The sequence below is a fragment of the Coriobacteriaceae bacterium genome (assembly GCA_025757745.1).
In the GTDB taxonomy this organism is placed as follows: domain Bacteria; phylum Actinomycetota; class Coriobacteriia; order Coriobacteriales; family Coriobacteriaceae; genus Collinsella.
Map to the genome: position 1 here is coordinate 1959071 of CP107217.1, position 230686 is coordinate 2189756.

The following is a 230686-nucleotide window of genomic DNA, read 5'->3' on the forward strand; positions in this document are numbered from 1 at the left end:
GCCGACGGCGGCAAGATCACCATGAAGAGCCTGCGCCTGGGTGTCGAGGGCGGTCTGGTAGACCAAAGCAAGCTCGTCGAGGGCGCCAACGAAATGGCGGACAAAATGGGCTCCATGTCGGGCTCCATCGTCACCCAGCGCGCCGTGAGCTATGTACAGGACGAGTACAAGGCGCAGGGCATCGACCCCGCCGACGTGCAGAACGCCTACCTGGGCCGCATGGCGACCACGATGTTTGGTCTGTGTCTGGTGTCGCTGGTCGCCACCATCCTGACCGGTGCCGTGGCTTCGCGCACCGCCTGCTCCATCGCACGCGACCTGCGCCGCGAGACCTTCAACAAGGTTATGCACTTCTCGCCGGCCGAGGTGGGCAAGTTTAGCCAGGCCTCGCTCATCACCCGCTGCACCAACGACATTCAGCAAATTCAGATGGCCGCAACCCTGTTTATCCGCATGTGTCTGATGGCGCCCGTCATGGGCATCGTCGCCGTCATGCGCGTCCTGGCCAACCACACCGGCCTGGAGTGGACCATCGCCGTGGCCATCATCGCGGTCTCGGCCGTCGTCGGCGTGCTTATGGGCCTCACTATGCCCAAATTCAAAAAGATGCAGAGCTTTGTGGACCGCGTGAACCTTACCGCCCGCGAGCTGCTCGACGGCCTTATGCCTATCCGCTCGTTCAACCGCGAGGAGCATGAGCTCGAGCGTTTTGACAAGGCTTCGCTCGACCTGATGACCACGCAGCTCTACACCAACCGCGCCATGAGCTTTATGATGCCGCTCATGATGCTGGTCATGAATTGCATCACCGTGCTTATCGTCTGGTTTGGCGCGCAGGGCGTGTCCGACGGCGTGATGCAGGTCGGCAACATGATGGCGTTTATCTCCTACACCATGCAGATCGTCATGGCGTTTATGATCCTCACCATGGTTTCGGTCATCCTGCCCCGCGCCGAGGTCGCAGCCGAGCGCGTGGAAGAGGTCATCACCTGCCCCACGAGCATCAACGACCCCTCCTCGCCCAAACTGCCCGCGACCAGCGCGTCACGCGGTGAGCTCACCTTCCGCGACGTGAGCTTCCAGTATCCCGATGCCCGCGCCGATGTCATCAGCGGCGTGAACTTCACCACGCATGCCGGTCAGATGCTCGGCATCATTGGCTCCACGGGCTCGGGCAAGTCCACGCTCGTGCAGCTGATTCCGCGCCTGTACGACGTCACAGGCGGCAGCATTTCACTCGACGGCATCGACGTGCGTGACATGACCCTTTCCGAGCTACGCCGCCGTATTGGTTATATCCCGCAGCAGGGTCGCCTGTTCTCGGGCACCGTCGAGAGCAACCTCAAGTTTGCCGGCGATATGGTGAGTGACGAGGATATGCGCCAGGCGGCACGCGTCGCCCAGGCGGAGGACTTTATCGCCGAGCGCGAGGGCGGCTACGACTCCCCCATCAGCCAGGGCGGATCCAATGTCTCGGGCGGCCAGCGCCAGCGCCTGGCCATCGCCCGCGCGCTGGCCAAAAAGCCCGAGGTCGTGGTGTTCGATGACTCGTTTAGTGCCCTCGACTACAAGACCGACGCGCGCCTGCGCGAGGAGCTGGCCAAAAACGTTACCGACGCCGCACTCGTGGTCGTGGCCCAGCGCATCGCGACCATCATGCACGCCGACCAGATTATCGTGCTCGACGACGGCCACGTGGTGGGCACTGGCACACACGAGGAGCTGCTGCACAGCTGCCCGGCGTACCTGGAGATCGCACAGTCGCAGCTTTCAGCCGAGGAGCTGGGGCTTACCCAAGAAGAAATTGCAGCCGTCATGGAAGGAGGCGAGCGCTAATGGCAGACGAGACCAAGACTCAGATTCCCAAGCCCACCCGCCGGCGCGGTCCTATGGGCCGTATGGGTGGCATGGGCCGCGGCGAAAAGGCCAAGGACTTTAAAGGCACCATGAGGCAGCTGCTCGGCTATATCGGCCAGCACAAGATTGCCGTGTTTGCTGCCGTCGCCTTTGCCGTGTGCTCGGTCATCTTTAACATTGTGGGGCCCAAGGTGCTCGGCCAGGTTACCACCAAACTGTTCGAAGGCCTGGTTGCCAAGGTCAACGGCACCGGCGACGTCGACTTTGACTGGATCGCCAAGACGCTCGGCTTTTTGCTCTGCCTGTATCTGGCAAGCTCTGTCTGCAGCCTGGTCCAGGGCTGGCTCATGACCGGCGTCACGCAAAAGATCTGCTATCGCATGCGCAAGGAGATCGCCGCCAAGATCGCTGTCGTTCCAATGAGCTACTTCAACGGCCACAGCAAGGGCGACGTGCTCAGCCGCATCACCAACGACGTCGATACGCTGGGCCAGTCGCTCAACCAGAGCGTGACCCAGCTCATCACGTCGGTGACGCAGATTATCGGCGTGCTCGTCATGATGCTGTCGATCAGCCTGCCGCTCACCGGCGTCACCGTGCTCACGCTGCCGGCCGCCGCGATTATCCTGACCGTAATGATTCACTTCTCGCAGCCATACTTCCGAGAGCAGCAGCAGGTTCTGGGTGCCGTCAACGGCATTATCGAGGAGGATTTTGCCGGCCAAAACGTCATTCAGGTGTTCGACCGCGCCGAGGCCTCAATCGAGGAGTTCGACCGTCAAAACGACCGCCTCTTTATTAGTGGCTGGCGCTCGCAGTTCCTGTCGGGCCTGATGATGCCGCTTATGAGCTTGGTGGGCAACATGGGCTACGTGGGCGTCGTCGTGGTGGGCGCGCAGCTCGCACTGACCGGCAATGCCACGCCCGGCGACATCCAGAGCTTTATCCAGTACGTTCGCAACTTTACGCAACCCGTACAGCAGCTGGGCAACGTGAGCAACACGATGCAGTCGATGGCCGCCGCCACCGAGCGTGTGTTTGAGTTCCTTGCCGCGCCCGAAGAGGAGCAGAAGTCCGACGCCCAGATTCCCGAGAAGCGCCCCGGCCACGTGGAGTTTGACCATGTCAAGTTTGGCTACACGCCCGACAAGACCATCATCCACGACTTTAGCTGCGAGGCACAGCCCGGCCAAACCATCGCCATCGTCGGCCCCACCGGCGCCGGCAAGACCACGCTCATCAAGCTGCTGCAGCGCTTCTACGACGTGGACGGCGGTTCACTGCGCGTCGAGGGCGTCGACGTGCGCGACTGGGACCGCGCGGCACTGCGCGGCGAGTTTGCCATGGTGCTGCAGGATACCTGGCTGTTTAACGGCACCATCCGCGAGAACATCCGCTACGGACGCCCCGATGCGAGCGATGCCGAGGTCGAGGCCGCTGCACGCGCCGCACGCTGCGATCACTTTATCCATACGCTCGCCGGCGGCTACGACTTTATGATCAACGAGGAGGGCACTAACCTGTCGCAGGGTCAGCGCCAGCTCGTGACCATTGCCCGTGCCATTTTGGCCGATCGCCCGGCGCTCATTCTGGACGAGGCGACATCCAACGTCGATACCCGCACCGAGGAGCTCATCCAGCGCGCCATGGATGCGCTGATGCAGGGCCGTACCAGCTTTGTCATCGCGCACCGCCTGTCCACGATCCGCAACGCCGACGTGATCTTGGTAATTCGCGACGGCGACATCGTCGAAAAGGGCACGCACGACGAGCTGCTCGCCCAGGGCGGCTTCTACGCCGACCTGTACAACTCGCAGTTCGACGAGGCGGCGTAAAACCGGCAGCAAACAACCGCAATGCCAAGAAAACGGGGGCGCAGGACAACCTGCGCCCCCGTTTTGTGTCCTCCGAGCCTCGAAACGCCTTCCCTGGGGCCTGATTGACGCTCTCCCTCAAGGCCCCGTGGGCAAAAAATGGCAAAAATGAGTACTGTCACTTTTTTTAGTAACAGCCAAAACTGCCCCAAACGACGTCTTTGCGGCCTAGATATTCCTTCAAATTGATCAAAACGCCCGGTAGCATGCTTCTGTGTGCCAACGTCAATGAACATATTTACTGTTGTGTCTATTATCTTGTAAGGTCGATATGATACTAAGCTAGCAACAGTACTCATATTTGCCATTTTTTGTCCACGGGGTATGCCGCAGGAGATCCAACTTGCTCCAGCGTGCCGTACGCCGGTCCTCCCCTTCCAGCGAGTGCCGGCATTTCCCCAGATAAAACCGACCAAAATAAACCTGTCCCTTTTTGGCAGGTTTTGCTTGCACTTTAGCGTGCGACAGCGGATAATGCCGAGCATTCGACAATACGCTTATTGTTCTTTCTATAGATTGAGGAGGCCCCGCATGGCCATGGATTTCAAACGCAGGCTGCCGATCCCCATGGAGATCCGCGAGGAGATGCCGCTTTCCGCCGAGCTTACTGCCAAAAAGCAGGCATTTGACGCCGAGGTCGCCAAAGTCTTTACCGGCGAGGACGCGCGCAAGGTACTCATCATCGGCCCGTGCTCTGCCGACCGCGAAGATTCGGTGCTTGAGTACATGAACCGGCTGGCCAAGGTCGCCGAAGAGGTCAAGGACAAGCTCATCATCATTCCGCGCGTCTACACCAACAAGCCGCGCACCAAAGGCACCGGCTACAAGGGTCTGCTGCACAACCCCGACCCCGAGGCGCCCGATGACCTGCTCGAAGGCGTTAAGGCCATTCGCCACATGCACCTGCGCGTCATCGAGGAGACCGGTTTCTTTACCGCCGACGAGATGCTCTACCCGTCCAACTACCAGTACCTCGTCGACCTGCTGAGCTACGTCGCCGTAGGCGCCCGCTCGGTCGAAAACCAGGAGCATCGCTTGGTATCGAGCGGCATTTCGGTGCCTGTGGGCATGAAGAACCCCACCGCCGGTTCCACCACCGTCATGCTCAACTCCATCTACGCCGCCCAGGCACATCAGAGCTTTATCTTCCGCAACTGGGAGGTTGAATGCGACGGCAATCCGCTCGCACACGCCGTCATGCGTGGCTACATCGGTCTCGACGGTCGTACCTACCCCAATTACCACTACGAGCACCTGGAGCGCCTGGCCGAGCGCTATACCGAGCATGCCGGCTATGCCAACCCGGCAGCGGTCATCGACTGCAACCACGACAACTCGGGCAAACGTCCGCTGGAGCAGTATCGTATTTGCAAGGAGGTGCTCGACAGCTGCCGCCGCAATGAGTCCGTCTCTAAGCTAGTCAAGGGCTTTATGATCGAGTCCTACCTGGAGGACGGCAATCAGCCGGTCGACGGCGGCGTCTTTGGCAAGTCGATCACCGACCCGTGCCTGGGCTGGGAAAAGACCGACTACCTCATCCACGAAATCGCGGAGCGGGTGTAGGTTACGGCGTTTTACCAAACGCCGTAACCGGCCGACGCTGCGCGGGTCGCATTTGGACAATCTGACGTTCAACTTCAAGGGCGCGACCAGAAGGTCAGCGCCCTTTCGTTTCACGTCACCTTGTCTCAAATGCGACCCGCTCGCTGTCCGTCCTCTAACCGCGGCGTTGTCTTGCTCCGGATGTAGCAGTTAGGGACGCTCCTTTTCTGTCGGCAGTTTGGGACACTCCTTGGGTAGTCGTTGGGGACATTCTTGTTTGACTAGTCGTTTAAGAACGTCCCCAACGACTATCACTCTGTCAAACATGCCCTCGAGTCGCACGGTTCCCTTCGAATCGATCATACAAGCCCCCAATCTGTTCGGTTTCCCCAGATTGTGAGCCCGCATACCCAAGCCGCACGGCCCGCCGTTCAGCTGAAACCACCTACCAAAAAGGGACAGGTTAATTTGGGCAGCTTTTATCTGGGCAAACGTCCAAACCGCCGCGAGAGAGCTGCCTTCCCTCGCGGCGGTCTTCTAGCAGAAAAACCAAGTGAGTAGACTTTTTGCAGGAAGCCAAGCACGCCCCAAAACGCCACGGCTCTGACCTGCGGTTTTATTGAGCATTTGTCGCGATGTGCTTGGCAGGTTCAAAATAGTCTACTCACTTGTATCTAAGACGCACCAGATTGGCAAAAACCGCCGCGAAAGGGCCCCTGGTCCCTTCGCGGCGGTCATACGCCTCTGATTTTGCGACGATTTTGCCCGCTTGTTACTCGCTGTAACGGGTGGCGATGGCAGCTTGTACCATGCCGGTGCTCATGAGATAGGTCACCAGGAAGTAGCCACCGTATGCTGCCAGGAAGATTGCACAGGTGAGGCCCACGGTGCCGCCGATGCTCATATTTCCGAAAATGCTCACCAGCTCGATGATCACCTTAAGTGCCACAAAGGAGTGCGCCAGGCCCACTGCCAGCGGGAACAGGAAGAATACCGCTTGCTGCGCCATCACCGAATGGCGAATCTGGCGGTCGTCGCAGCCGATCTGTGCCAGCACACGATAGCTGCGGCTGCCGTCGGCCACGTTGGAGAGTTGCTGGATCGACAGAATCGCCGCGCATGCAACGACCAATACAAAGCCGATGTAGATGGCTAGGTAGCTAATAAGACCGTTCATTTGCGCTGCTTGCGTGTACATCTCGGAGCGTGTGATGAAGGTTCCCCACGACCCCGGCTCCTTGCCGTCAACGAGCAGATTGTCGAGCACAGTGTATTTAATACTCTCGTCTGCCTCGGTCGTATCCATCCCCTGTTTGTAGTTAACGAGCAGGCTACTGGAATACGGCTGCAGATTAAGTTGGGACAACAGCTCGTCGGCAACGACGACGGTACCCGGATTACTGCCCATCGCCGAGTTGGCGATGGCCGCCGTATCTTCGTCCGACTTATCGGCTGCGGGCTTGAGTGTATGCCCGCCCAAGGTGAGGGTATGGCCGCCGGCCATGTATTTGGTGTACAGGTCGACCAGCTCGCCGCCCATATCACACGTGAGCAGATACTGGTCGTGACCGATGTGCACCGGCTCCTCGCCCATCATCTGGCGCAGTTTGTTGTACTGGCTCGCCGGCGTCACAAACAGACCCATCGCATCGGCATTGCTACCCCCGAACGCCTTGGGAAGCTTTTCGCCCATGATCTTGCACATCTCACTTGGGGTCACCGAAGGATTCGAGCCGCCAACCGGGTAACTCAGATACGAATCGATCTGCACATGCTCACCGGCAACATCGGCGATATTGACCTTCTTGCCGGTCTCGTCGTTGTTGTCCGCCGACTTGCCCTTAATGCCGTCCGCAACGTTATCGGAATCGATACGATCGCCGTGCCATGGATCGCCGTGCCATGCGGGGTACAAATCGACCGTTGTATCGGCCAGCACCATGCGATCGGCTTCAGACGGATTGATGTACTCTTTGTAGTAGTCAAGCGTATCGGGCGTGTAATAGACATACGTCTGAGACACGTCAACAGGGTTATAGCGCTCCAGGTTCTCGTTCATCACGTTGGCAATCGACATACCGCACGTCACCGAGGTGATGGCCAAAAACAGGAGCATCGCGATGACGCCCATCGAAAAGCACACCGTGTTGACCTTGGCCGCAAGCTGGCGCACGGTAAACATGTTGAGGCCGCGCCAATACACGCCGCGCAGGCTCTGCAGCAGCTTGATGAGCATGCCTGAGAGTCCCCAGAACAGGGCAAAGGTGCCCACGGTAACCATAGCGGTCGTAATACCAAACTGGTTCATGGCCTCTTGCAGCTTGCTGTCCGTCGCGGTTAGCGGGAACCCATCACGTAGCAGACGGTAATAGGCCACGCCCACAAGCGCCACGCCCACGGCAAAGATGGCAATCGCAATCCAGGGGTTGCGTGTCTTGATGCTCTCGTTGCGACGCTCGGCACCCATAAGCTCGATAAGTTTGGTACGACGCACGGCGCGAAGGTTCAGCAGTAGCGTGAGCACAAACATCACGAGCATGCAGACAAGGGTCAGGTTGAACGCATGCACCGAGAAAAAGAAGTGGAAATTGGCGATCTGTGTCTTAAAAAGCGAGGCCGTAAAGAACGTCATGAGCTGGGAGAGTCCCACACCCAGCACAATGCCGGCGACAAAGGCCACGACCGAGACAATCACCGTCTCGAGCGCCATGATCGTGGCGACGCGTCCGCGCCCCATGCCGAGCACCTGATACAGGCCAAACTCCTTCTTGCGGCGTTTCATGATGAAGTTATTGGCATACACCATCAAAAAGGCCATGACACCGGCCAAAAAGTACGTCAGGTCGCCGAGCATGCTGCCCATAACCTGCGCCAAGCCCTTTTCATCGATGCCGGCGATGTCGACTTGCATCGAGATGGTGTTAAAGGCATAGAAGACCGTGACGCCCAGGGTGAGCGTCAAAAGGTAGACGAGGTAGTCGCGGCCGGCGCGGCGGACGTTGCCCCAAGCGAGTTTACAGAGCATCGGAGCCCTCACCGCCCATCATGGCAACGACCTCCATAATGCGGTCGAAGAACTCTCGGCGGTCGGTGTCGCCGCGGCGCAGCTCGGTGAAGATCTTGCCGTCGCGAATGAACAGCACGCGGCTCGTGTAGCTGGCGGCAAAGCTGTCGTGCGTGACCATGAGCACGGTGGCGCGTAGGCGGCGGTTAAGGGCCTCCAGGCTCTCGAGCAGCAGGCGAGCGCTCTTGGAATCGAGGGCGCCGGTGGGCTCGTCGGCCATGATCATGGTTGGGTCGGTGACGAGCGCGCGAGCCGCGGCAACGCGCTGCTGCTGACCGCCGGACATCTGGTAGGGATACTTGTCGAGCACCTGGCTGATGGACAGGCGCGCGGCCACATCCTGCACGCGAGTCGAAATCTCTGCCGAGTTTGTGCGGGCGATGGTGAGCGGCAGGGCGATGTTCTCGCGCGCCGTGAGCGTATCGAGCAGGTTGGAATCCTGGAAGATAAAGCCGAGCTCCTCGCGGCGGAACTGCGAAAGCTTAGCCTGCTTCATGCGTGTTACGTCCTGCCCGTTGATGCGGATGGTGCCGCTCGTGGCGCTATCGATGGTCGAGACGCAGTTGAGCAACGTCGACTTGCCCGAGCCCGAGGCGCCCATGATGCCAACGAATTCGGCGCGGTTGACGGTAAAGCTGACATCGTTGAGCGCGCGGGTCACGTTGCCCAGCGCTCCATATACCTTTTCGAGATGCGCGACCTCCAGTACCGGGGTCGCCATGTGCGTGGTTTGCATACCGAGTCCTTTCTTGCAATTAGTCTACGGCATCTATAGTCGCAAGAAGACGAGTCGGCTACCATCGATATGGCTTACGCTTGCCTTACCGTTGTGTAAGGTACGGGTAGCTAGCCTGTCACGTGTTGATGTTGAGAGAGGACTCCTGTTGAAGACTGTTCATGTTGCCGCTGGGATCATTCGCAAGGAAGGATCCGACGAGCTACTGGCCGTGCAGCGCGGCTATGGCGACATGCAGGGACTTTGGGAGTTCCCAGGTGGCAAGCTCATGCGCGGCGAGACGCCCGAGGACGCCGTGCGCCGCGAGCTCATGGAAGAGCTGCAGGTGAAGGTCAACAACCTGCGCGATTTCTACACCGTTGAGTATGACTACCCCGATTTTCATCTCTCCATGGAATGCTACTACTGCTCGCTCGCCGATGAATCCGCTGAGCCTCAGAAGCACGACCGTCAGCTCGATATCCGTTGGATTCCGCGCACCTCGCTTGCCACCGTTGAGTGGATGCCCGCCGACAAGGGGCTTATCGATGCCCTGATTGAGTTGAAGGAAGATCGGCTTAAGGTCAACAGCACTGCCAAAGATGCCGAGGCCGCCACGACCGAGGAGCCCGCCACCAAGCCCAAGCGAGCACCTAAGCGCCGCAGCAAAAAGCGTCCCAAGCCCGGTCTGCTCGACGGCATCGATACCTCGGACCTTTCCGCCGACGAGCGCGAACTGGTGCGCCGTCGCGCCGCCATCAAAAAGTCCATGAAGGGCAACAAGCGCGCCAACACCAAGCCCGAGCTGCTCGTTCGCCAGCGCCTGCGCGCCGCGGGCCTCACCGGCTATCGCCTGGAATGGAAGGTTCCCGGCAAGCCCGACATCGCCTTTCCTGGGCGCAAGATCGCCATCTTCGTCAACGGCTGCTTTTGGCATCGCTGCCCTAAGTGCAGCCCGAGCCAGCCCAAGCGCAACGTTGAGTTTTGGGAGGCAAAGTTCCGTCGCAACGTCGAGCGCGACCGTGCTGCTGTGACAGCACTCACTCAAATGGGCTGGACGCCCATAACCATCTGGGAATGCGAGCTCAAAAAAGACCGCATCGACGCCACGATGGAAAAGGTCATCGAGCAGGTGCGAGCCGCAGAGCCGCAGCGCTAACAGCGAGCATTCACACGCTCCGCACGTCTGCGCCACATCCACGTCACAAACCTTAGAAAGCCCTTAAGCCCAAAACCTTTCAAGAGTGTTACTCGATACCTCTGACCTGCGGTTTCATCGTAACACCAAACCAGGTTAAGCCTTTCTTTAGCGCTTCTTTGCAGCAGCCGCGGCATAATACTGCCAACGCACGGGACCTAGCAGCAAACCCCGTGCGCAACCTTTTGGTGGATATCGAGGAGGCCGCATAAGCATGCATTCTTCCAATGACGCAGCACAGCAGCCATCCCTAAATCATGCAGACCTTTTCTCCTTCCCCCCGACACAGAGAAACGGCCTCCTCGACTCCCCCACCACAAAAGCCAAACGCTCAACCGACCAAAGCCACAACTTGCGAGCATCGTTCGAAAAGCTCCAAGCATCCCTAGACAAGGCGTTCCCCGAACAGGCAAGAGCAATCTAAGCCCATCGCGCTTTATACTGATGCCATGCGAAACATGGATCACATAGAATTGCACCGCGGAGGACGCGAGGAAGCTTTTCCCGAGACCGCCGAAGACTGGCCCTATATTGCCGAACGCGCAGAATTCGCTCGCTATCCGGGCAATTCCATCCCCTGGCACTGGCATTCCGAAGTTGAGCTTTTCTACATGGAGCAGGGAGCGATTGACTATCGAACGCGCGCGGCTCATGAGCACGTACGCTTTGAGGAAGGGTCCGCCGGCTTTATCAACGGCGGCGTTTTGCACAGCACGCTGCAATCACCCAATTCGGCGCCAGCCATTCAAATGCTGCATATCTTTCAGCCGTCGATGCTCGGCGATCCCGCGGGACGTCTCCAAAAGCGCTACATCAACCCATTGCTTCAATGTCGAGGCGTCGATGTGCTCAAATGGTCGCCCACCAATCCCGACGATATGCCCTTTATTGATTTGCTGAAGAGCTCCTTTAGCCACGACCTTCAACGGCCGCAGAACGAGATGGCGCTTCGAAATAGTTTGTCAGAGCTCTGGATTCAGATTAACGCCAAGGCCGAACCGCTCTTTTCCTCCGACAACGCCTCTTGGATGACCAACCGCGACGTACAGTTCAAGGCAATCCTGGACTATATCCGCGCAAACTATGCAGCCGCTATAGATGTGCCCCAGATGGCATCTGCAGCCGGCGTAAGCGAAAGAGAGTGTTACCGCATTATCGAAGCTTGCGCAGGAACGACCCCGGCGGCATATCTGCGTGCATACCGCGTAAACCGTGCTTGCGAACTTTTGGCACACACCACGCGAACGGTCCAGACAGTCGCGCGCCAATGCGGCTTTGCGACAGCAAGCCATCTTGGCCAGGTATTTAAAGAACAAATGGGATGCACTCCTTCGAGCTATCGAGCAGCGAGGCAGAATCTCGATAGCACCAGGCAGAAATCCCGCTAGCCCTTCTTCTGCCACTGCATCAAACTTGCAGGCAAACAACAGAGAGGAGCAATCATATGAAGCACTTTGACCATATCGTATTTGACGTTGATGGGACATTGGCAGATACAGAAGAAAGCGTTCTGTCATCGCTTGTCCAGATTGTCCAAGAAGAGACCAGCAAAACGCTCCCCCGACACGGGCTTGATTTTGCCCTCGGCATACCCGGCAAGGATGCCCTTGAGAAACTTGGGATCTACTCGCAGGCAACGTTGGATCGCTGGTGCCAAGTTGCCGCCAGCTTTAAAAGCACCATCAGCGTGTTTCCAGGTTTGCTTGAAGTCATCGCAACACTCGCCGACAACGGCTGCAAACTTGGCATCGTCTCCTCACGTGCGCGCGACGAATACGCAGAAGAAATTGCACCCCTTGGCTTCGATAAGTATTTTGAGCACATCATCCTTGTCGAAGACACAACCGAACATAAACCCGCACCCGCTCCCATGCTCGAATATCTCCGGCGTACGGGCGCGAATCCTGGCAACGTCGTCTACGTTGGCGACACCGTCTACGACGAACAATGCGCAACTTCGGCAGGGGTCAGTTTTGCCAGAGCGGCATGGGGATCACACCAAGACATCCCAAATGCCACCTACAACCTCGAAACCCCCAACGACCTGTTAACCCTAACAACCAAATAACCCACGCGTCCCACCCTTTCAGTCCCAACGCCACAAGGGCGACGACCTCGAGTAGGTCAACCTGGGAGGGACGAGGGCTTAGTTCCCCAATCTTTCCGCAGGGGGCAAAAAGCCTCGCCGCACGAAGTGCGCAGCGAGGCTTTTTGCATGCCCGAGGACGATTGGGGAACTAAGCCCTCGTCCCTCCCCGGGATATGTAGCGAGTCAGAGTACCCTTGCTGTTACTCTGCTTTGCCCACAGAGTTGAGGTTGGTCATGCGGATCTTAACCAGCTCGGTAATCTCACGCATGCCCTCCTTGGCCGGCTTCTTGGGGTCGAAGCAGGCGGGGTTCTCGGCCATGTAGGCCATGAAGCCCTTGGTGTAGGCCTGACGCAGCTCAGTGGCGTAGTTGACCTTGCAGATGCCGTTCTTCACGGCCTCGGCGACCTGCTCATCGGGCACACCGGAAGTGCCGTGCAGAACCAGCGGCACGTCGACGGCGTCGCGGATGGCCTTGACCACGGACTGCTCGATGTGAGGATCGCTCGTGTACACGCCGTGGCTGGTGCCAACGCCAATGGCCAGCGAGGTGCAGCCGGTGCGCTCGACGAACTCCTTGGCCTCGGCCGGATCGGTGTAGGGGCTCTCGCCCTCAACCGCGGGACCGTCGTCCTCCTTGCCGCCAACCTTGCCAAGCTCGGCCTCGACGGGCACACCCATGGCGCGGCCAGCGTCGGCGACGGACTTGGTCAGGGCGATGTTGTCCTCGAAGGACTCGTGCGAACCGTCGATCATGACAGAGGTGTAGCCAGTGCGGAAAGCCTGCATGCAGCGGTCATAGCCATCGCCATGATCGAGGTGCAGGGCGACGGGCACGGAAGCGCGCTCGGCGGCAGCCTTGACCATGCCGTAGAAGTAGTCCAGACCAGCGGTCTTGATGGTGCCCGGGGTGGTCTGCATGATGACGGGGGACTTGGTCTCCTCGGCAGCGGCCAGAACGGCCATAACAAACTCGAGGTTCTCGACGTTGAACGCGCCAACGGCGTAATGGCCGGCCTGAGCGTCCTTGAGCATCTTTTCGGTGGTAACAAGTGCCATGAGCGTTTGCTCCTCTCCCTCGCCCGCATCTGGACATCGGGCGTACGTGTCCGCAAGGCGTTTTACCTTGCGTTTTGCTGCGTCCATTGTATGAAATTCAGCGGCTTTGCATGTGCGAGATATTGAGCCCATGCAGGTCAATACAGTCGTTTTTGAAAAGTAAACGGAAGGAATTGGAGCCGAGTGGGCGTATTCGATATTGAATTTTGGGCGTTCAGCGTCTTTCTTTTATAGAAAAGATAAGTAATCGAAAGGCGTTTTCTTACTCAAAAAGAAAATGAACGAAAATAGAGTCAACACAATTCCTGCAAATTTAGCCGAGAATGGAGCAAGCATGGCCCAAGCCACCAACCGTGCCTTTGCCGACGAACGCCGTACCGCCATTATGGAAATGCTCGATCATAATGCCTCGGTGCAGGTAGCAGAAATCGCCCAGACCTTTGGCGTGTCCTCCGTCACCGCCCGCGCCGACCTGGACGCGCTCGCCGAAGCAGGCAAGCTGCGCCGCACGCACGGCGGTGCCGTATCACTCCACAAACGTCTGACCGTCTCCACGCAGGATCGCCGCATCAATGTCAACGTCGCCGCCAAGCAGGCCATCGCGCAAAGCGCCATCGAGCTCGTCAATGACGGCGACACGCTGCTCGTCGACTCGGGCACCACGGCGCTCGAGTTCGTCCAGCTCCTCGATCAGCGCGACGGTATCACCGTCATCACGGCCGACATTACCATTGCCGATTACATCGACGAGAGCATGCCCTCAGTCGATGTCGTCATGCTGGGCGGGGCGCTGCGCAAAGGCCATCGTTATTTGTACGGACCGCTCACTATGCAGGCGCTCCAAATGGTCCATGCCGATCTGGCCGTCATGTGCCCCGGCGCCTTTGTCCCCAGCTGCGGCTTTACGACCGACTTTCCCCAGATGGCCGAGACCAAAACGGCTATGATCACCGCGGCCCATCAAAGCGTCGCCCTCATGGACGCCAGCAAGGTTAACGGACGCGGCATGTACCGCTTTGCCGAGCTTGCCGATGTCGACTCCATCGTGATGGACCGTGACCCCGACCATGCCGTCGCCACCTCGATCGCCGAGGCCACTGACAGCTCACGTCCAGCCCTCGTCATCGCCGGCGCTTAAACAAAAACCACCACAAAGGTGCCTGTCCCCTTCGTGGTGGTTTGAGCGTTAAAAGCGATATATCGCTACTTGGACAGCTCGTCGGCGAGGGCCTCGATTTGGGCGCGCGAGGCGTCGTTGAGCGAGCCCAGCACAGTCACCTTGTTCTGCGTCAGGGTGATGTCCTTCATGCCCTCGAGCTCCTTGGTCATAACCTTGGCAGCTGCGGGCGCCCAGGAACCGGACTCGACAAGCGCCACGGTGCGGTTCTGGTAGGCATGCTCGGCGAGCGTGTGGATAAAGGTGCTCATGCACGGGAAGATCTCGCCCTGATAGGTAATGGAGGCGAGCACCAGACGGTCGTAGCGGAACGCATCCTCAACGGCCTCGGCCATGTCGTCGCGAGCCAGGTCAAAGACGGAGACCTTCTGGCCGCGAGCCTCGAGCGCAGATGCGAGCTCCTCGACGGCAGCCTTCAGATGGCCATACACGCTCGCATAGGCAATCGTGATACCCTCGTCCTCGGGCTGATAGCTCGACCAGGTGTTATAGGTGTCGAGGTAGTAGCCCAGGTTCTCGGTCAGCACGGGGCCGTGGAGCGGGCAGATGATCTGGATGTCCAGATCGGCGGCCTTCTTGAGCACAGCCTGCACGAACTTGCCGAACTTGCCGACGATGCCAAAGTAGTAGCGGCGAGCCTCGCAAGCCCACCCTTCCGGATCTTCGATGTCGTTGGCGCCGAACTTGCCAAAGCCGTCGGCACTAAAGAGCACCTTGTCGGTGGCCTCGTAGGAGAAGAGTACCTCGGGCCAGTGAACGTTGGGGGCGCCGACAAAGGTCAGGCTGTGGCCGCCCAGGTCGAGCACGTCGCCCTCTTTGACGACCATCTTGCGCTCGGGGTAGTCGGTGCCAAAGTAGTTGACCATCATGCGGAAGGCGCCCATGCTAGCCACAATCTGTGCCTGGGGATAGCGCTCCATAAAGGCGGCGATGCCAGCAGAGTGATCGGGCTCCATGTGATGGACGACCAGGTAGTCGGGCGTACGGCCATCGAGCACGGCCTCGAGGTTGCCGAGCCACTCGTCGACAAAGCCGCCATCGACCGAATCGGCGACGGCAATCTTCTCGCCCAAGATAACGTAGCTGTTGTATGCCATACCATTCTCGGACACGTCGTACTGGCCCTCGAACAGGTCAATGTCGTGATCGTCGACGCCAATGTAGCGGATATCCTTGGTGATCTCCATCAGGCAAAGCCTCCTAGATAGACAAAAGAACCCGTCTATCATAACACTCGCCTTTAGAGCCACAGCTATCTACCGGCATCCTTATCGATTGTTATTGATGCGGAATATACCGCTTTTGACCTGCAAAAACTATGCGCGAGGCTCTGCCGTGCTATGTCGAACGATGAGCTGACCGGGGATGCGAATGGCGACGGTTTTGTCCGTTGCCCCCGCCTTGGGAACCGCGTGCTCGAATACCTCGCGCCCACGCTGATGCAAATCGAATCGAACGGTCGTGAGCTCGTTATGCGCGACAAAGTCGTCGAGCGAGTCATCGACGCCCACCACGCTCACGTCCTCGGGCACGCGCAAGCCGCTATCGCGCAGCGCTGCAATGGCGCCATTTGCCATCTGATCGTTTGCCGCATAGATCGCCGTCATGGTGCGATCGTGCTCGGCCAGGTACCTACCGGCCTCGTAACCGCTGTTGGCAGACCAGTCGCCCTCAAGCGGCTCTACCGGCTCGATGTGCTTACGCTCGAGCGCATCCTGCCAACCGGCGCGACGGAACTGCTCGTCGACCGAAAAGGACGGGCCGCCGATATAACGAATCTGCTCGTGTCCCAGCTCAAACAGATGATCCATGAGCAACAGCGAGCAGCCGTAATGATCGGAGTCAACCGTAGTCACCCGCGGGTGCGCATACATGGTAACGATGACCGTGCCAATACCCGGCAACGGATCGAACGTCTCAAAATCGGGAGCCATACGGCTCATGCCGATAATGATGCCGTCCACGGGCAGCGCGGCCATACGACGTGTTGCCTCGGCAAGAGAGAATTCCTCGGTCTTGGACATCTCGACCAGTGTGATGGCGCAATTATGCTCGCGAGCAGCGCTGGCGATGCCGTCGATCATTGAGAGGTTGCCAAACTTGGTGACATCGTTGACGCACAGGCCGACCGAATGGTAACGGCCGTCACGCAACGAACGGCCGGCATAGCTCGGACGGAAGCCGAGCTCTTGCATAGCGGCTTGCACGCGCTGGCGCGTCTGTTCGTTAACGTTGGGCAATCCGTTGGCAACGCGCGAAACCGTCTGTTGCGAAACACCGGCAGCGCGGGCAACGTCGGCCATGGATACCGGACGCGTACCCGTATCGTTGGAAGGGCGCCTTGCCACAAAATCACCTTCGCTCTCGCAGGATCTGAATAGTGCGAATGTCGGCCCGGGCAGAAACACACCCCGCGCCGAAGTCCGCTATCGTCGGACGCATGTTAACGTACTCTACTTTTTCTATCAGCGGTTCTTTTGCTCCATATGTCCATACGGCCACACCGTTCACGGCCGAAAATCTACCGATTACCAGATTCTCAAAAATAGATATGCGTTGTGTTATGAGTACGTTAACATACCCTTTAACGTGCGGCGCCGCGAACGTCTGGTTTGTGGTGCTCAATATTGTTAACGTACTCATAATGACACGGACCAGTCCCTCCGGCGTCAAGGAAAGGACCCGTATGACCGCCCCCGACGAAAAGATACTCGCCACCCTCACCAAGCTGTTTGAGGAGGAGTTTGGCCCCATCGACGAGCGCCAGGTGCTCTACGTGCACGCGCCCGGCCGTTCCGAGATCAGCGGCAACCACACCGACCACGAGGGTGGCCACGTTATCGCCGGCTCGCTCGATGTCGCCGTTGACGGCATCGCCGTAGCAACCGACTCCAACAAGGTCCGCGTCGCCGACGAGGGCTACCCCACGTTTGAGATTACGCTCGACACGCTGGATGTTCAGGAGTCCGAGAAGGGCACGTCCGCAAGCCTCGTGCGCGGTATGGCCCACGAGGTCGTAGCACTTGGTGTTGAGCCCAAGGGCTTCGACTTCGCCTTTACCTGCTCCGTTCCCTCGGGTGGCGGACTTTCGAGCTCCGCCGCCGTCGAGGCCGCGTACGGTCGTGCCATGGAAACCCTCTGGGGCGCACCCGCCATCGAGCCCGTCGCGCTCGCCCAGATGAGCCAGCGCACCGAGAACAACTATTACGGCAAGCCCTGCGGTCTGATGGACCAGGCCGCTGTGTGCCTGGGCGGCCTTGCCTACATGGACTTTGAGGATCAAGCCCAGCCTAAGACCCAGAAGCTCGAACTCAACTTTGAGGATCACGGCTACGCGCTCGTGCTCGTTAAGGTCGGCGCCGATCACGTGGCCGCCACCGACGACTACGCCGCCGTTCCGCGCGAGATGCAGGACGTCGCCGCCGAGTTTGGCAAGGCACGCCTATGCGAGGTCGACGTTGCCGACTTTGACGCCAAGCTCCCCGAGCTGCGCGCCAAGCTGGGCGACCGTGCCTGCCTGCGCGCCGTTCACTACTGGTACGAGAACGGCCTGGTCGATAAGCGCTGGGCCGCCCTGAACGCCGGCGACATCGACCAGTTCCTGGTCCTGACGCGCAAGTCCGGCGCCAGCTCTGCCATGTACCTGCAGAATGTCGTTGCCAAACTGGGCTCCGAGCAGCCCTCGATGTATGCCCTAGCACTGGCCGAGCATGTGCTTGACGGCCGCGGCGCCGTCCGCATCCACGGCGGCGGCTTTGGCGGCACCATCCAGGCCTTCGTGCCGCTCGACCTAGTCGACACCTTTATCACCAAGATGAACAGCTGGCTGGGCGAGGGCTCTGCCCGTCACTACGCCATCTCTGACAAGGGGGCTTACGCGGCATGGCTGTAATGACCGACGTGTGCGAGGCCACGCAAGGCCTGATTGAGTATGCCATTCATCGATCCATGATCGGTCAGGACGATCGCATCTGGGCATACAACACCATTCTGGAGTGCATCGGTGCTACGGGCCCGGCGCTCGACATGGCCTGGGCGCTCCAGGTCGAGAAACTCTCGCTCTTGCACCCCGATACCCTGCCCGACTTTGACCTGGAGGGCACGCTCGCCGCGCTTTCCGAGGCCGCCGTTGCCAACGGTGCTGCCGAGGACACGGTGTCGGGCCGCGACCGCATCGCCATGCGCATCATGGGCGCGCTCATGCCGAGGCCTTCGGTTGTAAACGAGGAGTTCAACGGCCGCATGGGCGTCAACGAGCCCCGCGCCGCGACCGACTGGTTCTACGGTCTGTGCTGCGACGCCGGTTACGTGCGCCGCGCCGCCATCGCGCGCAACATCAAATGGCGCACCCCCACCAACTGGGGCGACCTGGAGATCACCATCAACCTGTCGAAGCCCGAGAAGGACCCGCGCGACATTGCCGCAGCCGGCGCCGCAAAGAACACGGGTGAGAAGTATCCCGCCTGCCAGCTGTGCATCGAGAACGAGGGCTATCCCGGACGCTCCGCCGCAGCCGACGGCGGCGCTCACCCCGCTCGCCAGAACCTGCGCGTTATCCCCATCCAGCTCGACGGCGAGCGCTGGGGCCTCCAGTACAGCCCGTACGCGTACTTTAACGAGCACTGCATTGCTATGAGCTCCGAGCATCGCCCGATGCACGTCGACCGCAAGGGGCTGACCTGCCTGCTCGATTTTGTGGACCTGTTCCCGCACTACTTTATTGGCTCCAACGCCGACCTGCCCATCGTGGGCGGCTCGATTCTGTCGCACGACCACTTCCAGGGCGGCGCGCACGAGTTCCCCATGATGCATGCCGCCGAGGTCTCGCAGTTTAGCGTGCCCGGCTTTGACCAGGTCAGCGGCACCGTATTGCAGTGGCCGCTTTCGGTGCTGCGACTGCGCTCGCACGACCGCGCCCAGCTGCTCGACGCCGCCGAGAAGATTATCCTCGCTTGGCGCGAGTGGACCGATGAGTCGGTTGGCGTCGTCGCGCGCACAGCCGACGGCGTTGCGCATAACACCGTGACGCCCGTCATCCGCCGCGTCGACTCCCGCGGCAATGCTGGCGGCGAGATCTACGAGGCCTACCTGGCGCTTCGCTGCAACATCACGACCGACGAGCATCCGCTGGGTGTTTTCCACCCGCATGCCGAGTATCACCATATTAAAAAGGAAAACATCGGCCTGATCGAGGTCATGGGCCTGGCTATTCTTCCGCCGCGCCTGGTTCCCGAGCTCGGCGCTGTCCGCGAGCATCTGCTGGCAGCCAAGGCCGATGCCAGCTACGACCTTGCCGGTGCGCTCGAGGGCGATGATCTATGCCGCAGCCACGCCGCATGGGCCGAGGATGTCTATGCCCGCCGCGCCGACGAACTTACGGCCGACAACGCCATCGATATCCTGCACGAGGAGGTCGGCGTGGTATTTGGCCACGTGCTCGACAACGCCGGCGTCTTTAAGTGGGACGAAGCTGGCCGCGCCGCCCAACAGCGCTTTATCGACTCACTGTAATGATCCCTTGGGGACGGAGGAAAACGGATCATTTCGTCTTCAAGACAACTGCGCCCGCCGGCAACATCGCCGGCGGGCGCAGTTTTTGAGTGTAGTCATTGGGGTCATTCTTAAGGGGCGTTCTTAAACGACTAGTCATTAAAGAGCGTCCCCAATGACTACTTGCGACCAAGGCAACGCCGGTGTCTTGGCAACGACAGACACTATGACCCAATCCGAGGGCACTAAATAGATAGGAGCCCCCGCTCGTGACCGCGGGTCGGGGCTGCGACAATGATGTTGAAGTGCCATAGGCGCAGCCGCGCCGCAACGAGGTTGGGAGGCTCCCATGCCAAAGTATTCTACCGCGTTCGGGATGGACGTCCACCTGAGGTCGACCACCGTCTGCGCCCTCGACGCGGACACCGGCGAGGCCGTGACGAGGAGATTCCCCGGCAACCCCTGGGGCGAGATCGCCGCCTGGATGGACGGGTTTCCCGGCCCGTCGCTCGCCGCCTACGAGAGCGGCTACCTCGGCTTCGCCCCGCAAAGGGAGCTCGCCGGGCTCGGCGTCGAGTGTGTCGTCGCCGCGGTCTCGAAGATCCCCAGGTCGGCCGCCGACTCGGCCTCCAAGAACGACAGGAACGACGCCGCCAGGATGGCCAAGGCGATACTCGCCCACGACATCTCCCCGGTGTGGGTCCCCTCCCCCGAGGTCGAGGGCATCAGGGACCTCGCCGGCGCCTACGACGGGGCGACCGCGCGCCTGGCGACCGCCAAGCAGCGGCTGCTCGCCTTCCTCGCAAAGCGAGGGTTCGCCTACGGCGGCACCACGCCCGCCGGCAACCCGAGGAAGTACTGGACCTACGACTTCCTGAGGTGGCTCGACAAGGTCAGGCCGGAGGACGATGGCGGGATCCGGACGCTCGCCGCCCTGAGGAACGAGGTCGAGGCCGCGGCGGAGGCCCGGGCGGACCTGCTCTCCGAGTACAGGGCGGCCGTGGATGCCAGCCCGATCGCCGCGGAGGTGGCCGCCCTCCAGTCGATCAAGGGCTGCGCCTTCGCGCTGGCCGCAGCCTTCTCGGCCGAGGTCGGTGACTTCACGAGGTTCCGTTCCGGAAGGCAGGTCACGGCCTACTTCGGCCTCGCGCCGAGCCAGAGGTCGAGCGGCGAGTCCGTGCGGCTCGGAGGCATCAGCGGTGCGGGCAACGCGCTCGTGAGGAAGCTGGCCGTCGAGGGCTCATGGTGCTACGCCGCGGCGCGGCACCAGCCGAAGCTCATGCCGAGGGACACGGGCGTGCCCCTCGAGATAAGGATGCACGGGAGGAAGGGGTCCGAGCGGCTCCTGCGGCGGCGCGAGGAGATGCTCGCCCGCGGCATGCCCCAGGCGAAGGCCAACGCGGCCACCGCGGCCGAGCTCGTGAGGTGGCTCTGGGCCCTCGGCATGATGTGCCGGGAGGGCGCGGAATAGACATAGCCCCCGTCCCGGCGAGCCGGGCGGCCTTCGGGGACACCCCCTATTTCGCTGTGCGCGCGGAGCCCTCCGCATACGCCCCGACAGACTTGGGGAACCCCGCCGAAGGAATGGAGTGCGGGCCGACAGAACGGTATCCGCGGATATGAGACTGAGCCGAAGGCGTCGATGACATGCCGGGGGCGGACCGGGACGGGTTAACGGCAGGCCCCGCCGACCGATTGCAAGCGGTCGGCGGGGCCATTGTGGCTCTTGACAGTGGATTGGGTCATATGAGCGAAAACCCGCCAGAGCGAGCAAGGTGCCTTGAAACGAGGCGGCATTGACCTTCTGGTCATGCCGCCGAAGTTGAAAGGCAGATTGCCGCTCTGGCGGGTTTGCAGCGTCGCGCCGTTACGCGGTTTGGTAAAACCGCGTAACCCTACAGTTCAGTCACGACAACGCTGTTGTAGATCTCGTCCCAGCGGTCCATGACCAGGTGGCCAGTCTTGGGATCCATGGCGTTGAGCTTGCCGCAGGTATTGGCGGTCTTGAGCACCGTGATGTCGTCGGCACCAGCAGCAATGGCATGCGCAAAGCCGGCGATGGTCGAGTCGCCGGAACCCGTCGCGTTCACTGCCGCAATCGCGGGCGTCTTGGCGCGGAACGCGCGACCCTCATGGAAGCCCACCGAGCCGGCAGTGCCCATCGAAACGACAACCCAAGGGATACCGGCAAAGCGGCCATCGGCGGCAAGCGCCTCACGCAAGGCATCGATATCATCGGTCGTAAAGGACGTACCTAGCAGGCCATTAATCTCGGTCAGGTTGGGCTTTACGAGCTCAGGCTTAGCGTCGGACTCCAGCGCGGCCTCCAGCGATGCACCCGAGGTGTCGAGCAGCACCTTAGCGCCCGCCTCCTCGGCGATCTTGACGAGCTCGGCATAGTAGCCGGCATCGACGCCACGCGGCAGCGAGCCCGAAAGCGTCACAACGTCCGCCTTCGCTGCAAGCTCGGCGAACTTGGCCGTAAAGGCCTCGAGCTCGGCCGGGGCGATCTGCGGGCCGCTCTCCAGCAGCTCGGTCTGATTACCCTCGTGCAGAATATTCAGGCAAATGCGCGTCTCACCGGCGATGGGCACAAAGTCATTCTTGACGCCATCGGCATCCATGAGCTCGGCCATATAGGCACCCATGTGGCCGCCAAGCAGGCCGGTCGCGAGCACGTCGTCACCCAGCTGCAGCAGCACACGGCTCACGTTGAGGCCCTTGCCACCAGCGGTCTTTTCGGGCATCACGCGGTTAACATCGTCGATGATCAGCTTGTCGAGCTGATAGCGCGTATCAATCGACGGGTTCATGGTAACGGTCAGAATCATGTTGGACTCCTGTTTAGAAAACCGGCCCGCGCCCCTCACAGAAACGCGAGCCGTCAATTAAAAAGCTGCAGAATGCCGGGTACCGCCAAAACGACGCACACGAGCTCAGCAAGCAAAAGTTTTATCAGAGTAGCTCGCACGCCAGATGGCTTCGCAGCGTCGACTGGTCTGGCGTTCGGTAGAACGCCGGAACCTCCTTAGTCGTGGTATTCGCCGCGGTCCCACTTCTCCAGGAACTCGTCAAAGAAGTGCGGGTCGGCCTGAGCCTCGGCGTCGGCCTTATTGCAGGCATCGATCTTGGCGATCAAGGCATCGTGCTCGGGAGTCTTGTCGTAGGGCTCCTCCAGGAAGGCAAGCATGATGTCGGCCATCAGGAACTCGCCGGTGATCTTGCCGCCAAAGCCCACGATGTTGGCGTTGAGCTCGCGACGGGCATACAGGGCAGAGGTCATGTCGCGAACCAGGGCGCAGCGGGCGCCGGGAACCTTGTTGACGGCGTTGGTGATGCCGATGCCGGTGCCGCACAGGGCCACGCCAAAGTCAGCCTTGCCGCTGGCAACAGCCTCGCCCACGGCCTTGCCGTAGATGGGGTAGTGCGTACGGGTGTGGCTGTAGGTGCCGCAGTCGAGCACCTTGTAGCCAGCCTGCTCCAGGCGGTCGGCCAGATAGATCTTCTCGTCCGTAACGATATGGTCGCAACCGATTGCGATGGTCTTCTTCATCAGAACGTCCTTTCGTCTGAATTCACAAGTTGAGGTAGAAGTTCGAGTTCTCGGTGGCTCTCGTTAGGCCATCTTGTTGAGCATGTCGACACGGATCTGGTGACGGCCGCCAGCATACTGGGCGCGCAGGAACTCGCGGGCGATCTTCTTTGCGACCTCGGTGCCCACAACGCCCGGGCCCATGGTGACCATGCGCGAGCCGTTGTGCTCGCGGGTCATGTAAGCGGAACGCTCGTCGGAAATGTTGGCGACGACCATGCCCTTGATCTTGACGGCGGCCATATAGGAGCCGACACCGTACTTATCGAATGCGAAGCCCTGGGAATCCTTGTGCTCCAGCAGGTCCTTGGCAACGGCGGTCGCGGAATCGACAAAGTCCGCGGCAGGGGTCTCGGAATAGTCGACGACCTCGTGACCGTCGGCGATGAGCATCTCCTTGATGGACTCCTTCATCGACATACCGTCGGCATCGGAAGCGATTACAACTCTCATGACATCCTCCTTGAGAGATACGCAGGTGCGTAGTTTCTGTTTGGAAGTGTTGAATCGCGTTCAGGTCCGGGCATCTGAATGTGCGGTTCTTCACTGTTCATGTTTATTTGAACACATTCGAACAGTAACTGCAACAACTATTTGTTTATCTTTGTTCTTTTTTGAACAAATATCGTTCACGGATGATTGCTGACCGTTTGAGCCGGGCGCGGACGTAGCGACCATGTGTTCAACAAATCAGAACCACCCTTAAAAAGGGTGGTTTGCTCTTAGGGTATAACCCACGGGCCCCGGGCTCGCGTCTAAAGGCGCGGGCCCGGACTTCGTCCAGGCCTAGTGCATCTTGACCCGTGGCGCGCCGGTCGAACCGGCGGGATCACCCCCTCTTGAAGGGGTCCTCGTACTCCTTCACGCTCAGCTTGTCCAGCGCGATGTCGTGGGACTCCTGCTCCCTGATGTACTTGGCGATCGTCGCCTCGTTCAGGCCGACGGTGGACACGTAGTAGCCCTCCGCCCAGAACTTCCTGTTGCCGAACTTGTACTTGAGGTTGGCGTGCCTGTCGAATATCATCAGCGAGCTCTTCCCCCTTCAGGTAGCCCATGACGCTCGCGACGCTGTACTTCGGCGGGATCGCCAGCAGCACGTGCACGTGGTCGGGCATCAGGTGCCCCTCGATTATCTCGATCCCCTTGTACTCGCACAGCTTCCTGAGGATCTCCCCTATGTCGCTCCTGATTTGGTTGTAGATCACTTTGCGCCTATACTTCGGCGTGAACACGATGTGGTACTTGCACATCCACTTCGTGTGGGAAAGGCTGTAGGCCTTCTGGGCCATGGCGACCACCCCTTCGACTCGAATTCTTGACGGCCTGAACAATCGTCAATATCGGTCGGAGGGGTGGCTTTGTAAAGCCGTTTGTCTCCACCCGCGTAGCGGGTGGTTCAAAGCTGGCCGCTGCGCGGCCAGCAGACTAAAGTCTTGAACAAAAGGGCGGCCGAGAACGTGTCTCGGCCGCCCTTCGGCGGTATTCCCCGGTATATACAGCTGTTTTAGCTACTCGGACTGCCCGCCCTTTTTGGCGTGCTTGGACGGAGCGCTCAGAAAGCGACCCGTCAGATAGTTCGCCGGGCCGGAAATATCAATCCCCAGTAGCACGTGCCCCAGCCACAAAAACGCCGCGAGCACCAGCAATGGAATCACGCACGAGGTCACGATCATCACGATGACGCCTTCGATGAGATCGGTCACTTGCCGCACAATTTCATCGGTCATCTGCTTGGCGCCGCTGGTCACCGACGTGACGAGACCCGAGGCACCGTCGGCAAGCTGCTCAAGCACGTTCTTGGACTCTGTGGACTCGGTCTTTTTCTTGCTTGTTTTGGAGCTATCGCTATCTGCCGCGCTCGCAGCGTCGGTCGCCTTTTGCTCGGCCGCCTCGATGCTAACGCGATACGTTTCGTCGACCTTTTGCGACACCCATACGCTTGCAGGCACCAACGCCATGCCAATTATGGCGACCACCAGCACACGCGTTGCCACGCGGCGAATGACGCCGCTGGTGCTCCAGCGTCCGTGAATACCAAGCGACACTGCAAAGAGCACCAGCGCAAACGGAATCAGGATGCCCAGGCCAACCGACCACAAAATAGTCAGCAGATATTTCTCAAGATAGAGCACGGCAAGCACGATACCCAAGTTTCCCGAAAGCTGCGCGAGCTGCTCGGCAACTGGCGTTCCCGTATCGCCCGGCAGCGCAGTGATACCCGCAGATAGGGCGACGCACGAGGTCGTGAGCGCCAAAACATTGCCCTTCTTTTGATCGATGACCTCGATGGTGGAGTCCCAGGTCTTGGTATCGGCAAAATGCGGACGAGCTACAAAGCCCGACAACAGCGCCAGTACCACGAGCGCAACGATAAAGCCAATCTGCAGTTTTTTGTTTGCGCACACGACATCGGACAGGCTGGGCTGCAGCTCGGTTACCGTCGTGTGCTCGGTTATCTGGACAGGACGCCCATGAGTCATCTCGTGCGCGTCTCCCTTTTGAATCAATCCGTTGCCCGGCATTTGGATACCTCCTTATTCCGGCCTGTATTGCGGATGGAAGTATACCCACCCAGCGAAAAACCGAACGGGAGGGCATGCAGAAGCTCCATAACGCTGCTAGTCGAACAGTGCCCTTTCAAAACTATGCCGGTTTACTACGGTAAAACCGATAGGACCGACCACATTTGCTATTAGCAGAAAATGACAAGCTTTCTACCTGTGGCTTTGATAACGCCGTTCTATCCATAGTTGAAAGAATGCGATTCATCGTAGTAAACCGGCATAGTTTTGTAACCGACAGGCCGAGTCGGCACCGCAGCAAACCTAATAACCCGTTTTCTTCCATCCTCAAAGGATCAAATGCATGGCAGGAGTGTCCCTAACTGCCGGCAGATAAGGAACGTCCCCAAGTGCCGGGTAAATCAGAACCACCCTTAAAAAGGGTGGTTTGCTCTTAGGGTATAACCCACGGGCCCCGGGCTCGCGTCTAAAGGTGCGGGCCCGGACTTCGTCCAGGCCTAGTGCATCTTGACCCGTGGCGCGCCGGTCGAACCGGCGGGATCACCCCCTCTTGAAGGGGTCCTCGTACTCCTTCACGCTCAGCTTGTCCAGCGCGATGTCGTGGGACTCCTGCTCCCTGATGTACTTGGCGATCGTCGCCTCGTTCAGGCCGACGGTGGACACGTAGTAGCCCTCCGCCCAGAACTTCCTGTTGCCGAACTTGTACTTGAGGTTGGCGTGCCTGTCGAATATCATCAGCGAGCTCTTCCCCTTCAGGTAGCCCATGACGCTCGCGACGCTGTACTTCGGCGGGATCGCCAGCAGCACGTGCACGTGGTCGGGCATCAGGTGCCCCTCGATTATCTCGATCCCCTTGTACTCGCACAGCTTCCTGAGGATCTCCCCTATGTCGCTCCTGATTTGGTTGTAGATCACTTTGCGCCTATACTTCGGCGTGAACACGATGTGGTACTTGCACATCCACTTCGTGTGGGAAAGGCTGTAGGCCTTCTGGGCCATGGCGACCACCCCTTCGACTCGAATTCTTGACGGCCTGAACAATCGTCAATATCGGTCGGAGGGGTGGCTTTGTAAAGCCGTTTGTCTCCACCCGCGTAGCGGGTGGTTCAAAGCTGGCCGCTGCGCGGCCAGCAGACTAAAGTCTTGAAAAGAAAAAGCCCTGTCGCGAGTTTGCGGCAGAGCTTTTGGAAGGGGACTTGGTTGTGCGGGCTCGTTAGGCGAGCTTGGCCTCGAGCTCGGCGATGCGCTTGTAGGCATCGATGGTAAAGCGGGTCTGCTTCTCCAGAATCATAGTGGTCATGAGAGTGTCCTGAGCGTGAGCCATGATGAAGGTCATCTCCATCTCGCCGCCGCCGGCCTCCTGCGAAAGCAGCTTGGTCTGCGTGTCGTGGGCACCGATGAGCGCATCGCTGGCATCCTTGTGCAGCTGCTCGGCCTTCTCAAAATCACCCTCGCGAGCAGCATCGAGCGCTGCAAGCAGATCGGTCTGGGCGTCACCTGCGTATGCGACAATCTCGAATCCAACCATCGAGATTTCTTCTTTGGTTGCCATATTGCGTTCCTTTCACATATGAACCAACGGAGAGCATCGCGTCCGGGCATACGCGCTGCGCTGTGTATGACAGAAACAATAACATTCAAACAAAAAGGAACAATGCAAACCGTTATTTCGAGCCGTGAACGGTCTTTTTTCGCCCGTGAACGGTTTCCAAACCATTTCGAACAATATCAAACATGATTAGCGTAAACCCAAACAGGACCGCACCCTAACGCAAATCGCGCACCGTATCGCCCTCTACGAGCACGCCGGGGATCAGCATGTGCTCCACGCCAGACGCAACCTCCTCGGCACCGGCGATCTTATCGACTGCCCACATGCCGACACGTTTGTTGTCAAAGCGCACGGTGGCCAGGCGACGATCGGGCACGATGTCACCCAGACTGTCATCTACACCCACCACGCTCACATCCTCGGGCACGTGCTTTCCGCGCGACTCGAGTCCGCGAATGCAGCCGTAGGCCATGGCGTCGTTGGAAGCATAAATGGCCGTACAGGTCGGATCGTCCGCCAGAGCCTGACCGGCAGCATACCCGCTCTGTGCCGTCCAATCGCCACGAACGAGTCGCGGTGGCTCAATGCCATGCGCGCGCAATGTCTCGCGCCACCCCTCCTCGCGCTGCATGCCCGAAAGCGAGCGCTCGGGACACGAGATAAAGTGCACGGTCTTGTGTCCCTGCCCCAGCAAGTACTCGACAACCTGGCGTGAGCAATCGAGCTGATCGTTATCGACCGTCGAGCACAGTGGGTGCTCCAGCATGGTAACGAGCACCGTCTGCATACCGGGCAGCGGCTCAAAGGTGCCAAAGTCCGCCGGCATGCGGTTCATGATCACAACCATGCCGTCTACCGGCAGCGCGCTCATGCGCGACGATGCGCTCTCGAGGGTATACGGATGCCCGTCTACTTTAGTGAGGGTGATGGCATAGCCATGTTTGTCGGCCGCGGCGGCAAAGCCCTCCATACGGTCGAGGTTGCCAGTACCGGTAATGTTGAACATGGCGACGCCGACGGTCTTAAACTTGCCACGGCGCAGCGATCGACCGGCAAAATTGGGGCGATACCCCAGCTCGCGCATGGCGGCACGCACCCGCTCCTTGGTCTCGGGGCGCACGCTGGGCGAATCGTGCACGGTGCGCGAGACCGTCTGCTCCGAGACGCCCGCGAGGCGCGCTACGTCTTTGACGGATACCGATTTTTTAACAGCGGCCATAGGTCGATCTTTCCGTGTCAACGATGCCATTGACGGCATCCTGCGCAGTCATATTAAACGCCTTCAAGTATATCCAACGCCGCCCCTGCAATACGCTCACCACCCAAAACCTACCGTTCACCGACATTTCTGCTTCCCCGAACGGCTTTTGTCGCCCAAATGTTAACGTTGCCATTGTGCAAACACAGAGCCACCGGGCGGCTCAAACGTTTACGCGCAAGGAATCGACGGTTCGCAGACACAGGAACCACCGGTTCGCGTCTTTTTTGTGTCCCAAAATGGCAACGTCAACATTTTGGCAAGCAAACGTCAAAAGCTACCATCGTTGCTAACCCACCGACTCTTAGGAGCTTTGCATGGAGCAACTCATCGCCACTATCGAAAAGGGCCAGCCCTTTTTCAACGCGATCGCCCGCAACAAGTACCTCAAGGCGATCCGCGACGGTTTTATCTCCGTCATCCCCATCATCATCTTCTCGTCCATCTTCTGCCTCGTAGCCTCGGTCCCCAACATCTGGGGTTTCTACTGGCCCAATGACATCAACAACGCCTTGTGGAAGTGCTACAACTACTCCATGGGCATCCTGGCCATCGCCTGCGCCGCCACCACGGCCAAGCACTTCGCCGACGCCCAGAACCGCGATCTGCCCAAGAATAACCAGATCAACTTTATCTCGTGCATGTGCGCGGCCATCATCGGCTTCCTGCTCCTTTCGAGCGACACGATCGCCACGGACGCCGCCAGCGGCTTCAACACCACCTACCTTGGTTCCAAGGGCCTGCTGACCGCCTTCATCGCTGCGTTTGTGACCGGCATCATCTACAAGTTCTTCATTAAGCGCAACATCACCGTCAAGATGCCCGAGCAGGTTCCGCCCAACATCTCGCAGACCTTTAAGGACATCATCCCCTTCTCCGTCTGCATCACCGTCTTTTGGGTCTTTGACATCGTCTTCCGCGCTGCCTTTGGCTTCTGCTTTGCCCAGGGCGTCATCCAGGTGTTCCAGCCCCTGTTCACCGCTGCCGACGGCTACATCGGCCTTGCTGTGATCTACGGCGCCATGAGCCTCTTCTGGTTCGTGGGCGTCCACGGCCAAGCACTTCGCCGACGCCCAGAACCGCGATCTGCCCAAGAATAACCAGATCAACTTTATCTCGTGCATGTGCGCGGCCATCATCGGCTTCCTGCTCCTTTCGAGCGACACGATCGCCACGGACGCCGCCAGCGGCTTCAACACCACCTACCTTGGTTCCAAGGGCCTGCTGACCGCCTTCATCGCTGCGTTTGTGACCGGCATCATCTACAAGTTCTTCATTAAGCGCAACATCACCGTCAAGATGCCCGAGCAGGTTCCGCCCAACATCTCGCAGACCTTTAAGGACATCATCCCCTTCTCCGTCTGCATCACCGTCTTTTGGGTCTTTGACATCGTCTTCCGCGCTGCCTTTGGCTTCTGCTTTGCCCAGGGCGTCATCCAGGTGTTCCAGCCCCTGTTCACCGCTGCCGACGGCTACATCGGCCTTGCTGTGATCTACGGCGCCATGAGCCTCTTCTGGTTCGTGGGCGTCCACGGCCCCTCGATCGTCGAGCCCGCCATCGCCGCCGCCCTCGTTGCCAACATGACCGACAACCTGGCTGCGTTCCAGGCCGGCCAGCACGCTTCCGCTGTCCTGACCCAGGGTGCCCAGTACTTCGTCGTCTGCATGGGCGGCACCGGCGCCACGCTTGTCCTGGTCTTTATGTTCTGCTTCCTGGCCAAGTCCCAGGAGATGCGCGCCGTCGGTAAGGCCGCCATCGTTCCCGTGTGCTTTGCCGTTAACGAGCCGCTGCTGTTCGCCGCGCCCATCGTGCTCAACCCCGTCTTCTTTGTCCCGTTTGTCTTTGCCCCGATCGCCAACATCTGGATCCTCAAGATCTTTATCGACTTCTTGGGCATGAACGGCTTTATGTACACCCTGCCCTGGACCGTCCCCGGCCCCATCGGCACCATCATGGGCCTGGGCTTCCAGCCGCTCGCCTTTGTGATGCTCGCCCTTATCCTGGTCGTCGACTTTGCCCTGTACTACCCGTTCTTCCGTGCCTATGACGCCCAGAAGTGCACCGAGGAGGCCGAGATCTCCCAGGAGGAGCTCGCCGCCAAGAACGCTGAGAAGGCCGCCAAGCTCAACGACGCCTTCCAGGGCAAGGCTGACGCCAAGAGCGTTGCCGCCGGCGCTGCTGCCGAGGCCGTGAAGGCCGATGCCCCCGCCGCTTCCGCGGCGCCCGCCACCGAGGCAACGACCGCCAGCGACCTCAACGGCAAGCGCGTACTCGTGCTCTGCCAGGGTGGCGGAACCTCGGGCCTGCTCGCCAACGCGCTGGCCAAGGCCGCCAAGGAGCGCGGCATTGATCTTGAGACCGCTGCCGAGGCCTATGGCAACCACGTGGACATGCTCCCCGACTTCGATCTGGTCGTCCTGGCCCCGCAGGCCGCAAGCTACCTGGCCGACCTGCAGAAGGACTGCGAGCGCGTGGGCAACAAGTGCGTCGCCTGCCGTGGCAAGCAGTACATCGAGCTCTCCCAGAACGGCGATAAGTCTCTCGCCTTCGTCTCCGAGCAGCTTTCGAAGTAAGTAACGCCCAGGGCCAGCCGACCATCCAAGACCGGCTGGCCCTTCGATTTAGACGATTGGATCATCATGTCCGTTAACCCTGCTAGCGTCACTAACCCGCCTGCGCAGTTTCCCGAGGACTTTGTCTTTGGCGGCGCCACTGCTGCCTACCAGGTAGAGGGCGAGACCCGCACTCACGGTAAGGGCAAGGTTGCCTGGGACGACTTCTTGGAGGCCCAGGGCCGTTTCTCCCCCGATCCCGCTTCGGACTTCTACAACCAGTACCCCGTCGATCTGGAGCTGTGCGAGGAGTTTGGCATCAACGGCATTCGCCTCTCCATCGCCTGGAGCCGCATCTTCCCCAACGGTATCGGTGAGATTAACCCCGAGGGTGTCCAGTTCTATCACGATCTCTTCGCCGAATGCCACAAGCACCACGTTGAGCCGTTTGTCACGCTGCATCACTTCGATACGCCGCTTCCCCTCTTTGAGAAGGGCGACTTCCTCAACCGCGAGACCATCGACGCCTTTGTGGACTTTGCCACCTTCTGCTTTAAGGAGTACGCCGACCAGGTGACCTACTGGTTCACCTTTAACGAGATCTGGGCGAACGCCTCCAACACCTACATCGAGGGCACCTTCCCCGGTGGCGTCAAGGCGCATCTTGCCGAGGCCTTCCAGTGCGAGCACAACATGATGCTCGCCCACGCCAAGGCCGTACTGGCCTTCCACAACGGCGGCTTTAAGGGCAAGATCGGCGTCATCCAGTCGTTGGAGTTTAAGTATCCGCTCAACGAGAACGACCCCGCCGACATCAAAGCCGCCAATAACGAGCACGTGCTGCAGAACCAGTTCTTGCTCGACGCCACCTTCCGCGGCGACTATGCTCCCGACACCCTCGAGTGCGCCAACCGCCTGGCTGCCGTCTCGGGCGGCACCATCGAGATCCCGGACGAGGATCTGAAAATCATGCGCGAGGCCGCGCTCTACAACGACTACTTGGGCGTTAACAACTACCAGTGTCGCTTCCTCAAGGCTTACGATGGCGAGAACGACCTGCACCACAACGGTACGGGCGAGAAGGGCACCGGCCGCTGGCGCGTTAAGGGTATTGGCGAGCACGTGAACAAGCCCGGCATCCCCACCACCGACTGGGACTGGATCATCTATCCCGAGGGCCTGTTCGACCTGCTCGTCTACATTAAGCAGCGCTACCCCAACTACAAGCAGATTTTCATCACCGAGAACGGCATGGGCTACAAGGACCCCTGCAAGGACGGTTTTGTGGACGACCAGCCGCGCATCGACTACATCGAGCAGCACCTGCGCTGGCTGCTCAAGGCCATGGAGGTGGGTGTCAACGTGGGCGGTTACTTCCTGTGGAGCCTGCAGGATCAGTTCTCCTGGACCAATGGCTACAACAAGCGTTATGGCTTCTTCTACGTTGACTTTGAAACCCAGAAGCGCACGCCCAAGGCAAGCGCCTACTGGTATAAGCACGTAGCGCAGACCCGTCGTCTGGACTAGCGGCTTGCGACCAGCGGAATTGCCCCGCTCACATAACCTGTCCCCATTTCTCAGCCGGGGGCGGCACGTCACACGACGCGCCGCCCCCGGCCTTTTTTGGGCAGACCGTACCGCACGTTTGTCTCAATCTGTAACATCTAGCTGAGTTTTTCGCTCCAAGCTGTTACAGATCGAGACAAACAGAACGCCCGAGCAGAGATATCTCAATCTGTAACATCTAGCTGAGATTTTCGGCCCTACCTGTTACAGGTTGAGATGAACGAGCCGAGCACGCCTACGCCCGCAAATCCCGCACGCTCGCACGCTCGACCAACACGCCCGAGACAAGCGTACGACTTCTGGAGCTCGGGGCTTCCAAACCCGCAACGACCTCGTTAAGCGCACGGATGCCCAGCTCGCGGTGGCGAAACTTCACCGACGTCAGAATCGAGTTGGGAATCGTCTTGTAGAGCTCATCGTCGAAGCCGATCACGGACACGTCGTCGGGCACACTGAGCCCTTTGTCACGTAGAGCCATCATCACACCGTTTGCCATGCAGTCGTTAGCAGCGAGGATCGCCGTGCAATCGGGTTTATCGGCAAGCACAAGGCCCGCGGCATAGCCACTATCCGCATTCCAATCGCCTTGCAGAGGCTCGGACGGCTCAATGCCACGTGCCTCGAGTGCCGCACGCCAACCTTTCATACGGCACTGGCTCGACAGCGACTCTTTCTTACCCGAAACGAAGTACACGTTCTTGTGACCGTGGTCCAAAAAGTACTCGCACGCCATACGCGCGCCGCCCTCTTGGTCGTCACTGACGGTAGAGCAGGTAGGATGTTCCATCGGTGTGATAATCACCGTCTTGAGGTCTTTCGGCGCCTCAAAGGTATCAAAGTCATCGACCATCTGGCGCAGATTGAAGATCATGCCATCAACAGGCAGCTGCGACATCCTGCGCGCTGCGTCGGCAAGGGTCATCTTCTCCCCTGCCCGCTTTTTGATCATCGTGAGCGCAAAGCCGCGTTCTTCGGCGGCATCGGCGATACCGTCAATCATGTCCACGGCGCCGCCCGACAAGTGAAACATCACCACGCCGATGCACCCGTAACGGCCCAACTTGAGCGAACGCGCGGCAAAGTTGGTTCGAAACCCGAGCGCCTCCATTGCGGAATGGACTTTATCGCGTGTCGACTCTCGCACGCTATCGGGCTCGTTGATCACACGCGACACCGTCTTGAGAGAAACACCCGCGGCAATCGCCACGTCGTTCATCGAGACGTTTTTCTTGTCCATCGTTGTCACTGCTTCTCCACTCGATTCTCTATCGCTTGTTTTTTGTGTTCTAGCATACACTACCTGCCCGACTGACAAATCAGCCGTTTATCGGACAATATCGACCGTTCACCCGTAAATCCTTGTTGCTCTTCCAAAAATGTCTTACGTTGTCATTAACGAAATGACAACGTTGTCATTTGGCAATGCCTTCCTTAAGCAGGAAGGTTTCCGGGCAGTCCTGACCATCCATCGACGACCAGTTCCATCCACATGCGTCGCGCATTAAGTAGCAAAGGAGCTCTATGGACGCCATCGTAAAGATGCTCGAAAAGCATCAACCGTTCTTTGAGAAGATCTCGAGGAACGTCTACCTCCAGGCCATTAAGGACGGATTCCTTGGGTGCATGCCCATCGTCCTCACCTCTTCGATCTTCCTGCTGATCGCCACCCTTCCCGGCGTAGTCGGCATCACGCTGCCCCAGCCGCTTATCGACTGGTGCAACAAGCTGTACAACTTCACCATGGGCGTTATGGGCATCATGGTTGCTGGCACCACTGCCAAGAACTTCACGGCTTCCATGAACCGTCGCATGCCCGCCGGCAAAGTGCTCAACGACGGTTCCACCATGGTGGCCGCCCAGTGCAGCATGCTGCTGCTCGCCGTTACGCAGTTCACCACCAAGTTCAACGGCTCCGAACTTTCGGTCTTCGATTGCACCAGCATGGGCACGCGCGGTCTGTTCTCGGCCTATATCGCCGCGTTCATCACCGTGTGGGTCTACAAATTCTGCGTCTCGCGCGATCTGACCATTAAGCTGCCCAAGGAGGTCCCGGGCGCCATCGCTCAGAACTTCCGCGACATTATCCCCTTTGGCGGCGCCGTCATCATCTGCGGCATCATCGATGTCGTCGTGCGCAACCTCATGGGCGTTCCGTTCTCCGAGCTGCTTATCAAACTGCTCTCCCCGCTCTTTACCGCTGCAGAAACCTATCCTGGCCTTATCCTTATCCAGGCAGCCACCGCGTTCTTCTGGTTCATCGGCGTCCACGGCCCCTCGATCGTCCAGCCGGGCATCGACCCCATCCGTCTTGCCAACCAGGCCGAGAACCTGCAGGTTCTGCTGGCAGGCGGCCACCCCGCCCACTCCCTCACCTTTAACATGTCGCTCGTGGGTGAGTTCGGCGGCACCGGCGCCACGTTCATCGTGCCGCTTCTGCTGATTCTCTTCATGAAGTCCAAGCAGCTCAAAGCCGTCGGTAAGGCCTCGATTGTCCCTGTTGCCTTCGCCGTCAACGAACCGCTGCTCTTTGGCGCGCCGATGATCCTTAACCCCTACATGCTCATCCCCTTTGTTGCCGCCGGCTGCGTCAACGTGAGTGTTGCCAAGTTCTTTATCGACAATGTGGGTATGAACGGCTTCTCCTTCGTGGTGCCTTGGGCTACCCCTGCCCCCATCGGCATCTTCATCACCACGAACTTCCAGCTTATCGCCCTGGTATTTGTCGCGATCATCATCTTGCTGGACGCCATCATCTACCTGCCGTTCTTGAAGGCATACGATAAGCTGCTCTGCGACCAGGAGGCCGAGCGCGCCGCCGAGCTGGGACTCGAGTCCGATGGTGCCGCTTCCGTCGCCGCCAACGCCTCTACGCCCGCTGTCGAGCAGGCCACCGCTTCCGTCGAGACGACCGTTGCCGCCGCCGACAGCAAGCCTGTCGCCGATCAGCCCGAGCCCGCTGCCGATGCATCCGCCAAGAAGGATGTCGATGGCCTGAAGGTCCTCGTCCTGTGCGCCGGCGCCGGCACCTCTGCCATGCTTGCCAACGCCATCAAGGAAGGTGCCGCACAGACCGGAGAGAACATCGCTTCCTCCGCAGGCGCCTATGGCCAGCACACTGCCATCATGGATCAGTACGACGTCATCGTGCTCGCTCCGCAGGTTCGTAGCTACTACAACGACATGAAGGCCGACACCGATCGTCTGGGCATTAAGCTGCTCGCCCCGCGCGGTAAGGAATATATCGACCTTACTCGCGACCCCGCTGGCGCCATCAAGTGGCTCCGCGAGAACCTCGACTAGTTCCTTCCTCTGTTGGTGCCCGGACCCCCAGTTTGGGCACCTCTCCCTATTCATATCCCACAGAAAGGATGACTCATGACCAACCCCATGCAGTTCCCCGACGGCTTTGTGTTTGGCGGCGCCACCGCCGCTTACCAGGTTGAGGGCGAGACCCGCACGCACGGCAAGGGCAAAGTGCCCTGGGACGATTTCCTGGCCGCACAGGGTCGCTTCTCCCCCGATCCTGCAAGCGACTTCTACAACAAGTATCCGGTCGATATCGACCTGTGCCAGCGCTTCGGCATCAACGGTATTCGCGTCTCCATCGCTTGGAGCCGTATCTTCCCCAGTGGCACCGGCGAGATTAACCCCGAGGGCGTCGCCTTCTATCACGAGCTTTTCGCCACCTGCAACAAAGCTGGTGTTATCCCCTATGTCACGCTCGATCACTTCGATACGCCGGAGGCCTTCTATCAGGACGGCGGCGAGGGATTCCTGACGCGCACGACCATCGACGCCTTTGTCGAGTACGCCAAGTTCTGCTTTGCCGAGTTCACCGAGGTCAAGCACTGGTTCACCTTTAACGAGATTCCCGCGACCGCCGAGGGCAGCTTTATCGTTGGCAACTGGCCGCACGGCGAGAAGTATCGCCTGGACAAGGCCTTCCAGCTTATGCACAACATGATGGTGGCCCATGCCAAGGCCGTCGTCGCCTTCCACGAGGGCGACTTTGAGGGCGAGATCGGCATTGTCCAGAACCTGGAGCCCAAGTATCCCCTCGACCCCAACAACGCCGCCGACTGCGAGGCAGCTCGCATGGCCGACGTCATCAACAACCGCTGGGTACTCGACGCCACCTTCCGCGGCCACTATGCAGCCGACACCATGGAGGCTGCGACCAAGCTGGCCCATATCGCCGGCGGCGAGCTCGACGTCCGCGACGAGGACATCGCCGCGCTGACTGCCGCGCTCCCCTACAACGATTGCCTGGGCGTCAACACCTACAAGTGCCAGTTCCTGCGTGCCGCCGAGGGCGAAAACGACATCAACCACAATGGCACCGGCGACAAGGGCTCCTCGCGCTGGTTCCTCAAGGGCGTGGGCGAGTCATGCGTGCGCGAAGGCGTACCCACCACCGATTGGGACTGGATCATCTATCCCGAGGGCCTCTACGACCTGCTGCTCCGCATTAAGAACGATTACCCCAACTACAAGAAGATCTACGTCACCGAGAACGGCATGGGCTATAAGGATGACTTCGAGGACGGCTTTATCGACGACGCCCCTCGCATCGACTACATGCGCCAGCATCTCGCATGGATCCTCAAGGCAATCGACGGCGGCGTAAACGTCGACGGTTACTTTGTGTGGTCGCTGCAGGACCAGTTCTCCTGGACCAACGGCTACAACAAGCGCTACGGCCTGTTCTACATCGACTTCGAGACCCAGAAGCGCTATCCCAAGGCGAGCGCGTACTGGTACAAGAACGTCGCGGAGACCGGCCTGCTCATGGCCTAATTCAAGCCGCATACCCCCTGTCGGCCGCATGCGAATCCCTCCACGGGTTCGCATGCGGCTTTTTTGTTTTGGCTCGACCCGAGCAGGCCGTTTGTCTCGATTTGTAACATCTAGCAGGGATTTTCGGCCCCAATTGTTACAGATTGAGATGAACGGGGGCACCCGGTTCGAAATATCTAGATCTGTAATACCTAAGCTAGCAGATGACCTGCGTGTGTTCCTCGATGGCGGCACGATTCTCGGCGGCGATACCCGGTTCGCACACCACGGCATCCAGGCTGTCCAAGCGACAGAAGGTGTAGAAGTCGCGCTTGCCGATCTTGCTGGAATCGGCGATCAGATAGCGTGAGTCGGCCTTGCTAAAGGCGAGCTGCTGGATACGGCCCTCGTCCATGTTGGACGTAGATACGTCGCCATCCAGAATGCCGTTGGCGCCGATAAACGCCGCGTCGATGCCCAACGCACGCAGGGTATCCTCGGCCGTTGGTCCCACAAAAGCGGCGGTGCGGCGACGGTACATACCGCCCACGAGGCACAGGTCGCAGTCTTCGCGCGCCTCGAGCAGGTTAAACACCGAAAGCGAGTTGGTCACAATGCGCAGGCGACACGCCGGCAGCATCGAGGCCATCTGTTCCACCGTAGTGCCCGTACCCAAAAAGATGGTCGAGCCCTCCTCGATAAGCTCCACAGCACGGCGCGCAATCTGCAGCTTTTCCTCGGCATGCTTAGTGCGCTTTTCGCTGTGCGAATACTCATGGCGCAACATGGCATGGGGACGTCCCTGTGCGCTACGGGCGCCACCGTGCACGCGCTCGATCTCGCCCAGGCTCGCAAGTTCTTCGAGGTCGCGGCGAATCGTCATATCCGAAACGCCCAGCGCATCCGAAATCTCCTTGACCGAAACCGTGCCCTGCTCTTCGAGCAGCTGACGAACCTTATCCTGTCGCTCTGCCTTAATCACGATGAATCCTCGCCGTTCTTTGCGCGCATATCATTCAAACAGTAACGAACAAATTGTATCAGACTCGTGCGCGTCAAAAATGAACACCCGCACAGCTCCAATCATCACTTTTTTGAGAAAAATACCCCCTGCTTTAGTGGGGTGTAGTGATAATCTCACCTGTTCGCGCTACAGTTTGTCCGAAATACCTCGATGTTAGGAACCAAATGATCACTTCCGAGCTTTTCGGCACCGCGCCGTGCGGCACCTCCGTTCATCGTTATACCCTCAACGGGCCCGAGATCTGCGTTCGCATTATGGACTATGGCGCCACCGTGCTGGGTATCGATGTGCCCGATATTCCCGGCAACGTGCGCGATGTGGTGCTGGGCTTCGATAAGCTCGAGGATTACTTTGACAACCCCGCCTGCTTTGGCGCGACCATCGGCCCCGTGGCAAACCGCACCGCGGGCGCCACGATCACCATCGACGGCACGGACTGGCACATGCCGGCCAACGAAGGCGTCAACAACCTGCACAGCGATCTTGAGCATGGTCTGCACAAGCGCGTATGGGACGTTGAGCTCGACGAGACTCACAACGCCGTGCGCATGACCACCTCGCTTAAGGATGGCGAGCTGAGCCTGCCCGGCAACCGAATCTTTACGGCTGTGTTTACCGTTACGCGCACCGGCGTCTTCCGCATCGAGTATGGTTGCGAGAGCGACCGCGCCACCTACGTGTCCATGACCAACCACACGTACTTTAACCTTGCCGGCCATAACGCCGGCATGGACTGTGAGCACTTCTTTATCGCCAACGCTGCCCACTACTTGCCCATTAACGAGCAGAACATCCCCACCGGCGAAATCGCTCCGGTCGAGGGAACACCGTTTGACTTTCGCGAGCTGCGCCCCGTCGCACCCGGCATGGAGGCCGACGACCCGCAGATTAAGCAGGCCCGTGGCTACGATCACTGCCTGTGCATCGATGGCTATCAGTACGGCCGCAACCTGCGTCGCGCCCTACATGTCGAGGAGATGTGGACCGGTCGTGAGCTGGACTACTACACCACCGCCCCGGGCGTGCAACTCTACACCGGCAACTGGCTGGGCGACGAGCACGCCAAGGACGATGCCAACTATGGCTGGGGCGCCGGCTTTGCCCTCGAGGCCGAGATGTACCCCGACACGCCGCACCAGCCGCTGTTCCCGCAGGGCATTGTGGGTCCGGGTCACCCCTACAGCAATATGATCGAATACCACTTTATGAGGCACTAGGCCCACAACGCGACATCTCGCACAGCAACGCCCGCCGGCACCACCGCCAACGGGCGCTGCTTCATGCCTAAATCCTTCTTTTCGATGCCACCGAATTGGTGACATAACAAAACTATGCCGAATTACTACGATGAACCCACTATGTCCGACCACGCGCTGGTTTATAAAAAATTAGCAACTCGTCTACCTGCGGTTTTATTCTCTGCAAATTTGGCATGCTCGGCGATAAGCAATTCATCGTAGTAAACCGGCATAGTTTTGGCGGACAGCGCCACACAGATCCCCTACGAAGGCAAAATGATCCGTTTTCCTCCGTCCCCAAGGGATCAGTTGAACAGATTGCCGATGGGGTCGGGGGCGGAACTGGGGAGATAGCGGATTTCTAGTTCTATGCCGAGCTTTTGCAGCTCTCTGAGAACAGCGACGTCTGTGTCGTCTACGGCAACTGCGGGCGTTGCGGGACGCTTGCCCTCCCCTGCCTGCATATGACCAATGCTGATCTTGGTGATCGGCACACCGCCCTTAACCAGCGCGAGCGCATCGGAGGGTGAGGCCACCATGATCAGAATCAATTGGCGAGGCGTTGCGGTATGAATGACGTCGATGGTCCTTTGCACCGAGAAAAACCGCGTCCAAACGCCTTCTGGCGCCGCCACCCTCATGGGTGCCCATTGGCGCGAATCTGCCGCGATCTCATCGTTGACGATTAGGACAAGGTTGGAACCCACGGCTTCGTTCCACAGCTCAACGTCTTGTCCGTAAATGAAACGGTCGTCGATGCGTGCGAGAAGAATCTTGGGTTGAGTCATCGCTGCCCCATTCTGTTTGAGACCCGTAAGAGCAAGACATCGCGTCTCCAATATTAGTGCATTTAAAGTGAGAAAAGCCGTCAGAACACTTGCGCGGATTTGCGATGTCCCGTATCATAGACAGCCGTTGACGCCTCAGTTGCGCCATCACTTGGCCGCCAGCGTAGCTCAGTTGGTAGAGCACCGCTCTCGTAAAGCGGGGGTCACCGGTTCGAGCCCGGTCGCTGGCTCCATTGCATTAGTGCAGCTCAGAAGCGTAATTGCTTCTGAGCTTTTTTGTTTTCGCGTCTCTTTCCTCCTTCTCCGAGGAGTGAAAAAGGGGTGAAAAACTTTTTTAACTGTTTTCCATAAATAGTTAGCATCATCCAACGTTCACATTAGATCGAACAACAATCCTGTTACGCATAGCCTAATTCCGCTGAGTATCAGAGAAGAACGTCCGGATTATATGCATCCAGCTTCGCTTCTCCAGTCGCCAGTGACTCCTCCAGCCGGTCAGCATATTCAACAATAGAGCCGTAGAATATGGGAGTAAAATCCGAACTTTTCGATAAAGAGGGGTTCCGCTACGTCAATCCTCTTCTTGGCAACCGCGGCCTCATCCTTTTCATAGTACCCAGTGCCAGGAATCCGCTCGTTTGCCTGCGGCAAGCACTTAAGCTGCCTACACAAGCGCGCCGACCCCTTTGAAAGACCCATAAAGGTGATAGCACCAGAGATTACGCCACCGTCGCCCACAACAACCTTGCCAGCGGCATCCCCCACCGTCTGCTTTGTTATCTTGATACCCAAGAAGCTCAAGAGCTTCTTCAGGATCGGATACCAACTGGTCTTGGTTAGCGACTGGCGAGCGACCTTTTTCGCGACCGCCTCTTGGGCGTTTTTGGCGATTACGGTTAGCATCGAATTCGCGCTGCCTACACCCATCATCACACCGAGCAACACTGCCATTTCGTAGAGAGTCTCGTCATCAACGTCGTCACATTCTTCAAAAAAGGTCTGCCAGCCATACAGGTATGCCAGTTTCTGCATAATCCTGAATGCGTGCACGTAGTATTACGTAATATCGGCAGGAATGGTGCCCACCATCGCGACACCTCCGGGAAGACCCGCTGCAAAGGAAAAGGCGGTTGACTTCTTTGCCTCATAATCAATTACTTCTCTAGCAATTCTATCGATCAGGCCCACATCGATTCCGGCGGTAACGGGGGTCGTTTCCACGGCAAACTCGCCGACATCTTTATGGACACCCTTCCTCCTCAGCTCCGAGCGGAGGAAATGGGGCCGATCAATTCTCACTCCCTTTAGCCGAGCAACTTTTTTCATAAAGTCAATCAAAAATCTCTGGGCCTCCGCCAACTGCTCATCGCTCTTGTCTTTTAACTCTGCAAAAGCCGAATCAACGAGAACAGCGACCCCAAGGCCCTCGCCCTCGTTTTTCTTTCCAAGCAGCCTGACGTCCATACAGCCTTCCAATCAATGCGCCGCGCGGGCTATCGCGTTCTGCGACAGGCCGGACGCACGGAGCCTGAGGGCCTCCCTGGCCCTTATCCTTCTCGCCATGCTGTACCTCCTTGGTCTCGGCTGCATGGACAGCCGGAACGTACCAGGGGGACGGTGCCGACGGGAATATCGGCGATGCCGAACGGCAATATTCGGGATGTGAGCGGACGGTGTGTAAGCGCAATATCGCCGGTGTCAAAGAGGACAATTACTCAAACAGGTGAAGGAGGGCATCGAGGAGGATAAGGAGATTTACGGTGGCAATTAAGAAGCCAACTCGCCGCGTCATGCCCGTTGGAGAGGCGAGCATGACCCTCATGGGTAATCAAGACACACGAAACAAAGGGGATTCGACAAGTCGCAAGAAAGGGGAGTGCATCACCTTTTGGGTTACGGAAGAGCAGAAGCAAGAGATGAGCACCTACGCGGCGGAACACAACACCACGGTATCAAGGATCATCATCGAAGGCCTTGAGATACGCATGGGTAAAGGGCAATCATTATAGCTTAGCCTTCTGCAATTGCTGCGACTCGATGCGGTCCTATCGATTTGCGCAACGGTGTGACGCGTTATCTAGACTGACGATCGTTTCCGCTGCATTTGCCAGCTCATTATCATGTGAAACAATGATAATGAGCTGTTTCAATTTGTTGTTTCTGACATACGAAGCGAGTTCGGCTCGGCTTGTTTCATCCAATCCAGTTGTAGGCTCATCGAGCACCAAGACTGATGGATTACGGGAAATTGCCGACCACAAGTATACACGGCGCAGCTCACCACCCGAAAGTTCAGGACAACGTTTCTCAAGCAAGCCCTCTATGCTGGTTGTCAACGACGGTAGCTCATTCATATGCTGGTGCTTTGTAAAAAATGGGGTGTTGAAATAATCCAACAGGTCCCGAACCGTCTCATCTGGAGCGAAGCACGGTTGGGGGCAGCACGATATCGTGTCTGAACGTATGTAATCCAAATTGCATTTTTCAATCGGCATGTCGTTGTATGTTACTTTGCCTGCCGATGGATACAGCCCAAGGAGCAGGTAAAGGAGCGACGTTTTTCCTCTTCCATTTTCTCCGGTTATGCAGTATGTTCCAGGGCCGGAGAAATCGAAGGAAAATCCGTCAAGAACCTTTCGGGGAGATCCGTCTGGAAGGGGTACCGTAAAATCCAACTTGGAAACAGAAATGCGATTTATTGTGTCAATCTTGACTAAACCTGTCTGATCTTGCTCTGGTTCCGGTCCTACCTTTCCCATGGCGCTCATCCTGTCCCACGAAGCCTTGGCATCCTGATAGGACTTGAACAGGTTCATCGTGTTTTTCAAGGTTTTAAATAGGACGGCAAAATATGCACCGACGATGGTGTATTCGCCTATCGTCATGGTTCCATTGATGATTCGCACTCCGGATACGATGAGTATTATCGCTTGAAACACGGCAGCAAAAAGGCTGTCAATCGATGTTAGTGAGAATGAGAGCTTTCCCGAGTGCAAGACCTTTGGAAAATACTTTTCAAATCCGGTGTCAAGTGCTAGCTCGCTTTTATTGTATGAAGACGTTAACTGAATGTTGAGAATCTGATTCAACTGCGATGCTATTACGGCATAGAAAGCGCTATCTGCCTCCTTCTTCTCGTACATGACTTTATATAGAAGCTTTCGCAATCCGGTAATAACGAAGAGATATGCCACAAGAAGGAGGATGGAGAATAGTGCGAGGAGTGGATCAACCGACCATATGACGAGCAACACGAAAGGAATGGCGACAACAGACAGGGGAGCGCTGATAAAGTTTGTTAGAACGAAAGAAGAAACAACACCTGAGTCAGTGAAAATCCTTTGCGTCGTATAGGCTGAGTCGGTTGTTCGGTTCGTCAGAAAATTAACTCGCTCAAAGCGCAAGACGGTTTCCCTGAGTAGGTCAAAAGAAAGCTTTGTGGATATACGGATAGATAACGTTCCTGCAAAATATGAAAATAAGGCAGAAAAGACCCCTATTGAAGCTACGAAGAGCGCAAAAAGCACAGCATCCTTCTCGCTGCGATTGGCAAGAAGGAAATCTAAGAACTTTCCGTTCACATATGGTGCGGCATAGGAAAGGGCGATTCCAATCGTCGTGATGGCAATGAACGTGAAAGCACCCTTTGTTTTACTAAACTTCGATAAGACGTACCGAATCAAGAATGGCCCCAATCTATCAGGTATGAAATACCAACTGATGACACCTTACACCGCGGTTCGGTGGAAACGAAGCGGCGACTAATCGGCACGAGCGCTTCCATAGAGAGTCTTTGCGAGCTGGATCCTCATAGAAACGGGAATTTTATGTTCGATCAATAGGCCGCGCACGGCAGTCGGACGGCTGAAAAATAAAACAGCCGTCCGACTAAAGCTGTAAATTTTTTCATTGTTTGTTGGGCATGCGCCTGAAGTTTCATGCAATAGGAAATCCATTATGACCATGGTCGAAATGTGAACACTACGATCGTTAGCAAGGAGACGCCAAGACCGGCAAAGATTATGATGAGCGGCAGAATGAAAGCCGCCGATGCCGATAATGGGATTTGGGACGCAAAGGCAATGATGCCCGCGAGAACGAGACCGGCTCCCGTCAACGCTATTCCGAGTCCGACCAATCTGGCAACAAGAGGAATCTTCTCGCTTGGAATATGAGCGATATGGTAACTGTGAATCAGGCCGGGATTGCCGGTCTTTACCATTAACACCCCGACAACGAGAAAGCAGATTCCTCCTACCATGCCGCCAATGGATGATCTTAGCGCTTCAGGACTCATTGCTCGTCTTGGCCACCTTGCTCGCTGAGGGGAAGTGCTGCGGCAAAAGTGATGAGGACCAGTTCATAGGCTCCAACTGCGGTGACTCCGACCGCCACATTTGCTCCCCACACGATGTAATACATGTCGAACCAAGTTTCCGTTCCAAGAGTCGATGCTCTGGTCGGATTCATGTTGTCTACTACGGGCTTCTCGTACATTTAACCCAACATCTCCTTCAACGATGAGTTCAACAGTTCATCCGCGGTATCATCAATCAGGTCAACGTGTAGATCACCTCCCATATCTATATCGCAAATTGTGTCGGACATACGCTCCATGTCGTCAATGGTCCACATGTGGTTACAGAGGTCTTGAACCAGTTTTGTGGACCAAATTGAGCTAAGTCCGTTGTTCCAGTAATCCTCAAGAGGGTGGTTTCTGATGTTGCCAACCACTAACGGGATATACGGAGAAACGACGATGTCGCCGTTTGCGTGCACTGAAACCTGATCTAATAGATATCGGTTATCAGAGAAGCGAATTAGATGGTCGACGGGGTCGCCCCATTGCGGTCGGACATTCGGGTGCTTCCGAAGGAAGTCGTCCTCTTGAATGGCGTGAATCAACGTACGGTATTGGGAATAGTCCGGTCTAATAAATGTGTTCTTTCGCGCACGGCCCAAAACCATGAGGGGTTGGACACGTAGTTCGATAAAGTCACCCGGCGTCCTCTTCGGCCTGTTAGATTTGGTGAAAATCTCATCTAATAGTGAGATGACATCGGGAAACTGTTCGGTGTTGAACGACGTGGGCGTAAATGCGATAGCAAGGTGCAAATCGGAATGGTTGAGTACGGTGGCAACTGCTTCTTCGACGATTTCGAAGGCTCCCTCATGTCCCCTCAGCCTATCGTGAGCTGACCCAATGCCGTCTAGGCTAAATTGGATGCTTTTGAGTCCGGAATCTTCTAAATCTCGGAGAAGGGATTCCGTGAGGAGAAGCCCGTTGGTTACCAGGCTCGCTGCAACATTCCCATCTCGCAATATGGGAAGGCAGCGCAAGATATCTTTACTGCGCAACAAGGTTTCTCCTCCACAGAAACACATGCTGTAAAGCGACATGTCTGCCATTTCCTTTGCGAAAACAAAAAGTTCATCTGAGGTCAACTCGTCGTGCATGACCTCATTCTCGCCGCTGCTGTTATAGCAGTGCAGACATCTCAAGTTGCACTTGTTTGTTATGTCAAGGGCGACGTGATGTGGCGCTCTGAGAACGTTGGTGTACTTGTTTTCCGAAACTCGTCCCATGGTTCCTCTTAACAGACTTCTGAAAAACAGTATACATTCATGCAGTCGCCGTCGCTGCACTCACCTGGAAAAGTGCCAGCGCAAGTGAATTCTGGCTCATTGATAAGATTTCGAATTCCTTCGTTTGATGCAATTTCCTTGCTGGTTAGGTTCAGGTGGAAAAAATTGGGAACATCGCAAAATTCTTGACGATAGAAGCTGGCCGCAGCGGCAATACATTGAACGGCGATGCTTGCGGGGCACAAAAGAAGACAGATGTCTGCGTATCTGAGTAAGGGATTGCTGGAGGGGGCGAGGCCGAGTAGACCGGTTGGTCTCCCTGACTCATATACAATGAAAAATTCCTTGCTCAGATTGAACAATCCGTTTCGCACCTCTAGCGGTCGTTCATACTGCTCGACGGAAAGAGGCCAACCGTAGACAATTGTGGGACTTTCTGGTTCTGATGAGCTCGCCTGGCTTGCCAGGGAGCAAATCAGGCGAATATCGTTTTCTTGGGCAAGCCGTATATGGGTCCCATTGTCCACGCAAATCTCATCGGCAATGGGTGTGCCATTTTCGGTCGGAGTTTTGACCCATCCTATTAGTCTCGATACGCTGAAACCTCTCATTGCCGAGGCTAAGTCAGATTTGAGCATGTCCGGATTGGCGTCTGGAAACTTGTCGCACATCCGATTAAGGATTGTTTCGACGGTGTTTTTACCATCGCACAGAGAGACGATGTAGCTCCCGCTTCCGTTCAACATGATATAGTTCAGCTCATCGCGTCCGGTTAGAACAGAGCGGTACCCGTTCTTTTCCTCTCTTGAGTATGGGAGAGAAATCGATTTCGGGATAAATCCCCTTATTTCGTCAAAGCTCCATTCCATAATTAATCCCTCCTTGTGTCTGTTTGAATATGAGCCGATTTTAGGCTCTTCGGTAGTTTCTGTGGGCGAGACATCAATTTTTCCGCAGGTGGATGCAAAAAAGTTCCGCATATAAGGGAAACGGCCCCGAGAGGGGGCCGTTTCCGCGCCGGGCAGGGTAGGATTTCGCTTGCTACATCAACCTACCGGAAAGGCCCTGACGCATGAACAGGATACTAAGCCGCGCGCTCGCGCTGGTCCACACCGTGATCGAGTACGCCAGCATCGACGGCGGCAGGATAATCGTCGGCGTCAGGCCGTGGACGAGTTTCGGGCTGCGGTGCCCCGTCTGCGGGAGGGCAGCGAATGCTACGACAGGTCGCCAAGGCCGCGGCTGTGGCGCGCGATGGACCTGGCGAGGTCGACCTCTCCGCGCTCGGGCTGCACGAGATGGCGGCGTCCCTGCCCGACTACGTGAGGATGGTCGCCGCGGGCGAGCGGGGCTTCGCCTCCGCCTTCGAGGAGATGACGCGCGTCGAGGTCGCCGCCCGGGAGGTCAGGATCACCAACCAGCGCATTCGGTCGTCGGGGTTCCCCTACGTCAAGGGGCTGGCGGACTTCGACTGGGACTTCCAGCCGTCGGTCCCTCGCGCCGAGATCGAGGAGCTCGCGACCCTCAGGTTCGTGGAGCGGGCCGAGAACGTCCTGTTCGTGGGAAGCCCCGGCGTGGGCAAGACGCATCTCGCCGTCGCGCTGGGCATCGAGGCAGTCAGGGCGGGGCGCGAGGTCAGGTTCGTGGACTGCGCCCGGCTCGTCGAGGACCTTGAGGACGCCTCGTCGCGCGGCATCCTCAAGAAGAGGCTCAAGTACTACGCCCACTCGAGGCTGCTGATCATCGACGAGCTCGGCTACCTCGACGTCGGCAGCGTGGGCGCGGACCTGTTGTTCCAGCTGATATTGACGCGCTACGAGCAGCGCTCGACGATCATCACCGCCGACGTGGGGATCGGCGGCTGGGGCAGGGTGTTCGGGGACGACGTGGCGGCGAGCGCGATCGCGGACAGGGTGTGCCACCACTGCCACCACTGCCACCTGGTCAAGATAGCCGGCAGGTCCTACAGGCTGAAGGACCTGCCGAGGGACGGACCCGTCAAGGCGTGACCGGAATCGGTGAAAATACGTTAGCGCAAGCGGTGAAGCCGCCTTTGCGCGAACGGCGCGTTTGATTAGTGAAACTGGTGAAAATTAGATTGACGCTAACAGGGGCGTGCCCGTCGCGGCGTTTCACGGGGATGTCTCGCGCCATCCCCGGACCCCTTCGCGCCAAAGGGACGAGTCCCCTTGGAACCCCGGGCCGCCGCCGGCGGGCCGTGAACGGCGGGACAATCACTCGGCTTCAACTCGCGATCGCCCCGCCGGCTCTCGCTCCGGCTCCGTTCGATGGCTCCCCTGGGTCGCCATCACTGCGCCTCCGCTCACCTGTCCCGTTGCACTCCGGTCGATTCGGCCTACGCTTCTCGGGGCATGCAAGATATGTATTCCGTGCAACGGAATATCTTGCCCGGCCGAAGCCGGGATGTGCGAACCGCTCCAAAGTCGCTCCCGCAGAACCGTGCAACAGGCTTACCGGCTGTTGCACGGACCTCAGATATGAAAGTCAGTCCCGGCCTCTTTCGTCATCCACACCCTCGCGAGCCAGCTCCCACGCGGCCCGTATGGCAAGGTCGATTCCCCTTGCCGTGAACCTCATAATCCGCCCGGTCGAGCGGTTGACGGCGTAGCCGAGCCTCGCGCCGTTGATCTTCCTCGTCTTGCCGAGGGACTCCGAGTGATAGCGGTATTGCAGCGCCCCCCGCTTGGATCGGGCGATCTCGATCCCATCCGATTCCAACCGCCTTGCAAACTCTCCGAAGCGGTCGGGGCAGCTCTTGAGCCTCCCGACCTCCTCTGCCCTCTGGGCGACAATCGCTCGGACCCTTGCGTTCTCGGATTTGTCGGATCTCCCCTTCTTTGCCATCTCGCGCTCCTCGCGACCGGGCTGGCGCGCGTGCACCTTCGAGTTCGAGAGGCCCCTTTCGAGCTGGCTCAGGCCGTACTTCGTATCGAGCTCCTTCACCGTTCTCACGCGGGATTTCGCCGCCGCCCTCGCCGGCCCGTCGTTCAGACGCCGCCCAGTCTCGAGGTCCGTCCTATTGATGGCGAGGTGAGCGGCGAATCGGGCCGATCCATCCGACCTGCACCTCTCCTCATGCAGCACAATCACGATCTCCTGGTTGGGATAGCGCTTGGCGATGTAGTCCCTCGCGTACTCCATGCAACGCGAGGGCGTCATCGGCCCGCCGTTGCAGGAGCACTCGTCCGGGTTGAAGCCGATCACCTGATGCTGCATGTACGTGCACCTTGCGCCCTGCTTCCCGGGCCGGTTGTGCCCGGCCGCCTCCCGGGTGGCGTCCATTTCCTCGAACCATCGATCCTCATCGATGATGTGCTGGGTATCGTGGTCCAGGACTTTCTCCCTGTCCCAATCGAAATACCGCTTGAGGTTTTGGAGGTGCTCCCCGCTCATGACGCTCGCCTGCTTGATTGCGGTCATTTTCCAACTCCCTTCAAAAACCGCCGTCAGTCGACGAAGAGGCCGGACCATCCGTCGGCAACAGGCGGCTCCGCGGCCTCTTCCTCGAATTCGGGAGTCCAGAGATCGACGCCGTCCTCACGACCCATTTGCCTTGATATCAGCCTGGCCTGGTATTCCATCCTCTTGGCCGCCTCGTGCTCGCGCGTCCCCAGATCGAAGTGCTCCTTCGTCGGCATCCGCGTGCAATCGCAGACAGGGGCCCGGAAGCACCCCGCATGTTCCCTGCCCACGCCGTTCTCCGCGGTCTTCACCACGATGACGCCGTCCTTGTCGGGGGACATCTCCGTCCACTCCCAAGGATGAATCAGGTCGTCGGCGTGCTCGCTGTAGGATGTCGACCCCGTACCGCCCGAAGGCCCCCTGCTCGAGCTGGTTCCCATGGTGTGCCGCGTCGTCTTCCCGACTAGCTCGGTGAAATACTGGCGGTCCTCGGCCTCGCCCAGTTTCATGGCGACCTTGACGCCGCAGTTTGCCAGGATCTTCTTCCGTCCGTCGCGCTCGCCGTACTTGTTCAGCTGAGAGATGTTCTGGACTGCGCCCATCCAGAACAGGTCGTACGAGCGCCCAAGGCTGAGAAGGCTAGGCAGGCACTCGACCTTCGGCAGGTTCCCCCATTCGTCGCCGAGGATGGACACCGGCCGCGGCAGCTTTCCACCAGCTGCGTCCGCGATGGAATACACGGCAGCGTAGAGCTGCTCGAACAGGACCGCCGCGATCGCGTTGTAGGGGGAGCCCTCGTCCATCACGTGGAGGAACAGCGCGGTCTTCTCGCTCAGGATTCTACTCGGATCGATATCATCGCCCGAGACCATTCGTGCAATCGGCGCCGAAGCGTAGATCCTCAGGTTGACCTTTAGCGTGGAAACGATGCTCCTCAGCTCGTTGCCGCCGCTCGGGATGAACTGTGAGGCACGCGAGCGGGCCGGATGCCCCTGCGGCAGGGAACGGAACAGGCCCTTCAGCGGCTCACACGGATCCTCGCCGGCCCCCTCCGTCCCCAGGCACATGATGTGGTAGACCGTCGCGAGGTGCTTGCAGCCCCGCGGGCAGCCCTCGTCCAGCACGACCAGAAGGATCGTCGCGGCGAGCAGCGACCGCGCGGATTCCATCCAGTGGCTCGCCTTCGCATCGCCCTCCCCGGCGATGAGCGTACGGGCGACGGCATCCGCGGCCTGCTCAGCCCCCGGCAGATTCCCCCCGTTCGCGAGCCTATCGACCATTTCCAGTGGATTGAACGTGTCGCTCTTCTCGGGATGCTGGGCGTCCAGCAGAAGCACCCGGTACCCGCGACGCTCCAGCTCGTCGCCCGTCAACTCGATGAGCTCACTCTTCACATCGGACACGATAATGGTCTGCGGCCTCGATTCCCCGTCATCCGCCCCATACGTCAGCAGATCAATTGTCGGGATCAGCAGCGATCTTGATTTTCCGGCACCCGTTGAGCCGTCGAGGAACATGTGCCGCCTCGGTTCGAACAGATACTTGGAGCCGAACAGCGTCTTCTCAAACCCGTACACGAATCCTCTGCTTTTCGGCTGTCCGTGCCCGTCCCAAATCTCCGAGCCCCGGATGGTCTCCGGCCCCGTTTTCACCCGCGCCTCCCCAAGTACACCTCCGTCGGCGGCTCGCTCCTTCGAGGAAGCCGATAGCTGCATGAGCACGAATACCGACAGGAACAGCGCGAACGAGGCGAGACAGCCAGGGACGCAATGAGGCCCCACGTTAATCCACCACCAAATGGTGTTATCCACGCTCAGGGTGAATCCGATCGAGCTCAGCTCGATTGGAAATCCGAGGATCATGCAATCGAGGGGAATGGCGATAAGTGGCGCAAACCCCGCGGTAAGCAGCGCTGCGAAAACCAGCGCCATGACCACCTTCTCCTTCACGAGAACCACCTACTCTCTCGCACGGGCGAGTAGGTCGTTGACCCAGCCCACCGCCGTCGAGACGATTGATGTCGCCCGGTTGAGATTATTGAGGACGACCGGATCGGACCCGTAGGTGTTGAGGGCGCGGACCGCCTGGTTGAGGTTCGTGCCGATCTTCTTCAACTCAGTCCTGATACCGGCAAGTTCCCCCGCGTCGGCGACCCTGACCGGCTTCTCGCCGCAGAGCAGGGCGGCATCGCGCATGAAGGAGGACGCCGGCATGTTCATGGCCGCCGCCCTCTCCTCGATAGCCTTACGCTGCGACTCACTCATCCGTACGTTGATATGCGTATTCATGGAAGTCATAACCATCCAATCCGAGCGGGGCCGACGCATCGGCCCCGCCCCTTTTATTAAGTTGAAATTGTTTGGAGCATCTGACCGATGCGCCCAATCCTCACCCTCGCCCAGACATCGAAGGGGACTCCCGGCAAGCTGCCGAGATATATACGGTATGGTCGCCATTGTTCTCTATAGATATCGAGAGCATCGAGCAGGCGCTTCCATTCCCAAATGAGCTCATCGGCCGAGAGCAGAGGAAGATCCCTGTTCTCGGCGCGCGCGAGCTCATCGGACGACAAGCATGGATTGGGAGCCCGGTATCCACCAATGTAGGGTCCGGGCTCCATAATTAGCCGATTTCGGTAAACATCGCTGCTGGTGCGTTGAACTCAAACTCGACAATACCGCAGGAACCGTAACGGTTCTTTGTGATTGAAGCAATGACGGGCCGTTTTTTAAGCAACATATTGGCATTACGCTCTTCGGGCTTATCGCCCTTAATAGAAAGCGACATAACGAGATCTGCCGAATACTCGAACATGTTGCACCCGCCTATCGCCTGAAGCCCGGTGGTCTGCTTGTCGTAATTAACGCGGTTAATTGATGAGATAGCGAAGAGCGGACAATGGGCCTCATCCACGATTCGGCGGAGCTCGGAAGCGACGAGCTTGAGACCGATACGCTCGTCGGCAATGCGCAGTTCCTGCGGCAAAGAGACGATTTGCGCGTAATCAACAATAACCAGTGGCGGTTCGCCATGTTTATCGGCAACCTCTTCGATTGCCTTTCTCATCCCGGCATATTTAATTTCACCAGGAATGATATACATTCGCTCGGCGATGCTGCGGGCGTAAATGTCGAGAACCTTCTCGAAGAGCCCGCGTTTGTCCTCAGACATGCCATCGCCGTTCATATCATCGTGCGTGAGCTCGCCGCCCGAGATGCGGGTGAGGCTCTTCGCGAGCATGCTGTCTCGCCCGAGCTCGCCCTCAAAGATGACCACCGGATGGCCAGCAATGGCCCATCCGTCGGCGATTTGCTGCATAAACGTTGTTTTACCCGTACCGGGTCCGCCGGGGACGATGCACAGGTATTGACGAAGACCTCCGAGGATAGTATCCAGCGCACCGTGTTCGATATGCCCAAGCGGCCTATTCTTTAAGATACGCAAGGCGGTCTCGTCGAGGCCGACGCTCATGGGATTTAAAGCCGGCACGGTTTGCTCGCCTCCAATTCATGGAGGTATGCAAAGAAGCTCGATTCAAGGATGTAAATGCGGCGGTGCAACGCAATCGCGCGCCCGCTCTCCTTCATCATCTTCGAGGCCGTAACCGGACTCAAGCCGGTTATCTTGCACACTTCAGCGATGCCAAGAAGGCGCTCGTGGCCCAAGTTGGAATCAGAAGAAACCGCAGTTGATGCTTGTACGGCAGCGTACGGTTCAGGCTCTACAATCATGGTAGAATCCTTTCAGGCTAGCTCGCCCCTCCCCCTTCGTCGCCAAACTTAGATAGGGAAGGGCGGGCGGCTTTTTAATCAATGACCGAAAATAAAATAACTCCTTTCAAACAAGCTGGTCAGGCGCTTACTGTTTATATTGTAACACTGTCTGTTGCACAATCATATCTAGTTACAGTTCTAATTTCTAATTCACTTTCTGACTGTATAGACTTTATTGTCTGACTGATTTAATATATATACAACGATGATTGGAGTGGTTATGGGACGTTTACCATTATCCGGAAGTAAGATGCGGAAAACTAAGTTCGGAACAACTGTTCAGGCGACGACCCCGGAGAAAATCGAAGAGCTACGCCTCAAGAACCCCGAATCAGTCAGAAGCACCGGCGAGGCTATCGACTATCTATGCAACCTGCTCACGGGGTTGCAGCCGAGGGTCGCCAGGGCCCTCGATGAGGCGTGCCTCAGGGAAGCTCGGCAAATCACCAATGAAATGAAGGCCCTTCCCGTTGACGGATCAGAAGAAATGAGTTTTAGTCAATTGGAACTTTATCGAGAGCAATTCCAGAGGCTCCACGACCATTTCTCTTTATATTGCGAGAAAGAGGAGAGGCCCCAGGGAATGAGACGGGTCGATCTCCTCGGCGGCGATTACGCTGTCCTCCCCTCCTCTTGGACTTTATTGGAAACAGAGGAATGCGCGAAGTCTTGCAGCCAGGTCGGAATTATCGAAATTCGCGGCGGCGCAAAATACGATGCGCCTCATTTTGCCTTCTTCCATAACGGAGAGTACAGTCAAAAGGACAAATTGCAGCGCGCAACCAAACTCTGGCCCCGCATGACCGACGTGATGCGCGACGAGGTCAAACTGGTCACAGATGATGAGGGACATTACCTAAATATGGACGAGCACCTAGCCGCCCCCATCATTTGTTATTTCAACCTTCTAGATGCCAGCTACTATCAGTCTATGGAGCTGGAGCCGCCATATGGCGCAATGATCTACCGAAACAATGTCGCTTAAAAAAGAGGCCCCTTTGGGGCCTCTTTTTTAGCCCTTTTTAGCCCTTCAGCAGATCATCCAGCACTGATGCTGCCTTCTGGTCATTTGCCTCGATAAAGTGGCTATAGATAGACAGCGTCGTCGATGGGCTAGCATGGCCCAAACGCGCCTGGATCGTCTTAATGTCCGCATTGGCACCAACGAGCAAAGTCGCTTGCGTATGTCTAAGCTCATGAGGCTTCAGCCCGCTATAACCCGTATAGCGGGTACGTTTGACGCCGTCACTCCCAATGACTTCCCTGCTCTCCTTAAAAGTACCGAAGCCGTTTTTCGCCGCAAACAGCCTAAACGCCCTTGAATAGTTATGTCCATCCATCCGGGTCACAAGAGCCCGTTTGCCGTTGGCGGCGTCAACGATCCCAATGGAATGGACAATGGGCGTTTCTCCAGTCTGCCCCACTGCAAAGGAATCGAACTCACTCCGCTGAATGGCTTTCCACCTGTCCAGATAGTCGGCAAGTTCATTTCCAACCGAAATCTTACGCCTGCTCATCTTTGATTTAGGCGGCCTCAATGTCCTGTCGTTCGTATATTGCTTTACTATCCTCAGAGTCTTGGCGTCGGGGTCATAATCCTCCCATGAGAGACCAAGGGCCTCCCCCTTCCTCAAACCGCAGAGAAGTAGAAGCATTGTGCATGTGATAAAGGAAGATGGCTTCTCCTCCAAAAGGACCGCAAGAAGCCTTGCCGCCTCATCGGCGCTCAGCGCCTTACGAGCCTCGACATTCTGCTTGGGCAGTTTCACTCCCCTACAAGGGTTTTTGCCCACGAGGTCGTTATCGACGGCATCCTCCATTACCTGTTTGAGCTTGATGTGGATGCGGCGAATTTCACTTTCGCTGAATCGGCCTTCTTTTCTAGCCTTGGCATAAGCAGTGCGAACGTCATCCGATTTAAGCCGAGTGAGATCGGGATTGCCGAACAGCTCGCGTATGTGACGAATGTCCAAACCTTCACGCTCATAAGCAAGAGGTGATCCCATGGTCGACTCCCTGTTCGCGTGAAACCTGTCCGCATAATCTGATAGGCCCAGAGGACCATTGCCACGGTTGGAAGCGCCCTCAAGTTCAGCTCTATAGGCCTCCAGCGCCTTGGCGACTTCACTCGGCCAGTTTTTCGGGTTCTTGCTTCTGCAGTGAACCCTGCGTGACGGACTACGGCGGTACCGTCCTGTCTCCGGATCTTTTCCCAGGGAAAAATAAATCCGATAGACGCCTTTGCTCTTATCGATGCATTCCGATGTGCCGCGAGCGGTCTTTTTTATCAATCCCTGCAATCATATCCCTCGTTAGATTTTCGATTAGGCTTGCTGGCAAAGCCTTTAAAGCTTTGCCAGCAAGCCTAATCGAAACTTTTCACACTTTCAAGTCTCTCTAAGTGTGAAAATAGTGGGAAATATGATTCTAATAGCTAGCTCAATAATTGTTAATTACCTATTTCTACCTGCGCTTCCTTATAATTCAGTGAAATTGGCCTCATCTCGTCAAATGCCGAATTCACGTACTCGTAAAGCGGGGGTCACCGGTTCGAGCCCGGTCGCTGGCTCCATTGCACAAGATAGCCGCCTTCGGGCGGCTTTTTTGTTGCTGATTTCGGGCGCGCCTCCGCCAATCCAAGCACAACGCCGCCGGAAACTCTCCTACTCAACAAAAGCCCCGCCAACCGCAATCCCCAAAGGAACCGCGTTCAGCGGGGCCCAAGCGAGCTCCCCCAAGGGATAACGCTCGCAACACGAACAGCTCAGCCGAGCAGCGCGCTACTCCTCCCAGTAAGCATCTGCAAGCAGCTTAAAGCAAATCTTCTTGACCGGCTGCGCGCCATCGCCCTGGAACTCGAGCGTGGGCATGTGAGGCTCGCCGGCAACAAACAGCGCAAACTTGTCGTCAGCAAGATCGCCGGCGATCGAGGCGTCGGAATCGACCAGATCGTAGTCGTCCTTCTCGTCAAACTCCTGAACCAGCGTCAGGCTGCCCGTGGCAACCTTAAAGGCCTCGCGACCCTCGACGTCGATCTGCAGGTCGTGATAGCGCTGATGCGTCTCATAGTGAGCCTCGGCTTCGGGACGCGTCGTGGGAGCCATGACGTTCGCAAAGACCTTGTCGCCCAGAATCGGATGGCTGCCGACCTCGAGCTTCGCCGGATCGTTCTCCTCGAGCCAGTCGATCAGCACGTCGAGGCCCTTGAGCATTCCACGGTACTCCTCGATATCGCCCAATGCACCGTAAATCATCTAAATCCCCTCTCGGATCGTTTCTTTGGCGGCTACTCGGCAAACGCATTACCGACGCTGTTGCCACCCACATGCGTCTCGACCAGGGTAAGGTCGGGATTGAACACGACAGTGTCGGCGTCGCGCCCCGGCATAATGCTACTGCACTTGTCGTCGACATGAGCTGGCAACCGATGCCGGGGCCGCAGCACAAGCTCCTACAGCTCGGTCACGACAACGCCGTTGTAAACCTCGTCCCAACGATCCATAACCAAGTGGCCAGTCATGGGATCCATGGCATTGAGTTTGCCGCAGGTGTTGGCGGTACGCAGCACCGTCTCGTCGTCGGCTCCGGCAGCAATCGCATGTGCGAAGCCGGCAATGGTCGAATCGCCAGAGCCCGTAGCGTTAACGGCGGGGATATCGGGGGTCTTGGCGCGGAACGCACGGCCGTTATGGAAACCAACGGAGCCGGCAGCGCCCATAGATACGACGACCCAGGGGATATCGGAGAAGCGGGCGTCAGAGGCGAGCGCGGAACGGAGCTCGTCCACATCGTCGGTGGTAAAGCTCGTGCCCAGAAGGCCGTTAATTTCGGTCAGGTTAGGCTTAACCAGCTCAGGCTTGACCTCGGACTTGAGCGCAGCCTCGAGCGAGGCGCCCGAGGTATCGAGCAGCACCTTGGCGCCGGCGTTCTCTGCAATGCCCGTGATCTTAGCGTAGTAGTCCGCCTCGACGCCGCGGGGCAGCGAACCCGAGATGGTAACGACATCGGCCTTGCTCGCAAGCTCGGCGAACTTGGCGGTAAAGGCATCGAGCTCCTCGGGGGCAATCGTCGGGCCGCTCTCGAGCAGCTCGGTCTGGTTGCCGGCGTGGAGGATGTTGAGACAAATGCGAGTCTCGCCCTTGATGGGCACAAAATCATTCTTAATGCCGTTGGCATCCATGAGCTCGGCCATATAGGCGCCCATGTGGCCGCCGAGCAGACCAGTTGCCACAACGTCGTCGCCCAGCTGACCCAGTACACGGGCCACGTTGAGGCCCTTACCGCCGGCGGTCTTTTCGGGCGTCACACGGTTGACGTCGTCGATAATGAGCTCATCGAGCTGATAGCGTGTATCGACGGACGGGTTCATCGTAACGGTGAGGATCATTTTTAGCTCCTTATCTCGCAGGCTCCTTGTGCCTCGCGATACGAGTCGACAAAACGGAATTACAGAATCTCAATCGTGAACGAGCGAACGACGGTCTCCTTGGGCTTGGCGACAAGGCAGCCACGCTTATGCTCAAGCACGTCGTCCTCATCGGAGCAGGTCGAAAGGCCGCCCCAAGGCTCAACTGCCACAAAATCACCCTCGGGCTTGCTCCACACAATGAGATATGGGAAGCCCTCAAAGCTCAGGCGGACGCCCTTGTCCTCGCCCTTTTTGGAAAGCGTGACCTGACGGCTCTCGAGCACGTCAAAGATGGTCTCCGCAAAATCGAAGAGCTCGTGCGACAGGGGCAGCGTCTTTCCCACCATGGGGTTCTTGGAGCGCTTGTCCACGTCAATCAAGCCAGTCGAAGGGACAGCGGTGCAAAGCTCTGCAGCCTCTTCTTTCTCAAAGCGCAACTCGTAGTCCGTATAGGCCTCGCCCTCATCGAGCGGGCACCTAAAGCCGGGGTGTCCACCGATAAAGAACGGCATGTCCTCGGTGCCCTCGTTGGTAACCTCATAGGAGACACGCACGGCGGCGTCCTCGAGCGTATAGCGGGCGACGAGCCTAAACGGATACGGATAATCGCTCAGCAGCGCGGCGTTATCCTCCGAAGCCAGGCACATAGCCAACTCGTTCTCGCCTTGGCTCAGCAGCTTCCACTCCTGCTTGCGCGCAAAGCCGTGGCGAGCGAGCTTTACATGATGCCCGGCAAACGTCATGGCACTACCATCGCGCAGGCCTCCGCAAATCGGAAAGCAGACCGGCGCCTGGCCGGACCACACGGCGGGGTCACCCTGCCACAAGTACTCGCGACCTCCGGCCTCAATCGAGGTAAACGAACCACCAGCCGTGGACACCTTAATAGAAATCGAATCGTTGGAGAGAGCGTATTCCATTGCCCATCCTTTCGAACAACTGCTTTTTGCTCGCAAGTACCCGTCTCGGCTCTGACCAATGGACAAACCCGCACGCTCATCGATGCGTCCGGTATCCCGGCCATGTAACGGGGTACCATACAGACATTGATGCAATTACAGCTGAAAGGCCTTCTTATGCGAACCATCATTCTTTATGCCTCACGCCACCACGGCAATACGAAAAAGCTCGTGGACGCCATCGTCGAGGCGCACCCCGAAATCGATACCCTCGACGTGAAAACACTCGGCAAAAACGAGTATCCCAACCTGCACGAATACCATCTGATTGGTGTCGCCACGGGCATCTATTACTCCGAGATCGACAAGGACATGGCACGCGTGCTCACGAACGTGCTGCAGCCGCAGGATAAGGTGTTTGGCCTTATGACCTACGGTGGCAAAAACAAGTGGTACGGCAAGGATATCGATGGCATCTGCCGCATGAGGCAGGCCATCTTTATGGGCGTCTACGGCTGCCCTGGCTTTGATACGTGGGGGCCGTTCAAACTCACCGGCGGCGTCCAGAAGGGACACCCGACCGCTGAGGAAATTAAGGGCGCCGTCGACTTCTTCGACAAGATCGAAGACGAGTATGGCGACATCATCGTCGAAGAGTACGCCAAGCGCGAGAAGCGTCTAGCATACGAAAAGGAGCATCCCGCGGGGGGTCTTGTGGCCGGCGTCAAGCGCACGGCAAAGAAGATCGCTAACAAGCTGTAACTGTTAAGGTGCTTTTGAGCGTTTAACCCATACGGCGGGTCCGAGCAGATTCGGGCCCGCCGTCTTTTTCTATCGTTACTCGGTAAAGGCGTTGCCGACGCTCTGGCCGCCAACATACGTCTCGATGAGGGTGAGCTCATGGTCGAACACGACAAAGTCGGCGTCGCGACCCGGCATGATGCTGCCGCACTTATCCTCGATGTGCGCGGAGCGTGCCGGCACCTCAGTTGCCATGCGAATGGCGATATCGGCGCTGGCGATACCCCAGTCTACGATGTTCTTGACGCCCTGGGCAAGCGTGAGCACCGAGCCGGCAATGCTCTTGCCGTCGGCGAGCCAGCACAGGTTGTCCTTCATGATGACGTCCATGCCGCCACTGGTGTAGCTGCCCTCGGGCATGCCGCCGCAACCCAGGCAGTCGGTGATGAGCACCGTGTGCTGCCAGCCCTTTGCCTGCAGCAGCGCCTTGATGGCGGCAGGGTTTACGTGTTTGCCGTCACAGATGATCTCGGCGTAGGTCTCGGGCGTGGACATGGCAGCGCCCACGACACCGGGCTCACGGTGATGCAGCCCGCGCTGGCCGTTATAGGTATGCGTAAAGCAGCTGGCACCGGCGTTGATGGCGGCGATGCACTCATCGTAGGTGGCGTCGGAGTGACCGATACTGGTCACCACACCCTTGGCGTTCAGAGCAGCCGCATAAGCAGCGGCACCGTCGCGCTCGGCGGCCATGGCGCTCTTAACGATGCGACCGCCCGCAGCCTCCTGCCACTGGTCGAAAACCTCCTCGGAGGGGTCAATCAGGTAAGCGGGGTTCTGCGCGCCCACGTGCTTCATGGTAAAGAAGGGGCCCTCCAGGTAGATGCCCTGAATGCGAGCACCGCAGAAGTCGGGGCCGCGGCCCTCGTCAGCCTGGGCGATGGCGGCGCAGGCATCCTTGATCTGCTCGACGCCATCGGTGAACGTCGTGGGCAGCCAGCTGGTGGTACCGCGGCGAGCGAGCTCAGTTGAGCTGATATCGATGCCCTCGGGATCGTTATCGGTAGTTGAGTGGTTGTAGAAGCCATGGATGTGAGTATCGACCATACCCGGTGCGATCCACGATCCCGTGTAGTCCTTAATCTCGCAAGAGGGCTCGTCGGCCTGCCAGGCGCCAAAAACGCCATCCTCGACCATAAGATAGCCGCCCAGTTGCGGGCCTGCCGGCAAGAAGAACTTGTCAGCCTTAATTGCGTACGTGCTCATATGCACTCCTCGCTTCTAAAGCAGTTGACTGTGGTAATGCTTATACCCAGCTCACGTAAAACAAAAAGCGCCCGCCCGCCGTTATGAGCGGACGGGCGCCCTTACAGGGGGACGCGATTAAGCGGTGAAGGGGTGAATCGTCACGCCCTTAACCACGCGGTTGACCGTGCCGGTGGGGCTCGGCGTATCGGGCGTGTTGCCCACGCGGACGGAGTTGAGCAGGCTGATAGCCTGGGCAAACATCACGAACGGCAGAGCAAGGTAACCCTCGGGAAGTGCCTCGTAGCCCTTAAAGGTGAAGGACTCACCCTCATAGACGGTGGCACCTTCCTGCTGAACGGCGATGGTGTGCTGAGCGATCTCGTCGCCACCGATCTCGTTGAGGATGTCGATGTCGTACTGACGGGTGTAGGCGTCGTTGTTGACGAACACGAAGACGAGCGTCTTATCGTCGACGAAGGACTTAGGTCCGTGACGATAGCCCATGGAGGTGTCGTAGGAAGTAGCGACCAGACCGTGAGCGAGCTCGAGGATCTTGAGCTGGCTCTCCTGAGCAAGGCCACCGAAGGAGCCAGAACCCAAGTAGGTCACGCGGTTGAAATCGCCAGCCAGGTAATCGGCGATCTCGGGCTCACGGGAGATGACCTCCTCGCCCATCTTGGCAATCGTCTCGACCCACTCGGCCTTCTGCTCGTCAGAGGCAGTGTCGAAAATAAGGGTGGAGAGCAGGGTCATGCAGGAATAAGAACCGGTCATGGCGAAGCCCTTGTCGTTGGCGCGCGGAATGAGCAGCGTCAGCGCATTGGGATCATCGGCAGACTCGACGGCAAGCTTGCCCTCGGGAGCGCAGGTGATGTTGAGGAACTTGACGTTGTGGACGAGCTCCTTGGCAACGGCAACGGCGGCAAGGCTCTCGGGGCTGTTGCCAGAGCGGGCAAAGGAAACCACGAGCGTGGGATCCTCGGCGCGCAGGAAGTCGCGCGGGGCGCTCACGATGTCGGTCGTGGCGATGGGCTTAAAGTCGTAGAGATCAGTGTTGCCAGCGTGACGCAGGTACGGGGCGCAGGTATCGCCAACGTAGTCGGACGTACCGGCACCGGTGAAGACAACGGACAGACGACCCTCGCCCATAGCGCGAGCCTCGGCCAGGAAGGCCTCGATGGCCTCCTTGTTCTCGCGATAGATGTTGAGCGTATCACGCCAAAGCTCGGGCTGCTGAGCAATCTCGGCCGTGGTGATCTGGGCGCCGAGCTCGGTGAGCTCCTCGACACTCTTCTCGAACATTTCTAATACCTCTCTCTAGAAGTAATCCTCTGACGTGCAATTATACACTTCGGTTGGTTATCTGGTAGTAACCAGTTAAATGCAAAGAATCACCATATGGAAACGATGCGAGCACTAGTTACTGCGCTGGTGGTAAACCTTGTATTTAAACTGATCGGCACGAGCAACCGAGAGTGTGTACTCCACTACCTCGTTTGACTCGTTATACGTAGTCCTGACCAAATCGAGCACAGGCGAGCCCTCGACAATTCCCAAAAGGTGGGCATCGGTGGGACGGGCTATGCTCGCATAGAACTCCTCTTCGGCCACGCGAATCTTTTGCTGAAAGTCCTGCTCAATCACATCGTAAAGCGGCTTACGCTCCAGCAGCGGTCGCTTTAGGGACAGAAATTGACGAACCGGTAGATAGCTGCGTTCGACCATCATGGGCATGTTGTCGGCAGAGCGAAGACGCTTGAGCTTAAAAATGCGATCACCGATGCGCAATCCCATATGCTCGGCCAGATTCTTATCGGCCTCCATCTCGCAAAACTCGAGAATCGTGGTCTCGGGTTCTCGACCCATCGCGCGCATCTGCTCGGTAAAGCTGTAGGACTGCATAAGATTGGTTGCTTTTGCCGAACGGTCGGTCACAAAGGTACCGCGACCGTGCTGCCGAACCACCAGTCCTAAACGCTCCAGTTCCTGCAGAGCCAGGCGTACCGTAGTGCGCGAGAGACCATAGCGCTCCGAAAGTTCGCGCTCGGAAGGAATCATGTCACCGGCGCGATATTCATGGTCAATCTTTTCGGTCAGAATATCGACCAGCTGATCGTACAGCGGTTGCTTACGCGCTCCGATCGCCATCCTATCCTCCCTTTTGCTCGAATTCGGCTAACTACCTAGGGTGTTATGCATTATCTGTCTGCCACACCCGAATCATTAAGAAAACAAAAGCCGCGCGCTCTTTCGAGCACGCGGCTTTTAACATACACATGGCTTAAGGGGTCGGGGTGTGAGCCGCGTAGGGACACACCCCTCAAGCTAGAGCCTTACCAGATGCTCGGCCAGAGACCAAGCGGGCCAGCGCCCAGGATGCCAAGGACGAAGAGCAGGAGAATGCCCTTGGTCGGGGTCCAGCTGTGCTTAGCGAACATGTAGTAAAGCAGCAGCGTAAGCATAAGCGGGACGAGCTTCGGGACGATGGTGTTGAGGGTGTCGGCAACAGAGAAGTTGACCGGATCCTCGGTAACGGTGCCGTAGGTCACGGACTCCATGCCGTTACCCAGATCGGTGACGCCGCACTCGACAGCGTTGCCGTCGGCATCGGAAGCGGTAAGGGCGTTGCCGTCCTTATCGGTCATGGCGATGGTACCGGCCTCAGCGGTCTCGGTATCGATGCCCTCCATACCGGTGAAGTTCTCGGCCTCCTTCTCGGAGACGATCACGGTAGTAGCGGAGAGACCACGGGTGGTGCCGTTGGGGATCTGGAGGTTGATCTGGGTGCCACCCATGGTGACGACCAGGCAACCGACGACGAAGACGCCCATGATGGAAGCGGCACGCGTGAAGGCCTGCATGTTGGCGGTCAGAGCGTCAATAGCGCTGGTGCCAAGCTTGTAGGACCAGTTCATGAGCCAGAAGCGCAGAGCGAACTGGACGACGTTGAAGATCACCAGGAAGATGATCGGTGCAGCGGCGTTGCCGTTGATGGCCATGTTGGAGGTGATGCCGGCCGTGATAGGCACGAGCGTCAGCCAGAACAGGGCGTCACCGATACCACCGAGCGGGCCCATTGCGGCGACGCGGACGGCGCGGATCGTGGGGATGTCAACCTTGTTCTGCTCGAGCGAAAGCACGATGCCCATAACAAAGGTGACAAGGAACGGGTGGGTGTTGAAGAACTCCAGGTTGTGGCTCATGGAAGCCGCGAGGTCGTTCTTGTTGGTGTGGATCTTCTCCAGACCGGGGATGATGGAGTAAAGCCAGCCAGCGGCCTGCATGCGCTCGTAGTTGAACGATGCCTGCAGGAAGCAGGAGCGCCAAGCCATCTTGTTGAGGGTCTTCTGGTCGAGCTGCGGAGCAGGAGTGAGATCCTCGTAGTGCTCCGGGATCACATACTCATTAGATGCCATCTTCGAAGTCACCTCCGTCAGAAACAGCTGCACCCTTCAGCTCGGTCTGCTGCTGGAAGTCCCAGAAAGCGATGCCGAAGCCGATGAGAGCGAGGATGAGCAGAGCAGGGGTTGCCAGCGAATCGTTGGCAACGGTGATGAGCGCGAGGCCAAAGCCCATGAGGAAGAAGCCCCACATATCGCGGTTCATCATAACCTTGAGCAGGACGGCGAAGCCGACGAAGCGCATCATGCCGCCTGCAGCGGACAGACCGGTCTGCAGCCAAGTCGGGATGGCAGAAGCGATGGTCTGACCGATGGTAGCGCCAGCGATGAAGAACAGGGTGACGACGACAGCGAAGATCAGGCCGAGCAGAGCCATGGCGAAGTAGTTCAGGCGCTCGATGCCCTTGGTGTCCGCGTTGTGAGCCATGTTATCGGCCGTGGACATAAGCGGGGACATAAGCGTGAAGACCAGGGTAACGCCAAGCTGGCCAAGCAGAGCGAACGGAATGGCGAGGCCGACTGCCGCGTTGGGCTCGAGGCCCGTGGCGATAGCGAGAATGGCTGCCATGATGCCGCCGATGACGGCGTTAGGCGGCTGAGCGCCTCCGATCGGCATGTTGCCGATCGTCATGAGCTGATAGGTACCACCCACGAGAAGACCGGTGTTAAGGTCGCCAAGGATAAGACCGATGACGGCGCCGGTGACGATGGGCTGATAGAGAGACTCGAGGAAGTCAAACTGGTCGATTGCCGCGATGAACGTGACGACGAAGACCAGAGCGATCTGGATGATCGAGTATTCCATCTTGCTCCTCCTTTCAAAATGTATGTACGCACTTTGGATTTCACGTACAGAACGTCAGGGTTTCACTCCTGACAACGTGGATCACGAGGATTACGAGAAGAGCTTGCTCGTGTCCTCAACAGGCGTGCTCGGAACGCGCCTGATCTCCAACTCCACCCCCAATTCCTGCAGCTCTTTAAACGCAGCGACATCCTCGTCGTTAACTGCGACGGAGGTGGCGACTTGGCGCTTTCCTTCCGACATGTGCATGTTGCCGATGTTTACCTTCTTTATAGGCACACCGCCCTTGACGAGCGTAAGCACGTCTTCCGGTGTTTCGGCCACGATGAAGATCTTCTGGCGCGGGCTCGCCTTGCCAATGACGTCGATGGTCTTCTGCAGAGAGAAGAAACGCGTAGCGACGCCGGCGGGAGCGGCCATCTTCATGAGGTTCTGGCGCATGGTGTTGGACGCCACGTCGTCGTTGGCGACGAGGATGAGGTTGGAGCCCAGGGTGGAGTTCCACTGGGTGGCAACCTGACCATGAACCAGTCGGTTATCGATGCGGGTAAGAAGAATGTTGGGTTCTGCCATGTTGATCAGCTTCCTTTCGTTATTTGCTGACGACAGTTACTTGATCTCCTGAATCGCGTAACGCGAAACATCTACGACGGCTCCGGATCGGACTTTGATCTGGACCTTCTCGCCTTCGATGCCTTTGACGGTTCCGTAGATACCGCCGGCGAAAAGAACCTCTTGACCCGGCTTGAGCTCGGTGTGCAGCTCCTTGAAGTACTTCTGCTTCTTCTTCATGTTGATTTGCGACCAGATGGTGTAAATCAAGCCCATGATGACAAGCAGGCCTAAAAGGGCGACCGAGGAGCTCAGGACGTTGGCTCCGAAATCGGCCATTAGATGCCGTCCTCGTCGCCGAAGATATCCTCTTCCTCGGAGCCGGCAACGGATGCGACCGTCTGGGCGGTGACGCCCGTCTGTCCAACGGTCACGGCCTGCTCGCCAAGCTCGGCGAGCGTGGCATTGCCTCGGAGGAACAGAAGCTCAATAACCATGGGAAGGTTGGTGCCAGTCAGAACCTCGACGTTGTCGACATCCTGGGCAATCATCATCGACTGGTTGAACGGGGTGCCGCCAAGCAGGTCGGTAAAGACGAGCACGCCATCGCACTCCTCGCGCATGGCGGTAATAGCGGCGCGGAGATCCTCACCGTAGGATGCGGCCTGGTCGCCCTCAAAAGGAACGACGGTAAAAGCAGGCTGGTCGCCGGCAACCATCGCGATAGCGCTTGCAAGGCCGGGTGCGAACTGTCCATGACCGGTAAGAATAAAGCCAACCATTCAAATTTCCCTTCCGAAGGTGTGTACAATCTGAGTCCGATGATTTTCGGAAGCCAGCGGGCGCTCGCCCTTAAAGCTTCTTGGAAAGCGTTCTTTGAAGACCAGTGGTTTCTAAACTGGTAGTAACCACGTGACGTGTTGTTGTCACTATATCACCCCAGAAGAGGTCGCTTTCCTTGATTCATACGGTAAAACGTTTTTGCACCGCTCACGGTGATAAATCGACCGTTTACCGGTCGTTAACACTTCTACCTGCGGTTTTGAAACCGTTTCGAAACGCTTTGGCAAAAGATCGGAACTTTTCCTGTCCCTAAACAACGCAGGGCGGCTAAAAATAGCGTGTAGAAAAATTGCAGGTCATTGTGAAGATATGTGAATTGGTCTTTTTGACTTAATACCAGTTAGAACCAGTTTTGAGATTATCGGTGAACGGTAGTTTTCGACCGCTCACCGGTTACTTGCAATCGTTTGCAGTTGTTTTCCCAGATGAATTAGGGAAGCGCGATGGAGCGCTTGCGCGGGCGCGAGGCCTACCCCAGTGGTTTCGGCAGCAAAAAGCCCGCTAGAACGTTGTCCGTTCTAGCGGGCTAAATCAGGCAGATCGGCTAGCGCGCAGTAGTGCAGGCAAACCTTACGCAAACAGGCCGTAGATGCTGATGTTGGCCTTGGCGTAGAGGCCGTTAGCATACTCGGTCCACTTGGAGCTGGCGCTCGAAGCCTGCGAGGAATACTGCTGGTAGGCGGTGTAATAGGCGGTCATGGCCTGCTTATAGGTAGCGCTATCGGCCGTAAAGGCATCGTCGGCAAAGGCCTTAGCGTAGGTGCTGCTCTCGTCCTTCCAAGTGCCCTTTGAGCTATCCCACTCATCGCCGGCAAGGTTGATGATGTAGTCGGCGTAATCCTTGCTCGCGGTCTCCTCGTTGCCGTCAGAAGGCTCGGTCGGGGCGGTCGGCATGCTTGCGGAGCTATCGCCCACCTTCTTCTTGTAGAGCTTCTGCAGCGTCGCGGACTGGCGGACGATCTGCTTGGCCTGGTCCTTGGACACGCCATACTGCGTGGCCATGGTCTTGTAGTCAGAAGTGCCGATGGAATCCTCGGCGTACTGCTTCATCTCCTTGGAAGAGACGGTAATGCCCTCGTCCTCGGCAGCATCGAGCAGGATCTTGTTGCGCACGTAGGACAGGATGACGTCGGCAGAAGGAGCGGTGTAGTTGCCATCACTATCCTTGACGGTATCGAGGCTGTACTGGCTCTCGATGGCCTCGCGCGCAGTGATGTCGCTCTTCTTGCCGTTGTAGCTATAGCTTGCCACGGTCGAATCGAGCTGATCCTCGGTGAGGGTCGCCGAGCCGACACCCTTGCCGCCAAAGCCGCCATTGCCAATAAAGAAGCCGACCACCGCAGCAATCACGACTGCAACCACAAAGGCGGCGATCATCGTCTTCTTGTGCTTGGATGCATGGTCGTCTTCGTCGGAACCCAGGATATCGTCGTCCTCATCCTGGGCCTCGGGCATCAGATTCTCATCAGCGGCGTCCGCAGCAATCTGTGCCTCCAGACGGGCGTCTTCCTCCTCGGCCGTCGTACCGGCAGCAATGTGCTCGGCAGACGTACCGGTGACCAGATCGATCTTCTCATCCTCGTCACCGTCGGGGCCTTCGCCGCGCTCGATGATCTGGATGCCGTCGATCTCGTCCTTCTCGTCCTTCTTTTGAATCAGACCCATATCGGTTACTCCTTGTTAGGAAACATAGTCCTCAATAGAATACGCCCGACAGAGCGCCGGGCGTATTGATTCTCAGGTTATACGCAAACACTTAAGTACTATTTAGGCGTTTGCAGCACGCATGCCTTAGGCCAGGTGCGCGATAACGGCATCGGCAAAGGCCTGCGTGCCCACGGCCCCCTCGACGGAGCCGGTCTGGGCACGACGCACGTCACCGGTAACCTGCTCGCCCTCGTCGAGCGTGGCAGATACGGCGGCGCGAATGCGATTGGCAGCGTCGTTCTCGCCCAGGTGATCGAGCATCATCGCAGCAGAGAGAATCTCGGCCGTGGGGTTGGCGATATCCTGGCCAGCGATATCGGGCGCGGAGCCGTGCGTTGCCTCGAAGATGGCGCAGTCGGCACCGATGTTGGAGCCGGGGGCCATGCCTAAGCCGCCCACCAGGCCAGCGCACAGGTCGCTCACGATGTCACCGTACAGGTTGGGCAGCACCAGGACATCGAAGTCGTTGGGGTTTTGGACCAGGCCCATGCAGGTGGCGTCGACGATCTTGTCGTTGAACTCGATATCGGGATAGTTGGCGGCCACCTCGCGCGCAACGCGCAGGAACAGGCCGTCAGTCGCTTTCATGATGTTTGCCTTGTGTACAGCCGTCACCTTTTTGCGGCCGCAACGGCGGGCGTACTCAAAGGCATACTCCACAATGCGGCGGCTCTTGGCGATGGAGATCGGCTTGATCGAGATGGCGGAATCGGCGGCGAAGGTCTTCTGGCCCGAGCGCTCAACGAGCTGCGAGAGCTCCTCGACCTCGGCAGCGCCCTCATCGAACTCGATGCCGGCGTAGAGGTCCTCGGTATTCTCGCGCACGATGACCAGGTCGACGTCGCGAAAGCGCGATCCGTCGCCCGGCTGCGACAGGCAGGGGCGCACGCAGGCGTACAGGTCAAAGTACTTGCGCAGGGCCACGTTGACGCTGCGGAAACCCGTGCCGACCGGCGTGGTGATGGGCCCCTTGATGGCAACCTTGGTCTCGGCGACCGCATCGAGCACGTGCTGGGGCAGTGGCGTGCCAAACTCGTCCATGACGCCGGCACCGGCCTCCTGGACATTCCAATTGATCTGGACACCGGTGGCCTCGACCACGCGGCGCATGGCCTGCGTAATCTCGGGACCGATACCGTCACCGGGAATCAGGACTACATCGTGCGCCATAATCTGTTACTCCTCGTTTTCGGCGTCGTCAGATTTTTTAACGCTAGCACGCTTCTTCTTTTTGGAGAGATCAAGGTCAAAGCGTTTAACAAGCATTTCGCAAATCTCGCTCGAACGGGCTTTGAGATAGCTGCCCTTGCCGTTCTCGGCATCGAACTTAAGGCGCAGCGCGAGCTTCTCGGCGACCTCGGCGTCGATCTCGCCCTGGCCAAACTCGTACAGGCAACCGAGCATGTCGCGATACTCGAGATCACCGTGGTAGCACTGGATGGCCTCGTCCAGGATGGGCCAAGCCTCGCGCGAACGCTCGACACTCGTGGCGCCCCACACGCACAGCAGGCGGAAGGCGGCATAGCGCAGCGTGGAGGAAATCTCGTCGAACAGCGCGGTCTCGGCGCCCTCAAAGGCATCGCCCAGCTGCTCGGGGCAGGTGGTGGCGAGCGCCGTCAGGGCATCGAGGGCCTCCCAGCGGGTCTGAGCCTCGGGGCGGTCGAGCGCCTCGATCAGTGCGGGCACGCAGGGCACGACGCGCTGCGGATCGCGCTCGGCAAGCAGGTGCAGCACGCGAGCGGCAAACTGGCGGATACGGCGCGTGGGGCAGCCGAGCTCCTGGACCAGGCGGTCGACGGCGTTCTCATTCTCCTCTGCCAGCTGGAGCTGTGCAAGCTCCTCGTTGGTGAGCTGTTCGTCTTTATTTTCTGCCATAGTTACCTCTTCTTACTATTTCTTAGCGTGCTTGCCAGCACCCTTGCTGTCATCGGTGACCGAGATGAGCTGTCGGTCGGCAGCGCCATTACGACGCGCACGGCGGCGTTCCTCGGCATCGCCCGCGTCGGCGGCGGCGCGGTGTGCCTTGTTGACGTTAAAGACCTCGTCGTGCTTGCGCCACGGACCGACGGACTCGCCAAAGCTCATCTTAAGGCCGGCGATAAAGCCGCCGAGCCAGCCGATCGGCGCAAACTGCACCAGCGGGAACAGCGAAAACACCCAGGTTAGCAGGACGACTGCCGCCGCACCTGCAAAATTGGCGATCCAGTAGTCGCGCTTGGTGATGACGCGCTTTTCGCACGCCCACTGGCCGCACAAAAAGCCGATGTAAATCGCAAAGAGAAAGAGCGCCAGCGCGAGCACCACGAACGTCCAGCTCATGGGCGCTACTCCTCGTGATGATGGCCGCAGCAGCACTCGTGGCCGTCGTCATGGCCGTGGCCGCCGCAGCACTCGTGGTCCTCGCCATGGTGGTGGCCGCAACCGCACTCGTGGTCGTCGCCGTGCTCGCCGCAACCGCAGCCTTCCTCGTGGGCACCATGCTCCTCGGGACGATACTGCGACCAGTCCAGACCGGCGGCGATGGCGTCGGCCTCCTCCTTATAGAGGACCGTGATGGCCTGGGTGCCCAGCTTGGCGCCACCGATGGCGTCGAGCATGTCGTAGAGCGTAAAGGCCACGTCGGCCCCGGGCAGCGCGAGCTCGCGATCGTCGGCGTAAGCGAGCGCCAGGCGCAGGTCCTTGATGAAGTGTTCAACCATAAAGCCGGGCTTGTAGTCGCCGTCGAGCGCCTTGGGCGCCAGGCTCTCCATGGCGCCGGACTTGCCGGTACCGCCCAGGATCATCTGGCGGGTCTTCTCCAGGTCAAGGCCGCTCAGCTCGGCAAATGCCATGGCGTCTGCCATGCCGACCATGCAGGCGCCCAGCGACACCTGGTTGGCGAGCTTGGCAGCCTGGCCCTTGCCGGCGCCGTCGAAGCAGCAGATGTTGGCCGCAAAGGTGGCAAGGATGTCGCGGACCGGCGCGATGTCGTTCTCGGTAGCGCCCACGATAGCCGTGAGCGTACCGGCGATAGCGCCCGACTCGCCGCCGGTGACGGGGCAGTCAAACGCCATGCGACCAGAAACCTGGGCGGCCTCGGCAATGTCACGGGCAAGCTCGGGCGAGCTCGTGGTGAGGTCGATCAAGACCGCACCCGGCTTGGTGCACGCGAGCAGGCCGTCGCCCGCCAGGTAGAGTTCCTCGACCTCGGAGGGATAGCCCACCATGGTAAAGACGACATCGGCGTTCGCCGCGGCATCGGCCGGCGTATCTGCCCAGACGGCGCCGCGCTCGATAAGCGCCGCCGCCTTGGACTTGGTGCGGTTGTTGACCGTGACGGGATAGCCGGCGTCCAGAATGTGGCCGGCGATGGGGGCACCCATGATTCCGGTGCCGATAAATGCGACGGAGAGCTTGTTTGCCATGAAACCTTTCCTTTTGGGTTGGGTGTTGTTACCAGGTTGAATACTCGGTGCCAGCGTTTGGGCTGTGAGTCGAGGGCGATTACGGACGCAGCGCTTGCCTACTGACCGCGCACGCGGCGGGCGATACGGTCGGAAAGCGACGCCTTGTCGGCGCGGTTCTTACCCCAAAACGCGCAGCCCACCATGCCGGGGCCCACGTGCGAGCCGATGGTGGGACCCACGGAGCCGCGAATGATCGTGACGTCGGCGCAACCCTCCTCCTTGCGGATGGCGGCTTCGAGCCAGTCGCCATCCTTTTCGGCATCGGCCGTCATGATGGCGATGGGCATGGTGCGATCGGGCACGTAGTTCTCGCGGAACGACTTGAGGATGGACTTGAGCGCCTTCTTGCGGCCGCGGTTGACGCCGATCAGCGACAGCGAGCCGGCCAGGTCGTAGGAGAGCTCGGGCTTGACGTCGAGCTTTGCCGTGAGCTGCGCCGCCGCGGGAGGAATGCGGCCACCGGCAGCCAGTGCGTCGAAGCTCTCGAGCGTAAAGTAGCCGTGCACGTAGGTCTTTGCCTCGTTTGCCCAATCGACCAGCTGCTTGGCGGTCAGTCCCGCCGAACGCTGGCGCACGGCCTCGAGCGCCAAGAGCGCACCGGCCGCGCAGGGCAGAGCGTTGTCGACCACGTAGAGCTCAAAGTTGGGATACTCGGCGCGCACGACATCTGCCGCCTGGCACGCGGAGTTGTAGCTCGACGACAGCGCCGAGGTAAAGCACAGGTAGACCGTGGGCGTGCCCTCTTTGGCGCACTCGGTAAAAAACTCGATATAGCGACCGAGCGACACAGCCGAGGTGGACACGCGGGCACCGGCGCGCATGCGGTCGTAGAACTCCTTAGGGCTCATGCTCGACCAGATGTCGTCTGTGCGCTCCTCGCCATCGATAATGAAAGGGAAACCCAGGATATCGACATCAAGGTTCGCGGCGACCTCGGGGCTAAAGTCGCAGCAGGTATCGACGACGATGCGGCAACGGTTCGAATGACCGGCGGATGCGGCCTTGTCCATCAAAGCGACTCCTTACGTAAAAAGGCGGCCACCCGCATGGGATGGCCGCCAACCGTTAACTCATGCAAGTTAACGTATTTTACTCGTCAAGTGTTTCGATGCGGGGCTTGATGATGCCATATCCACCATTCTTACGGTGATACACCACATTGATGAGACCGGTCGTCGCGTTCTCGAACACGTAGAAGTCGTGGCCCAGCAGATCGGTCTGCACCAGCGCCTGCTCCTCGGTCATCGGGGTGACGTCGATAACCTTCTCGCGGACGAGCAGATCGTCCTCTTCCTCGGGCAGCAGCAGGTCGGCCAGATCCTCGACGCGCTCGACCGGCGCGACATCCGCGGCACTGGCACCACCCTGGCGGTTGTCCACGACCTTGGTCTTGAACTTGCGCAGCTGGCGGGTGACCTTATCGGCGGAGAGATCGATGGCGGCATACATATCTGCGCCGTGCTCGGCAACGCGAATCACAGAACCGCGGACACGAACCGTGACCTCGACGATTGCCGGGTTGGGGTTCGAGGGGTTCTTCTCATAACGAAGCACGACGTCGACTGTCATGGGCTCGATGTCGAAAACCTTGAGCGCCTCGCCGATTTTCTCATCCACATGCGCACGCAGAGCATCGGTTACCGTCGTCTTGCGTCCAGAAACCTTGATATCCATACGTGGCTCCAATCTGCCTCGGGGACTTACCGTACTGGCTATGTACCCATTGCCGTGCATTTAATCACGCGAATTCCCAAAGACCCGAATAACGACTGCTTGATACCGCATACCGAAGTCTCGCACTTTTCCGTGGCAAAGTGCGCTATAGGAAGGCGTCGACGGAGTTAATTTTTCTCCTGGAAATTAGCTTTGACCTGCTAGTTTTACCAAAATAGAAAAGCCGGGCTCCCCTATTTGGGAGACCCGGCCATGCGTGTTGAAACCGTGAAGAAGCGCCTTGTTCGGTGTATGGCAGACGCCACCCCTACCAATAACTAGCTATTGAGCTTGTTGATGTCATCGTCGGTGATGGCGCCCTCCTGGCTAGACGACGGACTGTCGCCGTTGTTATCAGAGGCGTCGCCATCGGAGGACTCGGTCTCGTTGGACGTGGAGTCGGATGCCTGCACATTGGCCCCCGAAACAGTCTTGGCGGTAAGGTCATAGGGCATCTGTCCGTACCAGACGCAGTGGACTGCCTCGAGCGTGCCATCGACCGTGATGCCATCGAGGGCATCGCTCGCGGCACGGCACAGCTCATCGTTAGAGCTTAGGCCTGCGACGCCAAGCGTGGAGGGCGCCTCGAGCGTACCGACATAGGAGATCTGGCTCATCAGACGCGCGAGGTAGCCACCAGCCGTGGAATCACAGATCACGTAATCGACCTCGCCCGACTCGAGCGCCTCAAAGCACTCATTGATGTTGGAGAAGGTCTTTTGGTTGGCGGTGATGCTTTGCTTGGCGAGCGCCTCCTGCGAGGCCGAGGAGGTCTGAACGCCCAGGGTAGCGGTGTTAAGCGTTTCGGTGGAAACGCTCAGCGACTCGCCGTCACTGCTCTTGCCGAATACGGCGGGGGCGTCGTACAGACAGGTGCCAAGTGAGCTGATATCGCCGTCCGTAGACCTGGCGTCGCCAATAAAGATGTCGGCCTTTTTATCGCTGAGCGCGGAATCGGCCGAGGACGCATCGACAAAGGCGACTTTGAGACCCATGCGGCATGCAAGGGCACGAGCGGCATCGACCGCATAGCCCGTGAGGTTTCCGTCGGCATCCTGCATGGCTTGCGGGGCATCGGAAGTATCGAGGGCGACCGTCAGGGTTCCCGGCGTGACTAGGGCATCGTCCGATACCGTGGGGGTAACGGTCTCGCGCTCGATCTGGTCGATCGTGGGCGTCGTGAACGTGGACAGTGGATTGAACGCACATCCACTCAGGCCCAAAACGGCAATGACCACCGCGGTCCCAGCACCTAACCGAGCCGCATGCATCAAGCTGCCCCTCACCATGTCCACTACCCTGCCTTCTGTGTCGTATACAATCCGTGCCCTGCACGGAATATCGGGTTGTTCCCACCAGCTGACCTGGTATTTGACCCCACACTTGCGCACCGGGGCGTTTGCTCGGGAGGCCGCAGCCACCTTCACGACTGGCCCGCTCGCCCGCGAGGCGGTATTGCCCCAAAGAAAGTAGAACGGACGGTGCGGCTTACATCTAGGACGCGCCATGATCGCGCCGCGCGCACGCGGTCGCTTACGTGGATCCCTTTGACCGCGTCTGTCTTGGACTAGGATGGGCATTTCGTCCGTCCGCAACCACAGCCTGGCAGGAACGTAGCGCATTATAGCTAAGTTCAAGCTATAGTTTAAGGTTAGGGACGTTATTCGCATCGCGAGCACAGATTTCGCAGGTCGGGGCGGACCATTCGTGCCCCCATGAAGCCCGGAGCTCCCCCACGGGGAGCCCCGGGGCACCCGTCTCAGGGTGCCGTGTGCAAAAAACGGCAAATATGAGTACTGCTACCAATTTAGTAGCAGCGTATTTCCGCCCCACGAGCCCTTTTTGAGTTCCGCACAGCCCGCTTGGCGCCAAGATATTCCACATTCGTTTATTATCTCTTCGCTGAATCCAGTTTTTCGGCCCAAGTTTCTTTATTTTTGCTGTCACTAATCTAGTAACAGTACTCATATTTGCCGTTTTTTGCACAGGGCATATAAACAGACCCCCTATAAAGCCATAGTTTTACGCCGGCTTGAGCCCAAAGCACGCTCGGAGCGTATTCAGCAGAGCATCTTGCCTCTTTCGACGAGCCTCTACACGATTCTGATATCGTTTACCCATACGCTGGTGGATGCGCCATGCGAGCGCTTCCATCGCTTCCATGTCGCAGAGCATCTCGTTGTTGACCGTCGCGACCTCGATTCCCATGGACGCCAAACCCGTATTGCGTTTTTCATCGTGAATGCGCCCGCCGCGAGACGAATGGCCCTGCTCACCGTTGTATTCCAGGTCAAACCGAGCTGCTTCCTGATAGGCATCGCAAACCGCATACGGCATCCCCGAGATCGCCTGCGCACGGTCGTTGAACTCGATCTTGTGGTCGGTCTTAAAGGGACCGCAGGCAAATCCGCCATAAGAAAACGGAAGCGAAAACATGGCAAGCATGATGCATTCCATGGGTGAGCGCAGGTTTTCCGACAGAAAGGGGCACAACCGCCGCAGCTGCTTGGCCGCGCTCCCCTTGCATGCCGCAAGGTAATCTGCCAGGCGATCGGGCGTCAGCACTGGCTCGACCTCAAAGTAGCCCACATCTGACGGCTGGTCCTTATCCTTTGCAAGCCTGTTCACGGTAGGCGAGCTGTAAGGGGGCAGATACTGCCCGCGATCGCTCAGCGAAATCTTGGAGCACAGCTCCTGAGCCAGGGCAAATGCCTGGATACAGCCGACTTCGCACGCAACGGCGGCACAGAGGGCCTCGGGAGACAAGCTGTACACCCCCGGCTCCACCTCCAAAATCGAGGCGTCCGGCAGGTCTGTAGAACAAACGGACCAGCTTGCACCAGGCATGCGGCGACGCTGCTTCGCCGACCCCACCAGCAGGCACAAGTCTTCTTGGACCTCGCCACTCACGGCCCCGATCCGCACCAAATCGGGAAGATAAATGTCCTCGGCCGAGGGAGACGATGTATGCAGCACACGGCGCTCTTCATCGGGATCGAGGTCTCTCCAGCTGATGTAACCCATTTGTCGGCGCTCGGCGCGCATCATGCGCAGCGCCGAGGCACCGGTCAGGACTACGGAGGCCGCCAGTTGCTCGCTTGTCGGCTCGATGCGCCGCGCTATCTTCACTGCCACAAAACCATCCCCTACCAAACGCGTGCGATAGCGAGGCCATCGACTGCTGCGGCGCCGGCACGCCTGAGCTCCGCCGAGGCTGCTGCCATGGTCGCGCCCGTGGTAATGACATCATCGATGAGCAGCAGACGGCGGCCGCGCACATCCTCGACCGTCTCGTACATGCCCCGGGCATGCTCCCGGCGCTCATCGCGGCCGAGCTCTCGCTGGTCACCATGACCGTATTTGACCAGGGCGTCCAGCAACGGGACACCCGAAAGATCGCAAAACGAGCGCGCGATTGCTTCCATATGGTCGAATCCACGCCGCCGAAACGCCGCCGCAGTCGCGGGCACAAACACCACCGCGTCCGCACCGGACAACACACCGCCGTAGCGATCGGATGCTGCCACCTGGGCATGCAAGGCAGTGTCGTAGAGCAACTCCGCCAGATACGGTGCCAGACGGCGCTCGCCCGCATCCTTGTACGCCTTGATGATGCGCGGCAGCGGATGTGCATAGACGGCACACGCCAGGCAGCGATCGAGCGCCTCGGCCATTGCCGAAGACGTGCCCTCGACCGAGCACTCGGTACACAGCAAATCCCCAAACGGGGCGCCGCATCGGATGCAACTATGACACGGATCGATGAGCGCGAGCGATGCCAGACAATCCTGGCAGATCAGCGCACCGGAACGCTCGCAGCCAGCGCATCGCGTGGGCGACAACGCCTCGAGCGCCTCATACGTCGCGCGCTCGGCAAGCGGTAGCAATTCGTCCGCAAACGGTAGGACGCCTGCGCCCTGCAAGCGAGTCAATACGTTCAGATGTCTCTTCATGACACAACCCTCCCTACGCGAAGGCGAAGGGAGGGTTGTCGGTGTAGAGCCATGATACCCAGAGGTGCTGGGGTCAGGCGGGTTACATCCGCTTACGGACGTTATTCGCCGGCAGGCGGTTGCGGTACGGACGAGGTGCGGGTCGAGCCTTCGCCACCGTCCTGGCGCGGCTTGCGGGAGCGACGGCGACGGCGACGCTTTTGACCCTGGTCGGTCGAGCCCTCGCCGCCGCGATCCTCACGCGGTTCGCACTCGTCGCGAGCGCCGCCGTGCGAAGCCTTGGCGGCAGCTCCTCCGCCATCGCCGGGGCGACGGCGCGTGACCTTGACTTCGCCATCCGAAACCTGATCGGCCACAGAAGGAATCGAGGGTTTCTGCTGCGCGCCCGAGGAATGGCGACGACGCGGACGTGACGCGCGCTCCTCCTCGCCACGCGGCTTGCCAGCCTTGTCGGCAGGCGCGTCGGAGGCCGAGGCGCCCTTGGGAGCGGCACCGGCCTCGCGAGCAGCTGCGGCGCGGAAGGCGTCCTCGCGCTCCTCGCTCGACAGGTGACGGCGACGACGGCGCGTGGGGTTCATGCCACCGCCGCGATTTTGCTGCTGGGGCTGCTGAGCCTCGCGCTCGCGGGAAGCGTTCTTACCCGCGGCCTCGCCATTGTCGACGGACGCCGTGCGCTTGCGGCGGCGACGGCCATCGGCTGCTCCCTCGGTCTCGGGCGCCTCGGCCTTGCCGCGGCCCTTTCCACGGCCACGGCCCTCGCCCTGGCCCTGAGCGGTGCGAGCATCGGATTCGGCATCGCGACGACGGCGCTTGGGCATCGATGTGCCGGCCAGACGATCGGCGCTCGACAGGCCATCGCCCACGTCGACGCCGTTTTCGCGATCGAGTTCCATGAGCGCCAGACGCATCTCGGGCGACTCGATGCGCTCGAGCACGTCGCGCGTCACGCAGTCGGGGCGGCAGTTGCAGCCCTGCTCGGCGGCCTTCTTTTTGCAACCCTCCGAGCACGTCATATCGGCCAGGTTGACCTTAAAGACTTTGCCGTTCTCCAGGCGCAGCACCAGCTGCTCACGCGGCGTGTCATATTCCTGGATGCGCGCCTTGCCAAGCGGCGTATCGATAAGCGTCTTCTTTTTGGGCGCGCGGCTCTTAAAGTCCTTGTACGCCTCGAACTCGTAGCGCAGGCAGCACATCAGGCGGCCGCAGACGCCACTAATCTTGGACGAGTTGAGCGGCAGGTCCTGCTCCTTTGCCATGCGGATCGAAACCGGCTCAAACTGTCCGCCAAAGCGCGTGCAGCAGAGCTCCTGGCCGCACTGGGCATAGCCGCCCACCAGGCGGGTCTCGTCGCGCACGCCGATCTGGCGCATGTCGACGCGAATGTGCAGCGTCGAGGACAGGTCCTTGACGAGCTGACGGAAATCGACGCGCTCCTCGGCCGCAAAGTAGAACACAGCCTTCTCGCCGCCAAACAGGTACTCGACGCCGACCGGCTTCATCTCGAGGTCGAGCTCTTTGACCAGACGACGGAAATCGACCATGGCCTCGTCGCCCTGGATGGCCAGGTCGTCGGCAAGCTGCAGGTCGATGTCGCTCGCCACGCGCAGCACGGGCTTGAGCGGCTGGCCGATCTCATCTTGCGGCACCTCGAAGGGATCGGCCGTGACCAGGCCGATCTCGGTTCCGCGCTCGGTGGAGCAAATGGCATAATCGGCCTCGAGGATATCCAGATCCTGCGGATCAAACCACAGGTCGCGCGAGGCGTAGGTAAACTTAACGGGTACGACTAACGGCATTTCAGTGCCTTCCTGATATCGAACAGCATGACCTCGATGGCCAGCTGGGGAGTAACGTTTCTGGCGATGTTGCGCTCGGCGGTCGCGACCGCCTCGAGCGCCCGGGTGGCACCCGCAACATTCGTCGCGGCGGCAAGCCGCCCGATCGTGTCGCGCACGTCTTCGTTCACGACGTCGGCCGCCTCGTCCTGAAGTGTCAGCAGCACGTCGCGCATGAGCGTCCGCGCGCTCGCCAGCGCTTCCATGATACCCGAACGCTCGCGCGCGTTGAGTTCGCGCTTGTTGCGGTCCTCAAGCTGCTTCAATGCTCCACGCGACAGGTAGTCGGCGTTTTGCTCGAGCACCTTTTCCTGTGTGGACTTGACCTCGGCGAGCGGCGCCTTAACGGCGACGATGAGCGACTTGGCGCGGCTGAGCACATCAGCCTCGTCGGCAGCGATGAGCGAATCGATGGCGCGGACCATTTGGCGGCGAGCATCCTGGCGCTCGGCACTCTTAAGGAACTCGATGCCGCGTGTGGGGCTTCCCGCCACGGCGACCGCCATGCGGCAACGCGCGAGATCCTGACCCGTCGCGCGGCTCACGGCCTGCGCGGCCACGGTGGGCGACACCAGCCGAAACGGCACGCACTGACAGCGGCTCACGATGGTGGGCAACATCACGTCTGCCGAGGTGCCCAACAAGATGAACATAACGCCCTCGGGCGGCTCCTCGAGTGTCTTGAGCAGCGCGTTGGCGGTGTTAGCGCGCAGTTGCTCGGCACGATCGATGATGTAGACCTTGGCCTTGGCACGGATGGGCGCCAGCGGCACGTCATCGAGCAGCTCGCGGGTCTGGGCAATGAGGTAGCCTGTGGCGCTCTCGGGCGTGTAATAGTGCACGTCAGGATGCGTATGCCGAGCAACGCGTACGCAGCTGTCGCATGCTCCGCAGCCGTCCTGCTCGCACAGGAAGGCCTGGGCGAGCGCCCATGCGGCATCGAGCTTGCCGGCACCGGGAGCGCCCAAAAACAGGTAGGCGTGCGATGCGCGGCCGCTGGCGACGGCGTTGGTCAAAAAATCGCGAACGCGCTCTTGGGTGTCGAGCTTGGCCAGCAGGCTTGCCTGAGCGGGGGCCACGTTACTCGGCCTCCTTGGCAAGCGCGGCGGCGACAGCATCTTGCGGAATGTCGAGACCGTACGCGCGAATCTGCTCGACCGTCTTCTCGAAGACTTCCTCGACGGTCGCAGTGGCGTCGATGAGCTTTACGCGGTTTGGCTCCTCGGCAGCAATGGCGCAAAATCCCTGGTAAACGCGCTCTTGGAAGGCTATGCCTTTTGCCTCCATGCGATCTGCCGCACCACGAGCTGCCATGCGCAGCGCCGCCTGCTCGGGCGTGATGTGGTAGACGAGCGTGAGCGCCGGATGCGTACCGGCGACAGCCAGGTTGTTGGCATCGCGTACCATCTGACGGTCGAGGCCATCGGCAAACGCCTGGTAGCAGGTCGTGGAGTCGTAGAAGCGATCGCACAGGACTACCTTGCCGGCCGCGAGGGCGGGAGCTATGACCTCGTGCACCAACTGGGCACGCGCCGCCTCGTAGAGCAGCAACTCGCAGGTGTCTCCCATCGCCGTATTGGCGGGGTCGAGCAGCAGAGCACGGATCTTTTCGCTGATGGCGGTACCGCCCGGCTCGCGCAGGCTCACAACCCGGTAGCCAGCGAGTTCGAGCGCGCGGGCAAGCAGACGCGCCTGCGTGGACTTGCCGGCGCCGTCGACGCCCTCGAGCGTGATAAAGCTATGTTGAGCGGGCTCAAAAGCCATGGGCGCAGCCCCTTCCTACAAGGCGCGTAAATGCAGATATATCAACCAAGCCATGATACCCCAGGGGCAGGCGCGCCCCAAATCGGACCTAGTCATTGGGGACGTTCTAAAGTTGCGGTGAAATAGGGACTGTTTGGCGGTCTCAGAGCTTCAATCGGGGGTGCGGACGATTTCTTGGACCGCGCCTAGGCGTATCCAAGCTTCCTGCGGTACTCCATCGGGCTCAGCCACTCGAGGGACTTCTTGATGCGCCCGTCCCGATAGTACACGAGGTAGGCCTCGAGCCTCCCCATGAACTCCTCGGCCGTCACGCCCTCCCAGTCCCTGTAGCGGAAGAACTCGTTCTTGAGGCGGCCGAAGAAGCCCTCGCAGGCCGAGTTGTCCGGGCTGCAGCCCTTCGCTGACATGCTCCTGACCAGGCCGTTCTCCTCGCAGATCCCGATCCACTCCGGCCAGCGGTAGTGGCCGCCCCGGTCCGAGTGGATCGTCGTGCGCGCGCCCGCCGGCCTCGCCGCGCAGGCCTTGAGCAGGCTCGAGTTCGCGAGGCGCTTGTCGGGGTGCAGCCCGATCGACCAGGCGACGGGCATCCCGTCGAAGCAGTCGATGACCGGGCTCAGGTAGACCTTCTCGCCGCCCGGGAGCCTGAACTCGGTGATGTCGGTGAGCCACAGCCGGTTGGGCTCGTCGGCGTGGAAATTCCTGTTCACGAGGTTCTCCGGCGCCTTGGAGACCTCGCCGGCGTAGGAGCTGTAGCCCCGGGCGCGCCTCTTGTTGTAGACGACCTCGAGGCCCTCCTCGCGCATCACGCGGGCCACGCGCTTCTCGCTGGCGCGGACGCCCTCGCGGCGCAGGCGCGCCCAGACGGTGCGGTACCCCCAGCACCCCGAGCCCTCGCGGAAGATGCGCACCACGCGATCGCGTATGTCGGCGTCGCGGTCGCGCGGCGCGGCGACGCGGGGCCTCCAGTACTCATAGGAGCTCTTCGATATCCTCAAGAAACCTGTGATCGAGCGGAGGGGCAGGGCGGTCGCCCGCCTCAATCTCTCGCCGAGCTCGCACTTGCTCCTGTTCGAGATCGAAGCCGGGTCCCACCCTTCCGCTTTTAGGTCGGCCAACACCGCCCTGAGCAGCAGGTTCTCTATCTGGTCCTCGTTGAGCCCGGCGAGCGGGCCGGTCGCGGGCGGGGCGTAGATCGACTTGTCGGGGCCCAAGCTGGCCTCCTTCCGTGGCGGTTCCCTCGCCACGATTCTACAGCCCCCGCCGGTGTAGCTGCGCGGGAGGTGGCCCGTCGCCCACTTCTTGGCCGCGCTCACCGTGACCCCCGCGAACTCCGCGGCGGCGGTGGGCCCCATGCCGTCCTCCGTCGCCAGGAGGAAGAGCTCGACCTTCTCCCTGCTGTACATGCGAACCTCCAGTCCGGACCGCCCCGCGGTCCAACTTTCTGTCCGCACCCCCATCAGTCCCTATTTCACCGCAACTTATGATGGGGAATTTTGAGCGCTGGGTATAATCGTCGTATTGATTTGAAATGTGGCGAAAGGAGTGGCAATGTCTCGGTATTGCGCCTCGTGCGGCAAACTTCTTGCAGATGATGCCAAGTTCTGCACCTCATGCGGTGCACCCGTTGAGCAGACAACCGCAAGCAATGGCCAACCCGCGTTTGAGCAGACCGACTTCCTCGATACGCCGCAAGCTAAGCCGGACGACCCCCTCGCCTATCGCCCCGACCCCGCCGCCAGCCCCGCAGCGGTCGAAACGACGCAGCGCATACCCGTCGCGGACACCCCGCCCCAACAGCAACCGGCATCTACGTACGCGCCTGATTCACCGCAGGCCCCCGCCGCCAAAAAGAGCAGCACCAAGGCGCTTATCGCCGTTATCGTTGTGCTGGTGGCAATCATCATCGCCCTGGTCGTTTTCTTTGTGATCAAGCCTTTCGACAATGCCGCCACGCAAACGACTGCCGAGATTACTAAGCTGCACCATGATGTTGACGATGATGACCTCAAGCCCCTCGACGACCCCAATAGCCTTTTTGACGATGACGACGATGATGGCGGCGAAGCGACCCTCTCCGAGCAAAACCTCTACCGTCGCCTGAGCGAATACTACGACCTGCTCGAAGATCTCGATAGCCAGGTCCGCGCCTGCGCGCAGGCCTTCAATGGCAGCTATCTGGAAGAGGACCGTACCACCCGTCAAAATCTCGCCGACGTCGCCGAGCGCACGGAAGACACCATCGAGCAGTACTACGATATCGTCGAGGACCTGGACGTCCCCATGAGCTCTAAGAACTACAGTTCCTGGAAAGACATCGTTGCCCTGTATGACGACCTGGACAACCGCATCGACGCGATCTGCGATGCCTGGGAGATCAGCCTAAAGTACGCAAAGCCCGCGGACCATAAGGACGAAATCGTGACGCCGCTGGCACGCGACAACGAGCCGGGGACCAACAGCAACAAGTACCGTCAGGACTTTGAGGACCGCTATCCCGGCGCCAAGCCCGTCGAGGTGAACTAGTCGCATGCGACGTTCTTAAACGACTAGTCATTCAAGAACGTCCCCAATGACTACGCAAAAAACGAGCGGGGGTCATGGGACCCTCGCTCGTTTTTGTTTTGGGCAATGTTTCGGCTGCACCGCTACTTGTCGGCGGCTGCCTTCTTGGTGGTCGATTTCTTGGACGTCGTCTTTTTCGCCGTCGTCTTCTTGGCAGCAGTCTTCTTTGCTGCCGTGGTTTTCTTCGCCGTGGTCGCCTTGGTCGCAGTCTTGCGACCGCGGGTGGGCTTCTTCTCCTTGGTCGGGCAGTCCATGTTCACGCAGATGCGCCACGGGCCGCGCGCGGTGTTGACCACCACGATGGGGGCGCCGCACTCGGGGCAGGTCTCGCCCGTCGCCTCGAGCTTGCCACGCGCCGGCAGCGGATAGCTCACGCCGCAGTCGTCATAGTTGGTGCAGCGGATAAAGCGCTTGCCGCTCTTCTCGCTCTTGTGTGCGATCAGGTCGCCATGGCGTCCTGCCTCGGCGCACACCTTGCACTCGCCCACCTTAAGGTCAGGCTCGTAGTTGGTGGGGCATGTGGGGTTCACGCAGATCTCGAAAGCCTTTTGGCGGAACGGCTGGCACTTAATGCGCGGCGCACCGCATTCGGGGCACACAGCAGCCTCGCCCTCGAGCGGGCTCACCTTGACGCCGCTCGGCACCGGATAGGTCACGTCGCAGTCGGGCCAGCCCATGCAGCCGATAAAGCTGCCGCGGGTCTTGGCACTCGTCTTCATAACCAAGTCCTTGCCGCACTTGGGGCAGGCACCCACGCGCGCATCGGCCGTGACGGCGTCGCTGATGGCATCGCCCAGCTCCTGCGTATGCTTGAGCAGCTCGTCGAGCACGCCGGCCAGCAGCGCGCGCGAGTGCGTCACGACATGCTCTTCGGTGTCCTCGCCGCGTTCCACGCGGGTCATGTCGCCGTCGAGCTCGCTGGTCATATCGGGGCTCGTGATGCGCGGGGCAAACTGGGACAGTGCGTCGATGATGGCGATACCCAGCTGGCTCGGCTCCACGGGATCGTTTTTAAGGTAGCGCACGGCGTACAGACGCTCGATGATGCTCGCGCGCGTGGACTTGGTGCCCAGGCCGCGCTTTTCCATCTCCTGCACGAGCTTGCCCTGGCTGTAGCGTGCGGGCGGCTCGGTCTGCTTGGCCTCGAGCTTAATGTCGAACACGTCGACCGTATCGCCCTGCTCCAGCGGCGGCATCTGCTCGTCGCGCTTGAGTCCATACGGATACGCCTCGCGGAAACCCGGGGTCACGAGCACATCGCCCGAAGCCACGAACGGCTCACCATTGACGTCGAGCTCGAGCTTGGTGTTCTCGATGGTCGCGGGACCCATGAGCGTTGCCAGGAAGCGACGGGCGATGAGGTCGTAGAGCTTGCGCTGGCCACCGTCGAGCGCGGACGGATCGCCCTCGCCCGTGGGATAGATAGGCGGGTGGTCGGTGGTCTCGACCTTGCCGCGCGTGGGCTTCATGGGACCGGCGAGCACCTTTTTGCACACGGGCGCCAGCGCCGGGTTGATCTTTGCCAGGTCGCTCACCACGGCGCCCAGGTCGAGCGTCGCAGGGTACACGGTATTGTCGACACGCGGGTAGCTGATGAGGCCCGCCATGTAGAGGGACTCGGCGATGCGCATGGTACGCGCAGGCGAGATGCCCTCGGCCGCGGCGGCAGCCTGCAGCGAGGTGGTCGCAAACGGCGTGGGCGGCTGCTGCTTACGCGAGCGCTTGGTCACCGCGGCAACGGTCGCCGTCGTAGCGCCGTCAACGTGGCCGTACGCTGTCTCGGCAGCATCCTTGTCGGTAAAGCGTGCCGTCTTGTGCGCAATCTTAAAGCGGTCGTCCTCGGCAGCACCCTGCGCGGCGCCCATGCCACGGATCTGCCAATAGTCCTCGGGCACAAACGCCATGCGCTCGCGCTCGCGCTCGACCACCAGGGCAAGCGTCGGCGTCTGCACGCGGCCGGCGGAACGCACGTTGCCAAAACCGCCAAACTTGGCGAGTGTTAGGTAGCGCGTGAGCACCGCGCCCCAGATGAGGTCGATGTGCTGACGGCTCTCGCCGGCGTCGGCCAGGTTCTGGTCGAGCGAGACGAGATTATCGAAGGCCTGCGTGATCTCGGCCTTGGTAAACGAAGAATACTGGGCGCGGGCGACCGGCAGGTCGGGCGCAACCTCGCGCACCTTGTTGAGGGCGTCCGAACCGATCAGCTCGCCCTCGCGATCGAAGTCCGTAGCGATGATGACGCTGTCGGACTTCTTGGCAAGGTTCTTGAGCGAACGAATGAGCTCCTTCTCGGCCGGTAGCTTAATGACGGGCGCCCAGGTGAGATAGGGCAGGCTCTCGAGCTTCCAGCCCTTGATGGAGATGCCATCGGCAAGAAACGGCTTGCGCTTGGTGTCGTAGGGCGGACGTGCCAGGCCATCGGGTATGTCGGCCGGCAGCATCTCGCCGTCCTCGGTGACCGAATACCAGCCCAGCTTTTTATCGAACAGCACGCTGTCACAAAAATCGGGCGCGAGGATGTGACCGGCAAGGCCGATCGTCACGCACTCCTCGCCCTTCCACTCAAAACGGTAGATGGCGGTGTTGTACACCTTGTCCTTTTTGGGCTTACCCGTGGACAGACGCTCGGCGATCTGACGCGCGGCGTCGTTTTTCTCGGCGATGATGAGCTTCAAAAGAGGCTCCTATCTCGTATCTCTGCGGCTACGCCCGCCCGTATGGCGGCCGACTTACGCCCTTGCTTGCTCAATCTGCCCGATGAGCCAATCGCACCAGGCATCCATGCCCTCGCCCTTGCGCGCGCTCACGGCAAACCGCGGCGCCTGCGGATTGAGGTCATCGAGTGTCTTAGTATACCTATCCATGTCAAAATCGAAAGCCGCGGCCACATCGACCTTGTTGAGCAGCTGTGCGCCGGCGTGCTGGAAGATGCCCGGGTACTTGATGGGCTTGTCGTCGCCCTCGGGCACCGAGAGGATCATTATGGACAGGTTCTCGCCCAGGTCAAAGTCGACTGGGCAGACCAGGTTACCCACGTTTTCGATAAAGATGACGTCGATGTTTTCCAGACCCACAGCCTGGTCGAAGGCATCAACGGCCTCCATGATCATGTTACCCTCGAGGTGGCACAGGCCGCCCGTGTTGATCTGGATGGCGGGCATGCCGGCTTCCTTCATGGTGATGGCGTCGACGTCCGAGGCGATATCGCCTTCGATGACGGCGCAGCGCAAGCCGACCTTGTCGCGCAGGCGCTCGTTGGTGCCCAGAATCGTTGTTGTCTTACCCGAGCCGGGGCTCGACAAGACATTGATCACATAGGTGTTTGTCTCTTTAAATCGCTGTCGCAGCTGATCTGCCAGGCGCTCATTGCGCGACAGGATCGGCGACGCGATATCAATCGTTTTCTCGGCCATACTCGGCGCTCCTTACTTCTACCATTTATACCCCGTCCCCAGTGGCTGGCGGGTTAATCGTCGGGGGTTTCGATTTCGATACTGGCGATGTCGAGTTCGCGGCCGTGCAGCAGGCGCACGTTGGCGCCGCCACATTGAGGGCAGCGGCAATGGAAACGGTCGTGATCGAAGACCTCGCCGCAGTCCAGACACTCGCTTTGTGGATGGACCTCCTCCACGGCAAGCTCGCAGCCGCGCGTGAGCGGGTCCTCGTCGCGAAATGTCTCCCACGCAAAGTCGAGTGCCTCGCGCACGACCTCGGTCATATCCCCGATGCGCAGCGTTACCAAAACGGCGCGCAAGGCCCCCGCCCCACGCGCCGCGCGAATCACTGTATCGAGTATGCCGTTGACAATGCCAACCTCGTGCATACCGATTTACTCCTCGTCGTCCTCTTCGTCGTCCGAAAACAGGTCCAGACGGCTCACAAACAAGCCCTCCTTGCCCTCGCGCGCGGTAATGACCACACGGGCGATGGCAAGCGAAATCTCGTAGAGCGAGAGCAGGGCACCATACATGAGGCCCAACGTAACGGGCGAGCCGTCGGGCGTAATCACAGCCGAGCCCACAAGCAGGCCAACGTATACATAACGCCAGGCACCGCGGAAAGCAGCGTAGGACACGATGTGGAAGACGGACAGGTAGAAGATGATGAGCGGCAGCTCAAACGCCACGCCAAAGCCGATCATAAAGAGCAGCTCCATGTTGACGTAGTTCTCCAGATCGGGCAGCGCCGTAGCAACGGCCGAGGTCTCGCCGATGAGCCACTCAAAGCCCGCGGGAATGATGATGAAGTAGCAAAAGATGGCGCCCAGGAAGAACAGCACCGTCGAGGCGAGTACCGTGGGCACGACCCACTTGCGTTCGTTGGGGCGAAGCGCCGGCAGGAAAAACGCCAGAATCTGCCAGATGATCATGGGCGTGCACATGACAACGGCCATCTTGATGGCCAACGAGAAGCGCAAGCCAAAGCCGCCGAGCGTGGTGGTGATGTAAAACTTACCGTCCGGCACAAAGGAGCGAATGGGGTCTTCCAGAATGTCGAGCACCACAGGCGTGGCGAAATACAGCACGATGGCGGCGGCAAACACCGACACGACCACGATGGTCAGGCGGCGACGGAGCTCTCCCAGGTGATCAAAGAGCGGCATACGCGCAGGTCCGATAGGCATTACTCATCGCCTCCCTTCGGGGCGTCGGCGGCAACGGTGTCGTCCTCGGCCTCGAGCTCGCGAGCGAGCTGGTCGACGACGGCCTTGCGCTTGCGGGGACGACGGGCGTAGAGATCGGCCGTCGTGGGCTCTGCCGGCTCGGGCCCGGGCTCCGGCTCTGCAGCAGGTTCGGGCTCGGCGGCAGCAGGCTCGGCCTTGGCGGGCTCGGCACCCTCGGCCTCAGGCTCCTCGGTGGTACCCTCGCTTGCGGCCTTCTCGGCGGCAAGGCGGGCACGGCGCTCGGCAAAGGTCTCCTTCTTTGCGGGCGCAGCCGTCTCGACGGCATCCTCGTCCGCATCGGAATCATCATCGACGGCAGCCTTCTTGGGCTTGACCGGGGCCGACGCGGCCTCGCTTACCGGGTCGATGATCTCGGACTGAACAACGGCCGTCATCTTTTCCTGCGTCTCGCGGAACTGACGGATGGCACGGCCGATCGTACGGCCCATCTGCGGGAGCTTATCCGGGCCAAACAGCAAAAAGCCGAAGACCACGATGATCGCGAGCTCACCCTCTCCAATACCAAACACACATACCTCCAAGGCTCGATGTGAGTCGAGCCCGCACCGCGCCATTCGGCCGGAACTCGTCTATTCATTCGGTCAAGTATAGCGCCCGGACGCCAAAACGTCCGAGCGCATCACAAACATATGCCAAACGGCACGCCCTTTTGGGGACAAAGATTATGCAGCGGTGATCGAAATCTCCTGGTCGACACCCAACAGCTGAACCACGCGCATCACCTGGGGCTGCACATTGGTGCAGCTAAAGCGCTTGCCGTGGTCGACCGCGTGGTGCGCGGCGCCCACGAGCACGCCAATGCCCGTCGAATCGATGTAGCTCACCTGGGCAAAATCGAGCTCAACGGCCTCAGTGGGCTGCTCGAGCGCCAGGTCGATAACATTGCGCAGGCTATCGGCGTTAGAGATATCGATCTCGCCGGTTACCTTAATGGTGTAGATCTCCGGCGTGGGGTTGGTGGAAATACCCAAATCCATGTATACGCTCCTTTACGTATCGAAAGTGCGGATAGTACTAGGCGCGGACTTGCGGGGCCCTACGCGTTAGGCGCGCTCGGCACGCGCAAGCTCGGCAGCGACAAGCTTAACGGCCAGCACCAGCACATCGAGCGCGGCCTCCAGGTCCTCGACCGTGGGATAGCTCGGCGCGATGCGGATGTTGGTGTCGCGCGGGTCCTTGCCATAAGGCCAGGTGGCACCAGCCGGCGTGAGCTTGACGCCCAAGTCGGCGCAAAGCGCGGCGACCTTCTGGGCCGAGCCCTCGGGACCATCGAAGCTTACAAAGTAGCCGCCGCGGGGGTGCGTCCAGGTGGCACAGCCCGTATCGCCCAGGCCCTCGGTGAGCTTGCGCTCAACGGCCTCAAAGCGCGGACGCAGGAACTCGGCATGCTTTTTCATGTGCTCCTTGACCGCCTCGATGGTGGGAAGGAAACGCACGTGACGCAGCTGGTTGAGCTTGTCGGCGCTGATGAGGCCGGCCTTCAGGCGCTTGGAGAACTCCGCGATAACCGCGGGGCTCGCACCGATAAAGCCGATGCCGGCGCCCGGGAAGGTGATCTTGGACGTCGAGGCAAAGGCCACCACGCGGTCCTCGGTGCCCGCCGCGCGAGCGAGGTCAAAGATGTTTGCGAGCTCGTCGGTCTCGTCGTACAGGTCGTGCACGCAGTAGGCGTTGTCCCAGAAGATGCTGAAATCGGGCGCGGCCGTGGGCATCTCGACCAGGCGACGCACGGTGTCCTCGCTAAAGGTGATGCCCGTGGGGTTGGAATACTTGGGCACGCACCAGATGCCCTTGATGGAGTCGTCGGCGGCAACCAGACGCTCGACCTCGTCCATGTCGGGGCCGTTGTCGGTCATCGCGACGGGGACATTCTCGATACCCAGGTCGGCGGTGATGCCAAAGTGACGGTCGTAGCCGGGAACAGGGCACAGGAACTTGACTTTCTTGCCGTCGTGCGCGGCCTCGTAAGCCTCCCAGGGCTCGCTGCCGCACGAACCGCAGCGCCAAAACATGCCGGCGATATCGTGCTCGATCAGAAGGCTCGACGAACCCAGTACGAGCGTCTGCTCGGCAGGGCAACCCAGGAACTCCCCCGCCAGCTTGCGCGCAGAGGGAATGCCCTCAAAGCAACCGTAGTTTGAGCAGTCGACGTTGCCGTCGTGCAGATCGGCATCGGCATTGAGGATATCGAGCATGGGTCGAGAGATGTCCACCTGGGAGGGCGACGGCTTGCCGCGGGCCATGTCGAGCGCCAGGCCCTTGGCCTTGACCTCGGCGACCTCGGCTTTGAGCGCCTCGATGGCGGCATCGAGTTCGGTGGTTTCCATCTTCTGGTAGATCGTCTGCATGGGTGCGACCTTTCGCGAAGCGGGACGTTGCAGTTCGTCTAAGTATAGACCGCCACCGCCGCAACGGCATGAAGCCGTGATAGATTAAGTTCATCGCAATGATTTACGAATCGCCGCGCATGCCGGCGTGGGGCGCCCAAGGAGGCACTATGGAGTACGGATCGTTTCAGGCCGAGGAATTCGGCGACCTGCAGCGCCTGGTCGACGGACTGTTTTACGACCGCCACGCCATCGACCGCCTGGATCTGATCGTACAAGCCGAAATCTTGGACCTGGCGCCCGATCTCATGGAAATCGTCAACCTGCTACCGCCCGGCTATTACGACCGCCAGTCACTTTGCGACCAGCTCAACTCCGCCTTGGCCGCCCACGGCTGGGGCGCCGTCTACGGAACGGTGGAATAAACCTAGTCATTTAAGAACGTCCCCATTGACTAAAACGCCGCTTGTGATGGTGTCCACAGGCGGCGTTTTCAAACTTGTATATGCTTTTACTTGTCTTTGGGCGCGGGGTGTTTGCAGACCACACTCATGTAGATCATACCGAGCACGGCAGCGGTGACCGAACCGGCAAGGATGGCGGCCTTGGCGGCCAGGACCTCAAACTGGGCCGTCGGGAAGGCAAGGCCGCTGATGAGGATCGACATGGTGAAGCCGATGCCGCCCAGAATGCCCACACCGGCAATCATGTGCCAGTTAACGTTATGCGGCAGCTCGCAGACCCTAAACTTAACCAGGGCAAACGTCATGCCAAAGATACCAATCGGCTTGCCCAGCAGCATGCCAAAGTACACGCCGAGCGTCACCGGATCGGTGAGCAGCGTGCTCATGTCCACGCCCACTAGGCGAACCTGTGCGTTCACGAACGCAAAGATCGGCAGAATCACAAAGTTGACCGGCGTGGAGATCAGACGCTCCATGCGGATGAGCGGCGGGGTCACGCGGTGCATGACGCGCTCGACCCTGGTGGTCGAGACGGTAAAGTCATGCTGGCCCAGGATGTGTGCCTCGTCGTCGTAGCGGTCATCAAGCAGCGGCAGGCACTCGCCCAACCAATCGGTGAGGCTATCGAGCTTGACGCCGCACTTGGCCGGGATGGTAAAGGCCAAGATGACGCCGGCGAGCGTGGCATGTACGCCGCTCTTGAACATGCAGAACCACAACAGCAGACCCAGTACCGAATACGGGGCAAGGCGGTAATGCTGCGTCTTGTTGAGCCACACGAGCGCGCAGGTCACAAGCGCAGCGGCGCCCAACCAAAACGGATTGGGGCTCTGACCGTAGAAGATGGCGATGGCGGCGATGGAGATAAGGTCGTCGGCGATGGCGAGCGTCGAGAAGAACACGCGCACGCCGTTGGGCACGCGGTTGCCCAAAAGCGACAGCACGCCCAGCGCAAAGGCAATATCGGTTGCCATGGGGATGGCCCAACCGTTGCGGGCGCCGGCATGGTTAAAGATCAGGTAGATGCAGGCGGGAACGACGACGCCGCCCACGGCCGCCAGCATGGGAAGCATGGCCTGACGCGGATTCTTGAGCTCGCCGACCGTCATCTCGTACTTAAGCTCAATGCCCACCAACAAAAAGAAAATCGCCATGAGGAAGTCGTTGACGAAAAGTTCAACGGTAAGACCGGCCGTAAGGTTGCCCAGACCCACATACAGCGGGGTCTCCAAAAAGTGATGGATGGCCTCGTAGGCATCGGTATTGGCGCAAATGACGGCGGCGATGGCGGCGATGACCATAACCGCGGCGGAAATCGTGCCGTTCTCGGCGATGCGCTCCCAAATGTCGTGACGTTCAAAGCGCTTGCGCTCACGGACGTTGAACAGCTGCTCGGTTGCTGCCATGGGCGGCTCCTTTCACGGGAAAGCTCCCGTCTTAAAAAAGCACGGCCCGCCCAAGTGGCGGCGCCGCGCTCTAACGTATTACGCTTGCATCTAGCCTACCCTGCACGACAAGCACGCAGGCGTGGCCGAAAAGCGGAACCACAGGTTGAACATTATTTGCTCAACGGCACGGGCACGCCTGTCCAAGAGACGACGCGGCGCATGCACAAAAAACGACCGGAGCGCGGGGCGTCCGCGATCCGGTCGTGGCGTTTGGTCAACTAAACCTAGCAGGCGGCCATGATGGGGGCAGCGACCTGCTTCTTACGGGAGAGGACGCCCGGCATCCAGACGCCGTCGTGCTCGTCGGCAATGCCCAGGCCCTTCTGAGCAGCCTCGGTCTCGCCCTCGAGCAGGACCTGCGAGCCCTCCTCCATGATGTCGGTGATGCACAGGACAATGCCGTCGGCACCCTTCTCGGCGGCGTAGGCGCGCATGGCCTCGCGGATCTCGTCAATCATGCCAAGCGCACGGCTCTTGTCGACGGTCTCGTACTGGCCGATGAGCAGCTTCTTGCCGGCGGGCTCGAACATCTTGATGTCGTTGCCGACCATCTCGGCAGCGGTGAAGGAGCCGGACGGGCGGGTAAGGAAGACCTCCATGCCAAACTTGACCGGGTCGACGCCCACCTGCTCGCCGAGCTTGGCGGCGACGGCGCGGTCGACATCGGTGGTGGTGGGGCTCTTGAGCATGAGCGTGTCGGTCATCATGGCCGAAAGCAGCAGCTTGGCCTGGACGTCGGAAAGCTCAACGCCGAGCACGCCGGCGAGCTTGGTGACGATGGTGCAGCTGGAGCCCCAGGGCAGGCAGATGTAGTGCAGCGGGCCGGCGGTCTCGAAGTCGCCGATGCGGTGATGGTCGACAACACCAAAGACCGTGGCGTCCTTAAGGCCGGCGACGGACTGGGCGGACTCGTTGTGGTCGGTGAGGACGACGAGCTGACCGGCCTCGACGGACTCGATCACGCGGGGCTCGGCAATGCCGGCATCGGCGAGCAGCTTGGCGGACTCGGCCGGAAGCTGGCCCAGAGCGCAAGCCTCGTAGGTGTTGCCGGCATACTCAACCTGGTTAAGCAGCTGGGACAGGACGACGGCGCTCATGATGGCGTCGTTATCGGGGTTCTGGTGACCAAAGACAAGAACGTTTGCCATGGATATCCTCCACTTGATATGTGTACTTGGACGTAGCTATGGTAGCACGCCGATGCCGAGCCTTCGCAGACGGAAGGGCCACGGCATATTTTGTGGCAGGTATGGGGGCCAAGGCTGTCCCTTTTGCACCATGTTGGTGCAAAGTAACCTGACCCCCTTGCACCAGCTATTTACCGGCGGCGCGCAGGGCTACGTAGGCGGCACCGATGATGCCGGCGTCGTTTCCGAGCGAAGCGACCTTAATGGGCGTCTCGCGCGAGGCGGAAAGCGCGTAGCGCTGGAAGTGCTCGCGAACCTTATCGAGGTAGACATCGGCCGAAGCGGACGCGCCGCCACCGATCAGGAACATCTCGGGGTCGACCACGTTGGCGATAAGCGCCAGGGCGCGGCCAAGGTAGTCAGCCATGGTATCAGCAGCTGCCAGCGCGAGCTTGTCGCCCTCGCGGCAGGCCTGGAACACGTCCTTGGAATCGGAGGGGCCGGTGAGCTCGATGGGCTCGACGCCCGCCTTCTTGCACTCGGCCAGGTAATTGCTCACCACGCCGGTGGCGCTGGAATACTGCTCCAGGTGGCCATGGCCGCCACAGCCGCAGGTGCGCTCCTCGGCCGGGTTCAGGCACATGTGGCCAATCTCGCCGCCGGCACCCACAACGCCCGATACCACGTCGCCGTTAACGATAACGCCGCCGCCCACGCCGGTACCGATGGTGACCATCACCACGTTCTGCACGCCCTTGGCAGAACCGAGCCAGGCCTCGCCCATGGCGGCGGCGTTGGCATCGTTCTCATACTTAACGACCGCATCAGGGCAGTGCTCCTGGATGGCGATCTTGAGCTCGGGCAGGTTAATGGCAATGTTGGCCTTGACCTTGGCATCGCCCGACGCCGGGATGGGGCACGGAACGGCCAGGCCAATGCCTGCCACAAAGGCGCGCGGAATCTGCGCCTTAGCGACCACCTGGTCGATAGCCTCGGTCACCGCGGCAAAGCCCGCAGCGTCAACGATGGGAGGCGTGGGCACGCTGGCCTTGGCCAGCAGATTGCCGTCCTCATCGAACAGGCCCTCCTTAACCGAAGTGCCGCCGACGTCGATGCCGATGTAGTACTGCTTGGGTTCCATGGGGGCCCACCTTTCTCGTTTAAACATTGCCTGTATGGTACCGCTCCCAAAGCAAAAACCTACCAAAAAGGGACAGGTTTGTTTTGGCAGGTTTTATCTGGGAAAACGCGCGGCACCAGCCAACAGGTCGCGTAAGCCTTCGCCAAAAACAAAAAGCGCCGAGAGGCGGAGGCTCCCGGCGCCCGTGAAAGGGACTGTATTGTCTGTTGGACTGCACGGTCCGTCGCGGCGATAACGCCGGCTAGGCCTTCAGTGCCTGCAGCCGCTTGTGGACCTCGATGAGCTCCGTCGCCATGACGCGCATGGTCTCGGTGCCTGCCATCTGGTCCTCGGCATGCAGCAGAATCAGCGGGGCCTCGCCGTTACGCTCGCCGTTGGCCTCCTTCTTCAGAAGCCCCATGTGAACATCGTGGCCACCGTTATAGGCCTCGTCGCCCTGCTTGATAAGCTCCTCGGCGGCGTCAAAATCGCCCTCCTTGGCCTTTTGCACGGCATTGATGTACATGCTCTTGGCGGTACCGACGTAGCTGATGATCTCGAAGCAGGTCATCTGCAGTTCGTTCATATCCTCCATGCGGAGCACCTAGCCCATCACGCTGACGCAGTGGTCGATGATGCCGGCAGCGTTCATGCGGCCGTAGTCGACCATGTTGATGACCTCGACCGGAAAACGACCGGCGGCCTCCTTCTCAAAATCGCCCTTGGTGTAGCCGATCTGCGGACCAAGCAGCAACATGTCGCACTCGTCCAGGTGATCGTGGGCCTCGTTCATGGGACGAGCCTCGACCTCAATATCCAGACCACGGTTTGCAACCTCGGCCTGCATCTTCTGGACCAGCAGGCTCGTGGACATGCCGGCATTGCAGCAGAGCATGATCTTCTTCATGGTTTCCTCCTTATAACTGCGCGGCGCGCAGACGACAACTGGTTGTATTCCTTGCGGCTATTGTGCCCGCTCCCCTGTATCTTTACGCAAGGGAGAGAGCCGCGGGCACCGGCACCGCGTACCGGCGCCCGCAAAGGTGAAAGGGACGAACGTTAGGCGTTCTACTCGGCGAGAGCCTCCTGCTTGGCGATTGCCTTCTCGGAAATCTTCATAAAGGGCAGGTAGACGGCCATGCCAATGACAATCTCGAGAGCCTGCCACACGCCGGCGCGCCAGTCAAAGCCCGTAGCGAGCAGGGCATTGATGACGGGAGGCATGGTCCAGGGCACCTGGGCGATGCAGGGGCTGATGATGCCTGCGCAGGTAAGGCCATAGGTGATGCCGATGAACAGGTCGGGAAGGAGGACAAACGGGATCATGAGCGGCAGGTTGTACACGATGGGGTAACCGTAGATAACCGGCTCGTTGATGTTGAACAGACCAGGCAGGATAGCCATCTTGGAAACGGTCTCGGAAGCCTTGTTTTTGGAGAACAGGAGCGTGTCGAGCAGGAGCATGAGGGTGCAGCCCGAGCCGCCGATGAGGGCGAAGCTGTTAACGATCTGCATGTTCATGTAGTGATCGGGCTGGATGGTGCCACCGGCGGCAAAGGTAGCCATGTTGTCGACGATGAGCATGGTCAGGATCGGCTCGACGGTAGCGCCAGAGATGGTGGACTGGTGAATACCGACGCAGAACAGCAGGTTAGCAAGGGTGTAGATGAGGATAACAGCCCACGGACCAGCGTTCATGATGCTCTTGAGCGGGTTGGAGATGCACGTGGAGATGATGGTGCACAGATCGGTGCCGGCGCACACGGCGAGCAGGGCTGCGGCAAGAGCGAAGACCGCGAGGTTAAGCAGCATCGGAATCATGACGTTGAAGGAGTTGGAGACCGCGGGAGGCACGCCCTCGCCCAGCTTAACCTTGAGCTTCTCGACGCCAGAAATCTTGATGAAGAGCGAGACGGAAAGCAGGGCGATGATAATAGCCGAGAACAGACCGTTGGTGCCGGTGTTGGCAGTCGAAAGGGCGCCCGTGACCTCGGCGGAGGTGATCTTGTCGGTGAGCAGTGGGCTCGTGGCGGCAAGCGTGGCGGTGATCTGCTGCGGCATCATGATGACGAAGGCAGAGATAGCGACGACCATGCAAGCAAGCGGATTATCGAAGCGCTTGTTCTTAGCGAGGCTGTAGCCAATCAATCCGGCCAAGATAATGGCAGAGACGTTGAGGGTGCCCAGCGTAATCGCCGAACCCCACGTCTGAAGGTTGGCAAGGCCCGCCGCATCGAGCGGGAACAGAGGGAACACGACGTTGTTAATAAGAACCGCGATACCCGCAAGGATATAGAGCGGCGTGATGGTCGCGAAGGCGTCACGCAGGGAACGCAGGTGAACCTGGTTTCCCACCTTCGCAGAGACCTCGGCAAACTTGTCGAGGAAGCTCTTTCCGTTGTCACTGGCCATGATTGCTCCTAACTTTCAAATCCGGCCTTTCCTATGCGCACGGTGGTCTGTCGCCCTCTGCCACCAGATGTGCCATGTGTTGCGCGCGGCGGCGCGCGGTCTGGACGTTCGTCCGGTCGCTAATCAACCACGTGGGTCGTGGCGACCTGTTTGAGCCAGGCCGCCGACTTCTTAAGACGGCGCTTATAGCCATCCATCAGATCGACCTCGACAAAGCCATAGCGATTCTTAAAGGCATTGGCCCAAGACCAGTTATCGATGACGGCCCAATAATGGTATCCGCGGCACTTGGCGCCCTCGTCGATGGCCTTGGCCACCCACTCCAGGTGCTGACGTACAAAGTCGACGCGGTAGTCATCCTGGATGGTTCCTTCGGCGTCACGGTTCTTGTATTCGTCCATGATGCCGATGCCGTTCTCGGAAACGAACCACTCAAGATCGGGGTAGTTCTTAGCGCAGTCCATGCCAAAGTCGTAGAGGCCCTGCGGGTAGATCTCCCAGCCGCGGCTCTCGTTCATAACGGCGTCGGGCCATACGTACTCGTCGGCAAAGTGCGGCAGGCCGTACTGGTCGACCTTGCTCGCCGGCGCCTGAACGCGCGTGGGGTGGTAGTAGTTGCAACCGAGCCAGTCGACAACACCCTGCTTGAGGATCTCTTGGTCGCCGGCGCGGAACGGGAGCTTAACGCCGCCCTCGGCCAGGCTGTCGAGCACGTCGGCAGGAAGCTCGCCCTTGGTGATGAGGTCGAGCCACCAGCGGTTGTTGATGCCGCTGGTCATGCGCACGGCCTCGAGGTCCGCCTCGCTGGGGTTCTCCTTGGTGTAGACCGGGGTAAAGCAGTTGATCATGCCGATCTTGGCATCGGCGCGAGTAGCGCCCTCGTCATAGGCGCGACGATAGTTGGCCACGGCCAGCGCGTGCGCCAGCGAGATGTGATACTGCACGGTGCGGGCGCGGTTGAAGTCGTGGAGCTGCGGGAACCACACGCCCTCCTGATAGCGCTGCTCGGGCTCGACGATGGGCTCGTTAAAGGTGAACCAGTACTTAATCTCCTGGCCAAACTCGTGGAAGGCGACGTCGGCGTAATGTGCGTAAGCCTCGACAACCTCACGGCTCTCCCAGCCGCCACGGTTAAAGAGGTAGGTGGGCATGTCAAAGTGGTACAAGTTGACAAACGGCTCCAAGCCGGCTTCGCGAGAGGCGCGGAACAACTCGTGATACCACGCGGCACCTTCCTCGTTGAGGTTGCCGTCGGCATCGAGCAGACGGCTCCACTGGATGGAAGTGCGATAGGTATCCAGACCCAAGTCCTTCAAAATGCGAAGGTCTTCCTGGTACTTGGCCATAAAGTCATTGCCGGCGTAAGAGCCAACGCGGTTGTAGAACGAACCCAGATCCTGGATGGACCAGGTGTCCCACAGGTTCTCGAGCTTGCCGCCCTGGTTCCACTGACCCTCAGTCTGCGGGCCGGACATAGCAGCGCCAAAGAAGAAGTCGTTGGGCAGCTGATACTGTGCCATCAAAGTCCTCGCTTTCGTGTTCTAGAGCTTCCGGTTGGAGACGGGTTTGCTTTGGCAGGTTATCCGGCGCGGGCGCGCACCGGTCATACCGATATCCAACCCGCCAAAACAAAACCGTCCCCAAACGGTCGATCCTGTTCTGCGGAAAGATTCCGTTCGTTGCTTAAACTATAGCGCTCTAATTCTAAAAGTAAAGCGTCTTTTTCTTTTTTCTTTCTCGAGCTTCTTAGATAAAGGTTATATGGGTGCCTTGTTAAGGGTTATACTTACTTGCGTATTGATATATGTCGGAAAGGAGGTTCAATGATTCCCAAATACGAGGCGATAGCTGCAGATATTCGTCGAAGCATCGAGGATGGCACTCTTAAACCGGGCGACAAGCTTCCCACCGTCGTTGAGTTCTGCGAGCTCTATAGCGTTTCCAAAATCACCGTCAAACGAGCTATCGAGCAAATCACCGAGGAAGGTCTTATTACCAGCCGACGCGGATCGGGTACCTACGTTAAGGACACGGCGGGACTTCCCGGTCAGGCGTTTTTCCAGGGCAAAAACGACCGTGCCCAGGGCTTTTCGTATGAGCACCGCGGGGAGAAGGTGACCTCGGTGGTCTACGATTTCTCGATTGTTAATCCACCAGCGGACATCGCAGCCCAGCTGGGAATTGCCGAGGATGACTTTGCCTATCACATCGTGCGCGTGCGTCAGGCCGATGGGAAGCCCATCGTTATCGAGTACACCTACATGCCCCTCGAGCTGATTCCAGGCCTTAAAAAGAAGGACCTGTACGGATCGGTCTACCACTTCATCCGCGAGCAATGTGGGCTGAAGATTTCGAGCTTCCACCGTACCATTCGCGCCGTGGCAGCAACCGAGGAAGAAGCCGAGCGCTTGGACACCAAGCCTGGCTCTCCCCTGCTCGAGCTCACCCAGATTGGCTTTTTGGACAGCGGCACCGCCTTTGAGTATTCGGTCTCGCGCAACGTTGGCGACCGCTTTGAGTTGCACAACGTAACGTTGGCATAGGTTTTTGTAGTCATCCGGGCGCTCGCTTTGAGCTGTTTTGTGCAGCGCCCGCGCAACACAATGGGGGTATGAACATGTCCGATTTGATTAAGCTGACGCCGATCTTCCACGAGAAGATCTGGGGCGGTCGCCAGCTCGGAACCGTATTTGGCTACGACATTCCCGATGGCCCCATCGGTGAGTGCTGGGCCATCTCGGCCCACCCCAACGGCGACTGCCACATTGCGGAGGGCCCGTATGCCGGCCACACGCTGTCGTGGCTGTGGGCCGAGCATCGCGAGCTCTTTGGCAACTGCGAGGGCAAGGAGTTCCCGCTGCTCATTAAGATTCTGGACGCCAAGGACGACCTTTCGATCCAGATTCATCCCAACGACGAGTACGCTGCCGAGCACGAGAACGGTAGCCTGGGCAAAACCGAGTGTTGGTATGTGCTGGACTGCGAGCCCGACGCCACGATCATCGTCGGCCAGCGTGCCAAGGACCGCGCCGAGGCCGCACAAATGATCGAGGAAGGACGTTGGGACGACATGCTCAACGTGTTGCCGATTCACAAGGGCGACTTTTTCCAGATTGATTCCGGTACCGTGCACGCCATCAAGACCGGCACGCTCATTTTGGAGACGCAGCAGTCGAGCGACGTGACGTATCGTCTGTACGACTACGACCGTCCCGGCACCGACGGCAACCTGCGCCCGCTGCACATTGAGCAGAGCCTCGACTGCATCGACTTTGATGCTCAGGCTCCGACCGACGGCACGGTGACCGCGCCCGAGGTGGACGGCGTAACCGAGCTCGAGTCCAACCCCTGCTACACCGTCGATCGCGTGCGCGTCGACGGCAGCAAAACCATCGACCAGCGCTGGCCCTTCATGTGCCTGTCGGTCATCGACGGCGAAGGCACCGTCTGCGGCGACCCCGTCCACAAGGGAAGCCACCTGCTAGCTCCGAGCACCGTGGACCAGATCGAACTCGAAGGCAAGATGGAACTGATCGTCTCGCACCTCTAGGTCGCACCAACAACCCAAACGCAACAAGGGGCTCCCCCGTTCTTTAACGGGGGAGCCCCTACTCATATCTATTAATCTATCAGCCCACCCGGCTCTCCAGATCAAAAAGCGAACGAGCAGAGCGACGTTCGCAAGCAACGTTATCTAAGGACCTGGGCGGGCGTATAGGGCAACATCGATCGCGAGTTCCGCACGCAAAGGAGAGCACTTAATGTGCTCTCCGTCTTGCGCAGGACTGTCCGAGCAGGCGATGTTGCCCTATACGCCCGCCCAGGTCCGCCGGAATCACGACAGCTTGACGATCGGCGCAAAGCCCTTCATCAGCTTTTTGGTCTGGCCGGTCTTTTCGAACTGGACCTCGATCATGTCTCCGGCGACCGAGATCACGGTACCCGTGCCAAAGGTCTTATGGCTCACGGTATCGCCCGCGGCAAAGTCCTGCGATGCGCTGGCGCGATCGACCTTGCGCTCCACCGTCGGGGACACCTTGGACGACGGCTTTTTGGCTCGCGGCGCGCCCGAGCCAAAGGTCGATGCAACACGGCCGGCGTCGGGCGAGACCCCACGATGGCGCTCGGTCCCGTAGCTGCTGCCGCCACAGAAATCGTCAAAGCTCGATCCGCCGCGCGAACCGGAACCGCCAGTCGAGCGCGTATGCGAACCAAATACCTTGCCGCCGTACATATCCGAACCCATGCCCGAGCCAAAGGTGCCGTGACGGTCGCCGCGCTTCTCCCAACCCGTGCCTTCAAAACCGGCAGAACCGATACCGCTAAACTCGATATCCTCAAACGGAATCTCGTTGAGGAAGCGCGAGCGCGGGTTGGCAGAGGTCGAGCCGTAGGTGCGACGCGTGGCCGCATAGGTCAGGAACAGGCGCTTACGGGCACGCGTGATGGCGACGTAGGCCAGGCGACGCTCCTCCTCGAGCTTACCCGGGTCATCGCTGCCGCCAAAGTCGTGCACGTGCGGGAAGATGCCCTCCTCCATGCCGGCCACGAACACCGCCGGGAACTCCAGGCCCTTGGCGGAGTGGATGGTCATCATGGTAATGGCATGCGTCTCGCCGGCCAGGGAATCCAAGTCGGAGCGCAGGGCCAGCCACTCCATGAGTGCCGGTAGCGCCTTACAGGTGAGCGGACCATAGGTGCGCTCAATCTCGTCGGCATGCACGGCACCCGCCGGCATCCCCGTCGGCGCGGCATACGCGTTGCCCGCGATGGCGGCGGCCAGGGCATCCTGCGGCGAGAGCGCCGGGGCGGCTAGGCTATCGAGCGGATTGGAATCTGCGGCATCGCGCGCGCCGACGAGTGCCTCAAACGAGGATGCCGGGGCAAATGGCCCCGGTTCGGGCGCGGGCGCGCTCACCACGACGGGCTCGGCGCCGGCAGGCACGTCGGCAACACCAGCTGCGCGCAGCTCTTCCAAACTCTCGAGCGTACCCTCGATGTCCTCGTGCGTCTCCTCAAATTCGGCAGCGACGCCCAGGAATTCCTGGATGTTCTCGGCACGGCTCTCAGACTCCATGGTGCCCTCGGCGCGAAACGCCTGCAGCAGACCCGTCTTATCGACAATCATCTCGACGACGTCCTTGAGCTCGCCGTCCATGCGGCGGCCCTCGCGCACCAGCGACACAAAGCTTGACAGGCCATTGCGGACCTTGGCGCTAAACATGCCGGTTTCGGCACACGCAATCTCGCAAGCCTGGAAGAACGAGCAACGGTTGTCGCGCGCCAGCTGCTCGATTTTTTGGATCGAGGTGGAGCCGATGCCACGGCGCGGTGTGTTGATGACGCGCTTGACGCTCATCTCGTCGGCCGGGTTCACGATCATCTTAAGGTAGGCCATGACATCACGGATCTCGGCACGGTCGAAGAATCGCGTGCCGCCCACGATCTTGTAGGGCACGCCCGCGCGCAGGAACATATCTTCGAGGATACGCGACTGGGCGTTGGTGCGATAGAACACGGCAATGTCGTCGTAGCTCGTGCCTTTGGCATGCAGCTTCTCGATCTCGCCGGCAATCCAGCGGCCCTCGTCGCGCTCGTCGCTCGCCTGGAAGGCCTGGATCTTCTCGCCATCGCCCTCGGCCGTAAACAGGCGCTTGTCCTTGCGCTGCGAGTTGTGGCGTACCACGGCGTTGGCGGCGTTCAGGATATGACCCGTGGAACGATAGTTCTGCTCCAGCTTGACGGTCTTGCAGTTTTTAAAATCCTTCTCAAAGTCCAGGATATTGGTGATGTCGGCGCCACGCCAGCTGTAAATGGACTGGTCATCGTCGCCCACGACCATGAGGTTTTGGTACTTGGCGGCCAGCAGGTTGGCGATTTCGTACTGGACGTGGTTGGTGTCCTGATACTCGTCGACGCTAATGTAGCGGAAGCGCTCTTGGTACTTATCGAGCACCTCGGGGCGGGTGCGCAGCAGCTCAAGCGCGCGCACGAGCAGGTCGTCGAAGTCCATCGCATTGGCGACGCGCAAGCGACGCTCCAGCTCCAAGTAGACCTGTGCGGCCTTTTTATCGTTGGGGCTATTGGCGCTCTTGAGCATGTCCTCGGGGCCGATCATGGCGTTTTTGGCCGAGCTGATCTTGCTGCGGATCATGTTGATGGGGAACTGCTTTTGCTCGATGCCGAGCGCCTGCATAATGTCGCGCACCATGCGCTTTGAGTCATCGTCATCGTAGATGGTGAACTGGCCGGTGTAGCCCAGCAGGTCGGCGTCCTCGCGCAGCATGCGCACGCACATGGCATGGAAGGTGCACACCCACATGCCGCGGGTACCGCTGGGAATGAGCGCCGCCAGACGCTCGCGCATCTCGGCCGCGGCCTTGTTGGTAAACGTGATGGCAAGAACCTGCCAAGGCTTAACACCCAGGTCGCCGAGCATATGTGCGATGCGGAAGGTCAAGACGCGGGTCTTGCCCGAGCCGGCGCCGGCGAGCACCAGCAACGGACCCTCGGTGGACAGGACCGCCTCGCGCTGGGCGGGATTAAGGCTGTCAATGTCGACGAGCGGCTTGGCGGGCTTGGGCGCCGGCGCGGGAGCGTCGTAGATGTCGAGCGGGACGAGCTCGGGCTCCGGCGCTGCAGGGGCGGTGTATGCATCGAGCGGCACGGGTTCCGGCGCGGGCGGCACGGGTACCGCGGCGTTCTTTTCCCAGGGCAGGGGCTGGGTCATGGGCGACTCCTCATCTGACGGACGGCGCGCCTGCGGGCAGCGCCATAGTTTGAGCCGTACCAGTATACCGAGCCGCGCGGACACCGACGCAAATCACACCACGACTCCGTGCGCCACCGTCAGACCCGCCCCAGCGGATTTGGCGCAATGGGGTCAGGTTGCTTTGCACCAATCTATTGACAATCACGGAACCGCCGATGTCATGGCCACGGTAGCGAGCGGCGGCCAGGGCGAACAAATTGGCATGAAAAGAGGGCGGCATAGACCTTTTGGTCATGCCACCCCCTTTGAATGACAAGTTGTCGCCCTGGCCGTCGCGCAGCGTCAACTAAGTTAGAGGCCGAGCATCGGCTCCAGGACAAAGAAGTACGCGAGAACCACGATGCCCAGGATGATGCGGTAGACGCCGAAGCACTTGAAGTCGTGACGGCGCACGAAACCCATAAGCCACTTGATGGCGATAAGCGAAACCACAAAGGCCACGATGCAGCCCACGCCCAGGATGGCGATCTCGTTGGTGCCGAAAGTACCGCCCTTAATAAAGTACTTGACCAGCTTGAGCGCGCTCGCGCCAAACATGACGGGAATGGCCAGGAAGAACGTGAACTTAGACGCCACCGAGCGTGTGCAGCCAAGCAGCAGGCCGCCGATGATGGTGGAGCCGGAGCGCGATGTGCCCGGAATCAGCGAAAGCACCTGGAAGCAACCGATACCCAGCGCGGTCTTCCAGCTCAGGTCCTCGAGCGTAGTGATGGAGCCAAAGTCTAGGCTATCGTCATCGTCTGCAGCGGCAGTCGCAGTGGACGTGGCAAAATGCGCACCAGCGGGGCGTCCGCCCGTCACCACGGCACGCGAACCAAACGAACCGGCAAGAGCGGCCTGGTCGCGCTTGTTCGCGCGCCAGTTCTCGATCACGATAAACAGCACGCCGTACACAATGAGCGCCAGCGCCACGACGGGAGCATTATAGAAATGCTCCTCCATCCAGTCGTTAAGCGGCAGACCGATCGCCGCGGCGGGAATGCAGCCAAGCACAATCTTGCCCCACAACACCCAGGTGTCACGACGGCCCTCCTTGCCCTTGCTGGGAGAAAACGGATTAAGGTCGTAGAAGAACAGGACGCAGACGGCCAAAATGGCGCCAAGCTGAATCACGACCAGAAACATATTCCAGAACGTCTCGCTCACGTTCATCTTGACGAACTCGTCCACCAAGATCATGTGACCGGTCGACGAAACAGGCAGCCATTCGGTGATGCCCTCGACCAGGCCCATGAAGGCAGATTTTAGAAGCTCGATGATATCCAAAGGGACCCCCTCGTTAGACACCCGCCGATATTGTTCTGCGGACGGTGCGGGCGATGTCCCATTATCAACCGTTGACGGCGCGCCTGCGCCTACCCTTACCAAAAAACTCGCCCGTTCACAGAATTGCGAGCGGTCAAACCCAAATCCTTGGGTATAACTGCAACAAGATAAAGTGTCCGGCGGCCACGCATCCGCGCCCGCCCGATGCACGAGCCCCACGCCCGTGCGATAGACCAAGGAGGAAACCATGAACGAGGGCTACACCAAGGTATTTGTTTCACTCGACGGTACTGAGCAGCAGGATTTTGTGCTCGCACGCGCCATCAAGGTCGCCGCGAACAACGGCGCCAAGCTGATTATCGGCCACGTTATCGATTCCACGGCACTCGAGAGCGCCGGTTCATATCCAGTCGATCTGGTCAACGGCCTAGAGGAGGCATTTAAGAACTCCATCGCCAAGCAGCTCGAAGAGGCCAAGGCCAATCCCGACATTCCCGAGGTCGAGGTCATGATTCGCGCCGGCCGCATTCGCGAGACGCTCAAAGACGAGATGCTCGACGTGGTGAAGCCCGACCTGGTGCTCTGCGGCGCTCGTGGCCTGTCCTCGATCAAGTATGCACTCCTGGGTTCAATTTCGACGTTCCTGCTGCGCAACACCGACTGCGACATCTTGGTCGTGAAGTAGCAAACGTACGCCTAACGCATCGCGGAGCGCAAGCCCACGTGCCCAAGTCTTCCAAGAGCGGGACCACCATTACGGTGGCCCCGCTTTGCTTTAGGCTGAGAATTGCTCCAGAACCCTCATTCTCTCAACGGAATCCGTCTGAATTTTCAGAGCGACCCGACCCAAATCTCCGGTTGCAGAGGCAAGTTCTGCAAGCTGGGCAGACACCTCTTCAGCCACTTCCGCCGCGATGTTCTTGATCATCTTGAGTGGCAGATGCAAATCTTGAGACATGAATTCGAAATCTTCAGGAGTCACCCCATCGATCACCCGGTGATCCCCAATATCAATCCCAAGATTATGGTCGTATCCCATTATCGTCGTGCAAACAATATCGTATGCAGGGGCCAACCTCTTTTCCCGCCAACTCGGACTATAAAGAAACGAATGGTTCTTGAGATGCGAGTCGCAATTCCCCAACGCATAATCGACCATTACCTGACGAGCGAACATTTGAGTATCAGCAATTACGTTAGACGATTGCTCTCTTATCAATCGGCCGCAAAGAGCCATATAGCAGCTATCGGGACGTGTCTCGTATTTCATATACGAAGGCCAGCCAACCGCTTGGCAAAAATCCTCCTGATGCAGCCTCAGAGGCACATCGAATCCGCTCATCGACGGCGGCTCATTGCTCCAGATTCTGTCATAACGCTCGGAAAAGAACGCACCAGGAATCGTATCCGAAGCTTCTGAACGGGCAATTTCAAGCCCAGCAGCAGACGCTGCCGTCATGCAAATTAATTCGTTGAACGGCAAATCCGGATGTTTAGTTGAAGCAATCTTGACTATGTGAGTCGAGGGGGCAGAGCCGAGCGGCAGCATCCAATCCCCCGACCCGGCCTTTTTTGCATCTTTACCGCGCGGTAAAAACCAACCGGTTTTAGACTGAGCGCCCGCCAACGACAGCCTCGAATCCTGCATATCATTTGCAATCTCAAACACTTCCGCCTTAGAAAGTGCCTCAAAATCCTCGTCTTGCAGAGGACGATAGCCCGGATCGTAGCTCGATTTCTCATCGCCGAGAAACCTCAAGGCACCAACGCACTCATCGCCCAAACGCTCGAGCATCGATAAATAGTCTGACTGGGGGATTTGAAAACGCATCGACAGCTCATGCCGAACCGGGCCCTCGGGAAGCATGCCCGAAAAGAAGGCCGAAAACTCATTGCTGGCATATGGCTCATGTCGCAAGGGAAGAGAAGCTGAGAGTGCGGCAGCATCGTCGCGTTCAAGATATCCCTCATCATATGCAAACGTCTCGTTTACGGGGTCGGCCCTCTCAAATTCTCCGACCAGCTCAAACGTTCCCCGATACTCACGATAAACCTTTAATGCCATGAGCCGTCGCCCCTCTCCCTCAGGATCAAATCGACCCCCAAGCTGTTAGCGATTTGAAGGGTTTGGCGAAGATTGGCACCCGCCTTTCCACGCTCAAGCTCGCTCACAAAGCGCAAACTGCACTGGTTGAAATCAGCCACATCGCGTTGGGTATAACCGAGCTTCTTCCGGCGCTCACGCAAATATGCACCGAGTTCAGCTGGGTCAAAAATCGTTCGCTCATTCCAGTCTTGCATGCTAATCCCCTATGATTATCCCAAACGGGATAATCATAGCACATCATGATGGAATTATCCCGTTTGGGATAATTGTCTTAACGTGAATGACGCTCCAGCCTTGATTCTCATTTTCATTGCAACAGCCTCAGGACTCAGCGCAACGCGTTGCGCTGAGTCCTGAGGCGCGAATCCGGGTAGGCAACCCCAGAGGGGCCGGAATCCCCCGGCCCGCGATGGAGGGAGGCCGGCATGTCCAGACCCAAGCCGTCCGGAAGGTCGTACGGGAGGCTCACGAGGCACGAGAGGAACACGGTCGAGAGGATGCTCGACCGCAACCGCAGCGCTCGCGAGATCGCCGCGGAGCTCGGCAGGTCGCCCTCGACCGTGACCAGGGAGGTTGCGGCGCACCGCTACGTCACCGCGCCGCGCTCGCGCTACGGCGAGCCCGCGCCCGCGGACCTCTCGGGGGCCTGCCCCAGGCTCTCCGCGTGGCCGAGGTGCTGCAACGGCTGCTCGCACAGGAGGGGCTACGGCTGCTCGAGGAGGCCCAGGGTGTTCTACAGCGCCAGGAGGGCGCAGGAGGCGGCCGACGCCGAGCTCTCGGCGAGCAGGTCCGGGATCGACGAGACCGAGGAGGGCGCCGCCGCCAAGCTCGCGGCCATCAGGGACGGGCTCGCGCGCGGGCTCTCCCCGCAGCAGATAGCGGCGACGACCCCCGGGCTCAGCGCCTCCACCGTCTACAGGTGGGTGGACGCCGGCTACGACGGCATGACGAACATGGAGCTCAGGCGCAAGGTCGGCTACAGGCCGAGGTCGCGCCGGGCCCCGAAGAGGGCGACGTCCCACTCGTCGCGCAGGTCGCACGCGTCGTTCCTCGCGCTCGGCGAGGACGCCTGCGCCGCGGCCTGGGAGATGGACACCGTCGAGGGCCCCAGGGGCGACTCCGCCAGGCTCCTCACGCTCCTGCACCGCCCGAGCCGCTTCCAGCTGGCCCTGCCGCTGCCGGACGGCACGTGCGCCTCGGTCCTGGCGGCGCTCTCCTCCCTGCGCGGGGTCCTCGGCGAGGACGGCGCGAGGCGCGCCTTCGGCGCCGTGCTCACCGACAACGGGAGCGAGTTCGCCGACGAGGGCGCCATCGCGGCGCTGATCGGCGAGCGGGACGGCGAGACCAGGCTCTTCTACTGCGACCCCCGGCAGAGCCAGCAGAAGGGCGCGTGCGAGAAGAACCACGTGGAGATCAGGAAGCTGCTGCCCAAGGGCGCCGGGGCCAGGTTCGACCGGCTGACGGCGGCGGACTGCGCGCTGCTCATGTCGCAGGTGAACTCCGAGCCGAGGGGGGCGCTCGGGTTCCTGACGCCGGCGCGCGTGCTGCGGATGGCCCTCGGGGAGGACGCCTCCGCCCTCATGGACGCGTTCGGGATAGAGGAGCTGGCGCCCGGCGAGCTGGACCTCACGCCCGGCTGCATCGACAGGGCCAGGGCCGCGAGGGGCGAGGGGCCGCTGGCGGGATAGGCGGCGGGCCGGGACATGGGCCGGAAGGCCCGTTGCGCTGAGTCCGGAACGGCTGCGCGGCGGGCTGGCGGAGCATGCGGCGGCGGCATGGGGGCACCGGCCTCCATAGCCTCTCCACCTGCGGAAACGGTGCGACGGCCAGGTGCCGGGAGCTATTCCCGCGTTGCGCTAGCTGCGGAAACGCGGGGCCCGTTCAGGCTGTTGCGTTGAGATTGAAAATCAACCAATGACGCTCCAGGACGTTACACCGCGACGACTACTCAAAGTATTGGAATTTGTTGGTCGAGAAGGCAAACGTGACGACGAAGCCTTCGCCGGGCTCGGATGCCGCGGTGACATCGATACTCATCTTGGAGCACAGGCGCGCCACCAGGTAGAGGCCGATGCCCGTTGCGCGCTTGGTGGTGCGGCCGTTGTCGCCGGTAAAGCCCTTCTCGAACACGCGCGGCAGGTCGGCCGCGCTCACGCCGCAGCCGTTATCGGCAACAGTGAGCTCAATGCGCTCACTTGCCAGGCCCTCGTCCAGCAACGCGCCCGAAAACACGATCTTCGCGCCGTCCTCGCGCGCGTATTTAATGCTGTTCTGGATGAGCTGGCCCAGAATAAACTCAAGCCACTTCTCGTCGGTAAAGACCTCGAAGTCGAGGTTCTCGCACACTGGGGCCACGTGCGCCGCGATGAGCTCGCGCGCGTTGGCCTTAATCGCGCCCGTCACCAAGGTCTTGAGATTCCAGCGGCGAATCAGGTAGTCCCGCTCCACGACTTCCGAGCGCGCGTAGTACAGTGCCTGGTCGATATAGCGCTCCACACGAGCCAGCTCACGGCCCAGGTCATCCACACGCGACAGATCGTCTTCGCTGCCGTCCAGGTTTTCCAAAATTAGATGGGCCGCCGCCAGGGGCAGCTTGGCCTCGTGAACCCAGCTTTCGATATAGTCGCGATAGTCATCGGTCTGACGCCGGCCTTCGGCAACCTCGTCGCAGGCAGCTTTGCCCACCCGGCGCAAGACCTCGTACTCGAGCTCGCCCTCGGCATAGGTCGGACATTGCACCATCTCCTGCACCCATGCGGGACTCTCGAGCTCCTCTGCCGCACGCTCCAGCTGGCGCAGAAAACGACGACGGCGCGCGTACTCGATCACGATGCCGAGCATACCAAAGATAAAGGACACGCCGACCGCCACGACCACGATAGAAACGGGTGCGCCGGCGACCGTCAGCACAAAGCAGCTCAGCAGCACACCGCACGTCCACACGGCGACGGGAAGCAGCGCATCTTTAAAGAACTTGCCAAACGACATAGCCGGCCCCTAGACCGAATAGCCTTGGCCGCGATGCGTGGTCAAATACCCCTTGATGCCGATTTTTTCGAGCGTGGTGCGCAGGCGGTTGATGTTGACGGTGAGCGTATTGTCGTCCACGAAGGCGTCGGAGTCCCACAGGTCCTGCATGATGGCCGAGCGCGAAACGATCTTGCCCGCGCGGCTCAGAAGCAGCGAGAGGATACGCAGCTCGTTTTTGGTGAGCTCGGTGCTGGTGCCCGTTTGCGTGTTGGTGACCGTGGAGCGGGCAAGGTCGAGTTCCAGCCCCTTGTGGACCATGGTGCTGCGCTCGCCCGCCGACGTGGTGCGGCGCAGCAGCGCGTTGATGCGCGCCACGAGCACGCGAGCGCTATAGGGCTTGGAGATAAAGTCGTCCGCGCCAAGCGTCATGGCCATGACCTCGTCAATCTCAGTCGTGCGCGACGTGAGGACGATGATGGGGACCTCGGACTCGCGGCGGACCTCATGGCAGATGTGCTGGCCGTCTTTGACAGGAAGCGTGAGGTCGAGCAGCACCAGGTCGGGCGCGGCAGCGAGAATATCGCGCGAGACATGCTCAAACGATTCGCAGGCCTCGACCTCAAAACCGGCACGGGCAAGGATGTCGGCAAGCTCGCGACGAATGGGCTCGTCGTCCTCAACGATATAGATCAGCGCCATGGATTCCGCTCCCTTCTTGGTTGTCTTACAGCCATTATTGCCGCGAAGTCGCCGGCACACGCGTCGCGCGGCAACAAGGTGACAGAACTGTTCGCGAACGAAAGGTTCGACTCGCCCTCACTCGCAACGGGTGCGGGGATCAAATGATTATAAAATCCCCGTCCCAGAAAAATCATTTAGCGGCGGGCGCGGAGCTTTTCGTAGCCGTCGGCAAAGAAGGCGACCGTCGCGGCATCGGACTCGGCGGCGTCGGCATCGGCGGCGGGAACCACGCCGTGCTCGTCGCTCACCAGGAACAAAGCACCCTTGAGCTGCGCGGGAATGTCTACGCGCGTGACCGGGATTCCCTTGGTCTGGGCCAGCTGCTCGATGAGCGTCGCCGTGCCACACAGACACTCGTCCGCCGGCACCACAAAGGCGAGCTCGCCGTTGTTGACGGCGGCGAGCAGCTCGGGCGCCACGCCGGTTTCGTCGGCCTCGGAGCGGGCCTCGGCAGAACGGGCGCGCAGCGCCTTGGCCGACGTATCGGCGAGCGGCTCGTACTCCCCCACCGTCATGGCGGCGTTGCCGTTGACGTCGATCACCAGCATGAGCACGCCGTCATGTGCGGTGTAATCGCCCTCGGCAAGCGACCACTCAACGTGCTGTTTGGCCCAGCTGAGCATGTTATGGGTAAGCGGCTCGCCCTGCACCAGGCGCTCGGACAGCGCGCGAATGTGTCGGTTGAGCATGGGCACCTTTTTGTTGGACATGCGCCAACGGCAGACAAGCGCGGGCTTGTCGAGCGTAAACTTCTCGACCGCCTCCTGATTGGCGCAGAAATCCTCGTACGCACGCTGATCCTCGGCATTGCCAAACAGCTCGGCATCATCAATCTGGGGCATGGTTGTACCTTTCGTGTTAGTCATTCCGTCCTCTTATACCAAAAAGACGGCCCTCCAAACGGAGCGACCGTCTTTTGCAGAGATTATTTTGTCCCGAGGCGAAACTTAGTGCCTAAAGTGGCGAGCCCCCGTGAAGACCATCGCAATACCATGCTCGTTGCAGGCCTGGACGCTCTCGTCGTCGCGCTTGGAGCCGCCGGGCTGGATGATGCAGGTCACGCCGTGCGCGGCAAGCACGTCGACGTTGTCGCGGAACGGGAAGAACGCGTCGCTTGCACAGGCAAAGCCGCCCTTCTCCACGCCCTCGCGCTCGCAGTAGTCCTCGGCGCGCTCGCAGGCAAGCAGTGCAGAGTCAACGCGGTTGGGCTGACCCGGGCCCATGCCAATGCCGGCCTTACCCTTGGAAACCAGGATGGCGTTGGACTTGACGCCCTTGCAGACCTTCCAGGCAAACTCGAGCTCGGCCATCTCAGCGTCGGTGGGCTTACGGTCGGTGGGGAACGTGAAGGTCGCGGGATCCTCGGTCACGTGGTCGACTTCCTGCACCAGCATGCCGCCGTCGACGGAGCGCAGCTCCACCTGGGCGCCGTGGTCCACGCCGCCGGTAGCCAGCACACGCAGGTTGGGGCGCTTGGCCATGCGCTCGAGCGCCTCGGCAGTGTAGCTCGGGGCGATGATAACCTCGACGAACTGCTTGTTCTGATCGGCAAAGTGCTCAACCAGCTCATAGGGAACCTCGCGGTTGCAGGCGATGATGCCGCCAAAGGCGCTCTTGGGATCGCAGGCGAAGGCACGGTCGTAGGCGGCCGTGATGTCCTCGGCCACGGCGGAGCCGCAGGGGTTCTGATGCTTGAGGATCACGCAGGCCGGCTCGTCGAACTCGCGGACCAGGTTCCAAGCGGCGTCGGCATCCAGATAGTTGTTGTAGCTGAGCGGCTTGCCCTGGATCTGCTCGGAGCCCACGAGCGGGAACTGCGAGCTCGCGGTGTTCTCGCAGCCCTCGGCAAAGCGATAGACCGTGGCCTTTTGCTGCGGGTTCTCGCCATAGCGCAGGTCGTCGACCTTCTCCAGCGAGATCTCGAGCTTGGCAGAGGTGTCCGCCACGTCGCTTGCCTGGGCGGCAAGCCAACGGGAGATAGCCGTGTCGTAGGCGGCGGTGGTCTGGTAGACCTTCACCTGCAGGCGACGACGGGTGGAAAGCGTGGTGCAGCCACCGGTCTCGCGCATCTCGGCCAGGACGGCATCATAGTCGGCCGGGTCGGAGATGACGGTAACGCTCGCGGCGTTCTTGGCGGCAGAGCGCAGCATGGAGGGGCCACCGATGTCGATGTGCTCGATGGCGTCCGCGAAGGTGACCTCGGGGTTGGCGACGGTCTTCTCGAACTCGTACAGGTTGACGACGACCAGGTCGATCAGCTTAATGCCGTGCTGAGCAGCCTCCTGCATGTGCTGCTCGGAATCGCGGCGGGCCAGCAGCGCGCCGTGAACCTTTGGGTGCAGGGTCTTAACGCGGCCGTCCATCATCTCGGGATAGCCCGTGAACTCCTCGATGGGGGTTACGGGGACGCCCGCGTCCTCGATGGCACGAGCCGTGCCGCCCGTAGAGATGATCTCGACGCCAAAGTCATCGACCAGCGTCCGTGCGAAATCGACGACGCCCGTCTTATCGGTAACCGAGATCAACGCGCGTGCGATCTTCACATCAGATCCCATGCAGTCCTCCTGTCTGGTACGCCGCCGTGCTCTGTGAGTCGGTGATACGTCGATCTGCAGCGCTCGCGCAGCGGCATTGAAAATACTGATTCAATGTAGCGCATCGAGCGCGACGTTGCACCCCGCAACGCACGGCTGTGCAGAAAAAGTTTGCGAGCGGGGGTTGCAGAGGCGCCGCTGAGCACGGTGAGTTGATGGAACACAGGGGCACCATAATTAGATGCCAATGGCGTGGTAGAACTGTGCTCGATATGCATCCGCAAAAGAAAGAGGCACCATGGTCTCGCGGGTTCTCTACCGACCGTTTGATACTGAAGACTTTGACGCCATCGCGCTGATTCTGCAGCAGCTTTGGCATAACAATTCGGATAACGATGAGTACAACCGCCTTGAGGCCGCATGCGACCTCGCCTATTGCCTTTCGTCCTCGACGTTTTCGCAGGTTGCGGTAATTGACGGCGAGGCGCGCGGCATTGCGCTTGCACGCGCAGGACAGAGCCCCGGCGTCACTATCAACGAGCATTGGATGGATACCGAACGCGCGTTGCTGTCGCAGATGCGCGAACTGGAGCCCGATGCCTGCGCCGAGTATCTCTCGTTTGTGCGCGCAACCATCCGAACCAACAACCGCCTGCTCGAGAGCAGCCCATTGCCGCACGACAACGAAGTCACGCTGCTCGCCGTCGATCCCGATGTCCATGGCCTGGGCGTTGGCTCGGTGTTGCTCGATGCCGCTGTCTCGTACCTTTCCTCGCGCGGGGCGACAAGGGCGCACCTGTACACCGACTCCAACTGCTCGTGGAAGTTCTACGAGCTGCACGGCTTTAAGCGCACGGCCACGCACCGCGCCAACCGCGAAGAGCGTCGTCACGACATGCCGCGTGAAAGCTTTCTCTACGAACTCGACCTAACAGCCTAGCCCAAGCAGCCACACCTGGTCATTTAAGAACGTCCCCAATGACTGATCCCCAACAACTAGTCATTTAAGTCTGTCCCCAATGAGTGGCCTAGGGGGTTTGTAGATAGCCCTGGTCAAAAAACATCAAATATGAGTACTGTTACCTTTTTAGTAGCAGCGATTTGGGGCATTTTTGATGCTTATAGGCATGACGACCAGCTGCACGAGCTGACATAACTCCCCAAATGTTCAATAAAATGGGCTCCTAACGAGAAGTACTCTCATTAGGAGCCCATTATTATGTGCAAACATATGTGACCAACGCAGCAACAGTACTCATATTTGGCATTTTTTGTCCACTGTCCCTTGCGCGAAGGTCCGCAGCGGAAAGTTTGACCCGTTTCGATGCACAAAAATGGGATGAATCTTCCCTGGCAACCGCCCAGAAAGATCCACCCCAAAGCAAGCGCTCGCTAGAACGTTCCGCCGCCGCCTCCGCCGACGCCGCCACCGCCGCCACCGGAAAAGCCGCCGCCGCTGCCGCCGCTCGAGCTATCGGAACTCGAAGCCAGCTCGCGGATGGTCTCGTGATACACCTCGTTGAACGAATCGAGCGGAGACTCGTTGCCGTAGTGATGGTAATACCACCAGTAGCAGGGGTAGTTGTCGTAGAAATCGTCGCTGTTGCGCAGATCCGCAGGCACGGCCTCGGCCAGCTGTCGCAGCACTTCTTTCGAAACGCCCAGGGCAACGCCCATCACCAGCAGTTTGTTCCACAAGATTAGGTCGCTGGGGATAGCCTCCTTCAGGCGCGTAAAGTCCTCGAGCCAATGCTTGAGCGCCTTGCAGCGAGCCGCCACCTCGGCGCCCTCCGGCGTGTAACGGCGGAAGGTGCAGCTCAGGACAAAGCCCACGATCGTAACGGGGATCGAGATCATAGCGGCACCGACGTTGGCATCCGCAAAGTCGGTATAGAACAGAGAGCCCAGAATGCCAAAGACAATGATGATGCCGAGAACCAGGCCGGCCACCATCGCGATAGTGCCATCCGATGCAATAAGCTCGCGCGCCTCCAGCTTGCCCTTAACTGTGCTCTGATAGTCCTCGAGCTTGTCGCCAACAGATGTGGTGCGCTCGCTAGCGTACTCCTCCAACTCGCTAAACGTGCGCGAACGGACTCCGTCCTTATCGGGCTTAACGCCAGCAAAGAAGACCTTGAGCACGTCGCGATCGATGCCGTCCTTCTTGGCAGCCTTCCAGGCCTCGTCGGTCACTGTGATGCGATACGTCTGCTCCTCTTTTTCGCGACGGAGCAGACCCTTCTTCTTGGTCTCGGTCGCTTCTTCCAGCTTGATCACGCGGTCGTCGGTGAGCTTCATAAGTGTGGCGATATATGCCTGATCGGGCACGTCGTTCCAGCTCATGAGAGCTGCAAGCACCGCGGGATGGTCGGCCGAGGGCACATCGCGGAAGTACTCGTCCTGGAAGAGTGGCTTGGGCTTGGGCCTGCGCAGCTTAAGCATCACGATCACACCGGTATAGGCAACCGCCACGACAACACACACCACGGCAATCGCGCCGGCAACCGCACGCGCGTGCTCACGGCGAGCGTTGGCCTCGTCGGCCCATTCCTTCTCTTCGCTCAGAATCGTCGACATGCGCTCTTCGCTCGAGGCGGCGAGCTGCGGCACCCAGTCGTTGGGGAAGGCGATGCGTGCCTCGGCGAATTCTCCCTCATGCACGCAGGGAATGGTATAGGTGACCATGGGCTCGTCCGCATCGAGTGACACGTCGCCCGTCAGCGGGCCGTGGCCCCATGCGCGGAAGTTATCGCCCTTGACGGCGGCCGTCCCGGCAGCGGCATTTGCAAAGTAGACTTCCATCTCGACGTCATCGGAGTCCGCAGACCAGCCGTCACCCACAAATTTCCAGTAGAGCTCGGCGGTATCGGCCCAGTTCATAACCGCACCGGTCATGGAATAACTCACGTAGTAGATTGCGCTGTCGCCGCTCTCGTGAGGGCTGAACACCTTAATCTTTACGCCGTCGTCGGACTGCTCCACCGTGTAAACGCCGTCGTCGCCTTTGTTTGCGCTGTCGACCTTGTTAAACGCAGTGTCGTCTTCCTCGACGCTCAGCACATTGACGACCACCGAGCCGCCTTGCTGGTTAGAGCCTGTATTGATATCCCAATACACGCCGTTAATGTCATCGTCGAAATCGAACTGGCGTCCCTCGACAACGGTCAGCGAGCCATCGGCCTCGACCGTGGCACCGATATAGGTTTGGCTCATGGAGTAGCCGTCGGCACGTGCAACGGCGGGCAACAGCAGCAGTGCGCACGCGACGAGCGCGCAAATGGAAACAAATCGCGCAAACGGGCGGCGCTGCCGGCTGACTTTGGCGGCGAGGGTGTTCATAGGCACATCCTTTGTCTGTAAAACCAACAGCGCCATTGTCCCACGTTTGCGGGTACGCATGACGAATATCTGGGCCAACGGAACGTCAAATGGGACAAAAGTCCCACCCGAGTCTGGCACTTAGGGACGTTCCTAATGATCTATTGGGGACGGAGGAAAACGGATCATTGGGTTGAACCGACGGACTGCAACAAATTTGTCGTTTGGGACGCTCTTTGGCCGAGTCCTGCGCCAGCAATAGATACCACTTCACAGCTCCGTCACAGGTGTAGCGGCTTTGTGTTGCTGCGGCACGCGCTGATTGAGCCTGTGAGCAAGGGGCATAAAGCAGTTGAGCGATAACGGTTGCCCCTTTCCCGTTCGCTCGAGGATCATGTCCCCCTTTTCCGCGGAAACCCCGGCAGTTGCGAAGAGCTGCCGGGGTTTCTGTTGTCTAAGGTGCTGAGTTGATGGACAGGAATCAAAGCACCGAGCCTGCGGCCCACAATACACAATGCGGGTCCTCAACAACTTGCGGACCACAGTGACGCCTCCCCATCGCGCCCCGCGCTATACTCGTCCGCATGGATATCAAAACACGCAACATAGCAACGCCCGCCGCGGACGCGCCAACGACGCAGCCCGCCCCCGTTCCCACCCCCGTCGTGGGCCGCTTTGCCCCGTCGCCCTCGGGCCGCATGCACCTGGGCAACGTGTTCAGCTGCCTGTGCGCGTGGCTTTCGGCCCGCAGCCAGGGCGGCAGCATCGTGTTGCGCATCGAGGACCTGGACGATCGCTGCAAGCGCCCGGAACTTGCCACTCAACTGATTGACGACCTGACCTGGCTGGGACTCGAGTGGGACGAAGGCCCCTACTACCAGCACGATCGCCTCGACCTGTACGAGGGCGCCTTGCGCCAGCTGCAAGACGCCAGCCTCACCTACCCCTGCTTTTGCACGCGTGCCGAGCTCCACGCCGCGAGCGCGCCGCACGCCAGCGACGGCACGCCCATCTACCGCGGCGCCTGCCGAGGCCTTTCGGCCGAAGAGGTCGCCCGCCGCAGTGCCCTGCGCGCCCCGGCCACGCGCCTGCGCGTGCCCGACATCGACGACCTCGCGGGCGACGTGATCGAATTCGTGGACCGCACGTACGGGGCCCAATGCGAGGCGCTCGCCACCGAGTGCGGCGATTTTTTGGTGCGCCGCAGCGACGGCGTTTTTGCCTATCAGCTAGCCGTGGTGGTCGATGACGCCGCCATGGGCGTTACCGAGGTCGTGCGCGGATGCGACCTGCTGGGCTCCACGCCCCGCCAAATCTACCTGCAGCATCTGCTGGGACTTCCCACGCCGCACTACGCGCACATTCCGCTGCTCATGTCGCCGGACGGCCGTCGCCTTTCCAAGCGCGACCGCGACCTGGACCTGGGCGAGCTCCGCGCCCGCTTTGGCACGCCCGAGGCACTGCTGGGCTGGCTCGCCAGGCAAACGGGCATCGCACCGGACGCCACACCGCGCTCTGCCGAGCAACTGGTCGAGCACTTTAGCTGGGACGTCATCCGCGCACACCGGGAAAACATCACCGTAACGGCCGAGTAGCCGCTCACTCCACCCCTACGCAACATCCCAGGGCTGGAGTTCGTCGCCCAGGCGAACGATACAGTCGTAGAGCACGGTGTGGCGCTCGGCCGGGTTGGCATCCCGATGAAAATGCCCGTAATACCAGCGTTTGTAATCCAAGCGGTCTTCCAGCTCATCGAAAAATGCCGTCAGCCGATCAACGGCGGGATAATTCCAGCCAGGCCCCGGATAGAGCGTGGGCGAAAGCATGCGCGTAGAGCAGGTGTGGGTGATCACGTAGTCGACCTTCCAACCCACGCTGTCGAGCTTTGCCCGCGCCTCCTCAAAGTTGCGCTCATCCGGCAGCTCCTGCGGCCACCAGCTGGAATAGGGAATGCGGTATTCCTTATCCACACTCGTGGCGCCGCCCATGGTAAAAATCGTTGAGCCGTCGAGCTCAAAAACCTCGCCGCGCGTCAGGCGCCGTATGGGCGAGGTGTCCGACAGGCGCTGCGTCAGACCACCATGCCACAGCTCCATAGGGCGCTCCGCCCAATGGTCGAAGCGTTCGTGGTTGCCGTCGACGAACAACACGGTATAGGGACGCGATTCCAGCCAGGCGATATCGGCGCACTCCTCGGCAGAGAAATCCCAGGGAAAGCCAAAGTCGCCCGCAACAATCAGATAGTCGTCACTCGTCAGACTATCCCCAAGATCCCAGTCGCGCAGCTTTTGCATGTCGACGCCACCGTGAATGTCGCCCGTCACATAGACCGTCATCGGATCACCACTTCCCTCTTATAGGTTTCGAGATCGTGCTCGATCTGCTCGTTGCCCGTGGCGTTGACCCACCACGGCCACTTGACGCAGCTCACCGGCTCGTCTACCTGCACAAACCACGACTTGAGCTCCTCCAGGCTCACCGGGGCGTAGCTGTTAGCGTCCGCGCCCACGTCATAGCGCAGCAGCCCCTGTCTGAGGTTGAACTTGTTGTACGCGTCGCCACAGCTGTGGATATGCCCGTGCAGATGCCAGCTACCGTGCGACATGCCCTGCCAGTCGACCATGGGATAGTGGCTCAGCACGATTTTTTGGCGGTCAATCTTGAGCACGCAAATGGGCGGCTCGACGATAAAAGCATCCGCTACGGCAGGCTGCGTCCAGTCTTTGTCGTGGTTGCCGGGCAGTAGGTGGACGCGCTTGCAGACAATGCTTTTGCGCAGCTCGTAGGCGTCTTGGACCGTCATCTTAAAGCTAAAGTCACCCAAGATGTAGAGCTCGTCATCCGCAGCAACCTTGCTGTTAATGTTGGCGACCATGGCATCGTTCATCTGCGCAACAGTCGACCAAGGCCTATCGCTAAGCCGTAGCATGTTCTCGTGTCCAAAGTGAGTATCGCCGGTAAACCAGATCACGGGGACCTCCTGTTGCTGCGGGGTATCCATCCCTTAGGGCTTACCCCTCGTTCTTCCATCCAAACGGGTCGAGCACCCAAAAAATCAGATCGAGTACGCCGCCGGTCATCATGGCGCCGGCAAGGGCCATGCAAACGTGCAGAGAACTGGCACTTCGGAGCACGTCGAATGGCCCCAGAACAGCCAGCAGCGCGACCGCTGCGCCGGCAAGGCACAACGCGAGGCACGGCCCCGCGTCCTTGACGCACTTCTTTGCGAGATGCTTGGTGTTATCGCTCATTGGTATCGAACTCCTTAGAGGATCGTTGTTTGGGTACATGCCGCCGCGGCAGAGCAGGGCGGCAGGGTAAGTGTCCCATGCCGTGCGGACACGTTTTTAAACCCATGTATCCGCAGGGACCCATGTCCTTGCAGAACACCCCCGAAGAATCGTCTAAGCCGCTGGCGGGCAACATACTGAACAGGGGGTCTTTCCTCGTTTGAGCGCGGTCGCCAGTGGCACGCTTGTTCTAATGGCGTTTTGAGGAAGGTTCTTGCATCCCGCAGAGCGGTGATAGATTTTGCCGTTCTTGGTGACGATTACCTTGATCTTTGAAGTATCCACGCTGCGGGGCTTAGTCGGCGCGGCCATCTTTTGACAGACTAGCTCCGGTTCTTGGGGCTTACTTCTCGAAAAACCAGAATCGCGGAATCGATTGATGCAACTGTCGAAACATCCATCGAACAGCAGTCCCGTTGCCAAGCCCGCCATGAACCCACAGGCAATCGCAGCCTCTCCTCTAATTTGCATATGTCCCTCCTTAATTAACCTTGAAGATAAAAGCGGCGCGCGCCGCAGGACCCATGCCCTTGCGGCGCGCGCCGAAAATAATCCGTTTTCCTCCGTCCCTAACGGATCAGTTGGCGGCGCTTGTCGGAGAGGAAGACGCCGGCGGCAACCAGGACCGTGCCACCGATCACGAACGTCTCGCCCAGCAGGTTGGAGACGTCACCCGTGGCGGGCATCGTCGTCTGCTGCGCGGTGGCCTCGGACGCCGAGGTCATGTGCTTGGCCTGGTACGTCACCTGCGTCGCAGGCTGAGTCTGCTCGCCATTCCCGCGCTCGGCGGCCTCTTGGCGAGCGATCTCGGCGTTGAGCTCGACAATAGCCTGGTCGAGCTCGGCCTTGGCGGCGGTATAGTTGGCAAGCGCCTCCAAGTAGGCAGGTGCCACAGCATCCGTCGCAGCAACGGCAGCGTCGAGCTCAATCTTGGCAGCTGCGGCGCGCTCGGCGGCATCGTGGGCTGCAGCGATCTTAGCGTTGAGCGCCTCATCCGCATCGTTGGCACGGCCGCTAGCGATGGCGTCGGCAAGGTTGATCCTGCGCAGGCGGGCAACCGCGGCGGCAGAAGCATCGCGATCAGCGGTCGCATCCGTTACGGCGTCGTCCGCCGCAGTCACGCCAGACTCGGCATCGGTCTTCGCCGAAGCCGCTGCCTCAACAGCAGCATCGGCAGCGGCCTTGTCCTCCGTCGCCTGAGCAAGCGCCGCGGCGGCATCATGTAGCTGAGCCGCACGAGCAGCAGCCGCGACGGATGCGGCCTGAGCCGCGGTCACAGCCGTGCCGGCACCGCTCGCAGCAGCCTGGGCGGCAACAAGCTCGGCCTGGGCAGCAGCGACGTCGGCATCTGCCTGGCCTGCCGCACCCTGCGCGGCATTCACTGCAGCCTGCGCGTCAGCCTGAACGGCACGCGCCCCCTCGAGCACCGCCGAGGCCGCATCAAATGCACGCTGAGCAGCGGCAACGTCGGCAGAGTACGCAGCCAGCTCGTCCTGGGCGGCAGCAAGCGCGCTCTCCTTGTCGCCAACGCCGGCGCGAGCGGCATCCAGCGCACGCCGGGCAGCGGCAGCCTTGCCCTTGGCGACATCGAGTTCATCAGACTTGGCAGTCACGACACTCTGCGCCGCGGTAACCGCAGCGCTGGCAGCGTCCACGTCGGCGCGGGCATCAGCCACGGCACGCGCAGCGGCCTCAGCCGCGGCCTGCTTCTCCCCCACGGCAGCCTGGGCATCCGAGGCCCCAGCGGCAGCAGCGTCAACATCGGCGGCAGCAGCATCGACTTGAGCCTGCCTTGCAGCGGCGGCCTGCGACGCGGCGCTCACCTTGCCGCCAGCCTGCGCAGCCGCGCCCTGAGCGGCAGAAAGCTCCTGACGAGCCGCGTCCACGCCCTGCCCAGGATTTGCCAACGAGTCACACCACGCATTAAGCGCGGCCTCGTATTCGGCAACCGTCATCGGATTGGCGGCATTCGTGTACCATCCTCCAGACATAGAGAACGTCTGCGCCTGCGTAAGCCAACGGTTCATCGTCCCGCGCGTGCAAACCCCCATACCCGTTACGGTGTAATCGGGATCGATCACATTCATGTAGTGACCGACTGTATGCACGCTCCCGCCATGCGCAGCCACGTAGCGATCGATTTCGTCGCCATGCTGCTCGTAGAAATCAAAAGCAGCCTTTCCCGTAAGGCCCGTCGCTCCCAGCGTAGCCGCAGCGCGGTCAAAGACGGCCTTCTCCTGATCGACCCACTGGATGAACGGGTCGCTTCCGTAGTTCCACGCCACGTTTTCGCCCACGTTGAACTGCATGGCGTGCGCAGTCTTGGTATCGGAGAAATTCGCATCGGCAATCGCGGTCGCCATCATGGCATACGTCACCTTGAGCTCACCCAGGCCAACGCTCGCACGATACTTGTTGCACGCCTTGAGCCACACAATCGCTTGCTTCATGTTGGTCAGACTCGTCGCGTCAACCTCCTCGCCCACCTTGGTGAGGCTGGCATATTTGCAGTTGAGAATCAGGTCCGCCGCATCGTCGGCACCCACGCTCTTAAAGAACGCAATGGCGCCCTGGCGGTAGTTTTCCGCCGAGGCGTTCGCCGTAGCCTGAGCGGCGTCGAGCTTGGCCTGCGCTTGAGCTACAGCCTGATCGGCCTGCTGCTTTTGAGCCTTTGCCTGGTCGAGCGCCTTGTCGGCAGCGTTCTTCTCGTCCTTAGCGGCCGAGAGCTTGGCCTGAGCGTCGGCCAGCGCCGCAAGCGCATTGGCATGCTCGGCCTTAGCCTGATCGACGGCGGCGTCTGCCGCGGTCGCAGCAGCCGTGGCAGCGTCCAACTTGGACTGCGCGTCAGCCGCAGCCTGCTGCTGGACGGCGAGCGCCTGCTGAGCAGCCTGCACCTCACCCTCGGCAGTGGTCACTTCCTGCGAGGCAGCAGCGAGTTCGCCCTCGCGCTGCGCCTGGACCGACTTGGCGGCGTCCAGCGCGGCAGCGGCGGCGTCCACCTTGGCCTTGGCAGCCTCGTACTCCGGGCCCGCGGCACCCTGCTCGGCACGGTCGAGATCGGCCTTGGCGGCGTCATAGCTCGCCTGAGCGGCATTCACATCCTTATCGGCCGCATCCTTTGCCTGCTGAGCTGCCGAAAGCTTGCCTTGCGCGTCCTGCTGTTTGGCCGCGGCGGCATCAACGCCAGCCTGGGCATTCGAAAGCCTGACCTGCGCGTCGGCGGCCTGCTGCTTTGCCTGCTCCAGCTCGCTCGCGGCCTGCTCGGCAGCGGCCTGAGCCGCGGCAACAGCCTCGGGCGTGGCATCGGCAGCAGCGGCCTGCGCGGACTTGAGCGCAGCCTGGGCATCGTCGGCGGTCTTCTGGGCAGCGGTCAGGGCTTCACCCTTGTCCGTCAGATCCCTCTTTGCGGCATCGAGTGCAGCTTGAGCGTCCTCGAGCGCCTTCACGTCCGCATCGGCCTTGTCCTGCGCGGCACCCATCTGCTGCTCCAGCTCGGCCGAAGCTGCAGAAGCGGCAGCGTCGCTTGTGCCACGGGCCGCATCGTAGGCGCTCTGAGCCTGCTGCTGGTTGGCAGCGGCGGCGTCGTAAGGAGCGGCGGCCGCATCCAAATCGGCCTTGGCAGCAGCGGCCTTAGCGCGAGCCGCATCGACCGCAGCCTGCAGGTTGGCGACCTTCTGCACCGCTGACACCGTGCCCGCGCCAGCGCTAGCAGCAGCCGCGCTCGTCAACGGAGACAGCACCGCAGCCGGCTTCGCAGTAGCGTCGGCACCGTTCGCACCCTGCGCCACCGCAGTCAGCGGAGACAGCAGCGACCCGCCCGTCATGGCGATCGTTGCCGCAGCAACTGTCGCCATACGCCCGGCGGCCTTCGCCTTACCCGCAGCGCCGCCATTGATGTTCTTGTTCACGTTCTTGCTCATTGCCGATTCCTTCCCACGATGAGCTGATGTTTGACACATAATCGATCCAATATGCCCCGCTAAAAAGAGGTGATAACGGGGTAATTAAATCGGAGGAGTTGGAGACAAGCCCACATCCATCAGCGGATGCCGACCTCATACTCCCGCTCGCGCTCAATATCATTCAGGTACTCATAATCTTCGGAGCTAAGCTCTAGATCATCTTGAGCGAACATGTAGTTCTCGGCCTTAGAACCAATACTGCAACCGTAGATGGTATTGAGATCGATATGGTCGGTATTGTCGTTGTAAAGGGGGAAAATTCTGCTGGTCATGCTCAAGTACCTCTCAACATAAACTGAAAACTCGTTTGCTTGGTCTCTTTTTGAGACCCCATCTGATGTGCTATGGCTGCAGTATATGTTCTCCCCTTTTACAATGCAAGCGTAATTTCAAAAAGTTCTAGGAGCGATAATTGCGCAACACCATCACTTGTCGCCACCGCCATCCTCTACCGCGCCCTCACGCGCAGCGCACTCGTTGAGATACTTGACCGGAATCGGCCACACGGACGGAGCCTTATAGCGCGAAAGGCCTATGTTGGCCAGCTGAACCAACAACTCAGACAAATCATCGCCGTCGAGTACCTCAATCGAACGCACGTGAATCGCAGTCGCCATATCCTCCTGGGTGCCGTTGTTGACGCCCACAAAATAGCAAGTCTTGCCCGCACGCTCGAACGTTCCAATGCCGTAATAAGGCGAGTTGTAGCTCTCGAAAATCTCTTTCTTACGCCCTGCTTTGCCTGTGAGCTGATGCTCACCCACCAGGGCCATAAAGTTATTGGAAAACGTCGTCAGTCCCGTATCCCGCACGCGCGCAAGCATAGACTGCCCGTCCGCATGCACGTCAAAGACATAGGCGCCCTTATCGAGTTTGCCGTCCGCGGTCAGCAGATCGAGCTCCATCTCGTACTCGGGACCATCCTCTGCCGAATGTGAGGCATAGCGCATGCCCCCATCCGCGCCAATCGCCAACGTAGCGATACGCGAATCCAGCTCAATCTTGTCCTTTGTTTTATGCGGCACATCGACCAAGCCACACACCGTCACCGACTCAATATCCAAAGCATCAAGATCAAACGCCGTCACCCGCTCGTCGACAACATCCTGCTTTACCAGCAGTTCTTTGAGCATGGCGCCCAGGATCGCCTCTTGCGCATTGCGATCCTTTTGCTTTGGCGCCACCTTAAACAGTGGCTCGCACACATCCGGTGTCACGTGCTGTTCCACCACGCCAGCATGTAAGGCATAGCCGTCGTCCTCAGCAACCTCATTGGGCACAACGACAAGGTTCAGCGCCCGCGAATCCACGGCCCTTCCGCCATACGTTGCGCGAACGCCCCACGAGGAATCGTTAAGTCGATCGGCCAGCTGGCGCGCCACTTCGGCAAGCCCATTGCGCGCAAACGACACCACGATTCGCTGCCCCGCCATGCGCTCCGCAACCACGCGCGCGTACTCATCACCCTTGAGCACCTCGTAGAAACTCTTACGCGGGTATTCCATGAGCGTCACCCGGGCGAAGTCGCTGTAACGGCGTTCGAGAATCTGCAGCTCTCGATACAAAATGCCCTTCTTGGTATAGGCGACCTTGTCCGCCTGGGCCGAGAACGTCAGATCACGGCGCTTGGACGGCTTGTCGCCCTTGGCTCGGCGCAGGATGTACTCGTCTTTTTGTTCGTGGGCAAGCACCATCGTCGCCACGGGCGATAGCCTGTAGCCCACTTGGCTCTTAATCTTTTCGAGCTCTTTCTCGTCACCTTGTGCCCTGCCAATAAGCACACGGCGCTTGGTAAACGTCCGAATCTTAAGATCAAAGGTGCAATCCTCATCGATAACGATTTCAACCGTTTCGATCTTGGCAGGTCCCCTTCCGTCGCTTTCGACAGCATCGCGGCGGGCACCCTTGGCGCTAATGACATACAGGTGCCCGGTGTCATTGGGAACTTCGTCCTCAATCCCCTCAAACTGAGAGCAGGAGTTGAACAGCAAGCGGAGCGCAACGTAATCGTCCAACTCGTTCCAATTAGTTTTAATCGGAACTATCTGCTCCTGATAAAGCGAGGCATTAAGGTCGCCCGTCTGCACGCCCGCTTTGACCATCAGAAAGACGCGGTTGTCTGCAAGCTGCGTGAGCGCGACGACCTTGCCCGTCTGGCACACATCGGCCATAAAGTTCGCCACGGCATGCTTGCCCGCATCGCCGACGTTGCACCAAAAGACCGAGTAGCGCTCCTCGGCAGCAGCGGCATCGAGCTGCAACACGAGCTCTGATACGGCGATGTCTCCCAAACCGCACGGCTGGTTATGCTTCGATTGCACGGCCGATCGCCTCCATCATCTCCAAATTGATTGCACCGTCGGCGGCCATATAAGGAACGGAGAACACAGTCCCCTCAGCATCGAGTGCCTTGGGCACGCACTCAAGCGCTGCCTCATCAGCCAAAACGTTGACGATTAGCAGGCGTTTCGCCCCAACCTTTTGAGCCTTCGCCCTAAAGCGCTCGGCATCCGACGCCTCGCGACCGTCGCGAACATAAGCGATATAGGCACCGATGCGATAGTGCTTAAAATCGATCCATACCCCGGTCGTGTTGCCAGCAGCATCGAGCACCTCAAAGTCGCCACCTGTCTCGGCGTGTGCCGCATCGCCACGCGTAAGCGAATAGCGGCCGTCGTAATATGCCTCAAAGATTGCCCTTCCGGCAGATTCTCCCAGCTCACCCAGGTAGACCGCCTGGAACATATAGGGCGTCATGTGCGCCGTCGCCGCCGGCTGCAGCGTTGTGGGCACCCCGTCGCTCGACCAACGCTCACGCACTTCGCGAATTGACAGCAGCTCGGGTACGCGCGCCGCCGCCTGGCTCACCTGGCGAACCGTCGCGCCCTTTAAGCCCTCCTTGCAGTGGCAACGATCCTCCAGACGAGCAGCAATCTGCTCGACGGGCTCACCATCGTAGCTAGGGAATTCAAAGTGCGGCACCTTGCATGCCCCGCCTTCTGCATAGGCATAGCCATTTGCAGCATGCGACATGCGCAGCGCGGTACTCCGGCGCTCTGGGTATTGCGCGAGATCTTCCCACGGCAGGCAAAAATGATGCAGGTAAAAGTCGCGCTCGCCATCAAAAGCAGTGAGATCTTCGTCCCCGGCGTTTAGCGAGGTAACTTTCCACGCCAGCTTTTCGTGCTTTTGCTTGGCAAGGTTGTTCCTAAAGGCGGCAAGGTTCTGCTGCTTAACGGCAGCGTGTTCCTTGTTGTCCGTCATATGGTTGTTGGCAGCGGCGCAGGCACCAACCACCTGCTCAAGCTCGTAGCCCATCGGCAAATCATGCAAGAACGAAAAGTTGCAATCGTTCGCAATCTCGCGGTCGAGCAGCACCTGCACGCAAGGCATCTTTACACTCGTGCGCATCAGGCGACCCACAGCCTGTGCCACAATGCGAGCGCCTTCGACCTGATAAGAGAGGGTGTCGCGCACCGGCAGGCTCTTATTAACGCCAGATAGAAGCATCCGTACGTTCCGGCGCTTTTGAGTAAACGGAACCTCGCCGCGCGCTACCAGTTCCTCCTGCTCCACCACGCCAAGTAGCGCCTGCTGGACAAACTTATTTGAGTTGATCTCCACTCCCCAGGTCAAACGACTTGTGGGCGACTCGATATATAAGAAATCAAGATCCATCTTGGGGCGACGGTCGGCATTTTCAAAGCCGCAATCGACCTGATGAACCATGTCGCACAGATTCTCCGGCACCTTGTATTTGAGATTCTTGGAAAAGCCACCGGCCGAAAGATTGATAAACATCAGGGTCGGCTGGCCCAGCTCGAGACGTTTTTGAGCGCCACGCCAACCTGCATCCCATTCCGCAGCGTTAAAGCACGGCACCATGTCCTTGGCGGCCTCAAGCGATTTCTCGTACGACATCTCGGGGCACTTGATGTTTCTAATCACCAGCTCCGCGACAATCTCGCGCGCAAGATCCAGCGCCAGACTATTGAATTCGCCATGGTTTCCCATGTGGCGCGTGGTAAAAACGGCTCCCGCCCGTTGCTCGTTACGCGCCACACCACGGGCCCAAGTACTCACGGCAACAAGCGTCTTGCTCAGGCACTTCAGCTCAAACTCGATGCTCTTGGCGTCGCTCACGCCCACCCTGTCAGCAATCTTTAAGCGCAAGCGCACCGCAAGTCCCTCACTCACGCCAATCCCGTCAAAGAACCGCATCGCGCGCTCGTACACCTCGTCGGGCGACACAATGATGCCGCCAAAGGCGCCGCCTGCCAGCGCGACCATGCCGGCAATTTCCTTGGACTCATCCACCCAGGCAATATCGACGTCGTACTCCTTCGCAGCCTGTTTGTTAAACAGCTTAGTCTGTCGCACGATTTCCTGGTTGAGCTCGCCAATCCAAGCGTCCTTGCGAACCACGCCATGAACCTCGTCAAGGTAATCGAGGTTGAAGTTTTTGACGGTCGGCGCACTCCATGTTGCGCTCATGCACACGCAAGGCGCTTTGGCGGCAATGGAGGCAAGGTAGGCCTCGGGCATGCGCTCAATGCCGTGGCTGGTTAGGTACGTGGTAAACATGTGCTCGATGGTGGTTTCCATCACTAGATAATCGACACCACGCGCATACATCGAGTCGTCGGCGGCATCGATCTCGTCATTCTTGCGATCTTTAAAGAACAGCGCCAGCATCAACGAATCCCAAAAATACTTCTCGCTGGTCTGGTTGTTCCTAATGCCCAGGGCATCGATGATGTTCTTGCGCGAAAGGTCGTCCTTGTACGAAATGCTGCCGTAGTACAGCTTGTCCATAAGCGTGGCGCAACGGGCGAGATGACCCACCACCATCCTGACCAGACCGCGTGCACGACGCACCGCCTTGCTGACGGTTTGCTGCCCACTCCCTCCGCGAGTGATAATCATATTGCGAGTACCGCCCTCATTGAGTTTGAAGCGCAACGGATTCGCCGAGTTGTCGCCCACCGAAATATCGTCGCTGCCAAACAGATGTCGACCGGAGAGCTGCTCTTCTTTCGCCTCGTCAGACAGCGCAAAAGGCGGACGCAGTTTCATGTCCTTAATACAAGAGGCGAGTGCCTTTTGAATTTTCTTGGCATCCTTGGCGATTTCTTCGGCATCTTCCTCTACGCTCGCCCGCGAAACCCTGTTCCTCTCGGCGTTTGACCCTTTGTGATCGCCCGACGTGGAAGCGTGCGTATAGACCGCCATCCATTGATCTCGATTCCCCAGTAGCAAGGGGTCCACCACACCGCCGTTAAAATGACGATCGAGGATACGCAATACTTCGTCCGGTTGAAACGTCACGGGATCGTCTGTCAGCGTCGACAGTATGTCGGCCTTCATGTGGTCGATTTCATCAAAGATAAACAGGCCCTTCTCGGCAGCCATTGCGTTAAAGAGCACAACGCCTGCACCGGTCACTGTATCGATCCTATTGATGAGCTTTTGCGGCGTCAGGGCAATCACATGCGGTATGCTCTCGTCATTGAGCAGGGCAGACGGCCAAATCTGGGGGATCACCTCCATGCCGCGCGTGATGTTTTTGAGCTCGTGGCTCACAGCCCAACGCAAGCTCGCATCCGCCGACGATAGCTTGTCGCGAAGGGCGGGGGTCAAACGGTCTGCAACACCTCCCAGACGATTTCGAGTGTCAAGGATGCCCAAAAGGTCATCGGCGATCTCCATCGCGTTGCCCCACGCTCGCTTAATGATGCGATGAGAGCTCTCGTCGTCCGCCTCGATGGGACACGGAATGTCGCGCACGCCCACGGCGCCCTTACCGCGCGTAGTCTCAATCCAATGCAGGATGTTATCGCCCGCACGCGGAAGATCGAACACCATGCGCTGCGCGGCATCGCCATCCATGCCCTGTTCAACCAGCAATTTGCGCACGCTCGCAACGTAGTTGTCGCGGTTGTCCTTACCCGGCACCACAAACACCAGGTAACGACGGCCCGGGCACTTGTTAAAACAGCCCGAATCGTCCCAGCCACCGGCGATGAGGTCGGCTGTGACCTGCTCGGCCGTATAGTTTTTACCCGAGCCCGTCGTGGCGCCCAAAAAGTACAGGCCATTGTTGCCCTGATCCTTGGGGGCAAACAGCGCACGCTCAAAAAACTCGCGCATCGCCTTTTGACGTGCAAGATAGGGAGCGAGCTCCTTGTCGTCCGCAGACGACGGATTCGATTGGCAGTTGAGATCCCACATAGCCATGGTCAAACCTCCGATTTAGTTGTTACACGTGTTTGATACCATCCCGTGCGGACAAAACTCGCGCTGGGCGGTCAAGGCGGCGGCGTCCATGCCGCTTGAGAGAAGAAAGAAAGGAAAGAGGAGCAGTCAGCGACTACTCGCACGAAGCGAGCAGTTTCTTAAGATCGCACTCCAACGCCTCGCGCTCTTTGGCATCGATCACTGCAAGGGCGACACGCATCAGGGATGCATCGGCGGCAGACTCCTGAACCTGGTCGGGGCGCTTGCTAAAGCTTTTCCCGGCAGCCTTCCGATCGGTCGCGCCGTTCAGTGCGGTGGCTAAAGATTGTCATCGGACTTTGCGCTGGCTTTGGCCGCCTCTTCGCCCGCGATCAGGTCCTTAACCGTTATATACGCACTGTACGTAGCATCCTCGATCTTTTCCAAAACATCATCAGGGTCGCAAGTGCCCCAAGTTTCTTCGAGGACTCGAGCCAATCCCCAAGCAGCGCTGAGCAGGACGTCAACGTCCTTTAGATCTAAATGATCGACCGTAAAGGGATAGTCCGCGCACTCCAGTAGATACGTGTCAACTGCGCCAATTGCCTCAGCCACGTATGGCTCAAGATCGCAATGGGGTTGGAGGGCGCACAGCGCCTTGTGCGGATCGGTCGGCTCGATCCAATACAGCGTTGTCGCATCCTCGCATTTCTCGAGCGGATAACGCTCAACCGCCTTCTCCCAACTTTCATACCAAGGATCGGCATCGCCGTCCGTCATCGACCTGCAAAGATCAATCGCCGCAGAAACAGTCGCACACGAGCATCTATAACTGGCGCCTTTCCTAAAATCATCATTGAGCTCGTCGTCGCCAGACAGCCTCGCCTCCATGATCAGAAACGGGCCGTCATCATCTGTAATGCTCATGGGATAGTTGTCACATTCGTAGTACGGATACATTTTGTCTCCAATCAACCGTTCGGTCACATTAACAAGCAATATCAAAACCGCGCTCACGCGGAGGGTTGTCGTCCTCGATCCATTCGAGCCCGTCGTTCTCATCGATTCCGGCATCGGGGACTGACGACCATCTGAACTCGAAACCAAGCTGGTCAAGCTCATCGACTCGCTCACTGATTACTCCGTACGCATCCAACGCATTCTCGAAATCCTCCGAAGACACATAGCCGCGCTCGCACTGCTTGCGCATCTGGTGCAAACGACCCATGGCGGCAGCGATGATCTCGCGAAGAACGATAACCTCGCGCTCGCATACATCGATGTTTCCTTTGTTGAGCTTGATGCAATCGGACATAACGGCCTCCCTGGTTTTAAGCCTTTTCGCTTGATTCCATTGAACAGCCGCAAACAGCCGCGTAATATGACTTTTATCGGGTTTTAAATTTTGGCTGTTTGGAGCATTAATGCTTGATTCCGAACAAGAGCCGTTTAGCTGGGGTTTCGAGGCTGGCTTTCTTCGCTCTCCCGTCAATCCCCGCATGCTTCTTCTTAACAGAACGCCAGAGATTGATTGCGCCGATGACGGAAACGCAACCGGCAATGCAAGCGCATGGAATCTCGTCTCCGTAGCCAACGACCTATTACGCGTCGACTTAAGCTCGCTTTTCAACGAGATTGGGGGCCACTTTCGTGAGCGAGCAAAATTGCGCTTTTACATCGATTTGCAGAACGCCATTCGTCAGCCCCCTGCTCCCCACGATGCGCAACACGCTTCGATGGACTACGCAGCCGAACCAGACCATGACGACTGGCTCGATCCAGACGATTCCGACCAAGAGTCCGCGCAAGCAGAATTGAACGAAGCCGAAATCGAAGTCAACCTTCAAAAACAAAAGGAACGCGACCTCGATTTCTTTGCTCCGATATTCGATAAAGCCATTACGCGCCATGCACACGGAGAGATATCTGGCATGGCCAGGTATCTCCTTGAAAATGTCTGCAGGCAGTGTGTCATGAACATCACAGCGATTCCCGACTATCGCTATTACAGCTGCTGGATGAACAACAACGCTATTGAGTGCAACGAAATCAACCGCCTGTACCGCGCGGTGATCACGACATCGGCCCAACTCAATAAGCAAGAAATGGCGTCCCTCTTCAGCTCCTATCTCAAGCTCGTGTCGAACGACATGGACATTACAACTACCAACGGCAAGACCGGGCTAACAGAACCGGTGCCGTATAAACGCGACAATCCAAGAGACAACTATCCAAAGGTCAACTCGCAGATAGAAACAGCTTGCGTTTGCACCAATACCGATCTCTTTCGAGCGCTTCTCATTGTTTTTTATCAGGAATGTCTGGAGCTTGCCCCGCTGCTTAAAAACACCGAGGCACCTAGCCTGCTCGCGCAAAACGAAGAGTTTTTCCCAGCCGCCATCAAAACAAGCGACCCGCGACAATTTCGATTATTCGATAATCAGCTGCCGGCAATCATCCGCTTTGGCGACGCTTTTGCATACGCAGCCAAAAAGCACTTGCCCGGAAACGAAACGGCTCAAAAGCTCGAAGAACATTTGAGCGATATAAAACGCATGAATAGCGCCCCCTTTATGCAGGCGTTTCGCAAGAACTATCTCGAGGCTATGCGCGAGAACCAAATCTACGCAAATGGAGACTTCCATACGTATGCAGAGCTTAACGACCAGGAAAACCTCAATAGGCTCGTAAGGCTTCAAGCTGTTATTGCAAAGGCAGGAGAGCTTTACTTCACCGAAGAGGAATGTTCCTTTGCAAGCCTTTATGCCCGCATCCTCCACGAGCTGCTGCTGTGCGGCATTATGCCGATAACATGCCAAACCTGTGGTTCGCTCTTTTTTCCGACCGGCCCTAACAGCAAGTACTGCGATCGATATAACGCGGCGACCAAGCTCTATTGCAACCCGCGGCACAACGCCAAAAAACATCTTGGTCGCAAATCACCCCGCGACGTCGCACTCAATATACGGAGAAAAGCCGACACGGCATACGAAAAGGGTTTAACGGATTGTGCCCACTATTTTGACAGCCTTGGCAATTTTGTTCTCGATGGTCTTGGCCCAACATACCAAGCGAGCGACCTAATTTCCGACGAGCTCTATGCGGCATGGCTGTCTATCGTCAACCAGCCCAATTGCAGGACAAAAATCAGGCGACCAGATAGGAACGGTTTTCCATACCCCGTACTGTGGTACGGATTCATCCTCAATGGCATACAGTATGTACAAGTCGAGTTTCCCGAAGCCGAGTACCCGGCGCTTTTTGAACGCTTGAGCCAGCTCGCCGAAAGCCCGCAATCAAAGTGCACGCTGAAGCACAAGGGACCCGGCGAGCACCCATACAGCTCATGGCTTATCAAGTTATACGAGTTGTTGGAGATCATTGCGCAAATTAATAGCGCCGACCAGGTGGCAAAGCCCATTCCATTGCTTGGAATAGATAGGGACGATTGTGTCTCGACCGACCCGACCGCCCAAGGCACACGGAGCGCGCCCGACGCATGCGTCTACAGCACCGGCACGATAGATAGCCTTAGCTTTACCGTGTATACGAAGGGATATGACCCGGAAAAGCGGGAACGAGCCTGATGTAGCGGCTTCGAGCGAAGCCGCCGGTCACGGGGTGGCACCGGGGCGCGGACGCCGCGGGCCATTGGGAGCAACCCTCCTCCGCTACCTGCGCGACGTGGCAGCGCCGCTGCGTCGTCCCTGTGCCGAACATCGTCCTGAAGGCGCGGGCGGGTGTCCATGAACAGCCGCGCCCGCACTAGCCTGGGGGACAGCCGCCCCGCCACCAGCAGTGCGCCGGCACGCCTCGGCACCGCCAGGGTCTCCGCCTCCACGGGCAGGGCAACTTTCTCGATGACCTCGGCAGAGCACACGCCCGACAGGTCAACCCCGTTGTAGACGATTGGCCTCATGCGTTGCCCCTCGCGCGCCCGTAGGTGTTACCGCTACTCTGAAAATGACCAGATGATCACCCAACAATCTTTGGCGAGTGGGGGCTGAACGCATCGTTGCCGTTCTGTTCATCCACCGCCCTGCGCCCCAGGCTTAAGGGTTCTGCCGCGTCATCTTCCACCCGCACGGACAGGACATAGTAGAAGTCGGCACCCTGATTCCCACGATCCCGCACGTAGCCAAGGTCGGCCAGGCGGTCGGCCAGCTCGTCCCTCGAAACCAGCTCATTCGAGGTTATGCGACACGCCACAGGCTCAATCTCGTAGGTGTTCGTCTGGCTTATGGCGTTCCGATAGAAGCGGAACCACGACGTGCGGAAGAGATCCTTATGGTGCGAGTAGACATGCCCGTCCTTAATGGCATAGAAGTAGAAGAGAAAGCGCCCGCCCTTGCGGAGCCTGCCGCTGCTTTCGAGAAAGTGATAGTAGTCATCGGGAGAGTCCCCTCGAATGTAGCCAATCACGAACGATTCGCCACCATGCCCGTAGGAGTCGCTATCCGTCTTGCCCGCGCTTGGAGGCTCAGCCACAACCATTTCGGTGAAGTAGCTCAGCCGGTTCAGCCGCGTATTGCTTGCCGTGTTCTCGCCGATGACCTTCTCTATGAAATCGCGCAACGCATTCTCTGCCGTCCTGCTGATGCTCGGCTTCATGGCGAAAGCGCCGACACCCGGCAAAATCTCCTCGAAGAGCCGGAATTGGCCCTTCTCGCCCGTTTCGCCCGACCCCGGATAAAGCACGTAGCTGCCAACCGTGCGCCGTATCGCGTCGTTGTACGTGTGCATCTTCAGCAGGTCACCGCGCTTGTAGGTGTTCGTGGTGGAGGCCGCCTTCTCCTCGTTAAGTTCCTCGCGCTCTGCCTCCTCGGTGCCCACATCCTTGCCGACAAGCCCCGTCAAGTCGGTGATGCGGTACTTGGCGTCGAAGTGGACGAATGCAACAGCTCCATCTTGCACTGCGGCTCGCTCGTTTGTATAAGCATCCGGGAATATCGCGAGCGTGTAGTCGGGTCTGAACGGTCTCGAGTACGAACCCTCGTAACGAGTGGCATGAAAGTCACGGGGCGAGAAGGTGCGGTTGTAGTAGAGGTTTACCTTCGCGCCGCACTGCACAATCTGGAATGACTGGCAGGAGCGTACGCCCTGCTTGAGGGATATTGACAGCCCACCGTCGGGATTCGTCCCGATAAATGGGTGGTCATCGGTGCTTATCGGCTCGCACCCCTCGATCCCCCTTACGATGTCGTACAGCTCAAAGAAGATCCAGTACTCGTAGAGGAGGGCCACATTCTTCGATTCGCCCTCGTAGATGTCATCCTTGCCCTTCCAGTCGAGCTGCAGCGCCATATCGAGCATGGAATATGCGAAGAAGATCTGCGAGTATCCCTCGCGCTTCTGCAACACCTGGTTGTTCTGAGGCATCATCTGCAGGGTGCCGACATCGTCGAAGAAGGCGTCGCTGAGTATCGTATCCAGCATGGCGTGCAGCGCGGCGGCTTCGCGATAACACTCCGTCTGCCGAGTATCGCCCTTCTCGGCATCCAGGACAGTCATCAGAGAGGTGCAGATCCGGTCAATCTCATGCAGGGCAAATTTCACAAACCGATTGGCGGGCGTGTCGAGCAGGTCGTACTTGCGCGTGACGCTGACCATCTGGGGGAGGTAGACGCCTCCCGCATCGCCGCCGCAGTTCAAGCGCGTCCACATCCGGCTGTTCGAGAAGGGGTTCGTATAAAACCTCCGGGACGGCATGCCAGCCCCAACCGACCGCAGCTCGTCCTCGTGATCCAGCGCCCTATCAGGGTTCCTCTTTATCGCCTCGAAGAGGGCTTGGAGGTTCGGTTCGTAGCAGAACTGCCGCAGGAAGACGAACTGCTCAAGCAGCGTCTCGCGATTCTCGTCGGCTTGCTTGTAAACGTTCGACGTGGAGCCCGAGTAGTCAAGGAGCAGCGCAGCGCACCTTGCGGCAAGCTCCTCGGTGAGCTCGATGTAATCGTCTTCATAGCCAATCTTGAGCGGGACGACTTCGAACTGTAGCATCGGCGCATCAGCTTCCTCGCCGAATCGAATCCTCGAACGCCCGAGATAGTTCACGAACTGGAAGGTGACACTATTGCCGTTTCTGTCGCACCTGATATTCTTGCCTTCGTTTTGGAACGAGGCGCGAGGATGCAGGCCACCATCAGGGGTCCGCTCGTATTCGAGCACATAACATGTGGTTTCGTTGATTCGAAGCGTGGGACTCCCGTCAAGACCGTCCTTGACGGCGAAGGCTGGTGTTGAACCAGCGCCATTCTGGGATGCTTCCGGCTTGAGACCGAAACACGTCAGCCCGGTTAGCCCGGTCTGCTGTTCCTCGTCCCAATCGACTCGGTCATGCGCACCGCTCTGGTAGAGCCTGGCTATTGTTCTTCCATCCGCTGCAAAGCGGATTGCGCCGATGCTGCCGTCCATAGGCTAGATGAAGCTCGCATACTGCACGTTATCGAGTTTCGCTGCCATCTGGCTTATCTTAACGGAGCTCAGCTCGCCATCGCATATGTCTTTCAGGCTTTTAAGCAGATTGCCGATCTCACGCTTGTTACCATGGAGCTTCGGCAGCACCTTCTGGACAATCTGCTCATCGACAGAACGCTCGAGTTCGTAGTTCTCGCCGTCAAGCTCGTGCGCGGCATTAACGTACATTCGCACTTCGCGCACGGTGCGGAAGGCAAACTCATAGCCGCATTTCTCCAGCTCTTCATACAGCTTGCCGAACTTCTCGAAGATGGCGTTAGCATCATCTTCGCTGATGTAATTGGCTCCCTCCCATATGTCCTTGGCGAGACGCAGAAAAGCCTGGGGGACGCCGGAAGCTGCGACGGCAACGTCCGGCGCATCCTCGATGGCTTTGAACCCTGCGAGGACTTCGGCCTTCGACGGCTTGAACTCTATGACGTTTGCCCTGTCGAGCACCTTGGGGCTAAACATGTAAGTGGTCTCATCGATGTTCACGGTGCCGACAACGAACAGGTTCTGCGGATAGGGCAGCCTGTCAGCACCGCCATCGCCGTACCCATCAAGCACGATGAGGTTATCCTCGCCGATGGTCTCCATGTGGCTGAGGAAGTCTGAGAAATACCGCTCGACATGGCTCAGGTTCATCTCGTCGAGGATGAGGAAATACGGAACCTCGGGGTTAGCGTTGGCCCGTTCGATGAGTCTCAGTATGCCGGTCTCTTCGTACGCGCCTTTGCCGCCGTCTGCAATCGGGTTGAAGAAGCCCAGCACCTTGGTGTTGTCGGTCCAGTCGGCACCGACCGGGACGAGCAACCAGTTTGGCTCCCCGTCTTCATCCAAGACCTCAAGGTACTTTGCAAAACGCTTGGAAATCCGCGTCTTGCCTGTTCCGCTGTTGCCAGCAAGGATGACAAAGGGCTTTGCCAGTAGTGACGTGATGTAGCGCCTGGAGAAGTCGGTTTTAAATTCAGCTGGAAGGTTGTTTAGCTGAAAAGTCCTCTTCTCTCTGCTTGATGCTTTCGATGAATTCTTTGCAGCAAGGTCGATTAGTTGATGCATTGCGGGCAGCACGTCATCGCCTTGTTCGTAGTCGATGCCCTCTTCGGCAATCAATTGGCTCGCTATGAGGTTTCGCATGAACTCAGCCACGCTGTAATCAAACTCAAGTTTCCCTGCGTAAACGTCAGCGAAATACTTGAATGCCGTGGTCAGGCTACCAGCCCTCATCTTGCATCCGCGATTGCAAAGGGCAATAAGATCGTCAATTCTCGACTTGTAGTCGTAATCTATCGCACCCGAAAACTGCCCGTCTTTGTATCTGCTTCCAGTGGCGAAGAAGAGTTTCGTTAGCTCCAAGATATATGCATCTTCGGAGACGCCCACAGGCTTTACTTCGGCTGCATCCATCCAGAATGTCCTTTCCGCAAAACCGTCCTCTTGCAACGGCGATGAATCGTTTACTTTGCCCGTCACTGGCAACAACAGCAGTGCGGCAAACAAGTTGCCGACATTTGGACGCTTTGCCCCGTCTCCTTGTATTTGCACACGTACTTTTCCGCCTTTTTTTGCAACGGGATAACGCGTGCCAAGGGAGACAACTTGCCCAGTAGAGGGTACGACTACTTCCAAGATGATTGCGTGTCCGATAATGTCAACTGCAGTCAGCGTATCCCCGTTTGCAAGAGAGCCTGAACCTTTGAGTTCGTACTGTCCAGCACCACCTTGTCCAACTGTTCTCCCGCGAACGGATAGCGTATTCTCGCTATATATAGAATTCGGAATGGGATAGCTCAAATTCCATTCATCGACAAAGGACATGGCAACCACCACAATTAATCTGCTGCATAGTCAGCTATGCATCTAGCAACGTACTCAGCAAGCTTAACTGGCACGGCATTGCCAATCGCCTGCTCAATGTCTGTCTTGGACCCGACAAACTCAAACTCTTCGGGGAAGGTTTGCAGATAGCTGCGCTCCTTGTATGTTAAGGCTCTCACACCTTCAGAAATATCAGCCTTGTCGGCATGATGCCTCTTATATGCTGGCGGTATCGGACGGTTGGTGCCTCGTACCGTTACCGCTGGCTCGTCAATCGTGAAGACGCCCCTACGCTGGAAGTTGCGTGGATGCATGTAGAAGTATTGCGTGCCGAGCGAATCGCCAAGGTAATCCCTGACGGTCATCTGCTTGTCGCTCAGCCTTGAATCCAAGAGTTCGCCGAGAAAGTCATCTTTATCACCAAGATGACCGACAAGGATAAAGCGCCTGCGAATCTGAGGCACACCACATAGACTGGCGTTGAGGACGCGCCTCGTGAGACCGTATCCAGCATTGCGGAATATTTCCAGCGCCTCGGGCAGGACGTCCATCCGCTCGATATTGTAAACATTCTCCATGACGAACCACTCGGGTCTGACGTCCCGAACTATCTCAGCATATCGGATGGTGAGATTGGCCCTTTTGCCGCGCTGTCTGGCGCCCGCAATGGAGAAGTCCTGGCAAGGGGGGCCACCGATTATCATCGACGGCGAATACTCTTCAATTTTCGGGACCGCTTCCGCATCGTAAAGATCGTATTTGAATGCCGGGTGGTCGAAGTTTGCCGAATAGATGTCGACAGCCGCCTGCCAGTTATCAAACGCCGCCTTTATGTTGAAGCCCGCATTCTGGAATCCGAGCGACATACCGCCGCATCCCGAGAAAAGATCAACGCAGTCCATCGCTCACATCCCTCCTGTACTCTAGTAGCGCTCGTGCAACGTAGGTGGCAAGGTTTACCGGTACGGCGTTGCCCACCATCTGGTTGATATCCGTCTTACTCCCAAAGAACTTGAAAGACTCCGGGAAAGTCTGGATCCTACTGCGTTCCTTTGGAGTCAAGCACCGGGCTTGACTGAGGTCCGCCGCGTCGTTGGGGTGAAGCTTGTAGTTCGGCGGTATCGGCCTGTCCACACCACGAATAGTGACCGAGGGCTCGTCGATGCTGAAGATGGCCCGCCTCGTGTAGCTTCGCGGAATTCTGAAGTAGTAATCAATTCCAAGCTCGTTACCGAGATACTCACGAATTGTCATCTGATGGTCAGAAAGGCCCTTCTCAAGATATGGGTCGAGGAACCCGTCGGGCGCCCCAAGGCATCCGATCAAGAAGTATCTCTTGCGAGCTTGGGGGACCCCGCACAGGCTTGCATCCATCACTCGCCCACTCAAGCCATAACCCTGCGCTTTGAGGGTGGCCCGAATCGCTTCCATGGATTTGCTCGTTCGAACGCGTGGGACGTTCTCCATAACGATGAAGCGAGGCTTGCACCTCGCGATGATCTCGGCATATCTAACAGAGAGGATTGCGCGCCCACCATCCTCGGATCTCTTGCCGGCCTGCGAGAAATCCTGACAAGGAGGCCCGCCGATGATGATATCCGGAGCGAAGCCGGCAACTTCCTCGGATACGGAAACGTCGGAGAGATCCCTTTTGAAAACAGGATGCTGGAAGTTAGCGCGATAGACATCAATGGCAGCGTCCCAATTGTCGTAGGCAGCCACAACATTGACGCCAGCCTTTTCGAAGCCGAGGGACATTCCGCCGCAGCCGGCGAAAAGGTCAACTGCCGTTATGTTCCTCTCGTTTTCCACGCGCTCGGTCTCCATTTCGATAGATACAGACAAATAAATAATTATAATTTCGTTTCTTCCAACATGCTTCAAGATCAGTCGGCAACAGAACAAATCCAGTTGTAACGCTTCGCCCGGACAAGAATCGCTCGTGCTCGATTCGAGCTTATTGCCGCCCAGCAGGGCAACCACTGTCGCATGCTCGCCCGTCAGAGGCCGTCCGCGCCGCATCCGCGTCCGCTCCGGATGCCGCGCCGGGTCGGTCGTGCCGCGGACCGTCCCTCGCGGCACGCACCCTCCGCTCCCGCGAAAACCCGTTCAACACAAAGGCTTTTAGGTATAGCCTTATTGCTGTACGCCACGAAGTTCCCGCCCACTCACGCCCTCGCTGCCAAACGAATACGCATCCCTCTCTCTTCTATGGATGCAACGCTGCCGAAATATAAATCGACTCATGCGATCGCTCTCCGACCTCAGCTGAAACGTTTCAGAGCGCAACAATCTTGAACCTCGATCCACCCTCCAGACAAACCTCCTCAGTTCATCCATTACTATCGAAAAGATCTTCCATGAATTTTGACGGCCTGTTTCAGCTGTAATGGAAATAAAAACCAGCTTTTCGAAGTCGGCGCCACAACCAGGCAAGCATTTCCGAAATCGCAGCATCACATCGCTCGATATAAGTAATTTGCTACTGGTGCAACGGCCCCGAGCACCGTTCCCGCGCGACTCTATCGCAAATACGTTGCTTAGAACAGGGCACTGCCACATTTCAGCAAGCCAATCCGAATCCTCGTTTGGTCGGGAGATAGTCCAATTACCCTTTAAATATCATATCGTTGTGGTATTCAATAAACTCAGCTCGTGGGGCAAATCGCTTCGGAAGCGTAATCGGCTCTCCGTTGTAGCGCCACAAATTTACCGCTTCCTTGAAAGTAGCGGCAGGCTAAACGAGGGCGGTGAGTTCCTTTTCTACTTCTACGCCATTAAGGACGGGCACGTGTACTCCCATCATAAAGATCTCTTTCGTACGACCCATTTCCGCTTCTACAGGAACGCAATCAGCGAGACAAACACTTACGAACTTGAACCCATGCTTTGCAAGGTGAAGGCTAACGAGCTGGTTTCGAGAGACGAACTAGCCGACCGGCTGGCCGCCATTGGTTACGAGCGGAATCGTGGGAGCCAGGGGGCGGACTTCCACTACGTGCTTAGCGTGGAGGTCGAGAACGCTGCAGTTGTGCCGCTGAGTCTCGCGTGCGGATTGGTCGACGGGCAGAACGGCAACGATGCTTTCAGCCCGCACTCGCCGAAGTTGGTGGGATAACATTTCACGAGCATGTCGATTGGTACAGGAGGAAAGATTATGGACGAGAGAATCAAATCGATAATCCACAAAGCTGTTGATGATGCCGGGCGTTATCCGTTTCTCTTCATCGGCTCTGGCCTCTCCCGTCGTTACTGCGGCACGCCGGGATGGGAGGGGCTGCTTTCGGATATCTGCGCCGAGGTGCTTGACGACCCATATGCCTTCGCGCGCTTCAAGAGCCAGGCGAAGATTGCTGTCCAGAACGGCGAGGTCGAGTCCGAACTGCCGTACGTTGCCACGCTCATGGAAAGCGAAGTAAACCACGAGCTCTTTGCATCGGATGAATTCGCTGCCTTCCGCGAAGATCACAGTGACGAGCTTACCGGGGACGCTTCGCCCATGAAGATCTACGTCGCAGATAAGATCGCGAGAGCTCGTCTCGTCGAGAGCGCCGAAACTGAGAAGCTGGCGAAGGCGGGCAGGGAAAAAGTTGCCGGCATCATCACCACGAATTATGACTGTATGTGTGAGACCCTATTCCCTGGTTTCACGACCTACGTCGGAGAAAGCGACCTCCTGTTCTCTGACCAGGCTTTCTCTCAGGAGATATACAAGATCCATGGCTCAGTCTCGAGGGCGGGAAGCATCGTCCTGACCAGCGCTGACTATGCGGAGTTCGCGCAGAAGAGGAAGTATCTCTCGGCGAAGCTGCTCACCCTCTTCGTCGAGTATCCCGTCATCTTCCTCGGTTATTCGATTCAAGACGAGAACATCAGGTCGATACTGGGTGACATCTGCGAATGCCTACCAGATGACAAGCTCAAACGGCTGGGCAAGCGGCTCATCTTCGTTCAGCACGCAACCGACACCTCTGTTGGCGAGATTGCTATGAGTTTCGGTGACCGTACGCTTTCGATGACGAAGATCACCACGGATGACTTCGAGTCGATCTACGATGCGATGCGCAGCTTCCGGAAAATGTATAGCACGCGATTTATCCGCGAGTTGAGGGGCAGCGTGTTCAGGCTTGCGGAGCACATCGACCCGAGTTCCGACATCATCGTCTCAGGGATAGACAATGTCCTCAACGACCTTGACCCGGACCAGAAGATCGTCATCGGCCTGTCGGTGTCACCAAGTAGCATCGGAAAGCCGATTTCACCTGAAGATATCTTCGAGGACATCGTGCTCGATAACCTTCGCTATGACCCAAAGTTCATCGTCGAGAACTACCTCAACATGTACGTGCGCCAACGGCCCAACAACATGCCTGTCTTCAAGTACACGCGCGGACTCGGTGGAGAGGTCGGTAAGGACATAGCGACTTATCTCCCAACGCTCACCTCGATTGATAGCTATCGAAGCGAAACGTTCCGCAAATCGATGCCTGCGACTCGTCGCAGATTCGAAGGGTCGCTGAGCATAAAGGGCCTTGCGAATGCATGCGCGCCAAAGAGCCCGTTCGCGTTCATCCCGTGCCTTTCAGAGGAAGAGATGGACGTCGACGACTTGGAAGCGTTGCTGAAGCGGGCACTGGCTGACGTGGGAAACGACCCTGCCAAGAAGAGGGCTCTGTTGAAAGATTCGCATTATCGGAAGTGCGTCCGCATCTACGACTTCTTGCGCTATGGAAAGTAGGAAGTCCCCCAACCTTCACCAATAGTCCGGGCAACGGCATCCGAACCTAGATCCAGTTGGGGGACATGCTCCCGAACTATGCACGGTTTCCCGCGCAAAGCTAGTTTAGCAAAGAAATGTGGAGATTGGCGGTTGGGCGCTTGAGATTCCTGCCAACTGCCGCACCCCTTGAATATCAACTTCATCCGAACACCTCCCAAATTCATCCGTACATGTACGGATGAATTTGGGAATCCGATACCCTGAGGGCCGGGTCGGCCGGCCCCGGGAGATCGGAGGACGCCATGTCCGGAAAGAGCGGGAAGGGCGCCGCGAGGGCGGTCCCGAGGGCCCACGGCAGGCGATCGGCGATTTCATGCAACTACGGCTGAAGTGTCTTTATGTGGTTCAGCGCACCCAACAGTACCGTTTGATTTCGCTCAAAGCATAAACGAAACCATGCATATATTCCCAAGGCAATCAGGCATGGCGTCACGAAAACCCCGGCAGCGATTGAATTGTTGCCCGCCCATGCAGACAGACACCCTCCGACCGTAAGTGAGATGATCATGCTGATCACGCTGGGGGCCCAACTCGTATAATGCACCCCACTCACCGCCTGTTCGACTATTTCGCATTTCTTTTTCAGGCTAATGTCCTCATCCACTTCACCAAGAGAAAAGTCCACTCCCGAAATTAAATCGAGCAATTCAGCCTCACTGTAGCCGCCTTCCTTGAATCTTTTAATGAAGAAACCTCCTGGTCCAGGCCCACAGATAGGACGGTTTACACGAAACAGTTCCTTATAGGCGATTCCCATTGTTAACTCCTTAAAGTGCAGATGCTATTTACGCTATCGTTCTATCATTTCGTCCGGACAGATTTTTATCGGACCGTCGGCAACCGTTCACAAGGACATCCCGTTCAGTAACTCCCCGCGCTCCTCATACCCGCGCTCGAGCTTCTTCCCAAGCTCCGCAGCGCAGCGCTTCGTTTCCTCGGCAAACAGGTCATCGATAGCCCTGTCAATCCGCGTGCAAGTCTGCCGATGCTCGTCCTTCCAGGGCAGGTTGAGTCCCAAACTCGCGTCCCAATAGCCGCCGAGTTTGGCGTTAATTACTTCCTCGGGATACAGCACGTCGCGGCGAATGTCCTCAACTACATCGTCCTCGTCCATATCGCAGGCCGCATCGCCCTGCTCGAGGAACTTGCGCAGCTCCTTTTGCGCCCGGATGTTGTTCAGCATGCGAACACACACCACGGCCAAAAAGCGATAACGTTCGCATAGATCCCACTCGCCTTCGAGCCATACGCGAAAGCCCAGCATTTCGCTCGCGGACTCATCATCCATCAGGATCAATTCCCACGGAAGCACATTGGCGAGTGCGTCCTCCCCCAGCCTTTGCACGCCGTCGCGCATAAAGATGCACGGCCCCACGTCGTAATAGCCAAAACCGTGGCCCGCATCGCGACGATTGATGACATGCTTGGGCAACAGGATGATCTTGTCGCTGGGCTCGGGATCCATCTTCCGCAGCTTTTTGACCTTGCGGCGGGCGCGCTTTAGGCTGCGTTCGCTATCGCCACGGCCGCGGCCGTCCGGCTTGCCGCCGTATCGAAGGGCAACCTCACGCGCCAGGATCTTTGTGTCCGCAGCGCACAGCAGGTCGCTCACGGTGGGCAGGTCTTCCCACTCAATGCCATCGACGTCCCAAATCCTGTTCATGTTCAACCTCTTTCTGGCTGTGAATTTACGCACTTGTTCGCCCTGCACAACGTACTTGTAAGGCATGCGCCCCGCTAGAGCGCCTTCTTGCTGGGCGCAATCACCTCGTCCACCAGGCCCAGCTCCAGAGCGCGCCTGGCGTTGCACCAGCAGTCGCGCTCGGTGAGCTCGTGGAACTCCTGGGCGCTCAGGTTGCCATGCTCGGCCAGCAGCTCGTCCAGCTCGGCGCGCATGGCCGCTGTATGCTGGGCCACGATCTCGATATCGGTCTGCTGCGCCATGCCCATGCCGCCCATCAGTTGGTGGATGAGCACCTGCGTGTGGCGGTACACCTGACGGTGGTCGCCGCAGGCCAAGATCACCGCGGCCATCGAGGCCACGACGCCCTCGCCCACCGTGATCACGGGGCAATCGAGCGACTGCATGGTGTCGATGAGCGCCAGCCCCGCCGTGACGCTGCCGCCCGGGCTGTTGATGATGAGGGTGATGGGCTCGGTCGCACTTTGATGCTCCAGCACCAGCATGGACTTAATAAGGCCGTTGCAGGTCGCATCGTTGACCTCGCCCTCCAGCAGCAGCACACGGCTGTTGAGCAGTTCGCTTGCCATATCGACAGCGGCAACACGGCCGTCCTTGGACTTCTTTATGATGCTGGGCTCACGATACATAACGGGCATGGCAATTCCCTTCTAAACGGAATCGGTAAGGAGGCAAAAACTGGACCGCACGGCTTACGACTAACGGAAGCCGTGCGACAAAACATGCAAGATGGGGTACACAAAGCTGCAAGGGCTAATCCCTCAGCCACTTGGCAGCATTGGGATGATCGGCGCAAAAGTACTTCTTGGCGCGGAAGGGACGCATGCCGGTCACCTTGACCAGGCAATCGGTGCGGGGCATAAGCCCAACCTCGCCTGGGGTCATCACGCAACCGCGCACATCTACGGCAGTGCGCTCGGCGCCCACGTACTTGGTGCCCAAAACCGACTCGCCACACAGTTCGCTTATGTAGTTCTGCGTCGCGATGTTGCTGCCGCCGCCCATATAGACCAAACTATCGCAGTTATCGAGGATGGTAAGCGCCGTGGATTTGCCGTACACGACATCGAGCTGGCTCAGCGATTGCGCACACATCAAAAAGCTAATGCCGCGACTGCGCACAGTCGCAATGCTGCGCTCAAAATCGGGGATGCGGCCCACATTGGGAAACTCATCGAGCACAAACTGCACGCGACGCTGCAAATGGCCGCTGGGGCTGGCATCGGCACGGCGCTGGGCAAGGTTAAACAGCTGCTTAAGGGCAACGTTCGCAAGCCATGCATTAGCCGAATCGTTGTCGCTCACCTTAAGATCGATCATGCGCTTGCCCTCGTCAATACGATCAAGACGCATCTCGTCATTCTCAAAAACGCGCATGAGCTGAGGCGTCTTAAGCCGCGAGATAGTTGCATTGAGCGTGATCAGAATACTCTTAAGCGTCCTATCTGCCGCACCTCGAAAATCGCGATACTGCTCAACGCCATACAGATCAGCGTTCTCCGCACCAAACTTATCGAGAAACTCCCTGGACTCCACCTCTTCTACAAGGTAGTCCAACGGGAATCGCCCCTCACCATCTCCCGTAACCTTGATGAGCGCAGCCAGTTTAAAGACGTTGTTCATCTTAAGGTAGCGGCGCGGGGCATTGGGGTCCTCACCCGGCGTAAGGGTGCCGGCAAGGGTCTCCAGGAGGAACAGGATTCCAACAATCGCTCGAAGCAGCAGATCGCTCGCGTTATTCCAGAACGGATCATACCTAAGGCTACGGCCGTCAGGATCGACCCCCTCCATGATTGCCGCCACTGTGGTGGGGATATCCTCGACATCCATCACGTAACGCAGAGGGTCGTATCCGGCCGACTGCTCGGGATTAACAGTATCGAGAACCGTTACCTCGTAGCCGTCCTCTTCAAAGCCTTTCCCCGTACGGCGCAGCAGCTCACCCTTGGTGTCTGTGACCACATAACAGCATTCGTGGTGATTGAGCAGGTTGGGCAAAATGAAACTCGCCGTTTTGCCGCTGCCGGTACCTCCAAAGGCAAAAACATTGTTGGACACACTCGTCTCCCAATGCTTGTCGTCCTCGTAGAACGCCACCGTGGCACCCTGCGCCAGGATCACGTCGCGCTGCTCATCGCCGGACGACAGTGCCCGCATCTCCTCCTTAGTCGCCCACTTCTTGGTCTGATACTCCGTTTGCTGCGCGGCCTCGTAGCCGTACATCTTGATGACTGGCATGGCGTGACCCCTTTCTTGTCCGTGGCGTTAGTGGTTGTTAAGCAATGCGATCGTCGCCGTCGTCCTCATTGAGCTGTGCCGAGTGCGGCGACTTGGTCGCGTGACCGATCAGGCGCTCGGCCTGCGCCAGATAACTCTCGCGAGCAGCAGTTGAGACCGTTGTGTCGCCCAGGTACGCAAGCAGTGCATGGATCATCAGCTTGTCAAGCAGGTCGTAATCTTTATGATGCTTGATATTGAGGAGATAGCGATTTTCGAGTCCGTGTACTTTGTTGGTCAAATCGATTTCCATCTTTTCCTCCATGTAATAAAAAGTGTGTCGTTCGTCCAAAAGTGCCTCAAACGGGCGTTTGACGCATAACTCAAAGTTGAAACGCGGACTCGTATCGAACACGCGTCGCTGCACCTTGAGGTAGCGCTTATAAAACATGACGGCATCATCTTCATCCGCCGTAAAGCCACGCGATCCATCGCGGTGCAGCCGGTCGCATGGCTTTCTGCCATCGGTATGGCGCACGAAGGAGGACGGGATATAGGCACCCTGCTTGGTGCTGTACTTCATCCCTGTCGCAACTTCCTCGAACAAGAGAACACCAGCCGATTTAAAGTCCGCAGTACGCCCGTGCCTAAACATACTCACCACAGTCGCTACACTGCCTATGCGGCTATCGCGCGGGGGAAAATACAGTGGCAGCAAAGCGAGTGTCGCGGCAGTCAAAAGTTCGCGGGCCTCGTGTACATCGGCTCGATACTGCTCGGGCACCAGCCCGGGAATATCGGGCGAGCGCTCTTCCAGCACGCCAACGAGCGATTTGGCCAGGCGCTCGACGTTCTTCTCGCCGCAGTACGGACACGGAAGAGACCGTTCTACCTTTCCGTTCATTTCGCACATGTCGCGGAGATCCTCGTCGATCGCACTGAGGAATGCCTCGTAGATGTTGTCCCGTTTCTTCATGAATGTTTCTTTCTATCCGGTTTCGGGTGTTTGGTGTAAGTCTGTTCTAAGTTTTAGAATGCTCTGAGGTATGGATGATGACAATCGACCTAACCTGCAGCTTCGTTAGTGAAATCACCCTGCTTGATAGCGCGGTTTGCCTAAAGGCTGTGTAGCGATTGCATCAAGCAGTTGGTATTGAGTTGGTTTTGGATTGCTTCGAGGATAGCACAGTAGGCTGTTCTCGTCATTAGAAATTTTTAAATTTTTCTGCTATTATATAGCCCACCAAGAAGAAAGGGCTCTATACATGCGTGAAACAACATCATTGCCACGTCTCACCGCCGCCGCCCTCTCGCGCGCGCTTAACCTAGAACAAGGCAGCCGCCTACTCACCGTTCGCCTACCTGGCGCCATCGGCTGCGAGGCGCTTCGTGAATGCTTCAGGCTGAACGGCAACGGCGTACCTAATATTTGCGAACTTGAGCCCGGCAAGCAGAACACGGGCAATGACAACGCGGCGCCGGTGTTTATCGATGCCACAGCTTGCGTTCGCAAACGTTTTCGCGAAATCAACAGCGCATGTGAGGCGCTCATTAATGATCTGGAGCCTGGCTACCTGGGCTTCTGCGATTGGGAGGCCTATCTCTGGTGCCTGTATGCACTAGCCCTCTCCGGTCGTACTCGAGCCGCCGTACTGCTGCCGTTCGAGTCTTTGGACAACGCCGAGCAGGCACGCGCGATTCTGTTGCGCGAGGGGCTCGTCGAAAGCGTCCTATATCACCCGCTCGCCGAATCTCCGATGCACGGCATGTACGCACTTATTGTATTGTCGACGGGAAATCGCAGCGTTTCATTCCGCAATGCCGCCACGCCCATGCCACGCCTTCGGTTTGCCGACGGGGCTCGCTACCCCAATCTTCCCTTGGCTTTCTCCCCTGACTGGAGCGGCATCGAGTGCGACTCACGCAAAACGGTTTCCATTGAAACCGTCGAGCTCGAAACGCGCAAGCTACTCCAACACCACGCCGCGCTCTCCAAAGGCAGGGTTGGCCTGATCTCCGTAGCTCAAAACTACAGCGCAACGCTCGGCGACAGCTTTATGCGCGTGGTGCCGTTTATGCCCCGAGACAGCACCACCTCGGATGACATCGACGCTGTCGAGGTGCGCCGCATTTCATCTCAGGATTTCCGCAACGGCTATTTGCTGCCCAAGGATGTTGCGGAAGGCGCGTCGGAGCTGGATTCCGAACCTGTAAAGGTAAGTCCAGACGTGTTGGCTCGTTACGAGCTTCGTTGCGGCGATATCGTCATGCCGCGCATACTCGGTCGTTACGGCGCGTCGAACCTACTTGTGGTCGGCATCGATGATGCAAAGCAGCATCTAGTTGCCTCGCACAACACCACCGCCATTCGCCCGGCGATTCCAACGATGACCGACGAGGAGCGCATGGTGTATGCAGAGATGGTCGCGGCGTACCTCACCGACGGCCATGGGTCCATAGTTTTGCAGGTATTGTCCGACAATCAGTACAGCCACGCCATCCGCCCTACCGATCTGTTCGAGATCGAAGTCCCACCAGCACTCGACCCGCGTACGCGCGAGTATAGCGAATCCATCAATCGCTTTGCCGAGGTCGTAAGGGCCAAGAAACAAGCCGAGGCCGCTGTCGCCCAAGCCCAGCGCAACCTCGAAGCCGCAAAGAAGGCCGTTACTCAGGTGGTCGACCAGGCCTGTGAGTAGCGCATACATAGGCAGTAGAAACGTCTTAAGCCGGCGGCAGGAACTAATCCTGCCGCCGGCTTAACTATCTAGCCTATTCCCATCCCGTGGTCTGAGGATTCCATTTGCGCACATTCGCCGAATGATTAAAGCACGGTGTATACAACCGATTGACGACCCCTTCTGCCCCAGCAATGTTCCCCGCGAGATCAAGTACCCCCGCCTGCCTCGCCATCTTTATGTACTGCGCAGAACCATTTTGTTTCCACCAGAGAGGCGCCACGAACTCTTCCGGCATTGCCACCTTGCGGGCAGATGCTTCTTTCTCGACCCTCTCGACAAGCGTAGTCCCATCGACGAAGCAAGTTTTCGCGTACACCAAGATGTCGACTATATCCTTGATTCGCGAAGAGGCACGGCCCTCATGCATCTCTACCATTGCGAGCAATTTATCTGCAAGGGCACTCTCCACTCGGCATACTCGATAGTCGCAGACTGGGAGCCCCTCAATATTCAAACGATCGATCGGCGCAAGAACCTCAGGCTCAAGTCCCCGCACTTCATCAATTACCAAGTCAATTGAAATTGGCTGCAGCTTCTTGGTTCCCATAAAGGGGGTGAACCACACCTTCGCACCACACCGATACTCATCTTCTTTTTTGATCTGCTCTGCACGATCAAAGACAAACGAAACGAAATCCTCCAGATCAATCGAAGCCGCCCGCGCCAGATCGGCAACAGCCTCTTCGAGGCTCTCCTCTTGAGCAACCAAGTCAATATCTCTTGTGACACGCGCATCGAGTGTTCGCGCCAGGACGCTTTGGCCACCCTTGAGTACAAAGCGGCCGTCATCTTCTGAAAAAACGCGACATAGGAAGCGATGAAAGTAGAAACCGACGATCGCCCGATTAGTATCCATCGGCGATTCTCTTGCGGCATCCCTAACAGCCATCTCCAGTGCGGCAGGTGTTTTGTACTTCACCATGTCCTCCGTTTTTCATTACTCGTTCAGCGCCGTCAACAAGGGCATCATCAACTCGCGTCGTTTGGCGGTTTTAGAGTTCTCCTCTACAAGATCTTTCAGCCGCTGTATCTCGAGCCCTCGCCCAAGCGCGTCGTTATAGGCATCGATAATTAATGAGGGGTCCTCGCAATCGAGGCAAAGATCAACAAGCGTGCGCTCGGGTTTAGTTACCGGCAGGCCGTCGAGCCAGACGATGTCCTGCTCAGCGATCTCGCGCTTTGCAAAAGAAAGGGATTCGTTTCTCGTATTGATGCGCATGGGCGCGGTCATCCTGTAGGGGGACAGATAGAAATCGCCCATTTGCTGTAGGTTCGCCGCTGTCGTACCGCTCACGGCGATGCCATCCCACTGGCGTTTTCTCTCCCACGCGCAAAGGGAGGGATTGGTGAGTTTCCAAAAAGCGTTGAGCTCGTCAGTGTCTCGGCGCTGCGTGCCCGACATCCGGTAGGCGCCGTGGCATATCCGTTCAAGACGCCCCACGCGGCATGAGTGTGCCAGCGCATCTCGAGAGATGTCCATACGAGCCGCCTGGGCTGTGGTGAACACGCCCTCACTCTCGGAAAGCTCGCTTATCGCCGTTATGTTGCTAAAGTACTTCATGTTGCAATTGTAGGATATTCTCATGCTTTTGCAACGTGATTTTGATTCCCTATGACCGGCGTGCTTTGCGTACCCCTTTTCTGCCACCACTTTGTCATCGGCCCACCATCCCCTGCTATCGAGGTCTAATACTTTTCCGCGAAGTGAACGTCTGTTTTTGGACCCCTGGAGCATCCGCATTTTTCAACGGCATAAACGCAGGATTCTGGCATCAAAGCCGCAGGAAACGGCACCCGAAAAGTGTCGATGCTTCGGGGGTCCGTTTTCACTCATTCACTTCTCGGAAAAGTATTAGACCTCGCTGTCAGCCGTCCCAAAGATCAGACTGCACCTCCTTCACGCCACGCAAAACCTGCCTTTTCTGCCCCCGCCCGCCTCCGCGCCACCCAAAAACTCATCCACTATTAATCTTGGCTCAAGAATCGCTTAATCTATAACTTGCACTATAGAGTTCGACCAAGGGCGGGGCGGCGCCGCGCAGCGCAGGCCGCCGAACGCAACGCTCGCGCCCGGGCAGATCGTCCGGCGTCGCGCCCATCGAACGAAAGGACAGGTCATGGACGACCTCGAAAAAGTTGAAACCATCCGCACCAAGTGCAACGTGAGCTACACCGATGCCAAGGCCGCGCTCGACGCCGCCGACGGTAACGTCTTGGATGCCATCATTTGGCTCGAGTCGCAGGGCAAGACCCAGACCACGTCGGCGCACGCCGCCACCGAGTCCGCGCCAGTCGATGAGCCCTCGGCCGAGATGGTCGCCGCGCAGGCCGCCTACGAAAAGTCGAGCGAAAAGACCGACTTCTCCAAGAAGATGGACAGCGTGTGGGAGTACCTCAAAAAGCTCTTCCGCCTGAGCCTGGACACCAAGTTTATCGCCACGCGCCGCGATGCGATCATCCTCAACATCCCCATCCTGATCCCCATCGTCGCGCTGTTTGCTTGGGGCGCCACGATATGGCTGATGCTGATTGGCCTGTTCTTTGGCATGCGCTACCGCATCGACAGCGACGGCGACGTGCCCGGCAGCATCAACAACCTTATGAATCACGCTGCCGATGCCGCGGACGACATCAAACAAAATCTGAACGACGACAAGTAATCGCAGACGGGGGCACGCATGGCACGGATCCTGATCGTAGAGGACGAGGAGAAAATCGCCCGCTTTGTGACGCTCGAACTGGAGCACGAGGGCTACCAGGTGGAGCACGCCGCCGACGGCCGCACCGCCGTGGATCTGGCGCTGGAGCGCGACTACGATCTAATTCTGCTCGATGTGCTACTGCCGCAGCTCAACGGCATGGAGGTCCTGCGGCGTGTCCGCAAGCACAAGGACGTGCCGGTGATCATGGTCACCGCGCGCGATGCCGTGATGGATAAGGTTGCCGGGCTCGATGCCGGCGCCGACGATTACCTGACCAAGCCGTTTGCGATCGAGGAGCTGTTCGCACGGATCCGCGTGGCGCTGAAGCGCTCAGAGGCCGCGCGGACGGCTTCGGGCGTTGGCGGCGCCGGCGCCGGGGCTGGCGTAGCGAGCGGCACGGCCGCCGGTATCGCCACAATGTCCCCGGCAACCGACACGGCCCAGACCGCTGCCGCGCCCTCCCCCGCCGCGCTTACCGTTGACTCGGTTGCGCTCGACCCCAACCGCCGCGAAGTCACGGTCGGCGGCTCGCCCATCGCACTCACGGCTCGCGAGTTCGACGTCCTCGCCCTGCTTATGGCGCATGCCGGCACCGTGCTCACGCGCGAGCGCATCGCGCACGAAGCACTGGGCTACGAATACGTGGGCGACACCAACAACGTCGACGTGCACATTGCGCACCTGCGCGCCAAGATCGAAGACGCCGGCAGCGCCCGCATCATCCAGACCGTGCGCGGGGTGGGCTATGTCTGCCGCGCGTAACACCGAGGCCAAGCGCGTCACCTCCATCGCCCGCGCCATCAACTGGGGCTATATGTGGCGCCGCTTGATGAGCTACGTCTGGCTCGATCTGTTGCTGATGGTGATTGCGGCGGCGATCCTCGTCTATGGATACAACCAGACGCTGCCCGACGGCGCGTTTACCGCAGGATGGATCCCCAACGCCACCGTTCGCGGCATGTCGCTGACGCCCGCACGCGGCTGGGACCTGACAACGCTCACCTATACCGTCGAATTTGCGCGCATCACCAAGACTTTCCCCCTCGCACAGGACCTCGTCGCACTATGGCCTCTCTACCTTGTCGTTGTGGGTTGGCAGGTCATCACCGTGCTCAACATGCTCGGCGGCGCCCGCCGCGTGCGCCGCACCATGGCACCGCTCAACGACTTGGCCTTGCGTGTGGATGAGCTCGGCCGCATGCAACTCGCCGGCGGCAAGATGGAAACGCTTGAGCAGGCCATCGAGCGCGCAAGCGTCGACTCGCCGAGCGTCACCACCGGCGACGCCGACCTGGCAAGCATCGAGGTCGCGCTCAACCGCCTGCTGCGCCAGATGCAAGAGGCCAAGCTGCAGCAGATGCGCTTTGTCAACGACGCAAGCCACGAGCTGCGCACGCCCATCGCGGTGATTCAGGGCTACGTAAACATGCTCGACCGCTGGGGCAAAGACGACCCGGCCGTGCTGGCAGAATCCATCGCGTCCCTTAAGGCCGAAAGCGAGCACATGCAGGAGCTCGTGGAGCAGCTGCTGTTTTTGGCGCGCGGCGATGCCGGGCGCACGGTCCTGCGGCGTGCGCATACCAACCTGGCCGCACTGGTCGGCGTGGTATGCGAGGAATCGCAGATGATCGATACCGAGCACACGTATCGACTGGCCTTTGACGCTGCGCTTGTCAGCGACCCGCGCTGCGACGCGCCCGTCGACGTGGCGCTCGTGAAGCAGGCCCTGCGCGTAATCGTGCAGAATGCCGCCAAGTATTCGGACGCGGGCACGCCCATCACGTTTGGCGTGGCACCGGATGCGGGCGCGGGCACGATCGACATAAACGTTGAGGACGAGGGCATCGGCATGAACCAGGAATCCGCAGCCCACGCGTTCGAGCGGTTCTACCGCGCCGACAACGCGCGCGATGCCGGCGCGCAGGGCTCGGGTCTGGGGCTTGCCATTGCCAAGTGGATCGTCGATAGCCATGGCGGTGTCATTGGCGTGACCTCGGTCGAGGGTGTCGGCAGCCGCTTTACGATTCGCCTGCCACGGTAGGGATGCCCCTCGGCATAAATAAAGGGATAGGGCCACGCGGCTCTATCCCTTTTTGCTAGCTATAGCAGCTTGTGCGCTAGTCGCGGCACAGGTGCACGGCGAAGCCGGCGAACTCGCGCTTAAAGTACACGAGCTTGGTGCTACCGTCGGGCAGCAGCGCGCGCGACTCCTCGTTGACCTCGAGCCCGCGCTCGGCAAACCACTTCTCGGCCGTATCAATGTCGTTGACGGCAAAGCCGATGTGGCCCTTGGTGCCACGACCATTCTGCTTCATGACCTCGACCAGCGAATCGTTAAAGTACGAAACCGGGGTCTCGATAACGGGCAGACCCATCGTCGTCGAGAACAGCTCCGCGATCTCCAGGGCATCGACCGGGTCGGTGGCGTTGATGCCCACGTGAGCGACGCGCATGCCAAAGAGCTCGACCGGGTTGGCGTTCTGCTCACTCATACAGTCAGCGCCTACTGAGCCATAACGTCGAGGACGGCCTTCTCGGCAGCGACGCGGTTCATGCCGGTCATGAAGGGCACGCCGCTCACGTACGGGCAGGTGAGGCCCTCGGGGGCAACGGTGGTGGCGATCAGCAGGTCGGCGCCCTCGTCGCAAACGTCCTTGGCCTCGGAGATGGCGCACTGCACGATCTCGTACTTGTCGGCGTAACCGTTGGCGTCGAGCATGGTGGCGACCTTCTGGGCAACGAGCGTGGAAGTAGCAGCGCCAGCACCGCAAGCCAAAACAATCTTCTTCATAGGTAATGTCTCCCTTCATGGTTTACTTTAGGTAAGTGTACCGCAGCGAGCGATGGCACTCGGCCTCGATGAGCTTTTATGCCAGTTTGCTTGCGCGCTGCGTATAATACATCTAGTACGTGTTGTCATACCGCTCGCTTTATGAGCGACTAAGGACCCCAATATGCCCGATTCCCGCACCCTCTGGACCGCCGTCGTCATTATTTGCATCGCCGTGTCGGTATTCTTTAGCGTCAAAAAACGCACCACGTTTAAGCGCCTGCAGCAGCTTATGGCTGCGAAGCAGTGGGACGAGTTCGATCGTTTGCTCGATGGCAAACTCACCAGCATGCTGTACCCGCGCTATAACCGCGACTACCTGCGCCTGAACTCCTATCTGCTGCGCGAGGACCACAAGCGTGCCGACGAGATGTTCGATTTGCTGCTGGGGCTCAACCTGCCCAAAATGCAGCGCGTCGACCTGGTGATTAAGGCCTTTAACTACTACGTTGGCCAGGAGGACCGCAAAAAGTCCAAGGAGCTGCTGCACGAGATCAAAGGCTTTGAGGGCGGCCAGGCCGAGGCAGTCGCACACGAATGCCAACTGATGTACGACACGATGATCCTCAAGCGCCACAACGACATTCCCGAGCTGGAGCGCATGCTCAAGGAGGCCGGTGACGACAAGGTCAAGAGCTGCCGCCTGGAATACCTGCTGGCCCTGCAGTACAAGAACAAGGGCGACGAAGCCAAGTTTGCCGAGTACTTGGAAAAGTCAGGCCGGCACTCAATGGCCGTCAACGCGTAACGGGCGGCTTGTGCTAGACTTCTAGTCTCACGGGGGCGTGGCGGAATTGGCATACGCAGGAGACTTAAAATCTCTCGCCGCAAGGATTGTGGGTTCGAGTCCCACCGCCCCTACCATGTGATTGCTTACGAGCCCGTGTCCCGTTGGGATGCGGGCTCGTTTCTTTTGGACGCCGGCGGGACTCGAACCCGCGAGGGGGCGAGCACCAGGCGGACGCGCAGCGTCCGCAGCGAGCCGACGAGGGCGCCGGCAGGCGGCCGAAGCCGGTGCGGATTTGCGCAGCAAATACGCGGACGTCCCACCGCCCCTACCATATGGAGCTTTCGAGCCCGTGTCCCCAAGGGATGCGGGCTTGTTTCTTTTAGATGCCGGTGGGACTCTAAGCTGCGGTGGAATAGATCCTGTTTATACCGTTTATCAGCTTATTTAGGAACTATTTCACCGCAACTCAGAGGAAGACGGTTAAAGAGCGCTCAGGCTGGGGACCCAGGCGATGGTGGGGGTCGCGCCGTCGAGAACCTCGTTGATGGTGGCGGCCATGCCGGCAAGCAGGCTGTTCTCGCTTACGGTGAGCGTGTCGTAGCCGCCGGCTCGCATGAGCTCGCGAATCACCACGGCACCCGCCAAGACCACGCCCGCGCGCTTGGGTTGCACGCCCGGCAACGCGGCGATGCCCGCAACATCCAGCGCGGACATGCGCTCGATAGCGGCCGAAACCTGCTCCAGCGAAAGCTCGCGCAGGTGCACAAAGCTCGAATTATACGGCTCTAGCTCGTGAACGAGCGCCACGAGCGTCGTGACGGTACCGCCCACCGCGACCAGGCGCTCTGCGCGCTCAAAATTGCTCGGCAGGCCCTCAAAATAGGCAGCGAACTGCTCGTTTGCCCAGTTGGCAGCGGCGGAAAGCTCGCCGTCCGCAGGCGGCAGCGCCGAGAAAAACCGCTCCGTCACACGGCGGCAACCGATGTCCAGCGAGCGCGCTCCCTCCAGCGCAAAGACGCCGCGCTCCGGTGCATAGACGCCCGTCGCGAGCTCCGTGGATCCGCCGCCCGAATCGGCAACGATGATGCGCTCGCCAGCAAAGTCGTGCGCCACGCCAAAAAACGTCAGGCGCGCCTCGACCTCGCCCGGAATCACCTGCGGCTCGAGCTCCAGCTCGCGCAGACCGTCCAGCAGCAGCGAGGCATTGGACGCATCGCGCGCGGCGCTCGTGCACGTGGTGCAGATGCACGCGGCCCCAAAGGCACGTGCCTCGTCCACAAACATGCGGCATGCGGCGAGCACGCGCTCAACGGCCGCCTCGCAAAAGCGGCCCGTCGCGTCCACGCCCTCGCCCAAGTCGGTGATCTCGGTATGCTTGGACGATTCCACGATCGCCCCGGCCTCGACCTGCGCTAACACCAGTCGCGACGACACTGTTCCCAGGTCAATCGCGGCTACCTTATAGCGTTTGCAATCTGCCATTGCAGGCTCCCCTCCGGGCGCTATTTGCCGTTGGACACGACCGTCTGGCCCTCGACGCCGTTAAATCCAAACAGCATATCGAGCGTCTGGATGTACCACGGCGCGTCCTTGCCGACCTCTTCGATCTCTTTGGCGACTTCGCTGGCCTTCTTGGCGTTCGAGGACTTTTTGCTCGACGACGAGTCCGAATCGTCGTCCAGGCCCAGCACGTCAATCTTGGTCTCGCCGGGCATCACCAGGCCCAGGTCCTCGGTCGCCGCGTCCTTAATGCCCTCCTCTGAGAGCAGCTTGTCGACGCTTTTCTGCAGCTCGTCGTTGTACTGCTGGCGAATCTCGACCTGCTTGGCCAAGATATCGCTCGAGCGTTTGGCAACGTAGAGGTCGCGCACGGGAAAGTACAGGCTCACGAGCACCAGGGCGACGACAATACCGATAAACAGCCCTCGCTGAGGACCGTGGGTAAAGTCGTAAATTGCCTTGACCGCTGCGTTGTCGTTGGCGTAGTGCATAAAGTCCGAGCCGGAAAGACGGCTTGAGGGACGGCGCGGCTTGTCGGACGCCTGGGTCGAAGGGCGCGACGCATGCTTGGAACGCGATGGGCGCACCGGACTATCCGAGGAACTATTTGGCTGAGCATTGGGATGCGAAGTCGCCGGCGAGCTATACCTGGAGCGATCAGCACCAGCATAACCAGACCCGCCAAGCTGTGCGGTACGCGCACGACGAGGCGACGGCTCGCGCGAACCGGCGGAATAATACCTGTTGTCGTAAATCTGATCCATGTGCGCCTTGTGCGGTTGAGGTTTGTTTGCGCTAAGTCCTTTAGTTATAGCACGAGCGCCCGCACCGCCTTCGCCAGCCTTTGCTCGACATAAAAAAGGCGCTGAGCCGTATGGCCCAGCGCCCATAGTTCTTTGCGGCATCCAGCCAAGACGGGGAGGAACCGAGTCAGCCTCCCCCTCGCCAAATTCGCCCGTTTAGCGAATGTTGTAGAACGCGGCCTTACCGGCGTAGCGCGCGCTGCCCTCGAGCTCGTCCTCGATGCGGATGAGCTGGTTGTACTTGGCAATACGGTCGCTGCGGCACGGGGCGCCCGACTTGATCTGGCCGGCGTTAACACCCACGACCAGGTCGGCGATCGTGGAGTCCTCGGTCTCGCCGGAGCGGTGGCTCACGATGCAAGCGTAACCGGCCTCCTTGGCGGTCTCGATGGCCTCGAGCGACTCGGTGAGCGTACCGATCTGGTTAACCTTGACCAGGATCGCGTTGGCGGCACCCAGCTCGATGCCCTTCTTGAGGCGTTCGGTGTTGGTGACGAACAGGTCGTCGCCCACCAGCTGCGCCTTGTTGCCAATGCGACGGGTGAGCTCAACCCAACCGTCCCAGTCCTCCTCGGCCATACCGTCCTCGATGGAGATGATGGGATAGGTGTCGACGAGCTTCTCCCAGTAATCGACCATCTGGGCACTCGTGTACTCCACGCCCTCGCCCTTGAGCTCGTACATGCCGGTCTCGGCGTTGTAGAACTCGGTCGATGCCGGATCCATGGCGTACATGAAGTCGACGCCGGGCTTAAAGCCAGCCTTCTCGACGGCCTTGGTAATGTACTCGAACGGCTCGGCGTTGGTCTTGAGGTTGGGCGCAAAGCCGCCCTCATCGCCCACGCCGCCGCCCAGGCCGGCCTCGTGCAGCACGCCCTTGAGGGTGTGGTAAACCTCGGCGCACCAACGCAGGCCCTCGGTAAAGCTCGGGGCGCCCACCGGCATGATCATGAACTCCTGGAAGTCAACGTTGTTGTCGGCATGCACGCCGCCGTTGAGGATGTTCATCATGGGCGTGGGCAGCAGGTGGGCGTTGACGCCGCCCAGGTACTGGTACAGCGACAGGCCCGCCGACTCGGCAGCGGCGCGGGCAACGGCCAGCGACACGCCCAGGATGGCGTTGGCGCCGAGCTTGGTTTTGTTGGGCGTACCGTCGGCGGCAATCAGTGCGGCATCGACGGCGCGCTGGTCGAAGGCATCGAGGCCCACGACGGCATCGGCGCACTCGTTGTTGACGTGCTCGACGGCCTGCGAGACGCCCTTGCCCAGGTAGCGACCCTTGTCGCCGTCGCGCAACTCGCATGCCTCAAAGGCGCCGGTCGAAGCGCCCGAAGGCACCATCGCGCGACCGAAGCTGCCGTCCTCGAGCACGACCTCGACCTCTACGGTGGGGTTGCCGCGGCTGTCGAGCACCTCGCGACCGTAGACATCCAAAATGTCACTCATGTTGTCTCCCTCTCACTTGGAAACGGTTGATGCAAGCGACTGGCCGACTGTGCACCATTGGTGCGCCTCCGTAAGTTAGCCATGTCGCACTTTTTGCATTATGCCCTAAGTTAGCCGAGGGATACATATGAATTGGAGAAATCATTCTTTGGGGCGCTTGTTTTTGCACCGAGCATTCATCTCTAGAGGTCGCCCCCCCCATTAAATTCTTCTATCGGCATACCGTCTTTACCTGGCTTGCGAATGAAAGAGCCAATAATGTGCTTTTACATCGTTCAAAGTTCTGGATATCGTGCAATTCTAAGGGTCTGAAGTTCTGGATATCGTGCATAATCAGGTTATAAAAGTTCTGGATATCGTGTACGAGGTAGCCATGCTTAAACGAAAAGCCTATGACAAACTACTAAAATGGAAGCATGAAAACGCTGGTAAAACAGCACTTCTTATTGAAGGAGCCCGCCGCGTCGGCAAGAGCACGCTTGCCCGCACGTTTGGAGAAACCGAATACAAGTCCTGCCTTGTCATTGATTTCTTTCAAGCACCTGCCGAAGTTAAGCAATATTTTGAGGACTATCGCACTGACTTCGACTCGCTCTTCCTCTATCTCTCGGTTTTCTATAACGTCAAACTCTATGAACACGAGACGCTTATCGTCTTTGACGAGGTCCAGATGTACCCGCAAGCACGCGGACTCATCAAGTATCTCGTTGCAGACGGACGTTACGACTACATCGAAACTGGATCCCTGCTCAGCATCAAGCAGAACATTAAAGATATCGTCATCCCATCCGAGGAAGAGTCTCTGGAACTTGAGCCCCTCGACTTTGAGGAGTTTCTTTGGGGCATGGACGAAAAGGGGCTGGCCGATCTCATTCGCATGAGTTTTAACAAGATGAAGCCGCTCCCCGATGCCCTACATCGCAGAGCGCTCTCCCTTATGCGCGAATACATGCTCGTAGGCGGCATGCCTGAGCCGGTATCCATCTATGTTGAACAGCGCGCTTTTGCGCCCGTCGACGCTTCGAAGCGCCGAATCGTCCAGCTCTATCGCAACGATATCTCTCGTTTTGCAACCGGTTACGAATTCAAAGTCGTCTCCGTACTCGATGGCATCCCGGGTCAGCTCTCTAAGCACGAAAAACGATTCAAGCTTTCCTCACTTGATAAAAACGCACGCATGCGCACCTACGAAGAAGCCTTCTTTTGGCTGGCAGACGCGCGAATTGCCAATATCTGCTATGCCGCAAGCGAACCGAGCGTGGGCCTTTCACTCAGCATGGAGCAAACGGCCCTCAAGTGCTACATGGCGGACACCGGCCTGCTTGTAACGCTTGCCTTCTCTGACAACAACGATACCGATGAAGACGTTTACAGGGCCGTGCTTCGCGGCGACATCGGATTGAACGAAGGAATGCTTACCGAAAACTACGTTGCCCAATCTCTAAAGGCCAATGGATACAGACTCTTCTTTTATTCCCAAAGCGGAAAGAAGGAGGGGGAGGAGCGCATGGAAATCGACTTCCTCGTCACCCGACCCTATGTCAATGCCGCCGGAAAGCCGCGCATCAGCCCCATCGAAGTTAAGTCGCCACGCAGATACGGAACCATCTCCCTCGACCGATTCCGCGCGCGCTTTAACAAGAAGATTGGGATGGCTTACGTGTTGCACCCTAAACAACTCGAGTGGGATGCCGAAGCACAGCTGGCACATCTTCCGTTGTATATGGCTTTTTGCTTGTAGAGACCTCTCTACGAATGGATGCCGTGAGAGACGCAGGCCTCACTCGCTTGCTTTTGCTTGGTCCCACAGGTCGTTGAGTTGAGCGGTTGAGCAGGCGGCGAGGTCATCGCCCGCCTCGTGCACGGCGGCCTCCATCGCAGCCCAGCGACGGCGGAACTTTGCCGTGCTGGCGCGAAGGGCGCTCTCGGCGTCGATTCCTTCTTTGCGCGCAACGTTGACTAGGGCAAAGAGCAGGTCGCCAAACTCCATCTCGCGCTCGGGCGAGCCGGGCTCCTCGGCCTCAAACTCGGCACGCTCCTCAGCTACCTCGTCCCACACATCCTGGACCGTCTCCCACTCAAAGCCCACGGCAGCCGCCTTGCGCGACACCTTCTGCGCCTGCATCAGCGCCGGCAGATGCGTGGGCACGCCGTCGAGCAGACCCTCGGGCGCAGCTTCGCCCGCTGCCACGGCCTTGTCCTTGGCAACCTTCTCGGCAAGCTTGACCTCATCCCAAATCTTGAGCACCTCGTCGGAGCTCTCGGCGTCCGCATCGCCAAACACGTGTGGGTGGCGGCGGATGAGCTTGGCGTCGATATCGCGCGCCACGTCGGCCAGCGTAAACTCGCCGGCGTCCGCCGCAATCTGCGCATGCAGTACTACCTGCATGAGCACGTCGCCGAGCTCCTCGCGCAGATGCGTGGCATCATCGGCCTCGATGCAATCGAGCGCCTCGTAGGCTTCCTCGATCATGTTCTTGCCGATGCTCTGATGCGTCTGCTCGCGATCCCACGGGCAGCCATCGGGCTGACGCAGACGCCAGATAGTCTGCACCAGATGCTGCAGCTCGGCCGACGCGTCGACCAGCGTGGACAGGTCGCGCGAACCCTCGGCATTTTGCTGAGCCATGTGCTGCGCCATAGTTATTCCTCCTCCAGGACCACGTGACGGAACACGCCGCCCTCGTAGATGCCGTAGCTATGCGTACCGTCCTTGGGAATGCTCACGCTGCCGGGATTGAAGAGCCACAGGCCCGGGTGCGCGGCGCTCTCCTCGTTGACCTTGATGTGCGTATGGCCGTAGACGAGCGCGGAGCCCTCGGGCAGCGCGGGCGCGTGGTCGACGCTGTTGTGCATGCCGGCGCCAAAGACGTGGCCGTGCGTCAGGAACAGCTCACGGCCGGTCTCGTCAAACAGCGTGGCGTAGTCGGCCATGACCGGGAAATCGAGCACCATCTGGTCGACCTCGGCGTCACAGTTGCCGCGCACCGCGATGATGCGGTCGGCCAGGGCATTGAGCAGCGGAATCACACGCTTGGGAGCGTAATCGCGCGGCGGGTCGTTACGCGGACCGTGATAGAGCAGGTCGCCCAGCAGGACGATGCGGTCGGGCTGCTCGGACTCGATGGCGGCGACCAGGCGCTCGGTCCAGTATGCCGAGCCGTGGATGTCGGAGGCGATGAGGTATTTCATGGTGATCCTTTCGGGTGGGGTTGATGGAGCTGGGCGTGGCGTGCCGCCAGCCGCGTTACTCAAATCGCAGTGCCGCGCTCTGGGCCGCCTGCATCACGCGTTGGAGCGGCACATTGTGCTCGCGGGCAAGGCGGGCGCAGTCTTCGTACTCGGGCGCCGCGCGCTCGCTGCCGTCGGGCAAGGTCGCCACCTTGACGGACACCTCGCCCCATGGCGTTGTTACGCGCTCAAAGCGGCGTGGTAGGCAAACGCGCTCCATAACCTGGCGGCGGATGCCATTGGTCGTGGTTTCCAAAAAGACAATCGTCTGCAGGCGCTCGATATCCTCGTGGGTACAGATTACCTGCAACTGCCAGCCGGGACGGCCCTTTTTGCAGTAAAGCGGCAACCAATGCACTTCGCGGGCGCCGGCCTTGCGCAGGCAATCGGCAGCGTAGGCAAGCACCTCAGGCGACGCGTCATCGATGTCGCACTCCAGTTTGACGATAGTTTCGGGCGCATCGGTCTCGCGAGACAGCGGGGATGTGGTATCGCATGGCATACGGTCCGGCTCCTTTCCGCACGGGCTCGTTTTGTTCATCCAAACGCTAACACATCGCGGGCGGCGTGGGGGTGTCGTCATGGGATGGGCGGGACTTTTGCCCGTCTCGGACGTCGGCGTGCGCCGCCTGCCCTTTCCGGTCGGTTTCGACTTGCAGCGTTCCCGGCGCGTCAGGGGTCGCGCCATTACAATGGAGCGGATTCGCCAAATGCAAAGGAGTCGCCATGCCCGCCTGCCCGCTGGTCGATTGCCATACCCACACCTCGTTCTCGGACGGACACGCCTCGTTTGAGGACAACGTTCGCGCCGCTGCTGCGGCCGGTTGCCGTGCCATGGTCTCGACCGATCACCTTACCCTGCCTGCCAGCATGGATTCCAATTGCGAGGTACAGGTTGTCGAGGGCGACCTGCCGGCGCATCGCCTGGCCTTTGAGGACGCCCGCAAGCTCGCCGCGCAGATCGCGCCGGAGCTCGAGCTTATCTATGGCTTTGAGTGCGATTGGTATGAAGGCTGCGAGCCTTTGGTTGAGCGCTGGTCCCAGGGCGCCGTCGTACGCCTGGGCAGTGTGCATTGGATTGGCAACCCCGGCGATATCATGGCCGGTACCCCGGGTACGGCGGGGACAGAGGACGTCGTTCGTCCCGATGCGCCCGATTCGTGCTGCGGTTGGATCGACGATGACACCAACCTGCACGTTTGGGAAAACCTGGGCGTGCGCGGCGTGTGGGAGCGCTACGTCGACGACTGGTGTTGCGCCTGCGAAAGCCCGCTCAACTTTGACGTGATGGCCCACCCCGACCTGGTCATGCGCTTTTCGAAGGAGGGCTTTGCGCCCGATTTTGACCCCGCGCCGTTCTGGGGGCAGATGGCAGAATGCGCACACGACACGAATCGGCGCGTTGAGGTCTCGACTGCCGCGTCGCGCAAGGGGCTCGACGACTACTACCCCGCGACCGGCCTCTTGCGCTGCTTTGCCCATGCCGAGGTGCCCATTACCTTTGGCTCGGACGCACACCGCGCCTGCGACATCTGCTGGAACATCCGCGAGGCCCAGGCCCACGCCTACGACTGTAGCTATCGAACCTTCGACATCCCCCACCTCACCGGAGAATGGGAGCCCACGCCCCTCGCCTAAGACTAGTCGTTGGGGACACTCTTCACAAATGACCCCTTGGGGACGGAGGAAAACAGGTCGTTTTGCTCACCACCGACGCCCGTGCAACACCGCCCGCCAAAAAGAACGCCCGTTTACTACGATGAACCGCAAACCTCCGACCATCGGCTTAATGCGGAAAATAAAACCGCAGGTAGAAGCGTTGACGATTTGCTCAAAACCGACATGTGGTCAGCAGATCCAGTTTCATCGTAGTAATTGGGCATGTTATTTGGCAGCGTCGGCAAAGACTGTCCCAAACGACTAGTCGTTTAAGAACGTCCCCAATGACTACCCAATGACTAGTGGCGGCGGGCGTTGAGTTCGCCGGCCAGCTCGTCGAGGGTGATGCCGTAGCGCTCGAGCGTCACGAGCAGGTGGTAGACCAGGTCGCCGGCCTCGTAGCGGATGTGATCGTGATCGTTATCCTTGCAGGCCATGATCACCTCGCTCGCCTCCTCGGCAAGCTTCTTGAGCAGCTCGTCCTCGACGTCGGTCAACAGACGAGCGGTGTAGCTCTCCTGCGGCGATGCGTCGCGACGGCCGTGAATCACCTCGGCGAGCCCCGTCAGCGTCTCACCGATATTTCCATCCTGAACGTTTGCGGTGCGCACACCCATAGTTCAATCCTTTCTGGTTGGCCAAGCGCCTAGTCGAGCGCCCGTCCTACGCGAGTTTCTTAAAGAAGCAGGTACGGTTGCCGGTGTGGCAGGCCGGACCCGGCGAGTCAACCTTGACCAGCAGCGTATCGCTATCGCAGTCGGCCCAGAGCTCCTTGACCGCTTGCATATTGCCGCTCGTCGCGCCCTTGTTCCAGAGCTCCTGGCGGCTACGGCTCCAAAACCACGTGGTGCCGGTCTTGAGCGTCAACCCCACCGACTCCTCGTTCATCCAGGCAACCATAAGCACCTCGCCGGTGTCATACTGCTGAACAACACAAGGAATCAGCCCCTTGGCGTCGTATGTAAGCTTTGAAGGATCGGTTATCTCTTCCATTTCTCTTCCCAAATTCAAACTTCGCAGGTCGGCGAGGGTTGTCCAGGTGCCCGAGATTACGAGCGACAAGCCCGACGACGCGTACTTAAGTACGCGAGGAGGGTTGGAGCCGAAAGGTCGGGTGCCTGGGCAAGCCGCAGCATTAGAAGTCCAGCCTCACAGGAATGCCTTGGCTGGCCATATACTCTTTGACTTCGCGAATGCTGAAGGTTCCAAAGTGAAAGACACTGGCCGCCAGCACGGCGTCGGCTTCGCCCTCGATCACGCCCTCGGCAAAATGCTCGAGCGTGCCCACGCCACCGCTCGCGATGACGGGAATCGGCACCGCGCGCGCCACGGCACGGGTGAGTGCCAGGTCAAAGCCAGCCTTGGTGCCGTCGCGGTCCATGCTGGTGAGCAGGATCTCGCCGGTGCCGCGGCGAGCCGCCTCCTCGGCCCACGCCACCGCATCGATACCCGTGGCGTTGCGACCGCCCGCGGTAAAGACCTCCCACTTGTCGGCACCCGGCTCCCCGGGCAGTCCCACGCGCTTGGCATCGATCGCCACGACCACGGCTTGGCTACCAAACGCCGCGGCGGCCTGGCTGATCAACGACGGATCGCGCACGGCCGCCGAGTTGAGCGACACCTTGTCGGCACCGGCGGCAACCATGGTGCGCATGCCAGCCAGGTCGCGAAAGCCGCCGCCCACGGTATAGGGAATGGCGAGCTCCTCGGCCGCATGCGCCGCCATCTCGATGGTCGTCGCTCGGTTGTCGCTCGTCGCGGTAATATCCAGAAAGACGACCTCGTCCGCACCCTCGCGGTCGTAGGCGCGCGCCAGCTCCACCGGATCGCCCGCGTCGCGCAAGCTCACAAAGTTGACGCCCTTGACCACGCGGCCGTCCTTAACGTCCAAGCAGGGAATCACGCGTTTGGTAAGCATGGGCTATTCCTCCCCTCGAGCGGCGGCCAGCGCCTGGGCCAACGTAAAGTTGCCCTCGTAGAGCGCACGACCGGTAATGGCACCTTCAATCGCGCCCTCACCCACCGCGGCCAGTGCGCGGATGTCGTCGAGCGCCGAGATGCCGCCCGAAGCCACGACGGGAAAACCCGCGACCTCGGCCACATGGCGATACGCCGCCACATCGATGCCCGTCTGCATGCCATCGCGCGCGATGTCGGTATACACCAGATGCTTAAAGCCCAGTTCGGAAAGCTGCGCCACGGCATCGTCGAGCGCCACGCCCGCGCCGTCGCGCCAGCCGTTCACCTTGACCTGGCCGTCGCGCGCGGCAATGTCAGCCACCAACAGCTCGCCAAAACCTTGGGCTGCCACCTCGGCAAAACCCGGCTCGGTCACCAGCACGGTGCCCAGCGCAATGCGGCGAGCACCATAGCCGGCCAGCTCGTCGATGCGCGCGAGCGAGCGGACGCCGCCGCCTACGTCCACGGACAGACCGTCGACGCCGCAGATGGCCTTGATCGCCGCCGAGTTGGCAGCGCATGCGCCCTCGTCCTCGCCAAAGGCAGAGGACAGGTCTACGACGTGCACCCAGCTCGCGCTCTGCTCGGCAAACGAGCGGGCGACGGCCACGGGATCGTCGGAATATACCTTGCAACGGCTGCGGTCACCACGCTCCAGGCGCACGACCTTGCCGCCGATCAAATCGATTGCGGAAAACAGGATCATCGGCCGCCCTCCTCGACGATGTTGACGAAGTTCTTAAGGATGCGCTGACCCAGCGCGGAGGATTTCTCGGGATGGAACTGGCAGCCCCACACGTTGCCATGGCGCACGATGCACGGGAAGCTCCGTGTATAGTGCGTGCGCGCCAGCACATCGGCGGCATCGGCATCGTCGGCCACCGCATAGCTGTGGGTGAAATACATGTTGGCACCCTCGGCAAAACCGGCGAGCAGCGGGTCGGCCGCACCGGCGGGCGTCATGTGCACCTGGTCCCAGCCCACGTGCGGCACCTTCAGGCGGCTCGACTCCAAGCGCGTGCACGAACCGCGCATAATGCCCAGGCCATCGACCCAGGGGCCGCCGGCCTGCTCGGAGGCATCGTCGTCCGCCGGCACACCCTCGTCGCCGCGCTCAAAAAACAGCTGAAGGCCCAGGCAGATGCCGAGCAGCGGAGTTCCGGCGGTAACAGCGTCGAGCACCGCGTCCGCCTCGCCGCTCTGGCGCATAAAGGCGATCGCGTCATAGAACGCGCCCACGCCCGGGATAACCAGGCCGTCGGCGTTGCGGATCTGCTCCGGATCGTCCGACGTGCAGGCGACGGCACCAGCGCGCGCAAGCCCGCGCACAACGCTCGACAAGTTGCCCTTGTGGTAGTCGACCACCACGATCTTCGGTTCGCCCACGCGACCCTCCCTTATCTCATTCAAAACCTGTCCCTTTTTGGCAGGTTACAGTGAGCCCTTGGTGCTGGGGATGCCCTGCACGCGGGGATCGAGCTCGCAGGCGCGGCGCATCGTGCGGCCCACGGCCTTAAAGGCAGCCTCGATAATGTGATGCGAGTTACCGCCCGCCAGCTCGCGCACGTGCAGCGTGAGTTTGGCGTCGCGCGCGAAGGCGTAGAAGAACTCGACAGCCAGCTCGGTATCAAAGGTGCCCACACGCTCGGTCGGCACGGGCAGCTCGCAGTAAGCCTGCCCGCGGCCCGAGATATCCACGGCGGCCATCACGAGCGTCTCGTCCATGGCGATCGCCGCGTCGGCAAAGCGCGTAATGCCCGCCTTGTCGCCCAGCGCCTGGCAGAACGCCTCGCCCAGCACAATGCCCGTATCCTCGACGGTGTGATGCGCATCGACCTCGACGTCGCCCACCGCATGCACCGTCAAATCGAACAGGCCATGGCGGCCAAAGGCGTTGAGCATGTGGTCGAAAAACGGCACGCCGGTCGAGATATCGCACGTACCGGTTCCATCCAAATCGAGCTTGACGACAATATCGGTCTCCCCCGTCTTACGGGTTACCTCGGCATAACGGCCCATCTACATCTCCTCCTTCACCAGCGCGGCAAACGCGGCCAGCACCTCGTCATTTTCCTGCGGGGTGCCCACGGTAATACGCAGGCAGTCCGCGAGCCCCGGCGCGTAGCTAAAGTCGCGCACCAGAATCGAATACTCATCGCGCAGACGCTCGCGCACGCGCGTGGCATGCGGCGTGCGCACGAGCACAAAGTTCGCCGCGCTCGGCCACGCCTCCACGGGCAGGCCCTCGGCAGCCATCGCGCGCAGAGCGGCCAGCTCGCGCTCGCGCTCGGATGCGACCTGCGCCACCACGGGCGCGTACGCATCGCGGGCACGCACGCAGGCGAGTGCTGCCGCCTGACTCAGCACGTTGACCGAATAGATCTGGCGAATCGCCGCGAACACGTCGATAACCTCGGGTGCCGCAATCACATAGCCCAGACGCGCTCCGGCGGCGCCAAACGCCTTGGACAGCGTGTGCAGAATCACCAGGTTGGGATGCTCGGCGATAAGGCCTTGCGCCGTGGTAGCCGCGCCAAACGAATCGTCGGCAAACTCAACGTAGGCCTCGTCGACCATGACCATGCCGGGGCACGCATCGCACAGGGCCGCGACAAAGTCGAGCGGAGCCGCGTCGCCCGTGGGGTTATTGGGCGAGGTCACGATTGTCAGGTTGCACTCGGGCGCGGCCGCGAGCACAGCAGCCTGGTCGAGCTCAAAGGTCGCCGAATCGCGCCACACGTCGCGCACCTCGGTCTGGCACAGAGACGCAAAGAAGGCATACTCGCTAAAGCACGGCGGGCAGTTGAGCAGGGTCCGCCCCGTGCCGCCAAACGCCAACAGGTAGTTATAGAGCAGCTCGTCGCCGCCGTTGCCCACGCAAATGTTCTCGCGCGTCACGCCATGCCAGGCAGCCAGCTCGTCGCGCAGGTCATTCGACATGGGATCGGGATAGCGGTTGAGCGGCGTGGCAGCCAGGGCCGTATCGATCGCCTCGCGCACGCCGGCCGGCACGGGATAGGTGTTCTCGTTGGCCGAAAGGTTGATGCGCGTGGGCGTAAAGTTGGGATCGTAGGGCTCAATGCCGGCCAAGTAGGGCTGGACGAGCTCCTTCATGCGGGGAGTGAGTTCGGCCATTTTAGGCCTCATCGCCAGTCGGGCCAGCGCCATCCGCGCTTGTAGCCGCCAGGTCCACACCCTCGGCAACCGTCGCCACGGCGTCGCCCGGCCAGGCAACCTTAGTCAGGTCGGCCGCCGCCAGCGACTCGGCGCTCACGGCATCCTCGCCCTGCTTCAACATGCGGCGGCGCAGCGCAGCCGAAAGCGCGTGTGCCCACAGGCCCTCGGCCTCGGCCAGGCGCTGTGTGGCGGGAGCGTCGGAGAGCAGGCCCTCGGGCGTATAGCAAATGACGCTCGAGCGCTTGACGAACTCTTCGACCGAAAGCGGGTTGGAGAACATGGCCGTGCCGCCGGTCGGCAGCGTGTGGTTGGGGCCAGCAACATAATCGCCAAGCGGCTCTGAACTCCAAGCGCCCACAAAGATGGCGCCGGCGTTGCGAATACCGCCGAGCAGACCCATCGCATCCTTGCAGTGCAGCTCAAGGTGCTCGGGCGCCACCGTGTTCACGGCCTCGACGGCAGCCGCCATGTCGGCGGCAACCACGATGGTGCCTTCGTTGTCGAGCGAGGCACGCGTGATCTCGGCACGCGGGGACTGTGCCACCAGGATGTCGATACCTGCCTCAACCTCACGCGCAAACTGCTCGTCGCAGGTCACCAGATAGCAGGCCGCCAGCGGATCGTGCTCGGCCTGGGCCATCAGGTCGGCCGCGACCACCATAGGCTTGGCCGTGGCGTCGGCCAGCACGCAGACCTCGGAGGGACCGGCAACCATGTCGATTCCCACGTCGCCCGAGACAATCTGCTTGGCGGCGGCAACAAAGGCGTTACCCGGGCCGGTAATCTTGTCGACACGCGGAATGGTCTCGGTACCGTACGCCAGCGCGGCCACGGCCTGGGCGCCGCCCACCATATAGATCTCGTCCACGCCGCCGAGCTTTGCCGCAGCGAGTGTATAGGGGCTGATCAGGCCATCCTTTTGCGGCGGGGTCACCATGACCACACGCTTGACGCCGGCCACCTTGGCGGGAATGGCGTTCATAAGCACGGTGGAAGGGTACTGTGCACGACCGCCCGGCACGTAGATGCCGGCCGCAGCAAGCGGGGTCACCTTAACGCCGAGCATCGTGCCGTCCGGGCGCGTAGTAAACCAGCTCTGCTCGACCTCGCGCTGGTGGAACTCGCGAATCTGACGCGCAGCCTTCTCGAGCGCGGCGACAAAAGCGGGATCGAGGCCTTCGAGCGCGGCATCGATCTGCTCTTGCGGCAGACGGAAGCTCTGCAGCTCAACACCATCAAAACGCTGACAGTAATCACGCACCGCGGCATCGCCGTTAGCGCGCACGTTGGCCACGATATCGCGGGCGGCGTCGACGATGTTTTGCGGCAGCACGCCCTTGCGGTTAAGCTGGTTGGTAACGAGACGCTCACCGGGAGCAAGCTTGATAGTCTTCATATCGGTATCCCCTATCGGTCGAGGTTGTGTTCGAAAAACGAGAGGCCGGGCGGCGGCGCCAATCAGCCCGCAGCCCAGACGTTGGGGCGCCCGTGCGTGTTCGCGCTATTGTGCCGAGCCCGCAACGGGCTCAAAATGCTTGTCCTTCACGGCTGCCGCCAAGCGATCGGCCAGATTGCGCACGCGCGGATCCAGGCGCGCGGCACCCGGGTTGACAAAGAAGCGGGCCGTGCAGTCCATAATGCGACCGGTAATGACCAGGTCGTTATCGCGCAGCGTGGCGCCCGTGGCGGTAATATCCACGATGCGATCGGTCATGCCGACGATGGGGCCCAGCTCGATGTTGCCGTGCAGCGAGACGATGTCGGCGTTCACGCCGCGCTCGGCATACCAGGCACTCGCGATGCGCGGATACTTGGTGGCCACGCGAAGCGACCCACGGCGGGCATAGTTGCGCTCGGCCTGGCCGGCGCGCCACGCGGGCTCCGCCTCGATAAACGTGCACAGGCCGTAGCCCAGGTCGACCAGCTGCAGCAGGTTGAGGTCTGCCTCGATAAGTGAGTCCCAACCGCAGATGCCGCAGTCGGCACCGCCACAGCCCACAAAAGCGGGCGCGTCGCTGGGACGCACGATGACAAACTCGATATCGCCGACCGCACCCTCACCGGCACGCGTGTCGCGACCGCGCACGATCAGGTGACGGCCGGGGTCGCGTAACTCAGAGACGTCCAAGCCCGCCGCCTCGAGCACGTCGAGCGTATCGGCCTTGAGCGAGCCCTTGGGCACGGCGATACGCAGCGGACCCTCGGCGCCACGGCCCGCGGCGTGATCGCCATCCGGAGCGGCGTCCTCGGCCGAGGTGCGCGCAGCCTCCAGACGCTCGAGCGAAAAGGCGAAGCCCGCCGCCGGCACCTCGATGCCATCGCCAAATGCGTCGGTAAAGATGGAGTCGTAGCGACCGCCTGAGCCCACCGGGTCGGGCAGACCGCCGGCATAGGCCTTAAAGACCAGGCCCGTGTAGTAATCAAACGAGTTCATGATGGAGAAGTCGAACGACAGCACCTGGGCGTCCTCGGGAGCCAGACCATCGACCAGGGCACGCAGTTCGCGCGTGAGCGGCGCGGCGATGCCGGCGGCCTCCAACAGCGCGTCCACGCGGTCGAGCACTTCGGGGCCACCGTGTAGGCGCGGCAGCTCGCTAATGGCGGCCTTGACGGCATCGGGCCCGACACTTGCCGCCACGCGGGCATCGAGGCCCACAAAGTCGTTGGCATGCACGCAGCGCAGGGCCTCGGCAGCCAGCTGGCGATCCTCGCATACCGCGAGCAGCTCCTTAAAAGGACGTACGCTACCTGCGATAATGCGAGCATCAGGCAGCGCCAGCTTGCGCACGGCCTCGGCGACCAGCGAGACGATCTCGACATCGCCCGCGGCATCGCCCGCGCCGATGAGCTCAAAGCCCAGCTGCGTAAACTGACGCGAGGCGCCGGCATTGCGTTGGCACTCGCGGACCACCGGCGCCTCGTAGCGCAGGCGCAGCGGCAGATCGGCCGCGCGCATGCGAGTCGAAACCAGGCGAACGATCGGCAGCGTGTTGTCGGGACGGACCACCAGCAGGCGACCGTCGTCATCAAAGAGCTTAAACGGGGTGTCCGCAATGCGGCCGCCCTCCTCGAGAGAGCCCTTGTCCTCGAGCAGCGGCGTCTCGACCGGAAGGTAATGATGCTCCCTGAAGCAGCCCTTCACCGTCAGCGCAATCTCCTCGCGCGCCTGAGCCTCCTCGGGCAATATGTCCCGGAATCCCCACGGTGTGGCCGTCATCTGGTGAGCCTCCTCATGCTGTATTTCGTATAGAACAGAAGACCGGCATAGCTCCGCCGGTCTTCTGGGTACTTTAGCATACTAGAGTGCTTGCGGGGGAAATCCGTCGCAGCCGCTCACGCCGTATTCATTTGGAAACATGGGGCAGATTGCCGCAGCCCAACCCCACCTAGGCGCCAATCGCACGACGATACTCTGCCATTACCTGCGCATCGGCAGCTGCGGGGTCGGCAAAATAGCGCCCGTCATAGGTCTCGGCCGAAACAACTCCGCGATAGCCGCGCGCCACCAGCCTATCCAGGTCAGCGCGCATATCGCGGTCGCCGTCACCCCAGGCAAGATGCGTCGTGCCATCTGCCGCAACATCGACAAAATGCACGTGGGCGACATCATCGCCAAGCAGATCGAAGTAATCGTCGATGGTATCCCCCGCCACCGCCATGGCGCCCATATCCAGACACGCCTTAAGTGCCGGATGATCAACTGCCTCGATCATGCGCTTCGTATCGGCCGCCGAGTTCACGATCATCGACTCAACCGGCTGTAGGGCTTCGAGCACCAGTCGCACGCCGCGTTCTCCCGCATGCTCGGCAATCGCACGCAGCATCGAGGCGCTGCGACCCCACGCGTCCTCGATCGGCTCGTTCAAAAATGCCCAGCCGCTCGAGACCATGACCTGCTCGGCTCCAAGTTCCGCCGCGATATCCACAACGTTCTTAAAGTACGCGAGCGTGCGGGCACGCGCCTCATTCCCGCGCGCCGCGATATTCCACGGCTTGGGGTTGTTCTGTTCGGGACAAAGTCCCACAATCCGAACTCCATACCGCTGCGACAGCTCCCGCACCTGCTCGAGCGAATCGTATCCATGGCAATCGACATACAGATGCATCGCCCCGGTCCAAAGCTCGCAACACGTGTAGCCCGAGGCCGCTGCCGAGGAAAAGAACTCCTCAAGGTCAAAATAACGATGGCTGATATTCATGACGGCAAGCTGCGGATACTCCATCTTGTCCACCTTTCGGCAAAAGGGCGCCGCAGCACAGTGTGCGCGACGCCCCCTCTTACATTGTTTTAATTATGACGGATGCCCTACTGAACACCAAGCACTCCAAAGAACGCGCCGGCGATACTCACGAGCAGGATCACGAGCATGATGAGCAGCGGATTCATCTTCTTCTTGAGCATGAGATAGACGATTCCAAACAGCCCCATCGTGACAAAGCCCGGGAAGATTCCATTGAGCAGCTCGGCGAGCGTCTGAGCGCCATCGCCCGCGCCGACCATGAGCGGAATGTCCACGGTGACCATCTCCATGGTCATAGCTCCGATCACCATGGCGCCCATGATAGAGGCCATCTTGACGATCGTGTCCATAATGCCCGATTCCTGGACCTTGCTGATCATGTCCGAGCCAAAGCGATATCCCACAAACGTCAGCAGGTAACGGATGATGTAGTGAGGGACGTTGAACACGAGCAGGAACAAAATCGGGCCAAGAATAGAGCCCTGCAGCGCCAGCGACGTGCCGACACCCGTTGCCAAAATTCGCAGTGTGCCCCAGTAGAAGGCATCGCCCACGCCGGACAGCGGTCCCATCAAAGCAAGCTTGACATTAGAGATCGCGCTCGTGTCAAAGCTATCGTCAGTAGCATTGACCTCTTCCATTGCGGCAGCAATGGACATGGGGAGCGTCGAGATGTACGGCGTGACGTTATAGAGCTCCATATGGCGCTTAAGGGCGGCCTTAAAGTCCGCATCCTGCGGATACAGCTTGCGCAGGATCGGCATAAGGGCCCACATAAAGCCGATATGGCCCATACGCTCGTAGTTCCAGGAATGCTCATAGGGAATCGAGCGCCAGAACAGTTTCTTAAGGTCTGCGCGGGAAATCAGCCCGTCGTAAGAAGACTCAAACTTAAAACTCATCGAACCCACTCCCAATCGCAGGATCCTCGGTTGCCACTGCGGGCTGCTCCGCCTTTTTCTTGTCACCCAAAACCGTCATCGCGACGACGATGATCGCGGCAAAGATCGCCACGCCCGTCGTGCTAATGCCAAAGTAAGCGACGAGGAAGAAGCCAGCGAAGAAGAACGGAGCCACCGTTTTGTTCATAATCATCTGCGCCAGCATCGCAAAGCCGAGTGCGGGCAAGAAGGCGGCGGCGACATCCATGCCGGTCTGAACGAAATCGGGGATGATGTTGAGCAGGCTGGCGACGGCATCGGCGCCAAAGAAGAATGCCAGGGGAATAATCAGCAGGCCGCACCAGCTCTGCGCATAACCGGCGATGAGCATGTTGCGTGTGATGGCCTTGGTGTCTCCGTCCTCGACGTTTTTGTCGATACGGTGCACCAGCAGTAGCATCACCGGCTGGCCCAGGGCCGTATCGAGCGCCAGGACGATCGTTGCGATGGGAATGCCCAGGGTCAGGGCCGCCGAAGCGTCCGCACCGGCCTGCATGGCAAGCGACACGCCCAGGATGGTTCCGGAAATCGTATCGGGCGGGTTATACGCACCGACCGAGATGGCGCCGACCATGGCAAGCTCCATCGTGGCGCCCATGATCGTGCCGGTCACCATGTCGCCCATGACAAGGCCAACCAGAGGTCCGAGCACGATCGGGCGCTGGAGGTAGCTCGTGCCCGTCAGCCACTCGGAATAACCCAAAAGGGCAATAAGGAAAATCAGGATTGTCTTGATAACCATAATGGCCCCTAACCGATGACCTTCGCGGCGTCAGTCTTCGCATCTGCCGGAATCATCTGAATGAACAGCTCGTAGCCCTCGCCGAGCAGCTCTTTGACGTATGCCTCGTTTTCGGGCGTGAGAAATACGCTCGTCGAGACCTGGCGGGCATCCTCACTAAAGGCAACATTGCCGAGGTTGATCTTCTTGACGCCCATCGCCTTGGCGACGGCACCGGCCTGCTGGATCGTCTCGCAAACCACAAAGAGCTTGTACTTGTCGGTCACACCGCTCTGAAGCGCCTTGACGGCGTCCTCGGTATTTTTGACAACGACCTTGCATCCCTCAGGCTTTGCAAGGGAAAGGGCCTGCAGGCGAAGCTTGTCATTGAGGACCGTGTCGCTCACCAACAGGATGCAGTCGGCACCCAGAGCCGAGGTCCAGCTAACGGCAACCTGGCCGTGAAGCAGTCGATAGTCCACGCGAATCATCTGAATCATGGTGTGCTCCTAGCGATTAAAACTCGTCGAGTTCGGCCTGCCCCAGCAGGTCGTTGACATACTTGACCTTAGTGTCGTCCGCCTCGACGATCTGGCGAATGGCCTCATCGATCGGGGTGGAATCGGACACGAACAGCAGCTGAATAAGGAGTGGCAGGTTCATATTGGTCACCAGGTGCGTGTTGGGGCGCGTCTGGACGATCTTGGTGAACTCGTTGTTGACGCTGCCGCCAAAGAGGTCGGTGCAAACGACAACCTCATCGTCCGCGGCAAAGTCGTCCAGAATCGCTGCGGCCTCCTTGACCAGGTCCTCGTTTCCGTCGACATACATAGACAGCGCATGGACGTTTTCGCGCTCGCCGGAGAGCAGGCCGATGCTCTCGACGATTCCAGACGCGAAATGAGCATGGGACGCCACGATAAACTGCCTCATTCGATTCCCCTTTCTTGCGAATTTCGGCATAAAAATGCCCGGACGCATGCGCCCGGGCAGGGTGCTTCTTAAATGAGTGGTTAACTATTAGTAGTCGAACTGGTGATAGTAACGACGGTAGTTGAGGTTGTGCTTGGTGACCGTCTCGTAGTAAGCGGCAAGGCGATCGGTGATCAGCGAGGAGAGAATCCACGGAGACACGATGACGCGGAACTCGTCGTCAAGGCCGGGGATCGCGAACTCGGCGGTGTCGATGATGTTGATGTCGGTGTCGCCGGTCACGCCGCGGGTCAGGAACGCGCGGACGCGCTCATCGAGCTTGCGGTTCTCGTCCTCGCCCATGAACAGGAACACGGGGACGCCGGGCTCCACGAGCTCGAGGGTGCCGTGGAAGAAGTCGGCCGAGGTGATGTAGCGGGTGCGCTTCCACTGCATCTCCTCGAGGATGCACATCGAGAACAGGATAGTCTCGCCCCACAGGGCGCCGGAGCCGATGAACATGGTGTAGGGGGCCAGGGCGTACTTCTTGGCGAGCTCCTCGGCGCGCGGCTCGAAGCTCTTGCGGATGTCGACCAGGTGGGTCCAAACATCCTTGGTCTGCTCAATAAACTTGTCGAACTGCGGGAAGCAGCCGCGGCGGTTGAGCAGGCGCAGGCCGAAGCAGTCGGCGAGGTAGTAGCCCATCTCGCAGCCGCCGTTACCATGATCGGAAGCCATCTTGACGCAGTTCTCGGCGCCGACAGCCTGGCCGATGAGACCCTCGGGCTTGGTCATGGCGTAGACACGAATGCCCTTTTCCTTCATCTTCTTGACGGCCTCGAGGACCTCGGGGGTGGTGCCGGACTCGGAGGCGGTGAGCACGACGGACTTCTCGGTCATGCGCTTATGGCCCATGACGTTCCACTCGGCGGCGTGGATCAGGTAGACCTCGAGGTCGCGGTCGCCGAACTTGTTCATGAGGTACTCGAGCTGCATGAGCTCGTCCCAGGTGCCGCCGACGCCCATCAGGAACACGGCGTCGTAGCCCTCGTCGGCGACCTTGTCGGCGAGCGCGGTCATCTTCTTGCCGGCCTCGTAGACGTTCTTGCCGTCCTCGACGTAGCCCTCCTGGCTAAAGTGCATGATTTCGATCTTCTCGGTTTCCTTCATGGCTTTTCCTTTCTGTTCTGCACGCGAATCTATACATCGCGTTTCTTTTCGATACCAATTATAGACATACACCTAACGTGTTTTTAATACCACTTTTCAATCTGCTCCAATCCTCAGTGAACGGTCGAAATTCTCTGGTGAGTGGTATTAATTTAGAATTGAATGTATAGCTAACACCGCCGACGCCTCCCTTGTGCGACAAAGAACAGCGTTCCCACCAGCGCAATAATGGTCGATGCCCCAAACAGCACCGCCTGGACGCCCAAAGCCTCCGCTAAAAACGGAGCCGCCAGCAGCGGCAGCACGCCGGCGCTCATCAGGCCAAAACGCACAAAGCCGGTAATGCGCCCCAGGTATTTGATGTCGGCGCGCTCCTGAATCAAGATCATCTGCAGAGGTTCTAGGAATCCCCAGGCCATACCGTTAATCGCCTGACCGATAATCGCGACCCCCAGCATATCGGTGCCCACGTACACCATGGACCCAATGCCCACGGCCATGAGCGCGCCGAGCAGCAATCGCAGGTTGACATGGCGAGCAGAAAGCTTGGTCAGGATGAACGCACCCACCGAGGAAGTAAGGCCCACGACCGAGGACAGCCAGCCCAACCAGACGATATCCACGTTGAGCACATCACGGTAGAACAACGACTCCAGCGAATCGAACGCGCCAAACGCAAAGAAACCCAAAAAGCCCGAGATAAAGATGAGGCGCAGGTCGTGATCGCGAAACGTAAGTCGCGCACCCTCGGCCATGCCGCCCAGAATACCGCCCTTCGGCTTCTCCCCTTTTGCGGGAACAACGCACTCGTGACAGCCCAAGGAGAGCACAGCCGCCACACCCATCATGCCCGCCATGAGCAGATAGACCGATTGCGTGGCAAAACAGCTCACGATGGCACCACCGAGCAGCGGGCCAGCGGTATAGGCGATATTGCTGTAGAACACCATGAGACCGTTCACGCGGGTGCGGCCCTCGGTGGTCGACTCCAGGTATCCCGGAAACGCATGCGTGCAGGTGTTGATAAAGCCGCCCGCAAGTCCCAAGACGCACGCGGCAAACACAAGCCCGGGGACAGACAACGGCGCTAACCCCACGCCAAGCGATAGCACTGCCGTAATCACGCACGTCACAAACGACGTCCGGCGCGGTCCAAAGCGATCGATGACCGAGCCCGACACCATATTGCCCGCCGACGTCATAAGATTGCGCACGAGCGTAATGGCAGCAACCAAAAAGGCCGTGCCGGCCAGATCATACGTGGCCGCACCGATAAGCCCCAAAAAGTAGACTGCGTTGTTGGCGCACCACTGCAGGGACTCAATGAGAATCAGCCTGACCTCTGCCGGCGTCAGGCGCATTGCTTCGCGATCCTTCGCGAACATACGGACTCCTTCTATACAAAAAGGGGATGGAGGGCATAGGCCTGCTCCATCCCCTTTCCAGGTTGCAACGAAAATCTATGCAGCCGGGCCCTTACGCCAGCACGCCGAAGAACGCGCCGATGATGCCCACGACCATGGTGGCAACGATCAGCACCATGGGGTTGATCTTCTTGGACAGCAGCCAGTAGTACAGCCAGAAGGCGATCATGCCGAGCATGCCGGGCATGATGCCGTCCAGGATGTCCTGGAGGGTCTGGGCGTCGTCGCCCGAGCCGATGGCCACCGGGATGCTGGCCCAGAACATGTCCTTGCACATGGCGCCCACGACCATGACGCCCACGATTCCCACGCAGGTCATGATCTTCTGCATGAGGCCGGTCCTCTGGGCCTCGTCCAGGAAGCCCACGCCCAGCTCGTAGCCCTTGACGGCGCCCCAGATGCGCAGCGCGAAGCCGGGGACGTTGTAGATGAGCAGGAAGGCGATGGGGCCGAAGGGGTTGCCGGCCTGGCACAGGCTGATGCCCACCGCGGCGGCGACCACGCGCAGCGTCGACAGGAAGATGGAGTCGCCGATGCCGGACAGCGGGCCCATGAGGGCGGCCTTGACGTCGTTGACGCTCTCGGGCTCGATCTCGCCGCGGGCGACCTTCTCCTCCATGGCCATCGCGATGCCGCCGACGAACGGGGCGAACTGGACGGTGATGTTGAAGAACGCGCAGTGGCGGTGCAGGGCCTCGGCGTAGTCGTCGGGGCGGCCGGCGTAGATCTTCTTGAGCATGTTGGCGACCATCAGGCAGAAGGCGATGTTCATCTGCTTGTAGTAGGTCCAGGAGAACTCCATGCCCAGGGCGCCGACGTTGACGGCGCTCTTGACGAGGTCGGAGCGTGTGATCTTGTTCTCGGGACTAGAAGTCATCGTCCTCATCCCCTTCCGCGGAGAGCTGGGGCTGGGCTCCGCCCAGGCCGAGCAGGTCGAACTTGTCGATGCCGATGATGATGGCGATCAGGGCGACGCCCAGGACGGGCACGTTGGCGTAGGAGCACAGCAGGAAGCCCAGGAAGTAGAAGGGCACGAGCTGCTTGGTGAGCACCAGGCGGCCGAGCATGGCGAAGCCCATGGCCGGCAGGATGTTGGCGGCAACGCCGAAGCCGTCGATCACAAAGGTCGGGATGAAGTCGAGCAGGCCCTGGATGGCGTCGGAGCCCAGGTAGAATGCGCCGCCGCACAGCAGGAAGTACTCAAGGCAGCCAAAGAGGCCCATGCTCCAATGTGCCGCGTAGATACCCTTGAGGTTGCCCTTGGCAGCGCACTTGTCAGCAATGTCAACAATGATCGAGAATCCAGCATCCGTAATGTTGCCGATCGTCAGCGAAAGGACGGCGATGGGCATGGCGAGCGCGATGGCCGTCTCGGTACCCTGACCGAGCTGAATGGCAAACGCGCAGGCGAGCACGCCGCCGACGGTTTCGTTAGGCGGCACGTAGGCGCCGATGGAGATCGAGCCCATGAACAGCAGCTCAAGGCTGGCGCCAACGGCAAGGCCGGTCTGCAGGTCCCCCAGCACCAGGCCAACGAGCGGGCACAGGACGATGGGGCGGAACGCGTAGAGGGTGCCGAGCTGGTAGTCGAGGCATCCAAACGCTCCGACTAAGCCGACGAGGATTGCTTGGACAAGCATAATTCCTCCCAATAAGGAATCTCGAACCGTCGTCCCTCCCGTCACGCGCGTTGTTGATATCAATTCCGGGAGTTCGATTACACGGCTCGAAGCGTACCTGGTGTGCTGCTAACACCTATGCCAGGCACAAACGATTTGATACCAATTATAGATATGCAGGTTCTTACTATTTAATACCACTCGCTCAGCGGGGTGTTTTTTACCGTAAACGGCAGACGTATCCCGTCAGGCGCGCTCTTTATTTCGATGGCTGACAAGCGCCACCAGAAAGCCATCGCCAAAGGCATCGGATGCCAAATTGGCCACAATCACCAAAACGATAATCGCCGCGCCCAAAAACTCGTTCCAGCGAAAGACCTCGCCAAAGAGGAGCGCCGACCAGCAGGGGGCGAGCACGACCTCGCTCATGCAAACCAAGTTGGCCGCAAACGCGTTGGTGCGCGCAATCCCCTTGGCATACAGCACGCTCGCAAGGCCGCTGCAAAAAAGGCCATGCACCAGCATAAGCCCCCACTCAAATGGTCTCACGGAGTCTAGGGCGCCGGCAAAATAGACGATCGGCAGCATCGAGATACCGCAGGAGATAAGCGAGGACACCATGGGCGACGCATCGGGGCGAGAGTTCAAAAAGAAACACAGCCCAAAGGTAGCGCCCGAAATGACCGCAAGCAGGTTGCCGAGCATGCCCTCGGCACTCAAATCGCCTAAAAAGAAAAGTCCCATACCTGTAAAAGCAACCACCACGGAGGCAATCTTCGCAGGCGAGGGCAACGTGCGAGTTGCGAGCGATTGATACACGATAACGAAAATCATCGAGGTGTACTGCAGAACAATCGCGTTGCCGACCGTCGTGAGCTGGTTGGCAAAGTTAAACGTGGTGCCCGTCACGAAGTTGCAGACGGCCACAAGGACAATAAGACGGCTGACGCGGAGGACGGGCCTGCCGACGAGCAGGATAAAGAGCGCCATAAATATTGCCGTAACGGCACCGATCAAAAGAGCCGACTGCGAATTGGCGCGAACGAGGATGCCAATAAAACTCCACAAGAGCGCCGTGCCAAATAGATACATCGCCCCGCTCACGCCATTATCGGGTGGATTGTCAGATCGAATCACGAAGCACCTCCAGCTAGCTTTCGGTAATAAAAAACGGCGACCGCAATGGGTCGCCGTTTCCCTTGGGGGCAGAATAGAACGCAGGAGCCTACGCCAGCACGCCGAAGAACGCGCCGATGATGCCCACGACCATGGTGGCAACGATCAGCACCATGGGGTTGATCTTCTTGGACAGCAGCCAGTAGTACAGCCAGAAGGCGATCATGCCGAGCATGCCGGGCATGATGCCGTCCAGGATGTCCTGGAGGGTCTGGGCGTCGTCGCCCGAGCCGATGGCCACCGGGATGCTGGCCCAGAACATGTCCTTGCACATGGCGCCCACGACCATGACGCCCACGATTCCCACGCAGGTCATGATCTTCTGCATGAGGCCGGTCCTCTGGGCCTCGTCCAGGAAGCCCACGCCCAGCTCGTAGCCCTTGACGGCGCCCCAGATGCGCAGCGCGAAGCCGGGGACGTTGTAGATGAGCAGGAAGGCGATGGGGCCGAAGGGGTTGCCGGCCTGGCACAGGCTGATGCCCACCGCGGCGGCGACCACGCGCAGCGTCGACAGGAAGATGGAGTCGCCGATGCCGGACAGCGGGCCCATGAGGGCGGCCTTGACGTCGTTGACGCTCTCGGGCTCGATCTCGCCGCGGGCGACCTTCTCCTCCATGGCCATCGCGATGCCGCCGACGAACGGGGCGAACTGGACGGTGATGTTGAAGAACGCGCAGTGGCGGTGCAGGGCCTCGGCGTAGTCGTCGGGGCGGCCGGCGTAGATCTTCTTGAGCATGTTGGCGACCATCAGGCAGAAGGCGATGTTCATCTGCTTGTAGTAGGTCCAGGAGAACTCCATGCCCAGGGCGCCGACGTTGACGGCGCTCTTGACGAGGTCGGAGCGTGTGATCTTGTTCTCGGGACTAGAAGTCATCGTCCTCATCCCCTTCCGCGGAGAGCTGGGGCTGGGCTCCGCCCAGGCCGAGCAGGTCGAACTTGTCGATGCCGATGATGATGGCGATCAGGGCGACGCCCAGGACGGGCACGTTGGCGTAGGAGCACAGCAGGAAGCCCAGGAAGTAGAAGGGCACGAGCTGCTTGGTGAGCACCAGGCGGCCGAGCATGGCGAAGCCCATGGCCGGCAGGATGTTGGCGGCCACGCCGAAGCCAGCAAGGACAAAGGGTGGGATGAAGTCGAGCATGCCCTGGATAGCGTCAGCACCCAGATAGAACGACAGCGAGCACAGCAGGAACGCCATGATGACACCGGTGGAACCGATCAGGAAGTGCATCGCATAGACACCCTTAAGGTTGCCCTGGCCGGAGAAGACATCAGCGCGGTCAACCAAGATCGGCAGGGCGGCGTTGAGGATGTTCTTGATGGCAAGGCACAGCGTGGCGATGGGCATAGCGAGCGCGATGGCTGCCTCGGTGCTCTGGCCCAGCTGGATAGCGAAGGCACAGGCGAGCACGCCGCCGATCGTCTCATCAGGCGGCACGTAGGCGCCGATGGAGATCGAGCCCATGAACAGCAGCTCCAGGCTCGCACCGATCGCAAGACCAGACTGCAGGTCCCCCAGGACCAGGCCCACGAGCGGGCACAGGACGATGGGGCGGAACGCGTAGAGCGTACCGAGCTGGTAGTCGAACTTACCAAATGCGGCGATAAGTCCGATGAGGATTGCTTGGGTAAGCATATATCCCCCTTTCCATATAGGACACTACGAAGAGCTCAGACTCTTCGAATTCAAACGCCTAGAGCACGCTGGCGCAGTCAACCTTGGGGTCATCGGCCAGGGGTCGAATCTCGACTTCAATGCCACGATCCAGCATCTCGCGCACATCGGCTTCCTCGGCCGCGGTCAGGAAGATCTGACGAGAGACCTGACGAGCGTCGGGACGCTTCTCGTCCTTGGGCTTGGTGTTGCCCAGGTTGACCGACTTGATCTGCGGGCAGCCCTCAACAAGCTGCTTTGCCTCAGCGATGGTGGCGACGCAGATGATCATCTTGTATTTGTCAGTCACGCCCGAGTTAATGGCCTCGATGGCATTCGCCATATCCTTGATGACGAGCTTGCAGCCGGCAGGCTTGCCCATCTTGAGCGTCGTCTTCCACACCGGGTCGTTAGCAACCTTATCGCCCACGCAGAAAATGCAGTTGGAGCCGAGGCCCTGAACCCAGGAAACTGCGACCTGGCCATGAAGCAGGCGATGGTCAACGCGGAGTAGCTGAATCATAATGTGACCCCCCAAAGGTCTTGCGCCGTCTTACGGCATGTCAATAGGTGCTGCGGATTAGAACTCTTCTTCCTCGTCGTCATCGACCAGCAGGTCGTTGACAAACTTCACGCGCGTATCGTCCGCAGCGACGATGGCACGAATCGTCTCCTCAACCGGCGCCGACTCGTCAGAGAACAGCAGTTGGATGAGCAGAGGAAGGTTCATGTTGGTAACGAGGTACGTGCGGGGACGCGTCTGGACGATCTTGGTGAACTCGTTGTTGACGCTGCCGCCAAAGAGGTCGGTGCAGACAACGACATCATCGTCGGCAGACATGCCCGCCAGCAGTTTTTGGGCCTCCTCGGCCACGTCCATGCGGCCATCGACGAACATCGAAAGATCGTGGACGTTGTCACGAGCGCCCGAGAGCAGCTCGACGCTCTCCTTGATGCCGGTAGCGAAGTGCGCATGGCTGGCGATGATGTACTGTCTCATTCTGTGTTCCTCTCAATAGCCCGGCACGTTCCCGCACCCGTTTTCTTTAGTAGTCGAACTGGTGATAGTAGCGACGATACTTGAGGTTGTGCTTGGTGACCGTCTCGTAGTAGCGAGCCAGGCGGTCGGTCACGAGCACCGTCAGAATCCACGGGGAGACGATGACGCGGAACTCGTCGTCAAGGCCGGGGATCGCGAACTCGGCGGTGTCGATGATGTTGATGTCGGTGTCGCCGGTCACGCCGCGGGTCAGGAAGGCGCGGACGCGCTCGTCGAGCTTGCGGTTCTCGTCCTCGCCCATGAACAGGAACACGGGGACGCCGGGCTCCACGAGCTCGAGGGTGCCGTGGAAGAAGTCTGCCGAGGTGATGTAGCGGGTGCGCTTCCACTGCATCTCCTCGAGGATGCACATCGAGAACAGGATAGTCTCGCCCCACAGGGCGCCGGAGCCGATGAACATGGTGTAGGGGGCCAGGGCGTACTTCTTGGCGAGCTCCTCGGCGCGCGGCTCGAAGCGCTTGCGGATATCGAGCATGTCCTTCCAGATGTCCTTGGTCTGCTCGATGAACAGGTCGAACTTGGGGAAGCAGCCGCGGCGGTTGAGCAGGCGCAGGCCGAAGCAGTCGGCGAGGTAGTAGCCCTTCTCGCAGCCGCCCGAACCATGGTCAGAAGCCATGGCGACGCAGTTCTCGGCGCCGACAGCCTGGCCGATGAGACCCTCGGGCTTGGTCATGGCGTAGACGCGGACGCCCATGTCCTTCATCTTCTTGACGGCCTCGAGGACCTCGGGGGTGGTGCCGGACTCGGAGGCGGTGAGCACGACGGACTTCTCGGTCATGCGCTTGTGGCCGGAGACGTTCCACTCGGCGGCGTGGATCAGGTAGACCTCGAGGTCGCGGTCGCCGAACTTGTTCATGAGGTACTCGAGCTGCATGAGCTCGTCCCAGGTGCCGCCGACGCCCATCAGGAACACGGCGTCGTAGCCCTCGTCGGCGACCTTGTCGGCGAGCGCGGTCATCTTCTTGCCGGTCTCGTAGAGCGCCTTGCCGTCCTCGAGGTAGCCCTCCTGGTCGAAATGCATGATCTCGATCTTCTCGGTTTCCTTCATTTGTCTCTCCTTTCTGGGGGTTGTTTCCACATCCCCCGTGCCAACGGGCATCAAAACCCGCTTACATTCCGTAACACTCAGCCGCTTTGGCCTTAAGCGCATTGACTGACTCTTCGTAGCCCTCTGCCTTGACCTCCATTTGCTTGGAGACGGCATCGAGATACGGGTGCACATCCCATGACTTCAGGCGCTCGGCGATCATTGCCGCAATCGTCTGGAAGAACACAAGATTGGGAATTGCGCTGAGCAGCGGAGCCACCTGAGGCACCGCAACCTCGTGAGCCCTACCCCTGGGATGGGCCGTGAGCAGCACCGTTTTTGCCGTAACGTTCGACAGCGCATCGGCGATATTTGCCAGACGCTCCGACCCTTGTGGATCGTCGACGATAAACACCAGGTAGCCTGGGGTTATCTGCATCTCGGGACCGTGAACGAACTCCTCGCCCTCGTGATGCATAGCCGGAATCTTGATGGTCTCGCTCAGCTTGAGCGCCGCCTCTTCGGCAACGCCATAGTTGGGGCCGTTGCCGACGACCATGGCGGGTATGTGCTCAGAAAGCTCGAGCATGTGGTCTTGGACATATGCCTCGGCGGTCTTGCACATCACGGCATTGCCCTGGATAGCCTCGCGCAGGTCGTCAAGACGCTGGGCAACGCCCTCGGCGTCAATCGTTCCGCGCGCTTGGCCACCGTAAATGCCAAAGAGCACCAGGTACTCAACGAGAACCTCGACGCCCAGAGTCACAAAGTCCACCGACTCGACGCCCACGCCGTAGTCGAGAACGATATCAGCGTGTTCCTTAATAGGCGCTTCGACGTTTGCCGTGAGTGCAACTGCAGGCATATCGTGCGCGCGCATGTAATCGAGCGCCGCGATCGTGTTGGTCGAGTAGCCACTCTGGGAGACGGCGATGTTGAGCGCATGCTGAGGATAGGTGTGCTCAAAATCGACAAAGGCCTCGGGCGTCACAACGGACACCTGCATCTGCAGCGCATCCTGCAGATAATCGCGGGCGCAATCGGCTGCATGGCGGGACGAACCCGAAGCAACGATGCGCAGTGCGCTAAAGGAACCAGACTGGAAAATATCTACGAGCTGGCATACAAGCTCAGACGAACGCTCAAGGTTCTCACCCATACGCACGTGGGCGAGTTGAACGTAATCGAGCATTTTCATCGTCTCACCTCGTAACAAATCATTAGTATTTGATACCAATCACAGTTACAGGTTACAGCTTTTTGATACCTCTTTGTCGATTAATTTATCCCCATCGGCGAACGGTCGATTTTGAGCCATGTAAGGTTGTATATACGGCTGACCCAACGATCAAAACTGGTTAGCTTCCCAGCTGTTATTCACAAAACTCCAGCTAGTACGTATAGGTATATCCACCCGCATCACCGCGGTTAAACGACTTGACGTATTCGATTGCCTGCCCGCTTGCATCGAAGCTCACGCACTCCAGCGTCAAGGCAAGATCGCCCTGCTCCAGTCCAAGCAGACCGGCATCTCGCGCGCCCAGCGCTTCGATATCGAGCTTTTCCTGTGCCATGACCGGCTTTCGGCCCAGCATCTCATAGGTCTCGTACAAACTGAAAACCGACACGTCGATCTCTTCGATTGTTGGGAACAGCAGGCAGGGAATCAGCGCCATCTCAATCGATACGGGATCGCCGTTAATGCAGTTCAAACGTCGAATGGAATAGAGCAGGTCGTCCTCGGCAATGCCAAATAGGTCAGCGTAGTATGGCCCCGCATAACGCTTGGAGCGCGCCAGAATGCGGACGGACGGTTCGCCGCCCGAGGCGCGAACCGATTCACGGAAGCCGCCCGTACGCTCAAACGTAACGGGCACCTTCTGTGCCACGAAGGCACCCTTTCCGCGGACACGGCGAATCTGGCCGCGACGAACTAGCTCGTCCACGGCACTCCGGATAGTCAGGCGTGTCGTGCCAAACTCCTCGGCAAGCTCATTTTCGGACGGAATCATCGAACCCGTGGGGTATATTCCGCGCTCGATACGCTCCTCAATGCGACGTCGAATGCGTATATAAACCGGGGTGGCATCTACTGTTTCAGCCATTGTTCACCTGCCACGCTCCTCATGCCGTTCTTTTCGCCGTTGTCGGCAAAGCGGAACTTTGTAGGCAAAATCACCGATTTACAATGCTCCACAAAACGCATGTCCTTATCAAATTCGATCGTGCTCTCATAGAACACCGGCGTTCCCTCTTCTTGCTGGAGTAGCTCGGCCTCTTCGGCGTTCAAGCGCGAGATGGAGATATGCTCACGTCCATGCTCAACACGCACGCCACCTTCTTTGAGCAAGACATCGTAAAGACTCTCACACTCAAAATCGTGCTCGGGAAGCGATGGACACAGGGACAGGTTAACGTGAGCCGTCTCGATTGATGCCGGCTCGCCCTCAATAAGTCGAACGCGCTGCATGCGAAGCAAAGGAGCGTCTACGGCAACCCCAAGCTTGTCGGCAAGTGTCTCATCCGCCTCGAGAGTCTCGGTGGAAACCAAGCGAGAAGAGGGGTGCAAGCCTGCAGTCCGCACGGCATCGGAAAAGTTATACGTCTCCTGGAAGATATTGAGCGGTTTGGGAGGACACACATACGTACCCGATCCGCGGCGGCTTTCGAGCGTTCCGCACGAAATGAGCCGCATAATACCGGCGCGCAACGCCGTACGCGAAACGCCAATCTCTTCACACAGCACGCGCTCGGCCGGCAGACGATCGCCGCCGCCGAGCTGATAGTGCTGGATATACCAAAGAATTCCCTCAACAGCACGATCTTTGGGGGGAATTGCATAAGATTCGCCTGCCATTGCACAGACTCCTCATTCAGAAACGTATGCCGCCAAAATTAGGCCAGCCCTCCCATGGCATCAAATTCGGCCTTAATCTTCTCGGCGACATTCCGATACGACTTATATAGACTTGAATCGCGTTTGACTTCGTCGGTCATAACGGGAATCTCTAATTTGGAAACCTCGTCTTTTCCCGTCTGAACCGCCACAACAACGCCCATACCAAGACACATATTACGCTTGGCAGCGTTTATTTTTGCCGCTTTAGCGGGATTTGCCAGAATACGCTGGGCAAATTCCTGTTTTGAGACCGCTTCCTCGGCCTCCGGATCGCCCGCCTCGGCTACTTCGCACTGAAGCACGTCCGCATAGTCAAAAATCTTTGGCTCTGCACCGCGCTGATGTACGGCCCACTTGCGGCGCGTGGCATCCTGGTAGATAGCCGGCAAAAATGTAAACCGCGGCGGGTCCAAAATCGTATCCGTGATGGTAAACACATCGGGATCAAAGGCATCCTGCGGGTTTTTCTTCTTGAACAGCCCCATATCAGCCTCCCGTACTAGCATTAAACAACTCAAGGCGAATATAGCACCAATTTCAAGGTACCGCCCCACCCTATCGGTGCGCGGCGTCTATGGCTCGCCCAGCGGAAAAGTTTACGGACGAGGGCCGGGGTGCCTGCTTTGTTTTGAGAAGTGGGCTTCGCGAACTTCTCAAAACAAAGCAGGCACCCCGGCCCCGCCGGCAAATAGCTGACGCTCCGCATACAATCTATGCAAACAAACAAGTGCGCTTAGCTATATTCGGTAAGGTCAAGCACGCTGTCCTTAACGATAAGCGCCGGCTCCAGAACGACCTCTTCGGCACGTCTACCGCCCCTACCGGCAAGACGCTTGGACATGCAGCCAAAAGCATGCTCCGCGAGGACACCAGGATCCTGCTCAATCGCGGTCAGCGCTGGCTCAAAGAGAACGTCGGCCGCCGAGTTGTCATAGCTTACCACCGAGATATCGCCCGGGATGCTCTTACCCATCTCGTGCAAGCGCTTAAGCAGACCGAGGGCAATGTTATCCGAGCTTGCGAACACGGCGGTGGCGTCAGTTGCGAGCACCGCCTCCGAGGCCTCGTAGGCGCTCGGAATGTAGTACTCGCTCTCAAACTCCAAACGTGCGTCGATCGGCAGGCCAACCTCGCGCAGCGCACGCTCGTAGCCGGCAAGACGCTTACGACCCGTATTGGAACGGCGCGCATTAACCAAGCAGGCAATACGACGGTGTCCTTGCTCGATCAGATAGCGGGTAGCCATGTAGCCACCCATCTCGTGGTCGAACATCACCTTGTCGCACTCGAGCCCCTCAATGGCACGGTCGACCATTACCGCCGGAATGGGCAGATGGCTGACTTCTTCGCGCAGGGCGCGGTCGTCGGAGAACTCGTCACCCACTACCAGAAAGACGCCGTCGACGCCGCGCGTCACCAGCTGGCGCAGCAGCTCAAGATCGTCGTCGGCACTTCCACCCGAGCTGGTAATAAAGAGCGCATAGCCATCCTCGCGGCAGCGCTTTTCCAAGCTGCCGGCGAGCGAGGCAAAAAAGCGGCTCTCGATATTGGGAACGATAAGGCCCAGCGTGCGTGACTCGCGCATGACCAGGCTGCGCGCGATCTGGTTAGGGACATAGTGGTTGCGCGCCGCGACCTCCTTGATGAGCTTGCGGTTTTCTTCCGAGATGCGGCAGGGCCGATTATTGAGAACAAGCGAGACCGACGAGGGGGAAAGCCCCACCTCCTGGGCAATCTGCTTGAGAGTAACTTTGTTGCCCATCTCGCTCCTTCCGAGTATTCGCGCAATCCCTTGAAAGTATAGCGACCGTCCCTCTACCTCGATGATAAACACTTTACCAATCCGGTAGACGGCTGTTTTATCGCCGCCAGCGCACCAAATCCGTCCGGGTGGGGTATATTGCAATCGATTGATGACAACGACCACCAAAAGGCGGATATTCGTATGCACGAGAACGACTTTTTTAACGAGGACCTGCTGTGCGCGCTTGCTGGCGTTGCCGGCGAGGACAACGTGCTGATGAGCGAGCCCATGCGCGAGCACACCACGTTTAAAATCGGCGGCCCGGCCGACGTCTTTGTCACGCCCGATACCGAGCAGAGCCTCGTCGCCACGCTCGATACCTGCTATCGCTGCGATCTGCCCCTCACCATCGTGGGCAACGGCTCCGACTTGCTCGTCGGTGACAAGGGCATCCGCGGCGTCGTCGTGGCGCTTGGCGAGGGCCTCTCCGACATTACGGTCAACGGCACGCACGTCACGGCAGCAGCCGGCGCCTTGCTTTCCGATGTCGCCGCGGCGGCAGCCGAGGCCGGTCTCACCGGCATGGAGCCCATCTCGGGTATCCCCGGATCGGTCGGCGGCGCCTGCTACATGAACGCCGGCGCCTATGGCGCCTGCATGGCCGATGTGCTGGAGTCTGTGCGCGTCTACAAGCCCGCCCGCATGCTCGACGACGGCACCCGCGGCATCGGCAGCATCATCGAGTTCGATGTCGACGAGCTTAACCTGGGCTATCGCAAGAGCCGCATCGCCGACGACGGCTTTACCGTGCTTTCGGCCACCTTCAATCTCGCCCCGGGCAACGCCGCGATGATCAAGGCCGACATGGACGACTACCGCCAGCGCCGCGAGGACAAGCAGCCGCTCGACATGCCGAGCGCCGGCTCCACCTTCAAGCGCCCCGAGGGCTACTTTGCCGGCAAGCTCATCATGGATGCCGGCCTGCGCGGCCATGCTGTCGGCGGCGCGCAGGTGAGCGAAAAACACTGCGGCTTCATCGTCAACGCCGACCACGCCACCGCCGCCGACGTCGACGAACTCATCCGCGACATCCAAGCCAAAGTCAAAGAGCAGTTCGACGTAGACCTAGAACCCGAAGTCCACCGAGTCGGCGAATTTTTATAGCCCGCTCGCCGCGGTCCACTTTAATTAATAACGGGACAAGTGACGTAGCTCACTTGTCCCGTTTTCATTTATTTGCGAAGAACATCGGCCATCCGCAGGATTGAAATCATCGACCGATAAGTGAGTTCCACCTTTTCGCCCGCAAGCAGTCGTTTCGAGTCAATCTCATCTAGCCCCACAAGGCGAGAAAACAGCAAGCTACTCATCGTGCCCTCGTCAATTGATTCCTTTATGGTCTTCAAAACGTCCGTATCATGAAGCGACGCCGAGCTGTAGGGGGCAACACGAGCGGAACTCTCAATTAACGACGAGACAAAAGGATGGAGATGCTTTGGACATAGTCCGTCAAACACCACATCCCCATTGTCATCCGAGCCGACCAGGCGCCAACTATAATGATCGACCCAGTCGTCTCCGTCATATATGGTGTCCATGAGCAACTTCCCGTCTAGAGAGAAACCTGTTTGAACATCGGGGCGCAAGACCGCAATCCATCTAGGACCCGCAGCAGCTCCGACCCAACGCACCACACGACAATTGTATATTGCGACTATTTTAGATCTACATGATCAGTTCGAGTTCGCAACAAGGCGATTATTGCAGCTAGGTTATATTTCATTTTCCACTTTGATGAGCCGTCGGCTCCAAATTCCAAAACCGAAGTCCACGGAGTCGATAATTTTATTTAAAAAGAAGGCCCCGAAAGGGGCCTTCGCCATCTTTATATAAGATAACCAGTCCGGTGTGTCGCACCCCGAACCCGAGAGGGCCGGGACAGTCCGAGAGGCATAAGGTTGATCGCGAGTTCCGCACGAGCCGGAGAGCACTTAATGTGCTCTCCGTGCGAGCAGGACTGTCCGAGCAGGCAACCTTATGCCTCTCGGACTGTCCCGGCCCAACTTATCGTTACGACAGCGCAATACCGCCGAGCCAGCCCCAGCGCACGCCAGAGCCAGTGCCGTAGAACCCAATGAACGAGTCAAGCGACCTCGACGTGATGGCGCCCTCGTTACTCATAACGACGCCGCCGCCGACATAGATGCCCACATGGCCATACAGCAGGCCGGGCGCACCGGTGCCGCTATGCGAGGAGTCGGCCACGATCATGCCCACCTGCAGCGCCGAGCGGTCGGAGCTATAGCACCAGGCGTTAAACATATCGCACGCGTTACCGCCAAAGTAGCCAACGCCTGCGTTGCGGAAGACATTGGTAACCCACGCCGCGCACCAGTTTTGACCCGGCGAAGGCGTGGAGTAGCACGCGTTGACGACGGCCTGTTGCTTGCCCGAGCCGGCATTCTGCTGCGGAGTTCCGGGCGCATACGATCCACCGCCCGAGCTCGAACCACCCGAGTAGGAATTGTTCTTGTTCGCGGCGGCCGCGGCAGCGGCGGCCTTCCTGGCAGCCTCCTCGGCCTGGGCGGCAGCGAGAATCTCTGAATCGCGCTGAGCCATGAGCTCCTTGACGTCGTCGGAAAGACCGCTCAGCACGGTCTGGACCTCTTGCTGCTTGGCCTGCATGTCCTGCATCTGGGCAGTCTGCTGGTCCTTGAGCTTCTCTAAGTCGGCCTTCTGCGACTCGAGCTCGGTCTTTTGCGCATCGAGCTCCTCCTGGATGGTCTGAATGTCCTCGATGGCGTCGCGGTCGCTCTTGTTGATCTTCTCAACATAGTGCGCATTGGCGACGAGTTCCTCAAACGAACCCGAGGCGAGCAGCAGCGACAGGATGTTGGTGCCGCCCGACTTATAGCTGGCGGAAACGCGATCGGAAAGATCGTCGCGCTTCTTTTTGAGCTCGGCCTTCTTTTCGTCAATCTGCGCCTGCGTGCTGTCAATCTGGCCCTGTACGCCCTCGATATCGTTGAGGGTCTGGGCGTTCTTGTTGGCCAGCGCCGCGTATTCATTTGCGATGCTGTCGAGCTGGGCCTGGACCTCGTCAAGCTGAGCCTGGGCCGCATTGAGCTTGTCGGTGGTTTCCTTGGTGGCCTCCGCAGCATGGGCGCGAGCGGGCAGACCAAAAAGAACGGCTTCAGAAGCTGCGCCGAACAGGGCCTTGAGGGCAGTGCGACGCGAAAGCTCCTGGGAAAGGATGGAATCGCTGTTTGGTGACATATCTACTCCGTTACATGTTTATTTATATGTCGCTCAACTCATACATATTAGCGTACATCCGGCGCATCCCAACGATTTCCACGAACGGCAGCAAACCGTATGGTCGGCGGCTCGTATGCAAACGTCAAAGTCAAGGTTACGCCCACGCCAAACATTTCCATGAGTACGTTAGCATGTTCATCTGCTTTTCCTGCCCTGCACGTTTTGGGTGCCCCTGCCTGCGCTATACTCCCCTGAAGAAGTGTTCCTGATTCGATAGGAGACTACATGTCCAAAGCACTCGACCCCAAAGACACCTGCGTCCTCGTAACCGGTGGCGCCGGCTTTATCGGCTCGCACACCGTCGTTCAGCTGCTCGAGGGCGGCTACCAGGTCGTCATCGTCGATGACCTTTCCAACTCCAGCGCCGTCGCCGTCGACCGCGTCAAGACCATCGTGGGCGAAGAGGCTGCCAAGAACCTCACCTTCTACGAGGCCAACGTGCTCGACCGCGAGGCCATGAACAAGATCTTCGACACCCATCAGATCGACCGCGTCATCCACTTCGCCGGCTTTAAGGCCGTCGGCGAGTCGGTGAGCAAGCCCGTCGAGTACTACCACAACAACATCGAGAACACCCTGGTGCTCATCGACGTCATGCGCAACCATGGCTGCAAGTCCATCATCTTCTCGAGCTCCTCGACCGTCTACGGCGACCCGGACAACCCGCCCGTCACCGAGGAAGACCCCAAAAAGCCCGCAACCAACCCCTATGGTTGGACCAAGTGGATGATCGAGCAGATCCTTATGGACGTCCACACCGCCGACCCCGAGTGGGACGTCGTGCTGCTCCGTTACTTCAACCCCATCGGCGCTCATCCGTCGGGCCTGATCGGCGAGGACCCCAAGGGCATCCCCAACAACCTGGTGCCCTATGTCGCCCAGGTCGCCGTGGGCAAGCTCGAGGCCGTTCAGGTCTTTGGCAACGACTACCCCACCCCCGACGGCACCGGCGTGCGCGACTACATCCACGTGTGCGATCTGGCCTCTGGTCACGTTGCCGCCCTTAACTGGATGAACGGCAAGACCGGCGTCGAGATCTTTAACCTGGGCACCGGCACCGGCACCTCGGTACTCGAGGTCGTCGCCGCCTTCTCCAAGGCTTGTGGCAAGGAGCTGCCCTACGTGATCCGCGAGCGCCGCGCCGGCGACATCGCTGCCAACTGGTGCGATGCCTCCAAGGCCGAGCGCATGATGGGCTGGAAGGCCCAGTACGACATCGCGGACATGTGCCGCGATAGCTGGAACTGGCAGAGCCACAACCCCAACGGCTTCGCCGACGCCGAGTAGCAAAAACCTACATACCGTTCTTGCCCCGATCTCACGTTGTGAGGTCGGGGCTTTTTTCATGGCATGTAGCCATTCGCCGAAAATCGACCAACTTTTTTATCTTGCCTGTACATGTTTAAACAACATGTTTTACAATAGGCGTATCGGATCAGAACATCGGAGGCGGACTGCTCTTCCATCGGCAGGCCGACCCCACAACAAGAAGGTTGGTGAGCGCATTCATGGAGCGTGCAAGCGGCGTCCTCATGCCCGTCTCATCTCTGCCCGGACCATACGGAATCGGCGGCTTTGGCTGGAATGCCTACGACTTCGTCGATTTTCTCGCCTCGTGCAAACAACATTACTGGCAGATTCTGCCCCTTACGACGACCAGCTATGGCGATTCGCCTTATCAGTCGTTCTCGGCCCGCGCAGGCAACCCCAACTTTATCGACTTTGCCGAGCTTATCGAGGCAGGGTATCTGGAGCAGCGCGATATCGATGGCGTGTATCTGGGATCCGACCCCAGCAATGTCGACTACGGTGCTATCTTTGGCGGCCGCCGTCAGATTCTCGACCGCGCCGCCGAGCGCTTTGCTGCCGACAAGCCGGCCGATTTCGATGACTTTATCCAGGCCAACGAGGACTGGCTCATCCCCTACTGTGAGTTCATGACCGTCAAAGAGGAGTGCGGTCTCAAGGCGTTTTGGGAGTGGCCCGCGGAGCTCCGCACCCGCGGCGAGGCTTCCGCCAAGGTCTGCGCCGACCATCCGGCGCGTATGCTCTACCACCAGATGACGCAGTACTTCTTCGATCGCCAGTGGAGCCGCCTCAAGGCCTATGCCAACGAGCGCGACATTCTCATCATCGGCGACCTGCCCATCTATGTCTCGCGTGACTCCGTCGAGATGTGGGCGACACCTGAGCTCTTTAAGATCGACGCCGCCGGCAATCCCGTGAGCGTCGCCGGCACGCCGCCCGACCAGTTCTCGGCTACCGGCCAGTACTGGGGCAACCCCATCTACGACTGGGACGCCATGGAGGCCGACGGCTTCTCCTGGTGGGAGGGCCGCATTCGCGCCGCCCTCGACATGTACGACGTCATCCGCCTGGATCACTTCCGCGGCTTCGAGGCCTATTGGGAGGTGCCGTTCTCCTCGCCTGATTCGTCCTACGGTTCGTGGACGCAGGGTCCCGGCCTCAAGCTCTTCAAGACACTCGAGGAAAAGCTCGGCACGCTGCCCATCATCGCCGAGGACCTGGGCTTCCTCACCCCCGGCGTCATCGACATGCGCGACAACTCGGGCTTCCCCGGCATGAAGATCCTGCAGTTTGCCTTTGAGGGCACCAACTCGTACTACCTGCCGCACAACTACATTGCCAACACCGTCGCCTACGTGGGCACTCACGACAACGAGACGGCACGCGGCTGGTTTGAAGGAACGGCTACCCCGCGTCAGCGCGAGCAGACAGCCCTGTACACCCATCAGCAGGCCGGCGAACCCATCGCCGACGCGCTCAACCGAACCATCGCAGCCAGCGTGAGCGACACGTGCATCTACACCATGCAGGACCTGCTCAACTTGGGCAACGAGGCGCGCATCAACACCCCTGCCACGCTGGGCGGCAACTGGACCTGGCGCATGCTCGACGGCGCCATCACCCGCGAGCTCGAGCACAAACTCACCGACTGGACCGAGACCTACTTCCGCATCCCGTCGGAAGCCGAAATCGAGCTTCCTCAATAGGAGCTACCGCGCCCGACCCCTCCCCACCGTGCGGACGCGCTTGCTTACCCGCGCGAGGCCACCCCAATCCCCTCGCGCGGGATTCTTATGAATTGCAGACATGAAACAACCCATCACAGGAGAAAACATGCCCCAAATTAACCTCATGGAACTCGCCGAGCAGTCTTTTGGCACCTCGCTCGAGCAGCTCGACGACCGTCGCATTTACAAGCTGCTGGTCAAACTCGTGCAGGAGCGCTCCGCCACCTGCCCGCTCAACAACGGCAAGAAAAAACTCTATTACATTTCCGCCGAATTTTTGATCGGCAAGCTGCTCATCAACAACATGATCGACCTCGGCATCTACGACGAGGTTAAGGACCAGCTCACCGCCGCAGGCCACGACCTCAACAAGATCGAGGAATTCGAGGTCGAGCCGTCGCTCGGCAACGGCGGCCTGGGCCGCCTGGCCGCGTGCTTCCTGGATTCCATCGCCACGCTGGGCTTGACCGGCGATGGCGTGGGCCTCAACTATCACTACGGTCTGTTCCGTCAGCGCTTTGTCGACAACCAGCAGAAGGCCGTCCCCGACGAGTGGCTCGGTGAGCAGGACATCCTAGTCGACGATGACCGCTCCTACACCGTCGAGTTCGGCGATTTTGCCGTTACCTCCAAGCTCGTCAACATCGATGTGCCCGGTTACGACCAGCCCACCAAAAACCGCCTGCGCCTGTTCGACCTGGCGAGCGTCGACGACGGCCTGGTCCCCGGCAGCTCCATCGACTTCGACAAGACCGAGATCGCCAAGAACCTCACCTTGTTCCTCTATCCGGATGATTCCGATGAGCAGGGCCGCCTGCTTCGCATCTACCAGGAGTACTTCATGGTGAGCAACGCCGCCCAGCTCCTGATCGATGAGGCCGTCGAGCGCGGCAGCAACCTGCACGATCTGGCCGACTACGCCGTGGTCCAGATCAACGACACGCACCCCACCATGGTCATTCCCGAGCTCATCCGCCTGCTCACCACCGAGCACGACATCGAGTTTGACGAGGCCGTTACCATCGTGCGCTCCATGGTCGCCTACACCAACCACACGATCCTTGCCGAGGCGCTCGAGAAGTGGCCGCTCGCCAGCCTGCAGAAGGTCTCGCCCGCCATCGCCGACATCATCGTCAAGCTCGACGAGGTTGCCAAGGCCGAGCACGACGACCCGCGCGTCGCCATCATCGACGAGCACGACACCGTCCACATGGCCCACATGGACATTCACTTTGGCTTCTCCATCAATGGCGTCGCCGCACTCCACACCAAGATTCTGGAGGACACCGAGCTTCACCCGTTCTACGAGATCTATCCCGAGAAGTTCTCCAACAAGACCAACGGCATCACCTTCCGCCGTTGGATCCATGGCGCCAACCCCGCGCTCGCCAGCCTGCTCGACGATGTGATCGGCACCGATTGGCGCAGCACCGGCGACCTGAGCAAGCTCGCCGAATTCGCTAACGACAAGGATGTTCTTGAGCGCCTGGCCGCCACCAAGGCCGAAGCCAAGACCATCATGCGCCAGTTCATGGCGCTCGAGCAGGGCGTGACCATTCCCTCCAACGCCATCATCGACGTCCAGGTCAAGCGCATCCACGAGTACAAGCGCCAGCAGATGCTCGCGCTCTACATCATCTGGAAGTATCTCGACATCAAGAACGGCAACAGACCTAAGCATCCCGTCACCATCATCTTCGGCGGCAAGGCGGCACCTGCCTACACCATCGCCCAGGACATCATCCATTTGATCCTGACACTGTCGCAGTGGATCGCCAACGACCCCGACGTGGCCCCCTACCTGCAGGTTGTCATGATCGAGAACTACAACGTCACCGCTGCTGAGCGTGTGATCCCCGCCGCCGATATCTCCGAGCAGATCAGCTTGGCCTCCAAGGAGGCGAGCGGCACCTCCAACATGAAGTTCATGCTCAACGGCGCTTTGACCCTGTGCACGCTTGACGGTGCCAACGTGGAGATTGCCGAGCTCGTGGGCGACGAGAACATCTACACCTTTGGTGCCTCTTCCAAGCAGGTCGAGCAGCTCTACGCCGACGGCAGCTATGACGCCGGCGCGCTCTATCGCAAGCCCGGCATCAAGCTGCTGGTGGACTTCATCACCAACCCCGCCTTTATGGCGACCGGCAACGCCGAGCGCCTGCAGCGCCTGCACGACGACATCAAGGGCAAGGACTGGTTTATGGCCCTGCTCGACATTGAGGAGTACATCCAGACCAAGGAGCGCGTGCTAGCCGACTACGAGGACCAGGACGCTTGGATGCGCAAGGCGCTGATCAACATCGCCAACGCCGGCACCTTCTCGTCTGACCGCACGATCTCCCAGTACAACGACGAGATTTGGCACCTGAGCTAATTTCGTTTCCTTTACCCATCCTCTTGAAAGCGGAGTCGCGGCAACGCGGCTCCGCTTTTTGTGCCGATACGCCGGCCCGTGATTTGTCTCGACCAAACAATCTCGTTCTGTAACAGGTAGCTGCCGAAATCAGCCTCCCGTGTTACAGATCGAGATGAAAGGATAGGCAGCTCGATGCTGTCTCAATCTGTAACATCTAGACCCAATTTGGCCCTCCTCCTGTTACAGATCAAGACAAACCGGCAGATCAACGGCCCCAGCACAATCAAAACCACCCCTAAAAGGGGTGGTTTGCTCTTAGGGTATAACCCTTGGATTTCCGGCACGCGTCTAAAGGCGCCGGCCCTCACGGGGTTCGGGCCGCACTGCAGATTGACCCGTGGCGGGCCGGTCAAACCGGCGCTACTTGCGCCCCGGCCCCCTATCGAAGGGGTCCTCGTACTCCTTGACGCTCAGCCGGTCGAGCGCGATGTCGGCCCTCTCCTGCTCCCGGATGTACTTCGCGATCGTGGCCTCGTTCAGGCCGACGGTGGACACGTAGTAGCCCTCGGCCCAGAACTTCCTGTTGCCGAACTTGTACTTCATGTTCGCGTGCCTGTCGAATATCATCAGCGAGCTCTTCCCCTTCAGGTAGCCCATGACGCTCGCGACGCTGTACTTCGGCGGTATCGCCAGCAGCATGTGGACGTGGTCGGGCATCAGGTGCCCCTCGATGATCTCGATCCCCTTGTACTGGCAGAGCTTCCTGAAGATCTCCCCAAGGTCGGACCTTATTTGGTTGTAGATGACTTTGCGCCTATACTTCGGCGTGAACACGACGTGGTACTTGCACATCCACTTCGTGTGCGACAGGCTGTAGGCCTTCTGGGCCATACGCCACCACCGCCCTCTCGACTCGGATTCCTTGCGGCCTGAACAATCGCAAGTGTCCGGCGAGGGGGCGGCTTTGTAAAGCCGTTTGGCCCCACCCGCATAGCGGGTGGTTTCTGATGCGGCGCGCTGCGCGCCCCGCACAGGCTAAAGCCTGTAAAAGAAAGGCTCCCCTCTCGCCCAGTGGACGGGAGGGGAGTCTTATATGTGACCGCGGCAAAAGGATGGCAAAGCCGCAGTCGCCCAAAAGGAGGGCCTGATTGGATCGGGCCTAGATAAGGTTCTTGCCAGACACCTTATCGAAGAGATGGGTCGCGTTCTTCTCAAACTTGAACCAGATGGGGTCGCCCGCCTTGAGCGCACCCTTGGCCTCGAGATCGACGACGGGGATGATCAGGACAAACTGGCCGTCGGGAGACATCACATGAACGTGCTCGGTCGAACCCATGAGCTCGGTGACCTCGATGGTGCCCTGAAGCGCACCCTCCTCGCCCTTTTCGGCAAGCAGAATCTGCTCGGGACGTACGCCGGCCGTGATCTCCTTCACGTCGCCGCCGTCCCAATTAAGGGCGAGCTGAGCGCAGGTCTCGGGGGCCAGCGCGACATTCATGTCGTCGGTCTTGACGGTAAAGCCGTCGCCCGAGCGCACCAGCTGGGCATCGAAGAAGTTCATCTGCGGCACGCCGATGAAGCCGGCGACGAAAATGTTCGCGGGATGGTTGAAGACCTCCTGCGGAGTGGCGATCTGCTGGACAACGCCGTCCTTCATGACCACGATACGGTCGCCGAGAGTCATGGCCTCGGTCTGGTCGTGAGTAACATAGATGAACGTGCCCTTGATCTCGTGGCGCAGCTTGATGAGCTCGGCACGCATCTGGTTACGCAGCTTGGCGTCCAGGTTGGACAGCGGCTCGTCCATCAGGAAGACCTTAGGATCACGCACGATGGCGCGGCCGATAGCGACACGCTGGCGCTGGCCGCCCGAAAGCGCCTTGGGCTTGCGGTCGAGGTACTCGGTGATACCCAAGATCTCGGCAGCGGAGCGAACCTTGCGGTCGATCTCGTCTTTGGGGACCTTCTTGAGCTCAAGCGTAAACGCCATGTTCTCGTACACCGTCATGTTGGGGTACAGAGCGTAGCTCTGGAACACCATGGCGATGTCGCGGTCCTTGGGCGCCACGTCGTTGACGCGCTTGCCGTCGATGAGCACGTCGCCCGAGGTAATGTCCTCCAGGCCGGCAACCATGCGCATCGTCGTGGACTTACCGCAGCCAGACGGGCCAACGAGGACGACGAACTCCTGGTCGTGAACGGTGAGGTTGAAGTCCTCTACAGCGAGCACGCCATCCTCGGTAACCTTAAGGTTATGCTTCTTCTCCTCGGTCTTCTTCTTTTTGCCAAAGAAGCCCTTCTTTTTGGACTCGGTGTTGGGATACACCTTCTGAACATGTTTGAGAACGATCTCGGCCATGTCTTTACCTTTCGATGTGCGGCGCCGCGCTGAGGGGCGCCGCAGAAACTTGCAAAACAGTTACGGCATCAGCCCTTGACGGCACCTGCCACCACGCCGTCGATGATGTACTTCTGGCAGAGGATGTACATGATGACGATGGGGATAACAACCATCATGATGCAGGCCATCATGGGTCCGAGCTCGACGTGGCCGTAGCCACCGCGGAAGTACTGGATCAAGATAGGAATGGTCTTGTACTTGGTGGAGTCGAGCGTAAGGTAGGGCAGCAGGTAGTCGTTCCAGACCCACATGGTCTCGAGAATGCCGACCGAAAGATAGGTGGGCTTCATGATGGGAAGGACGATCTTAAAGAACACCTGGACCGGGTTGCAGCCGTCGATCATGGCCGCCTCCTCGATCTCGAGCGGGATGTTCTTTACAAAGCCGGCGAACATAAAGACCGCCAGGCCCGCGCCAAAGCCCAGATAGATAAAGCAGATGTTGAACGGCGTGTTAAAGCAAATGCGGTCCGCCAAATTGGACAGCGTGAACATGAGCATCTGGAACGGTACGACCATCGAGAACACGAACAGGTAATAGAAGAAGTTCGAGATCTTGCTGTTGACGCGAACCACGTACCAAGCGCACATGGAGCAGCACACCAAGATCAGCACGACCGACGTGACCGTGATGATGAGCGAGTACATAAATGCCGAGGCAAAGCCCTGCTCGTTAAGGGCGTGCACGTAGTTTGCAAGGCCGTTGAACGTCTCGGGCGTGAGCAGATCGAATGCCGTGGTGGTGCTGATTGCGGTCGCTTTCTTAAAGGAATTGAGCGCAATCATAAACACGGGGTAGATCCACGCGAGCGACAGGATCGTAAAGAAAATCGAGAGCGCGCGGTTGATAACCTTATCGCGTTTCATTACTGCTGCACCTCCTTGGACCTCGTGGCCTTAAGCTGAATCATGGAGATGGCTACGACCAGGATGCAGAAGATAACCGCCTTGGCCTGACCGATACCCTGCCATGCGATACCGGCACGCGAATAGAACGTGTTGTAGATGTTCAGGGCGAGCATCTCGGTGGAGTGCGCGGGGGCGCCGCCGGTAAGGGCGAGGTTCTGGTCGAACAGCTTAAAGCCGTTGGTGATGGACAGGAACAGGCAAATGGTGATGGTCGGCATCAGGTTAGGGATCTTAACCTTCCAAAACGTCTGCCATGCCGTGGCACCGTCGACCTTGGCGGCCTCGATGTAGTCGGACGGAATGGACTGCAGACCAGCGATGTAGATGATCATCATGTAGCCGACCTGCTGCCACAGGGTCAGGATGATAAGGCCCCAGAAGCCGGCAGCGGAGTTAAGGGCAATGAGCTGGGCGCCCACGTTGGAGAGCAGGCAGTTGATCAGAATCTGCCAGATGTAGCCCAGCACGATGCCGCCGATCAGGTTAGGCATAAAGAAAATCGTACGGAAGATGTTGGTGCCTTTGAGCGCCTTGCGGGTGAGCGCCTGCGCAATTGCCAGGGCGATCACGTTGATGAGCACCGTCGACAGGAAGGCAAACGCCACGGTAAAGAAGAACGACGTGGCAAACTGCGGATCGGACAGCGCGCGCACGTAGTTCGCGATACCGACAAAGTGCGCGTTGTTAATGGTAATAAACTGGCAGAACGAGAGATAGAAGCCCTGGATAAAAGGGATCACGAACCCGATCATAAACGCCAGGCACGTGGGCAGCATAAAGAGCGGCCACCAGCGCTTGAGTGCTTTGCCCATAGAAGGGTCCTTTCAATATGCAGGGGGCGGGCAAACCTACGTCTGCCCGCCCCCTGTCGCTAATCAGATAGCTTGGGCAGCAACTGCTTACTCGGAAGCAGCCTTCTCGGTCTTCCAGCCATCGACGAAGGCGTTCTTGACGCCGTCCCACTTGGTGTTGTCGGCAGCGTAGGCGATCAGAGCCTGCTTGAGGTTCTTCTTCCACTCCTCAGAGGGGATGTAGACGAAGTCCCAAGCGACGGTCTTCTTGCCGTCCTTGGCCATGGCAACGGCCTGCTGCGAGAAGACGTTGGTGGTCTCCTTGGCGCTCTTGAACGGAGCGGTCAGACCCATCTTGTCGGCGATGATGCTGGTCGGGGTGTCAGCGGTGACGCACCAGTACATGAAGTCCTCGGTGGCCTTCTGAGCATCCTCGGAAGCCTGGGAGCTCACGCACCAGTAGTTCTCGCCGCCGGAGCACAGGCCCTGGTTCTCCTCGCCGTCGACGCCGATGTAGATCGGCAGCATGCCGAGCTGGTCGTCGGTCATACCGGCCTTGGTGAGGTCAGCGTATGCCCAAGAGCCGTTCTGATAGAAGACGGCCTTGCCGGTTGCGAACTCGTTGGTGGCGTCGTCGCCGGTCTTGGAGGCAAGCTGCGAAGGATCGCAGGTGGAGTCGGTGATGTACAGGTCGAAAATCTGCTTGAAGTTGTCGAGATACTCGCCCTTGATCTCGTCGTCCTCCTGGTTGTGCTCCTTCTCGAACTCGTAGTAGAGCGGGAGGTTGGCGAGGTGGGTGGTGTAGCGCCAGCTGGAGGAGTCATCCATGCCGGCAGAAGTGAAGGCACCCTCAACGCCAAGCTCGTCCTTGCGGGCCTGGATGTCGTCAGCGCAAGCCTTCAGCTTGTCGAAGGAGTTGATGTCCTCGGCCTTGTAGCCAGCCTTCTCGAGCAGCTGCTTGTTGTAGATGATGCCGTAGCTCTCCTGGACCCAGTCGATACCCAGATCCTTGCCATCGGACTGCAGAGCCAGGGAGTCGTCAATGAGCTCACCGCGGAGCTTGGTATCGGACAGGTCGGCGCAGTAATCCTTCCAGTTCTTAAGACCGGTGGGGCCGTTGACCTGGAACAGGGTCGGAGCGGAGCTCTTGGACATCTCGGACTTGAGCTTCTCCTCGTAGGTGTTGGAGGCGGCGGTCACGATCTTGACCTCGACGCCCTTCTCCTCCTTGTACGCCTTGGCGATCTCCTTCCACTCCTTGTCGACCTCGGGCTTAAATTGGAGGAAGTAAACCTCGGCAGCGTCACCAGAAGCAGAGGAGCCGGAGCCGGCGGAGCCACCGCAGCCCACGAGACCCAGACCAAGAACCGCAGCCGCGGAACCAGCAAAGCCCAGGAACTGCCTTCTGCTCATTTCGTTCTTCATTACAATCCACCCTTTCACACCGTGGCGGCACCCTTTGCCGCCGCCTTCGGAGATTGGCTCGGGGACTTTGCCCCTTTTGCTGATTTGTACGATACGCTATTTGGCTACTTGTTTGAACAAGTATTACTAGAGCGGTAGAAAAACTTCGGTGAACGGTAATTTCAACTTGATACTTGACAAGTTTTGTATAAACAATTATTTGTTATCAAATGCAGAGAAAACGCCCGGTCAAGCCGATGCATCGTCGGTTTGACCGGGCGTTTTCGCTTTGAGGGCATGAGTCTCGTCAGGCTGCGAGCTAGCCGGCTATCGCTTGGAGTTGACGCGGTAATGGAAGATCTCGGGATGCGTGCGGGCATGCGTGACCTCGAACAAGATGCCGTCCGAGGTGTACGACTGGCTCTCCATGACGGCAACGCAGTTGTATTTACCGAGGTCAAGATAGCTGCAGTCCTCATCGTTGGCGAGCTCGACGCTCACTGTACGGCGACTCGCCATCACCTTGACGCCGCGTTTGTGCTCCAGATAGTCGTAAATTGACTTTGCGGCGATCTCGGGCGTCAGGCCCTTGGCGATTGACTCCAAAAAGTAACCATGGTCCACTTGGCGCGCGTTGCCGTTGAGGCTTCGGACACGCACCACGCGAATCAACTCCTCGCCCACCTTAAAGCCCAGGCGACGAGAGAGTTGCTCGGTGCAAATCAAATGCTCAAAAGACTTAACGTCCGTCGATGCAACGGCATTGTTGCGCTTTGCAAATTCGCCAAACGACTCGACTTCCTCGAGTGCGCCCAGCATGTCGGTTTCACCCTTGAGCCAAATAACGCGCACGCCCTTGCCGTGTATAGGCTGCACAAACATCTGGTCGGCCAGCATGCTCAAGGCGCGTCGAACGGTATTGCGCGTGCAGCCAAATTCCGCGGTCAGCTCGGCTTCGGTTGGCAGCATCTCCTGAAACGCATAAGTCCCGTTAATGATGCGCGAACGGATCTCGCGGTAGATTCCTTCGTAAATCGCTTTTGGCATGACTTCACCTCTAATGAATATGTATGGCTAGGCACGATAGCATTTCTTGAAGTTGTTTAAACCGATTATCGGCAAAGCGACAGGATTTAACCGTTGACGGTTTCTGTCACGCTCAAACCGGTTTCGCTCAAAACTGCCGGTATGACAATCGTCTGGTCCTCTACAATGAATCCATTGTTTAAACGTTTCACCACGCGCAACGCGCCTCGATATTCGGGAGGCAGAACATGCTGCAAAAAATCCAACGCTTTGGCGGGGCAATGTTCGCGCCCGCCATGTTGTTTTCCATATCGGGCCTTATGGTCGGCGTCTCCGCCCTCGCAACGTCTGCGGATATCGTCGGCGACCTCGCCGTATACGGAACCCCTTGGTACGTTTTTTGGACTATCATTCAGCGCGGCTCGTGGACGGTCTTTAAACGACTTCCGCTCCTTTTTGCCGTAGCGCTGCCCATCGGCCTTGCCCAAAAGCAACCGGCACGTTGTTGCCTCGAGGCGCTCGTGGCCTATTTTGCCTATTGCTTCTTTTTGAGCGAGATCATCAAGCTGAGCGGAGACAACCTTGGACTTAAGTACCCGTCGTCTTTGACCTCCGCTAGCGGCATCACCATCATCGACGGCATCAAGACGCTCGACACCGGCATTATCGGCCCGCTGGCGGTGTCGGCAACCGTCGTCGCCATCCATGACCGCTTCTACGATGTCAAGGTTCCCGATTGGCTCGGCACCTTCTCGGGCTCCTCGCTGGTCTACCTCATCAGCTTTTTTGCCGTGTTTGCCCTTGCCGCTATCTCGGCCGCCATCGTGCCCTCCGTATACGCTGTGACCGAAACACTGCGCCACGCACTTGCGGGCGTCGGCCCCTTTGGCGTGGGCATCTTTGTGCTTTTGGAGCGAGCGCTCGAGCCCATGGGGCTGCACCACCTGCTCTACATGCCGATCTACTACGACAACCTGGTCATTAACGACGGCATCTACGCCACGTGGAGCAGCTTGCTCCCCATCCTCTCCCATAGCACGCGCCCCCTTAATGAACTTGCGCCGTGGGCCGGTTTTACCGCCACCGGCTGGGTCAAGCTCTTTGGCCTTCCCGCCATCGCAGCCGCGTTCTACTCCACCGCAAAACCAGAGCGCCGCGCCGGCCTCAGGGCCATCCTTGTTCCCGCCATCATCGCCTCGGTGGTTTGCGGCGTTACCGAGCCACTCGAGTTTCTCTTTATGTTCACCCACCCCGGGCTCTTTTTTCTCTACGCCGTCTTATCGTCTTGCCTTGCCACAACCATGAATCTCTTTGGCATCGTCGGCATCTTCTCGGGCGGCCTCATGGAGATGGCAGCCTTCAACTTTATTCCGCTCATGCGGACGCATGCCGGCTCCTACCTTTTGGCGCTCGGTATCGGCCTTGCCTTTAGCCTCATCTTTTTTGTTAGTTTTCGAGCACTCATCTTGATCTATGACCTTAAGACGCCGGGCCGCGAGGATCATGTCGCCAATCGCGCGGCAATCGATCATTTAACGGGAAGCGGCTTTGCCAAAGAGCAATCTCCCAATGACGAGGTCAATAGTCGATCCGATCAAGATCACGTCCTCGCTGAGCGGGTAATTCAGCTTTTAGGTGGCGTTGGCAATATTGTGGGCGCAACCAACTGCGCCACGCGCCTGCGCGTCGAGGTCGCAGACCCTTCCATCGTTGCAGATAACGCGGCGTTTGTCGCGGCGGGCGCCAAGGGCCTCATCATTACGGGCAAGACCGCCCAGGTGATCATCGGCATCTCCGTTCCCCGCGTTAAAGAGCATTTTGACCAGATCATGGGCCTCGAACCGGGTTTTGCATTCGCCGCCTCGCCTTCTCATGCCGCCGACGCCACCAAAAAGCATGGCAATGTCTGCTTCTTCGACATCGACGGTACGCTCGCCTGGCAAGATCCCAGACTTGCCCAGGAGCTTCCCGAGGACGAGCGAGACCTCTCCCCCTATCCCGACGAGACGGTTGCACAGGCAATTCGCACGTTTGTCGCCAACGGCAACAAAGCCTTTATCTGTACGGGGCGCACCCTCAGCTGCATCCATCCCAAGCTGCTCGAGCTGCCGTGGGCAGGCGTCGTGTGCCTCGCGGGCGGTTACGCCGAACTCGAGGGGCGTATCGTGCGAAATGCAGCCATAAACCCTGGTCTGCTACAGCGCCTCGCCCCCTATCTCGAGCAATCGGGCGAGGTCATTCGCTTTGAGGGCATCGATCGCGTCGTGCGCATGAGTGCAGATGCCCCCGAGACGTACGGCTACGCACGCACCGTGGGCGACGCCGTCACGCAACTTGAGCACTACAACGCCTATAAAATTCTTATGTCCACACCACTTGCCAACCGCATCGCCCAAGATGAAGAGCTTGGACCTCTGCTCTGCCTCAACGAGCTCGAGCTCGAGGTCACAGAAATCTCGCCGCGCGAGTGCACCAAACGGGCCGGAATCAAGGCTGTGCTTGACGCCCTGGGACCAGACCACGGCACCGTATATGGCATTGGCGACGCGAGCAACGACATCGCCCTCATGGAGGCGGTCGATGTTGGCATCGCCATGGGCAACGCGCCGGACTTCCTCAAGGAAAAGGCCGACTACGTAACCGACAGCTTCGACCACGACGGTGTCGTCACCGCGCTCGAACACTTTGGGCTTATCTAGCCGAGCCCCTTGCCGCGTTTGCGACCGCAAGACTCAATCGTCTTCAACCGCCGCGCTCGACGCCCCAATGTGGCAATATGTTGTCTGCATAATGCAACGGTGCAGCCTAAGAAAGAATGCGAGAACCCGTGTCCAGTCCGTTTACCAGCTTTTTAGCCCAGCACTTTGACCAGATTAACGACTATCTGGCCACGTTCTTTGACGGACAGGCAACTTCCGCCGATATCGAGCGTTACCTGTATACCCCGCTCTCGGCATTTACGGCCAATGCCGGCAAGCGCCACCGCCCGCTCATCTGCATGCTCGCCGCCACCGCGGTAGGCGGCAGCTTTGAGAGCGCCCGCAGCGCGGCGGCAGCTATAGAGCACTTTCAATCGGGAGCGCTTATCCATGACGACATCGCCGACAACGGCCAACTGCGTCGCGGCAAGCCCTGCATGCACCTTACCGAGGGCACGGGACTTGCCATCAACTGCGGCGATCTGGCGCTCACCATGGTCACCAAGACGGTTCTCGACGACCCCACGCTCGAGGCAGACGTGAAACTCCGCGTGCTCCACGAGCTCACCGAGATGATCGTCCGCACCATTGAGGGCCAGGCACTCGACTTGGGCTGGGTCCGCGATGGGCGCTTTGACATCTCGGTCGACGATTATCTGGACATGGCGACGCACAAGACCGCGTACTACAGCGGAGCCACGCCACTTGCCGCCGGAGCCATTATCGGCGGCGGCAGCGAGGAGCAGATTGAGGCGCTGCGCGCCTTTGGCCTGTACACGGGCCTTGCCTTCCAGATCCAAGATGATCTGCTCAACTTGATCGGCACCAAAGAGGCCGCCAACAAGGACTTCCGCACCGACATCACCGAGGGCAAGCGCACGCTTGTCGCCGTACACGCCCTCTCTGATGAACGCCACCACGACGAGATCGAGGCGATTCTTTCCTCGGGCACCGATGATCCCGCGCAGCTCGCACGCGCCGTGGAGATCTTCCAGGGGACCGGCTCCATCGATTACGCCCACACTTACGCGCTCGACCTGACCGCCAAGGCCAAAGCGGCCATCGAGAACGTTGAGCTTGATCAGCACGCACGCGAGTTGTTCCTCTCCATGGCAGATTTCTTTGTGGAGCGACTCAACTAGCGTGGGTTATAAAACCTGTCAGCAGCGTATTTGGGTACAACTTGCTACACTGTTGAGTGCATGTTTATGCATCTCTTTGCGTCGTCTATCCGACAGGCGCTCAAATAGTACGAATGATACGCCGAAAGGGGTTCGTTCATGGAACCTATTACAACGGGCATGCAGGGAGCAGCCGTCGAGGACGTCCAGTCCCGCCTTCTGCAGCTCGGCTATACAATCGATGACACCGAGGTCTCCGACAAGCGCTTTGGCACCACCACCGAGCAGGCTGTTGGCACCTTTAGGCTCGACAGTGGCCTTCCCGCTGGCTGCGCCGTCGATATCCCCTGTTGGAGCGCCCTGGTAGACGCCTCGTATAAACTGGGCGACCGCACGCTCTATCTGCGCATGCCCAATTTCCATGGCGCCGACGTTCAGGCCCTGCAGCGCGCGCTCAACGTTTTGGGTTTTGCCTGCGGTGAGGACGACGGCTATTTTGGCCCGCACACCGAGGCCGCTCTGCAGCAGTTCCAGGAAAATGTTGGCCTGTTTGCCGATGGCATGGCGTTCCAGGATACCTACGCCTATATCAACCGCCTGCATCACGTGTGGGAGGGCAAGCCCTCGGTTACCGAGGCCGAGTCGCGCATCGGTTTTGCCCGCGCCGCCAACGTGCTCGAGCGCTTCCAGATTGCCGTCATCGGTGAGGACCCCATCGCACGCAGCGTTGCATCGCGCATGTGGAACATCGCCACGGCGACGACCGACAGCAGCGGCATGATGCTTTGCGATTCCGAGGTTCCGACCGACGTGGATCTGGTGCTCGAGATTGCAAGCGATGAGCTGCCCGCAGATGCTGCGCCGCGCGCCACGATCGCCCTTGCCGAGTGTCACAACCTTGCACAGCGCATCCGCACCGCCAATGTCGCCGCGCAGCAAAAGCCCGCGCGCATCCGCATTGAGCTCACGGGCATGACGCGCTACAACGGAACCTTCACCGCAAGTGATGCGCAGACACTCGCCGTACGCCTGCTCGATGGCGTTTGCGATGCCCTCGCAGATTAGGTAAACTAAACGGGTTGCTTTTGGGCAACACCACACATTGGGACGTAGTTCAACGGTAGAACTCCGGTTTTTGGTGCCGGCTGTTGGGGGTTCGAATCCCTCCGTCCCAGCCAAAGAAACAAGCCTCTCGAACGCATAGCCGATCGGGAGGTTTTTCTTGTGGGCAAGCGGGGGGATTCGAACCCGCAAGGCAACACAACTTCTCGTCCAGCACGGGAAAATCTACCTTCAAAAGACAGGCGCCCCAAGCCCATTAGGACCAAGAGCGCCTTACATCTAGAAAATATAAGCCTAGTTCCGAAAAGCGAGCCGCATGCAACAACCAAGTAACCACAGGCCCCGGGAGAGCGGGGGCACCGGCTTAGGTTTATCGCGAGTTCCGCACGAACAGGAGGCCACGTGACCTCGATGTTTTGGACGTGACAGCGAGAGGGGTCCTGGTATGGCAAGGTGACGTGAAACAAGGCGGCGCTGACCTTCTGGTCGCGCCGCCGAAGTTGAACGTCAGATTGCCGTGCCAGGGCCCCTCGCAGCGTCAAGAAGACCGCCGTTCGGTAGAACGGCGGAACTAATTGTTCAGCATGCGGTCGAAGCTTCCCGAGTCGCCATCCCGATAGTCGGCGGTCATCAGAATCTCCTGCGGAATGCGTCCGCCCTCGCGCAGCACGTTGCGGAACTGCACGCGCGTGACCATGGGCAGATCTTTGATCGTCGCCGCCAGGTTCTGCGGTACACCCTGGTTGGCAGCCGCGGGCTCGCACTCACCGCCGGCCTTCACGCGGCGCTTGTGCTCGGCGAGCATGGCGCGATACATACCGGCATGCAGGCGAATCTCAACCACATTGGCGTTACGGGTCTGCTCGACAATGCGCGCACCCTCTCGGTCAATGTCGCCCACGTAGTAGACATAGTTAAAGCGATAGCCGATCTCGGCCAGATAATCATCCAGTGCGTGTGAAACGCTCGCCTTGCAGCCGCCGCCAAAGATCACGCCACCCACCTTGGTGCCAAAAAGCTTGGCGTGCTTGCGGCCGCGCAGGAGCTTGACGATCTCGTCATAGGTGTCCAGGTTCTCAACCATAATGAACGGCTTGTCGGCGCCCAGCGTAAAGAAGCCCGTAAAGTGCACAGGACGGTTGGGAGCAACCTTGATTGCCTGCATGCTGATGCCCTTTTCGGTCATACGCCGAATCAGGCGCTCGCCGTGTTTGCCGTCAAAGGCCTTCTCATCGTTAAAAATCTGGTAGGCGCGCTGGCGACGCGAAGCGACCGGCGTGTCGGCGCCGCGATTCTGCTCTATCCAAGCCTGGATGATCGCAATCTCCTCGGCAATCTTGCGGTTGGACATCTCGTTGTGCTGAGTGCGCTGCGGAGCCTTATTGCCGTCCTTGCCCTCGACCTTAACGATTTGAGTCTGCTGCTCCTTAATCTTGGAGAGCGCCGTAGGCGTGGGAACGACCTTGAGCAGCTGCCTGCCCAGGACACGGGCCAGAGCAAACGCCGAAACCTCGCCATGAGCGGGCGGCTCAGGCTGCTGGGCGGCCGCATCGTTTGCAGTCGGTTTGGGCTGCGCCTGGGATTTGCGCTTGGAATCCGCCTGAGCTTTGCGCTCTTGCTTTGGCGCGGACGGACCCTTTTGCGAGCGCTCGGGCTTGTCCCCCTTCGCCGGCTGGCGCTTGGGCTGCTCCACCAGGGCCTCAGCCTTCGCATCCTTGCTTTGCATCGCTGCCTTCTCGGCCGCGGCCTCGGCATTTGAGCCACGACCGCCGCGGTGACGACGGCGGCGGGGCTTGCTTGAGGCGCTCTCCCCTGTCTGCTTATCAGCGGACTGTTGAGCTTTGACCTCGGTGCCAGCCGCAGACTGCGACTCGGAAGGTTGCTGCTCGCAAGTCACCGGCTCAACGGTTTTCTCAGTTTGTTCGGCCTTATCGGCCTGAGCGGTCGAAGCCGGCTCGCCCTTCTCCTGACGCTTTATGGGATACGCGCGCCCCGCAAAACCGCGGCCGGGACGACACGAACCCGAAACCCTCTTGGCAGACTCCTCAGCATCGCCTGCAACCTCGGAAGGCTCTTCAGCCTCATGCGCGACATCCTGCTGCACAGCCTTAAAGTGAGCACCGCGACGACGCTTGGGCTCTTGGGCCTCCACGGGCTTTTGCGACTCAGCGGCAACCTCGGTCACAACAGTCTCGGTATCGAGTTCATCCTTTTGAGCCACGGCACGACGGAAGCGCTCCTGCTGGGCACGGCGCTGAGCATCGCGCTTGCCGCCCCCACCAAAACCGCCGCGACCGGCCTTAGCCGTAAAGGCGCGAACGACGCTCTCATCGAGCAGCTCGTCGGTATCGATATGCTCGCGCGGGGCCGTTTCCACCGAAGCGGGCACCTCGACAACGTCCTCGACGGCTTCTTCGGCAACCTCGGCAAGCTGCTCCTGGGCATCACTTATCTCGGCATGAATGGTATAGAACGCCGGACGTCCGTTAATGCCGCTGCCCTCGATCTTGGTAACGATTTTTGCCGCGATGAGTTCGTCGCGCATCGCCTTGGTGTCGCATTCCTTATCGACGGAGCGGAAAATCTGTGCCAGCGCGCTCGACTTGATTTTAAGCGCCTTGCGGCAGAGCAGGTCGTAGGCAACCAGCTTGGCGCGCTCGGCAGAAAGCGACGTCTGGCTGCTTAGACGCTCAGCCAGGGCATCGACATTATTTTGGTTATCGGAATATACCGTCTTGGCCACGGGGCCCCTTTCATATGTACACATATACGTCTATATGGTACATCGCGCGAGCCTATCCACGCAAAACATCTGCGAGGACGCCTTTGCATCACCCGTTCCCGCAAGAAAAAAGACCGAGCCCGCGTCGTTGCGGACCCGGTCTTTCCGAGTCATATGGATGGAACGGTTAGCTCATCAAGTTGACTAGGCCTTGGCAGCCTCGGCGTCGGCGGGAGCCTCGGCGACAGCAGTGCGGCCATACTCGGCCTTGCCCATCTCGGACCACTCGGGCTCCTCGTCGGGCATGGAACCGGCCTCCTTGCCGAAGAACTCCTTGAGGCAGTTGACGGCAACGATGAGGCCCAGGACCATCAGCAGGACGGCGAAGACGAGCTGCAGACCCTTGGTGGCGGCGACGGAAACGGCAGCCGTGGTGGCGGTAGCCGGGATGGTGCCGAAGAAGCCGTAGGCCTGGACGGCGGTCATGCAGCCCATGGCGCTCTGGACCAGCGAGGTGAAGGTGCAACAGAGCAGGAAGACAACGGGCACGTAGAGCATCCAACCCTTGCGGCCGGTGCACTTGCAGAACACGGCGAGGGTGATCATGGTCATACCGCCGAGCAGCTGGTTAGAAGCACCAAAGAGCGGCCAGATGTTGGCATAGCCGCCAAAGGCGAGGGCGAGGCCAGGAAGCAGGGTAACGACCGTGGCGAACCAGGGGTTACCGAGGACCTTCATGTAGCCGGCCTTGGACTCGATGGCCAGGGCGTCGTTGGTCTGGGCAAAGAACTCGGAGAACGAGGTGCGAGCGATGCGGGCGACGGCATCGAGCGAGGTCAGGGCCAGAGCGGAAACGTTCATGGTCATGAAGACGGTTGCGAGCGTGCCGTCAACGCCGAAGGCCTGCATACCGCGGGAGATGCCAGCTGCGAAGATCTGGAACGGGGTGGAAGCGACGCCGGCGTTAAGGGCGCCGGTACCGGCGGTGTTCATGTCGGAGAACATGATGCCGGCGACGATGATGGCAAGGATGCCGACGAAGGACTCGACGATCATGGCGCCGTAACCGACCTTGACGGCGTCCTGCTCCTTCTCGACCTGCTTGGAGGAGGTACCAGAAGAAACGAGGCTGTGGAAACCGGAGAGAGCACCGCAGGCAACGGAGACAAACAGGACCGGGAACATCATGCCCGAGGCATTGCTAAAGCCGGTGAAGACCGGAGCGGTGATGGTGGCCTGGCCGTTAGCGCCCAGGACGACGATACCGAGGACAGCGCAGACGATCATGACGATCATCATGATGGAAGTGAGGTAGTCGCGAGGGGTCTTGAGCATCTGGATGGGCATGGCACCGGCAAAGACCAGGTAGACCATGACGACGGCGAACCACTGGAACTTGTCCAGGTAGACCGGGAACTGCATGCCGACGGCGAACATGAGGACCATGAGTACCACGCCGGTGACGAACTCGGCAGCGCCGGTGAGGTTGAACTTCTTCTGGGCCCAACCAAAGGCCATGGCGACGAAGGTGAACAGGATGGAGATGGTGCCAGCGCAGCCAGCGGCATAGGACTTGGTGAAGTCGATGGCACCGGTAGCAGCACCAGAAGCGTCAACGGCCGGGGTGAACATGAACGTCTTGCAGACCATGTCGGTGAAAGCGGCGATGACGATGATGCAGAACAGCCAGCAGAACAGCAGGAACAGGCGACGGCCGGTCTTGCCGATGTACTTCTCGATGAGCTGGGCCAGGGACTTGCCGTTGTTCTTCATCGAGGCGTACAGGGCGCCAAAGTCGTGGACGGCGCCAAAGAAGATGCCGCCGACGAGGACCCAGAGCACGACGGGAAGCCAGCCGAAGGCCATAGCGACGATCGTACCCGTAACAGGGCCGGCACCGCAGATCGAGCTGAACTGGTGCGAGAACGCGGTGAAGGCGGAGACGGGCGAGAAGCTGTTGCCGTCTTTCATGCGCTTGGCCGGCGTGAGGGCCTCTTTGTCAACGCCCCACTTGTTGGCCAGCCATCGGCCATAGCCCAGATAGCCGCAGGCGAGCACCGCCGCGGCCACAACCATGAGCAAAACTCCGTTCATTACATTTCCTCCTCTAAAAAGAACTTCCCAGACATAAAAAATGAGGGCCGTCGGTTGCGCTCGACGGCCCTCATCTTCATCAGCCGCCCGTTATCGTACGGGCTAGCTGTATGTGCTAACCCGCATCAGATAATTACTACGCTGATAATGTTTAGCTGATGCGTGAACATGTCTAAGAAATCCTCTTCAATCATGATGTGAACGATCCGTGCGTGTTCACATCCCCCAGTGGTTGAAAAGGAGTATGAAACTTTAGTTACCTAAAGTCAACGCAAATATGTAATGAATTTTCCACTTTTTTGAATTTCTCGGTATAAAACGCCACTGACCTCGGACTTTACCCCACGACAGTTTTTGCATGAGAGATGCTCCTCGGGGGCGGGGCGGGCGCCTGCCGCCATATATGAACTTTCCTGCTCGGACAGTCCTGCTCACGACGGAGGCCACATTAAGTGGCCTCCTGTTCGTGCGGAACTCGCGATAAAGTTCATATATGGCGGCAGGCGCCCGCCCCGCCCCCGAGGAGCTCCCATCCCAAATGTGCGGAGCATAGCTCCGCACACCAACTTTTTCTTTCAGCTAAAGAACGCCGGAAATTCGACGCTGGCTTGTTGACCTTGCTGGACGCTGTCGACGCCAAACCAGCTCAGAAGCTATATCGATACAGAAAGGTCCCCGACCGGAGGGGCCGGATATAAGGTTTATCGCGAGTTCCGCACGCAAAGAAGGCCACTTAATGTGGCCTTCGTCTTGCGCAGGACTGTAGAGCAGGAAACCTTATATCCGGCCCCTCCGGTCGGGGACTGCACCCGTACGACTACAGCGTCATGTTTGGATCGGCGTCGACGTCGAACGGCGAGATTTCACCTCGGTCGAATTTACGGCGAGCGACCTCCGCGATCATGGCGGCGTTATCGGTGCAGGCAGACAAGGGCGGCACCGTTACGCGGATTCCCTGACGCCCGAGTTTCTTGATCATCATCTCGCGCAGATGCGGGTTGGCCGAGACGCCGCCGCCGATGCAATACTCCTTGCACCCGGTAGCATGCAGGGCGTTTTTGGCCTTCTTGTACTGCACGTCAAAGACCGCCGCCTCAAACGAAGCCGCCAAATCGGGCAGATGAATCGTGCGCCCGGCCTTGGTCTCCTGCTCGATGTAGAGCGTCACCGCCGTCTTGAGGCCCGAAAGCGAGAAGCGGTAGTCGCCCCTGCTGTTCAGCGCGCGGGGGAAATCAATCGCCTTAGGGTTGCCCGTCTCGGCAAGCTTGGAGATGATGGGGCCTCCGGGATAGCCAAGGCCCAGTGCCTTTGCCACCTTGTCGAAGGCTTCGCCCACGGCGTCGTCAAGCGTCTCGCCAAGCACCTCGTAGTCGCCCCATGCCCTTACGTGCACGAGCATGGTGTGCCCGCCCGAAACAAGCGTAAAGATAAACGGCGGCTTGAGGTCGGGCTGCGCCAGCAGGTTGGCAAACAGGTGACCCTCCAGATGATTGACGCACACCAGCGGTTTGCCGGCAGCATACGCAAAGCCCTTGGCAAAGGCGACACCCACCACCAAGGCACCCACCAGGCCCGGACCTTGCGTCACGCCCACGGCGGCAAGCTCACTTGGCGCAATGGCTCCGCCCGTAAGGCCCAGCGACGCTGCGGCGTCCTCGAGTGCCGCGTCCACGACGCTCACGATGACCTCAACGTGCTTGCGCGAGGCAATCTCGGGTACCACGCCGCCAAAGCGGGCATGAAAATCAATCTGCGTCGACACCTGGTTGGCCAGCATCTTGCCGTCCGCATCGATAATTGCCACGGCTGTCTCGTCGCAGGAGCTCTCGATGGCAAGCACCAGGCGGCGGCGCTCGATTTCGGCACGCTCCTCAGCGGTGCGTTCGGGCGCGGGCAGCGGCCATACACGCTGTTCGGCAGCCGTCGGCTCGGGCGAGGCATTGTCGAGAGGAAGCACCAGGGGCAGCGGCGCCGTCATGACGATGGCATCCTTGCCGGCACCGTAATAGCCACGGCGACGACCCGCCTCGGTAAAGCCCAGAGCGGCATAGAGTGCAATTGCGGCCTCGTTGCCGTCCTCAACCTCAAGCGAAGCCGTGGTGCAGCCGAGCATCTGGGCGTCATAGCTCACGTGCGACAGAAGCTTGCGGGCGATGCCCTCGCGGCGATGCGCCGGATCGACGGCAACGTCCATAATCTGCACGTCCCCGTCGACGACCATACCGCCGGCAAGACCCAGCAGACGACCGTCGTCGTGCGCCACCCACCAGCTACGCGGCGCGGCAACGTCCTCGCCCAGCTCGGACAGGAACATGCCCGGCGTCCACGCCTCGTGTCCGGCGCCTTCAAAGCAGGCGGTCTCCAGCGCGCTCGCGCCCTCGGCATCCGTCGCGCCCATGGGGCGGAATTGCAGATGACGTCCGGCAAGCTCGTCGGCAACACCTGTCACCTCACTCTGCGCGCTCTCGGCAAGGCCCAGACGCTTGCGCTCGTTTTCCTCGGCGTCCGAAAGGCGCGTATAGATCGGCAAGACGCGAGCCGGATCGCCATCGCCTGCGGCGTGCGCCATCAGCAGGCCCTCGCCCGAGGGCCACCACAGGTCTCGCTCCACGCAGCGCGCCGTCTCATCCTCGCCCAGCAGTTTGCCATAACGCACGAGACCGTCACCAGTCAGCTGAACCTGATCCCAGTCCGCGGTCTGGCGCCACTCATCAAGCGCCACGGCGGCCTTGACCACGCGCTCGCGCTCAAACAGACGCTCGGGGCCCTCATCCCCCAGCACATAGAGCGCCGGGTACACCTCGCCGCGCATGGCATCGGCAAGAACACCAAGCTTGCCGCGCACGCCGGCCTTCCATGCCGTCCAGGCGCAAGCATCGAGCGTCGACACGCCCAGCAACGGCACATTGGCACCGTGCGCCAGACCCTTTGCGGTGGAGATGCCGATACGCACGCCCGTAAACGAGCCGGGACCGCGACCGACCACATAACAGCCGACATCGCTGCGATCCAGGCCGGCCTGCTTCAGTAGGTCATCAACAGTATTCACGAGCTCCACGTTGGCATGGCGGCGACACAGATGGTCCCCACTTACCAGCTTTGCCTCGCCTGTCTGCACGTCAATCCAGCTTGCCGCGCAGGCAAGCATGTCGGTCGATGTGTCGAGCGCCACCACCAGCGCGTTGTCGTTATGCAAGCTCATCTTGTACAGCCTTATCTATCAAATGGGAAAGCTCAATCGCGCGCTCGCCGTGTGCCTCGAGCGTTATCGTTCGCACGTCGCTGTCGTCCTCATCGCGCTTAAGCGTCACCGAAAGATACTCATCTGTCAGTTCATCCTGAAACTGCTCGCCCCATTCCAGCAGGCAAACACCCTCATAGCCCAGCACGTCAAAAATGCCCGTATCCTCAAGCTCGTAGGCATGCTCCAGGCGGTACAGATCAAAATGGAACAGCGGAATACGCCCTTGGTCATGAACGGCCATGAGTGCGAACGTAGGGCTTGTGACCATATGCTCATCGCCCAGAGCGCGCGAAACGCCCTTGGTAAAGTGGGTTTTGCCCACCCCGAGGCCGCCGGTCAAGATCAGCACATCGCCATCTTCTAGACACGGTGCGACCAGCTCGCCAAAATGCTCCGTATCGGCAGTACGGGCCGTTCTATAGGTACCTACCCCCAGGCGCTCCAGGGACATATACGCTCCTTATTATTATTCCGAGGCGGTCTCCGGCGCGGGGTGCCGCTCCAGATAGTCGCCCAGCATCTTAAAGTCTTCCTCCAGCAACTCCTGCCACGCCGGATTGCGCAGCGCCGCCGCAGGATGAAACGTCGGCATCACCACAAAGTGGCCCATCTGATGGAACCTGCCGCGCAGCTTGGTAATGCCGATCTCGGTCTTGAGCACAAAGTGCGTTGCGGGGTTACCGAGCGTCACGATGATATCGGGCCAGATGCTTCGAATCTGCTCGCGCAAAAACGGTGAGCAAGTCAGCACTTCCTCGGGACGCGGATTGCGGTTTCCCGGCGGGCGACACTTAAGCACGTTGGCGATATAGACGTCCTCGCGCTTAAGACCTGCCAGGGACAAAATGCCGTTGAGGTCTTCACCCGCCGCCCCCACAAAGGGTTCGCCCTGCAAATCCTCGTTGCGACCCGGTGCTTCACCAATAAACATGACGCGAGCGTGGGGGTTTCCCACGCCAAACACGATGTTATGGCGCGACTGATAGAGCTGGCAGAGATGGCAGTCGCCTAAAACAGCCTCAATCTCCTCGAGTGCGACCTCACGTGGCGCCTGATGGGTATGGCCGGGGATGTGCATGACGCCCATAGCGGCTCCTACACGTAGACCTTGTCGAGACGCATGCCAAAGCCGCAGGCGACCTCGTAGTTAATCGTTCCGCGCAGTCGGGCCATCTCGTCCATAGTGATCTCGGCATCGCCATCGCGGCCGACAATAATCATCTCGTCACCATACTCGGCCTCGGGAATCTCGTGTGCCGGGTTGGACTGAATGGCGACCATAAACTGATCCATGCAGATATTGCCAACCTGACGCACGCGCTCGCCGCGATACAGCACATCCATACGATTGGAAAGCGTACGCGATAGGCCGTCGGCATAACCGATCGGCAGCGTGCAGATCTGAACGCGCGTACGCGGTACGCGGTAGGTAAAACCGTAGCCCACGCCCTCGCCCATCGCAGGGTGCGCCACGCGCGTCACGCGCGCATGAACGCTCATAACGGGATCGAGCTGCATCACACGGCTACTCAGCTCGCACGGCTGCATGCCATACAAGCCAACGCCGGCGCGAATCATATCAAAATGCATCGAGGGGTCGAGCATCGAGGACGGCGTGTTGGCGCAATGCACGATACCGCACTCAAAACCCGCATCCTTAATGGCCTGAACGGCCTCGGTAAAGCGCTGGCACTGCAGCTTGTAGTCCCAGCCCGAAGGTTCATCGGCCGTGGCGAAGTGCGTAAATACGCCGTCGCACTGAATACCGCGATGGAAATCAATACCGCGGACAAAGTCGAGCACCTGCGTATAGTGAACGCCGATACGATTCATGCCCGTCTCGATGGCCAGATGGTATTTGCCCACCTTGCCCGCCGCAACGGCGCACTCGCCATACGCAAGAGCAAAGTCGGACGTATAGACCGAGGGCATGATATCGAACTCGAGCAACGTCGGAATAGCCTCAATAGGCGGCTCGCTCAGGATGAGGATGGGTTTCGTAATCCCGCCCTGTCGGAGCTCAACACCCTCGCTAACCGTCGCCACGGCAAACATGTCGGCCCCGGCCGAATACATGATCTTGGCGCACTCAACAGCTCCATGACCATAAGCGTCGGCTTTAACCACACAGCACAGGCGCTGACGCGGATTCAGCAAATTCTTATAGGCCCTCGTGTTGCGGCGGAGCGCTCCGCGGTCAATCTCGACCCAGGACCAACGCGTCAAATCGGCTTTATTCATAATTAGTCATCCGACCCTTCGTCCGTGATTCCCAGATCATCAAGCGCATCCTTTGCCGCCAACTCCATGGCGGGACCGATCAAGTCGATAAGATCGGTCGCGATAACGCTCTTCTCGCCAAACTCCGTCGCCGCGGCAAAACCGGCATAGCTATGAAGTGCGACGGCATACGAGTACAGCAGCTCCCAGCGGTCCATCTCATCGCGCATGGTGGCTAGCGTGCCGGCCAGAATACCCGCAAGGACGTCACCCGAGCCAGCGGTCGCCAACGACGCCGGGCCAGAGAGCGGCAGCAGCACGCGCTCAACACCGCAAATGGCCGTCGTCGGGCCCTTAGCGATAACAACGAGGTTATCGGAACCGGCGGCCCAGACAACCTTTTGCGCGGCGGCAATCGCGGTTCCAAGGTCATTGACCTCATCACCGGCGACGAGACGCGAAAGCTCACGATAATGCGGCGTCATAACGAGCGGCTGCTCACGACGATACATCTCGGGATTACTGTCGATGCCATCGATTGCAATCTTGGCAAGGCAGTTGAGAGCATCGGCATCCAAGATAAGCGGTACGTCGAGCTCAAGCAGACCCGAAACCACCTGCATGGCACCGGCAGATGTCGTCATGCCGGGACCACACAGCACGCAGCTATATTTCTTGGCAATCTCACATACCGTCATGCGGGCGGCGGCGCCAAAGGAGCCACGAGAATCAGACGGAATAGCAAAGACCGGAATCGAAGGGAGCGCCATGCGGATAAGGTTGGCACACGCATCCGGCGTCGCGACCGCCACATAGCCGGCACCAGCGCGGGCTGCAGACTTGGCAGCCATAATGGCGGCACCAGGGTACTGTGCCGATCCGGCAACAATAAGCACCGAGCCGCGCGAGTACTTATCGATATTCGTGGGCAGCGGAGCAAAGTAGTCCACAAGGTCGCCGGGCTCCACGATCTCGGCAGCATGGTCGACATCGTCAATGACCTCATCAAGGCGGTCGTACAAACCACCGCAGACCAGATCGCCTGCATATTCGGGACCGTCAGCGCTGTATAGGCCAATCTTAGGAGCAATCATCGTCACCGTACGCTCGGCACGAATGCAGTCATCATCAACCACACCCGTCTCGGCATTCAGACCCGAGGGAACATCGATGGAGACAACGCAATCGGCATTTTCATTGACCGTGGGGATCCAGATTGAAAACGGCGCACGAAGATCACCGTGAAAACCAGTACCAAAAATGGCATCGACTACAACATCAGCCTTATCGATCAGCACCTCCAACTCATCACGAGAGGGGCCGACACACACGTGCACGTCGCGACCAGCAGTGCGGCGGGCAACATGACGAGCGAGAGCGGCAGGGATCTCATCCGGCTCAACCGGAGATACGATATCAACATCAACGCCCTTATGCGTCAGAATGTCAGCGGCAACCCAGCCGTCTCCACCATTGTTGCCAAAACCGACCAATACAAGAACGCGATCGGGGTTGAGCTTTAAAATCTCGTTGGCAGCAAATTCGCCCGCCAACTCCATGAGTTCGGCCTTCGAGGTGCCCTCACGCTCGATAATATCTTCGAGGCGAACGACTTCCTCGGTACTCAAAACCGGTTTCATCTATGCTCCTAGCGCATCTTGCGGATCATCATCCAGATGTTCCGACAAAGCAGATTGTTGCAGCTGTTCGAGCTCGTCTAAGACAGAACGAGCCTCTTTAAATGTCTGAGCAACGCGCTCCTTCGTGCTCACCTTTTCTTCCTTGGGTTTAGGTCGAGCATCCTCGGTGATCGCAATGGCATTAGCAACAGCCAAGTCACCCGTCAGAGTAATAGAAAGAGCGACCTCGACAACGCCCAATTCCTGGGCGATTTCGAGAGCACGGCCCGAAAGCAGCGCTTTTGGCTTGCCGAGCTTATCGCGCGTTACGGAAACGTCTTTACGGCCAACGCCCTGGCTAAAACCCGTACCAAGCGCCTTAAGTACCGCCTCGCGAGAAGCAAAACGGCTGGCATAATGCGCGGCAGGACGAGACGAGGCATCGCAATACGCGCGCTCTTCATCGGTAAACACGCGCCGGGCAAACGCGGGTGTCTTCTCAAGGATTGATTTCATTCGGGAAATCTCGACGATATCAACGCCGATTCCGGCTTCGGCCATAATCACCTCCATGCTGCACAGACTATGACATTGTAGCCCGTTCGCAGAAGATGCGACAAACGAGGGCCAAAAACACAGCGAGAGTGGAGTGATGGCCCTATAAACGCAAAAAAAGGGGAAGGCCGCGAGGCCTCCCCCTTCTACATTCCCAATGGCGGCTCGGTGCCGTCCACCGGTCAGCGGCGCCCTGGCCTCCCACGGGCTGACCCCGCAGTACTCTCGGCGCGATGGGGCTTAGCTTCCGGGTTCGGAACGGGACCGGGCGTGCCCCCCATGCTCTGGCCGCTGACCGGTGGGCGGCGCCCACCGTTCTCGGTGTCCGGGTGTCCCTCTCACGTGCCCTGGGGGCCGCATGGCGTATAGGAAAGGTGACTCGGGGGCATCCTCGTGCCCGGACCGCGCATGGGCGCTTGTCCCGCGGGCCGCGAGGTGCGGTTCCGGAAGAGCTCGGGCGATTAGTGCGGCTCGGCTGAGGACGTCGCCGTCCTTGCACCTGCCGTCTATCGACCAGGTAGTCTACCTGGGCCCTTACCGGAAGGAGAACTAATCCCTGGAACGGCTTCCCGCTTAGATGCCTTCAGCGGTTATCCGCGCCGCACGCGGCTACCCGGCCGTGCCGTTGGTCGACAACCGGTTCACCGGAGGTGCGTCCACCCCGGTCCTCTCGTACTGGGGGCAGCCTCCATCGATTCTCCTGCGCCCACGGAGGATAGGGACCGAACTGTCTCACGACGTTCTGAACCCAGCTCGCGTACCGCTTTAAACGGCGAACAGCCGTACCCTTGGGACCTGCTCCAGCCCCAGGATGCGATGAGCCGACATCGAGGTGCCAAACCTTGCCGTCGATGTGGACTCTTGGGCAAGATCAGCCTGTTATCCCCGGAGTACCTTTTATCCGTTGAGCGACGGCCCACCCACTCGGGGCCGCCGGATCACTAGAGCCTGCTTTCGCACCTGCTCGGCTTGTGGGCCTCGCAGTCAAGCCCGCTTGTACTCTTGCATTCAAAAGGACGGTTGCCGACCGTCCCGAGCGGACCTTCGCGCGCCTCCGTTACCCTTTAGGAGGCGACCGCCCCAGTCAAACTGCCCGCCTGGCACGGTCCCCGAGCCGGTTGACGGCCTCGGGTTAGGACGCCGGTCGCGCGAGGGCAGTATTCCAAGGGCGGCTCCCCGGGGGCTGGCGCCTCCGGATCGATGCCTCCTGCCTATCCTCTACACGCGGGACCAGCGGCCAATGCCAAGCTGCAGTGAAGGTTCACGGGGTCTTTCCGTCCTTCCGCGGGTAAGTCGCATCTTCACGACCAGTGCAATTTCACCGGGTCCATGGTCGAGACAGCGCCCAAGTCGTTGCGCCTTTCGTGCAGGTCGGAACTTACCCGACAAGGAATTTCGCTACCTTAGGACCGTTATAGTTACGGCCGCCGTTTACCGGGGCTTGGCTTCGGGGCCTCGCCTTAACGGCTAACCCCTCCGCGTGACCTTCCGGCACCGGGCAGGCGTCAGACCCTATACGTCGCCTTGCGGCTTCTGCAGAGTCCTGTGTTTTTGGTAAACAGTCGCTTGGGCCTCTCCACTGCGGCCCGCCTCCGCTCCCGGAGCAAGTCCGTTCACGTACGCGCGGGCACCCCTTCTCCCGAAGTTACGGGGCCATTGTGCCGAGTTCCTTGACCATGGTTGACCCGATCGCCTCGGTATGTTCTACCCACCCACCTGTGTCGGTTTGCGGTACGGGCGCGCACGCGCCTGCCTAGGGGTTTTTCTAGGGACCTCGGGCTCACTCGCTTCGCTCAGTCGCTTCGTCCGGAGCCTCGCCCTCGTGCGGACCGGATTTCCCTGGTCCGCGGGCCGCGCTCCATCACGGGGACGTCCAGAACCCCGCCGAGCCACCCCCATCCGTCGCCCCGTCGGTCGTAGCGCCGCGTGCGCGGTGCAGGAATGTCTGCCTGCTGCGCGTCGGCTACGCCTCCCGGCCTCGCCTTAGCCCCCGACTGACCCTGGGAGGATTAGCCTTGCCCAGGAAACCTCGGGTTCACGGCGGACGAGTTACTCTCTCGTCTCTCGCTACTCATGCCAGCATTCTCACTCCCATGCGCTCCACCGTCGGTCGCCCTCCGGCTTCTCCGCCCATGGGAAGCTCCCCTACCGATTCTAATGAATAAAATCCCGCCGCTTCGGTGTCCAGCTTAGCCCCGTGTATTGTCGGCGCATGTCCACTCGACCAGTGAGCTGTTACGCACTCTTTGAATGCATGGCTGCTTCTAAGCCAACATCCTGGTTGTCTGGGCGGACGCACATCCTTTGCCACTCGGCTGGAACTTGGGGACCTTAGCGGGCGGTCCGGGCTGTTTCCCTCTCGAGCACACAGCTTAGCCCACATGCTCTGACTGCCGCGCTCTGGGCCGCCGGCATTCGGAGTTCGGTTGGATTCGGTAGGCGGCGAAGCCCCCTCGTCCATCCGGTGCTCTACCTCCGGCGGTGAACGCGCGACGCTAGCCCTAAAGCTATTTCGGGGAGAACGAGATATCTCCGGGTTTGATTGGCCTTTCACCCCTATCCGCAGGTCATCGCCGCCGTTTTCAACCGACGTGCGTTCGGCCCTCCACGGGGTCTTACCCCCGCTTCAGCCTGCCCACGGATAGCTCACCCGGCTTCGCGTCCGCGGCGCGGGACTCAAGTCGCCCTGTTAAGGCTCGCTTTCGCTCCGGCTCCCTTTCGGTTAACCTCGCCCCGCGCCAGCGACTCGCTGGCTCATTCTACAAAAGGCACGCCGTCACACCCTAAAAGGGTGCTCCGACTGCTCGTGGGCGCACGGTTTCAGGTACTGTTTCACTCCCCTCCCGGGGTGCTTTTCACCTTTCCCTCACGGTACTGGTGCGCTATCGGTCACAGGGTAGTACTCAGGCTTGGATGGTGGTCCACCCAGGTTCGGACCGGGTTTCACGTGCCCGGCCCTACTCAGGGACCGCGTCGCGCCGTCCGGTCTGGGTTCGCGTACGGGGCTGTCACCCGCTGCGGCCGGCCCTCCCATGCCGTTCCGCTCCCCAGCCGGACCTGCGCCCGGGGGCGGCAGCCCCCGGATGCGCGGCCCTGCAACCCCGTCGGCGGAACCCCTGCCGGGTATGCCCGCTCGACGGTTTGGCCATCGGTCCCCTTTCGCTCGCCGCTACTCGGGGAGTCTCGAGATTGATTTCCTCTCCTCCGGGTACTTAGATGTTTCAGTTCCCCGGGTCGTCCTCCCCGCCCCTATGTGTTCGGGGTGGGGATATCCACACTGCTGTGGATGGGTTCGCCCATTCGGAGACCCCCGGGTCGAAGGATGTGTGCTCCTCGCCGGGGATTATCGCAGCTTGCCGCGTCCTTCATCGGCTCCCTGTGCCAAGGCATCCGCCGTGCGCCCGTGGTATCTTGCGGGACCGCATCGGGCCCGCGGGATATCCACGTGTCGCTAAAATTAATTAATCGATATCATGAATAGCGCTCGTATGTCGCAATTCGGGTATCTCATACCGCGGCACAGTGTATGTACTGTGCTCGCGATCAGATGCTCCTCACTCATATATAAGTGAATTCTTCTTGTTTGGATCGGATGAATGATTGCTATCATTCTCTGTTTAAATCGCAGAAAAGAATCGAGTCTGGAAGAATTGGATCTTCCATCTCTCTCCTATCGCTATGCGGCTCTCAAGGTACGCGGGTGCGACCCCGGGGACCGGGTGCTGCGGGGACGTACCGGGAAGACATCTGCCGGACGGGCTCCTGCCCTCTATTCGAGTTAAGTTGATCTCTCTAGAAGATTTATCTCCCTAGAAAGGAGGTGATCCAGCCGCACCTTCCGGTACGGCTACCTTGTTACGACTTCACCCCCCTCACCCTCCACACCTTCGGCGCCTCCCCCCTTGCGGTTGGGCCGGCGACTTCGGGTGCAGACGACTCGGGTGGTGTGACGGGCGGTGTGTACAAGGCCCGGGAACGCATTCACCGCGGCATGCTGATCCGCGATTACTAGCAACTCCGACTTCATGGGGGCGGGTTGCAGCCCCCAATCCGAACTGGGGCCGGCTTTCCGGGATCCGCTCCCCCTCGCGGGGTGGCATCCCTCTGTACCGGCCATTGTAGCACGTGTGCAGCCCAGGGCATAAGGGGCATGATGACTTGACGTCGTCCCCGCCCTCCTCCGCCTTGACGGCGGCGGTCCCGCGTGGGTTCCCGGCATCACCCGATGGCAACACGCGGCGGGGGTTGCGCTCGTTGCGGGACTTAACCCAACATCTCACGACACGAGCTGACGACAGCCATGCACCACCTGTATGGGCTCCTCTCGGCCACGGGGTCTCCCCCGCTTCACCCATATGTCAAGCCCTGGTAAGGTTCTTCGCGTTGCTTCGAATTAAGCCACATGCTCCGCTGCTTGTGCGGGCCCCCGTCAATTCCTTTGAGTTTTAGCCTTGCGGCCGTACTCCCCAGGCGGGACGCTTAATGCGTTGGCTGCGGCACGGGGGGATCGTCCCCCCACACCTAGCGTCCATCGTTTACGGCTGGGACTACCAGGGTATCTAATCCTGTTCGCTCCCCCAGCTTTCGCGCCTCAGCGTCGGTCTCGGCCCAGAGGGCCGCCTTCGCCACCGGTGTTCCACCCGATATCTGCGCATTCCACCGCTACACCGGGTGTTCCACCCTCCCCTACCGGACCCAAGCCGCGGAGGTTCCGGGGGCTTCGGGGGGTTGAGCCCCCCGCTTCGACCCCCGGCCTGCCGGGCCGCCTACGCGCGCTTTACGCCCAATGAATCCGGATAACGCTCGCCCCCTACGTATTACCGCGGCTGCTGGCACGTAGTTAGCCGGGGCTTCTTCTGCAGGTACAGTCTTGACTCTTCCCTGCTGAAAGCGGTTTACGACCCGAAGGCCTCCGTCCCGCACGCGGCGTCGCTGCGTCAGGGTTCCCCCCATTGCGCAAGATTCCCCACTGCTGCCTCCCGTAGGAGTCTGGGCCGTGTCTCAGTCCCAATCTGGCCGGTCGGTCTCTCAACCCGGCTACCCGTTGTCGGCACGGTGGGCCGTCACCCCGCCGTCTACCTGATGGGCCGCGGAGCCATCCCCTCCCGTCGGGGCTTTAGCCGGGGTGCCATGCGGCACCCCGGGGTATCCGGTATTACCCGTCCTTTCGGGCGGCTATCCCGGGGGAGGGGGCAGGTTCTCCACGTGTTACTCAGCCGTTCGCCACTCGCTTCTGCCCGAAGGCAGGTGCCGTTCGACTTGCATGTGTTAGGCGCGCCGCCAGCGTTCATCCTGAGCCAGGATCGAACTCTCCGTCCAAATATGTTGGGCTTCGAGCCCGTCCGGTCCTCACAACTATTAGCTGATCGGTTCCGTTCGATTCATATGGTTTTAGTATAGGAAAAGGAATTTCTCGGGGCCGCCTCTCGGCGGCCTTGCGAAAAACAAATCCAAGTTAGACCATTTCAAATGGTTCGATGTCTGCCCGGATGCGACACTGAAGTAAGTGTCCATCCTCGCAGTATCCGGTTCTCAAGGTGCACGCTGTGCGGTCCATCCGGTTCGACCGGGCCGCGCGGCAAGGAGATATATTGCCAGACCGGAGGGGCCCCGGGGGCGGGAATCTGGACGCACACATTTCCTACACAACCAAGAATCATCCGCCTTTAAATCCAAAAAGGAGGGGACCTCGTATCCGAGATCCCCTCCTCCGCCTATCTATGGAAATAGGATTTCAAACCCTTAGGCCAACAGCTTGCGACCAGATTCCTCGATGGAATCAAGCACCGCATCCGCCTCAGCTGCATCCGCGCCCTTAGCGAAGATGTACAGCTTGATCTTAGGCTCGGTACCAGACGGACGGACAATGCCCTTGTTGCCGCCCTCGAGATCGAACTCGATGACGTTTGCCTTGGGCAGGCCGTTCACGCAGGTGTTGTAGTCCACAACAGTCTCGATCTTGGACCCTGCGAGCTCCGCAGGCGGATTCTCGCGCAGACCGGCCATGATGCCCGCCATCTTTGCAGCACCCTCAGCACCCGGATAGCTCAGCGAAATCGTCTTGTTGTGATAGTAGCCATACTTCTCGTAAAGCTCGTGCATCGCGTCGGCGAGGTTCTTACCCTGCAGCTTGTAATACTGAGCCATCTGGCAAATCAGCAGCGAAGTGCTCACCGCGTCCTTGTCGCGTACGTGATCACCGGCCAGATAGCCGTAGCTCTCCTCGAAACCGAAGATAAAGCGATCGACTTCACCAGTATCGGAAAGCGAGGTAATGATGTCACCGATGTACTTGAAGCCCGTCAGGCAGCGACGGAGCTCAAAGCCATACTCCTCGGCCAGAGCATCGACCATGGCGGAAGAAACAATGGTAGTGACCACGACCTTCTTTGTGAGATCCTCGCCGCGAGCGGCACGGGTCTTGCAAATATAGTCGAGCAGCAGGACGCCCATCTCGTTACCGGTCAACAGCAGGTAGTCATCACCATTCTTGACAGCAACGCCAACACGGTCGGCGTCGGGATCGGTCGCAAGCAGCAGATCGGGGTGAACCTGCTCGCAGAGATCGATGCCCTTCTGCATAGCCTGACGGATCTCGGGGTTAGGATACGGGCAGGTCGGGAAATCGCCGTTAGGCTCCTTCTGCTCGGGAACAACCGTGACATCGGTGATGCCAGCGCGCTCAAGAACCGTAGTAACGGGGATAAGGCCCGTACCGTTGAGCGGCGTGTAGACAAGCTTAAGCGGAGCGCCGGCAATTTCCTCGGCAGAAAGGTTCGTCACGCCGCGAGCGAGGACGGCCTCGTAATAACGCTCGAGACAGGAGTCGTCAATCCACTTGACAAGGCCCTGCTCAACAGCCTCATCGAAGTCCATAGACTTCACGCCGGTAAACGCATCGGTCTCGGCGATAGCCTTAGAAATTGCATCGGCGGCCTCACTGGTGATCTGGCAGCCGTCGGGGCCATAGGCCTTATAGCCGTTATAAGGCGCCGGATTATGGCTAGCGGTCATGCAAATACCACCGGAGCACTTAAGGTCGCGGACGGCCCAGGAAAGCGTCGGCACGGGAGAAATCTTAGGATACACGAGAGCAGTCACGCCGTTTGCTGCAAGAATGGCAGCCGTCGTCTTAACGAACAGCTCACCTTTATTGCGGCTATCGCGAGCGATGGCGACCGTCGGATGCTCGAAGGTCGCATTGAGGTAGTCAGCGAATCCCTGGGTCGCACGACCGACCGTATAGATATTCATACGGTTAGTGCCCGCACCGATAGTGCCGCGAAGGCCAGCAGTACCGAAGGCGAGATCCTGGAAGAAAGCGTCGGTGATGGCGTCCTCATCACCCTGCTCCTTCATCGTGTTAAGCTCAGCGAGGAGCTCCTCGTCCTTGACATTGGCAATCCAAGTATCAAGCAGCT

196 protein-coding genes, 3 tRNA genes, 3 rRNA genes and 1 pseudogene (2 of these 203 cut by a window edge) are annotated in these 230686 nt (G+C 59.4%); 49 read left to right on the top strand and 154 right to left on the bottom strand.

The annotated features are described in order from the left end of the window. From OGM60_08570 to OGM60_08580, 3 genes are all read left to right on the top strand, one after another. Positions 1-1836: the 3' portion of an ABC transporter ATP-binding protein/permease gene (locus OGM60_08570; protein ID UYI98932.1), read on the top strand. Its footprint begins 531 nt before the window's first position; only the last 1836 of its 2367 coding nucleotides appear in the window; the start codon falls outside the window, past its left edge; the stop codon is at positions 1834-1836. After that, the gene (locus tag OGM60_08575; protein UYI98933.1) at positions 1836-3692 is read left to right on the top strand and encodes an ABC transporter ATP-binding protein/permease; all 1857 of its coding nucleotides are present in this window, start codon (positions 1836-1838) and stop codon (positions 3690-3692) included. Before OGM60_08570 ends, OGM60_08575 begins: the two co-directional genes overlap by 1 nt. A gap of 570 nt (positions 3693-4262) precedes the next feature. Then, a complete protein-coding gene (locus OGM60_08580; GenBank protein ID UYI98934.1) occupies positions 4263-5294 on the top strand; it encodes a 3-deoxy-7-phosphoheptulonate synthase in 1032 nt (343 codons plus the stop codon). Between the two features lie 751 nt (positions 5295-6045). On the opposite strand, the gene OGM60_08585 is transcribed toward OGM60_08580, so the two are convergent. Both OGM60_08585 and OGM60_08590 read right to left on the bottom strand, forming a co-directional pair. After that, positions 6046-8298 carry an ABC transporter permease gene (locus tag OGM60_08585; GenBank protein ID UYI98935.1) on the bottom strand — a complete coding sequence of 751 codons (2253 nt, stop codon included), beginning with the start codon at positions 8296-8298 and terminating at the stop codon, positions 6046-6048. Further along, positions 8288-9058, bottom strand: coding sequence for an ABC transporter ATP-binding protein (locus OGM60_08590; GenBank protein UYJ00177.1), 771 nt, complete (start codon positions 9056-9058; stop codon positions 8288-8290). Before OGM60_08590 ends, OGM60_08585 begins: the two co-directional genes overlap by 11 nt. Positions 9059-9221: 163 nt before the next feature. On the opposite strand from OGM60_08590, the gene vsr reads away from it, so the two are divergent. From vsr to OGM60_08605, 3 genes are all read left to right on the top strand, one after another. Continuing rightward, positions 9222-10211 carry a DNA mismatch endonuclease Vsr gene (gene vsr, locus OGM60_08595; GenBank protein UYI98936.1) on the top strand — a complete coding sequence of 330 codons (990 nt, stop codon included), beginning with the start codon at positions 9222-9224 and terminating at the stop codon, positions 10209-10211. Positions 10212-10708: 497 nt separating this feature from the next. Continuing rightward, the gene (locus tag OGM60_08600) at positions 10709-11638 is read left to right on the top strand and encodes a helix-turn-helix domain-containing protein (protein ID UYI98937.1); all 930 of its coding nucleotides are present in this window, start codon (positions 10709-10711) and stop codon (positions 11636-11638) included. 56 nt (positions 11639-11694) lie between these two features. After that, the gene (locus OGM60_08605) at positions 11695-12318 is read left to right on the top strand and encodes an HAD family hydrolase (protein ID UYI98938.1); all 624 of its coding nucleotides are present in this window, start codon (positions 11695-11697) and stop codon (positions 12316-12318) included. Between the two features lie 221 nt (positions 12319-12539). Here OGM60_08605 and OGM60_08610 read toward each other — a convergent pair whose 3' ends face one another. Further along, positions 12540-13397, bottom strand: coding sequence for a class II fructose-bisphosphate aldolase (locus OGM60_08610; protein ID UYI98939.1), 858 nt, complete (start codon positions 13395-13397; stop codon positions 12540-12542). A 334-nt stretch (positions 13398-13731) separates the two neighbouring features. Here OGM60_08610 and OGM60_08615 point away from each other — a divergent pair, with 334 nt between their 5' ends. Continuing rightward, on the top strand, positions 13732-14535 hold the full coding sequence (locus OGM60_08615) for a DeoR/GlpR family DNA-binding transcription regulator (GenBank protein ID UYI98940.1): 804 nt from the start codon (positions 13732-13734) through the stop codon (positions 14533-14535). A 65-nt stretch (positions 14536-14600) separates the two neighbouring features. On the opposite strand, the gene OGM60_08620 is transcribed toward OGM60_08615, so the two are convergent. Then, positions 14601-15761 carry an FprA family A-type flavoprotein gene (locus OGM60_08620; protein UYI98941.1) on the bottom strand — a complete coding sequence of 387 codons (1161 nt, stop codon included), beginning with the start codon at positions 15759-15761 and terminating at the stop codon, positions 14601-14603. 129 nt (positions 15762-15890) lie between these two features. Beyond that, on the bottom strand, positions 15891-16877 hold the full coding sequence (locus OGM60_08625) for a LacI family DNA-binding transcriptional regulator (protein ID UYJ00178.1): 987 nt from the start codon (positions 16875-16877) through the stop codon (positions 15891-15893). A gap of 383 nt (positions 16878-17260) precedes the next feature. Between OGM60_08625 and OGM60_08630 the strand changes: the two genes are divergently transcribed. The 3 genes from OGM60_08630 (at position 17261) to OGM60_08640 (ending at position 21535) form a co-directional block, all read left to right on the top strand. Beyond that, positions 17261-18466, top strand: coding sequence for a galactokinase (locus OGM60_08630; GenBank protein ID UYI98942.1), 1206 nt, complete (start codon positions 17261-17263; stop codon positions 18464-18466). Next, positions 18466-20085, top strand: coding sequence for a UDP-glucose--hexose-1-phosphate uridylyltransferase (locus OGM60_08635; protein ID UYJ00179.1), 1620 nt, complete (start codon positions 18466-18468; stop codon positions 20083-20085). Before OGM60_08630 ends, OGM60_08635 begins: the two co-directional genes overlap by 1 nt. A 328-nt stretch (positions 20086-20413) precedes the next feature. Continuing rightward, positions 20414-21535 carry an IS110 family transposase gene (locus tag OGM60_08640; GenBank protein UYI98943.1) on the top strand — a complete coding sequence of 374 codons (1122 nt, stop codon included), beginning with the start codon at positions 20414-20416 and terminating at the stop codon, positions 21533-21535. 424 nt (positions 21536-21959) lie between these two features. Here the strand turns inward: OGM60_08640 and OGM60_08645 are convergent, their stop codons facing one another. From OGM60_08645 to OGM60_08680, 8 genes and pseudogenes are all read right to left on the bottom strand, one after another. After that, on the bottom strand, positions 21960-22895 hold the full coding sequence (locus OGM60_08645; GenBank protein UYI98944.1) for a hexose kinase: 936 nt from the start codon (positions 22893-22895) through the stop codon (positions 21960-21962). Positions 22896-23092: 197 nt separating this feature from the next. Then, a complete protein-coding gene (lacB, locus tag OGM60_08650) occupies positions 23093-23617 on the bottom strand; it encodes a galactose-6-phosphate isomerase subunit LacB (GenBank protein UYI98945.1) in 525 nt (174 codons plus the stop codon). A 63-nt stretch (positions 23618-23680) separates the two neighbouring features. Further along, entirely contained in the window at positions 23681-24109 is a 429-nt protein-coding gene (gene lacA / locus OGM60_08655; GenBank protein UYI98946.1) for a galactose-6-phosphate isomerase subunit LacA, read from the bottom strand. Between the two features lie 376 nt (positions 24110-24485). Further along, a pseudogene (tnpA, locus tag OGM60_08660) lies at positions 24486-24945 on the bottom strand (IS200/IS605 family transposase). A 219-nt stretch (positions 24946-25164) separates the two neighbouring features. Next, positions 25165-26178 carry a hypothetical protein gene (locus tag OGM60_08665; protein ID UYI98947.1) on the bottom strand — a complete coding sequence of 338 codons (1014 nt, stop codon included), beginning with the start codon at positions 26176-26178 and terminating at the stop codon, positions 25165-25167. A gap of 540 nt (positions 26179-26718) precedes the next feature. Beyond that, positions 26719-27177: an IS200/IS605 family transposase gene (gene tnpA / locus OGM60_08670; protein UYI98948.1), complete on the bottom strand. Its 459-nt coding sequence runs from the start codon at positions 27175-27177 to the stop codon at positions 26719-26721. 214 nt (positions 27178-27391) lie between these two features. Next, positions 27392-27730, bottom strand: a complete 339-nt coding sequence (locus OGM60_08675) for a PTS lactose/cellobiose transporter subunit IIA (protein ID UYI98949.1) — start codon at positions 27728-27730, stop codon at positions 27392-27394. 214 nt (positions 27731-27944) lie between these two features. After that, positions 27945-28949 (bottom strand): LacI family DNA-binding transcriptional regulator, encoded by a 1005-nt coding sequence (locus tag OGM60_08680; protein UYI98950.1) that lies wholly within the window; start codon positions 28947-28949, stop codon positions 27945-27947. A gap of 356 nt (positions 28950-29305) precedes the next feature. On the opposite strand from OGM60_08680, the gene OGM60_08685 reads away from it, so the two are divergent. From OGM60_08685 to lacG (OGM60_08695), 3 genes are all read left to right on the top strand, one after another. Next, the gene (locus OGM60_08685) at positions 29306-30088 is read left to right on the top strand and encodes a PTS transporter subunit EIIC (GenBank protein ID UYI98951.1); all 783 of its coding nucleotides are present in this window, start codon (positions 29306-29308) and stop codon (positions 30086-30088) included. A 4-nt stretch (positions 30089-30092) separates the two neighbouring features. Beyond that, positions 30093-31562, top strand: a complete 1470-nt coding sequence (locus OGM60_08690; protein UYJ00180.1) for a lactose/cellobiose PTS transporter subunit IIB — start codon at positions 30093-30095, stop codon at positions 31560-31562. 66 nt (positions 31563-31628) lie between these two features. Next, on the top strand, positions 31629-33068 hold the full coding sequence (gene lacG / locus OGM60_08695; protein UYI98952.1) for a 6-phospho-beta-galactosidase: 1440 nt from the start codon (positions 31629-31631) through the stop codon (positions 33066-33068). Between the two features lie 274 nt (positions 33069-33342). On the opposite strand, the gene OGM60_08700 is transcribed toward lacG (OGM60_08695), so the two are convergent. After that, on the bottom strand, positions 33343-34344 hold the full coding sequence (locus OGM60_08700) for a LacI family DNA-binding transcriptional regulator (protein UYI98953.1): 1002 nt from the start codon (positions 34342-34344) through the stop codon (positions 33343-33345). A gap of 284 nt (positions 34345-34628) precedes the next feature. On the opposite strand from OGM60_08700, the gene OGM60_08705 reads away from it, so the two are divergent. Next, positions 34629-36407, top strand: coding sequence for a PTS lactose transporter subunit IIBC (locus OGM60_08705; GenBank protein UYI98954.1), 1779 nt, complete (start codon positions 34629-34631; stop codon positions 36405-36407). Positions 36408-36482: 75 nt separating this feature from the next. Beyond that, entirely contained in the window at positions 36483-37904 is a 1422-nt protein-coding gene (gene lacG, locus OGM60_08710) for a 6-phospho-beta-galactosidase (GenBank protein ID UYI98955.1), read from the top strand. A gap of 196 nt (positions 37905-38100) precedes the next feature. On the opposite strand, the gene OGM60_08715 is transcribed toward lacG (OGM60_08710), so the two are convergent. Then, complete coding sequence (locus OGM60_08715) at positions 38101-38865, bottom strand: DeoR/GlpR family DNA-binding transcription regulator (protein UYI98956.1); 765 nt, start codon at positions 38863-38865, stop codon at positions 38101-38103. A gap of 206 nt (positions 38866-39071) precedes the next feature. Between OGM60_08715 and OGM60_08720 the strand changes: the two genes are divergently transcribed. Beyond that, positions 39072-40124 carry a galactose mutarotase gene (locus tag OGM60_08720; protein UYI98957.1) on the top strand — a complete coding sequence of 351 codons (1053 nt, stop codon included), beginning with the start codon at positions 39072-39074 and terminating at the stop codon, positions 40122-40124. Between the two features lie 326 nt (positions 40125-40450). Here the strand turns inward: OGM60_08720 and OGM60_08725 are convergent, their stop codons facing one another. Beyond that, complete coding sequence (locus OGM60_08725) at positions 40451-40933, bottom strand: PTS sugar transporter subunit IIB (GenBank protein ID UYI98958.1); 483 nt, start codon at positions 40931-40933, stop codon at positions 40451-40453. A 157-nt stretch (positions 40934-41090) separates the two neighbouring features. On the opposite strand from OGM60_08725, the gene OGM60_08730 reads away from it, so the two are divergent. Then, a tRNA-Thr gene (locus OGM60_08730) sits at positions 41091-41166 on the top strand. 271 nt (positions 41167-41437) lie between these two features. On the opposite strand, the gene OGM60_08735 is transcribed toward OGM60_08730, so the two are convergent. Both OGM60_08735 and OGM60_08740 read right to left on the bottom strand, forming a co-directional pair. Further along, a complete protein-coding gene (locus OGM60_08735; GenBank protein ID UYI98959.1) occupies positions 41438-41965 on the bottom strand; it encodes a hypothetical protein in 528 nt (175 codons plus the stop codon). Positions 41966-41989: 24 nt separating this feature from the next. Further along, a complete protein-coding gene (locus OGM60_08740) occupies positions 41990-42397 on the bottom strand; it encodes a hypothetical protein (protein ID UYI98960.1) in 408 nt (135 codons plus the stop codon). A 296-nt stretch (positions 42398-42693) separates the two neighbouring features. On the opposite strand from OGM60_08740, the gene OGM60_08745 reads away from it, so the two are divergent. Beyond that, positions 42694-42942: a hypothetical protein gene (locus OGM60_08745; protein ID UYI98961.1), complete on the top strand. Its 249-nt coding sequence runs from the start codon at positions 42694-42696 to the stop codon at positions 42940-42942. A 36-nt stretch (positions 42943-42978) separates the two neighbouring features. On the opposite strand, the gene OGM60_08750 is transcribed toward OGM60_08745, so the two are convergent. The 5 genes from OGM60_08750 to OGM60_08770 form a co-directional block, all read right to left on the bottom strand. Then, positions 42979-44616, bottom strand: coding sequence for an ABC transporter ATP-binding protein/permease (locus OGM60_08750; GenBank protein ID UYI98962.1), 1638 nt, complete (start codon positions 44614-44616; stop codon positions 42979-42981). A 272-nt stretch (positions 44617-44888) separates the two neighbouring features. Next, a complete protein-coding gene (locus OGM60_08755) occupies positions 44889-45230 on the bottom strand; it encodes a hypothetical protein (GenBank protein UYI98963.1) in 342 nt (113 codons plus the stop codon). Continuing rightward, positions 45227-45430: a hypothetical protein gene (locus OGM60_08760; protein UYI98964.1), complete on the bottom strand. Its 204-nt coding sequence runs from the start codon at positions 45428-45430 to the stop codon at positions 45227-45229. Before OGM60_08760 ends, OGM60_08755 begins: the two co-directional genes overlap by 4 nt. Further along, complete coding sequence (locus OGM60_08765; GenBank protein UYI98965.1) at positions 45431-46519, bottom strand: radical SAM protein; 1089 nt, start codon at positions 46517-46519, stop codon at positions 45431-45433. It abuts the gene before it with no gap. A gap of 8 nt (positions 46520-46527) precedes the next feature. Then, positions 46528-47388, bottom strand: a complete 861-nt coding sequence (locus OGM60_08770) for a PqqD family protein (protein UYI98966.1) — start codon at positions 47386-47388, stop codon at positions 46528-46530. A 345-nt stretch (positions 47389-47733) separates the two neighbouring features. Between OGM60_08770 and istB the strand changes: the two genes are divergently transcribed. After that, entirely contained in the window at positions 47734-48528 is a 795-nt protein-coding gene (istB, locus tag OGM60_08775) for an IS21-like element helper ATPase IstB (protein UYI98967.1), read from the top strand. 496 nt (positions 48529-49024) lie between these two features. Here the strand turns inward: istB and OGM60_08780 are convergent, their stop codons facing one another. From OGM60_08780 to OGM60_08800, 5 genes are all read right to left on the bottom strand, one after another. Further along, entirely contained in the window at positions 49025-49960 is a 936-nt protein-coding gene (locus OGM60_08780; protein UYI98968.1) for a relaxase/mobilization nuclease domain-containing protein, read from the bottom strand. Positions 49961-49986: 26 nt separating this feature from the next. Continuing rightward, complete coding sequence (locus OGM60_08785) at positions 49987-51891, bottom strand: type IV secretory system conjugative DNA transfer family protein (GenBank protein UYI98969.1); 1905 nt, start codon at positions 51889-51891, stop codon at positions 49987-49989. Positions 51892-51900: 9 nt separating this feature from the next. Then, complete coding sequence (locus tag OGM60_08790) at positions 51901-52239, bottom strand: MobC family plasmid mobilization relaxosome protein (GenBank protein UYI98970.1); 339 nt, start codon at positions 52237-52239, stop codon at positions 51901-51903. Positions 52240-52564: 325 nt separating this feature from the next. After that, on the bottom strand, positions 52565-53413 hold the full coding sequence (locus tag OGM60_08795) for a DnaB helicase C-terminal domain-containing protein (protein ID UYI98971.1): 849 nt from the start codon (positions 53411-53413) through the stop codon (positions 52565-52567). A gap of 5 nt (positions 53414-53418) precedes the next feature. Next, positions 53419-53673, bottom strand: a complete 255-nt coding sequence (locus tag OGM60_08800; protein UYI98972.1) for a helix-turn-helix domain-containing protein — start codon at positions 53671-53673, stop codon at positions 53419-53421. Between the two features lie 292 nt (positions 53674-53965). On the opposite strand from OGM60_08800, the gene OGM60_08805 reads away from it, so the two are divergent. Further along, entirely contained in the window at positions 53966-54700 is a 735-nt protein-coding gene (locus OGM60_08805; GenBank protein UYI98973.1) for a hypothetical protein, read from the top strand. Between the two features lie 37 nt (positions 54701-54737). On the opposite strand, the gene OGM60_08810 is transcribed toward OGM60_08805, so the two are convergent. From OGM60_08810 to OGM60_08825, 4 genes are all read right to left on the bottom strand, one after another. Continuing rightward, the gene (locus OGM60_08810; GenBank protein UYI98974.1) at positions 54738-55721 is read right to left on the bottom strand and encodes a site-specific integrase; all 984 of its coding nucleotides are present in this window, start codon (positions 55719-55721) and stop codon (positions 54738-54740) included. Between the two features lie 774 nt (positions 55722-56495). Beyond that, on the bottom strand, positions 56496-56969 hold the full coding sequence (locus tag OGM60_08815; GenBank protein ID UYI98975.1) for a YhcH/YjgK/YiaL family protein: 474 nt from the start codon (positions 56967-56969) through the stop codon (positions 56496-56498). Between the two features lie 197 nt (positions 56970-57166). Further along, positions 57167-58102, bottom strand: coding sequence for a hexose kinase (locus tag OGM60_08820; protein ID UYI98976.1), 936 nt, complete (start codon positions 58100-58102; stop codon positions 57167-57169). Between the two features lie 59 nt (positions 58103-58161). After that, positions 58162-59043, bottom strand: coding sequence for an aldose 1-epimerase family protein (locus OGM60_08825; protein ID UYI98977.1), 882 nt, complete (start codon positions 59041-59043; stop codon positions 58162-58164). A 156-nt stretch (positions 59044-59199) separates the two neighbouring features. Here OGM60_08825 and OGM60_08830 point away from each other — a divergent pair, with 156 nt between their 5' ends. Beyond that, positions 59200-59784: a hypothetical protein gene (locus tag OGM60_08830; GenBank protein ID UYI98978.1), complete on the top strand. Its 585-nt coding sequence runs from the start codon at positions 59200-59202 to the stop codon at positions 59782-59784. 75 nt (positions 59785-59859) lie between these two features. On the opposite strand, the gene nagA is transcribed toward OGM60_08830, so the two are convergent. The 22 genes from nagA to OGM60_08940 form a co-directional block, all read right to left on the bottom strand. Then, entirely contained in the window at positions 59860-61029 is a 1170-nt protein-coding gene (gene nagA / locus OGM60_08835) for an N-acetylglucosamine-6-phosphate deacetylase (GenBank protein UYI98979.1), read from the bottom strand. Between the two features lie 117 nt (positions 61030-61146). Continuing rightward, on the bottom strand, positions 61147-62313 hold the full coding sequence (locus OGM60_08840; GenBank protein UYI98980.1) for an SIS domain-containing protein: 1167 nt from the start codon (positions 62311-62313) through the stop codon (positions 61147-61149). Positions 62314-62427: 114 nt separating this feature from the next. Beyond that, positions 62428-63159: a GntR family transcriptional regulator gene (locus OGM60_08845; GenBank protein ID UYI98981.1), complete on the bottom strand. Its 732-nt coding sequence runs from the start codon at positions 63157-63159 to the stop codon at positions 62428-62430. A gap of 185 nt (positions 63160-63344) precedes the next feature. Further along, positions 63345-64427, bottom strand: a complete 1083-nt coding sequence (locus OGM60_08850; protein UYI98982.1) for a PTS system mannose/fructose/sorbose family transporter subunit IID — start codon at positions 64425-64427, stop codon at positions 63345-63347. Then, entirely contained in the window at positions 64417-65217 is an 801-nt protein-coding gene (locus tag OGM60_08855) for a PTS sugar transporter subunit IIC (GenBank protein ID UYI98983.1), read from the bottom strand. Before OGM60_08855 ends, OGM60_08850 begins: the two co-directional genes overlap by 11 nt. Positions 65218-65307: 90 nt before the next feature. Continuing rightward, a complete protein-coding gene (agaV, locus tag OGM60_08860; protein ID UYI98984.1) occupies positions 65308-65790 on the bottom strand; it encodes a PTS N-acetylgalactosamine transporter subunit IIB in 483 nt (160 codons plus the stop codon). Between the two features lie 36 nt (positions 65791-65826). After that, positions 65827-66108, bottom strand: a complete 282-nt coding sequence (gene yajC, locus OGM60_08865) for a preprotein translocase subunit YajC (protein UYI98985.1) — start codon at positions 66106-66108, stop codon at positions 65827-65829. After that, positions 66108-66551, bottom strand: a complete 444-nt coding sequence (locus OGM60_08870; GenBank protein ID UYI98986.1) for a PTS sugar transporter subunit IIA — start codon at positions 66549-66551, stop codon at positions 66108-66110. Before OGM60_08870 ends, yajC begins: the two co-directional genes overlap by 1 nt. Before the next feature lie 631 nt (positions 66552-67182). Then, on the bottom strand, positions 67183-68277 hold the full coding sequence (locus OGM60_08875; GenBank protein ID UYI98987.1) for a hypothetical protein: 1095 nt from the start codon (positions 68275-68277) through the stop codon (positions 67183-67185). A gap of 126 nt (positions 68278-68403) precedes the next feature. Beyond that, positions 68404-69489 carry an isocitrate/isopropylmalate family dehydrogenase gene (locus tag OGM60_08880; protein UYI98988.1) on the bottom strand — a complete coding sequence of 362 codons (1086 nt, stop codon included), beginning with the start codon at positions 69487-69489 and terminating at the stop codon, positions 68404-68406. A 6-nt stretch (positions 69490-69495) separates the two neighbouring features. Then, the gene (locus OGM60_08885; GenBank protein ID UYI98989.1) at positions 69496-70194 is read right to left on the bottom strand and encodes a hypothetical protein; all 699 of its coding nucleotides are present in this window, start codon (positions 70192-70194) and stop codon (positions 69496-69498) included. Positions 70195-70209: 15 nt separating this feature from the next. Next, complete coding sequence (locus tag OGM60_08890) at positions 70210-70638, bottom strand: hypothetical protein (protein ID UYI98990.1); 429 nt, start codon at positions 70636-70638, stop codon at positions 70210-70212. 5 nt (positions 70639-70643) lie between these two features. Beyond that, positions 70644-71723 carry an NAD(P)-binding domain-containing protein gene (locus tag OGM60_08895; GenBank protein ID UYI98991.1) on the bottom strand — a complete coding sequence of 360 codons (1080 nt, stop codon included), beginning with the start codon at positions 71721-71723 and terminating at the stop codon, positions 70644-70646. Between the two features lie 98 nt (positions 71724-71821). Further along, on the bottom strand, positions 71822-72775 hold the full coding sequence (locus OGM60_08900) for a DegV family protein (GenBank protein UYI98992.1): 954 nt from the start codon (positions 72773-72775) through the stop codon (positions 71822-71824). 79 nt (positions 72776-72854) lie between these two features. Further along, positions 72855-73439, bottom strand: coding sequence for a ribosome-associated translation inhibitor RaiA (gene raiA, locus OGM60_08905; protein ID UYI98993.1), 585 nt, complete (start codon positions 73437-73439; stop codon positions 72855-72857). Positions 73440-73756: 317 nt separating this feature from the next. Then, complete coding sequence (locus OGM60_08910; GenBank protein UYI98994.1) at positions 73757-74716, bottom strand: transporter substrate-binding domain-containing protein; 960 nt, start codon at positions 74714-74716, stop codon at positions 73757-73759. A gap of 784 nt (positions 74717-75500) precedes the next feature. After that, positions 75501-76613: a hypothetical protein gene (locus OGM60_08915; GenBank protein UYI98995.1), complete on the bottom strand. Its 1113-nt coding sequence runs from the start codon at positions 76611-76613 to the stop codon at positions 75501-75503. Between the two features lie 11 nt (positions 76614-76624). Continuing rightward, positions 76625-77431 (bottom strand): phosphoribosyltransferase family protein, encoded by an 807-nt coding sequence (locus OGM60_08920; GenBank protein UYI98996.1) that lies wholly within the window; start codon positions 77429-77431, stop codon positions 76625-76627. A gap of 101 nt (positions 77432-77532) precedes the next feature. Then, positions 77533-79227, bottom strand: coding sequence for a regulatory iron-sulfur-containing complex subunit RicT (gene ricT / locus OGM60_08925; protein ID UYI98997.1), 1695 nt, complete (start codon positions 79225-79227; stop codon positions 77533-77535). After that, positions 79218-80345: a DNA polymerase III subunit gene (locus tag OGM60_08930; protein UYI98998.1), complete on the bottom strand. Its 1128-nt coding sequence runs from the start codon at positions 80343-80345 to the stop codon at positions 79218-79220. Before OGM60_08930 ends, ricT begins: the two co-directional genes overlap by 10 nt. Position 80346: 1 nt before the next feature. After that, a complete protein-coding gene (gene tmk, locus OGM60_08935; GenBank protein ID UYI98999.1) occupies positions 80347-81030 on the bottom strand; it encodes a dTMP kinase in 684 nt (227 codons plus the stop codon). 185 nt (positions 81031-81215) lie between these two features. Beyond that, on the bottom strand, positions 81216-82433 hold the full coding sequence (locus OGM60_08940; protein UYI99000.1) for an IS3 family transposase: 1218 nt from the start codon (positions 82431-82433) through the stop codon (positions 81216-81218). A gap of 145 nt (positions 82434-82578) precedes the next feature. Here OGM60_08940 and OGM60_08945 point away from each other — a divergent pair, with 145 nt between their 5' ends. Next, entirely contained in the window at positions 82579-83553 is a 975-nt protein-coding gene (locus tag OGM60_08945) for a zinc ribbon domain-containing protein (protein UYI99001.1), read from the top strand. 122 nt (positions 83554-83675) lie between these two features. Here OGM60_08945 and OGM60_08950 read toward each other — a convergent pair whose 3' ends face one another. From OGM60_08950 to OGM60_08980, 7 genes are all read right to left on the bottom strand, one after another. Continuing rightward, on the bottom strand, positions 83676-86267 hold the full coding sequence (locus OGM60_08950; GenBank protein ID UYI99002.1) for a DNA topoisomerase I: 2592 nt from the start codon (positions 86265-86267) through the stop codon (positions 83676-83678). A 54-nt stretch (positions 86268-86321) separates the two neighbouring features. Next, complete coding sequence (hypB, locus tag OGM60_08955; protein UYI99003.1) at positions 86322-87005, bottom strand: hydrogenase nickel incorporation protein HypB; 684 nt, start codon at positions 87003-87005, stop codon at positions 86322-86324. 53 nt (positions 87006-87058) lie between these two features. Beyond that, a complete protein-coding gene (locus OGM60_08960) occupies positions 87059-87415 on the bottom strand; it encodes a hydrogenase maturation nickel metallochaperone HypA (GenBank protein ID UYI99004.1) in 357 nt (118 codons plus the stop codon). Positions 87416-87421: 6 nt separating this feature from the next. After that, positions 87422-88216, bottom strand: a complete 795-nt coding sequence (tatC, locus tag OGM60_08965) for a twin-arginine translocase subunit TatC (GenBank protein ID UYI99005.1) — start codon at positions 88214-88216, stop codon at positions 87422-87424. After that, positions 88216-88785, bottom strand: a complete 570-nt coding sequence (locus tag OGM60_08970) for a twin-arginine translocase TatA/TatE family subunit (GenBank protein ID UYI99006.1) — start codon at positions 88783-88785, stop codon at positions 88216-88218. Before OGM60_08970 ends, tatC begins: the two co-directional genes overlap by 1 nt. Positions 88786-88938: 153 nt before the next feature. Then, a complete protein-coding gene (locus OGM60_08975) occupies positions 88939-89253 on the bottom strand; it encodes an STAS domain-containing protein (GenBank protein UYI99007.1) in 315 nt (104 codons plus the stop codon). A 66-nt stretch (positions 89254-89319) separates the two neighbouring features. Beyond that, positions 89320-90624, bottom strand: a complete 1305-nt coding sequence (locus OGM60_08980) for an aminotransferase class I/II-fold pyridoxal phosphate-dependent enzyme (protein UYI99008.1) — start codon at positions 90622-90624, stop codon at positions 89320-89322. A 149-nt stretch (positions 90625-90773) separates the two neighbouring features. Between OGM60_08980 and OGM60_08985 the strand changes: the two genes are divergently transcribed. Beyond that, a complete protein-coding gene (locus OGM60_08985) occupies positions 90774-91028 on the top strand; it encodes a hypothetical protein (GenBank protein ID UYI99009.1) in 255 nt (84 codons plus the stop codon). An 86-nt stretch (positions 91029-91114) separates the two neighbouring features. On the opposite strand, the gene nhaA is transcribed toward OGM60_08985, so the two are convergent. The 7 genes from nhaA to OGM60_09020 form a co-directional block, all read right to left on the bottom strand. Beyond that, the gene (nhaA, locus tag OGM60_08990) at positions 91115-92473 is read right to left on the bottom strand and encodes a Na+/H+ antiporter NhaA (protein ID UYI99010.1); all 1359 of its coding nucleotides are present in this window, start codon (positions 92471-92473) and stop codon (positions 91115-91117) included. Positions 92474-92739: 266 nt separating this feature from the next. Further along, a complete protein-coding gene (locus tag OGM60_08995) occupies positions 92740-93663 on the bottom strand; it encodes a manganese-dependent inorganic pyrophosphatase (protein UYI99011.1) in 924 nt (307 codons plus the stop codon). A gap of 166 nt (positions 93664-93829) precedes the next feature. Beyond that, complete coding sequence (locus tag OGM60_09000; protein UYI99012.1) at positions 93830-94783, bottom strand: ROK family protein; 954 nt, start codon at positions 94781-94783, stop codon at positions 93830-93832. Between the two features lie 241 nt (positions 94784-95024). Next, the gene (locus OGM60_09005) at positions 95025-95357 is read right to left on the bottom strand and encodes a PTS lactose/cellobiose transporter subunit IIA (protein ID UYI99013.1); all 333 of its coding nucleotides are present in this window, start codon (positions 95355-95357) and stop codon (positions 95025-95027) included. Positions 95358-95366: 9 nt separating this feature from the next. After that, positions 95367-95669 carry a PTS sugar transporter subunit IIB gene (locus tag OGM60_09010; protein ID UYI99014.1) on the bottom strand — a complete coding sequence of 101 codons (303 nt, stop codon included), beginning with the start codon at positions 95667-95669 and terminating at the stop codon, positions 95367-95369. Between the two features lie 161 nt (positions 95670-95830). Beyond that, entirely contained in the window at positions 95831-97174 is a 1344-nt protein-coding gene (locus tag OGM60_09015) for a PTS transporter subunit EIIC (GenBank protein ID UYI99015.1), read from the bottom strand. Between the two features lie 119 nt (positions 97175-97293). Next, entirely contained in the window at positions 97294-98694 is a 1401-nt protein-coding gene (locus OGM60_09020; protein ID UYI99016.1) for a glycoside hydrolase family 1 protein, read from the bottom strand. A gap of 303 nt (positions 98695-98997) precedes the next feature. Between OGM60_09020 and OGM60_09025 the strand changes: the two genes are divergently transcribed. Further along, on the top strand, positions 98998-99717 hold the full coding sequence (locus tag OGM60_09025; GenBank protein ID UYI99017.1) for a GntR family transcriptional regulator: 720 nt from the start codon (positions 98998-99000) through the stop codon (positions 99715-99717). A gap of 68 nt (positions 99718-99785) precedes the next feature. Further along, a complete protein-coding gene (locus OGM60_09030) occupies positions 99786-100724 on the top strand; it encodes a class I mannose-6-phosphate isomerase (GenBank protein UYI99018.1) in 939 nt (312 codons plus the stop codon). 285 nt (positions 100725-101009) lie between these two features. Here OGM60_09030 and OGM60_09035 read toward each other — a convergent pair whose 3' ends face one another. Both OGM60_09035 and OGM60_09040 read right to left on the bottom strand, forming a co-directional pair. Further along, positions 101010-103904 carry a UvrD-helicase domain-containing protein gene (locus OGM60_09035; GenBank protein ID UYI99019.1) on the bottom strand — a complete coding sequence of 965 codons (2895 nt, stop codon included), beginning with the start codon at positions 103902-103904 and terminating at the stop codon, positions 101010-101012. 333 nt (positions 103905-104237) lie between these two features. Continuing rightward, the gene (locus OGM60_09040) at positions 104238-105212 is read right to left on the bottom strand and encodes an undecaprenyl-diphosphate phosphatase (protein UYI99020.1); all 975 of its coding nucleotides are present in this window, start codon (positions 105210-105212) and stop codon (positions 104238-104240) included. 247 nt (positions 105213-105459) lie between these two features. Between OGM60_09040 and OGM60_09045 the strand changes: the two genes are divergently transcribed. Then, entirely contained in the window at positions 105460-105897 is a 438-nt protein-coding gene (locus OGM60_09045; GenBank protein ID UYI99021.1) for a universal stress protein, read from the top strand. A 90-nt stretch (positions 105898-105987) separates the two neighbouring features. On the opposite strand, the gene OGM60_09050 is transcribed toward OGM60_09045, so the two are convergent. Further along, the gene (locus tag OGM60_09050) at positions 105988-107277 is read right to left on the bottom strand and encodes a HipA domain-containing protein (protein ID UYI99022.1); all 1290 of its coding nucleotides are present in this window, start codon (positions 107275-107277) and stop codon (positions 105988-105990) included. Then, complete coding sequence (locus tag OGM60_09055; GenBank protein UYI99023.1) at positions 107268-107513, bottom strand: helix-turn-helix domain-containing protein; 246 nt, start codon at positions 107511-107513, stop codon at positions 107268-107270. Before OGM60_09055 ends, OGM60_09050 begins: the two co-directional genes overlap by 10 nt. A 231-nt stretch (positions 107514-107744) precedes the next feature. Between OGM60_09055 and OGM60_09060 the strand changes: the two genes are divergently transcribed. Beyond that, the gene (locus OGM60_09060; protein UYI99024.1) at positions 107745-109007 is read left to right on the top strand and encodes an IS30 family transposase; all 1263 of its coding nucleotides are present in this window, start codon (positions 107745-107747) and stop codon (positions 109005-109007) included. A gap of 256 nt (positions 109008-109263) precedes the next feature. Here OGM60_09060 and OGM60_09065 read toward each other — a convergent pair whose 3' ends face one another. The 4 genes from OGM60_09065 to purH form a co-directional block, all read right to left on the bottom strand. Next, a complete protein-coding gene (locus tag OGM60_09065) occupies positions 109264-110307 on the bottom strand; it encodes a sensor histidine kinase (protein ID UYI99025.1) in 1044 nt (347 codons plus the stop codon). A 9-nt stretch (positions 110308-110316) separates the two neighbouring features. Then, entirely contained in the window at positions 110317-110988 is a 672-nt protein-coding gene (locus OGM60_09070) for a response regulator transcription factor (GenBank protein UYI99026.1), read from the bottom strand. Between the two features lie 176 nt (positions 110989-111164). Then, positions 111165-111872, bottom strand: a complete 708-nt coding sequence (locus tag OGM60_09075) for a hypothetical protein (GenBank protein UYI99027.1) — start codon at positions 111870-111872, stop codon at positions 111165-111167. Positions 111873-111977: 105 nt separating this feature from the next. Then, positions 111978-113585, bottom strand: coding sequence for a bifunctional phosphoribosylaminoimidazolecarboxamide formyltransferase/IMP cyclohydrolase (gene purH, locus OGM60_09080; protein ID UYI99028.1), 1608 nt, complete (start codon positions 113583-113585; stop codon positions 111978-111980). Between the two features lie 277 nt (positions 113586-113862). Here purH and OGM60_09085 point away from each other — a divergent pair, with 277 nt between their 5' ends. Continuing rightward, entirely contained in the window at positions 113863-114504 is a 642-nt protein-coding gene (locus tag OGM60_09085; GenBank protein UYI99029.1) for a GNAT family N-acetyltransferase, read from the top strand. 452 nt (positions 114505-114956) lie between these two features. Here OGM60_09085 and OGM60_09090 read toward each other — a convergent pair whose 3' ends face one another. Continuing rightward, complete coding sequence (locus OGM60_09090) at positions 114957-116903, bottom strand: DUF2207 domain-containing protein (protein UYI99030.1); 1947 nt, start codon at positions 116901-116903, stop codon at positions 114957-114959. Positions 116904-117466: 563 nt separating this feature from the next. Between OGM60_09090 and gluQRS the strand changes: the two genes are divergently transcribed. Continuing rightward, positions 117467-118477: a tRNA glutamyl-Q(34) synthetase GluQRS gene (gluQRS, locus tag OGM60_09095; GenBank protein ID UYI99031.1), complete on the top strand. Its 1011-nt coding sequence runs from the start codon at positions 117467-117469 to the stop codon at positions 118475-118477. 15 nt (positions 118478-118492) lie between these two features. On the opposite strand, the gene OGM60_09100 is transcribed toward gluQRS, so the two are convergent. The 7 genes from OGM60_09100 to OGM60_09130 all read right to left on the bottom strand — a co-directional run bounded on the left by OGM60_09100 (position 118493) and on the right by OGM60_09130 (position 130371). Beyond that, a complete protein-coding gene (locus tag OGM60_09100) occupies positions 118493-119218 on the bottom strand; it encodes a metallophosphoesterase (protein ID UYI99032.1) in 726 nt (241 codons plus the stop codon). Then, positions 119215-119853, bottom strand: a complete 639-nt coding sequence (locus OGM60_09105) for a metallophosphoesterase (protein UYI99033.1) — start codon at positions 119851-119853, stop codon at positions 119215-119217. The genes OGM60_09100 and OGM60_09105 overlap by 4 nt, the downstream gene beginning before the upstream one ends. Before the next feature lie 40 nt (positions 119854-119893). Then, positions 119894-120133 (bottom strand): hypothetical protein, encoded by a 240-nt coding sequence (locus OGM60_09110; protein UYI99034.1) that lies wholly within the window; start codon positions 120131-120133, stop codon positions 119894-119896. Between the two features lie 608 nt (positions 120134-120741). Beyond that, positions 120742-124092, bottom strand: a complete 3351-nt coding sequence (locus tag OGM60_09115; GenBank protein ID UYI99035.1) for a hypothetical protein — start codon at positions 124090-124092, stop codon at positions 120742-120744. A gap of 119 nt (positions 124093-124211) precedes the next feature. Continuing rightward, positions 124212-124406, bottom strand: coding sequence for a hypothetical protein (locus tag OGM60_09120; GenBank protein UYI99036.1), 195 nt, complete (start codon positions 124404-124406; stop codon positions 124212-124214). Between the two features lie 153 nt (positions 124407-124559). After that, the gene (locus tag OGM60_09125) at positions 124560-126455 is read right to left on the bottom strand and encodes a hypothetical protein (GenBank protein ID UYI99037.1); all 1896 of its coding nucleotides are present in this window, start codon (positions 126453-126455) and stop codon (positions 124560-124562) included. Beyond that, positions 126439-130371, bottom strand: a complete 3933-nt coding sequence (locus OGM60_09130; protein UYI99038.1) for a hypothetical protein — start codon at positions 130369-130371, stop codon at positions 126439-126441. The genes OGM60_09125 and OGM60_09130 overlap by 17 nt, the downstream gene beginning before the upstream one ends. 28 nt (positions 130372-130399) lie before the next feature. Here OGM60_09130 and OGM60_09135 point away from each other — a divergent pair, with 28 nt between their 5' ends. Next, positions 130400-130693 (top strand): hypothetical protein, encoded by a 294-nt coding sequence (locus OGM60_09135; GenBank protein UYI99039.1) that lies wholly within the window; start codon positions 130400-130402, stop codon positions 130691-130693. Here OGM60_09135 and OGM60_09140 read toward each other — a convergent pair. Beyond that, the gene (locus OGM60_09140; GenBank protein UYI99040.1) at positions 130690-131367 is read right to left on the bottom strand and encodes a hypothetical protein; all 678 of its coding nucleotides are present in this window, start codon (positions 131365-131367) and stop codon (positions 130690-130692) included. The two genes, OGM60_09135 and OGM60_09140, sit on opposite strands and share 4 nt — an antisense overlap. After that, positions 131339-131665: a hypothetical protein gene (locus tag OGM60_09145; GenBank protein UYI99041.1), complete on the bottom strand. Its 327-nt coding sequence runs from the start codon at positions 131663-131665 to the stop codon at positions 131339-131341. The genes OGM60_09140 and OGM60_09145 overlap by 29 nt, the downstream gene beginning before the upstream one ends. A gap of 109 nt (positions 131666-131774) precedes the next feature. Between OGM60_09145 and OGM60_09150 the strand changes: the two genes are divergently transcribed. Continuing rightward, positions 131775-133937, top strand: a complete 2163-nt coding sequence (locus tag OGM60_09150) for a hypothetical protein (GenBank protein ID UYI99042.1) — start codon at positions 131775-131777, stop codon at positions 133935-133937. Between the two features lie 388 nt (positions 133938-134325). Here the strand turns inward: OGM60_09150 and OGM60_09155 are convergent, their stop codons facing one another. Genes OGM60_09155 through OGM60_09170 form a run of 4 tightly spaced genes read right to left on the bottom strand, consistent with a single transcriptional unit; the run spans position 134326 to position 140436 of the window. Continuing rightward, positions 134326-136761, bottom strand: a complete 2436-nt coding sequence (locus OGM60_09155; protein UYI99043.1) for a DUF2357 domain-containing protein — start codon at positions 136759-136761, stop codon at positions 134326-134328. Between the two features lie 3 nt (positions 136762-136764). Continuing rightward, positions 136765-138624, bottom strand: coding sequence for a hypothetical protein (locus OGM60_09160; GenBank protein ID UYI99044.1), 1860 nt, complete (start codon positions 138622-138624; stop codon positions 136765-136767). A 14-nt stretch (positions 138625-138638) separates the two neighbouring features. Then, positions 138639-139526, bottom strand: coding sequence for a DNA cytosine methyltransferase (locus tag OGM60_09165; protein UYI99045.1), 888 nt, complete (start codon positions 139524-139526; stop codon positions 138639-138641). Continuing rightward, a complete protein-coding gene (locus tag OGM60_09170; GenBank protein UYI99046.1) occupies positions 139513-140436 on the bottom strand; it encodes a DNA cytosine methyltransferase in 924 nt (307 codons plus the stop codon). Before OGM60_09170 ends, OGM60_09165 begins: the two co-directional genes overlap by 14 nt. A gap of 979 nt (positions 140437-141415) precedes the next feature. Here OGM60_09170 and OGM60_09175 point away from each other — a divergent pair. Both OGM60_09175 and OGM60_09180 read left to right on the top strand, forming a co-directional pair. Further along, complete coding sequence (locus tag OGM60_09175) at positions 141416-141742, top strand: hypothetical protein (protein UYI99047.1); 327 nt, start codon at positions 141416-141418, stop codon at positions 141740-141742. Between the two features lie 39 nt (positions 141743-141781). Next, entirely contained in the window at positions 141782-143362 is a 1581-nt protein-coding gene (locus OGM60_09180; protein UYI99048.1) for an SIR2 family protein, read from the top strand. Positions 143363-143723: 361 nt separating this feature from the next. On the opposite strand, the gene OGM60_09185 is transcribed toward OGM60_09180, so the two are convergent. From OGM60_09185 to OGM60_09205, 5 genes are all read right to left on the bottom strand, one after another. Next, positions 143724-144161 carry a hypothetical protein gene (locus OGM60_09185; protein ID UYI99049.1) on the bottom strand — a complete coding sequence of 146 codons (438 nt, stop codon included), beginning with the start codon at positions 144159-144161 and terminating at the stop codon, positions 143724-143726. A gap of 87 nt (positions 144162-144248) precedes the next feature. Beyond that, positions 144249-145067 (bottom strand): hypothetical protein, encoded by an 819-nt coding sequence (locus OGM60_09190; protein UYI99050.1) that lies wholly within the window; start codon positions 145065-145067, stop codon positions 144249-144251. A gap of 74 nt (positions 145068-145141) precedes the next feature. Next, entirely contained in the window at positions 145142-145744 is a 603-nt protein-coding gene (locus tag OGM60_09195; protein ID UYI99051.1) for an ATP-dependent Clp protease proteolytic subunit, read from the bottom strand. Positions 145745-145859: 115 nt separating this feature from the next. Then, the gene (locus tag OGM60_09200) at positions 145860-147344 is read right to left on the bottom strand and encodes a type IV secretory system conjugative DNA transfer family protein (protein ID UYI99052.1); all 1485 of its coding nucleotides are present in this window, start codon (positions 147342-147344) and stop codon (positions 145860-145862) included. A 37-nt stretch (positions 147345-147381) separates the two neighbouring features. Then, complete coding sequence (locus tag OGM60_09205; GenBank protein UYI99053.1) at positions 147382-148299, bottom strand: hypothetical protein; 918 nt, start codon at positions 148297-148299, stop codon at positions 147382-147384. A 289-nt stretch (positions 148300-148588) separates the two neighbouring features. Between OGM60_09205 and OGM60_09210 the strand changes: the two genes are divergently transcribed. After that, positions 148589-150022 carry a hypothetical protein gene (locus tag OGM60_09210; protein ID UYI99054.1) on the top strand — a complete coding sequence of 478 codons (1434 nt, stop codon included), beginning with the start codon at positions 148589-148591 and terminating at the stop codon, positions 150020-150022. A 73-nt stretch (positions 150023-150095) separates the two neighbouring features. Here OGM60_09210 and OGM60_09215 read toward each other — a convergent pair whose 3' ends face one another. Together OGM60_09215 and OGM60_09220 are read right to left on the bottom strand one after the other, a co-directional pair. Then, complete coding sequence (locus tag OGM60_09215) at positions 150096-150986, bottom strand: nucleotidyl transferase AbiEii/AbiGii toxin family protein (GenBank protein ID UYI99055.1); 891 nt, start codon at positions 150984-150986, stop codon at positions 150096-150098. Positions 150987-151001: 15 nt separating this feature from the next. After that, the gene (locus OGM60_09220; protein UYI99056.1) at positions 151002-151625 is read right to left on the bottom strand and encodes a type IV toxin-antitoxin system AbiEi family antitoxin domain-containing protein; all 624 of its coding nucleotides are present in this window, start codon (positions 151623-151625) and stop codon (positions 151002-151004) included. 556 nt (positions 151626-152181) lie between these two features. On the opposite strand from OGM60_09220, the gene OGM60_09225 reads away from it, so the two are divergent. The 3 genes from OGM60_09225 to OGM60_09235 are packed head-to-tail and all read left to right on the top strand — an operon-like array spanning position 152182 to position 154807. Continuing rightward, positions 152182-152724 (top strand): DUF4342 domain-containing protein, encoded by a 543-nt coding sequence (locus tag OGM60_09225; GenBank protein UYI99057.1) that lies wholly within the window; start codon positions 152182-152184, stop codon positions 152722-152724. Positions 152725-152742: 18 nt separating this feature from the next. After that, positions 152743-153528, top strand: a complete 786-nt coding sequence (locus OGM60_09230) for a response regulator transcription factor (GenBank protein ID UYI99058.1) — start codon at positions 152743-152745, stop codon at positions 153526-153528. Further along, complete coding sequence (locus OGM60_09235) at positions 153512-154807, top strand: HAMP domain-containing histidine kinase (GenBank protein ID UYI99059.1); 1296 nt, start codon at positions 153512-153514, stop codon at positions 154805-154807. The genes OGM60_09230 and OGM60_09235 overlap by 17 nt, the downstream gene beginning before the upstream one ends. 76 nt (positions 154808-154883) lie before the next feature. Here OGM60_09235 and OGM60_09240 read toward each other — a convergent pair whose 3' ends face one another. Continuing rightward, the gene (locus tag OGM60_09240; protein ID UYI99060.1) at positions 154884-155258 is read right to left on the bottom strand and encodes a VOC family protein; all 375 of its coding nucleotides are present in this window, start codon (positions 155256-155258) and stop codon (positions 154884-154886) included. Between the two features lie 11 nt (positions 155259-155269). Next, entirely contained in the window at positions 155270-155557 is a 288-nt protein-coding gene (locus OGM60_09245; protein UYI99061.1) for a PTS sugar transporter subunit IIB, read from the bottom strand. A 163-nt stretch (positions 155558-155720) separates the two neighbouring features. Between OGM60_09245 and OGM60_09250 the strand changes: the two genes are divergently transcribed. Beyond that, positions 155721-156344 carry a hypothetical protein gene (locus OGM60_09250; protein ID UYI99062.1) on the top strand — a complete coding sequence of 208 codons (624 nt, stop codon included), beginning with the start codon at positions 155721-155723 and terminating at the stop codon, positions 156342-156344. 31 nt (positions 156345-156375) lie between these two features. Continuing rightward, positions 156376-156460 (top strand) — tRNA-Leu (locus OGM60_09255). A gap of 346 nt (positions 156461-156806) precedes the next feature. Here the strand turns inward: OGM60_09255 and OGM60_09260 are convergent. The 3 genes from OGM60_09260 to eno all read right to left on the bottom strand — a co-directional run bounded on the left by OGM60_09260 (position 156807) and on the right by eno (position 160075). Beyond that, positions 156807-157808 carry a hypothetical protein gene (locus tag OGM60_09260; protein UYI99063.1) on the bottom strand — a complete coding sequence of 334 codons (1002 nt, stop codon included), beginning with the start codon at positions 157806-157808 and terminating at the stop codon, positions 156807-156809. Positions 157809-157828: 20 nt separating this feature from the next. Continuing rightward, positions 157829-158590 (bottom strand): hypothetical protein, encoded by a 762-nt coding sequence (locus tag OGM60_09265; GenBank protein UYI99064.1) that lies wholly within the window; start codon positions 158588-158590, stop codon positions 157829-157831. A 195-nt stretch (positions 158591-158785) separates the two neighbouring features. Next, the gene (gene eno / locus OGM60_09270) at positions 158786-160075 is read right to left on the bottom strand and encodes a phosphopyruvate hydratase (GenBank protein UYI99065.1); all 1290 of its coding nucleotides are present in this window, start codon (positions 160073-160075) and stop codon (positions 158786-158788) included. A gap of 358 nt (positions 160076-160433) precedes the next feature. Here eno and OGM60_09275 point away from each other — a divergent pair, with 358 nt between their 5' ends. Continuing rightward, on the top strand, positions 160434-161816 hold the full coding sequence (locus OGM60_09275; protein UYI99066.1) for an ATP-binding protein: 1383 nt from the start codon (positions 160434-160436) through the stop codon (positions 161814-161816). A gap of 39 nt (positions 161817-161855) precedes the next feature. Here the strand turns inward: OGM60_09275 and mazG are convergent, their stop codons facing one another. From mazG to OGM60_09290, 3 genes are read right to left on the bottom strand one after another with little or no spacing between them, the layout of a single operon-like run. Continuing rightward, complete coding sequence (mazG, locus tag OGM60_09280; protein UYI99067.1) at positions 161856-162716, bottom strand: nucleoside triphosphate pyrophosphohydrolase; 861 nt, start codon at positions 162714-162716, stop codon at positions 161856-161858. Positions 162717-162718: 2 nt separating this feature from the next. Further along, complete coding sequence (gene yfcE / locus OGM60_09285; GenBank protein ID UYI99068.1) at positions 162719-163267, bottom strand: phosphodiesterase; 549 nt, start codon at positions 163265-163267, stop codon at positions 162719-162721. Between the two features lie 55 nt (positions 163268-163322). Further along, positions 163323-163889, bottom strand: a complete 567-nt coding sequence (locus OGM60_09290) for a LarC family nickel insertion protein (GenBank protein UYI99069.1) — start codon at positions 163887-163889, stop codon at positions 163323-163325. 143 nt (positions 163890-164032) lie between these two features. Here OGM60_09290 and OGM60_09295 point away from each other — a divergent pair, with 143 nt between their 5' ends. Beyond that, a complete protein-coding gene (locus OGM60_09295) occupies positions 164033-164944 on the top strand; it encodes a PHP domain-containing protein (protein ID UYI99070.1) in 912 nt (303 codons plus the stop codon). Positions 164945-165264: 320 nt separating this feature from the next. Here the strand turns inward: OGM60_09295 and hisE are convergent, their stop codons facing one another. From hisE to OGM60_09440, 29 genes are all read right to left on the bottom strand, one after another. Further along, the gene (hisE, locus tag OGM60_09300; protein ID UYI99071.1) at positions 165265-165582 is read right to left on the bottom strand and encodes a phosphoribosyl-ATP diphosphatase; all 318 of its coding nucleotides are present in this window, start codon (positions 165580-165582) and stop codon (positions 165265-165267) included. Between the two features lie 46 nt (positions 165583-165628). Next, positions 165629-165958 (bottom strand): phosphoribosyl-AMP cyclohydrolase, encoded by a 330-nt coding sequence (gene hisI, locus OGM60_09305; GenBank protein UYI99072.1) that lies wholly within the window; start codon positions 165956-165958, stop codon positions 165629-165631. A gap of 142 nt (positions 165959-166100) precedes the next feature. Beyond that, positions 166101-166883, bottom strand: a complete 783-nt coding sequence (gene hisF, locus OGM60_09310; protein ID UYI99073.1) for an imidazole glycerol phosphate synthase subunit HisF — start codon at positions 166881-166883, stop codon at positions 166101-166103. 3 nt (positions 166884-166886) lie between these two features. Then, positions 166887-167630, bottom strand: coding sequence for a HisA/HisF-related TIM barrel protein (locus OGM60_09315; GenBank protein UYI99074.1), 744 nt, complete (start codon positions 167628-167630; stop codon positions 166887-166889). Further along, the gene (gene hisH, locus OGM60_09320; protein ID UYI99075.1) at positions 167627-168310 is read right to left on the bottom strand and encodes an imidazole glycerol phosphate synthase subunit HisH; all 684 of its coding nucleotides are present in this window, start codon (positions 168308-168310) and stop codon (positions 167627-167629) included. The genes OGM60_09315 and hisH overlap by 4 nt, the downstream gene beginning before the upstream one ends. A 45-nt stretch (positions 168311-168355) precedes the next feature. After that, positions 168356-168943 (bottom strand): imidazoleglycerol-phosphate dehydratase HisB, encoded by a 588-nt coding sequence (gene hisB, locus OGM60_09325; protein UYI99076.1) that lies wholly within the window; start codon positions 168941-168943, stop codon positions 168356-168358. Further along, the gene (gene hisC, locus OGM60_09330; GenBank protein ID UYI99077.1) at positions 168944-170059 is read right to left on the bottom strand and encodes a histidinol-phosphate transaminase; all 1116 of its coding nucleotides are present in this window, start codon (positions 170057-170059) and stop codon (positions 168944-168946) included. A gap of 1 nt (position 170060) precedes the next feature. Next, positions 170061-171497 (bottom strand): histidinol dehydrogenase, encoded by a 1437-nt coding sequence (gene hisD, locus OGM60_09335; GenBank protein ID UYI99078.1) that lies wholly within the window; start codon positions 171495-171497, stop codon positions 170061-170063. A 105-nt stretch (positions 171498-171602) separates the two neighbouring features. After that, positions 171603-173318: an ATP phosphoribosyltransferase gene (gene hisG, locus OGM60_09340; protein ID UYI99079.1), complete on the bottom strand. Its 1716-nt coding sequence runs from the start codon at positions 173316-173318 to the stop codon at positions 171603-171605. 169 nt (positions 173319-173487) lie between these two features. Continuing rightward, positions 173488-174324 carry a sugar phosphate isomerase/epimerase gene (locus OGM60_09345; GenBank protein ID UYI99080.1) on the bottom strand — a complete coding sequence of 279 codons (837 nt, stop codon included), beginning with the start codon at positions 174322-174324 and terminating at the stop codon, positions 173488-173490. 83 nt (positions 174325-174407) lie between these two features. Further along, complete coding sequence (locus tag OGM60_09350; protein UYI99081.1) at positions 174408-175244, bottom strand: PTS system mannose/fructose/sorbose family transporter subunit IID; 837 nt, start codon at positions 175242-175244, stop codon at positions 174408-174410. Further along, positions 175234-176025, bottom strand: a complete 792-nt coding sequence (locus OGM60_09355; GenBank protein ID UYI99082.1) for a PTS sugar transporter subunit IIC — start codon at positions 176023-176025, stop codon at positions 175234-175236. The genes OGM60_09350 and OGM60_09355 overlap by 11 nt, the downstream gene beginning before the upstream one ends. Positions 176026-176033: 8 nt before the next feature. Continuing rightward, positions 176034-176504 carry a PTS sugar transporter subunit IIB gene (locus OGM60_09360; protein ID UYI99083.1) on the bottom strand — a complete coding sequence of 157 codons (471 nt, stop codon included), beginning with the start codon at positions 176502-176504 and terminating at the stop codon, positions 176034-176036. A 16-nt stretch (positions 176505-176520) separates the two neighbouring features. Continuing rightward, on the bottom strand, positions 176521-176937 hold the full coding sequence (locus OGM60_09365) for a PTS fructose transporter subunit IIA (GenBank protein UYI99084.1): 417 nt from the start codon (positions 176935-176937) through the stop codon (positions 176521-176523). Positions 176938-177024: 87 nt separating this feature from the next. Beyond that, positions 177025-178086: an SIS domain-containing protein gene (locus OGM60_09370; protein UYI99085.1), complete on the bottom strand. Its 1062-nt coding sequence runs from the start codon at positions 178084-178086 to the stop codon at positions 177025-177027. A 170-nt stretch (positions 178087-178256) separates the two neighbouring features. After that, positions 178257-179471 (bottom strand): MFS transporter, encoded by a 1215-nt coding sequence (locus tag OGM60_09375; GenBank protein UYI99086.1) that lies wholly within the window; start codon positions 179469-179471, stop codon positions 178257-178259. A gap of 91 nt (positions 179472-179562) precedes the next feature. After that, positions 179563-180396 (bottom strand): PTS system mannose/fructose/sorbose family transporter subunit IID, encoded by an 834-nt coding sequence (locus tag OGM60_09380; GenBank protein UYI99087.1) that lies wholly within the window; start codon positions 180394-180396, stop codon positions 179563-179565. Beyond that, positions 180377-181150, bottom strand: a complete 774-nt coding sequence (locus OGM60_09385; protein ID UYI99088.1) for a PTS sugar transporter subunit IIC — start codon at positions 181148-181150, stop codon at positions 180377-180379. The genes OGM60_09380 and OGM60_09385 overlap by 20 nt, the downstream gene beginning before the upstream one ends. Positions 181151-181375: 225 nt before the next feature. Next, positions 181376-182266 (bottom strand): DMT family transporter, encoded by an 891-nt coding sequence (locus OGM60_09390; protein ID UYI99089.1) that lies wholly within the window; start codon positions 182264-182266, stop codon positions 181376-181378. A gap of 88 nt (positions 182267-182354) precedes the next feature. Further along, the gene (locus OGM60_09395; protein UYI99090.1) at positions 182355-183188 is read right to left on the bottom strand and encodes a PTS system mannose/fructose/sorbose family transporter subunit IID; all 834 of its coding nucleotides are present in this window, start codon (positions 183186-183188) and stop codon (positions 182355-182357) included. Next, entirely contained in the window at positions 183169-183942 is a 774-nt protein-coding gene (locus tag OGM60_09400) for a PTS sugar transporter subunit IIC (protein ID UYI99091.1), read from the bottom strand. The genes OGM60_09395 and OGM60_09400 overlap by 20 nt, the downstream gene beginning before the upstream one ends. Positions 183943-184000: 58 nt before the next feature. After that, on the bottom strand, positions 184001-184483 hold the full coding sequence (locus tag OGM60_09405; protein UYI99092.1) for a PTS sugar transporter subunit IIB: 483 nt from the start codon (positions 184481-184483) through the stop codon (positions 184001-184003). A 57-nt stretch (positions 184484-184540) separates the two neighbouring features. Then, on the bottom strand, positions 184541-184960 hold the full coding sequence (locus tag OGM60_09410; GenBank protein UYI99093.1) for a PTS fructose transporter subunit IIA: 420 nt from the start codon (positions 184958-184960) through the stop codon (positions 184541-184543). 46 nt (positions 184961-185006) lie between these two features. Continuing rightward, complete coding sequence (locus OGM60_09415) at positions 185007-186068, bottom strand: SIS domain-containing protein (protein UYI99094.1); 1062 nt, start codon at positions 186066-186068, stop codon at positions 185007-185009. Positions 186069-186129: 61 nt separating this feature from the next. Beyond that, positions 186130-187245 carry an SIS domain-containing protein gene (locus tag OGM60_09420; protein ID UYI99095.1) on the bottom strand — a complete coding sequence of 372 codons (1116 nt, stop codon included), beginning with the start codon at positions 187243-187245 and terminating at the stop codon, positions 186130-186132. A 193-nt stretch (positions 187246-187438) separates the two neighbouring features. Then, the gene (locus OGM60_09425; protein ID UYI99096.1) at positions 187439-188152 is read right to left on the bottom strand and encodes a GntR family transcriptional regulator; all 714 of its coding nucleotides are present in this window, start codon (positions 188150-188152) and stop codon (positions 187439-187441) included. Further along, complete coding sequence (locus OGM60_09430) at positions 188137-188904, bottom strand: GntR family transcriptional regulator (protein ID UYI99097.1); 768 nt, start codon at positions 188902-188904, stop codon at positions 188137-188139. Before OGM60_09430 ends, OGM60_09425 begins: the two co-directional genes overlap by 16 nt. A gap of 38 nt (positions 188905-188942) precedes the next feature. Next, on the bottom strand, positions 188943-189431 hold the full coding sequence (locus OGM60_09435; protein UYI99098.1) for a hypothetical protein: 489 nt from the start codon (positions 189429-189431) through the stop codon (positions 188943-188945). Positions 189432-189679: 248 nt separating this feature from the next. Next, positions 189680-190708: a LacI family transcriptional regulator gene (locus OGM60_09440; protein ID UYI99099.1), complete on the bottom strand. Its 1029-nt coding sequence runs from the start codon at positions 190706-190708 to the stop codon at positions 189680-189682. Between the two features lie 183 nt (positions 190709-190891). Here OGM60_09440 and murB point away from each other — a divergent pair, with 183 nt between their 5' ends. Next, entirely contained in the window at positions 190892-191854 is a 963-nt protein-coding gene (gene murB, locus OGM60_09445) for a UDP-N-acetylmuramate dehydrogenase (protein ID UYJ00181.1), read from the top strand. 68 nt (positions 191855-191922) lie between these two features. Here murB and OGM60_09450 read toward each other — a convergent pair whose 3' ends face one another. Both OGM60_09450 and OGM60_09455 read right to left on the bottom strand, forming a co-directional pair. Then, a complete protein-coding gene (locus tag OGM60_09450) occupies positions 191923-192288 on the bottom strand; it encodes a hypothetical protein (protein UYI99100.1) in 366 nt (121 codons plus the stop codon). 472 nt (positions 192289-192760) lie between these two features. After that, positions 192761-193966, bottom strand: a complete 1206-nt coding sequence (locus OGM60_09455; protein UYI99101.1) for a hypothetical protein — start codon at positions 193964-193966, stop codon at positions 192761-192763. 267 nt (positions 193967-194233) lie between these two features. On the opposite strand from OGM60_09455, the gene galE reads away from it, so the two are divergent. The 3 genes from galE (at position 194234) to glgP (ending at position 199417) form a co-directional block, all read left to right on the top strand. Further along, positions 194234-195295 carry a UDP-glucose 4-epimerase GalE gene (gene galE, locus OGM60_09460; protein ID UYI99102.1) on the top strand — a complete coding sequence of 354 codons (1062 nt, stop codon included), beginning with the start codon at positions 194234-194236 and terminating at the stop codon, positions 195293-195295. 221 nt (positions 195296-195516) lie between these two features. Beyond that, complete coding sequence (gene malQ, locus OGM60_09465) at positions 195517-197022, top strand: 4-alpha-glucanotransferase (protein ID UYJ00182.1); 1506 nt, start codon at positions 195517-195519, stop codon at positions 197020-197022. A gap of 127 nt (positions 197023-197149) precedes the next feature. Continuing rightward, positions 197150-199417 (top strand): glycogen/starch/alpha-glucan family phosphorylase, encoded by a 2268-nt coding sequence (glgP, locus tag OGM60_09470; protein UYI99103.1) that lies wholly within the window; start codon positions 197150-197152, stop codon positions 199415-199417. 402 nt (positions 199418-199819) lie between these two features. Here the strand turns inward: glgP and tnpA (OGM60_09475) are convergent, their stop codons facing one another. The 6 genes from tnpA (OGM60_09475) to OGM60_09500 form a co-directional block, all read right to left on the bottom strand. Further along, a complete protein-coding gene (gene tnpA, locus OGM60_09475) occupies positions 199820-200290 on the bottom strand; it encodes an IS200/IS605 family transposase (protein UYI99104.1) in 471 nt (156 codons plus the stop codon). Positions 200291-200558: 268 nt separating this feature from the next. After that, positions 200559-201758 carry a sn-glycerol-3-phosphate ABC transporter ATP-binding protein UgpC gene (gene ugpC, locus OGM60_09480; protein ID UYI99105.1) on the bottom strand — a complete coding sequence of 400 codons (1200 nt, stop codon included), beginning with the start codon at positions 201756-201758 and terminating at the stop codon, positions 200559-200561. Between the two features lie 68 nt (positions 201759-201826). Further along, positions 201827-202666, bottom strand: a complete 840-nt coding sequence (locus OGM60_09485; GenBank protein UYI99106.1) for a carbohydrate ABC transporter permease — start codon at positions 202664-202666, stop codon at positions 201827-201829. Continuing rightward, the gene (locus tag OGM60_09490; GenBank protein UYI99107.1) at positions 202666-203520 is read right to left on the bottom strand and encodes a sugar ABC transporter permease; all 855 of its coding nucleotides are present in this window, start codon (positions 203518-203520) and stop codon (positions 202666-202668) included. The genes OGM60_09485 and OGM60_09490 overlap by 1 nt, the downstream gene beginning before the upstream one ends. An 87-nt stretch (positions 203521-203607) precedes the next feature. Next, a complete protein-coding gene (locus tag OGM60_09495) occupies positions 203608-204924 on the bottom strand; it encodes an ABC transporter substrate-binding protein (GenBank protein UYI99108.1) in 1317 nt (438 codons plus the stop codon). A 306-nt stretch (positions 204925-205230) separates the two neighbouring features. Further along, the gene (locus tag OGM60_09500) at positions 205231-205950 is read right to left on the bottom strand and encodes a GntR family transcriptional regulator (GenBank protein UYI99109.1); all 720 of its coding nucleotides are present in this window, start codon (positions 205948-205950) and stop codon (positions 205231-205233) included. Between the two features lie 299 nt (positions 205951-206249). Here OGM60_09500 and OGM60_09505 point away from each other — a divergent pair, with 299 nt between their 5' ends. From OGM60_09505 to OGM60_09520, 4 genes are all read left to right on the top strand, one after another. Beyond that, positions 206250-208628 carry a PTS transporter subunit EIIC gene (locus OGM60_09505; GenBank protein ID UYJ00183.1) on the top strand — a complete coding sequence of 793 codons (2379 nt, stop codon included), beginning with the start codon at positions 206250-206252 and terminating at the stop codon, positions 208626-208628. Between the two features lie 128 nt (positions 208629-208756). Further along, a complete protein-coding gene (locus OGM60_09510; GenBank protein UYI99110.1) occupies positions 208757-209770 on the top strand; it encodes a polyprenyl synthetase family protein in 1014 nt (337 codons plus the stop codon). Between the two features lie 138 nt (positions 209771-209908). Continuing rightward, a complete protein-coding gene (locus OGM60_09515) occupies positions 209909-210814 on the top strand; it encodes a peptidoglycan-binding protein (GenBank protein UYI99111.1) in 906 nt (301 codons plus the stop codon). Positions 210815-210852: 38 nt separating this feature from the next. Next, positions 210853-210927, top strand: a tRNA-Gln gene (locus OGM60_09520). Between the two features lie 455 nt (positions 210928-211382). Here OGM60_09520 and OGM60_09525 read toward each other — a convergent pair. The 12 genes from OGM60_09525 to OGM60_09580 all read right to left on the bottom strand — a co-directional run. Further along, the gene (locus OGM60_09525; GenBank protein ID UYI99112.1) at positions 211383-213554 is read right to left on the bottom strand and encodes a hypothetical protein; all 2172 of its coding nucleotides are present in this window, start codon (positions 213552-213554) and stop codon (positions 211383-211385) included. Between the two features lie 183 nt (positions 213555-213737). Next, positions 213738-215627 (bottom strand): carbon starvation protein A, encoded by a 1890-nt coding sequence (locus OGM60_09530; GenBank protein UYI99113.1) that lies wholly within the window; start codon positions 215625-215627, stop codon positions 213738-213740. Positions 215628-216444: 817 nt separating this feature from the next. Further along, positions 216445-218829, bottom strand: coding sequence for a tRNA (adenosine(37)-N6)-threonylcarbamoyltransferase complex transferase subunit TsaD (gene tsaD / locus OGM60_09535; protein ID UYI99114.1), 2385 nt, complete (start codon positions 218827-218829; stop codon positions 216445-216447). Continuing rightward, positions 218816-219322, bottom strand: coding sequence for a tRNA (adenosine(37)-N6)-threonylcarbamoyltransferase complex ATPase subunit type 1 TsaE (gene tsaE, locus OGM60_09540; protein ID UYI99115.1), 507 nt, complete (start codon positions 219320-219322; stop codon positions 218816-218818). Before tsaE ends, tsaD begins: the two co-directional genes overlap by 14 nt. A 15-nt stretch (positions 219323-219337) precedes the next feature. Beyond that, on the bottom strand, positions 219338-219958 hold the full coding sequence (locus OGM60_09545; protein ID UYI99116.1) for a uracil-DNA glycosylase: 621 nt from the start codon (positions 219956-219958) through the stop codon (positions 219338-219340). A gap of 8 nt (positions 219959-219966) precedes the next feature. Next, complete coding sequence (gene alr, locus OGM60_09550) at positions 219967-221112, bottom strand: alanine racemase (GenBank protein UYI99117.1); 1146 nt, start codon at positions 221110-221112, stop codon at positions 219967-219969. Between the two features lie 2 nt (positions 221113-221114). Beyond that, positions 221115-222731 (bottom strand): NAD(P)H-hydrate dehydratase, encoded by a 1617-nt coding sequence (locus OGM60_09555; GenBank protein ID UYI99118.1) that lies wholly within the window; start codon positions 222729-222731, stop codon positions 221115-221117. Continuing rightward, positions 222732-223271, bottom strand: coding sequence for a holo-ACP synthase (gene acpS / locus OGM60_09560; protein ID UYI99119.1), 540 nt, complete (start codon positions 223269-223271; stop codon positions 222732-222734). 174 nt (positions 223272-223445) lie between these two features. Next, a 5S ribosomal RNA gene (gene rrf, locus OGM60_09565) occupies positions 223446-223561 on the bottom strand. A gap of 145 nt (positions 223562-223706) precedes the next feature. Continuing rightward, a 23S ribosomal RNA gene (locus OGM60_09570) occupies positions 223707-226682 on the bottom strand. Between the two features lie 396 nt (positions 226683-227078). Beyond that, positions 227079-228584: ribosomal RNA gene (locus OGM60_09575) — 16S ribosomal RNA — on the bottom strand. The 16S, 23S and 5S rRNA genes sit together here, the layout of an rRNA operon. Before the next feature lie 423 nt (positions 228585-229007). Beyond that, positions 229008-230686 carry the 3' portion of a phospho-sugar mutase gene (locus tag OGM60_09580; protein ID UYI99120.1) on the bottom strand. Its footprint extends 16 nt past the window's final position, so the window shows 1679 of its 1695 coding nt (coding positions 17-1695); its start codon lies beyond the right edge, outside the window — the gene reads right to left on this strand; its stop codon occupies positions 229008-229010.

Bases quoted from the DNA above. Each gene is read 5' to 3' on its own strand.
- OGM60_08755 (UYI98963.1), bottom strand. From the start codon at position 45,230: ATGAGTCCTGAAGCGCTAAGATCATCCATTGGCGGCATGGTAGGAGGA.
- galE (UYI99102.1), top strand. From the start codon at position 194,234: ATGTCCAAAGCACTCGACCCCAAAGACACCTGCGTCCTCGTAACCGGT.
- tmk (UYI98999.1), bottom strand. From the start codon at position 81,030: ATGGCTTTTGAGCCCGCTCAACATAGCTTTATCACGCTCGAGGGCGTC.
- OGM60_09035 (UYI99019.1), bottom strand. From the start codon at position 103,904: ATGACCCAGCCCCTGCCCTGGGAAAAGAACGCCGCGGTACCCGTGCCG.
- OGM60_08675 (UYI98949.1), bottom strand. From the start codon at position 27,730: ATGGCAACCAAAGAAGAAATCTCGATGGTTGGATTCGAGATTGTCGCA.
- OGM60_09420 (UYI99095.1), bottom strand. From the start codon at position 187,245: ATGAAAATGCTCGATTACGTTCAACTCGCCCACGTGCGTATGGGTGAG.
- hypB (UYI99003.1), bottom strand. From the start codon at position 87,005: ATGGCCGAGAAAACGATTGATATCGCGTCGCCGATCCTGTCGCGCAAT.
- OGM60_09345 (UYI99080.1), bottom strand. From the start codon at position 174,324: ATGGAGTATCCGCAGCTTGCCGTCATGAATATCAGCCATCGTTATTTT.
- OGM60_09005 (UYI99013.1), bottom strand. From the start codon at position 95,357: ATGGAGGATATGAACGAACTGCAGATGACCTGCTTCGAGATCATCAGC.
- OGM60_08875 (UYI98987.1), bottom strand. From the start codon at position 68,277: ATGGGTCTGATTCAAAAGAAGGACGAGAAGGACGAGATCGACGGCATC.
- purH (UYI99028.1), bottom strand. From the start codon at position 113,585: ATGGGATCTGATGTGAAGATCGCACGCGCGTTGATCTCGGTTACCGAT.
- OGM60_08575 (UYI98933.1), top strand. From the start codon at position 1,836: ATGGCAGACGAGACCAAGACTCAGATTCCCAAGCCCACCCGCCGGCGC.
- OGM60_09245 (UYI99061.1), bottom strand. From the start codon at position 155,557: ATGAAGAAGATTGTTTTGGCTTGCGGTGCTGGCGCTGCTACTTCCACG.
- OGM60_09410 (UYI99093.1), bottom strand. From the start codon at position 184,960: ATGAGACAGTACATCATCGCCAGCCATGCGCACTTCGCTACCGGCATC.
- OGM60_08920 (UYI98996.1), bottom strand. From the start codon at position 77,431: ATGAAGAGACATCTGAACGTATTGACTCGCTTGCAGGGCGCAGGCGTC.
- mazG (UYI99067.1), bottom strand. From the start codon at position 162,716: ATGGCGCAGCACATGGCTCAGCAAAATGCCGAGGGTTCGCGCGACCTG.
- OGM60_08705 (UYI98954.1), top strand. From the start codon at position 34,629: ATGGACGCCATCGTAAAGATGCTCGAAAAGCATCAACCGTTCTTTGAG.
- OGM60_09000 (UYI99012.1), bottom strand. From the start codon at position 94,783: ATGGAACCCAAGCAGTACTACATCGGCATCGACGTCGGCGGCACTTCG.
- OGM60_09250 (UYI99062.1), top strand. From the start codon at position 155,721: ATGCCCGATTCCCGCACCCTCTGGACCGCCGTCGTCATTATTTGCATC.
- tatC (UYI99005.1), bottom strand. From the start codon at position 88,216: ATGCCTATCGGACCTGCGCGTATGCCGCTCTTTGATCACCTGGGAGAG.
- acpS (UYI99119.1), bottom strand. From the start codon at position 223,271: ATGGCCGAAGCCGGAATCGGCGTTGATATCGTCGAGATTTCCCGAATG.
- hisC (UYI99077.1), bottom strand. From the start codon at position 170,059: ATGGCCGAACTCACTCCCCGCATGAAGGAGCTCGTCCAGCCCTACTTG.
- OGM60_09440 (UYI99099.1), bottom strand. From the start codon at position 190,708: ATGGGCAACAAAGTTACTCTCAAGCAGATTGCCCAGGAGGTGGGGCTT.
- OGM60_08845 (UYI98981.1), bottom strand. From the start codon at position 63,159: ATGGCGATCGGAGCGCGTAAGCAACCGCTGTACGATCAGCTGGTCGAT.
- OGM60_09450 (UYI99100.1), bottom strand. From the start codon at position 192,288: ATGGACACCATATATGACGGAGACGACTGGGTCGATCATTATAGTTGG.
- OGM60_08895 (UYI98991.1), bottom strand. From the start codon at position 71,723: ATGGCAAACAAGCTCTCCGTCGCATTTATCGGCACCGGAATCATGGGT.
- OGM60_09500 (UYI99109.1), bottom strand. From the start codon at position 205,950: ATGCCAAAAGCGATTTACGAAGGAATCTACCGCGAGATCCGTTCGCGC.
- tnpA (UYI98948.1), bottom strand. From the start codon at position 27,177: ATGGCCCAGAAGGCCTACAGCCTTTCCCACACGAAGTGGATGTGCAAG.
- murB (UYJ00181.1), top strand. From the start codon at position 190,892: ATGCACGAGAACGACTTTTTTAACGAGGACCTGCTGTGCGCGCTTGCT.
- OGM60_08685 (UYI98951.1), top strand. From the start codon at position 29,306: ATGGAGCAACTCATCGCCACTATCGAAAAGGGCCAGCCCTTTTTCAAC.
- lacG (UYI98952.1), top strand. From the start codon at position 31,629: ATGTCCGTTAACCCTGCTAGCGTCACTAACCCGCCTGCGCAGTTTCCC.
- yfcE (UYI99068.1), bottom strand. From the start codon at position 163,267: ATGAAATACCTCATCGCCTCCGACATCCACGGCTCGGCATACTGGACC.
- hisD (UYI99078.1), bottom strand. From the start codon at position 171,497: ATGAAGACTATCAAGCTTGCTCCCGGTGAGCGTCTCGTTACCAACCAG.
- OGM60_09150 (UYI99042.1), top strand. From the start codon at position 131,775: ATGCTTGATTCCGAACAAGAGCCGTTTAGCTGGGGTTTCGAGGCTGGC.
- hisI (UYI99072.1), bottom strand. From the start codon at position 165,958: ATGGAAGAGATAACCGATCCTTCAAAGCTTACATACGACGCCAAGGGG.
- OGM60_08645 (UYI98944.1), bottom strand. From the start codon at position 22,895: ATGATTCTGACCGTTACCATGAACCCGTCGATTGATACGCGCTATCAG.
- lacA (UYI98946.1), bottom strand. From the start codon at position 24,109: ATGAGAGTTGTAATCGCTTCCGATGCCGACGGTATGTCGATGAAGGAG.
- ricT (UYI98997.1), bottom strand. From the start codon at position 79,227: ATGCCGTTAGTCGTACCCGTTAAGTTTACCTACGCCTCGCGCGACCTG.
- OGM60_09365 (UYI99084.1), bottom strand. From the start codon at position 176,937: ATGAGGCAGTTTATCGTGGCGTCCCATGCTCATTTCGCGTCTGGAATC.
- OGM60_09350 (UYI99081.1), bottom strand. From the start codon at position 175,244: ATGAGTTTTAAGTTTGAGTCTTCTTACGACGGGCTGATTTCCCGCGCA.
- OGM60_08885 (UYI98989.1), bottom strand. From the start codon at position 70,194: ATGGCAGAAAATAAAGACGAACAGCTCACCAACGAGGAGCTTGCACAG.
- alr (UYI99117.1), bottom strand. From the start codon at position 221,112: ATGAATAAAGCCGATTTGACGCGTTGGTCCTGGGTCGAGATTGACCGC.
- OGM60_08725 (UYI98958.1), bottom strand. From the start codon at position 40,933: ATGACTCAACCCAAGATTCTTCTCGCACGCATCGACGACCGTTTCATT.
- OGM60_08780 (UYI98968.1), bottom strand. From the start codon at position 49,960: ATGACCGCAATCAAGCAGGCGAGCGTCATGAGCGGGGAGCACCTCCAA.
- OGM60_09505 (UYJ00183.1), top strand. From the start codon at position 206,250: ATGGTCGGCGTCTCCGCCCTCGCAACGTCTGCGGATATCGTCGGCGAC.
- OGM60_09045 (UYI99021.1), top strand. From the start codon at position 105,460: ATGAACGAGGGCTACACCAAGGTATTTGTTTCACTCGACGGTACTGAG.
- OGM60_09225 (UYI99057.1), top strand. From the start codon at position 152,182: ATGGACGACCTCGAAAAAGTTGAAACCATCCGCACCAAGTGCAACGTG.
- hisG (UYI99079.1), bottom strand. From the start codon at position 173,318: ATGACGGCCACACCGTGGGGATTCCGGGACATATTGCCCGAGGAGGCT.
- OGM60_09415 (UYI99094.1), bottom strand. From the start codon at position 186,068: ATGAAGGAAACCGAGAAGATCGAGATCATGCATTTCGACCAGGAGGGC.
- OGM60_08960 (UYI99004.1), bottom strand. From the start codon at position 87,415: ATGCACGAGGTTGGCATTGTCAACGGCATACTCGATACAGTGATTCGC.
- OGM60_08635 (UYJ00179.1), top strand. From the start codon at position 18,466: ATGACCGACGTGTGCGAGGCCACGCAAGGCCTGATTGAGTATGCCATT.
- OGM60_08720 (UYI98957.1), top strand. From the start codon at position 39,072: ATGATCACTTCCGAGCTTTTCGGCACCGCGCCGTGCGGCACCTCCGTT.
- OGM60_08600 (UYI98937.1), top strand. From the start codon at position 10,709: ATGGATCACATAGAATTGCACCGCGGAGGACGCGAGGAAGCTTTTCCC.
- OGM60_09485 (UYI99106.1), bottom strand. From the start codon at position 202,666: ATGAAACGCGATAAGGTTATCAACCGCGCGCTCTCGATTTTCTTTACG.
- OGM60_08800 (UYI98972.1), bottom strand. From the start codon at position 53,673: ATGATTGTAGAGCCTGAACCGTACGCTGCCGTACAAGCATCAACTGCG.
- OGM60_08795 (UYI98971.1), bottom strand. From the start codon at position 53,413: ATGAGCGTCGGCCTCGACGAGACCGCCTTGCGTATCTTAAAGAATAGG.
- istB (UYI98967.1), top strand. From the start codon at position 47,734: ATGCTACGACAGGTCGCCAAGGCCGCGGCTGTGGCGCGCGATGGACCT.
- OGM60_09065 (UYI99025.1), bottom strand. From the start codon at position 110,307: ATGTCGTTTGGCAAGTTCTTTAAAGATGCGCTGCTTCCCGTCGCCGTG.
- OGM60_09385 (UYI99088.1), bottom strand. From the start codon at position 181,150: ATGCTTGTCCAAGCAATCCTCGTCGGCTTAGTCGGAGCGTTTGGATGC.
- OGM60_09230 (UYI99058.1), top strand. From the start codon at position 152,743: ATGGCACGGATCCTGATCGTAGAGGACGAGGAGAAAATCGCCCGCTTT.
- OGM60_08840 (UYI98980.1), bottom strand. From the start codon at position 62,313: ATGTTCGAGAAGAGTGTCGAGGAGCTCACCGAGCTCGGCGCCCAGATC.
- OGM60_09370 (UYI99085.1), bottom strand. From the start codon at position 178,086: ATGAAGGAAACCGAGAAGATCGAAATCATGCACTTTAGCCAGGAGGGC.
- OGM60_08770 (UYI98966.1), bottom strand. From the start codon at position 47,388: ATGGAATGGAGCTTTGACGAAATAAGGGGATTTATCCCGAAATCGATT.
- OGM60_09430 (UYI99097.1), bottom strand. From the start codon at position 188,904: ATGGCAGGCGAATCTTATGCAATTCCCCCCAAAGATCGTGCTGTTGAG.
- OGM60_08815 (UYI98975.1), bottom strand. From the start codon at position 56,969: ATGATTTACGGTGCATTGGGCGATATCGAGGAGTACCGTGGAATGCTC.
- OGM60_09200 (UYI99052.1), bottom strand. From the start codon at position 147,344: ATGCCAGTCATCAAGATGTACGGCTACGAGGCCGCGCAGCAAACGGAG.
- OGM60_09115 (UYI99035.1), bottom strand. From the start codon at position 124,092: ATGAGCAAGAACGTGAACAAGAACATCAATGGCGGCGCTGCGGGTAAG.
- OGM60_09360 (UYI99083.1), bottom strand. From the start codon at position 176,504: ATGATTCAGATGATTCGCGTGGACTATCGACTGCTTCACGGCCAGGTT.
- OGM60_08830 (UYI98978.1), top strand. From the start codon at position 59,200: ATGCGAACCATCATTCTTTATGCCTCACGCCACCACGGCAATACGAAA.
- OGM60_09240 (UYI99060.1), bottom strand. From the start codon at position 155,258: ATGAGTGAGCAGAACGCCAACCCGGTCGAGCTCTTTGGCATGCGCGTC.
- OGM60_09165 (UYI99045.1), bottom strand. From the start codon at position 139,526: ATGGACTGCGTTGATCTTTTCTCGGGATGCGGCGGTATGTCGCTCGGA.
- OGM60_09090 (UYI99030.1), bottom strand. From the start codon at position 116,903: ATGAACACCCTCGCCGCCAAAGTCAGCCGGCAGCGCCGCCCGTTTGCG.
- OGM60_09515 (UYI99111.1), top strand. From the start codon at position 209,909: ATGGAACCTATTACAACGGGCATGCAGGGAGCAGCCGTCGAGGACGTC.
- OGM60_08640 (UYI98943.1), top strand. From the start codon at position 20,414: ATGCCAAAGTATTCTACCGCGTTCGGGATGGACGTCCACCTGAGGTCG.
- OGM60_09190 (UYI99050.1), bottom strand. From the start codon at position 145,067: ATGAACAGGATTTGGGACGTCGATGGCATTGAGTGGGAAGACCTGCCC.
- OGM60_08985 (UYI99009.1), top strand. From the start codon at position 90,774: ATGGAGTACGGATCGTTTCAGGCCGAGGAATTCGGCGACCTGCAGCGC.
- OGM60_08820 (UYI98976.1), bottom strand. From the start codon at position 58,102: ATGATCCTCACCGTTACGATGAACCCGTCCGTCGATACACGCTATCAG.
- raiA (UYI98993.1), bottom strand. From the start codon at position 73,439: ATGGATATCAAGGTTTCTGGACGCAAGACGACGGTAACCGATGCTCTG.
- OGM60_09020 (UYI99016.1), bottom strand. From the start codon at position 98,694: ATGGCACAGTATCAGCTGCCCAACGACTTCTTCTTTGGCGCTGCTATG.
- OGM60_08760 (UYI98964.1), bottom strand. From the start codon at position 45,430: ATGTACGAGAAGCCCGTAGTAGACAACATGAATCCGACCAGAGCATCG.
- OGM60_08605 (UYI98938.1), top strand. From the start codon at position 11,695: ATGAAGCACTTTGACCATATCGTATTTGACGTTGATGGGACATTGGCA.
- OGM60_08625 (UYJ00178.1), bottom strand. From the start codon at position 16,877: ATGGCCGACGTTGCCCGCGCTGCCGGTGTTTCGCAACAGACGGTTTCG.
- OGM60_09110 (UYI99034.1), bottom strand. From the start codon at position 120,133: ATGAGCGATAACACCAAGCATCTCGCAAAGAAGTGCGTCAAGGACGCG.
- OGM60_09355 (UYI99082.1), bottom strand. From the start codon at position 176,025: ATGGTTATCAAGACAATCCTGATTTTCCTTATTGCCCTTTTGGGTTAT.
- gluQRS (UYI99031.1), top strand. From the start codon at position 117,467: ATGGATATCAAAACACGCAACATAGCAACGCCCGCCGCGGACGCGCCA.
- hisB (UYI99076.1), bottom strand. From the start codon at position 168,943: ATGGGCCGTTATGCCGAGGTAACCCGTAAGACGGGGGAGACCGATATT.
- OGM60_09290 (UYI99069.1), bottom strand. From the start codon at position 163,889: ATGACGACACCCCCACGCCGCCCGCGATGTGTTAGCGTTTGGATGAAC.
- OGM60_09265 (UYI99064.1), bottom strand. From the start codon at position 158,590: ATGGATCAGATTTACGACAACAGGTATTATTCCGCCGGTTCGCGCGAG.
- OGM60_08855 (UYI98983.1), bottom strand. From the start codon at position 65,217: ATGGAATACTCGATCATCCAGATCGCTCTGGTCTTCGTCGTCACGTTC.
- OGM60_09260 (UYI99063.1), bottom strand. From the start codon at position 157,808: ATGGCAGATTGCAAACGCTATAAGGTAGCCGCGATTGACCTGGGAACA.
- OGM60_08870 (UYI98986.1), bottom strand. From the start codon at position 66,551: ATGGTTGGCTTTATTCTTACCGGTCATGGACAGTTCGCACCCGGCCTT.
- OGM60_09185 (UYI99049.1), bottom strand. From the start codon at position 144,161: ATGGGAATCGCCTATAAGGAACTGTTTCGTGTAAACCGTCCTATCTGT.
- OGM60_09210 (UYI99054.1), top strand. From the start codon at position 148,589: ATGCGTGAAACAACATCATTGCCACGTCTCACCGCCGCCGCCCTCTCG.
- OGM60_09405 (UYI99092.1), bottom strand. From the start codon at position 184,483: ATGATTCAGCTACTCCGCGTTGACCATCGCCTGCTTCATGGCCAGGTC.
- OGM60_08740 (UYI98960.1), bottom strand. From the start codon at position 42,397: ATGGACGTCAGGCTGCTTGGAAAGAAAAACGAGGGCGAGGGCCTTGGG.
- OGM60_09490 (UYI99107.1), bottom strand. From the start codon at position 203,520: ATGGGCAAAGCACTCAAGCGCTGGTGGCCGCTCTTTATGCTGCCCACG.
- OGM60_08805 (UYI98973.1), top strand. From the start codon at position 53,966: ATGCGGAAAACTAAGTTCGGAACAACTGTTCAGGCGACGACCCCGGAG.
- tsaD (UYI99114.1), bottom strand. From the start codon at position 218,829: ATGAGCTTGCATAACGACAACGCGCTGGTGGTGGCGCTCGACACATCG.
- OGM60_09120 (UYI99036.1), bottom strand. From the start codon at position 124,406: ATGACCAGCAGAATTTTCCCCCTTTACAACGACAATACCGACCATATC.
- OGM60_09545 (UYI99116.1), bottom strand. From the start codon at position 219,958: ATGGGCGTCATGCACATCCCCGGCCATACCCATCAGGCGCCACGTGAG.
- OGM60_08610 (UYI98939.1), bottom strand. From the start codon at position 13,397: ATGGCACTTGTTACCACCGAAAAGATGCTCAAGGACGCTCAGGCCGGC.
- hisF (UYI99073.1), bottom strand. From the start codon at position 166,883: ATGCTTACCAAACGCGTGATTCCCTGCTTGGACGTTAAGGACGGCCGC.
- OGM60_09070 (UYI99026.1), bottom strand. From the start codon at position 110,988: ATGGCGCTGATCTATATCGTTGAGGACGACGAGCCCATTCGTCGCGAG.
- OGM60_09205 (UYI99053.1), bottom strand. From the start codon at position 148,299: ATGAAGAAACGGGACAACATCTACGAGGCATTCCTCAGTGCGATCGAC.
- OGM60_08810 (UYI98974.1), bottom strand. From the start codon at position 55,721: ATGGGATCACCTCTTGCTTATGAGCGTGAAGGTTTGGACATTCGTCAC.
- OGM60_08680 (UYI98950.1), bottom strand. From the start codon at position 28,949: ATGGCCGCTGTTAAAAAATCGGTATCCGTCAAAGACGTAGCGCGCCTC.
- OGM60_08945 (UYI99001.1), top strand. From the start codon at position 82,579: ATGTCTCGGTATTGCGCCTCGTGCGGCAAACTTCTTGCAGATGATGCC.
- OGM60_08735 (UYI98959.1), bottom strand. From the start codon at position 41,965: ATGCAGAAACTGGCATACCTGTATGGCTGGCAGACCTTTTTTGAAGAA.
- OGM60_08590 (UYJ00177.1), bottom strand. From the start codon at position 9,058: ATGGCGACCCCGGTACTGGAGGTCGCGCATCTCGAAAAGGTATATGGA.
- OGM60_09215 (UYI99055.1), bottom strand. From the start codon at position 150,986: ATGGTGAAGTACAAAACACCTGCCGCACTGGAGATGGCTGTTAGGGAT.
- OGM60_08790 (UYI98970.1), bottom strand. From the start codon at position 52,239: ATGACTTCCATGAATACGCATATCAACGTACGGATGAGTGAGTCGCAG.
- OGM60_09130 (UYI99038.1), bottom strand. From the start codon at position 130,371: ATGGCTATGTGGGATCTCAACTGCCAATCGAATCCGTCGTCTGCGGAC.
- OGM60_09530 (UYI99113.1), bottom strand. From the start codon at position 215,627: ATGAACGGAGTTTTGCTCATGGTTGTGGCCGCGGCGGTGCTCGCCTGC.
- OGM60_09435 (UYI99098.1), bottom strand. From the start codon at position 189,431: ATGGGGCTGTTCAAGAAGAAAAACCCGCAGGATGCCTTTGATCCCGAT.
- agaV (UYI98984.1), bottom strand. From the start codon at position 65,790: ATGGCAGAACCCAACATTCTTCTTACCCGCATCGATAACCGACTGGTT.
- OGM60_09015 (UYI99015.1), bottom strand. From the start codon at position 97,174: ATGGCCAGTGACAACGGAAAGAGCTTCCTCGACAAGTTTGCCGAGGTC.
- OGM60_08665 (UYI98947.1), bottom strand. From the start codon at position 26,178: ATGCCGGGCAACGGATTGATTCAAAAGGGAGACGCGCACGAGATGACT.
- OGM60_09375 (UYI99086.1), bottom strand. From the start codon at position 179,471: ATGTTCGCGAAGGATCGCGAAGCAATGCGCCTGACGCCGGCAGAGGTC.
- OGM60_09380 (UYI99087.1), bottom strand. From the start codon at position 180,396: ATGAGGACGATGACTTCTAGTCCCGAGAACAAGATCACACGCTCCGAC.
- OGM60_08890 (UYI98990.1), bottom strand. From the start codon at position 70,638: ATGAGCTGGACGTTCGTGGTGCTCGCGCTGGCGCTCTTTCTCTTTGCG.
- OGM60_08880 (UYI98988.1), bottom strand. From the start codon at position 69,489: ATGGCGCACGATGTAGTCCTGATTCCCGGTGACGGTATCGGTCCCGAG.
- OGM60_09055 (UYI99023.1), bottom strand. From the start codon at position 107,513: ATGCAAGACTGGAATGAGCGAACGATTTTTGACCCAGCTGAACTCGGT.
- OGM60_09145 (UYI99041.1), bottom strand. From the start codon at position 131,665: ATGTCCGATTGCATCAAGCTCAACAAAGGAAACATCGATGTATGCGAG.
- OGM60_09075 (UYI99027.1), bottom strand. From the start codon at position 111,872: ATGCCCCAGATTGATGATGCCGAGCTGTTTGGCAATGCCGAGGATCAG.
- OGM60_09060 (UYI99024.1), top strand. From the start codon at position 107,745: ATGTCCAGACCCAAGCCGTCCGGAAGGTCGTACGGGAGGCTCACGAGG.
- malQ (UYJ00182.1), top strand. From the start codon at position 195,517: ATGGAGCGTGCAAGCGGCGTCCTCATGCCCGTCTCATCTCTGCCCGGA.
- OGM60_08825 (UYI98977.1), bottom strand. From the start codon at position 59,043: ATGGAATACGCTCTCTCCAACGATTCGATTTCTATTAAGGTGTCCACG.
- OGM60_08980 (UYI99008.1), bottom strand. From the start codon at position 90,624: ATGCAGACGATCTACCAGAAGATGGAAACCACCGAACTCGATGCCGCC.
- OGM60_09400 (UYI99091.1), bottom strand. From the start codon at position 183,942: ATGCTTACCCAAGCAATCCTCATCGGACTTATCGCCGCATTTGGTAAG.
- OGM60_08580 (UYI98934.1), top strand. From the start codon at position 4,263: ATGGCCATGGATTTCAAACGCAGGCTGCCGATCCCCATGGAGATCCGC.
- OGM60_09220 (UYI99056.1), bottom strand. From the start codon at position 151,625: ATGAAGTACTTTAGCAACATAACGGCGATAAGCGAGCTTTCCGAGAGT.
- OGM60_09050 (UYI99022.1), bottom strand. From the start codon at position 107,277: ATGGCATTAAAGGTTTATCGTGAGTATCGGGGAACGTTTGAGCTGGTC.
- OGM60_09295 (UYI99070.1), top strand. From the start codon at position 164,033: ATGCCCGCCTGCCCGCTGGTCGATTGCCATACCCACACCTCGTTCTCG.
- OGM60_09100 (UYI99032.1), bottom strand. From the start codon at position 119,218: ATGACGGTCTATGTGACGGGCGACATTCACGGTGGCGTCGACATGCAA.
- OGM60_09085 (UYI99029.1), top strand. From the start codon at position 113,863: ATGGTCTCGCGGGTTCTCTACCGACCGTTTGATACTGAAGACTTTGAC.
- OGM60_09395 (UYI99090.1), bottom strand. From the start codon at position 183,188: ATGAGGACGATGACTTCTAGTCCCGAGAACAAGATCACACGCTCCGAC.
- lacB (UYI98945.1), bottom strand. From the start codon at position 23,617: ATGAAGAAGACCATCGCAATCGGTTGCGACCATATCGTTACGGACGAG.
- OGM60_09235 (UYI99059.1), top strand. From the start codon at position 153,512: ATGTCTGCCGCGCGTAACACCGAGGCCAAGCGCGTCACCTCCATCGCC.
- hisE (UYI99071.1), bottom strand. From the start codon at position 165,582: ATGGGTGTGCGCACCGCAAACGTTCAGGATGGAAATATCGGTGAGACG.
- OGM60_09315 (UYI99074.1), bottom strand. From the start codon at position 167,630: ATGATCCTGTTTTCCGCAATCGATTTGATCGGCGGCAAGGTCGTGCGC.
- OGM60_08700 (UYI98953.1), bottom strand. From the start codon at position 34,344: ATGGACAAGAAAAACGTCTCGATGAACGACGTGGCGATTGCCGCGGGT.
- OGM60_09180 (UYI99048.1), top strand. From the start codon at position 141,782: ATGGACGAGAGAATCAAATCGATAATCCACAAAGCTGTTGATGATGCC.
- OGM60_08620 (UYI98941.1), bottom strand. From the start codon at position 15,761: ATGGAGATCACCAAGGATATCCGCTACATTGGCGTCGACGATCACGAC.
- glgP (UYI99103.1), top strand. From the start codon at position 197,150: ATGCCCCAAATTAACCTCATGGAACTCGCCGAGCAGTCTTTTGGCACC.
- OGM60_08975 (UYI99007.1), bottom strand. From the start codon at position 89,253: ATGGATTTGGGTATTTCCACCAACCCCACGCCGGAGATCTACACCATT.
- lacG (UYI98955.1), top strand. From the start codon at position 36,483: ATGACCAACCCCATGCAGTTCCCCGACGGCTTTGTGTTTGGCGGCGCC.
- OGM60_08900 (UYI98992.1), bottom strand. From the start codon at position 72,775: ATGGACAAGGCCGCATCCGCCGGTCATTCGAACCGTTGCCGCATCGTC.
- OGM60_08995 (UYI99011.1), bottom strand. From the start codon at position 93,663: ATGGCAAACGTTCTTGTCTTTGGTCACCAGAACCCCGATAACGACGCC.
- OGM60_08615 (UYI98940.1), top strand. From the start codon at position 13,732: ATGGCCCAAGCCACCAACCGTGCCTTTGCCGACGAACGCCGTACCGCC.
- nagA (UYI98979.1), bottom strand. From the start codon at position 61,029: ATGAGCACGTACGCAATTAAGGCTGACAAGTTCTTCTTGCCGGCAGGC.
- OGM60_08585 (UYI98935.1), bottom strand. From the start codon at position 8,298: ATGCTCTGTAAACTCGCTTGGGGCAACGTCCGCCGCGCCGGCCGCGAC.
- yajC (UYI98985.1), bottom strand. From the start codon at position 66,108: ATGGCCGATTTCGGAGCCAACGTCCTGAGCTCCTCGGTCGCCCTTTTA.
- OGM60_09010 (UYI99014.1), bottom strand. From the start codon at position 95,669: ATGAAGAAGATCATGCTCTGCTGCAATGCCGGCATGTCCACGAGCCTG.
- ugpC (UYI99105.1), bottom strand. From the start codon at position 201,758: ATGGCCGAGATCGTTCTCAAACATGTTCAGAAGGTGTATCCCAACACC.
- nhaA (UYI99010.1), bottom strand. From the start codon at position 92,473: ATGGCAGCAACCGAGCAGCTGTTCAACGTCCGTGAGCGCAAGCGCTTT.
- tnpA (UYI99104.1), bottom strand. From the start codon at position 200,290: ATGGCCCAGAAGGCCTACAGCCTGTCGCACACGAAGTGGATGTGCAAG.
- OGM60_08940 (UYI99000.1), bottom strand. From the start codon at position 82,433: ATGTACAGCAGGGAGAAGGTCGAGCTCTTCCTCCTGGCGACGGAGGAC.
- eno (UYI99065.1), bottom strand. From the start codon at position 160,075: ATGAGTGACATTTTGGATGTCTACGGTCGCGAGGTGCTCGACAGCCGC.
- OGM60_09555 (UYI99118.1), bottom strand. From the start codon at position 222,731: ATGAAACCGGTTTTGAGTACCGAGGAAGTCGTTCGCCTCGAAGATATT.
- OGM60_09495 (UYI99108.1), bottom strand. From the start codon at position 204,924: ATGAAGAACGAAATGAGCAGAAGGCAGTTCCTGGGCTTTGCTGGTTCC.
- OGM60_09030 (UYI99018.1), top strand. From the start codon at position 99,786: ATGAACATGTCCGATTTGATTAAGCTGACGCCGATCTTCCACGAGAAG.
- OGM60_09160 (UYI99044.1), bottom strand. From the start codon at position 138,624: ATGTCCTTTGTCGATGAATGGAATTTGAGCTATCCCATTCCGAATTCT.
- OGM60_08630 (UYI98942.1), top strand. From the start codon at position 17,261: ATGACCGCCCCCGACGAAAAGATACTCGCCACCCTCACCAAGCTGTTT.
- OGM60_09155 (UYI99043.1), bottom strand. From the start codon at position 136,761: ATGGACGGCAGCATCGGCGCAATCCGCTTTGCAGCGGATGGAAGAACA.
- OGM60_09425 (UYI99096.1), bottom strand. From the start codon at position 188,152: ATGGCTGAAACAGTAGATGCCACCCCGGTTTATATACGCATTCGACGT.
- OGM60_09455 (UYI99101.1), bottom strand. From the start codon at position 193,966: ATGTCACCAAACAGCGATTCCATCCTTTCCCAGGAGCTTTCGCGTCGC.
- OGM60_09025 (UYI99017.1), top strand. From the start codon at position 98,998: ATGATTCCCAAATACGAGGCGATAGCTGCAGATATTCGTCGAAGCATC.
- OGM60_08850 (UYI98982.1), bottom strand. From the start codon at position 64,427: ATGGCATCTAATGAGTATGTGATCCCGGAGCACTACGAGGATCTCACT.
- OGM60_09195 (UYI99051.1), bottom strand. From the start codon at position 145,744: ATGCCCGTTATGTATCGTGAGCCCAGCATCATAAAGAAGTCCAAGGAC.
- OGM60_08765 (UYI98965.1), bottom strand. From the start codon at position 46,519: ATGGGACGAGTTTCGGAAAACAAGTACACCAACGTTCTCAGAGCGCCA.
- tsaE (UYI99115.1), bottom strand. From the start codon at position 219,322: ATGTCCCTGGAGCGCCTGGGGGTAGGTACCTATAGAACGGCCCGTACT.